Annotated in this window: 195 protein-coding genes, 7 tRNA genes and 1 pseudogene (2 of these 203 running past the window's edge); 65 read left to right on the top strand and 138 right to left on the bottom strand. The window is 71.2% G+C overall.

What is annotated here, in order from left to right; all coding sequences use genetic code 11:
• Both BH708_RS02270 and BH708_RS02265 read left to right on the top strand, forming a co-directional pair.
• A protein-coding gene (locus tag BH708_RS02270) for an efflux RND transporter permease subunit (protein ID WP_371329953.1) crosses the window boundary here: on the top strand, positions 1-1,053 show its 3' end. Its footprint begins 1,143 nt before the window's first position; the window shows 1,053 of its 2,196 coding nt (coding positions 1,144-2,196); its start codon lies off the left edge, out of view; its stop codon occupies positions 1,051-1,053.
• A gap of 87 nt (positions 1,054-1,140) precedes the next feature.
• On the top strand, positions 1,141-2,022 hold the full coding sequence (locus BH708_RS02265) for a formyltetrahydrofolate deformylase (protein ID WP_076806281.1): 882 nt from the start codon (positions 1,141-1,143) through the stop codon (positions 2,020-2,022).
• Positions 2,023-2,041: 19 nt separating this feature from the next.
• Here BH708_RS02265 and BH708_RS02260 read toward each other — a convergent pair whose 3' ends face one another.
• Positions 2,042-2,662 (bottom strand): response regulator transcription factor, encoded by a 621-nt coding sequence (locus tag BH708_RS02260; protein ID WP_076806279.1) that lies wholly within the window; start codon positions 2,660-2,662, stop codon positions 2,042-2,044.
• Positions 2,659-3,912: a sensor histidine kinase gene (locus BH708_RS02255; RefSeq protein WP_076806278.1), complete on the bottom strand. Its 1,254-nt coding sequence runs from the start codon at positions 3,910-3,912 to the stop codon at positions 2,659-2,661. Before BH708_RS02255 ends, BH708_RS02260 begins: the two co-directional genes overlap by 4 nt.
• 121 nt (positions 3,913-4,033) lie before the next feature.
• On the opposite strand from BH708_RS02255, the gene BH708_RS02250 reads away from it, so the two are divergent.
• The gene (locus BH708_RS02250; protein ID WP_076806275.1) at positions 4,034-5,260 is read left to right on the top strand and encodes an acyltransferase family protein; all 1,227 of its coding nucleotides are present in this window, start codon (positions 4,034-4,036) and stop codon (positions 5,258-5,260) included.
• 51 nt (positions 5,261-5,311) lie between these two features.
• On the opposite strand, the gene BH708_RS02245 is transcribed toward BH708_RS02250, so the two are convergent.
• From BH708_RS02245 to BH708_RS02190, 13 genes are all read right to left on the bottom strand, one after another.
• A complete protein-coding gene (locus BH708_RS02245) occupies positions 5,312-6,238 on the bottom strand; it encodes a carbohydrate ABC transporter permease (RefSeq protein ID WP_083713209.1) in 927 nt (308 codons plus the stop codon).
• Positions 6,235-7,182, bottom strand: coding sequence for a carbohydrate ABC transporter permease (locus BH708_RS02240; protein ID WP_076806273.1), 948 nt, complete (start codon positions 7,180-7,182; stop codon positions 6,235-6,237). The genes BH708_RS02245 and BH708_RS02240 overlap by 4 nt, the downstream gene beginning before the upstream one ends.
• Positions 7,179-8,573, bottom strand: coding sequence for an extracellular solute-binding protein (locus BH708_RS02235; RefSeq protein ID WP_083713840.1), 1,395 nt, complete (start codon positions 8,571-8,573; stop codon positions 7,179-7,181). Before BH708_RS02235 ends, BH708_RS02240 begins: the two co-directional genes overlap by 4 nt.
• Positions 8,574-8,673: 100 nt before the next feature.
• Positions 8,674-9,291, bottom strand: a complete 618-nt coding sequence (locus tag BH708_RS02230; RefSeq protein ID WP_076806271.1) for a hypothetical protein — start codon at positions 9,289-9,291, stop codon at positions 8,674-8,676.
• Positions 9,288-9,761 (bottom strand): NUDIX domain-containing protein, encoded by a 474-nt coding sequence (locus tag BH708_RS02225; protein WP_076806269.1) that lies wholly within the window; start codon positions 9,759-9,761, stop codon positions 9,288-9,290. Before BH708_RS02225 ends, BH708_RS02230 begins: the two co-directional genes overlap by 4 nt.
• A 5-nt stretch (positions 9,762-9,766) precedes the next feature.
• Entirely contained in the window at positions 9,767-9,913 is a 147-nt protein-coding gene (locus BH708_RS19670) for a hypothetical protein (protein ID WP_157235659.1), read from the bottom strand.
• Positions 9,914-9,946: 33 nt separating this feature from the next.
• On the bottom strand, positions 9,947-10,438 hold the full coding sequence (locus BH708_RS02220; RefSeq protein WP_076806267.1) for a TM2 domain-containing protein: 492 nt from the start codon (positions 10,436-10,438) through the stop codon (positions 9,947-9,949).
• Positions 10,439-10,492: 54 nt separating this feature from the next.
• On the bottom strand, positions 10,493-12,751 hold the full coding sequence (der, locus tag BH708_RS02215; protein WP_076806265.1) for a bifunctional cytidylate kinase/GTPase Der: 2,259 nt from the start codon (positions 12,749-12,751) through the stop codon (positions 10,493-10,495).
• Between the two features lie 20 nt (positions 12,752-12,771).
• Entirely contained in the window at positions 12,772-13,881 is a 1,110-nt protein-coding gene (locus BH708_RS02210; protein ID WP_076806263.1) for a prephenate dehydrogenase, read from the bottom strand.
• On the bottom strand, positions 13,878-14,759 hold the full coding sequence (locus BH708_RS02205) for a pseudouridine synthase (RefSeq protein WP_076806261.1): 882 nt from the start codon (positions 14,757-14,759) through the stop codon (positions 13,878-13,880). The genes BH708_RS02210 and BH708_RS02205 overlap by 4 nt, the downstream gene beginning before the upstream one ends.
• Positions 14,759-15,631 carry a ParA family protein gene (locus BH708_RS02200; RefSeq protein WP_076806259.1) on the bottom strand — a complete coding sequence of 291 codons (873 nt, stop codon included), beginning with the start codon at positions 15,629-15,631 and terminating at the stop codon, positions 14,759-14,761. The genes BH708_RS02205 and BH708_RS02200 overlap by 1 nt, the downstream gene beginning before the upstream one ends.
• A gap of 164 nt (positions 15,632-15,795) precedes the next feature.
• Positions 15,796-16,794, bottom strand: a complete 999-nt coding sequence (locus BH708_RS02195) for a site-specific tyrosine recombinase XerD (protein ID WP_083713208.1) — start codon at positions 16,792-16,794, stop codon at positions 15,796-15,798.
• On the bottom strand, positions 16,791-17,753 hold the full coding sequence (locus BH708_RS02190) for a heme o synthase (protein WP_076806257.1): 963 nt from the start codon (positions 17,751-17,753) through the stop codon (positions 16,791-16,793). The genes BH708_RS02195 and BH708_RS02190 overlap by 4 nt, the downstream gene beginning before the upstream one ends.
• 318 nt (positions 17,754-18,071) lie before the next feature.
• Here BH708_RS02190 and tkt point away from each other — a divergent pair, with 318 nt between their 5' ends.
• The 4 genes from tkt (at position 18,072) to pgl (ending at position 24,808) form a co-directional block, all read left to right on the top strand.
• Entirely contained in the window at positions 18,072-20,180 is a 2,109-nt protein-coding gene (gene tkt / locus BH708_RS02185) for a transketolase (RefSeq protein ID WP_076806256.1), read from the top strand.
• A gap of 170 nt (positions 20,181-20,350) precedes the next feature.
• The gene (gene tal / locus BH708_RS02180; protein ID WP_076806254.1) at positions 20,351-21,463 is read left to right on the top strand and encodes a transaldolase; all 1,113 of its coding nucleotides are present in this window, start codon (positions 20,351-20,353) and stop codon (positions 21,461-21,463) included.
• A gap of 76 nt (positions 21,464-21,539) precedes the next feature.
• Positions 21,540-23,096 (top strand): glucose-6-phosphate dehydrogenase, encoded by a 1,557-nt coding sequence (zwf, locus tag BH708_RS02175; RefSeq protein ID WP_076806252.1) that lies wholly within the window; start codon positions 21,540-21,542, stop codon positions 23,094-23,096.
• Entirely contained in the window at positions 23,093-24,808 is a 1,716-nt protein-coding gene (pgl, locus tag BH708_RS02170; protein ID WP_076806250.1) for a 6-phosphogluconolactonase, read from the top strand. The genes zwf and pgl overlap by 4 nt, the downstream gene beginning before the upstream one ends.
• 112 nt (positions 24,809-24,920) lie before the next feature.
• On the opposite strand, the gene secG is transcribed toward pgl, so the two are convergent.
• The 9 genes from secG to uvrA form a co-directional block, all read right to left on the bottom strand.
• Positions 24,921-25,163, bottom strand: coding sequence for a preprotein translocase subunit SecG (secG, locus tag BH708_RS02165; protein WP_076810674.1), 243 nt, complete (start codon positions 25,161-25,163; stop codon positions 24,921-24,923).
• Between the two features lie 126 nt (positions 25,164-25,289).
• Positions 25,290-26,063 carry a triose-phosphate isomerase gene (tpiA, locus tag BH708_RS02160; RefSeq protein ID WP_076806248.1) on the bottom strand — a complete coding sequence of 258 codons (774 nt, stop codon included), beginning with the start codon at positions 26,061-26,063 and terminating at the stop codon, positions 25,290-25,292.
• Positions 26,060-27,262 (bottom strand): phosphoglycerate kinase, encoded by a 1,203-nt coding sequence (gene pgk / locus BH708_RS02155; protein ID WP_157235657.1) that lies wholly within the window; start codon positions 27,260-27,262, stop codon positions 26,060-26,062. Before pgk ends, tpiA begins: the two co-directional genes overlap by 4 nt.
• Before the next feature lie 147 nt (positions 27,263-27,409).
• Positions 27,410-28,414, bottom strand: coding sequence for a type I glyceraldehyde-3-phosphate dehydrogenase (gene gap / locus BH708_RS02150; protein WP_076806246.1), 1,005 nt, complete (start codon positions 28,412-28,414; stop codon positions 27,410-27,412).
• A 150-nt stretch (positions 28,415-28,564) separates the two neighbouring features.
• Positions 28,565-29,563, bottom strand: a complete 999-nt coding sequence (gene whiA, locus BH708_RS02145; RefSeq protein ID WP_076810670.1) for a DNA-binding protein WhiA — start codon at positions 29,561-29,563, stop codon at positions 28,565-28,567.
• The gene (yvcK, locus tag BH708_RS02140; RefSeq protein ID WP_076806244.1) at positions 29,547-30,689 is read right to left on the bottom strand and encodes a gluconeogenesis factor YvcK family protein; all 1,143 of its coding nucleotides are present in this window, start codon (positions 30,687-30,689) and stop codon (positions 29,547-29,549) included. Before yvcK ends, whiA begins: the two co-directional genes overlap by 17 nt.
• On the bottom strand, positions 30,686-31,582 hold the full coding sequence (rapZ, locus tag BH708_RS02135; RefSeq protein ID WP_076806242.1) for an RNase adapter RapZ: 897 nt from the start codon (positions 31,580-31,582) through the stop codon (positions 30,686-30,688). Before rapZ ends, yvcK begins: the two co-directional genes overlap by 4 nt.
• Before the next feature lie 41 nt (positions 31,583-31,623).
• Positions 31,624-33,564: an excinuclease ABC subunit UvrC gene (gene uvrC, locus BH708_RS02130; protein WP_076806240.1), complete on the bottom strand. Its 1,941-nt coding sequence runs from the start codon at positions 33,562-33,564 to the stop codon at positions 31,624-31,626.
• A 12-nt stretch (positions 33,565-33,576) separates the two neighbouring features.
• A complete protein-coding gene (gene uvrA / locus BH708_RS02125; protein ID WP_076806238.1) occupies positions 33,577-36,480 on the bottom strand; it encodes an excinuclease ABC subunit UvrA in 2,904 nt (967 codons plus the stop codon).
• 72 nt (positions 36,481-36,552) lie between these two features.
• On the opposite strand from uvrA, the gene BH708_RS02120 reads away from it, so the two are divergent.
• From BH708_RS02120 to BH708_RS02105, 4 genes are all read left to right on the top strand, one after another.
• Entirely contained in the window at positions 36,553-37,242 is a 690-nt protein-coding gene (locus BH708_RS02120) for an MBL fold metallo-hydrolase (protein ID WP_076806236.1), read from the top strand.
• On the top strand, positions 37,239-38,978 hold the full coding sequence (locus BH708_RS02115; protein WP_371329951.1) for a bifunctional 3'-5' exonuclease/DNA polymerase: 1,740 nt from the start codon (positions 37,239-37,241) through the stop codon (positions 38,976-38,978). Before BH708_RS02120 ends, BH708_RS02115 begins: the two co-directional genes overlap by 4 nt.
• A 138-nt stretch (positions 38,979-39,116) precedes the next feature.
• Positions 39,117-40,670 carry an HNH endonuclease signature motif containing protein gene (locus tag BH708_RS02110; protein WP_076806233.1) on the top strand — a complete coding sequence of 518 codons (1,554 nt, stop codon included), beginning with the start codon at positions 39,117-39,119 and terminating at the stop codon, positions 40,668-40,670.
• Positions 40,671-40,741: 71 nt separating this feature from the next.
• A complete protein-coding gene (locus BH708_RS02105; protein WP_076806231.1) occupies positions 40,742-41,542 on the top strand; it encodes a phosphatase PAP2 family protein in 801 nt (266 codons plus the stop codon).
• On the opposite strand, the gene BH708_RS02100 is transcribed toward BH708_RS02105, so the two are convergent.
• Positions 41,458-41,967, bottom strand: a complete 510-nt coding sequence (locus BH708_RS02100; protein ID WP_172805724.1) for a GNAT family N-acetyltransferase — start codon at positions 41,965-41,967, stop codon at positions 41,458-41,460. The two genes, BH708_RS02105 and BH708_RS02100, sit on opposite strands and share 85 nt — an antisense overlap.
• Before the next feature lie 291 nt (positions 41,968-42,258).
• Positions 42,259-42,804, bottom strand: coding sequence for a hypothetical protein (locus BH708_RS02095; RefSeq protein ID WP_076806228.1), 546 nt, complete (start codon positions 42,802-42,804; stop codon positions 42,259-42,261).
• Positions 42,805-42,951: 147 nt separating this feature from the next.
• Between BH708_RS02095 and BH708_RS02090 the strand changes: the two genes are divergently transcribed.
• On the top strand, positions 42,952-43,398 hold the full coding sequence (locus tag BH708_RS02090; protein ID WP_076806226.1) for a pyrimidine dimer DNA glycosylase/endonuclease V: 447 nt from the start codon (positions 42,952-42,954) through the stop codon (positions 43,396-43,398).
• A 56-nt stretch (positions 43,399-43,454) separates the two neighbouring features.
• Here the strand turns inward: BH708_RS02090 and uvrB are convergent, their stop codons facing one another.
• Complete coding sequence (gene uvrB, locus BH708_RS02085; RefSeq protein WP_076806224.1) at positions 43,455-45,557, bottom strand: excinuclease ABC subunit UvrB; 2,103 nt, start codon at positions 45,555-45,557, stop codon at positions 43,455-43,457.
• A 51-nt stretch (positions 45,558-45,608) separates the two neighbouring features.
• The gene (gene coaE, locus BH708_RS02080) at positions 45,609-46,259 is read right to left on the bottom strand and encodes a dephospho-CoA kinase (RefSeq protein WP_076806222.1); all 651 of its coding nucleotides are present in this window, start codon (positions 46,257-46,259) and stop codon (positions 45,609-45,611) included.
• 54 nt (positions 46,260-46,313) lie between these two features.
• Here coaE and BH708_RS02075 point away from each other — a divergent pair, with 54 nt between their 5' ends.
• Positions 46,314-47,219, top strand: a complete 906-nt coding sequence (locus tag BH708_RS02075; RefSeq protein WP_083713203.1) for a trimeric intracellular cation channel family protein — start codon at positions 46,314-46,316, stop codon at positions 47,217-47,219.
• Positions 47,220-47,367: 148 nt separating this feature from the next.
• Here BH708_RS02075 and aroD read toward each other — a convergent pair whose 3' ends face one another.
• The 8 genes from aroD to polA all read right to left on the bottom strand — a co-directional run bounded on the left by aroD (position 47,368) and on the right by polA (position 57,618).
• Complete coding sequence (gene aroD / locus BH708_RS02070; protein WP_157235656.1) at positions 47,368-48,171, bottom strand: type I 3-dehydroquinate dehydratase; 804 nt, start codon at positions 48,169-48,171, stop codon at positions 47,368-47,370.
• A 10-nt stretch (positions 48,172-48,181) separates the two neighbouring features.
• On the bottom strand, positions 48,182-49,264 hold the full coding sequence (gene aroB, locus BH708_RS02065; protein WP_076806218.1) for a 3-dehydroquinate synthase: 1,083 nt from the start codon (positions 49,262-49,264) through the stop codon (positions 48,182-48,184).
• Positions 49,261-49,815: a shikimate kinase gene (locus BH708_RS02060; RefSeq protein WP_076806216.1), complete on the bottom strand. Its 555-nt coding sequence runs from the start codon at positions 49,813-49,815 to the stop codon at positions 49,261-49,263. The genes aroB and BH708_RS02060 overlap by 4 nt, the downstream gene beginning before the upstream one ends.
• Positions 49,812-51,059, bottom strand: coding sequence for a chorismate synthase (aroC, locus tag BH708_RS02055; RefSeq protein ID WP_076806214.1), 1,248 nt, complete (start codon positions 51,057-51,059; stop codon positions 49,812-49,814). The genes BH708_RS02060 and aroC overlap by 4 nt, the downstream gene beginning before the upstream one ends.
• A 117-nt stretch (positions 51,060-51,176) precedes the next feature.
• Positions 51,177-51,965, bottom strand: coding sequence for a hypothetical protein (locus BH708_RS02050; protein ID WP_076806212.1), 789 nt, complete (start codon positions 51,963-51,965; stop codon positions 51,177-51,179).
• 222 nt (positions 51,966-52,187) lie between these two features.
• Positions 52,188-53,018, bottom strand: coding sequence for an HAD-IIA family hydrolase (locus BH708_RS02045; RefSeq protein ID WP_076806211.1), 831 nt, complete (start codon positions 53,016-53,018; stop codon positions 52,188-52,190).
• Positions 53,019-53,164: 146 nt separating this feature from the next.
• Positions 53,165-54,670, bottom strand: a complete 1,506-nt coding sequence (rpsA, locus tag BH708_RS02040) for a 30S ribosomal protein S1 (RefSeq protein ID WP_076806209.1) — start codon at positions 54,668-54,670, stop codon at positions 53,165-53,167.
• A 236-nt stretch (positions 54,671-54,906) separates the two neighbouring features.
• The gene (gene polA, locus BH708_RS02035; protein WP_076806207.1) at positions 54,907-57,618 is read right to left on the bottom strand and encodes a DNA polymerase I; all 2,712 of its coding nucleotides are present in this window, start codon (positions 57,616-57,618) and stop codon (positions 54,907-54,909) included.
• A 77-nt stretch (positions 57,619-57,695) separates the two neighbouring features.
• Here polA and BH708_RS02030 point away from each other — a divergent pair, with 77 nt between their 5' ends.
• Positions 57,696-58,160: a PaaI family thioesterase gene (locus BH708_RS02030; protein WP_083713202.1), complete on the top strand. Its 465-nt coding sequence runs from the start codon at positions 57,696-57,698 to the stop codon at positions 58,158-58,160.
• A gap of 27 nt (positions 58,161-58,187) precedes the next feature.
• Here the strand turns inward: BH708_RS02030 and BH708_RS02025 are convergent, their stop codons facing one another.
• Both BH708_RS02025 and BH708_RS02020 read right to left on the bottom strand, forming a co-directional pair.
• Positions 58,188-59,540: an ABC transporter substrate-binding protein gene (locus BH708_RS02025; RefSeq protein WP_076806205.1), complete on the bottom strand. Its 1,353-nt coding sequence runs from the start codon at positions 59,538-59,540 to the stop codon at positions 58,188-58,190.
• Between the two features lie 90 nt (positions 59,541-59,630).
• On the bottom strand, positions 59,631-60,281 hold the full coding sequence (locus tag BH708_RS02020; protein WP_076806203.1) for an ANTAR domain-containing response regulator: 651 nt from the start codon (positions 60,279-60,281) through the stop codon (positions 59,631-59,633).
• A 109-nt stretch (positions 60,282-60,390) separates the two neighbouring features.
• Between BH708_RS02020 and BH708_RS02015 the strand changes: the two genes are divergently transcribed.
• A tRNA-Leu gene (locus tag BH708_RS02015) sits at positions 60,391-60,473 on the top strand.
• Positions 60,474-61,212: 739 nt separating this feature from the next.
• Here BH708_RS02015 and BH708_RS19525 read toward each other — a convergent pair.
• Entirely contained in the window at positions 61,213-63,096 is a 1,884-nt protein-coding gene (locus BH708_RS19525) for a substrate-binding domain-containing protein (RefSeq protein WP_172805723.1), read from the bottom strand.
• Positions 63,097-63,348: 252 nt separating this feature from the next.
• Here BH708_RS19525 and BH708_RS02000 point away from each other — a divergent pair, with 252 nt between their 5' ends.
• The 5 genes and pseudogenes from BH708_RS02000 to BH708_RS01980 all read left to right on the top strand — a co-directional run bounded on the left by BH708_RS02000 (position 63,349) and on the right by BH708_RS01980 (position 69,279).
• Positions 63,349-64,803: an ABC transporter substrate-binding protein gene (locus BH708_RS02000; RefSeq protein ID WP_076806201.1), complete on the top strand. Its 1,455-nt coding sequence runs from the start codon at positions 63,349-63,351 to the stop codon at positions 64,801-64,803.
• A 12-nt stretch (positions 64,804-64,815) separates the two neighbouring features.
• Positions 64,816-65,793 (top strand): carbohydrate ABC transporter permease, encoded by a 978-nt coding sequence (locus BH708_RS01995; protein ID WP_083713199.1) that lies wholly within the window; start codon positions 64,816-64,818, stop codon positions 65,791-65,793.
• Complete coding sequence (locus BH708_RS01990) at positions 65,790-66,686, top strand: carbohydrate ABC transporter permease (RefSeq protein ID WP_083713197.1); 897 nt, start codon at positions 65,790-65,792, stop codon at positions 66,684-66,686. Before BH708_RS01995 ends, BH708_RS01990 begins: the two co-directional genes overlap by 4 nt.
• Before the next feature lie 39 nt (positions 66,687-66,725).
• Positions 66,726-68,159, top strand: a complete 1,434-nt coding sequence (locus tag BH708_RS01985) for a sulfatase-like hydrolase/transferase (RefSeq protein WP_076806199.1) — start codon at positions 66,726-66,728, stop codon at positions 68,157-68,159.
• 112 nt (positions 68,160-68,271) lie between these two features.
• Positions 68,272-69,279 (top strand): annotated as a pseudogene (locus BH708_RS01980) (IS481 family transposase).
• Between the two features lie 254 nt (positions 69,280-69,533).
• Here the strand turns inward: BH708_RS01980 and BH708_RS01975 are convergent.
• Positions 69,534-70,487: a LysR family transcriptional regulator gene (locus BH708_RS01975; protein WP_076806197.1), complete on the bottom strand. Its 954-nt coding sequence runs from the start codon at positions 70,485-70,487 to the stop codon at positions 69,534-69,536.
• A gap of 98 nt (positions 70,488-70,585) precedes the next feature.
• On the opposite strand from BH708_RS01975, the gene BH708_RS01970 reads away from it, so the two are divergent.
• Together BH708_RS01970 and BH708_RS01965 are read left to right on the top strand one after the other, a co-directional pair.
• Positions 70,586-71,947 carry an MFS transporter gene (locus tag BH708_RS01970; RefSeq protein ID WP_076806195.1) on the top strand — a complete coding sequence of 454 codons (1,362 nt, stop codon included), beginning with the start codon at positions 70,586-70,588 and terminating at the stop codon, positions 71,945-71,947.
• Positions 71,948-71,994: 47 nt separating this feature from the next.
• Complete coding sequence (locus BH708_RS01965; protein WP_076806193.1) at positions 71,995-74,244, top strand: arylsulfatase; 2,250 nt, start codon at positions 71,995-71,997, stop codon at positions 74,242-74,244.
• Here BH708_RS01965 and BH708_RS01960 read toward each other — a convergent pair.
• Complete coding sequence (locus tag BH708_RS01960; protein WP_076806192.1) at positions 74,192-74,500, bottom strand: hypothetical protein; 309 nt, start codon at positions 74,498-74,500, stop codon at positions 74,192-74,194. The genes BH708_RS01965 and BH708_RS01960 overlap by 53 nt on opposite strands.
• 35 nt (positions 74,501-74,535) lie before the next feature.
• On the opposite strand from BH708_RS01960, the gene BH708_RS01955 reads away from it, so the two are divergent.
• Positions 74,536-75,285: a site-specific integrase gene (locus tag BH708_RS01955; RefSeq protein ID WP_083713195.1), complete on the top strand. Its 750-nt coding sequence runs from the start codon at positions 74,536-74,538 to the stop codon at positions 75,283-75,285.
• A gap of 204 nt (positions 75,286-75,489) precedes the next feature.
• Here the strand turns inward: BH708_RS01955 and pyk are convergent, their stop codons facing one another.
• From pyk to BH708_RS01815, 28 genes are all read right to left on the bottom strand, one after another.
• Positions 75,490-76,965, bottom strand: coding sequence for a pyruvate kinase (gene pyk / locus BH708_RS01950; RefSeq protein WP_076806188.1), 1,476 nt, complete (start codon positions 76,963-76,965; stop codon positions 75,490-75,492).
• Positions 76,966-77,067: 102 nt separating this feature from the next.
• Complete coding sequence (locus BH708_RS01945) at positions 77,068-78,546, bottom strand: glutamate synthase subunit beta (protein ID WP_076806186.1); 1,479 nt, start codon at positions 78,544-78,546, stop codon at positions 77,068-77,070.
• Complete coding sequence (gltB, locus tag BH708_RS01940) at positions 78,539-83,119, bottom strand: glutamate synthase large subunit (protein ID WP_076806184.1); 4,581 nt, start codon at positions 83,117-83,119, stop codon at positions 78,539-78,541. The genes BH708_RS01945 and gltB overlap by 8 nt, the downstream gene beginning before the upstream one ends.
• Positions 83,120-83,234: 115 nt before the next feature.
• Entirely contained in the window at positions 83,235-84,164 is a 930-nt protein-coding gene (lgt, locus tag BH708_RS01935; RefSeq protein ID WP_076806182.1) for a prolipoprotein diacylglyceryl transferase, read from the bottom strand.
• A gap of 55 nt (positions 84,165-84,219) precedes the next feature.
• A complete protein-coding gene (gene trpA / locus BH708_RS01930) occupies positions 84,220-85,053 on the bottom strand; it encodes a tryptophan synthase subunit alpha (protein ID WP_076806180.1) in 834 nt (277 codons plus the stop codon).
• A complete protein-coding gene (gene trpB / locus BH708_RS01925; RefSeq protein ID WP_076806178.1) occupies positions 85,050-86,393 on the bottom strand; it encodes a tryptophan synthase subunit beta in 1,344 nt (447 codons plus the stop codon). Before trpB ends, trpA begins: the two co-directional genes overlap by 4 nt.
• Positions 86,390-87,223 (bottom strand): indole-3-glycerol phosphate synthase TrpC, encoded by an 834-nt coding sequence (gene trpC / locus BH708_RS01920; protein WP_076806177.1) that lies wholly within the window; start codon positions 87,221-87,223, stop codon positions 86,390-86,392. The genes trpB and trpC overlap by 4 nt, the downstream gene beginning before the upstream one ends.
• A 58-nt stretch (positions 87,224-87,281) precedes the next feature.
• On the bottom strand, positions 87,282-87,749 hold the full coding sequence (locus BH708_RS01915; RefSeq protein ID WP_076806175.1) for a DUF2752 domain-containing protein: 468 nt from the start codon (positions 87,747-87,749) through the stop codon (positions 87,282-87,284).
• The gene (locus BH708_RS01910; protein WP_076806173.1) at positions 87,746-87,994 is read right to left on the bottom strand and encodes an HGxxPAAW family protein; all 249 of its coding nucleotides are present in this window, start codon (positions 87,992-87,994) and stop codon (positions 87,746-87,748) included. The genes BH708_RS01915 and BH708_RS01910 overlap by 4 nt, the downstream gene beginning before the upstream one ends.
• A gap of 111 nt (positions 87,995-88,105) precedes the next feature.
• A complete protein-coding gene (locus BH708_RS01905; protein WP_076806171.1) occupies positions 88,106-88,777 on the bottom strand; it encodes a Trp biosynthesis-associated membrane protein in 672 nt (223 codons plus the stop codon).
• Complete coding sequence (locus tag BH708_RS01900) at positions 88,774-90,396, bottom strand: anthranilate synthase component I (protein WP_083713194.1); 1,623 nt, start codon at positions 90,394-90,396, stop codon at positions 88,774-88,776. Before BH708_RS01900 ends, BH708_RS01905 begins: the two co-directional genes overlap by 4 nt.
• Positions 90,393-90,785 carry a phosphoribosyl-AMP cyclohydrolase gene (gene hisI, locus BH708_RS01895; protein ID WP_076806169.1) on the bottom strand — a complete coding sequence of 131 codons (393 nt, stop codon included), beginning with the start codon at positions 90,783-90,785 and terminating at the stop codon, positions 90,393-90,395. Before hisI ends, BH708_RS01900 begins: the two co-directional genes overlap by 4 nt.
• Positions 90,782-91,990 carry a methionine adenosyltransferase gene (gene metK / locus BH708_RS01890; protein WP_076806167.1) on the bottom strand — a complete coding sequence of 403 codons (1,209 nt, stop codon included), beginning with the start codon at positions 91,988-91,990 and terminating at the stop codon, positions 90,782-90,784. Before metK ends, hisI begins: the two co-directional genes overlap by 4 nt.
• Positions 91,987-93,261, bottom strand: coding sequence for a bifunctional phosphopantothenoylcysteine decarboxylase/phosphopantothenate--cysteine ligase CoaBC (gene coaBC / locus BH708_RS01885; RefSeq protein WP_076806165.1), 1,275 nt, complete (start codon positions 93,259-93,261; stop codon positions 91,987-91,989). The genes metK and coaBC overlap by 4 nt, the downstream gene beginning before the upstream one ends.
• A gap of 36 nt (positions 93,262-93,297) precedes the next feature.
• On the bottom strand, positions 93,298-93,660 hold the full coding sequence (rpoZ, locus tag BH708_RS01880) for a DNA-directed RNA polymerase subunit omega (RefSeq protein WP_076806163.1): 363 nt from the start codon (positions 93,658-93,660) through the stop codon (positions 93,298-93,300).
• 83 nt (positions 93,661-93,743) lie between these two features.
• Positions 93,744-94,340 (bottom strand): guanylate kinase, encoded by a 597-nt coding sequence (gene gmk, locus BH708_RS01875; RefSeq protein WP_076806161.1) that lies wholly within the window; start codon positions 94,338-94,340, stop codon positions 93,744-93,746.
• On the bottom strand, positions 94,337-94,663 hold the full coding sequence (gene mihF / locus BH708_RS01870; RefSeq protein WP_076806160.1) for an integration host factor, actinobacterial type: 327 nt from the start codon (positions 94,661-94,663) through the stop codon (positions 94,337-94,339). The genes gmk and mihF overlap by 4 nt, the downstream gene beginning before the upstream one ends.
• A gap of 213 nt (positions 94,664-94,876) precedes the next feature.
• Positions 94,877-95,722 (bottom strand): orotidine-5'-phosphate decarboxylase, encoded by an 846-nt coding sequence (pyrF, locus tag BH708_RS01865; protein ID WP_076806158.1) that lies wholly within the window; start codon positions 95,720-95,722, stop codon positions 94,877-94,879.
• Complete coding sequence (gene carB / locus BH708_RS01860; protein WP_076806156.1) at positions 95,719-99,072, bottom strand: carbamoyl-phosphate synthase large subunit; 3,354 nt, start codon at positions 99,070-99,072, stop codon at positions 95,719-95,721. Before carB ends, pyrF begins: the two co-directional genes overlap by 4 nt.
• Positions 99,072-100,331, bottom strand: a complete 1,260-nt coding sequence (gene carA, locus BH708_RS01855; protein WP_076806154.1) for a glutamine-hydrolyzing carbamoyl-phosphate synthase small subunit — start codon at positions 100,329-100,331, stop codon at positions 99,072-99,074. The genes carB and carA overlap by 1 nt, the downstream gene beginning before the upstream one ends.
• The gene (locus BH708_RS01850; protein WP_076806152.1) at positions 100,328-100,819 is read right to left on the bottom strand and encodes a hypothetical protein; all 492 of its coding nucleotides are present in this window, start codon (positions 100,817-100,819) and stop codon (positions 100,328-100,330) included. Before BH708_RS01850 ends, carA begins: the two co-directional genes overlap by 4 nt.
• Complete coding sequence (locus BH708_RS01845; protein WP_076806151.1) at positions 100,819-102,162, bottom strand: dihydroorotase; 1,344 nt, start codon at positions 102,160-102,162, stop codon at positions 100,819-100,821. The genes BH708_RS01850 and BH708_RS01845 overlap by 1 nt, the downstream gene beginning before the upstream one ends.
• Positions 102,152-103,114: an aspartate carbamoyltransferase catalytic subunit gene (locus BH708_RS01840; RefSeq protein ID WP_076806149.1), complete on the bottom strand. Its 963-nt coding sequence runs from the start codon at positions 103,112-103,114 to the stop codon at positions 102,152-102,154. Before BH708_RS01840 ends, BH708_RS01845 begins: the two co-directional genes overlap by 11 nt.
• Positions 103,111-103,755: a bifunctional pyr operon transcriptional regulator/uracil phosphoribosyltransferase PyrR gene (gene pyrR, locus BH708_RS01835; protein ID WP_076806147.1), complete on the bottom strand. Its 645-nt coding sequence runs from the start codon at positions 103,753-103,755 to the stop codon at positions 103,111-103,113. Before pyrR ends, BH708_RS01840 begins: the two co-directional genes overlap by 4 nt.
• A 151-nt stretch (positions 103,756-103,906) precedes the next feature.
• The gene (gene nusB, locus BH708_RS01830; protein ID WP_076806145.1) at positions 103,907-104,443 is read right to left on the bottom strand and encodes a transcription antitermination factor NusB; all 537 of its coding nucleotides are present in this window, start codon (positions 104,441-104,443) and stop codon (positions 103,907-103,909) included.
• Between the two features lies 1 nt (position 104,444).
• Positions 104,445-105,002, bottom strand: a complete 558-nt coding sequence (gene efp, locus BH708_RS01825) for an elongation factor P (protein ID WP_076806142.1) — start codon at positions 105,000-105,002, stop codon at positions 104,445-104,447.
• A gap of 74 nt (positions 105,003-105,076) precedes the next feature.
• On the bottom strand, positions 105,077-105,694 hold the full coding sequence (locus BH708_RS01820) for a helix-turn-helix domain-containing protein (RefSeq protein ID WP_076806139.1): 618 nt from the start codon (positions 105,692-105,694) through the stop codon (positions 105,077-105,079).
• 620 nt (positions 105,695-106,314) lie between these two features.
• Complete coding sequence (locus BH708_RS01815) at positions 106,315-107,919, bottom strand: ABC-F family ATP-binding cassette domain-containing protein (protein WP_076806137.1); 1,605 nt, start codon at positions 107,917-107,919, stop codon at positions 106,315-106,317.
• Between the two features lie 303 nt (positions 107,920-108,222).
• Here BH708_RS01815 and ald point away from each other — a divergent pair, with 303 nt between their 5' ends.
• A complete protein-coding gene (ald, locus tag BH708_RS01810; protein WP_076806134.1) occupies positions 108,223-109,338 on the top strand; it encodes an alanine dehydrogenase in 1,116 nt (371 codons plus the stop codon).
• 147 nt (positions 109,339-109,485) lie between these two features.
• Here the strand turns inward: ald and BH708_RS01805 are convergent, their stop codons facing one another.
• The 6 genes from BH708_RS01805 to BH708_RS01780 form a co-directional block, all read right to left on the bottom strand.
• Positions 109,486-109,818 (bottom strand): metal-sulfur cluster assembly factor, encoded by a 333-nt coding sequence (locus BH708_RS01805; protein ID WP_076806132.1) that lies wholly within the window; start codon positions 109,816-109,818, stop codon positions 109,486-109,488.
• A 99-nt stretch (positions 109,819-109,917) separates the two neighbouring features.
• Positions 109,918-110,679, bottom strand: coding sequence for a Fe-S cluster assembly ATPase SufC (gene sufC / locus BH708_RS01800; RefSeq protein WP_076806130.1), 762 nt, complete (start codon positions 110,677-110,679; stop codon positions 109,918-109,920).
• 68 nt (positions 110,680-110,747) lie between these two features.
• Positions 110,748-111,086 carry a non-heme iron oxygenase ferredoxin subunit gene (locus tag BH708_RS01795; protein ID WP_076806128.1) on the bottom strand — a complete coding sequence of 113 codons (339 nt, stop codon included), beginning with the start codon at positions 111,084-111,086 and terminating at the stop codon, positions 110,748-110,750.
• Positions 111,086-112,429: a Fe-S cluster assembly protein SufD gene (gene sufD / locus BH708_RS01790; protein ID WP_076806125.1), complete on the bottom strand. Its 1,344-nt coding sequence runs from the start codon at positions 112,427-112,429 to the stop codon at positions 111,086-111,088. The genes BH708_RS01795 and sufD overlap by 1 nt, the downstream gene beginning before the upstream one ends.
• Positions 112,429-113,856: a Fe-S cluster assembly protein SufB gene (sufB, locus tag BH708_RS01785; protein WP_076806123.1), complete on the bottom strand. Its 1,428-nt coding sequence runs from the start codon at positions 113,854-113,856 to the stop codon at positions 112,429-112,431. Before sufB ends, sufD begins: the two co-directional genes overlap by 1 nt.
• On the bottom strand, positions 113,853-114,590 hold the full coding sequence (locus BH708_RS01780) for a metalloregulator ArsR/SmtB family transcription factor (RefSeq protein ID WP_076806122.1): 738 nt from the start codon (positions 114,588-114,590) through the stop codon (positions 113,853-113,855). The genes sufB and BH708_RS01780 overlap by 4 nt, the downstream gene beginning before the upstream one ends.
• 234 nt (positions 114,591-114,824) lie before the next feature.
• Between BH708_RS01780 and BH708_RS01775 the strand changes: the two genes are divergently transcribed.
• From BH708_RS01775 to map, 5 genes are all read left to right on the top strand, one after another.
• Positions 114,825-115,892, top strand: a complete 1,068-nt coding sequence (locus BH708_RS01775; protein WP_076806120.1) for a glutathione S-transferase family protein — start codon at positions 114,825-114,827, stop codon at positions 115,890-115,892.
• A gap of 127 nt (positions 115,893-116,019) precedes the next feature.
• On the top strand, positions 116,020-116,961 hold the full coding sequence (locus tag BH708_RS01770) for an ABC transporter ATP-binding protein (RefSeq protein ID WP_253705438.1): 942 nt from the start codon (positions 116,020-116,022) through the stop codon (positions 116,959-116,961).
• Entirely contained in the window at positions 116,958-117,776 is an 819-nt protein-coding gene (locus BH708_RS01765; RefSeq protein WP_076806116.1) for an ABC transporter permease, read from the top strand. Before BH708_RS01770 ends, BH708_RS01765 begins: the two co-directional genes overlap by 4 nt.
• Positions 117,777-117,871: 95 nt before the next feature.
• The gene (locus tag BH708_RS01760; RefSeq protein WP_076806115.1) at positions 117,872-118,951 is read left to right on the top strand and encodes a heme A synthase; all 1,080 of its coding nucleotides are present in this window, start codon (positions 117,872-117,874) and stop codon (positions 118,949-118,951) included.
• Positions 118,948-119,766, top strand: a complete 819-nt coding sequence (map, locus tag BH708_RS01755) for a type I methionyl aminopeptidase (RefSeq protein WP_076806113.1) — start codon at positions 118,948-118,950, stop codon at positions 119,764-119,766. Before BH708_RS01760 ends, map begins: the two co-directional genes overlap by 4 nt.
• A 280-nt stretch (positions 119,767-120,046) precedes the next feature.
• Here the strand turns inward: map and acnA are convergent, their stop codons facing one another.
• The 5 genes from acnA to dut all read right to left on the bottom strand — a co-directional run bounded on the left by acnA (position 120,047) and on the right by dut (position 126,635).
• A complete protein-coding gene (gene acnA, locus BH708_RS01750; RefSeq protein WP_076806111.1) occupies positions 120,047-122,854 on the bottom strand; it encodes an aconitate hydratase AcnA in 2,808 nt (935 codons plus the stop codon).
• 223 nt (positions 122,855-123,077) lie between these two features.
• Positions 123,078-124,394, bottom strand: a complete 1,317-nt coding sequence (locus BH708_RS01745) for a class I SAM-dependent RNA methyltransferase (RefSeq protein ID WP_076806109.1) — start codon at positions 124,392-124,394, stop codon at positions 123,078-123,080.
• A 163-nt stretch (positions 124,395-124,557) separates the two neighbouring features.
• On the bottom strand, positions 124,558-125,313 hold the full coding sequence (locus BH708_RS01740; RefSeq protein ID WP_076806107.1) for a DUF3159 domain-containing protein: 756 nt from the start codon (positions 125,311-125,313) through the stop codon (positions 124,558-124,560).
• Positions 125,310-126,092: a DUF3710 domain-containing protein gene (locus BH708_RS01735; protein ID WP_076806105.1), complete on the bottom strand. Its 783-nt coding sequence runs from the start codon at positions 126,090-126,092 to the stop codon at positions 125,310-125,312. The genes BH708_RS01740 and BH708_RS01735 overlap by 4 nt, the downstream gene beginning before the upstream one ends.
• 3 nt (positions 126,093-126,095) lie before the next feature.
• Positions 126,096-126,635 carry a dUTP diphosphatase gene (dut, locus tag BH708_RS01730; RefSeq protein ID WP_076806103.1) on the bottom strand — a complete coding sequence of 180 codons (540 nt, stop codon included), beginning with the start codon at positions 126,633-126,635 and terminating at the stop codon, positions 126,096-126,098.
• 62 nt (positions 126,636-126,697) lie between these two features.
• Here dut and BH708_RS01725 point away from each other — a divergent pair, with 62 nt between their 5' ends.
• On the top strand, positions 126,698-127,222 hold the full coding sequence (locus BH708_RS01725) for a DUF3093 domain-containing protein (protein ID WP_076806102.1): 525 nt from the start codon (positions 126,698-126,700) through the stop codon (positions 127,220-127,222).
• 105 nt (positions 127,223-127,327) lie between these two features.
• On the opposite strand, the gene BH708_RS01720 is transcribed toward BH708_RS01725, so the two are convergent.
• Positions 127,328-127,630 carry a DUF4193 domain-containing protein gene (locus BH708_RS01720; protein ID WP_076806100.1) on the bottom strand — a complete coding sequence of 101 codons (303 nt, stop codon included), beginning with the start codon at positions 127,628-127,630 and terminating at the stop codon, positions 127,328-127,330.
• Positions 127,631-127,922: 292 nt separating this feature from the next.
• Here BH708_RS01720 and sepH point away from each other — a divergent pair, with 292 nt between their 5' ends.
• Positions 127,923-129,200, top strand: coding sequence for a septation protein SepH (sepH, locus tag BH708_RS01715; protein WP_076806099.1), 1,278 nt, complete (start codon positions 127,923-127,925; stop codon positions 129,198-129,200).
• A 17-nt stretch (positions 129,201-129,217) separates the two neighbouring features.
• On the opposite strand, the gene BH708_RS01710 is transcribed toward sepH, so the two are convergent.
• From BH708_RS01710 to BH708_RS01700, 3 genes are read right to left on the bottom strand one after another with little or no spacing between them, the layout of a single operon-like run.
• The gene (locus tag BH708_RS01710) at positions 129,218-130,414 is read right to left on the bottom strand and encodes an alkaline phosphatase family protein (protein ID WP_083713192.1); all 1,197 of its coding nucleotides are present in this window, start codon (positions 130,412-130,414) and stop codon (positions 129,218-129,220) included.
• Between the two features lie 11 nt (positions 130,415-130,425).
• Positions 130,426-131,001: a DUF5998 family protein gene (locus BH708_RS01705; protein WP_076806097.1), complete on the bottom strand. Its 576-nt coding sequence runs from the start codon at positions 130,999-131,001 to the stop codon at positions 130,426-130,428.
• A gap of 46 nt (positions 131,002-131,047) precedes the next feature.
• Positions 131,048-133,762, bottom strand: a complete 2,715-nt coding sequence (locus tag BH708_RS01700) for a GNAT family N-acetyltransferase (RefSeq protein ID WP_076806095.1) — start codon at positions 133,760-133,762, stop codon at positions 131,048-131,050.
• A 102-nt stretch (positions 133,763-133,864) separates the two neighbouring features.
• On the opposite strand from BH708_RS01700, the gene BH708_RS01695 reads away from it, so the two are divergent.
• From BH708_RS01695 to BH708_RS01685, 3 genes are all read left to right on the top strand, one after another.
• On the top strand, positions 133,865-136,321 hold the full coding sequence (locus BH708_RS01695) for a DNA topoisomerase (ATP-hydrolyzing) subunit A (protein ID WP_076806093.1): 2,457 nt from the start codon (positions 133,865-133,867) through the stop codon (positions 136,319-136,321).
• A 69-nt stretch (positions 136,322-136,390) separates the two neighbouring features.
• Positions 136,391-137,260 carry a D-hexose-6-phosphate mutarotase gene (locus BH708_RS01690; RefSeq protein WP_076806091.1) on the top strand — a complete coding sequence of 290 codons (870 nt, stop codon included), beginning with the start codon at positions 136,391-136,393 and terminating at the stop codon, positions 137,258-137,260.
• Between the two features lie 568 nt (positions 137,261-137,828).
• Complete coding sequence (locus BH708_RS01685) at positions 137,829-138,071, top strand: hypothetical protein (RefSeq protein ID WP_076806089.1); 243 nt, start codon at positions 137,829-137,831, stop codon at positions 138,069-138,071.
• Between the two features lie 103 nt (positions 138,072-138,174).
• Here the strand turns inward: BH708_RS01685 and hisF are convergent, their stop codons facing one another.
• Together hisF and BH708_RS01675 are read right to left on the bottom strand one after the other, a co-directional pair.
• Positions 138,175-138,960 (bottom strand): imidazole glycerol phosphate synthase subunit HisF, encoded by a 786-nt coding sequence (hisF, locus tag BH708_RS01680; RefSeq protein ID WP_076806086.1) that lies wholly within the window; start codon positions 138,958-138,960, stop codon positions 138,175-138,177.
• The gene (locus BH708_RS01675; protein ID WP_076806084.1) at positions 138,957-141,074 is read right to left on the bottom strand and encodes a type IIA DNA topoisomerase subunit B; all 2,118 of its coding nucleotides are present in this window, start codon (positions 141,072-141,074) and stop codon (positions 138,957-138,959) included. The genes hisF and BH708_RS01675 overlap by 4 nt, the downstream gene beginning before the upstream one ends.
• A 128-nt stretch (positions 141,075-141,202) precedes the next feature.
• Here BH708_RS01675 and BH708_RS01670 point away from each other — a divergent pair, with 128 nt between their 5' ends.
• Complete coding sequence (locus BH708_RS01670; RefSeq protein ID WP_076806082.1) at positions 141,203-141,421, top strand: hypothetical protein; 219 nt, start codon at positions 141,203-141,205, stop codon at positions 141,419-141,421.
• Positions 141,422-141,613: 192 nt separating this feature from the next.
• On the opposite strand, the gene BH708_RS01665 is transcribed toward BH708_RS01670, so the two are convergent.
• The 4 genes from BH708_RS01665 to BH708_RS01650 form a co-directional block, all read right to left on the bottom strand.
• Positions 141,614-142,846 carry an RNA polymerase sigma factor gene (locus BH708_RS01665; protein WP_076806080.1) on the bottom strand — a complete coding sequence of 411 codons (1,233 nt, stop codon included), beginning with the start codon at positions 142,844-142,846 and terminating at the stop codon, positions 141,614-141,616.
• 294 nt (positions 142,847-143,140) lie between these two features.
• Positions 143,141-143,557, bottom strand: a complete 417-nt coding sequence (locus tag BH708_RS01660; protein WP_076806078.1) for a universal stress protein — start codon at positions 143,555-143,557, stop codon at positions 143,141-143,143.
• A 69-nt stretch (positions 143,558-143,626) separates the two neighbouring features.
• Positions 143,627-144,736 carry a homoserine O-acetyltransferase gene (locus tag BH708_RS01655; protein WP_076810654.1) on the bottom strand — a complete coding sequence of 370 codons (1,110 nt, stop codon included), beginning with the start codon at positions 144,734-144,736 and terminating at the stop codon, positions 143,627-143,629.
• 191 nt (positions 144,737-144,927) lie between these two features.
• Positions 144,928-146,085, bottom strand: coding sequence for a hypothetical protein (locus BH708_RS01650; protein ID WP_076806076.1), 1,158 nt, complete (start codon positions 146,083-146,085; stop codon positions 144,928-144,930).
• A 153-nt stretch (positions 146,086-146,238) separates the two neighbouring features.
• Here BH708_RS01650 and BH708_RS01645 point away from each other — a divergent pair, with 153 nt between their 5' ends.
• Positions 146,239-147,372: a polyprenyl synthetase family protein gene (locus BH708_RS01645; protein ID WP_076806074.1), complete on the top strand. Its 1,134-nt coding sequence runs from the start codon at positions 146,239-146,241 to the stop codon at positions 147,370-147,372.
• Positions 147,373-147,438: 66 nt separating this feature from the next.
• On the opposite strand, the gene BH708_RS01640 is transcribed toward BH708_RS01645, so the two are convergent.
• On the bottom strand, positions 147,439-147,792 hold the full coding sequence (locus BH708_RS01640; protein WP_076806072.1) for an Rv2175c family DNA-binding protein: 354 nt from the start codon (positions 147,790-147,792) through the stop codon (positions 147,439-147,441).
• Between the two features lie 140 nt (positions 147,793-147,932).
• On the opposite strand from BH708_RS01640, the gene BH708_RS01635 reads away from it, so the two are divergent.
• Entirely contained in the window at positions 147,933-150,110 is a 2,178-nt protein-coding gene (locus tag BH708_RS01635; RefSeq protein ID WP_076806070.1) for a Stk1 family PASTA domain-containing Ser/Thr kinase, read from the top strand.
• A gap of 150 nt (positions 150,111-150,260) precedes the next feature.
• Here BH708_RS01635 and BH708_RS01630 read toward each other — a convergent pair whose 3' ends face one another.
• Both BH708_RS01630 and BH708_RS01625 read right to left on the bottom strand, forming a co-directional pair.
• Positions 150,261-151,655 carry a class II 3-deoxy-7-phosphoheptulonate synthase gene (locus BH708_RS01630; RefSeq protein ID WP_172805722.1) on the bottom strand — a complete coding sequence of 465 codons (1,395 nt, stop codon included), beginning with the start codon at positions 151,653-151,655 and terminating at the stop codon, positions 150,261-150,263.
• Positions 151,656-151,735: 80 nt separating this feature from the next.
• Positions 151,736-152,470, bottom strand: a complete 735-nt coding sequence (locus BH708_RS01625; protein WP_083713189.1) for a 1-acyl-sn-glycerol-3-phosphate acyltransferase — start codon at positions 152,468-152,470, stop codon at positions 151,736-151,738.
• Between the two features lie 85 nt (positions 152,471-152,555).
• Here BH708_RS01625 and BH708_RS01620 point away from each other — a divergent pair, with 85 nt between their 5' ends.
• Both BH708_RS01620 and BH708_RS01615 read left to right on the top strand, forming a co-directional pair.
• Complete coding sequence (locus BH708_RS01620) at positions 152,556-153,329, top strand: carboxylesterase (protein ID WP_076806069.1); 774 nt, start codon at positions 152,556-152,558, stop codon at positions 153,327-153,329.
• A complete protein-coding gene (locus BH708_RS01615; protein WP_076806067.1) occupies positions 153,326-153,880 on the top strand; it encodes a hypothetical protein in 555 nt (184 codons plus the stop codon). Before BH708_RS01620 ends, BH708_RS01615 begins: the two co-directional genes overlap by 4 nt.
• 5 nt (positions 153,881-153,885) lie before the next feature.
• Here BH708_RS01615 and BH708_RS01610 read toward each other — a convergent pair whose 3' ends face one another.
• Positions 153,886-154,821 carry an ROK family glucokinase gene (locus BH708_RS01610; RefSeq protein WP_076806065.1) on the bottom strand — a complete coding sequence of 312 codons (936 nt, stop codon included), beginning with the start codon at positions 154,819-154,821 and terminating at the stop codon, positions 153,886-153,888.
• A gap of 183 nt (positions 154,822-155,004) precedes the next feature.
• Here BH708_RS01610 and BH708_RS01605 point away from each other — a divergent pair, with 183 nt between their 5' ends.
• The 3 genes from BH708_RS01605 (at position 155,005) to BH708_RS01595 (ending at position 158,950) form a co-directional block, all read left to right on the top strand.
• Positions 155,005-156,813: a long-chain fatty acid--CoA ligase gene (locus BH708_RS01605; RefSeq protein WP_076806062.1), complete on the top strand. Its 1,809-nt coding sequence runs from the start codon at positions 155,005-155,007 to the stop codon at positions 156,811-156,813.
• 139 nt (positions 156,814-156,952) lie between these two features.
• Positions 156,953-158,611, top strand: coding sequence for a DEDD exonuclease domain-containing protein (locus BH708_RS01600; protein ID WP_076806061.1), 1,659 nt, complete (start codon positions 156,953-156,955; stop codon positions 158,609-158,611).
• Positions 158,612-158,668: 57 nt separating this feature from the next.
• Positions 158,669-158,950, top strand: a complete 282-nt coding sequence (locus BH708_RS01595; protein WP_076806059.1) for an Lrp/AsnC family transcriptional regulator — start codon at positions 158,669-158,671, stop codon at positions 158,948-158,950.
• Positions 158,951-158,995: 45 nt separating this feature from the next.
• Here BH708_RS01595 and trpD read toward each other — a convergent pair whose 3' ends face one another.
• Positions 158,996-160,078 carry an anthranilate phosphoribosyltransferase gene (trpD, locus tag BH708_RS01590; protein WP_076806057.1) on the bottom strand — a complete coding sequence of 361 codons (1,083 nt, stop codon included), beginning with the start codon at positions 160,076-160,078 and terminating at the stop codon, positions 158,996-158,998.
• 233 nt (positions 160,079-160,311) lie between these two features.
• Here trpD and BH708_RS01585 point away from each other — a divergent pair, with 233 nt between their 5' ends.
• From BH708_RS01585 to BH708_RS01570, 4 genes are all read left to right on the top strand, one after another.
• Positions 160,312-161,043, top strand: a complete 732-nt coding sequence (locus tag BH708_RS01585; protein ID WP_076806055.1) for a heme-copper oxidase subunit III — start codon at positions 160,312-160,314, stop codon at positions 161,041-161,043.
• A gap of 91 nt (positions 161,044-161,134) precedes the next feature.
• Positions 161,135-161,935 carry a c-type cytochrome gene (locus BH708_RS01580; RefSeq protein ID WP_076806053.1) on the top strand — a complete coding sequence of 267 codons (801 nt, stop codon included), beginning with the start codon at positions 161,135-161,137 and terminating at the stop codon, positions 161,933-161,935.
• 8 nt (positions 161,936-161,943) lie between these two features.
• A complete protein-coding gene (locus BH708_RS01575) occupies positions 161,944-163,008 on the top strand; it encodes a ubiquinol-cytochrome c reductase iron-sulfur subunit (RefSeq protein WP_076806051.1) in 1,065 nt (354 codons plus the stop codon).
• 4 nt (positions 163,009-163,012) lie between these two features.
• Complete coding sequence (locus BH708_RS01570; RefSeq protein WP_076806049.1) at positions 163,013-164,698, top strand: cytochrome bc complex cytochrome b subunit; 1,686 nt, start codon at positions 163,013-163,015, stop codon at positions 164,696-164,698.
• A gap of 96 nt (positions 164,699-164,794) precedes the next feature.
• Here BH708_RS01570 and BH708_RS01565 read toward each other — a convergent pair whose 3' ends face one another.
• The 7 genes from BH708_RS01565 to BH708_RS01535 form a co-directional block, all read right to left on the bottom strand.
• Complete coding sequence (locus BH708_RS01565) at positions 164,795-165,067, bottom strand: hypothetical protein (protein WP_076806047.1); 273 nt, start codon at positions 165,065-165,067, stop codon at positions 164,795-164,797.
• 468 nt (positions 165,068-165,535) lie between these two features.
• Complete coding sequence (locus BH708_RS01560) at positions 165,536-165,952, bottom strand: cytochrome c oxidase subunit 4 (protein ID WP_076806045.1); 417 nt, start codon at positions 165,950-165,952, stop codon at positions 165,536-165,538.
• Position 165,953: 1 nt separating this feature from the next.
• The gene (gene ctaD / locus BH708_RS01555; protein ID WP_076806043.1) at positions 165,954-167,666 is read right to left on the bottom strand and encodes a cytochrome c oxidase subunit I; all 1,713 of its coding nucleotides are present in this window, start codon (positions 167,664-167,666) and stop codon (positions 165,954-165,956) included.
• A complete protein-coding gene (coxB, locus tag BH708_RS01550; RefSeq protein ID WP_076806041.1) occupies positions 167,663-168,586 on the bottom strand; it encodes a cytochrome c oxidase subunit II in 924 nt (307 codons plus the stop codon). Before coxB ends, ctaD begins: the two co-directional genes overlap by 4 nt.
• Positions 168,587-168,953: 367 nt before the next feature.
• Positions 168,954-169,313 carry an iron-sulfur cluster assembly accessory protein gene (locus BH708_RS01545; RefSeq protein ID WP_076806039.1) on the bottom strand — a complete coding sequence of 120 codons (360 nt, stop codon included), beginning with the start codon at positions 169,311-169,313 and terminating at the stop codon, positions 168,954-168,956.
• 76 nt (positions 169,314-169,389) lie between these two features.
• Positions 169,390-169,659: a hypothetical protein gene (locus tag BH708_RS01540; protein ID WP_076806036.1), complete on the bottom strand. Its 270-nt coding sequence runs from the start codon at positions 169,657-169,659 to the stop codon at positions 169,390-169,392.
• On the bottom strand, positions 169,656-171,083 hold the full coding sequence (locus tag BH708_RS01535) for a dipeptidase (protein WP_076810648.1): 1,428 nt from the start codon (positions 171,081-171,083) through the stop codon (positions 169,656-169,658). Before BH708_RS01535 ends, BH708_RS01540 begins: the two co-directional genes overlap by 4 nt.
• 103 nt (positions 171,084-171,186) lie before the next feature.
• Between BH708_RS01535 and BH708_RS01530 the strand changes: the two genes are divergently transcribed.
• The gene (locus BH708_RS01530; protein ID WP_076806034.1) at positions 171,187-171,777 is read left to right on the top strand and encodes a DUF3043 domain-containing protein; all 591 of its coding nucleotides are present in this window, start codon (positions 171,187-171,189) and stop codon (positions 171,775-171,777) included.
• Between the two features lie 120 nt (positions 171,778-171,897).
• On the opposite strand, the gene aspS is transcribed toward BH708_RS01530, so the two are convergent.
• Positions 171,898-173,706, bottom strand: a complete 1,809-nt coding sequence (gene aspS / locus BH708_RS01525; protein WP_076806032.1) for an aspartate--tRNA ligase — start codon at positions 173,704-173,706, stop codon at positions 171,898-171,900.
• A 318-nt stretch (positions 173,707-174,024) separates the two neighbouring features.
• On the opposite strand from aspS, the gene BH708_RS01520 reads away from it, so the two are divergent.
• Positions 174,025-175,833, top strand: a complete 1,809-nt coding sequence (locus tag BH708_RS01520) for a DEAD/DEAH box helicase (RefSeq protein WP_076806030.1) — start codon at positions 174,025-174,027, stop codon at positions 175,831-175,833.
• Positions 175,834-176,059: 226 nt separating this feature from the next.
• Here the strand turns inward: BH708_RS01520 and trxA are convergent, their stop codons facing one another.
• Entirely contained in the window at positions 176,060-176,431 is a 372-nt protein-coding gene (gene trxA / locus BH708_RS01515) for a thioredoxin (RefSeq protein WP_076806028.1), read from the bottom strand.
• Between the two features lie 59 nt (positions 176,432-176,490).
• Positions 176,491-177,888 carry a histidine--tRNA ligase gene (hisS, locus tag BH708_RS01510; RefSeq protein WP_076806026.1) on the bottom strand — a complete coding sequence of 466 codons (1,398 nt, stop codon included), beginning with the start codon at positions 177,886-177,888 and terminating at the stop codon, positions 176,491-176,493.
• Positions 177,889-178,126: 238 nt separating this feature from the next.
• Between hisS and BH708_RS01505 the strand changes: the two genes are divergently transcribed.
• Both BH708_RS01505 and BH708_RS01500 read left to right on the top strand, forming a co-directional pair.
• Positions 178,127-179,917 (top strand): DUF349 domain-containing protein, encoded by a 1,791-nt coding sequence (locus BH708_RS01505; RefSeq protein ID WP_076806024.1) that lies wholly within the window; start codon positions 178,127-178,129, stop codon positions 179,915-179,917.
• A 114-nt stretch (positions 179,918-180,031) separates the two neighbouring features.
• Positions 180,032-180,718, top strand: a complete 687-nt coding sequence (locus tag BH708_RS01500) for a hypothetical protein (RefSeq protein ID WP_157235654.1) — start codon at positions 180,032-180,034, stop codon at positions 180,716-180,718.
• Between the two features lie 31 nt (positions 180,719-180,749).
• Here the strand turns inward: BH708_RS01500 and BH708_RS01495 are convergent, their stop codons facing one another.
• From BH708_RS01495 to thrS, 12 genes are all read right to left on the bottom strand, one after another.
• Positions 180,750-183,158 carry a bifunctional (p)ppGpp synthetase/guanosine-3',5'-bis(diphosphate) 3'-pyrophosphohydrolase gene (locus tag BH708_RS01495; RefSeq protein WP_076806021.1) on the bottom strand — a complete coding sequence of 803 codons (2,409 nt, stop codon included), beginning with the start codon at positions 183,156-183,158 and terminating at the stop codon, positions 180,750-180,752.
• A gap of 144 nt (positions 183,159-183,302) precedes the next feature.
• Positions 183,303-183,854 carry an adenine phosphoribosyltransferase gene (locus BH708_RS01490; RefSeq protein WP_076806018.1) on the bottom strand — a complete coding sequence of 184 codons (552 nt, stop codon included), beginning with the start codon at positions 183,852-183,854 and terminating at the stop codon, positions 183,303-183,305.
• A gap of 10 nt (positions 183,855-183,864) precedes the next feature.
• A complete protein-coding gene (gene secF, locus BH708_RS01485; protein ID WP_076806016.1) occupies positions 183,865-185,190 on the bottom strand; it encodes a protein translocase subunit SecF in 1,326 nt (441 codons plus the stop codon).
• Complete coding sequence (secD, locus tag BH708_RS01480) at positions 185,187-187,097, bottom strand: protein translocase subunit SecD (RefSeq protein ID WP_076806014.1); 1,911 nt, start codon at positions 187,095-187,097, stop codon at positions 185,187-185,189. The genes secF and secD overlap by 4 nt, the downstream gene beginning before the upstream one ends.
• A 157-nt stretch (positions 187,098-187,254) precedes the next feature.
• On the bottom strand, positions 187,255-187,662 hold the full coding sequence (gene yajC, locus BH708_RS01475) for a preprotein translocase subunit YajC (RefSeq protein WP_253705437.1): 408 nt from the start codon (positions 187,660-187,662) through the stop codon (positions 187,255-187,257).
• Between the two features lie 126 nt (positions 187,663-187,788).
• Positions 187,789-188,859 carry a Holliday junction branch migration DNA helicase RuvB gene (gene ruvB / locus BH708_RS01470; protein WP_076806012.1) on the bottom strand — a complete coding sequence of 357 codons (1,071 nt, stop codon included), beginning with the start codon at positions 188,857-188,859 and terminating at the stop codon, positions 187,789-187,791.
• Entirely contained in the window at positions 188,856-189,464 is a 609-nt protein-coding gene (gene ruvA / locus BH708_RS01465; RefSeq protein WP_076810644.1) for a Holliday junction branch migration protein RuvA, read from the bottom strand. The genes ruvB and ruvA overlap by 4 nt, the downstream gene beginning before the upstream one ends.
• Before the next feature lie 26 nt (positions 189,465-189,490).
• Entirely contained in the window at positions 189,491-190,081 is a 591-nt protein-coding gene (ruvC, locus tag BH708_RS01460; protein ID WP_076806010.1) for a crossover junction endodeoxyribonuclease RuvC, read from the bottom strand.
• Entirely contained in the window at positions 190,078-190,836 is a 759-nt protein-coding gene (locus BH708_RS01455) for a YebC/PmpR family DNA-binding transcriptional regulator (RefSeq protein ID WP_076806008.1), read from the bottom strand. Before BH708_RS01455 ends, ruvC begins: the two co-directional genes overlap by 4 nt.
• A 144-nt stretch (positions 190,837-190,980) precedes the next feature.
• Entirely contained in the window at positions 190,981-192,270 is a 1,290-nt protein-coding gene (locus BH708_RS01450; RefSeq protein WP_076806006.1) for a PrsW family intramembrane metalloprotease, read from the bottom strand.
• A 65-nt stretch (positions 192,271-192,335) separates the two neighbouring features.
• Positions 192,336-192,920, bottom strand: coding sequence for an HIT domain-containing protein (locus BH708_RS01445; protein ID WP_076806005.1), 585 nt, complete (start codon positions 192,918-192,920; stop codon positions 192,336-192,338).
• Positions 192,917-194,917 carry a threonine--tRNA ligase gene (gene thrS / locus BH708_RS01440; RefSeq protein WP_076806004.1) on the bottom strand — a complete coding sequence of 667 codons (2,001 nt, stop codon included), beginning with the start codon at positions 194,915-194,917 and terminating at the stop codon, positions 192,917-192,919. Before thrS ends, BH708_RS01445 begins: the two co-directional genes overlap by 4 nt.
• A gap of 275 nt (positions 194,918-195,192) precedes the next feature.
• Between thrS and BH708_RS01435 the strand changes: the two genes are divergently transcribed.
• Positions 195,193-197,106 carry a BCCT family transporter gene (locus tag BH708_RS01435; protein ID WP_083713186.1) on the top strand — a complete coding sequence of 638 codons (1,914 nt, stop codon included), beginning with the start codon at positions 195,193-195,195 and terminating at the stop codon, positions 197,104-197,106.
• Positions 197,107-197,324: 218 nt separating this feature from the next.
• Here BH708_RS01435 and BH708_RS01430 read toward each other — a convergent pair.
• The 4 genes from BH708_RS01430 to BH708_RS01415 all read right to left on the bottom strand — a co-directional run bounded on the left by BH708_RS01430 (position 197,325) and on the right by BH708_RS01415 (position 197,733).
• Positions 197,325-197,399: transfer RNA gene (locus BH708_RS01430), tRNA-Val, on the bottom strand.
• A 24-nt stretch (positions 197,400-197,423) separates the two neighbouring features.
• A tRNA-Cys gene (locus BH708_RS01425) sits at positions 197,424-197,497 on the bottom strand.
• A gap of 65 nt (positions 197,498-197,562) precedes the next feature.
• Positions 197,563-197,635 (bottom strand) — tRNA-Gly (locus BH708_RS01420).
• 26 nt (positions 197,636-197,661) lie between these two features.
• A tRNA-Val gene (locus BH708_RS01415) sits at positions 197,662-197,733 on the bottom strand.
• Positions 197,734-198,127: 394 nt separating this feature from the next.
• Between BH708_RS01415 and BH708_RS01410 the strand changes: the two genes are divergently transcribed.
• The 6 genes from BH708_RS01410 to BH708_RS01385 all read left to right on the top strand — a co-directional run bounded on the left by BH708_RS01410 (position 198,128) and on the right by BH708_RS01385 (position 206,105).
• A tRNA-Gly gene (locus BH708_RS01410) sits at positions 198,128-198,200 on the top strand.
• 30 nt (positions 198,201-198,230) lie between these two features.
• Positions 198,231-198,305: transfer RNA gene (locus BH708_RS01405), tRNA-Val, on the top strand.
• 151 nt (positions 198,306-198,456) lie between these two features.
• Positions 198,457-200,622, top strand: coding sequence for a glycogen debranching protein GlgX (gene glgX, locus BH708_RS01400; RefSeq protein WP_076806002.1), 2,166 nt, complete (start codon positions 198,457-198,459; stop codon positions 200,620-200,622).
• 41 nt (positions 200,623-200,663) lie between these two features.
• Entirely contained in the window at positions 200,664-203,219 is a 2,556-nt protein-coding gene (gene treY / locus BH708_RS01395) for a malto-oligosyltrehalose synthase (protein WP_083713185.1), read from the top strand.
• Positions 203,219-205,009 (top strand): malto-oligosyltrehalose trehalohydrolase, encoded by a 1,791-nt coding sequence (gene treZ, locus BH708_RS01390; RefSeq protein WP_076806000.1) that lies wholly within the window; start codon positions 203,219-203,221, stop codon positions 205,007-205,009. The genes treY and treZ overlap by 1 nt, the downstream gene beginning before the upstream one ends.
• Positions 205,010-205,130: 121 nt before the next feature.
• Positions 205,131-206,105: a C-terminal binding protein gene (locus BH708_RS01385; RefSeq protein WP_076805999.1), complete on the top strand. Its 975-nt coding sequence runs from the start codon at positions 205,131-205,133 to the stop codon at positions 206,103-206,105.
• A 58-nt stretch (positions 206,106-206,163) separates the two neighbouring features.
• On the opposite strand, the gene BH708_RS01380 is transcribed toward BH708_RS01385, so the two are convergent.
• The 3 genes from BH708_RS01380 to BH708_RS01370 all read right to left on the bottom strand — a co-directional run bounded on the left by BH708_RS01380 (position 206,164) and on the right by BH708_RS01370 (position 208,447).
• Positions 206,164-206,796 carry a 2-dehydro-3-deoxy-6-phosphogalactonate aldolase gene (locus BH708_RS01380; RefSeq protein ID WP_076805997.1) on the bottom strand — a complete coding sequence of 211 codons (633 nt, stop codon included), beginning with the start codon at positions 206,794-206,796 and terminating at the stop codon, positions 206,164-206,166.
• Between the two features lie 38 nt (positions 206,797-206,834).
• Positions 206,835-207,575 (bottom strand): SDR family oxidoreductase, encoded by a 741-nt coding sequence (locus BH708_RS01375; RefSeq protein WP_076805996.1) that lies wholly within the window; start codon positions 207,573-207,575, stop codon positions 206,835-206,837.
• A gap of 83 nt (positions 207,576-207,658) precedes the next feature.
• Positions 207,659-208,447: an SDR family NAD(P)-dependent oxidoreductase gene (locus tag BH708_RS01370; protein WP_076805994.1), complete on the bottom strand. Its 789-nt coding sequence runs from the start codon at positions 208,445-208,447 to the stop codon at positions 207,659-207,661.
• A gap of 161 nt (positions 208,448-208,608) precedes the next feature.
• Between BH708_RS01370 and BH708_RS01365 the strand changes: the two genes are divergently transcribed.
• Complete coding sequence (locus BH708_RS01365) at positions 208,609-209,478, top strand: NAD(P)-dependent oxidoreductase (protein WP_076805992.1); 870 nt, start codon at positions 208,609-208,611, stop codon at positions 209,476-209,478.
• 285 nt (positions 209,479-209,763) lie between these two features.
• Here the strand turns inward: BH708_RS01365 and BH708_RS01360 are convergent, their stop codons facing one another.
• Together BH708_RS01360 and zapE are read right to left on the bottom strand one after the other, a co-directional pair.
• Complete coding sequence (locus tag BH708_RS01360; RefSeq protein ID WP_076805990.1) at positions 209,764-210,465, bottom strand: GntR family transcriptional regulator; 702 nt, start codon at positions 210,463-210,465, stop codon at positions 209,764-209,766.
• Between the two features lie 30 nt (positions 210,466-210,495).
• Complete coding sequence (gene zapE / locus BH708_RS01355) at positions 210,496-211,557, bottom strand: cell division protein ZapE (RefSeq protein WP_076810640.1); 1,062 nt, start codon at positions 211,555-211,557, stop codon at positions 210,496-210,498.
• A 146-nt stretch (positions 211,558-211,703) separates the two neighbouring features.
• Here zapE and BH708_RS01350 point away from each other — a divergent pair, with 146 nt between their 5' ends.
• On the top strand, positions 211,704-212,456 hold the full coding sequence (locus BH708_RS01350) for a dihydrofolate reductase family protein (protein WP_076805988.1): 753 nt from the start codon (positions 211,704-211,706) through the stop codon (positions 212,454-212,456).
• An 82-nt stretch (positions 212,457-212,538) separates the two neighbouring features.
• Here BH708_RS01350 and BH708_RS01345 read toward each other — a convergent pair whose 3' ends face one another.
• Entirely contained in the window at positions 212,539-213,894 is a 1,356-nt protein-coding gene (locus tag BH708_RS01345) for a S9 family peptidase (RefSeq protein WP_076810638.1), read from the bottom strand.
• A 125-nt stretch (positions 213,895-214,019) separates the two neighbouring features.
• On the opposite strand from BH708_RS01345, the gene msrB reads away from it, so the two are divergent.
• The 3 genes from msrB (at position 214,020) to BH708_RS01330 (ending at position 216,419) form a co-directional block, all read left to right on the top strand.
• The gene (gene msrB / locus BH708_RS01340) at positions 214,020-214,472 is read left to right on the top strand and encodes a peptide-methionine (R)-S-oxide reductase MsrB (RefSeq protein WP_076805986.1); all 453 of its coding nucleotides are present in this window, start codon (positions 214,020-214,022) and stop codon (positions 214,470-214,472) included.
• Between the two features lie 112 nt (positions 214,473-214,584).
• Positions 214,585-215,226, top strand: a complete 642-nt coding sequence (locus BH708_RS01335; RefSeq protein ID WP_076805984.1) for a DUF3000 domain-containing protein — start codon at positions 214,585-214,587, stop codon at positions 215,224-215,226.
• Complete coding sequence (locus BH708_RS01330; RefSeq protein ID WP_076805982.1) at positions 215,223-216,419, top strand: HRDC domain-containing protein; 1,197 nt, start codon at positions 215,223-215,225, stop codon at positions 216,417-216,419. The genes BH708_RS01335 and BH708_RS01330 overlap by 4 nt, the downstream gene beginning before the upstream one ends.
• Positions 216,420-216,480: 61 nt before the next feature.
• Here the strand turns inward: BH708_RS01330 and BH708_RS01325 are convergent, their stop codons facing one another.
• The 4 genes from BH708_RS01325 to BH708_RS01310 all read right to left on the bottom strand — a co-directional run bounded on the left by BH708_RS01325 (position 216,481) and on the right by BH708_RS01310 (position 220,796).
• Positions 216,481-217,542: a substrate-binding domain-containing protein gene (locus BH708_RS01325; protein WP_076805980.1), complete on the bottom strand. Its 1,062-nt coding sequence runs from the start codon at positions 217,540-217,542 to the stop codon at positions 216,481-216,483.
• 93 nt (positions 217,543-217,635) lie between these two features.
• Positions 217,636-218,715: an ABC transporter permease gene (locus tag BH708_RS01320; RefSeq protein WP_076805979.1), complete on the bottom strand. Its 1,080-nt coding sequence runs from the start codon at positions 218,713-218,715 to the stop codon at positions 217,636-217,638.
• The gene (locus BH708_RS01315; protein ID WP_076805976.1) at positions 218,708-220,228 is read right to left on the bottom strand and encodes a sugar ABC transporter ATP-binding protein; all 1,521 of its coding nucleotides are present in this window, start codon (positions 220,226-220,228) and stop codon (positions 218,708-218,710) included. Before BH708_RS01315 ends, BH708_RS01320 begins: the two co-directional genes overlap by 8 nt.
• Before the next feature lie 175 nt (positions 220,229-220,403).
• Positions 220,404-220,796: a helix-turn-helix domain-containing protein gene (locus BH708_RS01310; RefSeq protein WP_083713183.1), complete on the bottom strand. Its 393-nt coding sequence runs from the start codon at positions 220,794-220,796 to the stop codon at positions 220,404-220,406.
• 86 nt (positions 220,797-220,882) lie between these two features.
• Here BH708_RS01310 and BH708_RS01305 point away from each other — a divergent pair, with 86 nt between their 5' ends.
• From BH708_RS01305 to BH708_RS20580, 3 genes are read left to right on the top strand one after another with little or no spacing between them, the layout of a single operon-like run.
• On the top strand, positions 220,883-221,674 hold the full coding sequence (locus BH708_RS01305) for an NAD(P)H-dependent oxidoreductase (protein WP_076805975.1): 792 nt from the start codon (positions 220,883-220,885) through the stop codon (positions 221,672-221,674).
• Positions 221,611-222,105, top strand: coding sequence for a VOC family protein (locus BH708_RS20585; RefSeq protein WP_371329946.1), 495 nt, complete (start codon positions 221,611-221,613; stop codon positions 222,103-222,105). The genes BH708_RS01305 and BH708_RS20585 overlap by 64 nt, the downstream gene beginning before the upstream one ends.
• On the top strand, positions 222,102-222,260 hold the full coding sequence (locus BH708_RS20580; RefSeq protein WP_371329945.1) for a VOC family protein: 159 nt from the start codon (positions 222,102-222,104) through the stop codon (positions 222,258-222,260). The genes BH708_RS20585 and BH708_RS20580 overlap by 4 nt, the downstream gene beginning before the upstream one ends.
• Before the next feature lie 65 nt (positions 222,261-222,325).
• On the opposite strand, the gene BH708_RS01295 is transcribed toward BH708_RS20580, so the two are convergent.
• The 7 genes in view from BH708_RS01295 to steA are tightly spaced (at most 14 nt apart) and all read right to left on the bottom strand, a layout consistent with a single transcriptional unit that may run on beyond the window.
• Positions 222,326-222,958: an NUDIX hydrolase gene (locus BH708_RS01295; RefSeq protein ID WP_157235653.1), complete on the bottom strand. Its 633-nt coding sequence runs from the start codon at positions 222,956-222,958 to the stop codon at positions 222,326-222,328.
• Positions 222,959-222,962: 4 nt separating this feature from the next.
• Positions 222,963-224,744, bottom strand: a complete 1,782-nt coding sequence (locus BH708_RS01290; RefSeq protein ID WP_083713182.1) for a CTP synthase — start codon at positions 224,742-224,744, stop codon at positions 222,963-222,965.
• A gap of 11 nt (positions 224,745-224,755) precedes the next feature.
• The gene (locus tag BH708_RS01285; RefSeq protein ID WP_076805971.1) at positions 224,756-225,787 is read right to left on the bottom strand and encodes a glycosyltransferase; all 1,032 of its coding nucleotides are present in this window, start codon (positions 225,785-225,787) and stop codon (positions 224,756-224,758) included.
• Positions 225,784-227,682 (bottom strand): murein biosynthesis integral membrane protein MurJ, encoded by a 1,899-nt coding sequence (murJ, locus tag BH708_RS01280; RefSeq protein ID WP_083713180.1) that lies wholly within the window; start codon positions 227,680-227,682, stop codon positions 225,784-225,786. Before murJ ends, BH708_RS01285 begins: the two co-directional genes overlap by 4 nt.
• Positions 227,679-228,515, bottom strand: coding sequence for a hypothetical protein (locus BH708_RS01275; protein ID WP_076805969.1), 837 nt, complete (start codon positions 228,513-228,515; stop codon positions 227,679-227,681). Before BH708_RS01275 ends, murJ begins: the two co-directional genes overlap by 4 nt.
• Positions 228,512-229,606 (bottom strand): copper transporter, encoded by a 1,095-nt coding sequence (locus BH708_RS01270; protein ID WP_076805967.1) that lies wholly within the window; start codon positions 229,604-229,606, stop codon positions 228,512-228,514. Before BH708_RS01270 ends, BH708_RS01275 begins: the two co-directional genes overlap by 4 nt.
• Before the next feature lie 14 nt (positions 229,607-229,620).
• A protein-coding gene (gene steA, locus BH708_RS01265) for a putative cytokinetic ring protein SteA (RefSeq protein WP_076805965.1) crosses the window boundary here: on the bottom strand, positions 229,621-230,686 show its 3' portion. 113 nt of this gene lie beyond the right edge of the window; the window shows 1,066 of its 1,179 coding nt (coding positions 114-1,179); the start codon falls outside the window, past its right edge — the gene reads right to left on this strand; its stop codon occupies positions 229,621-229,623.

Genomic DNA, 230,686 nt, shown 5'->3' with positions numbered 1-230,686 from the left:
CCCCGGCCGCTGTGGATCCTCACCGCGATCGTTCTCGCGGCCGGCTGCCTCGGCACGCTCTCGCTGGACGCCGACGGGGTCCCGCAGTCGGATCTCGTGCTCGGCTCCTCCTCCGCCCGGGACGGACAGGAGGCGCTCGGCGAGCACTTCCCGGCAGGAGCCGGCAGCCCCGTGCAGGTCGTCGTCGACCGGGGCGACCTCCAGGCCACGGCGGACGTGCTGCTGGCCGAGGACGGCATCGCCTCCGTCTCCGTGACGGCGGCGGACTCCCCCGGCGGCTCCGCCCCCGTGACCGCCGACGGCATCGGCGCACAGGGCCCGCCGGGGACGCCCGCCCCGGAGCCCACCGTCGTCGAGGGAAAGGTCCTGGTCCAGGGCACCCTCACCGCAGCGCCCGATTCGGCCGAGGCCGAACGGACCGTCCGCGATCTGCGCGAGGCTCTGGACCAGGAGGACGTCGAGGAGATCGTGGGCGGGGTGACCGCCACCTCGATCGACACCAACGACGCCTCCGTCCATGACCGCACGCTGATCATCCCCGTGGTGCTGGCGGTGATCCTCGTGATCCTCATGCTGCTGCTGCGCTCGCTGCTCGCGCCGGTGCTGCTGGTGGCGACCACCGTGCTGTCCTTCGGCACCGCGCTCGGGGTCGCGGCGCTCGTGTTCGAGCACGTCCTGGACTTCCCCGGGGCGGATCCGGCCGTGCCGCTGTACGGATTCGTGTTCCTGGTCGCGCTCGGGATCGACTACAACATCTTCCTCATGACCCGGGTGCGCGAGGAGTCGCTGCGGCACGGGACCCGGGCGGGCGTCGTGCGCGGTCTGGCGGTCACGGGCGGGGTGATCACCTCCGCCGGGCTGGTGCTGGCCGCCACCTTCGCGGCGCTGGCGGTGATCCCCATCCTGTTCCTCGCCCAGATCGCGTTCATCGTCGCCTTCGGCGTGCTGCTGGACACCTTCGTGGTGCGCACCCTGCTGGTCCCGGCGCTCGCTCTCGACGTCGGCAGGGCCATCTGGTGGCCGTCCCGACTCTGGCGCAGCGGATCGCCGTGAGCACGCCGACGTGACGTGCGCCCCCCGGCCGGCCCCGGGATGCGGGCAGATCGGTGCCGGCGCGCCGGAGACTCCTAGGATTCACGCATGAGCAGTCCGAGCCCCACCGGCACCCCCGCCCCCACCGTCGAGTACGTCCTCACCTTCGTGTGCGAGGACCGCGCCGGGATCGTCCACGCGGTCACCGGTGCGATCGTCGAGGTGGGTGGGAACATCACGGAGTCGCGTCAGTTCGAGAGCGGCAGCACCCACCGCTTCTACATGCGTCTGCAGCTGACCACCAGCGCCTCGACGCAGGAGATCGCCGCGGCCCTCGCCCCGGTCATCGAGCGCTTCGGCATCGAGCACCATCTCGATGTGGTGGGCCGACCGCTGCGCACCCTCGTGCTCGGCTCCACCGCCAAGCACTGCCTCAACGACCTGCTGTTCCAGGTCGACGCCGGCCACCTCCCCATCGAGGTGCCGCTGATCCTGGCCAACCACCCCACCCTCGAGCCGCTGGCGCGATTCCACGAGATCCCCTTCGAGCAGCACCCCACGAAGGGCGAGCACGCCAAGGCCGCCTTCGAGGATCGGGTGCGGCGGGCGATCGACGAGCACGACATCGAGCTCGTGGTGCTGGCGCGGTACATGCAGATCCTCTCCCCCGAGCTGTGCGCGGAGCTCGCCGGACGCTGCATCAACATCCACCACTCGTTCCTGCCGGGTTTCAAGGGCGCCAACCCCTATCGCCAGGCCCATGCCCGCGGCGTCAAGCAGATCGGGGCCACCGCCCACTTCGTCACCAGCGACCTCGACGAGGGCCCGATCATCGAGCAGGACGTGATCCGGGTGGACCACACCCGCTCCCCGCAGGAGTTGATGGCGATCGGGCAGGATGCCGAGGTGCGGACGCTGCGCCAGGCGGTCGCCTGGTTCGCGCAGTCGCGGGTGCTGCTGGACGGGACCCGCACCGTCATCTTCCGCTGACGACGAACGGGCGGAGCGCTCAGACCAGCCCGAGCTCCCAGGCGGTGCGAACCGCGGAGGCACGGTCCCCCACCCCGAGCTTCTCGTAGACGTGCATGAGGTGGGTCTTCACCGTCGCCTCCCCGATCCCGAGCCGGGAGGCGACCGCCCGGTTCGTGCAGCCATCGGCCACCAGGCGCAGCACCTCGGCCTCGCGGGAGCTGAGCGCGACCTGGCCGTCCCGGACCCCGGCGAGGGCGGCGAGGGCCGCAGGGGCGAGCACCGCCCTCCCCACCGCAAGGTCGTGCACGGCGCGGACGACCTCCTCGCGGGGACTGTCCTTGAGCAGGTAGCCGTCGGCACCGGCCTCGAGCGCACCACGGATGTCCCGATCGGTGTCGTACGTGGTCAGCACCAGGATCCGCGGGGTCCTGCGGCCTCCTTGCCGCAATGCCCGGATCGCCTCGATCCCGCTGGTGCCGGGCATCCGCAGGTCCATCAGCACCACGTCCGGGCCGACCGCCTCGCTCACCGTGACGGCCTCGCCGCCGTCCTGGGCGGCGCCGACCACGGCGATCTCCTCCTCGGCCCCGAGCATCGCGACCAGACCGTCGCGGACCACGGGGTGGTCATCGACCACCACCACCCTCACGGGGCTCATCGCGGCACCGTCGCCGTGACGGTGGTGCCCTGACCGGGGGCGGAGGAGATCTCGAGGCGCCCGTCGACCCGGCGCGCGCGCTCGACCATGTTGGACAGCCCGTGGCCGCGCTCGACGGCACCCGGCTCGAAGCCGCGGCCGTCGTCGACGATGCGCAGGATCGTCGTCTTCTCGTCGCCGAGCAGGGTCGCCGTCACCGTGCCCGCCCCGGCGTGGCGGGCGATGTTCGCCAGGGACTCCTGGGCGACGCGCACCAGAACGTGGCCGTGGCGGCTCTCCCACGGCGCCTCGTCGGCGTCGAACGTGGCAACCACCCGGTGGGTCCTGGCCCAGCGGGCCACCAGGGCCGACAGCGCCTCGACGAGGCCGGTGTCGTGCAGCTGGTGGGGGCCGAGCGCCTCCACCGCCCGACGCGCCTCGAGCAGACAGTCGCGCGCGGCCTCCTCGGCGATCGCGAGGTGTTGGCGCGAGGCCGGGTCGACGTCGGAGCCGACCATCTCGAGCTGGCGGATCACGCCGATCAGCCCTTGGGCGACGGTGTCGTGGATCTCGCGCGAGAGCCGGTCCCGCTCCTCGTCGGCCCCGGCGCGTCGCGCCCCGGCCATCAGCTGCTCGTGCAGCTGCGCGTTCTCCCGGTTCACACGGTCGATCTCGGTCAGCGCCTGCTCGCGCTGGTCGAGGATCCGTTCGCGCTCACCCGCCAGGAACATCATGCAGACGGCGATCAGCATGTTCACGACCGCGAGCCCGATGAAGAACCAGACCTCCGTCAGGACCACCTGCACCCCGCCCAACTGACCGACGGCGCACAGCAGCGCCGTCACCACGACCACCGCCTGCGCCGTGCCGCCGGTCAGGAATCGCTGGGAATCGATGTAGCCCACGAAGGTGTAGATGCAGGTCATCGGATTCAGGAGAGTCCCGATCGCGACCAGCACCAGATGCAGGACGTAGAGCATCACGAGTGGTCGGGCCCCCGGGCGCGAGCGTCGCAGCAACTTCTCCAGCAGGACGCGCACCAGCAGGATCACGCCCGTCGGGACGAGGGCCCACAGCACGGTGTCGCCCGGCATCCAGGTCTGCTCCGCGATCCAGCCCACCGACCAGGCGACCAGGAGCAGAGCCGGCGGGATCCAGACCTCGAGCTTCTCTCCCCGCGAGCCCTGCCAGACCTCGGATCGCGCAGCACAGGGCGCGGGCTCGCTCTCGAGCTCGGCCCGCGGCCGCGCCGGCGCAGGGAGAATCGCCATGGGTGCCAGTGTTCCCCGAGATCCGTCCCGGCGCCAGGGCCGGCGCATCCGCAGATCGGTGGATGCCCCCTCTCCCGATCGGGCGAGGCGCGGAGACGACGAGGTGCCTACCGTCGAGGTCATGTCTCAGAACCCGTCCTCCGGCCCCTCGACCGGCTCACCCTCGACCACCGGTCCTCAGCGGCTCCACCACCTCGACGCGCTCCGCGGCGGAGCGCTGCTGCTGGGCGTGCTGCTGCACGCCCTGATGCCCTTCCTCCCCGGTGACCTCTGGCTCGTCAGCGACAGCCACGACTCCTGGGGAGCGCTGGGCGCGGTCGGGGTGATCCACCTCTTCCGCATGATCCTGTTCATGATGCTGGCCGGCTACTTCGGGCACATGGTGCTGCACCGCCGGGGCGCCGGGTCCTATGTGCGGGACCGGCTGATGCGCATCGGGCTGCCGTTGGTCGTCTTCCTGCCGGGGCTCTTCGTGCTGGTCATCATGGCCGTGCAGCTGAACGCCGCCGTGCGCGGTCTCGGTCCTCTCACACCCCCGCCGCCACCGCCCGGGGCGCCCACGGGCATCCTCGCCCTGCCCACGCTGCACCTGTGGTTCCTGCTCCTGCTGCTCGAGATCGTGCTCGTGGTCGTGGTGGTGCGTGCCGTGCTCCTGCGTCTGCTCGGCACCGGGCGCGCGGAGCGGGCCTCCCTCCGCATCGCCTCGGCGCTGTCCTCCCCGTTCGGTCTCCTCCTGGTCGCCGCCCCGTACGCGGTGGGCCTGATGGTCCAGGGCGGGAACGTCGCCAGCATCACCGAGCCCACCACGCTGGTGCCGGTGGCGGGCGCGAGCATCACCTATGGCGCCGCCTTCCTGGCGGGGTGGTTCCTGCGGGCGCACCCCTCCGCGCTGGGCCGGCTGCAGCGGCAGTGGATCCCGCAGCTGGCGGTCGCCGTCGTGCTCAGCCCGCTCGCCCTGCTCGCACCGGCCTCCACGCCGCCGGTCCTGGTGGCGGTCCTCGCCGCGCTCGCCGGGTGGGCGTGGGTGTACGGTCTGCTCGGACTCACGGGGAGACTCGTGAGGCGGGAGATCCCGTGGGTGCGCTATCTGGCCGATTCCTCCTACTGGATCTACCTCATCCATTTCCCGCTGCTGCTGCTGGTGGAGGTCCCGCTGGCGGACCTCGCCCTGCCGCTGCTCATCAAGCTCGCCATCGCCCTGGCGGCGGTGATGACGGTGCTCCTGATCAGCTACGACCTCCTGGTGCGCTCCACCTGGCTCGGGAAGTGGCTCAACGGCCACCGCCGCGCCCGGGCGATGTCCGGGAGCAGGCGGCGACGCGAGGACCGGGTCACCGAGCCGGCCTGAGCGCGCTGCGGCGACGCCGACGCCGGACTGGCGACGCCGGACTCGTCCAGGTCAGCCCTTCACGCCGCCGGCCGCGGCGAAGCCCTGGCCCAGGGTGCGCCCCAGGAACAGGTACAGCACCACCACCGGCAGCGAGTAGAAGATCGAGAAAGCGGCCAGCTGGCCGTAGGCGACCTGCCCGTACTGCGAGGAGAAGGTGTACAGCGTCACCGCGGCCGGGAGATTCTCGGGGCTCAGCAGCAGCATGAACGGGACGAAGAAGTTCCCCCACATCATCACGAAGGTGAAGATCGTCGCCACGGCCAGACCCGGACGCATCAGCGGCAGCACCACCGACCACAGGGCCCGGTACACGCCGGCGCCCTCGGTCCAGGCGGATTCCTCGATCTCCACGGGCACGCCGTCCATGAACCCCTTGGTCAGGAAGATCGCATACGGCAGGGAGCTGGCGCCGAGGAAGAGGATCGCCCCACCCATCGAGTCGATCAGGTTCACCTGCACGAACAGCGAGTAGACCGGGATCATGATCGCGGTGATCGGCAGTCCTGTGGAGAAGATGATGCCCAGCAGCAGCGGACGTTTGGCACGGAACCGGTACCGCGACATCGGGTACGCGCACAGCACCGCCGTCGTCATGGTGACCACCGTCGCCCCGCCGCACAGGATCAGGGAGTTCAGCAGCGGCCGGAAGGTGGTCTCCATGTTCCAGATCGCCGCGAAGTTGCCCAGGGACCAGGAGCTCGGCCAGGCGATGGACAGCGACGCCTCGGTGTTGAAGGAGGCGAGCACCACCCACAGCAGCGGGACCAGGAAGGCCGCGCCGATCACCAGCATCACGACCGTGCTGGCGATCGTGGTGCTGCGTTCACGCGGCCCCATGCCGGAGCGGCGCGGTCTCAGCCGCGAGCCGTCGCCGGAGCCGGGACCGCCGCGGCCCTCCCGCGTCGCGGGATCCGTGGTCTCGTCGATCGCGGTCATCGCTTGTCCTCCTCCGGGAGCAGACGCAGGTACACCAACGAGGCCACCGCTCCGATCAGGAGCAGCAGCAGGGCCACGGCGGTGCCGTAGCCGAGCTGGCCGTAGGAGAACGCCTGCTCGTACATGTACAGCGGCAGCGTCTGGCTCTGCCGGGACGGCCCGCCACCGGTCATGATGAAGATCAGCCCGAACACCGACAGCGTCTGCAGGGTGGTCAGCATCAGGTTGGTGGCGATCGCGGGCCGCATCAGCGGCAGCGTCACCGAGACGAATCGGCGCACCGGGCCGGCTCCGTCCAGGGAGGCGGACTCGTAGACGTCACCGGGAACGGAGCTGAGCGCCGCCGAGTACACCAGCATCGAGAACGCGGTGCCGCGCCAGATGTTCGCGAAGGACACCGCGATGATGGGCGCGCTGAACAGCAGCTCCTGCGGCGGCAGCCCGATCGCCGTGATGATCGCATTCAACGATCCCTCGGGGGCGAAGAACGTGTAGAGCAGGTAGCCGGCGACCACCTCCGGGAGGATCCAGGCGGCGATCACGATCGAGGTCACCACGAAGGAGATCACCCGGCTGGCGCGCTCCAGCAGCAGGGCCAGCAGCATGCCCATGACGTTCTGGCCGATCACGGCGGACACCACCGTGAAGATCAGCGTCAGGATCACCGAGTTCCAGAAGTCGCCGTCGGTGAACGCGTCGGTGAAGTTCTCGAAGCCGACGAACTCGGCGTCCTCGGCGCCCTTGCCGCGGATGGCCTTGTCGGTGAACGCGAGGTACACGGAGTACACGATCGGCCCCAGCATGAAGCCGATCAGCAGCAGGAACGCCGGGACCATCGGCACGGCCCGGGTCGCGGTCAGGCCGTTCCCCAGCCTCCCGCGCCGCGGCGGCGGCGGGGCCGCCAGGGACGGCTCGTGCTCCGTCGTGGGGGCGCTGGTGCTCATGCGCTGGCCTCCTGCACGTTCTCGGGCCCGACGATGTCGGTGACGGTGGCGTCGTACGCGGCGGCCGCCGACTCAGGGCTGACGCCGGTCATCACGGCCTCCATCGCTTCCTGGATGGCGGAGGACACCTCCGGGTAGGCCGGGAGGGCCGGGCGGTAGTAGGCGGTCTCCAAGATCTCGGTGAAGTACTCGACCGCCGGGGAGTAGCCCTGGTAGCGCTCGTCGGCCGCGACGTCCTCGCGCACGGTGATGTGGTTGTCGGCGATGGCGAAGTCCACCAGGGTCTCCGTCGAGACCAGCTTCTCGAGGAAGGCGAAGGCGGCATCACGGTCGGTGACGTGCTGCGGGATCGACAGCCCCCAGCCGCCGGCCAGGGTCACGGTGCCGTTGCCGCCGCCGTCCTGGGTGGGCATGTCCGCCAGACCGATCACGTCCGGCCACTCGGGCCAGGGCCGGGCCGCGGACTCGGTCCAGTTCTGGGAGATCCACGAGCCGTCCACCAGCATGCCGAGCTTCTTCTCCGGCAGCAGTGTGGTGTAGATCGACTCGGAGATGTTCGGGTCCAGCAGCTGAGCCGGCGGGAGGGTCAGGTCCTCCTCGAAGACCGTCTCCAGGAAGGCGAGGGAGTCGATGAACCCCCTCGAGCCGATGATCCACTTCTTGGTCTCGCGGTCGTACAGCCAGCTGTCCGGCGCGGTGCCGTACAGCAGCATCTCGAAGCCCTGCATCGAGGCCTTCTCGCCCTGCGGCGTGCCCGCGAACATGAAGAACGGGGTCGCCTCGCTGTCGGAGTCGCGGATCGCGCGTGCGGCCTCGAGGATGTCCGCCCAGCTGCCGGGCTGCCAGTCCTCGGGCAGTCCGGCCTCGGCGAGCACCTCGCGGTGGAACCAGATGGCGCGGGTGTCCGTGGTGATGGGGATCCCGTAGATCTCCCCGTCCTCCCCGGTGACGGCGACCTTCGAGGCGTCGGCGATGTCGTCCCAGTGCTCGAAGCCCTCGGCCAGGTCGGTGATCGGCTGCAGGTAGCCCGCCCCGACGTCGGAGAGCAGGATGAAAGAGTCCTCGTACACCAGATCGGGGCTGGTGCGGGGCGAGCTCATCAGCAGCTCGTTCTTGGTGAAGTAGTCCCCTTCGGAGGCGACGATGGGGACCAGCTCCACCGTCAGCTGAGGGTTCTCGGCGGAGAACTCCTCGGCGGCGGTGGTGATCCACTGCTCCTTGATGGTCCCTGAGCCGAACTGCTGGAAGGCGATCCGGATGACCGAGGGGTCACCGTTGCTGCCGGCGCAGCCGGCCAGTGCGGTCAGCGGAAGGACCGTCGCGACCCCCGCGCTCAGGCGCAGGAAGGTGCGGCGGTCGGGGGACGACCGGGTGAGCGGTCCTGGGGCCACGAAGACCTCCTCGTCGACATCGGGCACAAGGCTCGACCTTAGCCCCTGCGGCGCGGGTCACACCATCTCTCCCCCGGCGCGTCGGACACGGAACCTTCCCTCAGGACAGGGAGCGGGCGCGGCCGACGCCCTGGATCCGTTCGGCGTCGGCGTACCGCGCGCCGGTCGGCACCTGCGCGAGCTCGAACCAGCGCGCGGCGTGCGGCAGCAGCCGCACGTCGTGCCAGGGGATCTCGAGATCGGGGTCCTGCCAGAGGGTCAGGGCGATCTCCTGCCGCCGACCGAGGGCGACCATGACCAGGCGGCGCAGCCGGGAGAGCGGGTGCGGCGCGGCGCGGGCGGCCGACGGGATCGCGACCACTCCCCCGAGCGCGAGCGGCCAGACCGTCTCGCCCCAGTGCAGGGCGGCGCGCTCCGGGGTGCCGGCGATGACGGCCGGCGGGCGCAGGTCTCCGGCGGCGACCGGCACCCGTTCGATCGCGGTGCCGCGCTGGAGCACCTCCCGCTGGACCCACGCGCCCGGCAGCACGAGCCGGCCCTCGACGGCGACGTCGACCAGCAGTGCATCGGCGAAGGGCCGCAGCACCTCACCGAGCGTGCCGGCGCGGACCATGTCGCGCTGCGGCGCAGCGATCACCCGCACCACGGCCAGGTCTCCTTCGCGCGGGGTGAGCGCGATCGTGACCCGGGTCCCGGGCAGGGGCTCGACGGAGCTCATGCGCGGAAGCGCGCCGACAGGCCGTCGGCGAGGGCGAGCTGGAGCTGCTCGGTGAAGCGCGTGTTCAGCAGGGGAGGTTCGCCGATCGGGAACCAGCGTGCCTCGGTGTTCTCCCCGTCGGCCGGGACGGGCTCGCCGCCGGTGTGCTCGCACAGGAAGCACAGGTCCAGGTACTGGGCGCGGTCGCCGTTCGGATGGGTGATCGGCGGCAGCGTGCGCACGTCCAGCAGGCGCAGCGGGGTGCAGTCGACCCCGGCCTCCTCGGCGACCTCGCGGACCGCGGCCGCCGCCGGTTCCTCGCCCGGGTCGATGATCCCGGTCACGGGGGTCCAGGCGCCGTTGTCCGCCCGACGCACCGCGAGCATGCGGGCGCGCTCGCGATCGAGCACGATCGCGGTGACGCCCGGGAGCCACAGCAGCTCATGACCGATCTTATCTCGCAGGGCGAGCACGAAATCAGGGGCGGCCATGCGCCTCAGCCACCCGTCAGCGGGATCGGCGTCACGCCGAGGACCACGCCCACGACGGTGACGTCCGCGTCCAGCCGGATCGCGTGGGGTCGGATCGCGTGGGGCCGGAGCGCGCCGAGATCAGCGGTGGGGCCCGGGGACGGGTAGCTCATCGTGAAGGTCCTCGTGGGTCGCGGGATGCGGCGTCAGTCAGCCAGGGGGCGGCCGTGCGCATCGCGCTGGAAGGACTCCGACCTCGCGAGCACCAGGGTGCCCTCGACGAGCCCCCAGATCTGGACGAACGGGTACAGCAGGAAGCAGCTGAGCACGCTCACCAGGACCTGGACCAGCCCGATGGTCGTGTACCCCATGAGGAACCGGTGCACCCCGAGGCCGCCGAAGAAGATGCCCATCAGGCCGACCAGCAGGCGGCTCTGGCCCTGCCCACCGGGAACGCCCGGCGCAGCACCTGCGGGAGCCGGTCCGCCGGGGCCCGGCTGCGGGACACCGGAGCCGTAGGGGCCCGCCGCACCGGAGCCGTAAGGGCCCGCCGCACCGGGGCCGTACGGGCCCGAGGCCATCGGGAAGCCGTCGCCCGCCGGGGACCAGGTCTGCCGGTCCGAGCCGTACGGATCCTGCCGGCCGTCCTGCGGCCCCCCGTGGGGGTCCCAGGGGCCGTGGTCGTTCGAGCTGCTCATGGGGCCCACACTACTGGCTGTCCTGACGTGTGCCCACTCACGGCATGCCTGTGATCAGCGTCGTCTCTTCTCCCGGATCCGCACGCCGATGACGATCGGGGAGCCGGTGAACTCGAAGTCCTCCCGCAGGCGCCGCTCGATGAAGCGGCGGTATCCGTGTTCGAGGAATCCGCTGGCGAAGATGACGAAGCGGGGAGGACGGGTGCGTGCCTGCGTCGCGAACAGGATCCTCGACTGCTTGCCGCCCCGGAGCGGGTGCGGGTGCGCGGCGACCAGCGCGCCGAGGAAGGCGTTCAGGCGACCGGTGGGGATGCGTCGGTCCCAGGACCGGAGTGCCTCGTCCAGGGCGGGGACCAGCTTCTCGGCGTGACGCCCGGTCTCGGCGGAGATGTTGACCCGGGGGGCCCAGGCGACGTGGCCGAGATCCTGCTCGATCTCCCGTTCGAGCTGGGCGTGGCGCTCCTCGTCCAGTAGGTCCCATTTGTTGAAGGCCAACACCAGTGCCCTGCCGGACTCGAGCACCATGTCGATGATCTTGAGGTCCTGGGTGGAGATCGGCTCGTTCGCCTCCAGGAGCACCACGGCGACCTCGGCCCGGTCCAGCGCGGCGCGCGTGCGCAGCGAGGCGTAGTAGTCCGCGCCCTGCGACTGCAGCACGCGACGCCGGATGCCCGCGGTGTCGACGAACGTCCAGTCCCTGCCGCCGAGGGTGATCCTCTCGTCGACCGGGTCGCGCGTGGTGCCGGCGACGTCGTCGACGACGACCCGTCGCTCCCGCGCGAGGCGGTTGAGCAAGGACGACTTGCCGACGTTCGGGCGGCCCACCAGGGCGATGCGGCGCGGACCACGATCGACGGCCCCGCCCCGACCCTCCTCGGGCATCGCCTCGAGCATCGCGTCCAGCAGATCGCCGGATCCGCGGCCGTGCAGCGCCGAGACCGGGTGCGGCTCCCCCAGCCCGAGGTTCCACAGGGCGGCGGCCTCGAGCTCTCCGCGCTGGTCGTCGACCTTGTTCGCGACCAGCACCACCGGACGGTCCGCGCGGCGCAGCACCCGCAGCAGCTGCTCGTCGGTCGTGGTGATGCCGACATTCGCATCGACGATGAACAGCACGACGTCGGCCAGGGAGACCGCGACCTCGGCCTGCTCGGCCACCCGGTACGCCATGCCCTGGACGCGGTCCTCCCAGCCTCCGGTGTCGACCAGCCAGAAGTCCTTGCCGGACCATTCGGCCTCGTAGAACACGCGGTCGCGGGTGACCCCGGGCTGGTCCTCGACCACGGCCTCGCGCCGGCCCAGGATGCGGTTGACCAGGGTGGACTTGCCGACATTCGGCCGGCCCACGACGGCGACGACGGGCAGGTTCCGCGGCGCGGCGGCCGGCGCGGCATCGCCGTCGCCGCCCTCGAGCAGCTCCCGGTCCGTCTCGTCCAGCTCGTAGTCCTCGAGACCGACCCGCAGGGCGGCCTCGAGCTCCTGATCCGAGGAGCCGTCGGGATCGGCGGCAGCGGACCCGGGCCACGCGGGCGCCGATGCGGCAGGTGCCGCCTCCGCGCTGCCGTGCAGCTGCTCCTCCCGGGCGGTCTCGGCGGCGGCGACACGCATCAGCACCTGTTCGACGACGTCCTCGATCCCGAGCCCGGTGGTGTCGACCGTGTCGACCCCTTCGGCGGCGGTGAGGAACTCGGAGACGGTGGAGTCGTCCCGATCCCGCCGCAGCACCTGGTCGGCCATCCGGGCGCGGGTGTCCGCGCTGTCCTCGAGATCCAGCTCGGCGGCGCGGCGACGCATGCGCTCCTCGTCGGAGGCGGTCAGCAGCACGCGGACGTGGGCATCGGGGGCGACGACGGTGGTGATGTCGCGGCCCTCGGCGACACAGAACCCGCGGGCGTCGGCGGTGGCGAACAGGACCTCGCGCTGTCGGCGCTGCAGGATGGCGCGCACCAGGGTGTTGGTGGCGACGTCGCTGACCCGCTGGGAGATGCGCTCGGTGCGGATCTCGGCGGTGATGTCGATGCCCCCCACGACGACGGTCGCGCCGGCGGGATCCGTGCCGAGGTCCAGGTCGATCGCCTCGGCCACCGCGGCGACGGCCTCGCGGTCCGCCAGGTCGACGTCGCCGTCGAGGCAGCTCCAGGTGACGGCACGGTACATCGCCCCGGTGTCGAGGATGCCTCCGTCCAGCGCCTCGGCGACGAGCCGGGAGACGCTCGACTTGCCCGAGCCGGCCGGGCCGTCGATCGCGATGGTGATGCCCTGGCCGAGGCCCGGGCTCGCGGGGGCGGAGGGGTCGTGCGGAGCGCTGGTGTGCATCCGGCAAGGATACGGGGCGCTCAGGCGTCGGCGACCCTCCACCCGCGTTCCGCGAGAGATCTCGTGAGCAGGTCCTCACGGGCGGCGTCCACGGCGACGTGGGCGAGGCCCACCTCCCGACCCAGCTCGTGCTCCAGGCGGAGGTCCTCGAGATTGACCCCGATCTCGCCGATCTCGGTCAGCAGGCGGGCCAGCTCCCCGGGGCGGTCCGGCACCAGCACGGTCAACGTCGCGAAGGCGTCCGTGGCCCCGCCGTGCTTGCCGGGGATGCGGCGCACCCCGCGGTTCCCGTCGGCGATCAGCTCCGCCAGGGCCCGCCGGGAGCCGACGGCCGGGTCCGGGTCCCCCTGCATGGTCCCCAGGGCCGCGAGCACGTCGTCCAGCCGCGTGCGCACCTCCTCGAGCACCGTCGAGACGGCCGCGGCGTTCGCCCCGAGGATCTCGACCCACAGCCGCGGATCGGAGTCGGCGATGCGGGTGGTGTCGCGCAGCCCCTGCCCGGCCAGTGCGAGGGCGGCCTCGTCGGGTGCGAGCAGGCTCGTGGCCAGCAGACTGGCGAGCACCTGCGGCGCGTGGGAGACGTGGGCGACGGCGAGGTCGTGGGCGGAGGGCCGCATCACGACGGGGACCGAGCCGATCTCGGTGGCCAGCCCCTTGAGCGCGCTGACCGCCTCGGGCCGGGTGTCCTCGTGGGGGGCGACCACGAAGGGCCGGCCCTGGAACAGGTCGCCGCGGGCGGCGATCACCCCGGAGACCTCGCGGCCGGCCATGGGGTGCGCCCCGATGTACCGCGGCAGGTCCTCGGGGTCGGCGTGATGGCGCACGCCCTCGAGCACGATCTGCTTGACGCTGGCGACGTCGGTGACCAGGGCCCGGGGCCAGCGGCGCAGGCTCTCGGCGACGATCCGCGCGGTCACGTCCGGCGGGGCGGCGACGACCACGAGGGCGGGGTCGGGGTCCTGCGCGGTGGGCGCGGTGCCGACGCCGAGCTCGACGGCCAGCGCGGTGGTGCCCGGGGAGACGTCCTCGACCTGCACCCGGGCACCGGAGCGGCGCAGCGCCATCCCGAGGGATCCGCCGATCAGCCCGGTGCCGATGATCCGCACCGGGGACGGCACCAGTGCGGTCACAGCCCGACCTCGGCCATCAGGGTGCCGAGCTCCCGACCGGTCAGCTCGCGGGTCTCCCCCGCGCCGAGGTCACCGAGGAGCACGGGGCCGATCCGCGTCCGCACCAGGGTGGTCAGCTCGAAGCCCTGGGAGGCGAACATGCGCCGCACGATCCGGTTGCGGCCCTCGTGGAGCGTGACCTCGACGACGGCCTCCCGGCCGTCCTGGGCGAGCACCCGGGCGGAGTCGGCGCGGGCCGGGCCGTCGTCGAGCTCGACGCCGTCCCGTAGCGTCCGCACCAGGGACCGCGGCGGACCGCCGGGGGCGTCGAAGCGGCAGACGTAGGTCTTCTCGACCAGGAAACTGGGGTGGGTCAGCCGGTGTGCGAGCTCGCCGTCGTTCGTCAGCAGCAGCAGACCCTCGGTCTCGTAGTCCAGCCGACCGACGTGGTAGAGCCGCCGGGCGAAGCGCTCGGAGAACTCGGTGAGGTCGCGACGCCCCTCGGGGTCGCTCATCGCGGAGACCACGTGCCGGGGTTTGTTCAGCACGACGGTCAGCTTCTCGGTGTCCAACTGGAGGCGGCGGCCGTCGACATGGACCACCTGGGTCGCGGGGTCGATCCGCACGCCCTGCTCCTGCACGCTCGTCCCGTCGACCGTGACCCGCCCCGTCGAGATCAGCGTCTCGCAGGCCCGCCGGGACCCGAAACCCGCCCGCGCCAGGACCTTCTGCAGCCGCTCCCCTCCCTCGCGGTGGAGGTCGCCGTCCGAGCCCTGCTCCTCGGGTGCCGCAGCCACGCGAGCACCCTGGTCGTCGCGCAGGCGCACGGTGCGTGGCGGGGTGAAGGCGCTGCGGCGGCGTCTCCCGCGCCCCGTCGCCCCGGAGCCCTTCGTCGCCATCAGGCGGCCGCGCCGCGGGAGATCAGCTCCCGGGCCAGCTGCCGGTAGGCGTCGGCGCCCTTCGTCGAGCCGGCGAAGGAGATGATGGGCTCGGCGGCCACGGAGGCGTCGGGGAACTTCACGGTGCGGTTGATGGTCGTGTGGAAGACCTTGTCGGGGAAGGCCTCCACGACGCGCTGGCAGACCTCGCGGGCGTGCAGGGTCCGGGGGTCGAACATCGTGATCACGATGCCGTCCATCTCCAGGCGCGGGTTGATGCGGTCCTGGACCTTCTCGATGGTCTCCACCAGCAGGGCCACGCCGCGCAGCGCGAAGTACTCCGCTTCCAGCGGGATCATCACGCCATGGCTGGCGGCGAGCGCGTTGACGGTCAGCAGGCCCAGGGACGGCTGGCAGTCGATGAGGATCACGTCGTAGTCCTCGGCGACCGGGCGCAGCACCCGCGCCAGCGCCATCTCGCGGGCGACCTCGTTGACCAGGGTCACCTCCGCGGCGGAGAGGTCGATGTTGGCCGGCAGCACGTCGACGTCGTCGGTGCCGGTGGAGCGGATCACGTCGCGCACGTCGTGCCCCCGCTCCATCAGCAGGTTGTAGACGGTCACGTCGAGGTCGTAGGGGTTCACGCCCATCCCGGCGGTCAGCGCGCCCTGCGGGTCGAGGTCCACCAGCAGCACCTTGCGCCCCAGCTCCGCGAGCGCGGCGCCGAGGTTGATGACGCTGGTGGTCTTGCCCACCCCGCCCTTCTGGTTGACCATCGAGATGATCCGGGCCGGTCCGTGGTCGTCGAGCGGGGCTGGCTCCGGCAGCTCCGGCATCGGACGGCCGGTGGGACCGAGGTCGATGTCCAGCTGCTGGTTGGAGGTCGAGCTCACGTCGGTGTCCTGTCGTCGGCGTCGTGGTCTGGTGCGCGGCCGGGAGATGCCGCCCCGTGCACGGTACGGGACGGGCCCCAGCCCCGGGAGCGACGGTTGCGGGCAGCCGTCGGCGTCAAGGGGACGACGGCCGTCGCGGGGCGAGGTCGTCGTGGGAGTCAAGTCTAAGCCCCTCGTCGGGCCCGAGGATGGGCTCCGGCATGGGTCTCCCGCAAGGAATCGACCGTGACCTGCGTGTACAGCTGGGTCGTGGTGACCGAGGCGTGCCCCAGCAGCTCCTGCACGCTGCGCACGTCCGCTCCCCCGTGCAGCAGGTGCGTGGCGTAGGAGTGGCGCAGCGTGTGCGGGCTGATCGGCTCGGGAAGATCCGCGAGGTCGGCCTCCCCGGCTGCCCGCTGCACGACCTGCCAGGCCGCCTGCCGGGTCAGCCGGGTGCCCCGGGACCCGAGGAAGACGGCGGGAGTGCCGGCGCCGCGGCGCGCGAGCGTCGGCCGCCCGCGGGTGAGATAGGCGTCCAGCGCCTCGAGGGCGTACCGCCCCACGGGCACCACCCGCTGCTTGTCCCCCTTGCCCCGCAGGATCGCGGAGCGCTGGTCGCGGTCGACGTCGTCGAGGTCGAGGCCCGTCGCCTCGGAGATGCGCGCCCCGATCCCGTAGAGGATCTCCAGCAGCGCCCGGTCCCGCAGCGCCCGTTCTGCGGCGTCGCGCCCGGTCCCGGGGCGTCCGGCCGCCTCCAGCAGCGCCTCGACCTGATCCAGGGCCAGCGGGTGCGGCAGCCGCCCGGGCAGGGAAGGGGTGGGGACCACGCGGGTGGGGTCCCCGGTGCGGGAGACCCGCTCGTCGTCGAGGAAGGCGTGCAGACCCCGGACAGCGGCCAGGGATCGCGCCGCCGAGGCGGCCGAGTACATGGTGCCCCCGTCGACCCCGGTGCGCAGGGCCTGCAGCCAGGCGGTCAGCCGTTCCGGCTCGACCGCTGCGAGGTCGACGTCCTCGCGGGCGAGATGACGCAGGTAGCGCTCGAGATCGCGCCGATAGGCGGCCAGCGTGTTGGCGGCCAGTCCGCGCTCGATGCGCAGATGGCTGAGGTACTGCTCGAGGATCCGCCGGTCCCCGGGGCGCAGCGACGGCTCCCCGAAGGGGTTCGGACCGCCGCCGGGACTCACAGGTGCACGAAGGGATCGATCGCGAGGGCGACGAACAGCAGCGTGAGGTACGTGATCGACCCGTGGAAGACGACCATCGGGCCGAGCTTCTTGCCGCTGAGGCCCTTGCCGACCCGGACCGTGTAGCGGATGACCAGGAAGGCGAACCAGGCGCCGACGGCGACGGCGCTGACGGCGTAGACCCATCCGGTGTGTCCCAGCGGGATGATCGCCAGGCTCGCGGCGATCATCGCCACGGTGTGCATGACCATCTGGCGGGCGACGGTGGTGCGGGAGGCGACCACGGGGAGCATCGGCACCCCGGCGGCCGCGTAGTCGCGATTGAACTTCTCGGCCAGCGGCCAGTAGTGCGGCGGGGTCCAGAAGAAGACCACCAGGAACAGCAGCACGGCGGTCCAGGAGACGGTGCCGGTCACGGCCGACCAGCCGATCAGCACCGGCATGCAGCCGGCCACTCCGCCCCAGACGATGTTCTGGCTGGTGCGGCGCTTGAGGATCATCGTGTAGAAGACGACGTACAGCAGGATCGCGCCGACGGCGAGAGCAGCCGAGGCCCAGTTGACGAGCACGCCCAGCCAGATCGCCGAGATCACGGAGAGGGACAGGCCGAAGACGAGGGCCGCACGGGGCGAGACCGCCCCCGAGGGGATCGGCCGATGGCGGGTGCGCTTCATCATCGCGTCGATGTCCCGCTCCAGGAACATGTTCAGCGCGTTCGCGCCGCCTGCCGCCAGATAGCCCCCGACGACCGTCGCCATGATCAGCCACAGGGACGGGAAGCCGCCCGCCGCCAGGAACATGGTGGGGATGGTGGTGATGAGCAACAGCTCGATGATGCGGGGTTTCGTCAGCGCCACGTACGCCCCGAGCACCGACCGCGCCGTCCGATCATGGCGCCGAGGGGTGCGATCACCGCCCTGACCCGAGTCCCGGACCGAAGCTCCCTGGGTGGCGGTCACCGCCCACCGTCCTTCCTCCTGAGCGCGACGCTGCCGTCGCGTGAACCCGACCAGTCTAGTCGCTCGCCCCCTGAGGTCCCAGTCACCACGGAGGTGAGTCCCGGCACCGTCGGCGCGCCGGGGACCCGAGGGGCACGGACGTCCGCCCGGAGGGCAACAGGCTGGACCAAGATGTGCGGCGGGCCTGCTCGCATTAAGGTGGACCCGTTGCTCCGCGCGCGGTCCCGACGTCGCAGGACGCCGGTCGGGCCGCGCCGAGCGGAGCAGTCCATCCGAGCGGCCGCAGCGGCCGCACTCCGGTGAAAGGAAGCACTCGACGTGACCGAAACGTTCAAGGCCCCCGAGGGCTGGACCGAGCTCGACAAGCGGGCGGTGGACACCGTCCGCGTCCTCGCCGCGGACGCGGTGGAGAAGGTCGGCAACGGCCACCCCGGCACCGCGATCAGCTTGGCACCCGCCGCATACCTGCTCTACCAGGACCTGATGCGCCACGATCCCACCGATGCGCGCTGGCTCGGGCGCGACCGCTTCGTGCTGTCCGCCGGCCATTCCAGCCTCACCCAGTACATCCAGCTCTACCTCGGCGGCTTCGGCCTCGAGAAGAAGGACCTCGGGGAGTTCCGCACCTGGGGCTCGAAGACCCCGGGGCACCCCGAGAACTTCCACACCCGAGGCGTCGAGGTCACCACCGGCCCTCTCGGCCAGGGCATCTCCTCCGCCGTCGGCATGGCGATGGCCCAGCGCCGCGAGCGCGGCCTGCTGGACCCCGAGGCCGCGCCGGGCACCAGCCCCTTCGACCACTTCACCTATGTGATCGCCTCCGACGGCGACCTCCAGGAGGGTGTCAGCAGCGAGTCCAGCTCGCTCGCCGGCACCCAGAAGCTCGGCAACCTCATCGTCCTGTGGGACGACAACGAGATCTCCATCGAAGGCGACACCTCCATCGCCTTCCAGGAGGACACCGCCGCTCGCTACGCCGCCTACGGCTGGGACGTGCGCACCGTCGACTGGAGGAACGGCGGCACGGCCGATTCTGTGTACGTCGAGGACGTCGCCGCGCTGAAGGCCGAGATCCTCGCCGCCCAAGAGGTCACCGACAAGCCGACGTTCATCCGCCTGCGCACCATCATCGGCTGGCCCATCCCCGAGCTCGCCGGCAACCACGCGGTGCACGGGGCCAAGCTCGGCACCGAGGCCGTCGCCGGGTTGAAGGAGGTCCTCGGCTTCGATCCGCAGCAGCAGTTCCAGGTCGACGAGGACGTGCTGGATCACACCCGCTCCCTCGCCGAGCGCGCCGCCGTCGCCAAGGCCGAATGGGACACGGGCTACCAGGCCTGGCGCTCCGCGAACGCCGAGGCCGCCGCGCTCCTGGACCGTCTGCGGGCCCGGGAGCTCCCCGCGGGCTTCGCCGAGGCGTTCCCGACCTTCGAGGCCGATGAGAAGGGGCTCGCCACCCGCGCCGCCTCCGGCAAGGTCCTCGAGTCCCTCGCCCCGGTGATGCCCGAGCTGTGGGGCGGTTCCGCCGACCTCGCCGGCTCGAACAACACCACCATGAAGGGCGAACCGTCCTTCCTCCCGGCGGAGTACGGCTCCGCCGAGTTCGCCGGGGACGAGTTCGGCCGCACGCTGCACTTCGGCATCCGTGAGCACGCCATGGGCTCCATCCTCTCGGGAATCTCCCTGCACGGCCTGACCCGCCCCTACGGCGGCACCTTCTTCCAGTTCGCCGACTACATGCGCGGCGCCGTGCGCCTCGCCTCGCTGATGAAGGTCCCGGCCACCTACGTGTGGACCCACGACTCCGTCGGCCTGGGCGAGGACGGCCCCACCCACCAGCCGGTCGAGCACCTGGCCGCCTACCGCGCGATCCCGAACCTCTCGATCGTGCGTCCGGCCGATGCCAACGAGACCGCGCAGGCGTGGAAGGCGACCCTCGAGCGGGACCGCGGCCCGGTCGGCCTGGTCCTTTCCCGCCAGGCGATGCCCACGTTCGACCGCAGCGAGTACGCCGGGGCCGAGAACCTCGTCAAGGGCGGGTACGTGATGAAGGAGGCCTCCTCGGGTGCCCCGCAGGTCATCCTCATCGGCACCGGGTCCGAGCTGCAGTACGCCGCCGAGGCGCAGAAGCAGCTCGAGGCCGAGGGCGTGCCCACCCGTCTGGTCTCCATGCCGTCGGTCGAATGGTTCGACGAGCAGGACGAGGCCTACCGCGAGTCCGTGCTGCCGTCGTCGGTGACCGCCCGCGTCACCGTGGAGGCCGGCATCGCGATGCCCTGGTATCGCTTCCTCGGCGCCCACGGCCGCGCCGTCTCGCTCGAGCACTACGGGGCCTCGGCCGACGCGAAGACCCTCTTCCGCGAGTACGGGTTCACGGCCGACGCCGTGTTCGCCGCCGCGAAGGAGTCCCTCGCCGCCGCCGGCGCCTGACCGGTCGCGGGGCGGGGCCTCCGGGTCCCGCCCCGCGACCTCTCCCCCGCCCTCGTCCGGTGCACGACCGGGTTCCTTCCGCCACGGCGCGGAAGAGGATCCGTCCTTCGTACGTTGACGAGGGTGACAGCAGTTCGATGCAGGGCGCGCCGCGCCCGGAAGGAACGCATATGACTCAGAATCCCCGCACCCAGGCCCTCTCCGACGCCGGAGTCTCCATCTGGCTGGACGATCTCTCGCGCCAGCGGATGTCCTCGGGCAACCTGCAGGAGCTCATCGACACCCGCAACATCGTCGGGGTGACCACCAATCCCTCGATCTTCCAGTCCGCGATCTCCGGTCGCTCCGAGTACGACGAGGACATCGCCCGCCTCGCCGGCGAGGGCAAGGACGTCGACGCGGTCGTCGAGGTGCTCACCACCGACGACGTCCGCAGCGCCGCCGATCTCTTCTCCGACCTGCACTCCTCCACCGACGGCGTCGACGGCCGCGTGAGCATCGAGGTGGACCCGCGTCTGGCGCACGAGACCGAGAAGACCGTCGCCCAGGCGAAGCACCTGCACGAGGTCGTCGGCCGGGAGAACGTCTTCATCAAGATCCCGGCGACGAAGGAGGGCCTGCCGGCCATCACCGCGACGATCGCCGCGGGGATCAGCGTCAACGTGACGCTGATCTTCTCCGTGGATCGCTACCTCGAGGTCGTCGACGCCTACCTCAGCGGCCTCGAGCAGGCCGCCGCGGCCGGCAAGGATCTCTCGAAGATCCACTCGGTGGCCTCGTTCTTCGTCTCCCGCGTGGACGCGGAGATCGATGATCGCCTCGCGGCCCTCGGCGGGGAGGCGGAGACGCTGCGCGGCAGCGCCGCGCTGGCCAACGCCCAGGTCGCCTTCGGCCGCTATCTCGAGGCCTTCGACTCCGGGCGCTTCGCGGCGCTGGCCGAGAAGGGTGCCAACACCCAGCGGACCCTGTGGGCGTCCACCGGTGTGAAGAACCCGGACTACCCGGATACTCTCTACGTCGACGAGCTCGTCTCGTCCCCGAGCGTGAACACCATGCCGGAGAAGACCCTCGACGCGGTCGCGGACCACTCCGAGCCCGCCCCGGCCCTGACCGCCGAGAAGGCCGTCTCCGCCTCGTCAGTGCTCGATCGGGTCGAAGCCGCCGGCGTCGATCTGGCCGACGTCTACGCCGTCCTCGAGCGCGAGGGCGTCGAGAAGTTCGAGAAGGCCTGGGAGGGTCTCCTGGAGACCGTCTCGGCGTCGATCGACGACGTCAGCGCCTGAGAGTTCACGGCGAGCACGGTCCTGCCCCGAGGGGCGGACCGTGCTCTCGTGAGTCCGTGTCCGAGAAAGGACGACCGTGACCGATACCAGCACTGCCCCGCTCGGGGCGGAGGACGTCGCCAACCCGCTGCGCGATCCTCGCGACCGCCGCCTCCCCCTCATCGCCGGCCCCAGCTCCATGGTGATGTTCGGCGTCACCGGCGATCTCGCCCGCAAGAAGCTCCTGCCGGCGATCTACGACCTCACCCACCGCGGTCTGCTGCCGCCCAGCTTCGGCCTGGTCGGCTACGGCCGCCGGGACTGGTCCGACGACGACTTCGCCGACTATGTGCGCAAGAGCGTCTCCGAGCACTCCCGCACCGGCTTCTCCGAGAGCGTCTTCGAGCAGCTCCGGGGCGGCCTGCGCTTCGTCACCGGCACCTTCGACGACACGGCCGCCTTCGAGCGGCTGACCGAGGTCGTCGGCGAGCTGGACCGCACCCGCGGCACCGGCGGCAACCACGCCTTCTACCTCTCGATCCCGCCGGACGCGTTCCCGCAGGTCTGCGAGCAGCTGGCGAACTCCGGGCTGAACACGCCGCGGGACGGCTCCTGGCGCCGCGTCGTGATCGAGAAGCCCTTCGGCCACGACCTCGCCTCCGCCCGCGAGCTCAACGACGTCGTCGAGAAGGTCTTCCGCCCCGAGGACGTCTTCCGGATCGACCACTACCTGGGCAAGGAGACCGTCCAGAACATCCTGGCGCTGCGCTTCGCCAATCAGATGTTCGAACCGGTCTGGAACGCCGGGTACGTCGACCACGTGCAGATCACGATGGCCGAGGACATCGGCATCGGCTCGCGCGCCGGGTACTACGACGGCATCGGCACCGCGCGGGACGTCATCCAGAACCACCTGCTGCAGCTGCTCGCCCTGACCGCGATGGAGGAACCGGTCTCCTTCCGCGCCTCCGATCTGCGCGCGGAGAAGGAGAAGGTGCTCTCCGCGCTCGAGCTGCCCGAGGACCTCGGGGCGCACACGGCCCGGGGCCAGTACGTGGGCGGCTGGCAGGGCGGCGAGGAGGTCCGCCCCTACGTCGAGGAGGACGGGATCCCCGAGGACTCGGTGACGGAGACCTTCGCCGCTCTCCGACTGGACATCGCGACCCGCCGCTGGGCGGGCGTGCCGTTCTACCTGCGCGCCGGCAAGCGTCTGGGGCGTCGGGTCACCGAGATCGCCCTGGTGTTCAAGCGGGCCCCGTTCCTGCCTTTCCGCTCCACCGACACCGCGGACCTGGGCCAGAACGCGATCGTCATCCGCGTCCAGCCCGACGAGGGCGTGACGATGCGCTTCGGCTCCAAGGTGCCCGGCACCCAGATGGAGGTGCGGGACGTGACCATGGACTTCGCCTACGGCATGAACTTCACCGAGGAGTCCCCCGAGGCCTACGAGCGGCTGATCCTGGACATGCTCCTGGGCGATCCACCGCTGTTCCCGCGGCAGAAGGAGGTCGAGCTCAGCTGGAAGATCCTCGACCCCATCACCGAGTTCTGGGCCGAGAACCTGAAGCCGGCGCCCTACCGCCCCGGCAGCTGGGGCCCCGACACCGCCCACGAGATGCTCGCTCGTGACGGACGTACCTGGAGGCGACCGTGATCACCACCCTGACCGACACCACCGCATCATCGATCGACAAGAAGATGATCGAGATGCGGGAGACCTTCGGCGCGAACACCATCGGCCGGGTCCTGACCCTGATCATCATCGCCACCGGAGACATCGAGGAGCCCCTCGAGGCCGCCATCAGCGCGAGCCACGAGCACCCCGCCCGGGTGCTGGTGGTCGATGCCGATCCCGAGGCGGAGACCTCCGGTCTCGACGCCGAGATCCGCGTGGGGCGCGACGCGGGCGCCGGCGAGATCGTCATCCTGCGAGCCCGCGGCGACCTCATGGCTTCGCTGGACACCCTGGTCATGGCGCTGCTGCTGCCCGACGCCCCGATCGTCACCTGGTGGCCGGAGGGCGCCCCGTCCTCCCCCGTCCACGACGTGCTGGGCTCCATGTCGCAGCGTCGCATCACCGACTCCGCCGCCTGCGCGGGACCGATCGACACGCTCAAGCGGCTGCGCCGCGGGTACACCAGCGGCGACTCGGATCTGGCGTGGTCGCGCCTGACCCGCTGGCGCGGGCTGGTCGCCAGCGCCTTCGAGGTTCCGCCGGTGACCGTCCCGCAGCGGGTGGAGGTCTCCGGCGCTCCCGGGAACCCCTCGGTGGTCCTGATGGCCGCCTGGCTCTCGCACAGCCTCGGGGTCGATGCCCGGATCGTCGAGAGCTCCTCGGGCGAGACGGGCACCGCCGGTGTGCACGGGGTGCGGCTCATCCGCGAGGACGGGGCCATCGACCTCACCCGCGTCAGCGACGAGGCCATCGTGATGACCCTTCCCGGCGACGACAGCGGCCAGCACGTCACCATGCCCCGCCGCACGCTCGACGAGCTGCTCGCCGAGGAGCTGCGACGGCTGGATCCCGACGAGGTCTACGGCGAAGTCCTCGCCACGGCCTTCAGCGCGATCGATGACTCCGGCACCTACGCCAGCGGCAAGCCCGAGCCCACCGACACGGTCCTCGCCGACGGGGCGGAGGTCGCCACGGCAGCCGCCGAGGCCACCGCGTCCCAGCTGGCCACGGCGCTGGAGAAGCGCAACCTCGCCCACCTCGTGGTCACCGGCGGAACCGTCGGCACCGCCACGGCCCGGGCGCTCCCGGCCACGCTGGCCGCCGCCGAGGTCGACGTCTCCCGCCTCCACATCTGGTGGGGCGACGAACGCTACGTGGACCCGGACTCGAGCGAGCGCAACGAGGTCGCCGTGCGATCCGGGCTGCTGGAGCCGCTGCAGGAGGCGGGGATGCCGCCCCGGAACATCCACGCGATGCCCTCCCCCGCCGACGGCATGTCCCTGGAGGAGGCGGCCGCCTGGTACGGCCAGCAGCTCGACCAGTCCGGCGGCGACGAGCCGTTCCGCACCCGCGGCCGGGCGTTCTTCGACGTGCTCCTGCTGGGTGTGGGGCCGGACGGGCACATCGCCTCCCTGTTCCCCGAGCACCCGGACCAGCGACAGGTCGGGGCGACCGCGGTCGCGGTCAGCAACTCCCCGAAGCCTCCGCCGGAGCGCATCTCGCTGACCTGGCCGGTGCTGAACTCGGCGCGCCACGTCGCACTGCTGGTCGCCGGCGAGGAGAAGGCCGCCGCGGTCGCCGCTGGCCACGGGGACATCGAGCCCTGGGTGCTCCCGGCGTCGGCCGTGCGGGGCCTGCACTCGACCACCTGGTTCCTGGATCGGGCGGCGGCCTCGCAGCGGACCCGCTGAGCCGACCGCTCAGCCGGCGGCCGCATGAGCTGCGGCGACACGGACGACGGGCCGGTCACCACCTCGGTGACCGGCCCGTCGTCGTGAATTCGGTGGGCTCAGCAGTGAGCGCTCACAGGAAGCGCTCGACCACTCCGAGGCCGACGCAGGTCAAGCCCCACAGCACGCAGATGGTCACGGTCAGCCGGTTGAGGTTCCGTTCGGCCACGCCCGAGGCGCTGGCCGAGGAGGACACGCCGCCCCCGAACATGTCGGACAGGCCGCCGCCGCGTCCCTTGTGCAGGAGCACGAGCATGATGGCCAGGAGGCTGAACACGGCCAGCAGGATCTGAAGGATGAGCTTCAGCAGGGGCAGATCCACGGGGCGGAGCACCTTCCACGATGATGTCAGGACCGATCCAGCATACGCCACGGGCCGGGCCCCTCAGGGACCCGGCCCGCGTGGCACGCCTCTCGCTCAGCGGCGATCGATCGGCTCGACTCAGCCCTGGAAGCCCGCGATCTTCGCGAACTCCTCGGCCTTGAGCGAGGCGCCGCCGACGAGGGCACCGTCGACGTCCTCCTTGCCCATCAGCTCGACGACGTTGGAGGACTTCACGCTGCCGCCGTACAGGACACGCACGGCGTCGGCGACCTCGTTCCCGTACAGGGAGCGCAGGGCGTCACGGATCGCGGCGCACACCTCCTGGGCGTCGTCCGGGGTGGCGACCTCACCGGTGCCGATGGCCCAGACCGGCTCATAGGCGATGACGATCTGCTTCGCCTGCTCGGCGTCCAGACCCTCCAGACCGCCCTCGAGCTGCGCCAGGGTGTACTGGACGTGCTTGCCGGCCTGACGCTCCTCGAGAGGCTCGCCGACGCACAGGATCGGGACCAGGCCTGCGGCGAAGGACGCCTTCACCTTCGCGTTCGTGACCTCCTCGGTCTCGGCGTGGTACTGGCGACGCTCCGAGTGCCCGACCGTCGTGTAGGTCGCGCCGAGAGCCTTCAGCATGGAGCCGGAGACCTCCCCGGTGTAGGCGCCGGACTCGTGCGGGGAGACGTCCTGGGAGCCGTAGGAGATCGGCAGCTTGTCGGCCTCGACCACCATCTGCACGGTGCGGAGGTCGACGAACGGGGGCAGCACGGCGACCTCCACCGCGTCCGTGTCGACGCCCTTGAGCTGGTCGCCCAGCTCCTCGACCAGGGCCAGGCCCTGCTTCCAGTCGAGATTCATCTTCCAGTTGCCCGCCATCAGCGGGGTACGGGTGCTCACTTGGTGTCCTCCTCGAGGATCGAGATGCCCGGCAGGTCCTTGCCCTCGATGAGTTCGAGGCTCGCGCCGCCGCCGGTGGAGATGTGCGAGAAGAGGGATTCGTCGAATCCGAGGGTGCGGACCGCGGCGGCGGAGTCGCCGCCGCCGACCACGGTGTAGCCGTCGGCCGTGGCCAGGACGTCGGCGACCGCCTTGGTGCCGCCGGCGAAGCTCTCGAACTCGAAGACCCCCATCGGGCCGTTCCAGAAGACGGTGGCGGCATCGGCGATCTTCTCGCCGAACAGCGTCGCCGTCCTGGGGCCGATGTCCATGCCCTCCTGGTCGGCCGGCATGGCGTCGGCGGCGACCACGGAGGCGGGGGCGTCGGCCGAGAACTCGGGGGCGACGACGGTGTCGACCGGCAGCACCAGCTCGACACCGTTGCGCTCCGCCCGCTCCATGTACTCGCGCACGACGTCGAGCTTGCTCTCGTCCAGCAGCGAGTCGCCGACCTCGTAGCCCTTCGCCTTCTGGAAGGTGTAGGCCATGCCGCCGCCGATCAGGAGCCGGTCCGCCTTGCCCAGCAGCGCATCGATGACGCCGAGCTTGTCGGCGATCTTCGCGCCGCCGAGGACGACCACGAAGGGCCGCCGCGGCTCGTCGGTGACCTTGCGGAGCGCCTCCACCTCGCGCAGCACCAGCTCGCCGGCGGCCGCCGGCAACAAGGTCGCCAGCTCGTAGACCGAGGCCTGCTTGCGGTGGACGACGCCGAAGCCGTCGGAGACGAAGGCGTCCCCGAGCGAGGCCAGCGCCTTCGCGAAGGCGAGGCGCTCGCCGTCGTCCTTCGCGGTCTCGCCGGGGTGGAAGCGAAGGTTCTCGAGCACGGCGACGCGGCCGTCGGCGAGGGAGTCGACGACCGCTCGCGCGGAGTCGCCGACGGTGTCGGTCGCGAAGGCGACCTCCTGGCCGAGCAGCTCGCCGAGCCGGCCGACGACGGGCCTCAGGGAGTACTCGTCCTCCGGGACACCTTTCGGGCGGCCGAGGTGGGAGATCACCACCACCCGGGCGCCGGCCTCGACGAGCCGGGTGATGGTGGGCAGGGCGGCCTGGATGCGGCCGTCGTCGGTGATGGTGGTCCCGTCCAGCGGGACGTTGAGATCGGCGCGGACGAGCACGCGTCGGCCGCGCAGCTCTCCGAGCGCATCGATGGTCTTCAGCACGGTGGTGGTTCCTTCGGGTCGTGGCCGTGCGGCAGCGGGGTGCGCACGAGGCCGTCGGACGAGCGGAGCCCGCCGGGCACCGACCCCTCGGGGTGGCGACCGGCGGGCTCCGGGGATGTCCTGGTCGTCAGGACGGGACAGCGAGGATCAGAGGGACTTGCCCACGAGCTGCGAGAGCTCGACGAGGCGGTTGGAGAAGCCCCACTCGTTGTCGTACCAGGAGAAGATCTTCACCTGGTTGCCGATGACCTTGGTCAGCTGCGCGTCGAAGATCGCGGAGTGCGGGTCGCCCTCGATGTCCTTGGAGACGATCGGGTCCTCGGTGTAGCGCAGGACGCCCTTGAGCGGGCCCTCCGCGGCCTTCTTGACCGCGGCGTTGACCTCTTCGGCGGTGACCTCGCGGCTCGCCTCGAAGGTCAGGTCGGTGATCGACCCGGTGGGGACCGGCACGCGCAGCGAGTAGCCGTCCAGCTTGCCCTTGAGCTCCGGGAGAACCAGCGCCACGGCCTTGGCCGCACCGGTGGTGGTCGGGATGATGTTCAGGGCGGCGGCGCGGGCACGGCGCGGGTCCTTGTGCGGGCCGTCCTGCAGCACCTGGTCCGAGGTGTAGGCGTGGATCGTCGTCATGAGGCCCTTGACGATCCCGAACTCGTCGTTCAGAACCTTGGCCACGGGAGCGAGGCTGTTGGTGGTGCACGAGGCGTTGGAGACGATGGTGTGCTTCGCCGGGTCGTAGTCGCCTTCGTTGACACCGATCACGAAGGTCGCGTCCTCGTTCTTCGCCGGAGCGGAGATGATGACCTTCTTGGCACCGGCCTCGAGGTGGGCCTTGGCCTTCTCGGCGTCGGTGAAGATACCGGTGGACTCGATGACGACGTCGGCGCCGATCGTGCCCCACGGGATGTTCTTGGGGTCGCGCTCGGCGAACGCCTTGAAGGTGGTCTCGCCGACGGTGATCGAGTCCTCGTCGTGGGAGACCTCGTAGGGCAGCACACCACCGATGGAGTCGTACTTGATCAGATTCGCGAGCGTGGCGTTGTCCGTGAGGTCGTTGACCCCGACGATCTGGATGTCAGCCTTCTGCTCGAGCGCGGCGCGCAGGTAGTTGCGCCCGATGCGACCGAATCCGTTGATTCCGACCTTAATGGTCACGGTTCCTCCTTGATTCGCAGATTCGCAGAGGATCTGCGAAATGCGAGTACTGGCAGTGGCGCGCACGCCCTCGTACGCTCGGACGGCGCCGGCGGTGACCGACGACCGCCGCAATCCTATCAATGCCCGGGGGCCCGGGAACGAATCGTGTCACGCCCCGGGATCCGGAGACGCCGGCAGCTGCCCCTCGTCGACCTCCTCATCGGTCCCCGGGAGTCCCAGATCCTCCGCCCGCTTGTCGGCCATCGCCAGGAGCCGGCGGATCCTCCCGGCGACGGCGTCCTTGGTCAGCGGCGGATCAGCGAGGTGTCCGAGCTCCTCGAGGCTGGCCTGGCGATGCTCCAGGCGGAGTCGGCCGGCCGCCTGCAGATGCTCGGGGACCTCGTCGCCGAGGATCTCCAGCGCCCGCTGGACGCGCTGGCCCGCGGCCACCGCGGCCCGAGCGCTGCGGCGCAGATTGGCATCGTCGAAGTTCGCCAGGCGGTGAGCGGTCGCCTTGACCTCGCGCTTGGTGCGGCGTTCCTCCCAGGTCCGCACGGTGGACCGCGCGCCCATGCGGGACAGCAGCGTCGAGATGGCGTCGCCGTCGCGGAGCACCACCCGGTCCGCGCCCCGGGCCTCGCGCGCCTTCGAGGCCGCGCCCAGGCGCCGCGCGGCGCCGACCATCGCGAGCGCCACCTCCGGACCGGGGCAGGACAGCTCGAGCGCCGAGGAGCGTCCCGGTTCGGTCAGGGTGCCGCGGGCGAGGAATGCGCCGCGCCAGGCGGCCTCCGCATCGACCGCGGCCCCGCCGACGACGAACGGCGGCATCCCGCGCACGGGCCGTCCGCGGGCGTCGAGCAGCCCGGTCTGCCGTGCGAGCATCCCGCCCTCACGGTCCACCCGCACGAGATAGCGGGTGGTGCGTCGGATCCCGGCCGGCGCGAGCACCGCGAGATCGGCGCGATGCCCGTACATGTCCCCGATGATCGCGTGCAGTCGGCGCGCGACCGCCGCGGAGTCCAGCTCCGCCTCGACCACGACCCGTCCGGCGACCAGGTGCAGCCCGCCGGCGAAGCGCAGCATCGCCGCCGCCTCCGCCTTGCGGGCCGAGGGCCGTGTCACCTCGAGGTGGCTCAGCTCCTCCTTGGCCTCACCCGTCAGCGCCATGCAGGTCCTCCTCGTTCGATGGGGTCGCGGCCGTGGCCGCGCCGTAGGTCGTGCCGTGCGTCGTGCCCGGGGCCGTGGTGCCGGGGGTGGGCTCGACGTCGCCGTAGGCGTCGTCGAACAGGTCCCGGTAGGCGGCGGCCAGGCGCACCGGGTCGTGATGGGGCCGCCCGTCCCCGACGCTGACCTGACGCAGCAGCGCCCGGATCCCGCGGGACTCCGCGGCCTGGGCGAGCACGAGGGCGTCGTCGAGCGTCGTGGGGTCGGCGACCAGGGCGTCGAAACGGCAGCCGTCGGCCCGCTCCAGCAGCACATCGAGCATGTCCAGACTGGTCATCCCCTCGGCCTCCTGCGAGCCCACCGACAGATTGGTGGTGATGCAGCGCCGGCCCGGGCTGGTGCGGATCGCCTCGGCGATCTCGGGGATCATCAGGTGCGGCAGCACCGAGGTGTACCACGAGCCGGGCCCGACGATGATCCAGTCGGCCCGGCCGATGGCCTCGAGCACCGCCTCGGGAACCCGGGGCCGCGGCGGCACCAGACGCACCTCCTCGACGCGCCCCTCGGCCGTGGCGACCTGCCACTGACCGCTGATGGAGCGCACCGTGCCGTCCGTGCCGCGCACGCGGGCCTCGATGTCCAGCGGCTCCAGCGCCATGGGCAGCACGCGGCCCCGGGCGCCGAGCAGCTCCGCCATCTGATCGAGGCCCTCGATGGGGTCCTCGAGGATCTGCCACAGGGAGACGATCAGGAGGTTGCCCAGGGCGTGCCCGTCCAGCTCGCCCTCGGTGGCGAAGCGGTGCTGGATCACGTCGCCCCAGATGGATCCCCAGTCGGAATCCTCGCACAGCGCGGCCAGCGCCATCCGCAGGTCGCCGGGGGGCAGCACCGGCATCTCGGTGCGGATCCTGCCGGAGGAGCCGCCGTTGTCGGCGACCGTGACCACCGCGGTGATGTCGTCGGTCAGCAGGCGCAGGGCCCGCAAGTTCGCGGCCAGGCCGTGACCTCCGCCGAGCGCGACCACGCGCAGCGGCCGCTGCGGGTCGCCGCGACGGCCGCGGCGGGCGCTGGCGGAGCGGTCGGCGGTGCGCAGTCGGTGCCCGCCCGAGCGGGAGGCGATGGTGCTCATTCACGCCCCAGATCGCGGTGGCGGATGCGGACGGCGTACCCGGCCGAGCGCAGCTGGTCCCCGAGGCTCTCGGCCACGGCGACGGAGCGGTGCTTGCCGCCGGTGCAGCCGATCGCGAGGGTCGTGAAGTGCTTGTTCTCGGCGCTGTACCCGCGCAGCACGGGCGTGATCATCTCCAGATACTTGGTGACGAACTCCCCGGCGTTGGCATCGCCGAGGACGACATCGGCGACCTCGCGGTCGGTCCCGCGCAAGGGTTTGAGCTCGGGCACCCAGTACGGGTTGGGGATGAAGCGCACGTCGCTGACGTGGTCGGCCTCCAGCGGGATCCCGTACTTGAACCCGAAGGACAGCATGGTCACCGTCAGCCGCTGCTCCTCGCTGGTGCCGAAGACGGAGCGCATCTTCATCGTCAACTGGTGCACGTTCAGCGGGGAGGTGTCGATCACGAGATCTGCCATGCGCCGGTAGGGCGCGAGCATCTCGCGCTCGCGGCGGATCCCCTCGAGCACCCCCTCGTCTCCCTGCAGCGGGTGGGGCCGGCGCACGGAGTCGAAGCGGCGCACCAGCGTGGACTCGTCGGCGGTCAGGAACAGCAGGCGCAGGCGGAGGTCGGCACGGCGCAGCTCGGCGACCACGTCGGAGAGCTCGGAGAAGAACGGCCCGGAGCGGGGGTCGACCACCACCGCGAAGCGGTTCTCGCGGCCGACGGCGCTGGCGCGCAGCTCGTACAGGGTGGTGATCAGCTGCGGGGCGATGTTGTAGACGACGTACCAGCCCATGTCCTCCAGGGCGTGCGCGGCGGTCTCCCGACCGGCACCGGCGAGGCCGGTGATGATGACGATGTCCCCGGTCGCATCGGAGCGGGGCGCCGTCGAGGGATCATCCTGCATGGGAGATTCCTTCCAGGGTCGTGGGCTGCGCGGGGACCGGGTCAGCGGTCGAGGATCTCGCCGGTGGCCATGTCCACCGCGACGTCGAGCGAGTCCTCGTCCGTCCTGTCGTGCCTCACGGCGTCGGTGTCCGTCGCCTGGTCGGATCGTAGCGCGGCCAGCAACTGCGCGGCCAACGCGGGACCGATCCCATCGACCTCCTCGAGCTGCTCCTGGCTCGCCTCCCGGATCGCGGAGACGGTCACGAAGCGGTCCAGCAGGGCGCGGCGCCGGGCGGGGCCCAGGCCCGGGATGCCGTCCAGGGCGCTGGCCTGCATGGCCCTGCCCCGTTTGGAGCGGTGGTAGGTGATCGCGAAGCGGTGGGCCTCGTCCCGCAGGCGCTGGACGAGGAACAGGGCCTCGCTGGTGCGCGGCAGGATCACCGGGTACTCGTCCCCCGGCAGCCAGATCTCCTCGAGTCGCTTGGCGATGCCGGCCAGGGCGATGTCGGTGATCCCGAGCTCGTCGAGCACGCGCTGGGCGGCGGCGACCTGCGGGGGCCCGCCGTCGACCAGGATCAGGGAGGGCGGATAGGCGAAGCGCCGCGACTCCTCCTCGGTCTTCTCGGGCGGGTCCAGGTGACGCTTCAGGCGCCGCGTGAGCACGTCGTGCATCGAGGCGGTGTCGTCGCGCGCGGCGGCGCCGGTGACCGAGTAGCGGCGGTACTCGCTCTTCTTGGGCAGGCCGTCCTCGAAGACCACCTGGGAGCCGACCACGTTGGTGCCCGAGGAGTGGGAGATGTCGAAGCACTCGATGCGCAGCGGGGGCTCGGCGAGCTCGAGCGCCTCCCCCAGGTCCTCGAGCGCCTTGGTGCGGGCGGTGAGGTCGCCGGTGCGCTTCAGCCGGTGCAGGCGCAGCGCGTCGGTCGCGTTCTCGGTGACCGTGGCCAGCAGGTCCTTCTTCTCGCCGCGCTGCGGGATCCGCAGGTCGACGGCGCGACCGATCAGCTCCAGCACCTGCTCGCGGTTGGTGGGCTGGACGGGGACGAGCACTTCCTTGGGTGCGGTGCCCTCGGTGTACAGGGTGGTCAGGGCCCGCTCGACGAGATCGGGCGCGGTGGAGTCGTCGAGGATCTCGGCGGTCCAGCCGCGCTGGCCGCGGATCCGGCCGCCGCGCACGTGGAAGATCTGGATGGAGGCCTCGAGCTCGTCCTGGGCCAGGCCCACGAGGTCGGCGTCGGTGGCGTCCGAGAGCACCACCGAGTTCTTCTCCATGACCTTGTCCAGCGCGGCCAGGTCGTCGCGCAGCCCGGCGGCGGTCTCGTAGTCCATCGCCGCGGCGGCATCGCGCATCTGCCGTTCGATGCGGCGGGTGTAGGTGGCCGTGTTGCCGGCCATGAAGTCCGCGAACTGCTCCGCGAGGCGCCGATGGTCGTCGATCGAGATGTCTCCGACGCACGGCGCGGCGCATTTGCCGATGAAGCCCAGCAGGCACGGGCGGCCGGAGCGCTCGGCCCGGCGGTAGACACCGGGGGTGCAGGAGCGGATCGGGAACACCCGCAGCATCAGGTCGAGGGTCTCCCGGATCGCCCCCACCTGCGGGTAGGGCCCGAAGATCAGATCGCCCTTGGCTCGGGGTCGACGGGTGATGTGCACCCGCGGAACCTCCTCCCCCATCGTGATCACCAGGTAGGGGTAGGACTTGTCGTCGCGGAACTTGACGTTGAACCGCGGATCGAACTCCTTGATCCAGGTGTACTCCAGGGTGAGGGCCTCGACCTCGGTGCCCACGACCGTCCACTGCACGCTCGCGGCCGTCGTGACCATGCGCCGGGTGCGCTCATGCAGCACCGCGAGGTCCTGGAAGTAGTTGACCAGTCGCTGGCGGAGGTTCTTCGCCTTGCCGACGTAGATGACCCGCCCGTGCTCGTCACGGAAGCGGTACACCCCCGGCCTCGTGGGGATGGAGCCGGTGGCAGGGCGATAGGTGGATGGGTCAGCCATCGTCAGCGGACCTCAGCGTCGTCCTGTGCGGGCTGTGCGATGTGTCCGGTCGGCACTGCCGGGACGGTCCGTGCGGCCGGCCTCGAGCATCGGGGCGAGGAAGTGCCCGGTGTACGAGCCCGCCACCGCCGCGACGTCCTCCGGGGTACCGGTGGCCACGACGCGGCCGCCGCCGGCGCCGCCCTCGGGGCCGAGGTCGATGACGTGGTCGGCAGTCTTGATCACGTCGAGGTTGTGCTCGATGATGATCACGGTGTTGCCCTTGTCGACCAGGCCGCCGAGCACCTCGAGCAGCTTGCGCACATCCTCGAAGTGCAGTCCCGTGGTGGGCTCGTCGAGCACGTAGACGGTGCGACCGTTGGAGCGCTTGTGCAGCTCGGACGAGAGCTTCACGCGCTGCGCCTCGCCACCGGAGAGCGTGGTCGCGGACTGGCCGAGCTTCACGTATCCCAGACCGACGTCGACCAGGGTCTGCATCTGTCGACGGATCGCGGGCACCGCGTCGAAGAACTCCAGCGCCTCCGCGATCGACATGCCCAGCACCTCGGCGACGTTCTTGTCCTTGAACGTCACCTCGAGCGTCTCGCGGTTGTACCGCTGGCCGTGGCACACCTCGCACTGGACGTACACGTCCGGCAGGAAGTTCATCTCGATCTTCAAGGTGCCGTCACCGGAGCAGGCCTCGCAGCGCCCGCCCTTGACGTTGAAGGAGAAGCGGCCGGCGCTGTAGCCGCGGATCTTCGCCTCGGCGGTCTGGGCGAACAGGGTGCGCACCCGGTCCCACACCCCGGTGTAGGTGGCGGGGTTCGAGCGCGGGGTGCGGCCGATCGGCGACTGGTCGACGTGGACGACCTTGTCGAGGTGCTCGAGGCCGGTGACCCGCTTGTGGCGGCCCGGCACGATCCGCGCCCGATTCAGCTCCTTGGCGAGGACCCCGTAGAGGATGTCATTGACCAGGGACGACTTCCCGGACCCGGAGACGCCCGTGACCGCGGTCAGCACTCCGAGCGGGAAGCTGACGTCCTGTCCCACCAGGTTGTTGGCGCGCGGGGCGAGGACCTTGACCATCCGGGACCGATCCACGGGTCGCCGCGCCAGCGGCAGCGGGATCGACAGCTCGCCGCTGAGGTAGCGGCCGGTGAGGCTGTCGGGGTTCTGCTTGAGCCCTTCGACCGACCCGGAGTGGATCACCTGGCCACCGTGCTCGCCGGCCAGCGGGCCGATGTCCACCACCCAGTCGGCGGCGTTGAGGGTGTCCTCGTCGTGCTCGACGACGATCAGCGTGTTGCCGAGATCCCGCAGCCGCGTCAGCGTCCCGATGAGGCGCTCGTTGTCCCGCTGGTGCAGGCCGATGGAGGGCTCGTCGAGCACGTAGAGCACACCCACCAGTCCGGAGCCGATCTGGGTCGCGAGGCGGATGCGCTGTGCCTCCCCGCCGGAGAGCGTCCCGGCGGCGCGGGCGAGGTTGAGGTAGTCCAGGCCCACGTCGAGCAGGAAGCCCAGGCGGGAACGGATCTCGCGGAGCACCTCGTCGGCGATCGCGGCCTCCCGCACGCCGAGCTCGAGGCCCTCGTGGAAGGTCAGGGCGTCGCGGATCGACATCTCCGTGACCTCGGAGATGGACCGGCCGCCGACGGTGACCGCGAGCACCTCCGGGCGCAGCCGTGCGCCCTGGCACGCGGGACACGGCACCTCCCGCATGAACTGCTCGTAGCGCTCCTTGGCCCAGTCCGACTCGGTGTCGGAGTGGCGGCGCTCGAGGAAATGCATGACGCCCTCGAAACCGGTGGCGTAGGTCCGCTCGCGCCCGAAGCGGTTGCGGTACTTCACGTGGACCTTGTAGTCCTTGCCGTGCAGCAGGGCCTCCCGGGCCCTCTCCGGCAGCGCCCGCCACGGCGTGTCCATGGAGAAGCTGAGCTCCTCGGCGAGCGCGGCCATCACCTCCTGGTGGCGATCCGCGGAGCCCATGGCCCACGGCGCGATCGCCCCGTCGGCGAGGCTGAGGTCCTCGTCGGGGATCACGAGATCGGGATCCACCTCGAGCCGCATCCCGATGCCTGTGCACTCGGGGCAGGCGCCGTAGGGGGCGTTGAACGAGAAGGTGCGCGGCTCGATGTCGTCGATGGCCAGCGGGTGGTCGTTGGGGCAGGCACGCTTCTCGGAGAAGCGCCGGGTCCGCTCCGGGTCCTCGTCCTCGCGGTCCACGAAGTCGACCAGCACGATGCCCTCGGCCAGACGCAGCGCGGTCTCGACCGAGTCGGTGAGGCGACGGCGCGCGTCGGGCTTGGCCGCGAGGCGGTCCACGACCACCTCGATGGTGTGCTTGATGTTCTTCTCGAGGCTGATCTCCTCGTCCAGGCGTCGCGTGGCCCCGTCGATCCGGGCGCGGGCGTACCCCTGGGAGCGCAGCGCGCTGATCAGATCGACGTGCTCGCCCTTGCGGCCCTGCACGACCGGGGCCAGGAGCTGGAAGCGGGTGCCCTCGCCCTCCTCGAGCAGGGTGTCGACGATCTGCTCGGCCGAGGAGGAGCTGACCGGCTCGCCGCAGATCGGGCAGTGCTGGACGCCGGTGCGGGAGAACAGCAGGCGCAGGTAGTCGTAGATCTCGGTGATCGTGCCGACCGTCGAGCGCGGGTTGCGGTTTGTCGACTTCTGGTCGATGGAGACCGCCGGGGAGAGGCCCTCGATGAGATCGACCGAGGGCTTGTCCATCTGCCCCAGGAACTGCCGGGCGTAGGCCGACAGCGACTCCACGTACCGGCGCTGTCCCTCGGCGAAGATCGTGTCGAAGGCCAGGGAGCTCTTGCCGGAGCCGGACAGCCCGGAGAAGACCACCAGATGGTCCCGGGGGATGTCGATGTCGATGTTCTTGAGGTTGTGCTCGCGCGCACCGCGGACGACGAGGGAATCAGTCACCCGGACATCCTACGAGCGCCACCGACGTTCGAACAGTTGTTCGCCGGAGAGAGACGCGACATACTGGGGCACATGGTCGCCAACGAGTACACCGGACACGTCGAACCCCATGGTGACAGCGCTCTGCGCACCCTTCCCGGGCTGCAGATCCGCAAGGCCTCGGTGGGGTCGATGAACAACAACACCTACCTACTGACCTGCCGGTCGACCGGCGCGCAGCTGCTGATCGACGCGGCCGCCGAGCCGGAGAGGCTGCGCCGCCTGGTCGCCGAGGGGTCCGAGCAGGAACAGCTGGACCTGATCCTCACCACCCACAGCCATCACGATCACATCGGGGCGCTCGCCGAGCTGGCCGCCGCCACCGGCGCGCGCACGGCGGCCGGCGGCCCGGACGCCGAGCGGATCATGACCGGCATCGATCACCCGCTGTCCCACGGGGACGTGCTCGAGGTCGGCGAGCAGCAGCTCGAGATCATCGCGCTGCGCGGCCACACGCCGGGCTCGGTCGCCGTGCTGTGGCACGGCACCGACGAGGAGGGCGCCGAGACGCACCACCTCTTCACGGGCGATTCGCTGTTCCCCGGCGGCGTGGGCAACACCGACTCCGATCCCGAGCGATTCACCCAGCTGATCGAGGACGTCGAGCGCCGGGTGTTCGACCGTCTTCCCGACTCCACCTGGGTCTACCCCGGGCACGGGGACGACACCACCCTCGGCGCGGAGCGCCCGTCGCTGCCCGAGTGGCGCGACCGCGGCTGGTGAGCGAGCAGGCCCCGGTCTGGTCCGTCGTGGGCCGCGGGGCCCGCGGCGCGGTGACGGTGGTCGACCTCGATGCCGGCGGCGGCGAGCTGGAGACGGTGCACCTGACCGCCGAGCAGTGGCCGGAGCACGCCCGGCACCACGAGGGCGTGCATCGACCGCGCTGGGTCTGGAGCGACACGGCCTCCTGGTATCCGCAGCTCCTGGCGGCGGGGGTGACCGTCTCCCGCTGCCACGACCTGCGTCTGATCCACGTGATCCTTCGCCACTCACAGCTCGTGGACGATCCCCGGCCGGTGCGCGCGGCGACGGCGTGGGACGCCCCCATCGACCAGGGTCTCGAGGCGGCCCCGGACCAGGGCGCGACGCTGTTCGACCTGGACGCCTCGGCGAGCAGCGGTGGAGTCCCGCACGACCTCCAGGAGTCGCTCGCCGAGTTCTCCCGGCACCGCACGGCGACCGACGGCGCCGTCGATCCGGGCCGGCTGCGGCTGCTGGTGGCGGCGGAGTCGGCGGGGGCGCTGGTGGCCGCCGAGCTCCACGCCGCGGGGGTCCCGTGGGACGTCGCCGAGCACGACCGCATCCTCGCCGAGGCGCTCGGCCCCCGTCCGGGCACGGGCCAGGCCCCGGCGCGGATGGTCGAGGCAGCCGCGGAGGTGCGCAGCGCGCTCGGTGACCCGACGCTGAGCATCGACTCCCCGCCGAAGCTGCTGCGCGCTCTGCACCGGGCGGAGATCGACGTCGAGTCCACCTCGCAGTGGGAGCTGCTGGAGCACGACCACCCGGCGATCGAGCCGCTGCTGCGCTACAAGAAGATGTCCCGCCTGCTGACCGCCAATGGCTGGACCTGGCTGGACGAGTGGGTCGACGACGGCCGATACCGACCTGTCTACGTCCCCGGCGGCGTGGTCACGGGCCGCTGGGCGGCCAGCGGCGGCGGGGCGCTGCAGATCCCGCGCCAGCTGCGCCCCGCGCTGCGGGCCGACGACGGCTGGCGTCTGGTCAGCGCCGACGTGTCGCAGCTGGAGCCGCGCGTGCTGGCCGCGATGTCCGGCGACAGCGCGATGGCGGCCGCGGGGGCGGATCGGGATCTCTATGCGGGGATCGTCGACGCCGGCGTGGTCGAGACCCGCCAGGAGGCGAAGGTGGGAGTGCTCGGCGCGCTGTACGGCGGAACCACCGGCGACAGCGGGCGGGTGGTGCCGCGGCTGCGGCGGAACTTCCCCGCAGCGATGCACCTGGTCGACGAGGCCGCCGCCACCGGGGAGCGGGGCGGAACCGTCTCGACCTGGCTGGGCCGCTCCTCCCCTGCGCCGGAGGCCGAGTGGACCCGAGCGCAGACCACCGCGAACCTTCCCGATGCCGCCTCGGGCGAGCAGGAGCGCGCCCGGCGTGCGGCCCGCGACCGTGGCCGGTTCACCCGCAACTTCGTGGTCCAGGGCACGGCCGCGGAATGGGCGCTGTCCTGGCTCGCGGCGCTGCGGCTGTCCCTGGCCGGTTTCGATCCGGTCCCGGAGGCGGAGCAGGCGACGCCGTCGGGCCCGGTGTTCTCCCGGCGGGCCCACCTCGTCTTCTTCCTGCACGACGAGGTGATCGTGCATGCCCCGGCCGCGCAGGCCGACGCCGCCGCCTCGGCGATCCTGGCCTCCGCCGAAGCCGCCGGGCGCCTGCTGTTCCCCGGCAGCGTCGTCGACTTCCCGCTGGACCTGACGATCACGGAGCGCTCGCCGACGAAGTGAGAGGGATCGGGCCCGGCTCCCGGACACCATCCTCCACACCTCGTGCCGGTCCACAGAGCGCGGTCTCCTGTCTCGCATGTCGGCGCCACCTGGTGCACTGGGACTGCAGTCCAGAACCACCGCCGGTTGGAGACCGCCATGCCCCTCACCCCGCTGACCCCGAAATCCGATCAGTCCGACACCTCCCGCCCTCGCCGTCTCGCCCGGCCGGAGGCCGAGGAACTGGGGCAGCGGATCCAGCAGCAGGCGGCGCTGATCGCCGAAGCCACCTGCGAGCTGCTGCTGATGGTCGCCGACTTCGACGCGCGCGATGGGACGAGGTGCTTCGTGGGCCTGAAGTCGACCGCCCACTGGCTCGCCTGGGCATGCTCGATGACCCCCGGCACCTCCCGCGAGCACGTGCGGGTAGCCCGGGCCCTGCCGGAGCTGCCGCTGACCGTCGCAGAGTTCCGGGCCGGTCGGCTGTCCTACTCCAAGGTCCGGGAGATCACCCGCGTCGTCGGGCGCGTCGACGAGGCCATGCTGGTGGAGATGGCCCGGGCGATGACCGCCTCCCAGCTCGCCCGGGCCATCTCCTCCTTCCGCGCCGTCGACGGCAGCCGCCTCGGACAGGACGCGGTGCGCGAGGCCCGCTGGCAGACCCGCGAGGACGGCATGGTCGAGATCCGTGCTGTGCTGCCGGCCGAGATGGGTGCCGAGGTGGTCACCGCTCTGGACCTGGCCCTGGACCGCGACGGCCACGATCCGTCGGGGGCCGAATCCGACGCCGACGCTCTGACGAGCAGCGGTGCCGCGCAGCCGAGCCCCGATGACCTCACGGCGAAGGCGGCGGAGATCAGTGCCACCCCGACCCTGGAGCAGCGCAAGGCGGACGCCCTGCACGACCTCGCCCGCACCTTCCTCCACGCTGAACCGAACGACCGTTCCGGGGAGGACCGCCATCTGGTCATCGTCGAGGTGAGCGCCGAAACGCTCATAGACCACGTTCCCGCGGGAACGTCGGAACCCTCCCCCCCGTCGGCCGCCGTCGACCCGAGCGAGGTCGGGTCCGACCTCGCGCCAGCCCCTGTGCCCGCGACCGTGGACCCGGAACAGATTCCCGCGGGGACGCCCCCGCGCTGCGGCGTCGCCGGGCAAGGCCCCCTGGAGCCCCGCACTGCAGAACAGCTGGCCTGCACCGGGAAGGTCGCGCTGATGATCACCGATGCCGGGGGCGAGGTGCTCCACCTGGGCCGGTCCCGTCGTCTCGCCTCCCGTGCCCAGCGGCGCGCCCTCCGCCTGCGCGACGGCGTCTGCAGCTTCCCCGGCTGCCATCAGAGCCGCCACCTCGACGCCCACCACACCACGCCCTGGTCCGAGGGCGGAGCAACCGACATCGAGGGCCTGGCCCTGCTGTGCCGTCGCCACCATGTGATGGTCCACGAGGGCGGACTCCGCCTCGTCCCCGACACTGCTCGCGCGACCCAGCTCGCGCCGCGCTTCCAGGTGTTGGACCGGGCGGGCCACCCCGTCCAGGCCCGCTGGCCCGCCCTGCACGAGTCCGTGCGCGTGCGGCCCGACTCCCCCACCTTCCCCACCGCGGCGCAGGACGCCGACCCCGAGCGCATCGCCGCGACCACGGGTGGGGCCGGATTCGGCCTCGCGGACTGCGTCGAGGTCCTCTGTCGCAACCTGCTGGAACCGGCCGCGTGATCGTCCGAATCCGGCCCATCTCCGCCCGCGGGCGGATGACGCCGCGGGGGTCGCTCTGCTGTGCTGGACGGATGCGACATCGGCATTCCCCTCCCCCGTCCTGCCCTCTCCTGCTGCTCGGGGCGGTGCTCGTCCTCACCGGGACGGCGGTCCTGGCCCTGCTGCTCGTGCGAGGGATGGCGTACCGCGGTGCCGTCGGCGTGGCTGCCGAGCTGCCCTCCGCTGTCCGCACCGGGATCGCCGGCATCTCCGAATACGGGATCCTCGGCCTGATGGCGCTGTTCGGGATCGCGATCCTGCGTGCGCGCCGCCGAGGACCGACGGCGCTCGCTCGGGGGCTCGCCGCCGGGGCGGGAGTGGTGCTCGCGTATCTGGCCAGCGAGACGATCAAGGTGCTCGTGGCCGAGCTGCGCCCGTGCCGGAACTTCGCGGTCGAGACGATCAGCCCCTGCCCGGACGCCGCGGACTGGTCCTGGCCCAGCAACCACGCGACCATCTCGGCCGCGATCGCGATGGCGGTGCTGGTGATGTCTGTCCGCCTGGCGCTCGGTGCGCTCCCGCTCGCCGCGCTCACGGCCCTCAGCCGGGTGCTCGTCGGGGTGCATTACCCGCACGACGTCCTCGCCGGCGCCATGCTGGGAGCGCTCGTCGTCCTCCTCATGGCCAGGTGGGGCGCTCCCCCGGTCCAGCGCGGGCTCCAGAGGTTCCGCCGCGCCCCCCAGCTCGAGCACGGACCGGCCGAGCGCGACCCCGCCCGCGGGGAGCACCGGGATGGCCTCGAGCGAGCTCAGAGCTCCCGGACGTACACGCGAAAGCGCACGGGGTCGCCGTGCTCGTCGTCCTCGCTGGTGCTGAGCGCGTCCCGAGCGTAGGCGAAGCCGGCTTTCTCGGCGACCCGCACCGAACCGATGTTGTCCGCCTGACAGCGGATCACGGCGCGCTCCCCCGCGCCCTGCCTGCTCAGCTCGGCACAGACCAGATCGACGGCGCGCGCGGTGATCCCGCGCCCCCGCAGCCACGGGGCGAGGGCGAAGGCGATGTTCACGTCACCGGGCCCGATGCCGTCCTGCGGGTCGGCGTCATGGTCGATCGACCCCACGCACTCGTCGTCGACCCGGATCGTGAAAGCGCGCTTGGTGCTCCCGGCGCGAGCGTTCTCCGCCAGGCGATGCACGTACTCGCGCGTTCCCTCGACCGTGCTGCGCCCTCCGGTGAGCCGACGGATCGTCTCCTCGTCCTCGGCGGCGACCATCGCCTCGGCGTCTTCGACGCGCAGCGGTCCTACGGTGATCGTCATGTCGGGACCCTCGGGCACGGAGCCCGCGGAGTCAAGCACGGGGCCCTTCATCTCTGTTCGGCGAAGTCTCTGCTCGGCGACGATGGTGGCGAGCCTCCCGTCCTGAGCGAGCAGGTTCCCGTAGGTCCTCGTAGGTCCTCTTCTGTCGACGTCGACCATTCCGGCGTGCGGCGGTCCCGCAACCCTCGCCACCATCTCACGGTCACGGACGACGCGCCGCGAGTTTCCGGACCCGCGAGGACGACCGATCGCCCACCGGACCGTGACACCTCACAGGAGCCTGCAGGAGGTTCAGCCGCGCGGCGTCCTCGGGCGCGTCGATCCCGACGCCCACGGCAGCCACCCGGAATCATCCGGACCGTCGGAGTCCTCGGAGTCGGCACCCGCTGCCAGCACGGTGGTGATGATCCCACCGGCGATACCCATGACCAGGCGCGGTGCCGGCACGGCGAGGGATCGCAGCACGTTCTCCACGCGATGGTCGATCCAGATCCCGCCGGCGCCGGCTCCGGCGACGACCGCGCCGACCCCGAGGGACAGGCCGAGCCGGCCGACCCATGGCCGCGCGTCGCAGCTTTCGACGTCGGAGGCCCGAGCATCCTCTGCGGCCGGCACCGGAGCAGCGGCCGGGGGCGGCGCAGGCGCCTCGCCCGGCTGTCGGCGGTCTCGCGTCCGCTGGGCGGCGTAGGTGACGGCTGCGGCGAAGGCGGCCGGGAGGACGACGTAGCCGATCTGCACCGGGTGGGGCAGCCGATGGAGCGGGATCATACCGAGAGCGGTCGAGGCCGCACCCCCGATGACCAGGGGAAAGATGGTGTCGCGTGGTGCTGCAGGCATCGGTCGGATCGCTCCTGGGTGTCGGCGTCAGAGGTAGGCGCTCACACGTGGACCACCTCGGTGCGGGCTTCACGGTACCGACGTGGTCTCGGCACGACACCCGACGAAAGGACGCATCTCCTGCCACGTCCGCAGGAGAATGGGCGGATGCGCCTCTGGTCACTGCACCCCCGCCATCTCGACCGCCAGGGCCTCACGGGCTGCTGGCGCGAATCGCTGCTGGCCCAGGCGGTGCTCGCCGGCCGCACGCGCGGCTACCGGTCGCACCCTCAGCTCGAGCGGTTCCGGGCGCAGGGCGATCCGCTCGCCACCGTCGGCGCCTATCTCGACGTCCTGGCCGAGGAGGCCACGGCGCGGGGATACCGCTTCGATCGGACGAGGATCGACGCGGCGCCGGCCGACGGTGCGGAACCGGCGCGGATCCCGGTCACCGGCGGACAGCTCGCGCTCGAGTGGGGACATCTGCTGACGAAGCTCGAGCACCGCAGTCCCGACCGCTGGCAGCGGGAACACCTCGTCGCCGGTCCCGAGCCCCATCCGCTGTTCACGGTCGTGCCCGGCGACATCGAACCGTGGGAGCGCGAGCCAGGGTGATGTGATGTCCGTCGCCGGTGCATGGAACGCGACCAGGGGCCTCCACGTCCGACCCCTCAGGACCGCTGGATCGCGCGCAGCTCCTTCTTCAGCTCCTGGACCTCGTCGCGCAGCCGGGCCGCCTGCTCGAACTGGAGGGTCTCGGCGGCCTGGTGCATCTGACCGGTCATCTCGTCGATCATGCCGGTCAGGGAACCGACCGGATCGTCGCCGAGGTCGACCGTGCGGCCGCTGACCGCGTCCACGGCGTTGGCGCGTGCTCGATCCCGGGAGACCCGTTCCTTGCCGGAGCGGTAGTCGGTCGCCATCAGCGTGTCGGTGTCGATGTCCTCGCGGGCGAGCATGTCGGTGACGTCGGCGATCCGCTTGCGCAGCGGAGTGGGGTCGATGCTGTTCTCGGTGTTGAACGCGATCTGCTTCTCGCGGCGCCGGTTGGTCTCGTCGATCGCGGACTGCATCGAGTCGGTGACGGTGTCCGCGTACATGTGGACCTGCCCGGAGACGTTGCGGGCCGCACGGCCGATGGTCTGGATCAGCGAGGTGCGCGAGCGCAGGAACCCCTCCTTGTCGGCATCGAGGATCGCCACCAGCGAGACCTCGGGCAGGTCCAGGCCCTCGCGCAGCAGGTTGATGCCGACCAGCACGTCGAACTCGCCCTGGCGCAGCGAACGCAGCAGCTCGATGCGGCGCAGGGTGTCGACGTCGGAGTGCAGGTACTGCACGCGCACCCCGTTCTCCAGAAGGAAGTCCGTCAGATCCTCCGCCATCCGCTTGGTCAGCGTGGTCACCAGCACGCGCTCCTCGCGCTGGACCCGCTTGTCGATCTCCTCGCGCAGATCGTCGATCTGGCCCTTGACGGGCTTGACGATCACTTCGGGATCCACGAGCCCCGTGGGGCGGATGATCTGCTCGACGTACCCGTCGGCCCTGCCCAGCTCGTAGTCGGCCGGGGTGGCGGAGAGGTAGACGGTCTGCCCCGTGCGCTCGGTGAACTCGCCGAAGGTCAGCGGGCGGTTGTCCAGCGCGCTGGGCAGGCGGAAGCCGAAGTCGACCAGGGTGCGCTTGCGGGAGCGGTCTCCCTCGAACATGGCACCGATCTGCGGGACCGTCACATGGGATTCGTCGATGACCAGCAGGAAATCCTCGGGGAAGTAGTCCATGAGGGTGTTCGGGGCGGTGCCGGGATCGCGCCCGTCGAGGTGGCGGGAGTAGTTCTCGACGCCGTTGGTCGAGCCCATCTGCCGCAGCATCTCCAGATCATGGGTGGTGCGCATGCGCAGCCGCTGCGCCTCCAGCAGCTTGTTCTGGCTCTCGAGCTCCTCCAACCGCTCGCCGAGCTCGACCTCGATAGTGCCGATCGCGCGGGTCAGCCGCTCGGGGCCGGCGACGTAGTGGGAGGCGGGGAAGATGTGGATGTGGTCCTCCTCGCGGATCACCTCCCCCGTCATCGGGTGCAGCGTGTACAGCGCATCGATCTCGTCGCCGAAGAATTCGACACGGATGGCGAGCTCCTCGTACATCGGGATGATCTCGACGGTGTCGCCGCGCACTCGGAAGGTGCCGCGCTCGAAGGCGACGTCGTTTCGGTCGTACTGCATGTCCACGAAGCGGGTCAGCAGCTCGTCGCGATCCAGCTGCTGTCCCCGGGCCAGCTGCACCATCCGGTCGACGTACTCCTGCGGGGTGCCCAGGCCGTAGATGCACGAGACCGAGGAGACCACCACCACGTCACGACGGGTCAGCAGGGAGTTGGTCGCGCTGTGCCGCAGTCGCTCCACCTCGGCGTTGACCGAGGAGTCCTTCTCGATGTACGTGTCCGACTGCGGGACGTACGCCTCCGGCTGGTAGTAGTCGTAGTAGGAGACGAAGTACTCCACCGCGTTGTGCGGCAGCAGCTCCCGGAACTCGCTGGCCAGCTGCGCGGCGAGGGTCTTGTTGTGGGCCATCACCAGAGTGGGGCGCTGGACCTGCTCGATCAGCCACGCCGTGGTGGCGGACTTGCCGGTGCCGGTGGCCCCCAGCAGCACGACGTCCTGCTCCCCGTCGTTGATGCGGCGGGTGAGATCGGCGATGGCGGTCGGCTGGTCGCCCGAGGGATTGTACTCGGAGACGACTTCGAAGGGATGCTCGGCGCGGACCAGATCGGTGACGGGACGCATGGGACGAGCCTACGGCCCGGGGCCGACGGGCGACATGGCCGGGCCGCACGATCAGCGCTCGGCGGAATCCGCGAGATCGTCTAGCCCGGCCGTGACGACGGCCAGGGCGTGCTCGGCGCGCTCGGCCAGGACGTCGCGCCCGGCGGTGTTCAGCACCAGGCGGTCCGCGCGCCGGATCCGCTCGAGGTCGGTGACCTGGGCAGCCATGATCGAGACGACATAGGCGCGGTCCTTGCCGCGGTCCGTCATCACCCGGTCGATGCGGTCCTCGCGCCGGGCGAGCACGGCGATGACAGATCGGTAGCCGGCGTCCTGGTGCTTCTCCAGCAGCAGCGGGCTGTCGTGGATCACGAAGGGCTCGCCCGCGTCGGCCGCCCGGAGCTCCTCGGCGGCGACCGCGCGATCCACGCGGCCCAGCACGATCTCCTCCAGGGCGGCGCGCGCGGCAGGGTCGGCGAAGACGATCGACGCCAGGGCCGCGCGGTCGATGGTGCCTGCCGGGGTGCGCAGCCGCTCGCCGAACCGGGCCACGGTCTCCTCGACCCCGTCGCCGGGGATGTCGAGCACGGCACGGGAGTGCGCATCGAGGTCGATCACCCGGTGACCGGCCGCCCGCCAGATCGCCGCGACCGTGGACTTCCCGGAGCCGATGCCGCCGGTCAGGCCGAGACGCGGCAGGGAGGCGGAGGTGGCCGGTGTCATGCCCCGATCGTACGGGGAGCACGCCGGGGCGTCCGGAGGGCTACCGTCGAGTCCGTGGACCCCCTCGAACTGCTCGTGACCAACGATCTGCTGCGCGTGCTGGACCTGATCGGCGTGGCCGTCATGGGTGTGGCCGCCGGGGCGCTGGCGGCCCGGCTGAACTTCGACGCCGTCGGCTTCGCGTTCATCGGGATCGTCGCGGGCCTGGGCGGGGGCCTGGTGCGTGATCTGATCCTCGACTACGGCACCCCCGCGGCCTTCGACGGCGGGTGGTACCTGGCCTGCGCGCTGGGCGGATCGCTGTTCGCCTATCTGATCTCCGCCGAGGGGGCATGGTGGCGGCATCTGGTCTCCGTGCTGGACATCGCCGCGATGGCGCTGTGGGCGGCGACCGGCACGGCGAAGTCGATCGGCTACGGCCTGGATCCGCTGCCGGCGATCCTGCTGGGCGTCGTCAGCGCCGTGGGCGGCGGCGTGATCCGCGACGTGCTGGTGGGGCGCGTCCCCGCGATCTTCGGCGGCGGCCCCCTCTATGCGACCGGCGCCCTGGTCACCGCCGTCGGCACGTGGGGGGTCGTCGCGCTCGGGATCCCCTCCCCGTACGTCCTGGTGGCCGTCGGCATCGGGGCCCTGCTGGCGGGGCTCGCGGCCTGGCGCCGCTGGTCGCTGCCCGCGCACAGCGAGTGGCAGGTGACGATGTCCGCCTCCCAGCTGAAGGCGCTGGTGCGCCGCACCCGACGCTCCGAGCGGGAGCGGGTCGCCCACGAGACCGGCGCGATCCCGGTGGTCGACGCCACGGTGGACGACCTGGCCGACGACGTCGGCCTCCGGGACGCCGACGCCGGGGAGTACGCCGAGCGCGCCTTCGCGGAGCACGACGGCGAGGACATCGAGTTCCCGGAGGGCCCTGATCTCGAGCGCGACCCCGACCCCGATGAGGGAGATGACCGGCCGCACTGAGGAGGAGCGTGCACCATGACCCTGGTCGACCGCACCCAGCCGATCCACCCCGGCATGACGATGCATCCGGGGCTGCCCGGTCCCGCTGCCCGTGGCCGGGATGCCCTCGTTCCCCGTCCGCGCCTTCGCCCGCCGCCCCTGAGGCCGTTCAGGGGCGCAGGCGCTCGAGCATCCTGGCGACGTCGTCGGCCTCGAGCTGGCCGGGGGCGGAGCCGCGCCCGACGGACGCGAAGGTCGCGGCGCTGCCAAACGTCTCGACCGACACGCGGCTGACCACGCCGAGCGAGCCCATGGCGATCGCGATGTGCGGTCCCTGCCCCTGTTCGGCGACCGTGAGGCTCGCCGACAGCAGGGTCAGCACGTCCCGCGCGGTGCGCGGGGTGACGGCGATCTTGGGGACGTCGGCGCCGAGGGCGCGCTGGGCGCGGATCCGCTCGACCAGCTCGCCCTCGTCCGGGGTCCCTTCGAGATCATGGTGGGAGCCGATGATGACCACGCCGTTGCGGTGCGCGGTCGCGATCACCCGCGAGACCATCTTCGGGGACCGGGAGGTCTCCACGTCGATCAGGTCGACCTGGGACTGCGTCCCGGCCCGTCGGGAGCCCATGAGGGCCTCCAGCAGGATGGCGAGGTCGGTGTCGCGGGGCTGTCGGCCCCCGCCCTCCGCGGCGGTGCGGTACGTGGCCAGCAGCGCCTTGTCCGGCCCGAGCGCGGCCCGCAGGGGCGACAGCGAGGCCAGCACGGCCTCGCGGTGCTCCTCGGCGTCCTCGAGGTCCGGGCGGAAGCGGTCGATCCGCCACTCGAGGATCCGCGCCGGGGTCGCGACGGCGGCCTCGGCCTGGGCCAGCAGCGCCTCGTGGTCCTCGCCGACCAGCGGCACGATGATCTCGGGCCGGGCACGGCCCAGTTCGATCCCCCGGACCGTCGCGGTCCTCGCAGCGGTGTCGTTCACGATCTCCTCGTCAATCTGCCGTGATGGCGGCGTAGGCGGACAGCAGCAGGGCGGGGTCGGGCCCCTCGAGGCGGGAGACGGATCCGATCCGGTCCAGCACCACGAACCGCAGCAGGCCCGCGCGGGTCTTCTTGTCGCGCTTCATGGCGTCCTCGAGCTTGGGCCATTGCCGGTCGCGGTATGTGGTGGGCAGCCCCAGCGAGGTGAGCACCTGGCGATGCCGGTCCACCTCGGCCTCCGAGAGCTTCCCGGCCAGGTGCGAGAGTTCCGCGGCGAACATCATGCCGACGGAGACCGCGGCACCGTGGCGCCATTGGTAGCGCTCGTTGCGCTCGATCGCGTGGGCGAGGGTATGGCCGTAGTTGAGGATCTCGCGCTCGCCCTGCTCGGTGAGGTCCGCGGAGACGATCCCGGCCTTGATCCGGATCTTGCGCTCGACGACCTCGCGGAAGGCGGCGCTTCCGACGTCGAGCACCGCGGCCGGGTCCTCCTCGATGATCTCCAGGATGCGGGGATCGGCGATGAACCCGCCCTTGACGACCTCGGCGAGGCCGGCGGCGACGTCGTGCGCCCCGAGCCCGGCGAGCACGTCGAGGTCGGCGAGAACCGCCAGCGGTGGGTGGAAGGCGCCGACGAGGTTCTTGCCCTCGGCCGTGTTGATCCCGGTCTTCCCGCCGACGGCGGCGTCGACCATGGCGGCCACCGTGGTGGGGATCTGCAGCACGTCCACGCCCCGGAGCCACGAGGCGGCGACGAAGCCGGCGAGGTCGGTGGCGGCCCCGCCGCCGAGGCCGACGACCAGGTCCTGACGGCCGATCTCGGCCTGCCCGCACACGCCCCAGAGGAAGCCGGCGACCTGCGCGGTCTTGGCCTCCTCCCCGTCGGGAACCTCGGCGGCGAAGGCGTCCCGTCCGGTCTCCGCGATCGCGGCGCGGACCTCCTCGGCGACCTCGCGCAGACTCGGTTGGTGGACGATCACCACACGCCGAGCCCGCTGCGGGACCAGCCCCGGGACAACGGCGAGGATCCCCCGGCCCACACGGACGTCGTAGCCGCCGGTCGGGGTGGTCACGGGGATCACGGTCGTGCTCATGCGTTCTCCTCCTCGGGGCCGGACAGCAGGTCCTGGCCCATCATGTCGGTGATGGTGCGGGCCACCGCCGCAGCGGTCCCGCGCCCGGCGTCGACCCGCCACCGGGCCAGCTCCCGGTAGACGGGGCCCCGCTCGACGGCGAGTTCGCGCCAGCGGATCATCGGGTCCTGGCCCCCGGCGAGCATCGGGCGCCCGTGGCCGCGTCCGAGGCGCCGGGCCGCCACCGACTCGTCGACCTCGAGCAGCACGATGGGACCACCCCGCAGACGCTCCCGCGATGCAGGATGCATGACGGCTCCCCCGCCGAGGGAGAGCACCCCGCGGGTGCCCCGGGACGCGCTCAGAGCACGCTCGAGCACCGCGGCCTCGAGCCGACGGAAGCTCTCCTCGCCCTCGCGGGAGAAGATGTCCGGGATGGGGCGTCCGGCTTCGGCGACGATCATCGCGTCGAGGTCGTCGAAGGGCAGGTCCAGCCGAGCGGCGAGCTCGCGGCCGACGCTGGTCTTGCCGACACCCATCGCCCCCAGCAGGATGACGGCGGGTCCCGTCACGAGGCCCCGCCCGCGCCGCCCACGATCGTCGACTGCAGCGAGACGGTGTCCTCGAGATGGGCGCGGATCTCCTGGACGCTGTCGCCGCCGGTCTTCTCGAGCAGGGCGTCGACGAGGGCGAGGGCGACCACGGCCTCCGCGATGACGGCGGCGGGCGCGACCGCGCACGTGTCGGAACGCTGGTGGTTCGCGGTCGTCTGCTCGCCCGAGACGACATCGATCGTGCGCAGCGCGCGCGGGACGGTCGAGATCGGCTTCAGGGCCCCGCGCACGCGGATCACCTGACCATTGCTCATACCGCCCTCGAGACCGCCCGCACGATTGCTGGCGCGCGGGGTCGCCGCAGCGGGGTCCTGGTCCCCGGCGGCGAGGATCTCGTCGTGGGCGGCGGAGCCGCGGCGGGCGGCGGTGGCGAATCCGTCCCCGATCTCCACGCCCTTCATGGCCTGGATGGACATGACGGCCTGCGCGAGGCGGCCGTCGAGCTTGCGGTCCCATTGGGTGTGGGAGCCGAGCCCGACGGGGACGCCGTAGGCGAGGACCTCGACGACGCCGCCGAGGGTGTCGCCGTCGGCCTTCGCCGCGTCGACCTCGGCGACCATCGCCTCCGAGGTCCCGGGGTCGAAGCAGCGCAGCGGATCGTCGTCCAGGGCGGCGTCATCGCCCGGCGCCGGCAGCGGGGCGTCGTCGGGGACGCGGACGGTGCCGACGGCGAGGGTGTGGGAGACCAGACGGATCCCGGCGGTCTGCTCGAGGATCGCGCTCGCGACGCGACCGGCGACCACCCGGGCCGCCGTCTCCCGGGCGCTGGCGCGCTCGAGGATCGGTCGGGCCTCGTCGAAGCCGTACTTGAGCATGCCCGAGAGATCGGCATGGCCGGGGCGCGGACGGGTCAGGGGCCGATTGCGGGCGATCTCGCGCTCGTCCCCGGTGCCGGCGTCGACCACGAGGTCCTCACGCGGCACCGGATCGGCGCTCATGACCTTCTCCCACTTCGGCCACTCCGAGTTCGCGATCTCGATCGCGAGCGGGGAGCCGAGTGTGCGTCCGTGACGGAGCCCGCCGTGGATCGTCAGCACGTCCTGCTCGAACTTCTGCCGGCTGCCGCGGCCGTGGCCGAGACGGCGACGCGCCAGGGCCGCCTTCAGATCATCACTGGTCAGCTCGACACCGGCGGGGACGCCGTCGAGCAGGGAGATGAGGGAGGGGCCGTGGGACTCCCCGGCCGTGAGCCAGCGCAACATGGCCCCGATCCTCTCATGCGGCGCTGAGGACAGGAGTCGTCGTCCACCGTGCGCGGGCGGCGTCGCCGCCCTGCCGGCACGGCGACGCGACGCCGAGCGGGGCGCACGCCCGAAGGATCACGGGCCCTCGATGCTCACCAGCATCCCCGGAGCCTCCCCGTCGGTGGGGATCGGCAGCAGGGTCACCTCCAGGGTGCGGCCGGATGCCGTCTCCACCGCCGTGCCGGAGACCGGCTCGGCCTCGCGGAGATCGACCTCCGCCTCGACGGACTCGACGACCAGGTCGTCCCGGCCGACGCCGTCCAGCACGTAGTTCGCCCGCTCGACGGCGAGCGTCCGGTCCAGCACCTGCGGGGTGTCAGGATCCGTCTCGTCGAAGACCGGATAGGCGCCGGTGCCGTTCAGACCGTCGTTCAGCGCCGTCGCCGCCTCCGTCGACAGCGGGGCGTCCTGGGAGAAGTAGAGCGCGTAGTCGGTGTCCGTGACGGCGGCGGGAGACATGTACGCGTAGAAGGTCTCCTCCGCGCCGTCGGGCCCGGTGACCGTGCAGGAAACCGTCCCGGCCACGTCGTACAGGTCGAGGCTGCCGGCGCAGTCCGCCCGGTCCCCCGCGCCCGGGTCCCCGGCGCGGCTGCCGAGACGCTCGGCGATGGCGGAGGCGGACACGGAGGTGTCCCCCGCGGCCCGCTCCTGCGGCGTGAAGACCTCCGGCCCCGTGGTGAACAGGTCCGTCGGGGTGTCGGTGCGGGACTCGATCTCGCCGGGCGCCTCGGTGGCAGCGCCGGCGGCGGGCTGCGGAGCCGGTTCGGCGGAGGCGAGGGACCCCCCGGCGAGGGTCAGCCCCGTCAGCAGCGGGACGGACAGTCCCAGCGCGGTCAGGGCCCTGATCGGACGTCGGCGAGTCATCGTCGTCTCCTTCGCTCTGCGGCCCGGCCGCCCTCTGGCGCCCCGGGGACCCGCCGGGTGGAACGGTCGACGTCGGGATGATCCCGAGCCGCACGACTTGACCATTCCTTGACCGCGTTGCGAGTCAGGCATGACCTTTCCAGAGCGGGGCGGGAGGGTCAAGCACCATCGCCACGACATGCACGGGGCCCACACACGATCTGCATACCAGCCCTCGTCAGGTCAGTCCTCGTCGAGCTCGACGGACTCCAGCGGGGTGAGCGACTCGACGAGCGGGACGACATCGGCGATGCCGTCCATGACGGCAGTGGGACGGTAGGGGTACTGCGCGATCTCGTCCTCGCTGGTGGAGCCCGTGAGCACCAGCACGGACCTCATCCCCGCTTCGAGGCCCGATTTCACGTCGGTGTCCATGCGGTCCCCGATCATCACGGAGGTCTCGGAATGCGCACCGATGCGGTTCAGGGCGGTGCGCATCATCAGGGGATTGGGCTTGCCGATGTAGTACGGGTTGATGCCCGTGGCCGCGGTGATCATAGCGGCCACGGAGCCGGTGGCCGGCAGCGGTCCCTCCGAGCTCGGCCCGGTGACGTCCGGGTTGGTGGCGATGAACTTCGCCCCGTTCGTGATCAGGCGGATGGCGCGGCTGATCGACTCGAACGAATAGGTGCGGGTCTCCCCCAGCACCACGAACTCGACGTCGGTGTCGGCGAGGATGAACCCCTCGTCATGCATCGCACTGGTGAGTCCGGCCTCGCCGATCACGTAGGCGGCGGAGCCGGGGGCCTGCTCGGCGAGGAAGCGGGCCGTGGCCAGGGCGCTCGTCCAGATCGACTCCTCGGGGATGTCGAAGCCGCTGCGGGAGAGGCGGGCCCGGAGGTCCCGGGGTGTGAAGATCGAGTTGTTGGTGAGCACCAGGAAGGGCCGCCCGAAGCGCTGCAGCGCCGCGATGAAGTCGGCCGCTCCGGGCAGGGCGGACTGTTCGTGGACGAGTACCCCGTCCATGTCGGTGAGCCAGGAATGGATCGGATGGTCATCGAGAGCGGTGGTCATGGCACCAGTGTGCCCTGCAGGACGCCGTGGATGCAGGTCCGTTCGGGGCGCGTCGGAGGGCGAGGCCCGAACTCGGCCCCGGAACGAGGCAGCGGCCCGACCCCTTCCGGGGCCGGGCCGCTGCCTGTGGCGAACGGATCAGTCGATCAGTTGCCGGTGAGCTTGGCGCGCAGGGCGGCCAGTGCCTCGTCGGAGGCCAGCGTGCCCTCGTCCGTGGTGCTCGACTGGTAGGAGGACTGCGCCGCGGGCGCAGCCGCCGGAGTCGAGGACGACGTGGACGAGGAGGAGGACGACGACTCGGCGGCCGGCGCGTTCGCGGACTCCTCGTCGGCCTTGATCGCCTCGGCGACCTGCGTCTTGTGGGCGGTCCAGCGCTCGTAGGCGGCAGCGTACTGACCCTCCCACTCCTCGCGCTGAGCCTCGTAGCCCTCGAGCCACTCGTTGGTCTCCGGGTCGAAGCCCTCGGGGTACTTGTACTCGCCGTTCTCGTCGTACTCCGCGGCCATGCCGTACAGGGCCGGATCGAAGGTGGTGTCATCACCCTCGGGGTCCACGCCCTCGTTGGCCTGCTTCAGCGACAGCGAGATGCGGCGACGCTCGAGATCGATGTCGATGACCTTGACGAAGACGTCCTGGTCGACGGTGACGACCTGCTCGGGCAGATCCACGTGGCGCTGAGCCAGCTCGGAGATGTGCACCAGGCCCTCGATGCCGTCCTCGACGCGCACGAAGGCGCCGAAGGGGACGAGCTTGGTGACCTTGCCCGGGACGACCTCGCCGATGGCGTGGGTGCGGGCGAACAGCTGCCACGGGTCCTCCTGGGTCGCCTTCAGCGACAGGGAGACGCGCTCGCGATCCATGTCCACGTCGAGCACCTCGACGTTGACCTTCTGCCCGACCTCGACGACCTCGGAGGGGTGGTCGATGTGCTTCCAGGAGAGCTCGGAGACGTGCACCAGGCCGTCCACACCGCCGAGATCGACGAACGCGCCGAAGTTGACGATGGAGGACACGGCGCCCTCGCGCACCTGGCCCTTCTGCAGGGTCTGCAGGAAGTCGGAGCGGACCGCGGACTGGGTCTCCTCCAGGTAGGCGCGGCGCGACAGGACCACGTTGTTGCGGTTCTTGTCGAGCTCGATGATCTTCGCCTCGATCTCCTGGCCGACGTAGGGCTGCAGATCGCGCACGCGACGCATCTCGACGAGGGAGGCGGGCAGGAAGCCGCGCAGGCCGATGTCGACGATGAGACCACCCTTGACGACCTCGATGACGCGGCCGGTGACGACGCCCTCGTCGTCCTTGATCTGCTCGATCGTGCCCCAGGCGCGCTCGTACTGGGCGCGCTTCTTGGACAGGATCAGCCGGCCTTCCTTGTCCTCCTTCTGGAGGACCAGGGCCTCGATCTCGTCGCCGACCTCGACGACCTCACCGGGGTCGACGTCGTGCTTGATGGACAGCTCTCGCGAGGGGATGACGCCCTCGGTCTTGTAGCCGATGTCCAGGAGGACCTCATCGTGATCGACCTTCACCACGGTGCCCTCGACGATGTCACCATCGTTGAAGTACTTGATGGTCGCATCGATGGCAGCCATGAGTTCGTCGGCGCCGCCGATGTCGTTGATGGCGATCTGGGGGGTCGTGGTGTCGGTCATGTAGGTATGGACTCCGTCGGGACAGGTATGAGTAGGAACGATGGGCGTGCGGCGACCCGCGAGGGGCGCATCCGTGCACGGCGGCTCCCGACGGGCGGGACGGTCCGCGCACAGACCCCCACGAGCTTACCAGCAGTCCCTGCGAAGCGCGAGGGACCAGGGCGCTCGGCCACCGCGGACCCGTGTGAGGTCGGTCGCCCCGCCATCGCACACCACCGCCGTCGGACCCCGGGCCGTCAGTGCGCCGCCTCGCGCCAGGTGCGACCGACGCCGACGCCGACCTCGAGCGGGACCGAGAGATCGTAGGCGCGGTCCATCCCCTCGACCACGATCCTCCGGACGGCGTCGAGCTCGCCCGGGGCGACCTCGAGCACGAGCTCGTCGTGGACCTGCAGCAGCATCCTCGAGTCGAGCGCGTCCGCGCGCATCCGTCGCTCCACGGCGAGCATCGCGAGCTTGATGATGTCGGCGGCGCTGCCCTGGATCGGGGAGTTCAGGGCGACGCGCTCGGCGTTCTCCCGGCGCTGGCGGTTGTCGGAGGTGAGGTCCGGCAGGTAGCGGCGTCGGCCGAGGATGGTCTCGGTGAATCCGGTGGACCGAGCCGTCTCGACGCTCCGATGCAGGTAGTCCCGCACCCCGCCGAAGCGCTCGAAGTAGCCGTCGCGGAGGTCGGTCGCCTCCGCCCGGGAGATCCGCAGCTGCCGGGAGAGCCCGAAGGCGCTCAGCCCGTAGGCGAGGCCGTAGCTGACGGCCTTGGTCTTGGAGCGCATCGCCGGGTCGACGGCGTCCGGCGAGACCCCGAACACGCGGGAGGCGACGAAGTTGTGCAGGTCCTCGCCCGTCTGGAAGGCCTCGATCAATCCGGCGTCCTCGGACAGGTGCGCCATGATGCGCATCTCGATCTGGGAGTAGTCGGCCGTCAGCAGCGTCTCGTATCCCTCCCCCGCGACGAAGACGTCGCGGATGCGCTGGCCCTCCGCGGTGCGCACCGGGATGTTCTGGAGGTTGGGTTCGGTGGAGGCGAGCCGACCGGTCGCCGCGGCGGTCTGCTGGAACGTCGTATGGACCCGCGAGGAGCTGTCGTGGACCTTGTCCAGGCCGACGACGTACCCGGTCAGCTTGCTCATCTCCCGGAAGCGCAGCAGCCAGGACAGGAAGTCGTGGCCCGAGGACCCCGGCTCCAGCTTCTCCAGGAGGTCGGTGAGGGACTCCGCGTCGGTGGAGTGGCCGGAGGAGATCTTCCGCGTGGTCGGCAGCGCGAGGGTCTCGAACAGCACCACCTGCAGCTGCTTGGGGGAGGCGAGGTTGACCTCCTCGCCCACGATCGCGCCGGCCTCCCGCTTGGCCTGGGAGACGAAGCCCTCGAACTCCTCGCGCAGCGCCGCCAGCGCCCTCTGGTCGATCGCGATGCCCCGTGCGTGCATGGTCTCCAGCACCGTCTGCAGGGGTCGCTCGAGGTCCTCGAGGATGCCGACGGCCCAGGGCTCCTCGCCGTGGCGGCGCGTGAGCTCCTCGGCCGCCGGGTGCAGCGCCGAGGCGGCCTCGGCCAGCCGGGCGCCCGCGGCGGCGACGTGGCCCGAGCGCACCTCGGGCGTCTCCTTCGCCAGGGAGGAGTCGGCAGGTTTGCGCGGCCGCGGGTCGAAGCGGGCGCCCCCCAGCTCCGTGCCCAGCGCCTCGGCGTCATAGCTGCGCGCCCCGGGCCGCAGGACGAAGGCCTCCAGAGCCAGGTCCCGGGCCCGCTCACCGAGCGGGTAACCGTTCAGCTGCAGCCAGGAACGCACCGCGGGGACGTCGGTGGTGCGCACCTCCCGCGTGCCCCCGAGCGACTCGGACAGCACGGAGGACGCGTCGGGGTCGAGCTGCTCGAGGCGGACCGCGGCCCGGGCCCGGCCGGTCGCGATCCCCAGCATCGGCCCGCCGCGCACGTCGTCGGCGATCGTCAGGGCCAGCGGCTCGGAGTCCTCCCCCAGCAGAGCGTGCAGGCCGGTCGCCCCGTCGAGCTCGAGCACCTCCACGACCGGTTCCTGCTCCGCGGACGCGTCCCCGTCCTCGCCGAACAGCACCGCCGGCAGATCGCGCCGGATGGTGTCGCCGAAGGCGAGCTCGTCGAACACGGCCGCGATGCGCTCGCGGCCCCCGCCGCCGAGCGCGTAGCGACCGGGATCGGTCGGCAGGTCGAGGTCGAGGACCGCGGCGTTCATCAATCGGTTGCGCTCGACGTCCTCGAGATGGTCGCGCAGCGACTGGCCGGCCTTGCCGGAGATCTCGCCGGCATGGGCGATGATGCCGGGCAGATCGCCGTACTTCACGATCCACTTCGCGGCGGTCTTGGGGCCGACACCCGGCACCCCGGGCAGATTGTCGGCCGCCTCGCCGACCAGGGCGGCGAGATCGGAGTACCGCTCCGGCGGGATCCCGTACTTCTCCTCGACGGCGGCGGGCGTCATCCGGCGCATCTCGGTGACGCCCTTGACCGGCTGCAGCATGGTGACCTTCTCGTCCACCAGCTGGATCGCGTCGCGATCGCTGGTGACGATCAGCGCCTCCCCGCCCTCGCGGGCGGCGCGCGTGGCGAGGGTGGCGATGATGTCGTCGGCCTCGTAGTCCTCGACGGTCAGCCAGCACACCCCGAGCGCGTCGAGCACCTGCATGATCAAGTCGATCTGGCCGACGAACTCGGGCGGGGTCACCTCACGCCCGCCCTTGTACTGATCGTAGATGCGGTCGCGGAAGGTGCCGCCGGGCAGGTCGAAGGCGACCGCGACGTGGGTCGGCCGCTCCGAGGTCACGACGTTGATGAGCATCCGGGCGAAGCCGTAGACGGCGTTGGTCGCCTGCCCGCGCCCGTCGCTGAAGCCGTCGGCAGGCAGCGCGAAGAAGGCGCGGAACGCCATGGCGTGCCCGTCGATCAGAAGGATGCGCTGGTCACCGGTGTCGCTCGCACTCATGAGGAGAAGTCTCGCACGTCGGGCGGACGTCCGCAGATCCGGCGGCCGGGAGGTGCCGCGTGTGGCACGCTCGGGGCATGAGTTCCCTGAGCGACCTGCCCGAGATCCCCTCCTCCCCGCTGACCGGCCAGCGCCTGCGCGCTCTGGTCGCCCCCATGATCCGGGGCACGATGGTGGAGCGGTGCGGGATGGAGCTGCGCGAGCTGGATGCGCGGGGCGGGATCATGACCATGCCGGTGGCGGGCAACACCCAGCCGGCCGGTCTGCTGCACGGCGGCGCGACCATCGCGCTGGCCGAGTCGATCGCCTCCTTCGCGGCGATGCTGCAGGCGCGCGAGGTCCACGGCGAGGGGGCGCAGGCGGTCGGCACCTCGGTCTCCGCGCTGCACCATCGTTCGGCGCGCTCCGGCACCGTCACCGCGACCTGCACCGTCCGTCATGCCGGCCGGCAGGTCGCGAGCTATCTGGTGGACGTGCACGACGAGTCGGGGGCGCTGCTGAGCACCGTCACCGTCCAGACCATGCTGCTGCCGTCGCGCTGAGCGCGCGGTCACCCGACGGAGCGCGGGTCACTCGGGGGTCTCGAAGTCCTGGTCGCCGTCGGCCTGTCTCTCGTTGGCCTCGTTCCAGGCGAAGGTCCGCAGCGTCCCGGTGCGAGGGTCCTTGGCCGATCCCAGCTCGAGCGGGCCCATCCGCCCGCTGTAGGAGACCGTCGTTCGTTCCTGCGTCTGCACCCCGGTGCGCAGGATCGAGCTGCAGTCGCCGTAGCTCGAGCACTCCTCGGTCCCGGTGAGCACCGCGCCGACGGAGGCGGCGATGTCGACCCCGTCGACCGACAGGGCGTCCTGGGCCGCCAGGCAGGCCAGCACCGCGGCATCGTAGGCCTGCTGCGAGTATCCGTAGCCCGTGCGCTGGAGGGACGCATCGAGGTTGAGCATCATGTTCACGTGGTCGACGGTGAGCTCGGCCCCGGGAAGATACCCGGTCGCCGAGCTGAGCGACTCCGGCGCGAGCTCGGCGGCGCCGTAGTCCACGCTCGCGGCCGGGCTGAGCCGGCGCGCGAACTCGACGGTGGGACGCTTCCCCTCCTCATCGAGCGTGGCCTCGTGCAGCGCGGACAGCAGCGGCCCCGCCTCGGGGCCCGTGTTGAGCACCAGCAGGGCCGGCGGGGTCGTCAAGATCTTCTCGACGATGGGGGCGCTCTTCCCCATCGACCCGGCCGGGTAGAAGTGCTCGGCGACGACCCCGCCCCCGTCGGGGTCGAGGATCCGGCTGAGCTCCTCGCGCAGGCTGTGCCCGTGCGCGGTGTCCTCGGAGAGGAGAGCGACCGTTCCCGGGGGGCCGCCCTTGTCCGAGCTGGCCGCCCAGGAGGCCTCCGCGTACAGCGCGGCCAGCGCGATGTCGTTCGGCGCCAGGCGGATCAGCATGTTCGAGGAGATTACCTCGGGGGCGCGCACGCTCATGCCCGAGGTGAACACGTCGATCACCGCGATCCCGGCGTCGACGAAGGCGGGGATCGCGGCGATCAGGGCCTCTTCGTCGATCGAGGTGATCACCGCGTTCACCCCGGCCTCGGCGAACCCGGCGATGACGTCGGTGAGATCCTCGCCGGGCTCGGCCATCACGTGGCGCTCGAGGAGGGTGACCTCGTGGCCGAACAGGCCGCCCCACCGTTTGTTCACGTCGATCATCGCCTGGCCGAGGGCCAGGCTGATCGGCGTCTCGAAGGCCGCGGACCGCCCGACGGAGGAACCGATCGAGCCCAGGGTCAGCGGCGTGTCCGGCTCGGTGAGGGCCTGGCCCGTCGGCCCTGTCGTCTCGGGCTGCCTCCCACGACGTCCGCCGGTGCAGGCCGACAGGGACCCGGCGCCGAGCACCCCCGCCCCGAGGCCGCGCACCAGCGTGCGCCGCGAGATCGACATCTCCCTGTGCTCCCCCTCTCGTCCCGGCGGGCCCCGGCGCCGGATCGATGGTCCCGACGCGCTCCGGGAGCCCGTCGGTCCGTCAGTGCGTCATTCCTTGCCGGCGCCGCCGAGCTGGTCGATCACGGCGTCGGCGACCTCGCGCATCGTCAGCCGACGATCCATGGAGGTCTTCTGGACCCAGCGGAACGCCTCCGGCTCCGACAGGCCCATGTTCGTCTGCAGCAGGCCCTTGGCGCGGTCCACGCGCTTGCGGGTCTCGAACCGCTCGCCGAGGTCGGCGATCTCGGACTCGAGCTGGGTGATCTGCGTGAAGCGGGAGATCGCGATCTCGATCGCGGGCAGCAGGTCCGCGGGGGTGAACGGCTTGACCACGTAGGCCATGGCGCCGGCGTCCCGCGCCCGCTCGACCAGCTCGGCCTGTGAGAAGGCGGTGAGCATCACGACGGGGGCGAGATTGTCCTCACCGATCCGCTCGGCGGCGGTGACGCCGTCGGTCTGCGGCATCTTCACGTCCATCACGACCACGTCGGGGCGCAGTTCGCGGGCCTTGTCCACGGCGCTCTCGCCGTCGCCGACCGCGGCGACGACCTCGAATCCGGCCTCGGTCAGGGTCTCCACGATGTCCATGCGGATGAGGCTCTCGTCCTCGGCCACCACCGCGGTGCGGCGGGAGCTGCCCTCCTCCGGGGCGGAGAGGTCCTGGGGGTCGTCGGGAAGGGAAGCGTTCTCGTCTGTCATGTCGCCCTGTGTCTCGGGTTGTGCCCTGCCCCCGGGTGCGCTGCACCCGCGTGGTCGAGGACGGTGGTCATCAGCGGTATTCTAGTCCAGCCCTCCCGCGAGGGGGCGAGCCGGATTGGCGGAATGGTAGACGCGGCGCACTCAAAATGCGCTGTCCGTGAGGGCGTGCGGGTTCGAGTCCCGCATCCGGCACCCTTAACCATGAGCTGTGACCTGCACCGATGCCCCCAGAATGACCCAGGCCAGGCCGATTTGAGCACGGTTTGAGCACATACTTTCTCTGAGCACGCGTGGACCGACCCACGTAGTCCACCCCACATCGGGCCGCAGCTCGGCGATGAATCACAGGCGATCGCTCCGCTGGCCCCTCCCCTCGCCCAGCACGTGATGCGCGCCCCGCCCGCGAGACTGTCAGCATCTACGCCACGGAGGGACTTCCCACGTCGCCAGGCGATCAGATCCCGGCAGCCCTCGCCGCGCGCATCGTCGGAATCGATCGCTGGCCATGCGCGGATTCGCCATCGCCACCGGTTGGGTCGACTCGGTGGACGACCCGGTCGCTCTACGCACCGACCGCCGCGGCCGCGAGAGCGCCGCACGCTCCGCCACCGTCAACATCGAGCGCCGCCTGGCCGACCTCACCACCAGACCGGCCAAGGCCTGTCGGCGAATCCCGCTGGCTCGGCCGCCGTGTGAAGGTCGGGACCGGTGGCGCGCTCCTCCCGCTGTCCCCGTGAGGACAATGGTGGTGTTCGACCCGCCATGCTGCCGCGGACCCGGCATACCGGAAGGCGATCCCTCACAAGGGGGTGGGCATCATCTGCGGACGCTTCACACTGTCGTTCGGAGTCGATCGCAGGCGCAAGGCAGCTGCAAGGCCTCGACGTGTGGATACAGCGAACGCAGTACAGCTGTGCCACGGCGGTGCGCCTCAGGAGGTGGAACCGCGCACCATGAGTCGGTGTGGGGCAATGACGTGAATTGGCGCGTCTCGCGAACTGCCCTTTGCAGGATAATCCGTCACCAAGGAAACTGCCGTGCGGGCGATGACGTCGAAGGCCGGCGCAATCGAGGTGAGACCGGGGGTGGAGTAGACGGCGTCGTTGGAGTTGTCGAAGCCGATGACGGCGACGTCCTCGGGGATGTTCACTCCCCGGGCCAGCAGGGCGTGCTGAGCGCCGAGAGCGAGCTCGTCGTTGAAGCCGACGACAGCGTCAAAGGGGACGCCCCGGTCCAGCAGCTCCAGCAGCGCCCGTTCGCCTTCGTCGCGGCGCCACAAGGTGGCAGGGAGCATGAGCGCTGGGTCGAGGTCCACTCCATGGCGGTCGGCCGAGGCTCGGCATCCCCGAACCCGCGCTTCGGCCACGGCGCGGGGTGCGATACCCAGCATGACTACGCGACGGCGACCGATCTCTAAGAGGTGGTCCATGGCGGTCGTCGCGGCGTCGGCATTGCTGATGGTGATCTGATCGGCGCCGATTCCTTGGACCGCCTCGCCGAGCACGACGAGGGGGCCAGTAGTGGTCAGGCGGCTCAGGGTGTCGTGGCGTAACGCGTGGGCGGCGATGATCAGCCCATCGGCTCGGCGCCGTGCGCTATCGATGACGCGGAGCTCCCGATGCAGATCTCCTCGGGTGGTCTGGACGAGCACGCTCAACTGGTGGCGTTCGGCTTCGTCGATGATCTTCTCGGCCAGTTCCGCGAAGTAGCTCAGGCGGAGCTCAGGGACAGCGAGCACCAACGCGCCGTGACGCCCGGTGCGCAGCTGGCGGGCTGCGGTGTTCACCTGATAGCCGAGCTCCCGGACGGCGTGATCGATACGGCGCTGAGTGCCCGGTGCGACGTGCTTTGCGCCGGTGAGAGCGTTTGAGACCGTCTTGATCGACACGTCGGCCGCGGTCGCGACGTCCCGCATCGTCACGCGCGAGGGTCGCGCGATGGATACGTCGCCGTCAGACCAGATGACGGTATCCGCGGAGATGGCAGAGTCCCGCAAGCGCTCTCGGAGAGAGCTCAGCCCGTCGACGTCGCCGGCGACCGCTGCTGCCACGGTGAGTGCCTCAACGGCCCGTCGCCACTCGGAGAAGGTGTCAACCGCCGCCGTTTCTCCGGTCTCCTGGATGCCGGCCCCGGTGCCGATCACCTGCGCTCCGCGCTCACGGGCATTCTCCAGGAACTCCGCGACATCCTTCTCGGAGGGGTGGGCGACACCGGTGCGATCTTCGTGGGCGCGTGCTGCGGCGAGCTCGGCTGCGATCTCTCGCGCGGCCTCCAATCCGGCTCGTCTCGGTCCCTGGCGCGCGGGGGCCTCCCCCGCCGAGTGCCCGTCCGCCTCGCGCTCCGCTTCGACGAAGGCCACGAGGCCGACGGGCGGGTTCAGCAGGAGCCCCACGATGCGTCCGGGGCGGAGGATCATCGTCGGCCGGGTGTCGAACTCGAGCGCACCGGCCTCGGAGGGAGCCAGACCGTACTGAGTCCAGGCTCGCGCAACCGTCGCGGAGCTGATTCCCAGAGCGTTCGCGAGTGTGCGTGTGCTCCAGCGCCCGCTCGCGGCCTCCGCCGAACTCGGCGCCCGCAGGGCCCGCGCTACGATCTCCGCCGGGCTCAGCGCCTGTGGGCGACCCGGCCGCGGACGGTCCCGGAGGCAGTCGACCCCTTCGGCGCCGTAGCGGCCGCGCCATCGTAGAACGCTCTGTCGCGAGGCGCCGAGGCTTTCGGCGATCTCGGTATTCGAGATGCCGTCGGCCGCAGCGAGGAGGATTCTCGCCCGTTGTGCTGCGGCGGGATCGGTGCCCTCAGCGACCGTCTCCAGCACCTCCCGGTCTCCCGCTCGCAGCCTCAGCGGGGCCGCTGGTCGTCTGGCCATGGGGGCTCCTCACATCGTCCTCGCGCAGAGCTTAACGTACCGATTGTTCTGTATCACTGAAGCGGCACTCGCTGTCCAAACAGTCGGCACTCGACTGGCCTTGACGTGCCAATTTGCTTCTCTCTGTGCGTTGACAGTCCTGACGAGCCCGTCTAGCGTCCACGCCAGTACAACGTCGTACCACGACCTTCAGGAGCCTCCATGGTCATCATCACCCGCCGCCGATTACTCGCCCTCACCGCACTCGCATCCGCCACGTCCGCGACCGCCTGCTCCCGCTCGTCGTCCTCCGGGGATGGCGGAGCCGGTGAAGGGTCCTCGAATGTGCTGTGGTGGGACCACTTCGACCCCTTGGAGAAGGCCCTGACGGGTCTTTTCGACGATTTCGCCGCCGACGGCGGAGCGGAGGTCGAACGCACCGTCTACAACCCCAACGACATGGGCCAGGCTCTCCAGCTCGCTCAGACCAGCGATCAGCTGCCGGACGTGTTCACGAATCTCTTCAGCGTCCCGTCGGCCGCCCTGGTCGCCGACGGCACCGTGGGCCCAGTCACGCTGGACGACGAAGCCCAGCAAGCGGTCGCCGAGGTGCTGTTCGAGGGAATCCACGTCTTCGACGGACAGGTGCACTCAGTCCCGATCTTCAGCCACCAGCAGCATTCGAGCCTTGCCTGGATGAACCGGGAGATGGTGCAGGCTGCAGGTCACGACCCGGATGCCGGGGCGCTCAGTTGGGATGGATTCCGCTCACTCTGCGCCGATCTGGTCTCTGCCGGCACCACAAGTCCGTGGATCACGAACCTGGCGTTTCCCGACCGCATGGGCGAGCATCTGGTGGACCTGGCCCAGGCCGCCGGTCAGGCGTTGGCCCACGGCGGCGGCAGCGCAGGCGTCACCGATCCCGCCACCGGCGAGTACGTATTCCACGCCGACGCATTCGTCGACTCACTCGAGTTCCTGAAGTCCCTGATCTCCGACGGATACATGCTCCCCGCCTCGACCTCTCTGGACGCACGGGAGGCGCGGGTGCGCTGGGCTTCCGGTGATGCCGCGATCTTCTTCGACGGCCCGTGGAATGCCGGCGTGGTGGCCGGCGAGTTCGCGGACTTTCTGCCGGTATTGGCGGTGTCGAACGTGCCCTCGCCCGACGGAAAGGGCGTCACTGCCCGCGGACCGGCCGAGGGCCAGTTCTGGCGCAACGCGGCCTCCACCCACGTCGACGCCGTCGGCGGCTTGTTCTCCCTGCTCACTCGGCCGGAGTTCAGCGCCGCCCTCGCGGCGAACATGGATCAGCCTCCCACCGACCTCGACGCCGTGAGCTCCGCCGATGTTGCGGACGCTTACGCCGCGGCGATCGGCATCTTCCGCAAGAACTGCTTCCTCGCTCCCAGCCCGGTAGCCCGCAACGCGGCCGTCGGGACCGTCATTGCACAAATGGACGACGTACGCCCGAACCTGGGCGAGATCGCCCAGGGCTACCTGGGCGGCGACCTCGACGACGCACGATCCGCATTGAAGACCTATTCGCACGCCGTCACCGCGGAGCGGGAGAAGGCGATCGACGCCGTCACCGCCGACGGCACCGAGGTCTCCCTCGATGACTGGGTCTTCGAGGACTACCACCTTGGCGACGACTACGACGCGACGAAGTACTGAGGAGGGAAGAAGATGACCGGGACTCTCGCACCGTCGTCCGCGTCGGAGCAGGTCGCCCCTCCGTCGGGTCGTGCACGTCCGCCCACCGACGGCCCGGGAGGCAACCGCTCCCCGTGGTGGATCGCCCTCTTCCTCGCTCCCACACTGATCTTGTTCACGCTGTACACGGTGTGGCCGAGTCTTTCGAGCATCTACTACTCGATGCTCGAATGGCGCGGTCTCGGACAGGCCCGCAGCTTCACCGGACTGGATAACTTCGCCCGCCTGCTGTCCGACGATCTGTTCTGGAAGTCGTTAGGCATCACACTGCTGATCATCGTGGTGACCGTGCCGATCCGCGTCGGCGCCTCGCTCGTGCTCGCGATGATGCTGAACGACCCGCGACTGCCCTTCGCCGGGCTGCTGCGCACCGCGTTCTTCGTGCCGGTGGTGGCGACCACCGCGATCGTAGGTATCTTGATGGGCTTCGTGCTCGACCCTTCCAGTGGTCCTGTCAACGCGCTGCTGGAGCTGGTGGGCCAGGGGCCCGTCGACTTCCTGGGCAGCTCGGACACCGCGCTCGGCAGCGTCATGGGGGTTCACGTGTGGAAGTGGATGGGGGTGACGCTCATCTACTGGCTGGCCGCACTGCAGACCGTGCCCCGCGAACTGCTGGATGCCGCGGAAGTCGACGGAGCCGGACCCTGGCAGCGCCTGCGGCACGTGACGCTGCCGCTGCTGACACCCTTCGCCATCATCATCACAGTGCTCACAGTGGTGGAGACCATGCAGATCTTCGATCTGGTGGTCACCATGACCGGCGGCGGCCCCTTCTTCTCGACCATGGTCACCGAGGTCTACATCTACGACACGGCCTTCGGCGACGGCCGCCCGGATCTCGGGTACGCCTCCGCGATCGGCGTCGCCTTCGGTGTGATCACCGTCCTGCTCATCGGATCGCTGACCGCCCTGATGTCGCTGGCACGACGGAGACAGGAGCGGCACCGATGACCGCCGACGCTACGTCGACCGTCCACCCCGCGGATGATCGCCCCGCCCTCACGAAGCACCGACGGATCCCTCGGCGTGCGCTGCGCTGGCTCCAGACCCTCGGGCTCGCAGTCCTCGGCCTCGTCTGGCTATACCCGCTGCTCTGGGTGCTCTCAGCCTCGTTCAAGGACTCTCTGGACATTTTCGCGAGCGGCCTTAATCTGATCCCTGAGACCTGGCACCCCGAGAACTACGCCGCAGCCTGGTCTGAGGCCGGGTTCTCGCAATACATGCTCAACTCCGTCGTCATCACGGCAGCGAGCATCGTGCTGGTGGTGGTGCGCTGCGCGACCGCCGGCTACGTGCTCGCTCGCTACCGCTTTCGGGGCCGCCGGCTCATCATGACAGTGCTGGTGGCCACGATGTTCATCCCCACCGGCCTATTCATCGTGCCCGTGGTGGAGCTGTCCGACCTGCTGGGCCTGCTGAACACTCGCGCGGGGTTGGTGCTCGCCATGGCCGGCGGCGGCAATGTCGCTGCCGTCCTGCTGTATATGGGGTTCTTCTCCCGGATCCCGAAGGAGCTGGAAGAGGCCGCGGTGATCGATGGCGCAGGCTTCCTGCGCACGTTCTTCCGAGTGATGCTGCCGCTGTCGGGACCGGTCACCGCCACCGTGGTGGTGCTGACGTTCCTGGGCACCTGGAACAACTTCTTCCTGCCCTTGGTGTTCACCTTCTCCACTCCCGAGAACCGCACGGTGGCCGTGGGGATGCTCGCCTTCCAGGGCACGAACTCCACGGACTGGGCGGGCCTGGCCGCAGCCGCTTCGATCTCCCTGCTGCCCATCCTTGCCCTGTTCCTGCTGCTCCAGCGTCACTTCGTCGAAGGGATCGCCGGTGCCGTGAAGAACTGACGGCCCCTGCCCGCCTTCTCCACCCGGAAGCGAGACCCCATGACCCGCCCGAACATCCTTCTGATCAGCACCGACCAGCAGCGCTACGACGCCCTCGGTGCCGCCAGCAATCCACACATCCACACCCCGCACCTGGACCGCTTGGCCGCCCAGGGCACCCGATTCGAGAACTGTTACACCCAGTCGCCGGTGTGCGCGCCCTCCCGCGGCAGTCTGATGACGGGGAGGTATCCGCGCCACCACGGCCTGTGGGCCAACGGCGTGGACATGGATCCGGACACGGAGCTGTTCACCACGGTCCTGGCCAACGAGGGGTACGACTGCGGACTCGCCGGGAAGTTCCATCTCGGCTCCGCCTTCGCCGGCAGGATCGAGCCGCGGCTGAACGACGGTTTCCGGATCTTCCGCTGGGCGCACGACCCCTATGTGCGCTCCCCCGCGAACGAGTACCACAACTGGCTGCGGCGCACCCACCCGGATCTGTACCGCGACGCCGTCGTAGAACGGCAACGGTCGATCGACGCGCTCCCCCAGGAAGCGCACTACAGCCGCTGGATCGCGGAGGAAACGATCGAGTTCCTCGCGCACACCCGCGACAAGGACAAGCCGTTCTGCTTCATCGCGAACTTCTTCGATCCCCATCACGGCTTCGAGGCCCCCGAACGGTTCCGCGAGATGTACGACGCGCAGTCGCTGCCCCGGCCAGTCACCATCGAGGGCGAGCTGGAGACGAAGCCGGCAATCTACCAACAGGAGTCGGCGAAGTCGTACGCCGGGCACATGCCGGGATTCGACGACTACAGCCCGGAGCAGCTACAGGAAATCATCGCTCAGTACTACGCCATGGTCTCCCTGGTGGACGAGGAGGTGGGGCGGATCCTCGGGGCGCTGGACAGCGAGGGGCTCGCCGAGGACACGCTCGTGATCTTTACCAGCGACCATGGCGAGATGCTGGGCGACCACCGCATGCTGCTCAAAGGGCCGATGATGTTTGACTGCTCGGTGAAGGTGCCTCTGATTGTGCGTCGGCCCGGGACCGTCCCCGCCGGCCAGGTGCGCGGGGAGCTCGTAGAATGGATCGACCTCACCAGCACGACCCTGGCCGCCGCGGGGTCCCGTGGACTTCCCCACGCTGAAGGCCGGGACCTGGGGCCGCTGTGGCGGGGCGAGGACTGGGAGGACCGTGGCTGGGTCCTCTCGGAATACCGGGACGGATGCTGGGCTTACGACCCGCCGGTGTTCACCACTATGGTGCGGCGCGGGAGCTGGAAGATCGTGGTGCACCATGGCCGTCCCGCGACCGACCGCGACCGCACCGGCGAGCTGTACGACCTGGCCGCCGACCCCGATGAGCTAGACAACCTCTGGGATGTTCCCGCGCAGCAGGAGCAGCGCACAAAGATGATGGGCGTCGTGCTGGATGTGCTCGCAGCCACTGAGGATCGCTCTCGCGAGCGCCTAGCGCCCTTCTAAATGTTGCGGGTCATGACGTTGTAGACAGCGGGGTGGGGATGAAGGAACGGGTCCCTGACCTGCACGATGGGTGGTGCTGAAGCCATTCATCTGCTGGGAGGAGACCCGTTCCGTGACCCACCGTAATGCCCCGCTGACCGTGCTCGGAAGGCAGCGCGCCGTCGCCCAGGTCCTCGAGCGTGGCCGGCCGATCGCGCACGTCGCCGCCGAGTTCCACATCGCCCGCGCGACGCTCTCGACGTGGGTCGGTCGCTACCGAGCTGCCGGTGCGGCCGGGCTGGAGGACCGCTCCAGCGCCCCGGCGAACCGGCCATCGCGTCTGCCCGCGGAAGTAGTGGAGCTGATCGAGCACTGGCGGCGCAAGAAGAAGTGGTCTGCCCGCCGCATCGCCCGCGAGCTCATCGACGGGCACCACGTCCGCTGCAGTGTCCGGACGGCGACGCGGTGGCTGGACCGGCTCGGTCTGAACCGGATTCACAACATCACCCCGGACGGGGAGAATCTGCGCCGACCAGGGAAGATCACCCCCGCTATCCCGAGCACATGATCCACATGGACGTGAAGAAGGTCGGGAAGATCCCCGACGGCGGCGGCTGGCGGGTCCATGGCCACGGCAGTACGAGGGCTCTGGCCAGCAGGCGATCCCACGACCAGAAAGTCGGCTACACCTACTTCCACGCCGTGGAGGACGGGTTCTCGCGCCTGGCCTACACCGAGGCGCTCGAGGACGAGACCGCCGCGACGACGATCGCGTTCTTCCACCGCGCTGGTGTTCTTCGCCGAGCATGGGATCACGCGGATCTCTCGCCTGGTCACGGACAACGGCAGCAACTACACCGCTAAGGCGTTCCGCCGTTCGACCTGTGCGTTTATCGGCCGGCACCAGCGCACCCGGATCTATACGCCCCGCCACAACGGGAAGATCGAGCGCTACCAGCGGCTGATGACCGACGAGTGTCTATACGCCCGCGCTTACGACTCCGAGAGCGAGAGACGAGAAGCGATCGGCGTCTGGACCCATCACTATGACTACCATCGCCCACACACCGCCTGCGGCGATCAGCCACCGGCCTCACGCCTCCACGCCAACGTCGATAACGTCATGACCAGCTACATCTAGTCCGATGCCTCCCGCAGGGCGCGGCGCACCCCTCCCGCGAGGACTCCTGGATCCTCACCCCGTGTCGAAGTCATCGACGTACCTCTCGCATTTTTGCGGTTCCTCGCGATTGATCCGATTGTCTTGATTCGGATGTAGACCCTTCGATTCTCGCCGCACTGGAGAGCAGCGTATGCATGCGATAGCTGAGGGATTACGGGGCCCATGTCGTCGCCCAGCCTCGCCAGGTGGAACCTGTCTCCGGAGACACCGCGTCACGTCGAGCGAGGGTGCCATACCGTCCGCCCTGCGGTCAGCGCCGGCGCCTCCGCCTGCAGGAGCTCCGCGAAAGCGGACACCGCGGCGTCGGGAGAGCGTTGACTACGCCGGTAGACCCTAATTTCCCGTAGCCAGAGTGGCTCGGGCAGATCCATTGCAGTCAGCTCGTCGCTGATGGTCACGCGTGCCGCTAGGGCTCCCAGCAGGCCGACGCCGAGGCCCTCCCGAACGAGTGCCATGACTGTCGTCGGTTGCACGACAGTGATCACTTCTTCAGGCTCAACACCTATGCGGTCCAAGCGATCCCGGTAGTCCTCCCATCCGCCAAGAGGATCTCCGCTAACAATGACTGTCGCCCCCTCGATGATCGAGGGATCCGCAACACCACTGTGCACTGGTCGACGGTCCCGGCGAGTGATCATCTGGATACGTTCGTAGAACAGTTGCTCGGAAGGTACGTTGTGGTGCCGTTGCGGAACGTCTGCCGTCCGCACGGCGAGATCGACCTCCCCAGAGGCAACCAGATCTTCGAGCGCGGTCGGATCTGCTTCCCGCAACTTCACCTCGACTCCGGGGTACAACGCCCGAAACCGGCGGATCAGCGGGGCGATGAAGACGGCCATCGCTCCCGGGTAGCCACCAACGCGGACCCTGCCTTGCATCGTCGAGCTCATCGCGCTCACCGCGTCATCGCCATCGTGCAGATCGCTGAGCGCTGCAGTCGCGTGCGGCAGGTAGGCCGATCCCGCCGCTGTCAACTCCACCCGGCGAGAGCCGCGGACAAGCAATGCGGCACCGAGGTGGTTCTCCAGCGCAGCCACATGCGCGCTCACCCGCGGCTGTGCACGGTTCAGCGCCGCAGCCGCGGCCGTGAAAGTGCCCTGCTCGACCACAGCGACGAAGGAAGCGATCCAGGTGAGCGACGGCGGCTGACGTGACGACTGCGGCATACGCCAAGCATATGGGAAATAGCCGCAAATAGCATTGGACGTATGCGGTCTACGTCCCTACTGTCGAGATCATCCCTGCTCATCGACCTAGGAACTCCATGACGACGACGTCTCAGATCTCCTTCGACTCCGGTGCTCTCACCAGCGGACAACGACGCATTGCACTCACCGCCATCGGCGGGTACTTCGTCGACGGATACGACCTGCTCATCCTCGGAGGGGCCCTGCTCGCGATCCGTCCGGAATTCGACCTCACCCCCGGGCAAGTCGGCCTGCTCACTGCGGCCGCTTTCATCGGTATGGCAGTGGGATCGCCGATCTCCGGACCGCTCACGGACCGCTTCGGACGCAAGCCAATCTTCTTTACTTCGATGCTCCTGTTCGTCGTGGGTTCCCTGCTCACCATCGCGGTTCCCTCCCTCGCACCCCTGATCCTCCTGCGCTTCGTCGTGGGCCTGGCGATCGGCGCCGACATGCCGCCGTCCGCAGCGCTCGTCGCGGAATTCATCCCCCGCCAACGCCGAGGCACCTTCACCGGGATGGGTGGAGTCGCCTGGATGCTCGGCGGGGTTCTGGCCATCGTGGTGACCCTGGCGATATACCTCATCGCCGGGAACGAAGACCACTGGCGATGGGTGCTCGCGACGGGAGCAATCCCCGCCCTCATACTGCTCTTCCTGAGGCATAAGACACCCGAATCTCCGTACTGGCTCGAAGCGCGCGGCCGTCACGAGGACGCCATGGCGGCCTGGAAGTACGCCCGCGGCACGGAGGCAAGCTCCGCTCCCACACACCGCCCAGTTTCCACCTACGCACCTGCGCGGCTGAGCGTCCTGTTCCGGCGTCCCTTCATCTGGCTGCTGCTCTGCATGGCCGTCTACTGGGGATTCAACAACCTCTACGGCTCAGCGATCCTGCTCTACCAGCCGACTCTGATCACTCGGATCGTTAGTCCGCAGGCGTACACGGCCCTGTTGTTCACCGGGGCGTCGACGCTAGTGGCGGCTGCCGTCGGCACCGCAGTTTGCCTCTGGCTGATTGAATCCGTCGGCCGACGGATCGTTGCGCTCAGCTGCCTCGGCATGCTCATCCTCGCCTGCTTGAGCATGTACTGGGGAATCGCCGTCGTTCCATTGGTGCTGATCGCTTTTGGTGTCGCGATCGCTGTGATCAACGGAGGCACCTCGATCGCCTTCTACGCATGGGCACCTGAACTCTTCCCAGCCTCGATCCGTGGGCGCGCGATCGGGATCGTGAACATGATCGGGAAACTGGGGAGCGTCCTCGGCACGCTCGCCCTGCCCACTCTCTACGACGCCATCGGCCACGGGATCTTCACCGTGATCGCTGTGGCTGCGCTCATCAACTTCGCCGTCGTCTTTGTACTCGCACCGGAGACCAAGGGGCGCAGCCTCGACGATCTCGCCCGGGGCGCGACTCGATTCAGCTCCAGCACATAAGTCCTCGTGCTCGCGAGCCTTCTCGTCCCTCGTCAGAAAGGAACCCCATGTCCGAGCATCCAATCGCAGGCCGGGCTACCGTCGGCACCACCTATCGAGATAGCGAGCCCTGGTGGCCTGAGGCGGCCCGCCCAGCCGCGGAGTCGCCCGACGTCATCATGATTGTCCTGGACGACGTCGGTTTCGGAAGCCTGGGATGCTTCGGTTCCGAGATCGCAACCCCGACCATGGATGGCCTGGCCGCATCCGGGCTCACTTACACAAACTTCCATGTCACACCGCTGTGCTCGCCAACTCGTGCCAGTCTCCTCACGGGGCGCAATCACCATGCAGTGGGCATGTCCATGCTCTCGAACGCTGATAGCGGCTACCCCGGAAAACGCGGCGCAGTGTCACCACGTGCTGCCATGGTCCAGGAACTGCTTCGTGACCGTGGCTACAACACCGCCGCCTTCGGGAAATGGCATCTAACCCCGATGGATCAGACCTCCAGCGCCGGGCCGTATGACCAGTGGCCACTGGGGCGCGGCTTCGACCAGCACTATGGCTTTCTCGAGGGGTTGACCGACCACTTCTTTCCCGAGCTCGTCCAGGACAATCATCGGGTCGACCCACCGGCATCGCCGGAGGAGGGCTACCACCTCACCGATGATCTCGTCGATCACCTGATCGACTACATCTCAGATCACAAGTCCGTGGCACCTCATAAGCCCTACTTCGCGTACCTCGCCCTCGGGGCAGCCCACTGTCCACACCAGTCGCACGCCGAATACCTCGACCGCGTGCGCGGACGCTACGAAGAAGGGTGGGATGTCGTTCGCGAACGGCGGCTGCAACGCCAGATCGAGCTTGGCATCGTGCCCGAGGGAACCGCTCTGGCTCCGCGAAACGACGGGGTACAGCCTTGGGACGATCTCTCCCCCGATGAGCAGCGAGTCATGGCGCGACTGCAGGAGGCCTTCGCCGCGATGCTCGAGCATACCGACGACCAGCTGGAACGGCTGATCGCACACCTGGAGCACTTGGGTGTCCACGACAACACCCTCATCCTGCTGATGTCGGACAACGGTGCAAGCCAGGAAGGGGGGCCAGACGGTACGACCAACACCATCGCCTATGAAAACGGCGACCCGGTGCAACTCGAGGACGCGCTGGCACAGATCGAAGATATCGGTACCTGGCGTTGCCACAGCAACTATCCGTGGGGCTGGGCCCAGGTCGGGAACACTCCATTGAAGAGGTACAAGCAGAACGTACACGCCGGTGGAGTCCGGGCCCCGCTGATCGTGTCCTGGCCGCGCAGGCTGGCGGAAGTCGCAGGCGAACGGCGAAACCAGTTCCACGATGTCATCGACATCGCTCCTACGATCCTCGATGTCGTGGGCATCGAGCCACCCGAAGAACATCGCGGCGTTCCCCAGCTCCCCGTGCACGGAGTGTCCATGCAGTACTCCTTCGTCGACGGGACGGCACCGACCTCACATCCCACGCAGTACTTCGAAATGTACGGCCACCGGGCCATCGTCCATGAGGGCTGGAAGGCGGTCGCGTACCACGAGAGACATACTTCCTACTCAGCGGACCGGTGGGAGTTGTACAACTTGGCCGAAGACTTCTCTGAATGCCATGACCTCGCAGCCGAACGCCCGGAGATCCTGCATGAGCTCATCGGTCGCTGGTGGTCCGAGGCGGATCGGCACGGAGTTTTCCCGCTCGATGACCGCAATTTCGCGGAACGAGCGGCTAAGTACCACAGCGCCGCCTCCCCACGCCGCCGGAATCACTTCGTCCTGCATCGTGGAGTCGGGCGAATCCCCGCTGGCGTGACACCGTTGATCTACGACCGTTCCCACCGCATCGAAGCCACGGTCGACACGGCCGGGAATGACGAAGGAGTGCTGATCAGCCAGGGTGACGTCAACGGTGGCTATGTTCTGTGGCTGGCCGATCGTGAGCTCCACTATGAATACAACCATCAGGGCACACGGCGGCATGCCGCCGGCCCCGCCATTCTTGATAATGGTCGGCACCTGCTCGCGATGCACTTCACTCGAACTGGAACCCTTCAGGGCGCCGTCGAGCTGCGCGTCGACGGCATGCCGGTGGGAGGCGTCCATCTTCCCTCGACAGCGCGCTACATGCTGTCATGGCAGGGATTGGAGATTGGACGTGATGCACTCTCTCCCGTCAGTGATCGTTATCCCCGGCCTTTCCCGTTCACCGGTCAGCTCGAGAAGGTCGAGCTCACCTTGGCTGACGACGGGGGCGATGGCACTTACCACGAGGTGATCGACTGATCCGGGCGGCCAGCCGCGTGAGATCTTCCAGAACCCTCTCGTCCGAGGCGTCTCGCGAGACGCTGCGTACGCTGTCCGGCGACCAGTCCTGCACCGCCGCTGCGGTGTCGAAGTCGTCGACGTCTACCTCCATGCCGTCGGGGAGCGTGACCGTGGCGCGAGCTCGAAGATTGGAGCCCTGGTCGCTGGTGTCGATCTCGAGCTCGTCGTAGCCGACCTGCTCCGAGTCGAAGAGGCTCTTGCTCCACCCGCTCATGCCGATCTCGATCGCGTTCTTGCCGAACGAGCGGCGTGCTTGCTGGCATCCTCGATCGAGCTGTGCGGGCCCGGAAGATCGTTGCGAACCCGGCCCGGGACGAGTCACTGGAGCTGCCACGGAAGAAGAAGGCGGCGTCGCGCTATCTGACTCATGGCGAGGTGGATGCGATCTCTCGAGCTGCGGGCAAGATTTCGGGCCAGTACGAAGTGCTGGTGCTCGTACTGGCGTACTGCGGGCTGCGGTGGGGTGAGGCGACCGAGCTGCGGGCGTCGGACATCGATCTGTCCCGAGGTCGCATCTCGGTGACGAGGTCGGTGGCGATCACCAACAAGGGGTTCGTCGTCGACACCACGAAGTCCGAGGAGTTCCGGTCGGTCCCGGCGCCGAGGTTCCTCGTCGACGCGATCGGGAAGCATCTGGCGGACAACAAGCTCCGCGGCAACGACATGCTGTTCGTTTCGAAGGCCCAGAAGCATCTTCGGCAGCCGGCAAGGGATGCGGACGGCAAGCGTTGGTGGGAGTCCACGCTCGACTCGGCCGAGGTCGACTATCTCCGGATCCACGATCTGCGGCACACTGCTGCTTCCCTCGCGGTCCAGTCAGGTGCCTCGGTCAAGGCCGTCCAGCGGATGCTCGGCCATCGTTCGGCGGCGCTGACGCTCGACACCTATGCCGATCTGTTCGACACGGACCTCGATACCGTATCCGAGCGCATCGGGGAGGCGCGGGAGAAGTTCCTGGCTGCGCAGAAGCCGCGTCGAGCTGCTCGTGGCGGGCGCTGAGGCCGCCGTCGCGTGAGCACATTTTGAGCACAGACTTCCGTTATCCCACGCCTAGCTACGAGATCCATCGTGAATCCGCAACTCGGCTCTGACCAGGTAATACGTGGTCACACGGCCATGTAGGGCGGGTTCGAGTCCCGCATCCGGCACCACCACGGCGCCCACGGCCTGCAGGCCGTGGGCGCCGTCGTACGCCTCCGGGTGTCAGGCCTGCGCCTGCGGGCCGGCGGCGATGTTGTCCGCCTCGATGCGGGCGGACTCGGTCCCGTCGAGGTCACCGATGCGGTGCACGCGCAGCGTGTTGGTCGAGCCGTGGACGCCGGGGGGCGAGCCGGCCGCCACGACGACCAGATCGTTCTTCTGCAATCCCTTGTGCTCGCGCAGCAGGTCGTCGACCTCGGCGACCATCGCGTCGGAGTCCTTCTGCATGGGCACCAGGTGCGCCTCGGTGCCCCAGGTCAGCGACAGCTGGCGCGCGACCTCCGGGTAGGGCGTCATGGCCAGCAGCGGGATGGAGGGCCGCAGGCGCGACAGGCGGCGCGCGGTGTCGCCCGACTCGGTGAAGGTCACCAGGTACTGCGCGGAGAGCTGGTCGCCGATCTCGGCGGCCGCGCGGGTGATCGCCCCGCCGCGGGTGTGGGGGATGGTGCCCAGCGGGAGGATCCGGTCGGCGCCGTTCTCCTCGGTGTTGGTGATGATGCGGGCCATCGTGCGGACCGCCTCGAAGGGGTACTTGCCCACGCTGGTCTCGCCCGAGAGCATGACCGCGTCGGCGCCGTCGAGGATCGCGTTGGCGCAGTCCGACGCCTCGGCGCGGGTGGGGCGCGGGCTCTCGATCATCGACTCGAGCACCTGAGTGGCGACGATGACCGGCTTGGCATTGCGGCGGGCGAGCTCGATGGCGCGCTTCTGCACCAGCGGGACCTGCTCCAGCGGCAGCTCGACGCCGAGGTCGCCGCGAGCGACCATGATGCCGTCGAAGGCGCCGACGATGGACCGCAGCGCGCGCACGGCCTGCGGCTTCTCGATCTTCGCGATGACGGGGACCCGGCGGCCCTCCTCCTGCATGATGCGCAGGACCTGGTCCATGTCGTGGGCGTCGCGCACGAAGGACAGGGCGATCACGTCGGCCCCGAGCGCGAGGCCCCAGCGCAGATCGTCGACGTCCTTCTCGCTCATGGCGGGCACCGACACGGCGACGCCGGGGAGGTTGATGCCCTTGTTGTTCGAGACCGGGCCGGGCACCTCGACGACGGTCCGGACCTCGGTGTCGGAGACATCGGTGACGCGGACGGAGACCTTGCCGTCGTCGATCAGCAGGACGTCGCCGGGGCGGCAGTCGCCCGGCAGGCCCTTGAACGTGGTCGAGACCCGCTCCCGGGTGCCGACGATGTCGTCCGTGGTGATCACGAAGGTGTCGCCGACCTCGAGCTGGTGCGGTCCGTCGGAGAAGGTGCCCAGGCGGATCTTCGGCCCCTGGAGGTCGACCAGCACGGCGACATTGCGACCGAGGTCCTCGGCGGCCCGGCGGATGTTCGCGTAGACCTGCTCGTGCTCGTCGTGCGAGCCGTGGCTGAGGTTCATCCTCGCCACGTTCATACCCGCCTCGATCAAGGTCCGGATCTGTTCGTACGTGTTGGTCGCCGGACCCAGTGTGCAGACGATCTTCGCTTTTCGCATGTCAACCCATCAGTAGTTCGAGTAAGGGCCGCAGCCTTCCGGCGGGCACCACGAAGCGCACTGCCGGACGGGCCGCAGCATCGCGTGGTCGCCCCTAGTCTTTCACACCGTGACGGGCTTCTCCCCGGGGCGCACCGGCGCCGGCAGGGAGCTGGAGCCCATCAGATGGCGGTCGACGGCGGCGGCGCAGGCGCGGCCCTCGGCGATCGCCCACACGATCAGGCTCTGACCTCGGGCGCAGTCGCCCGCGGTGAACACGTCGGAGGCGGTCGTGGTCCACTGCTGATCGTGCGCGATGGTGCCACGGGCGGTGAGCTCCACCCCGAGATCCGCCAGCAGGCCGTCCTCGCGGGCGCCGGCGAAGCCCATCGCGATCAGCACGAGCGTGGCCGGCAGGACGGTCCCGGTGCCGGGGGCGGGCCGTCGGTCGCCGTCCCGGTACTCGGTGCGGGAGACCTTCAACCCGCTCACCGCGCCGTCCGCGTCCACCTCGAACCCGGTGGTCGAGGCCAGGAAGGAGCGATCGCCGCCTTCCTCGTGGGCGGCGGAGACCTCGAACAGCAGCGGATGGGTCGGCCAGGGCTGGGACTCGTCCCGTTCCGCGGGCGGCTGCGTGCCGATCGCGAGGGTGGTGACGGAGCGGGCGCCCTGCCGCAGGGCGGTGCCCAGGCAGTCCGCGCCCGTGTCGCCGCCGCCGATGATCACCACGTCCTTGCCCTCGGCCGAGAGGGGATCGGCGATCCAGTCCCCCTCCACCAGCCGGTTCGCCTGGGTCAGGTACTCCATGGCCGGGTGGATGCCGGTGGCCCCGCGGCCGGGGACCGTCAGCTCCCGCGGGGCGTCTGCCCCGGTCGCCAGGACCACCGCGTCGAAGCGGGAGCGGAGCTCGGCGACGGACAGCGCGTCCGGCCCCGTGCCGCCGACGTCGACCCCGGTGCGGAAGCGGGTGCCCTCCGCGCGCAGCTGCTGCAGACGGCGGTCCACGTGGCGCTTCTCGAGCTTGAACTCGGGGATCCCGTAGCGCAGCAGGCCGCCGAGGCGATCCTCCCGTTCGAGGACGACCACGGTGTGCCCGGCCCGGGTGAGCTGCTGGGCGGCTGCCAGCCCGGCAGGACCGGAGCCGACGACGGCGACCGCGCGACCCGTCTGCCGGGAGGGCTCCACGGGCTGGACCCAGCCCTCGGCGAACGCACGGTCGATGATCGAGACCTCGATGTTCTTGATGGTGACCGGCGGCTGGTTGATGCCCAGCACGCAGCTGGACTCGCACGGTGCGGGGCAGGCGCGGCCGGTGAACTCCGGGAAGTTGTTGGTCGCGTGCAGGCGCTCGCTCGCCTCCCGCCAGTCCTCGCGGTAGACGAGGTCGTTCCATTCTGGGATCAGGTTGCCCAGCGGGCAGCCCTGGTGGCAGAACGGGATGCCGCAGTTCATGCAGCGTCCGGCCTGTCGGGAGACGACGTCGAGAGTGCCCTGCTCGCGGGCCTCGTACACCTCCCGCCAGTCCATCAGACGCACCGGCACGGGACGGCGCGCGGGCAGTTCGCGGTCGCGGTAGCGCAGGAATCCCCGGGGATCAGCCATGAGTGCTCTCCATGATCTCGTTCCAGACGTCGTTCGCATCGGGGTCGGTCCCCCGGGCCAGGGCGGCCTCGCGGATCCCCGTGATGGTCAGGAAGGCCCGCGGCGTGATCTGGGTGATCCGCTCGAGCAGCTCCTCGGGGTCCGCCAGCAGCGCTGCCGCCCGGTCCGAACCGGTGCGGCGGACGTGTTCGGCGACCGTCTCGAGCACGATGTCGCGATGCTCGGCCCGCAGCGGCGTGATCGCGAAGCTCGCCGCGTCCTGGGGGTTCAGCCTCGTCCCGTCGAGGTCGAGGACGAACAGCGTCCCGCCGCTCATGCCGGCGCCGAGGTTGATGCCGGTGCTCCCCAGCACGACCACCATCCCCCCGGTCATGTACTCCGCGCCGTGGTCGCCGATGCCCTCGACCACCAGGGTGGCCCCGGAGTTGCGCACCCCGAACCTCTCCCCCGCCGCACCGGCGAGGAAGAGCCGGCCGCTGGTCGCGCCGTAGGCGCAGGTGTTGCCGGCGATGGCCGCGGACGTCAGCGAGGGTCCGGTGCCGTTGCCGTGGCCGACCGCGATCACCCCGCCGCACAGCCCCTTGCCGACGTAGTCGTTGACATCGCCGGTGACGTGCAGGCTGATCCCCCGCGGGAGGAACGCGCCGAAGGACTGCCCGCCGGTCCCCGCCAGGTCCAGCACGATGGAGTCGTCGGCCAGACCGTCCCCGCCGGTGCGCCGGGTGACCTCGTGGCCGAGCAGGGTGCCGACGGATCTCTGGACATTGCGGATGGTGTCGCTCAGGCGGATCGACCCCTCGCCGGCGTCGATCACGCTCGCGGCGCGGGCGATCCAGGGGTGGTCGGCGGCCCGCTCCAGCTGATGGTCCTGTCCGCGACGTCGACGCGGGAAGTCCCCCTCGTGGACGGCGGGCGCCGTGAGGATCGCGGCGAGGTCCAGTCCCTCCCGCTTGGCGATGCCGAGGGCGGAGGCGGCGCGGGGATCATCGCGCAGAGCCAGCAGGTCGGTGCGGCCGACGGCCTCGTCCAGGGAGCGCAGGCCGAGCGCGGCGAGATGCTCGCGCACCTGCTGGGCGACGAACTGGAAGAACGTCACCACGTGCTCGGCGCGACCGGTGAAGCGCTCGCGCAGCTCCGGGTTCTGCGTCGCCACGCCGACGGGGCAGGTGTCCAGGTGGCACACCCGCATCATGACGCAGCCGGAGACCACCAGCGGGGCGGAGGCGAAGCCGTACTCCTCGGCGCCCAGCAGGGCGGCGATCACCACGTCGCGACCGGTCTTCATCTGCCCGTCGACCTGCACCGTGATCCGGTCCCGCAGACCGTTCAGCAGCAGCGTCTGCTGGGTCTCGGCCAGTCCCAGCTCCCAGGGGGTGCCGGCGTGCTTCAGCGAGTTCAGCGGGCTCGCCCCGGTGCCGCCGTCGTGCCCGGAGATGAGCACGACGTCGGCGTGGGACTTGGAGACGCCGGCCGCCACCGTGCCCACCCCGAAGCGGGAGACCAGCTTGACGTGGATGCGGGCCGCGGGGTTCGCGGACTTCGCGTCGTGGATCAGCTGGGCGAGGTCCTCGATCGAGTAGATGTCGTGGTGGGGCGGCGGGGAGATCAGGCCGATCCCGGGGGTGGAGTGCCGGGTGCGGGCGATCCACGGGTAGACCTTCTGCGGAGGCAGCTGGCCGCCCTCGCCGGGCTTGGCGCCCTGGGCGATCTTGATCTGGATGTCTCGGGCGTTGGTCAGGTATTCGCTGGTGACGCCGAAGCGGCCGGAGGCGATCTGCTTGATCGCGCTGCGCCGCTCGGGATCCCGCAGCCGCAGGGAGTCCTCCCCGCCCTCGCCGCTGTTGGACATCCCGCCCAGACGGTTCATGGCGATCGCGAGGGTCTCATGGGCCTCCTGGGAGATCGACCCGTAGCTCATGGCGCCGGTCATGAAGCGGCGGGTGATCTCCGCCGCCGGCTCGACCTCGTCGAGCGGCACGGCCTCGCGCTCGTCGCTGCGCAGCCGCAGCAGACCGCGGAGGGTCATCAGGTGCTCCTGCTGGGCGTCGACCTCGTCGGTGTAGCGACGGAACTCCTCGAACGCCCTCGTGCGCGTGGAGTGCTGCAGGCGGAACACGGCCTCGGGGGTGAACAGGTGCGGTTCGCCTTCGCGGCGCCACTGGTACTCCCCGCCCACGGGCAGGCTGCGGTGGGCGGGACGCTGGCCGTCGACGGGATAGGCCAGGGCGTGGCGGGCGGCGTTCTCGGAGGCGATGACCTCGAGAGTGATCCCGCCGATGCGGCTGACGGTCCCGGGGAACCAGGTCTCCACCAGCTCCTGGGACAGCCCCACGGCCTCGAAGGTCTGTGCGCCCCGGTAGGAGGCGACGGTCGCGATGCCCATCTTCGACATGATCTTCAGGACGCCCTTGCCCAGCGCCCGGATCAGGTTCGCGACCGCCTGGTCGGGGCGGAGGTCGCTGATCACGCCACGGCTGACGAGCTCCTCGACGCTCTCCATCGCGAGATAGGGGTTGATCGCGCTGGCGCCGTAACCGATCAGCAGCGCGGCGTGGTGGACCTCGCGGACGTCACCGGCCTCCACGATCAGCCCGGCGGCCGTGCGTCGGCCGGTGCGCACCAGATGGTGCTGGACCGCGCTGGTCAGCAGCAGAGAGGGGATCGGGGCGAGCACCTGGTTGGCGTCGCGGTCCGAGAGCACCAGGAAGGTGGCGCCCTCGTCGATCGCGGCGACCGCCTCCTCGCAGATCTCGCCCAGGCGCTGCTGAAGGGCGGCGGTGCCGCCGGCGACCGGGTAGAGGCCGCGCAGGCGCACCGTGTGGAAGTCGGCGGTGGCCGGGTGGGCGTCGACCGCGAGCAGGGTGGCCAGTTCGTCGTTGTCCAGGATCGGGAAGTCCAGGGCCAGCTGGCGGGTGTGCTCGGGGGTCGCCTCGAGCAGGTTGCGCGAACGTCCGATCGCGCTGCTCAGCGAGGTGACGATCTCCTCCCGCAGCGAGTCCAGGGGCGGGTTCGTCACCTGGGCGAACATCTGGGTGAAGTAGTCGAACAGCAGTCGGGGCCGGTCCGACAGGACGGCGATCGGAGTGTCCGTGCCCATCGCGCCGAGCGGTTCGGCACCCTTGGCGGCCATCGGGGCGAGCAGGATGTGCAGCTCCTCCTCGGTGTAGCCGAAGGTCTGCTGGCGGCGGACCACGGAGGAGCGCGAGTGGAGGATGTGCTCGCGTGCGGGCAGGTCCGACAGGTGCACCTTCTGCTCGCGCACCCAGGTGCCATAGGGGTGCTCGGCGGCGATCGCCTGCTTGACCTCGTCGCTGGGGACGAGCCGGCCCTGCTCGAGGTCGAGCAGGAAGATCTCGCCGGGGGCGACCCGTCCCGTGCGCACCAGGGAGCTGCGCGGGACGTCGACCAGCCCGGTCTCCGAACCCAGCACCACGAGGTCGTCGTCGGTGATCCAGTAGCGCAGCGGACGCAGCCCGTTGCGGTCCAGCCGCGCGCCGACCTGCGTCCCGTCGGTGAACACCACCGAGGCGGGCCCGTCCCACGGCTCCTGCAGCGCCGCGTGGTACTCGTAGAAGGCCCGCAGCTGCGGGTCCATCGAGGTGTCGTTCTCCCACGGCTCCGGGATGAGCATCATCAGGGCGTGCGCCAGGGAGCGCCCGGACAGGTGCAGCAGCTCGAGCGCCTCGTCGAGGCCGGCGGAATCGGAGGCACCGGGGGTGATCGCCGGCAGCAGGCGCTCGAAGTCCGCGCCGAAGGCGTCGGTGCGCATGCTGCCCTCGGCGGCGCGCAGGCGGTTGCGGTTGCCGATCACGGTGTTGATCTCACCGTTGTGGGCGAGGGTGCGGAAGGGGTGCGCGAGCGGCCAGGCCGGGAAGGTGTTGGTCGAGAACCGCGAGTGCACGATCGCGAGCTCGGAGGCGAAGCGGGGGTCGCGCAGGTCGGGGTAGAACTCGTCCAGCTGGGTCGGGGTGAGCATGCCCTTGTAGACCATCACCCGGGTGGACAGCGAGGGGAAGTAGGCGCTGGTGGCATGCTCGACCCGGCGACGGAGGGCGACGACGGCGCGTTCGAGCGCGAGCCCGGTGCGCTCGCCGGCCGCATCGGTGAGGAACACCTGCGCGATGTCGGGGCGGACGGCCTGGGCCGACGGGCCGACGAGACCGTCGACCGTGGGGACCTCCCGCAGGCCGAGGAGGCGCAGACCTTCCGCGGCGGCGACCTCCTCGAGGGCGCTCAGGACCGTCGCCCGTTCGCCCGCCTCGCGCGGGAGGAAGGCGAGGCCGGCCGCGTAGGCGCCGCGCGGCGGGAGGTCCACCCCGCTGACAGCGCGCAGGAAGGCATCGGGCAGCTGGACCATGATGCCGGTGCCGTCGCCGGTGGCCTCCTCGGCGCCGACGGCGCCGCGGTGCTCGAGATTGCGCAGCGCCGTCAGGGCGCTCACGACGACGTCGTGGCCGGGGCGCCCGCGGAGGGTGGCGATCATCGCCACGCCGCAGGAGTCGACCTCGGAGGCCGGGTGGTAGAGCCCCTGAGGGGCGGGCAGGCGGGAGAAGCGGGAGTCGAGAGGCAGCATGAGCGCGAGATCCTTCCGGATGGCGGCCGGTGGCGGGGACGTCGGATGTCGACGTGCCCGGGCCCCGGGCACGCTCCTCGTTCCGGCGAGCTCTCTCGCGCGGGGTGCTGTGTGCCTAGGGGCCGGGGGCAGGGTCCTCGCCCCGGGAAGGGGGCGTCCCGGACTTCTCGACCTCGTCCTCGTCGGGAGCGTTGCCGGCCGTCTGCGCGGACAGCTCGAAGGAGCCGTCGGCGGCGACGACCTCGCCCCCGCGGTGCTGCTTGCGCACGGTCAGGAGGATGAACACGGCGATCGCGGCCAGCGCCATGATGATGGCGACCAGGGTGTGGATCCGCAGCGGGCCGACCATCAGCACCGGCTCGGTGCGGATCGCGTCGATCCCGGCGCGGCCGATGGAGTAGATGCCGACGTAGGCCCAGAAGATGCGGCCGCCGGCGAGCTGGAAGCGACGGCTGATCAGCAGCAGGACGGCGAGGCCGGCGAGGTTCCACAGCTGCTCGTACAGGAAGGTGGGGTGGTAGGTTCCCGGCACGCATCCGCCGATGCTCTGACCGTTCGTCACGCAGGTGACGTCCCAGCCCCACCAGGCGTCGGTCTCGGGACCGTAGAGCTCCTGGTTGAACCAGTTGCCGAAGCGGCCCAGGATCTGGGCGGCCAGGATCGTGGGGCCGATGGTGTCCGCCAGGGCGATGAAGGACACCTTCTTCACGCGGGCCATGATCCACACCGCGAGGGCGCCGCCGGCGACGCCGCCGTAGATGGCCAGCCCTCCCTGCCAGATGTAGAACACGGCCAGCGGGTTCCCGTCGGGGCCGAAGAACGGCTCCGGGGAGGTCAGCACGTGCCAGATCCGGGAGCCCACGATGCCGGCGATCACGGCCACGAAGACGATGTCGAAGAGGTCGTCGCCGCTGCCGCCGCGGGACTCCCAGCGCTTGGTGGCCCACCACAGGGCCAGGGCGATGCCGGCGAGGATGCAGATCGCGTAGAAGTGGATCGTGAGCGGGCCCAGGGAGACCGAGGAGATGGGCGGGCTGGGGATCATCGCCGTGCTCTCCTTCTCGGGGTCGGGCCGGTCCTCGTGCGGTGCGGGCCGGGGGTCATCGGCGGGTGCGGGAGCGCTCCACGCCGGAGCGCAGGTCGTCGGCCACCGCGGCCAGGGCGGTGCGTGCCGCCGGGGCGTCGCCCTCGTGATCGAGCAGCGGGCGCACGAAGGCGGACCCGACGATCACTCCATCAGCGTACGCTCCCACCTGCGCGGCCTGTTCACCGTTCGAGACGCCCAGCCCGACGCAGACGTTCTCCGCGCCGGCCGCTCGAGTGCGCTGGACCAGGCCTTCGGTCGCCGCGGACACGCTGGCCCGGGTGCCGGTGACCCCCATGGTGGAGGCGGCGTAGACGAAGCCGCGTGTGTGCGAGACCACATGCGCGAGACGGTCCGGCGGGGAGCTCGGGGCGACCAGGAACACGCGGTCCACGGCGTGCTCCTCGCTGGCCGCGATCCAGTCCGCGCCCTCGTCGGGGATCAGGTCCGGGGTGATCACGCCGGCACCGCCCGCGGCAGCCAGGTCCCGGGCGAAGGCGTTCGGCCCGTAGGCGAGGACCGGGTTCCAGTAGGACATCACCAAGATCGCGGCGCCGCGGCCGGAGAGGGCCTCGACCGCCTCGAGCACGTGGCGGGTTCGCACGCCGCCGGCCAGGGCCGCGGAAGCGGCGCGCTGGATGACGGGGCCGTCCATGACGGGGTCGGAGTAGGGCAGGCCCAGCTCGATCATGTCGGCGCCGTGGTCGATGAGCACGCGAGCGGCCTCGATCGAGCCGTCGACGTCCGGATAGCCGACGGGCAGGTAGCCGATCAGGGCCGCGCGGTCCTCGGCGCGGGCGCGGTCGACGACGTCGGCCGCGCGCAGGCGGTGGGTGTCGGGGGCGGTCATCGCGTCTCCGTCGGGTCGGTGAGGTCACTGGTGGCGCGCGCGGCCTCGCGCAGCGCCTGGAGGTCGGCGCGGGCGGGGTCCTCCCCCACCAGGCCGAACCAGCGCGAGGCGGTGTCGACGTCCTTGTCCCCGCGGCCCGAGAGGCTCACCAGGATCACGGCGTCCTCGCCGAGCTCACGGCCCAGCTCGAGAGCGCCGGCCAGGGCATGCGCCGACTCGATCGCCGGCATGATGCCCTCGGTCATCGACAGCAGCGCGAAAGCCTCCATGGCGGCCCCGTCGTCCACGGCGCGGTACTCGGCGCGGCCGATGTCGGCGAGCCAGGCGTGCTCGGGGCCGACGCTGGGATAGTCCAGCCCGGCGGAGACCGAGTGCGAGGGAACGGTCTGGCCGTCCTCGTCCTGCATCACGAAGCTGCGGGCGCCGTGGAGGACGCCCGGGGAGCCGCCGCCGATGGTCGCGCTGTGGCGACCGGTCGCGACGCCGTCGCCGCCGGCCTCGCAGCCGACCAGACGCACCACCGGGTCGACGTCGTCGAGGAAGGCGTGGAAGATGCCCATCGCATTGGAGCCGCCGCCGACGCAGGCGACCACGGCATCGGGCAGGCGGCCGGCCACCTGGAGCGTCTGGGCGCGGGCCTCCTCGCCGATGATGCGGTGGAAGTCCCGGACCATCACCGGGAAGGGGTGGGGGCCGGCGACGGTGCCCAGCAGGTAGTGGGTGCTCTCCACGTTGGCGACCCAGTCCCGGAAGGCCTCGTTGATGGCGTCCTTGAGCGTGCGCGACCCCTGCGTCACGGGCACCACGTCGGCTCCCAGCAGGCGCATCCGGGCCACGTTCAGCGCCTGGCGCTCGGTGTCCTCCTCGCCCATGTAGATCGTGCAGTCCAGGCCGAACAGGGCGGCGGCCGTGGCGGTGGCGACCCCGTGCTGGCCGGCGCCGGTCTCCGCGATCACGCGGGTCTTGCCCATGCGCACCGTCAGCAGCGCCTGGCCCAGGACGTTGTTGATCTTGTGGCTGCCGGTGTGGTTGAGGTCCTCGCGCTTGAGCAGGATCCGGGCTCCGCCGGCGAGGCGGGAGAAGCGCGGAGCCTCCGAGAGCAGCGAGGGGCGCCCGGTGTACTCGCGCGCCAGGCGCTGCAGCTCGGCGACGAAGTCGGGGTCCAGCACGGCCTTCTCGTAGGTCTCCCGCAGCTCGTCGAGCGCGGGGACCAGGGCCTCGGGCAGGAACCGGCCGCCGAAGTCCCCGAAGTAGGGGCCCTCCTCGGAGCGCAGCTCGCCGTCGGGCCGGGCGAGGTCGGTGACCACGCGGCGGGGGTCCGGGAACTGGGGGGTGCTCATGCCTGAGCTCCTTCCGGATCGGGGCGGCCCCGACGGGCCACCTGACGGAACGCGGCGACGGAGCCGGCGGGATCCCCGGAGGTGACCAGGGCCTCGCCGACCAGCACCGCGTCGGCCCCGGCGGCGGCATAGGCCTCCACGTCCGCGATGGTCGACACCGCGGACTCGCCGATCGCGAGGGGGCCCGCCGGGATGCGACGCAGCAGGCCGGCGGCGCGGCCGAGGTCCACGTCGAGCGTCTTGAGGTTGCGGGCGTTGACGCCGATCACGTCGGCGCCCAGGGCGAGGGCCCGGTCCAGCTCCTGGTCGGTATGGGTCTCGACCAGCGCCGTCATGCCGAGCTCGGTGACCAGGTCGTGCAGCTCGCGCAGCGCGGGGTCCTCGAGGGCGGCGACGATCAGCAGCACCAGGTCGGCGCCGTGGGCGCGCGCCTCCAGCACCTGGTACGGCTCGACCACGAAGTCCTTGCGCAGCACCGGGGCGTCGACGCGCTCGCGCACGGCGTCGAGGTCAGCCAGCGAGCCGCGGAAGCGGCGCTGTTCGGTCAGGACGCTGATCGCGCTCGCGCCGCTGTCGGCGTAGATCCCGGCGAGGTCGGCGGGCTCCGGGATGTCTGCCAGCGCCCCCTTGGAGGGGCTCGAGCGCTTCACCTCGGCGATCAGGCCGAGGGTGGTGCCGTCCCCGGCCAGCGCCGCGCGGGCATCGCGGGCAGGGGCGGCGGCGCGGGCCAGGGCGGCGATCTCGGCCTCGGGGACGCGAGCTCGGCGGGGTTCGAGATCCTCGCGCACTCCGGCGATGATGGTATCGAGCACGGTGCCGGTGGTGGTCACGGATGCCTCCTGCAGCAGTGGGGGCGGCCGCGCGCGGCGGCCCGACGGGGTGGAGGGCTCAGGCGCCGACGTAGGAGATCGGAGCGAGGAACCAGAAGGCGGGGATGTTTCGCAGCACGGTGAACAGGATGATCGCGGCCAGCAGGGCGACGACCAGCGGGCGCGGCAGCGGCATGTGCGTCGGCCTGCCCTGGATGCGGTGGAGCGTCCACACCCCGAAGCTCAGGGCCGCCACCGGCAGCGCCGCCATGATCAGCGCATTGCTGCGAAGAGCGAGCAGCAGGTCGCCGGCGAGCAGGGCGTGGACGCCGCGGATCGCGCCGCATCCCGGGCAGTGCAGCCCGGTGAGGTGATAGACGACGCAGAGCGGGATGTCGGTACGGAACGGATCGAAGATCTGCTGGACCGTCACGGCGAGCGTGATGCCGCCGGCGACGATGACCAGGGGAAGCAGCGCTCTGCGCGGGCCGCGGGCGGGAGCGTCGTGCACGGCTGCGCCGCGCCGATCGCCCACGACCTGGGTCACCGCGCTTCGGCCTCGGAGGGTCGACGGCGGCGCTGGCCGAGTCCGGCCAGGGACAGGACGATGCCGAGCACGATCGCGGCGGCGATCACGCCGGCGCCGATCCAGACCAGCAGCATCATGGACAGGACCATGCCGAATCCGATGAAGACCGATCCGAGCACCACGCCGTAGTTGAGCGTGTAGGCGGCCACGGTCTTGCCCTCGTTGTGGGGCGGGGGCGGCGGCACGGCATAGGTCTTGGTCATGATCCTTCTCCAGTCAGGGTCCCGGTCGGGGCCATTGTGCCACGTCATCGGGGGCGTATCGGTGAGGCACCACGGCGCCGGTGCCGGAGGTCGCAGGGAGGGTGAGCACGATCACCGCGCGGCGGTGGGCCCGGCATCGTCCGTCCCGGTGCTCGGGTCGTCCTCGACGCTCGGGTCCTCCCCGCGGGTCAGGGCATCCCAGGCGCCGGCGGGGTCCCGCTCCGGGTCCGCGGTGACGGCGACGGCGGCGCTGCGGAAGCGGGTGCGCACCGGCCAGGTGCGGCCGGCCAGCAGCACGACGATCCCGACCGCGGCGACCGCGAGCGACGGGATCAGGGTGAGCAGCGGCCAGGAGGTGGCCGTGGCCTGCACCTGTCCGCCGACGACCCCGGTGGCCGTGGCCGCGGCGGAGCCGGAGGCCCCGGTCGGGTCGAGGACCACCGCGAGGGCGGACCAGCCCGCTCCCAGTCCGGCGGCCAGGAGCACCGGGCCGGTGACGAAGCGGATCCAGATCGAGGACAGGGAGGTGGTCAGGGCGGCGGCCAGGGCCACCAGGCCGAGGGCGAGCACCGTCGGGGCGGCGTCCGAGCCGGTCACGGCCACCTCCTGGGCGGCGCCCGTGAGATCGGGGGCGGTGGCCTGGGCCCAGGTGGTGCGCGTGGCGCCGATCAGGGCGCCGCCGGCGACGGTGCCCGCGAGCACGGTCAGGCGGCGGCTCGGGGCCCGGCGGGGACGCGTCGGGGTCTCGGCGTCGGCCGGCGTCGGCGAGGACGGGGCGCTCATGCCGGACGCAGGGTGTCGGCGGAGGCGACGGCGCGCAGCGCTGCGGCCGCCTTGGACTGGGTCTCGCGGTATTCCATGGTGGCGTCGGAGTCCGCCACCACTCCCCCGCCGGCCTGGACGTGGGCGGTGCCGTCCTTGAGCACGGCGGTGCGGATGGCGATGGCCATGTCCATGTCCCCGGCGAAGTCGATGTACCCGACCGTCCCGCCGTACACCCCGCGGCGCACCGGCTCCAGGTGGTCGATGATCCGCATCGCCGAGGGTTTCGGCGCGCCGGAGAGGGTGCCGGCCGGGAAGGTGGCGCGCAGGGCGTCGTAGGCCAGGGCGTCGTCCCGGATGTGACCGGTGACGGTGGAGACGATGTGCTGGATGTGGCTGAAGCGCTGCAGGTGCATGAAGTCCCGCACCACCACGGTGCCCGGGTCGCAGAACTTCTGCAGGTCGTTGCGCGCGAGGTCGACCAGCATCAGGTGCTCGGAGCGCTCCTTGGGGTCCTCCAGCAGCTCGTTGCCGAGCCGTTCGTCCTCCTCCGGGGTGTCTCCGCGGGGGCGGGAGCCTGCGATGGGGTGGGTGGTCGCCGTGCGTCCGCGAACCGTCACCAGCGACTCGGGGCTCGCGCCGACGACGTCGATCGGGGCGCCCTCGGCATCGACGGTGCGCAGCAGATACATGTAGGGACTCGGGTTCATCCTGCGCAGCACCCGGTACACGTCCAGCGGATCGGCCGCGACGGGCAGGGAGAAGCGCTGCGAGGGGACGACCTGGAAGATGTCCCCGTCGATGATGTCGCGGACGGCCTCGTGCACGGCGCGCTCGTAGTCGAGCCGTGCGGTGCGGGCCTTGGGGTCGAGGTCGCGGACGGTCTCGTAGACCATCGCTCCGCTGCTCAGCGGGGTGCGCAGCCGCTCCCGCATCGCCTCCAGCCGGGCGACGGCGTCGTCGTAGGCGGCGTCGACCCCGTCGTCCGTGGCGTTGAGGTTCAGCGCGTTGGCGACCAGCACGACGGTGGAGTCGTGGGCGTCGTGGACCACGACGTCCTGGGCCAGGAGCATGGAGAGGTCCGGCAGTCCCACCTCGTCGGGCGGGGACTGTTCGAGCTTCTCCCAGTGACGGACCGCGTCGTAGGCGATGAAGCCGACCATGCCCCCGGAGAACGGCGGCAGGTGCTCCTGGCGGGAGGCGCGGAAGGCGCTGGTGACCGCGCTCAGCGCCTCGACGGGGCTGCCGTCGGTCGGGACTCCGGCGGGGACGTCGCCGCTCCAGTGGGCTCGACCCTCGCGTTCGGTGAGCACCGCGCGGGCGCGGGTGCCGACGATCGAGTAGCGGGAGGACCCTCCCTCCCCCGCCGATTCGAGCAGGAAGGTGCCCCGGTCGTCGCCGTCCGCGGCCAGGCGGCGGTACAGGGAGACGGGGGTGTCCTCGTCGGCGAGCAGGCGCACGCTGACCGGGACCACACGCTGGCGCGCCGCGAGGGCGCGGAAGGTCTCGCGGTCGGGCTGGATGCGGCCGAGGGCGTCGCCCTCGCGACCGGCCACCTGTTCGGGGTAGGCCTCGGCCTGTTCCCGAGGGTGCACACCGCTCGCGGCGATGTCCGGTGCGGTCAGGGGGAGGTCGCTCATGCAGTGCGCTCCGTAGGATCCAGGACGACGGCGCCGAGGTCGCCGCCGTCGAAGCAGGTGTCGGTGCCGCGGTGGCAGGCGGCGCCGACCTGGTCGACGCGGACCAGCAGGGTATCGCCGTCGCAGTCGATGGCGACAGAGCGCACCCACTGGACGTTCCCGCTGGTGTCGCCCTTGCGCCAGTACTCGGCGCGGGAGCGGGACCAGTAGGTGGCGCGCCCGGTGCTCAGGGTCCGGGCCAGCGCCTCGTCGTCCATCCACCCGACCATCAGCACGCGGTCATCGCTCGCATCCTGGACGACGGCGGTGATCAGGCCCGCCTCGTCGCGCTTCAGCCGCGCGACCAGCTCCGGGTCGAGACCGCGGGCGGGGGTGCTCGCGGCGCTCACAGGGCACGCTCCAGCTCCTGGGCGCGGTCGGTGCGCTCCCAGGTGAAGTCCGGCAGTTCGCGTCCGAAGTGGCCGTGCACCGAGGTCCGGGCGTAGATCGGGCGCAGCAGGTCCAGGGCGTCGATCAGCGCGGCGGGGCGCAGGTCGAAGACCTTGCGCACCGCGGCGGCGATCTGGTGGGCGGGCCGGTGCGCGGTGCCGAAGGTCTCGACGTACAGACCGACGGGTTCCGCGACCCCGATCGCGTAGGCGACCTGGACCTCGCAGCGGTCCGCGAGGCCCGCGGCGACGATGTTCTTGGCCACCCAGCGCATCGCGTAGGCGCCGGAGCGGTCCACCTTCGAGGGGTCCTTGCCGGAGAAGGCGCCGCCGCCGTGTCGGGCCATGCCGCCGTAGGTGTCGACGATGATCTTGCGGCCGGTCAGGCCGGCATCGCCCTTGGGCCCGCCGAGCACGAAGCGGCCGGAGGGGTTGATGTGGGTGGTGACGTCCGAGACGTCAAGGCCGAGATCGGCGAGGTCCTCGAGCACCGGGGCGATGACCACCTTCGCGATGCCCGGCGCGAGCTGGCTGCCCAGGTCGACGTCCTCGCTGTGCTGGGTGGAGACGACGACGGCCTCGACGCTGCGCGCCACGCCCTCCTCGTCGTAGCCGATCGAGACCTGGGTCTTGCCGTCCGGCCGCAGGTAGGGAAGGACCCCGTCGTGCCGCGCGGTCGAGAGGTTCGCGGTGAGGCGGTGGGCGGCGTGGATCGGCAGCGGCATCAGCTCGGGGGTGTCGTGGCAGGCGTACCCGAACATCAGGCCCTGGTCACCGGCGCCGAGGCGGGCGAAGGCCTCCGCGGCCGCGTCGCCGCGGGACTCGAAGGAGGTGTCCACGCCCTGGGCGATGTCCGGGGACTGTGCGCCGATGGAGACCTCGATGCCGCAGGAATCGGCGTCGAATCCCTTCTCGGAGGAGTCGTAGCCGATCCCGCGGATCACGTCGCGCACGATGGTCGCGACGTCGCTGTACCCGGTGGTGCGGACCTCCCCGGCGACGTGGACGAGACCGGTGGTCACCATGGTCTCGACGGCCACGCGGGCGCCGCGGTCCTGGGTCAGCAGGTCGTCGAGGATCGCATCCGAGATCTGGTCGCAGATCTTGTCCGGGTGGCCCTCGGTGACCGACTCCGATGTGAAGGTGCGCAGCTCGCTGGAGGTCATGCCGACCAGGATACGGGCGGCAGCACCGAGGTGAGCTCGTCGAGCACGGCGTGGGCGACGGCTGTCTTGGACCCCGCGGCCTCGGCGATCTCCTGCCCCTGGCGATCCAGGATGCGCACGGCGTTGTGCGAGGAGCCGAACACCCCGGCGGTGATGTCGTTGAAGACCAGCAGATCGGCCCCCTTGCGACGAGCCTTGTCCCGGGCCAGCTCGAGGGCGGAGCTGCCGTTCCCGCCGGTCTCGGCGGCGAAGCCCACGATCGCGGGGCCCGCGGCGTCCCCGCGGTCCAGGACGCTGGAGCGAAGGATGTCCTCGGTGCGGCGCAGGGCGATCCGTGGCACCGAGTCCTCATCGGCGTCATCCTTCTTGATCTTCTCCCCCGCCCGCTCGGCCGCCGTGAAATCAGCCACAGCAGCGGCCATGACCAGGGCATCGACCCGTCCGCGGTGCTCGGCGACGGCATCAGCGAGCTCGCCGGCGCTGCGGACGTCGAGACGGCTGGCGCCCGGCGGGGTCTCGAGGTCGACCGAGGCCGCGGCCAGACGCACCCGGGCGCCGCGCACGAGGGCGGCGTGAGCGAGGGCCCAACCCTGCAGACCCGAGGAATGGTTGGCGAGGAAACGGACCGGGTCGAGATCCTCGCGGGTGCCGCCCGCGGTGATCAGCAGCTCGCGGCCGACCAGGTCGCGCAGCACGCCGCCCCGCTGGTCACGAGGGGCGGCGATCGCGGCGCGGGCCGACTCGAGCAGCGCCTCGGGCTCGGGCAGGCGTCCGGGCCCCGAATCCGGCCCCGTGAGGCGGCCCACGGCCGGCTCGAGCACGGTGATGCCGCGCTCGCGCAGCTCGCGGACGTTCTCGAGCGTGGAGGGATGCTCCCACATCTCGGTGTGCATCGCCGGGGCCACGACCACGGGGGCTCGCGTGACCAGCAGCGAGGCGGTGAGCAGGTCGTCGGCGCGCCCGATGCGCATCCGTGCGAGCAGGTCGGCGGTGGCCGGTGCGATCACGACCAGGTCGGCCTCCTGGCCGTAGCGCACGTGCGCCACCTCCTCGACGTCCTCGAAGACGGAGGTGAGGACACGGTGGTGGCTGAGCGCCTCCCAGGTCGCGGCGCCCACGAACTCGAGGGAGGCGGCGGTGGGCAGCACGCGGACATCGGCGCCGGAACCGACAAGACCGCGCACCAGGTGCGCGGTCTTGTAGGCGGCGATCCCGCCCCCGACGCCGACCAGCACGCGGGCACCCTCGAGGGTGCGCGGCACGGAACTCATCGGGCCTCCCAGGGGCAGGCAGGGATCAGGGGGCGATCAGAAGGAGAAGTCGGTCGGCGGGATCTCCGGGGCGTCGTCGCCGAGCTTGAGCGGAGCCGGAGCGTTCGGATCGGGCTCGTTCTGCGCGGCGTACTCGGCCTCGTCGATCTCGCGGACCGTCAGCAGACCCTCGTCGATCTCGCGGAGCGCGATCGACAGCGGCTTCTCCTGGTTCTCGACGTCCACCAGCGGGCCGACGAACTCGAGCAGGCCCTCGGAGAGCTGCGAGTAGTAGGCGTTGATCTGGCGGGCGCGCTGGGAGCCGTAGAGCACCAGCGCGTACTTGGAGTCGACGGTCTCCAGGAGACGGTCGATCGGGGGGTTCGTGATGCCTTCGGGCTGAGCGACTGTTCCGGCCACGGATGTCCCTTCGAGAGTTTCGGCGTGCGACGTCCCAGGATACGCCCTCGAGCGGTGCGAGGGCGAGGGGTCCGGCGCGCGGTTCAGGTGAGGTCGCGCACGCCCAGCAGGGCGGCGAGCTCCGCGGTGGCGCGCAGCACCTCGTCGTTGACGATGGTGACGTCGAACTCGCTCTCGGCGGCGAGCTCGCGGCGCGCGGTCAGAAGGCGACGCTCGCGCTCTTCGGCGGTCTCGGTGCCCCGGCCCACGAGACGCTCGACGAGCGACTCCCAGCTGGGCGGGGCGAGGAAGACGAAGCGTGCCTCGGGGACCGTGCGACGGATCTGCCGGGCGCCGGCGAGGTCGATCTCCAGCAGCACCGGGTGACCGTCCGCGACGGCCTCGTCGACCGGACCGCGGGGCGTGCCGTAGCGGTGGCGGCCGTGGACGGTGGCCCACTCGAGCATCTGGTCGGTCTCGACCAGGCGGGTGAACTCGTCCTCGCTCACGAAGCGGTAGTGCACGCCGTCGACCTCACCGGGTCGGGGCGGGCGGGTGGTCGCCGAGACGGAGAGCCAGATCTGCGGGTACTGCTCACGGATCTTGGCGGAGACCGTGCCCTTGCCGACCGCGGTGGGGCCGGCCAGGACAGTCACCGGGGCCGGTGCCGTGTCGGCACCGGCCCGGTGGGGTCCGGTCACTCGGAGAAGTGGGCGACGAGCTTCTCCGCCTGGTGGGAGCCGAGCCCGCGGATCTTGCGGGAGGGGGAGATGCCGATCTCCTCCATGATCTGCTGGGCCTTCACCTTGCCGACGCCCGGGAGGGCTTCGAGCAGGGCGGCGACACGGAGACGACCGACGATCTCGTTGGTCTCGGCCTCGTCGAGGACCTTCTTGATCTCCTTGCCGCGACGGCCGGCGCTGTCCTTGAGCCGGGCCTTGATGGCCGCGCGCTCACGACGAGCCTCGGCGGCCTTCTTCAGGGCCTCGGCCCGCTGCTCAGGGGTGAGGGGAGGGAGAGCCACAGTTCTTACCTCAGTTCTCTTGCTGGTGACGGGCGGGGACCGGAAGGCTCCCGCTGTTCGAAGAGCGTAACCCCCATGGCGTGTCCGAGCCCACTTCTGACACGCACAATCCCAGGTCCGGTGCGGTTCGGGGCCGATTCGGGGCCCTCTCGGAAGCACTCCGGAGGCCCCGCACGGGTGGGATCGGCGGACCGGGACGGACCGCTGCGCGGGTCAGCTGTACTGTGCGCGCAGCTGGTGGACCCGGGCCCTCACAGCCGTCGGGTCCGGCCCGACCGACAGGATCCCGCGGGACAGCGAAACCAGCACGTGACCTGCACTGTCACCGAACACCTCAGGCATCTGCGCAGGTCCGGCGCCCTGGGCTCCGAATCCAGGGGCGAGCAGCGGCGCCGAGGGGGCTGCGCGGTCGAGGCCGAGCCGTCGATAGGCGTCCCCGACCGTCGCGCCGACGACCAGGCCGATGCTCCCCCACTCCCCCGGCGCGCCGGATCCGAGATCCTCGGCGTGTCGCGCGATCTCTCGTGCCACCGGCGTGTCATCGACGGTGGCGGCGTGCTGGACCTGCGGCCCGTCGGGATTGGAGGTCAGGGCGAGCAGGAACACTCCCTTGCCGTGCTCGAGCGCGAGCCGGATGGCGGGGTCCGTGGATCCGGCCCCGAGATAGGGGCTGACGGTGATGGCGTCCGCCTCGAGCGGGGCCCCCGGACGCAGATGCGCCTCGGCATAGGCCGCCATGGTGGAGCCGATGTCTCCCCGCTTGACGTCCAGGATGCTCAGCACCCCGCGGGCGCTGGCGGCGGCGAGGAGCTCCTCGAGCACCGCGACGCCGGCGGCGCCGTGGCGCTCGAAGAAGGCCGACTGCGGCTTGATCGCGCAGACCTCTCCCGCGACGGCGTCCAGCGCCGTGCGGGAGAACGCGGCCAGTCCCTCCGGCGTGTCCGACAGTCCCCAGGCCTCCAGCAGGGAGGCGTGGGGATCGATGCCGGCGACGATCCGACCATGGGCGGCGACCGCGTCGCGCAGCCGGGCCCCGAAGGCGGTGGACGCCGCGCTCATGCGCCCGCCAGGGCGGCACGGCCCTCGACGAGTCGACGGGTGTGCTCCTGGAGGCTGCCCACCTCGAAGGGCTCCACGGGATGCGCCTCGATCGCCTGTACGGCGGCCTGGAACTCCTGCAGCGTCGTGATCATGGGCACGTCCATGCTGGTCGCGGCAGCTCGGATGGCGTAGCCGTCCACTCGTGCGTTCGATCCGGAGGGGGTGTTCAGCACCAGGGCGACCTCGCCGTTCTCGACCAGCTCGATGACGCTCGCCCCGTCCCCCGTCTCCGAGGCCTTGCGCAGGACCGTGCAGGGGATGCCCGAGCGACGCAGCACCCGGCCGGTGCCGGCGGTGGTGAGGATGTCGAAGCCGAGGGCGGCCAGACGCGCCACGGGCAGGGCGAGCGCGCGCTTGTCGGCGTCGGCGACGGAGACGAACACGCTGCCGGTGGCGGGCAGCCCCTGGCCGGAGATCGCCAGCTGGGACTTCGCGAAGGCCAGGGGGAAGGTGGTGTCTAGGCCCATCACCTCGCCGGTCGAGCGCATCTCGGGGCCGAGCACCGAGTCCACCGCGCGTCCGTCAGGGGTGCGGAAGCGCTTGAAGGGCAGCACGGCCTCCTTCACGGCGATGGGAGCGTCGTCGGGGAGGTCGGCACCGTCGCCGTGGGCCGGCAGCAGCCCGGCCTTCCGCAGCTGGGCGATCGACTCCCCCGCCATCACCCGGGCCGCGGCCTGTGCCAGCGGGACCCCGGTGGCCTTGGCGACGAAGGGCACCGTGCGGGAGGCGCGCGGGTTGGCCTCCAGGACGTACAGGATGCCCTGGGCCAGGGCGTACTGGACGTTGAGCAGCCCGCGCACACCCACGCCCTCGGCGATCCCGCGGGTGGAGGCGCGGATGCGCTCCAGGACCGTGTCGGACAGCGAGACCGGCGGCAGGGTGCATGCCGAGTCGCCGGAGTGGATGCCGGCCTCCTCGATGTGCTCCATGACGCCGCCGAGGTAGAGGTCCTCGCCGTCGAACAGGGCGTCGACGTCGATCTCGATGGCGGTGTCCAGGAAGCTGTCGATGAGGATCGGAGCGTCCGCGCGGCCGCCGTCGGGGAGGTTGCGGCTGACGTAGTCGACCAGGCCCTCCTGGTCGTAGACGATCTCCATGCCGCGTCCGCCGAGGACGTAGCTGGGGCGCACGAGCACCGGGTAGCCGACCTCCGCGGCGACGTCGCGGGCGTCCTGCAGCCCCCAGGCGGTGCCGTAGGGCGGCGCGGGCAGGTCGGCGTCGGCCAGGACGGCCCCGAAGTGGCCGCGGTCCTCGGCGAGGTCGATCGCCGACGGACTGGTGCCGATGATCGGCAGCCCGGCCTCCTGCAGCCGTCCGGCCAGTCCCAGCGGGGTCTGGCCGCCGAGCTGGACGATCACCCCGGCAACGGGACCGGCCGCCTTCTCCGCCTCGTACACCTCGACGACGTCCTCGAAGGTCAGCGGCTCGAAGTAGAGGCGGTCGGCGATGTCGTAGTCGGTCGAGACCGTCTCGGGGTTGCAGTTGACCATGACGGTCTCGTAGCCGCCGCCGGGCAGGTCGCGGTCGCCGAGCGCGAGCGCGGCGTGGACGCAGGAGTAGTCGAACTCGATGCCCTGGCCGATGCGGTTCGGGCCCGAGCCCAGGATCAGGATCGCGGGGCGCTCGCGCGGCTCGACCTCGGTCTCCTGGTCGTAGCTCGAGTAGTGGTACGGCGTGGCCGAGGCGAACTCGGCGGCGCAGGTGTCGACCGTCTTGAAGACCGGGTTGATGCCGAGCGCCTCGCGCACGCCCTTGACCACGTCGCCGTGCTGACCGCGCAGGCGACCGATCTGGTCGTCGGACAGGCCGTGGCGCTTGGCCAGCGCCAGCAGCGGGGCATCGAGCACCTCGGAGCCGCGCACCTCGGCGGCGATCTCGGCCATCAGCAGCATCTGGTCGAGGAACCAGCGGTCGATCCACGTCGCCTCGACCAGACGGTCGAGCGTCTCCGCGGGGGCGACGACGCCTTCGGCCGCGGCCCACAGGATGCGGGAGATGGTCACCAGACGGGTGGCCGTGGGCGTGCGCACCTCCTCCAGCAGCGTCGCCACCTCGGCGGCGGACGGCGGAGCGCCCTCGTAGGTCGGGGCGGCGCCCTTGACGTCGATCGAGCGCTGGGCCTTGCCGAGCGCCTCGGTGAAGTTCCGCCCCAGGGCCATCGCCTCGCCGACGGACTTCATGGTGGTCGTCAGCGTCGGGTCCGCCGCCGGGAACTTCTCGAAGGCGAAGCGCGGCACCTTCACCACGACGTAGTCCAGCGCCGGTTCGAAGCTGGCCGGGGTGGTGCCGGTGATGTCGTTGCGGATCTCGTCGAGCGAGTAGCCGATGGCCAGGCGGGCGGCGATCTTCGCGATCGGGAAGCCGGTGGCCTTCGAGGCCAGGGCCGAGGAGCGGGAGACCCGAGGGTTCATCTCGATGACGACCACGCGCCCGGTCTCGGGGTGGGTCGCGAACTGCACGTTGCACCCGCCGGTGTCGACACCGACCTCGCGGATGATGCCGATGCCGAGGTCACGCAGCCGCTGCATCTCGACGTCGGTGAGGGTGAGCGCCGGGGCGACGGTCACCGAGTCGCCGGTGTGCACACCGACGGCGTCGACGTTCTCGATGGAGCAGACCACCACGCAGTTGTCGTTGTGGTCGCGCATCAGCTCGAGCTCGAACTCCTTCCAGCCCAGGATGGACTCCTCGAGGAGCACCTCGGTGGTCGGCGAATAGTGCAGGCCGTCCCCGCCGATGCGACGCAGGTCCGCCTCGTCGTAGGCCATGCCGGAGCCGAGGCCGCCCATGGTGAAGCTGGGGCGGACCACCATGGGGTAGCCGAGCTCCTCGGCGCCCTCCAGCAGGTCGTCCATGCTGTGGCAGATCTTCGAGCGCGCGGACTCGCCGCCGACGCGGTCGACGACCTCCTTGAACAGCTGACGGTCCTCCGCCTTGTTGATCGCGTCGAGGCTGGCACCGATCATCTCGACCCCGAACTCCTCGAGGGTGCCGCTGCGGGCCAGGGCGATGGCGGCGTTCAGCGCCGTCTGCCCGCCCAGGGTCGGCAGCAGGGCGTCGGGGCGCTCGGCGGCGATGATCGAGCGGATGATGTCGGGGTCGATCGGCTCGACGTAGGTGGCATCGGCGATGTCCGGATCGGTCATGATCGTCGCCGGGTTCGAGTTGACGAGGATGACCCGCAGGCCCTCTTCGCGCAGCACGCGGCAGGCCTGGGTGCCGGAGTAGTCGAACTCGGCGGCCTGGCCGATGACGATCGGGCCGGAGCCGATGACGAGGACGGAGGAGATGTCGGGACGACGGGGCATCAGGACTCCTTCTGCGAGGACGGGAGGTGCGGGGCGGCGGCGGTGTCAGCAGACCCGCCGCGTCGCTCGGCCACGAGGTCCACGAGACGATCGAAGAGGTAGGAGGCGTCGTGCGGTCCGCCGGCGGCCTCGGGGTGGTACTGGACGGAGTAGGCGGGCCGGTCCAGGCAGCGGATGCCCTCCACGACGTCGTCGTTGAGGCCGACGTGGGTGACGACGACCCGGCCGTAGCGGCCGCCGCGGTACGGGGCGAGGTGCTCGCCCTGGAGCGGGACGTCGACGGCGAAGCCGTGGTTGTGGGCGGTGATCTCGACCTTCCCGGTCTCGCGGTCCAGCACGGGCTGGTTGATGCCACGGTGGCCGAACTTCAGCTTGTAGGTGTCGAAGCCGAGCGCCCGGCCCAGCAGCTGGTTGCCGAAGCAGATGCCGAAGAAGGGCACGCCCGCGTCCAGGACGCCGCGCAGCAGCTCCACCTGGGCGTCCGCCGCAGCGGGGTCCCCGGGGCCGTTGGAGAAGAACACGGCGTCGGGGGCGACGGCCAGCAGCTCCTCGAGGGTGGAGGTCGCCGGCAGCAGGTGGACCCGCAGGCCGCGGGAGAGCATGCTGCGCGGCGAGGCGCCCTTGATGCCGAGGTCGACGGCGGCGACGGTGCCGATCGCCTCCCCCTCGGGCTCGAGGACGACGGGCTGGGCGATGGTCACCTCCTCGACGAAGCTGGCGCCGCTCATCGCGGGTTGGGCGCGCACCGTCTCCAGCAGCTCCTGCTCGGAGGCGTCCAGGGCCGCCCCGGAGAAGACGCCGCCGCGCATCGAGCCGACCTCGCGCAGGATGCGGGTGAGCATGCGGGTGTCGATGTCGCTGATGCCGACGACGTCGCTGCTCGTCAGCAGGTCGTCGAGGGACTGCTCGGCGCGGTGGCTGGAGACGATGCGGCTGGCATCTCGCACGGCGTACCCGCGCACCCAGAGCTTGCGGGACTCCATGTCCTGGGCGTTCGCCCCCGTGTTGCCGATGTGGGGCGCGGTCTGCACGACGATCTGTCCGGCGTAGGAGGGGTCGGTGAGGGTCTCCTGGTACCCGGTCATGCCGGTGGTGAAGACGACCTCGCCCAGCCGGGAGCCGCGGGCGCCGTAAGCGGAGCCGCGCAGGACGGTGCCGTCCTCGAGGACCAGCAGCGCCCGCTCGGCTCGGGCACGGGAGGCGGTGGGGCGGGCGGAGGATGCCGGTGTCGGGGACGGGGGCGGGGCAGAGGCGGTCATGAGTGCTCCTTCCGGGAGAGCAGGAGGTCGTGGTCCTCGCGTCGGGCGAGGCGCAGACCGGTGTCGAGGAGCTGGTCGCCGAGGCGCCAGCGGAGGATGAGGACGCCGTCGCCGCCGATGAACTTGCCGGCCATGCCGGGTCCGGCGGTGACCTCCTCGACGGCCGAGGCGGGGACGGTGAGGGCGTCGGTCCCCTCCCGGTCGATGTGCCAGGTGCCGTCGGAGCCGACGGCGACCTCGGCCGCGGCGCGCTGGCCGAGGGAGTGGGCGACGACGCGCTCGAGCGGACGACCGGCGAGCACCGTGCAGACGTAGGTCGCCGCCAGGGGCCCGGTCTCCGTGTCCTCGCCGAGCTCGGGAAGCGTCGCCGTGGACGGGGCGGGAAGACACTGCTGGGAGCGCCCTCGGCGCCGCCAGCCCCGGGCCATCAGCACCAGGATCACGACGAACAGGGCGGCCAGGGCGAGGACCGGCACCAGCTGGTCCATCAGCGGTTCACCACGGCGCCGTCGCGCACGGTGGCGCGGCCGTCGAGCACCGTCAGCCGATTCGTCCCGGGCAGCTCGAGACCGGCGAAGGGCGAGTTCCGGCCGCGGGAGGCGTGCTCGGTCGGGTCGGCCGGGCGCTTCGGGCGCGGGTCCCACACCAGCAGGTGCGCAGGGGCGCCGGGGGCGAGCGGGCGCCCCTGGTACTGATCGCGCCCGATCTCTGCGGGCTTCTCGGACAGCACCCGGGCGACGTCCCGCCAGGTCAGCCGGCCCGGATCGACCATGGTGTGCTGGACGAGGGAGAGGGCCGTCTCGAGGCCGGTCATCCCCATCGCGGCCTGATCCCATTCGCGGTCCTTGGCGTCGCGCGGGTGGGGCGCGTGATCGGTGGCGACGATGTCGATGGTGCCGTCGGCGAGGCCCTCGCGGACCGCCTCGACGTCCTCGGCGGTGCGCAGGGGCGGATTCACCTTGAACACGGGATCGAAGCGGCGCACGGTCTCGTCGGTCAGCAGCAGGTGGTGCGGCGTGACCTCGGCGGTCACCGCGATGCCGCGCTGCTTGGCCCACCGCACGATGTCGACGCTGCCTGCCGTGGACAGGTGGCACACGTGCAGGCGCGAGCCGACGTGCTGCGCCAGCAGCACGTCGCGGGCGATGATCGACTCCTCGGCGACGGCGGGCCAGCCGGACAGCCCGAGCTCGGCGGAGACGACGCCCTCGTGCATCTGGGCGCCCTCGGTCAGCCGCGGGTCCTGGGCGTGCTGTGCGATGACGCCGTCGAAGGACTTCACGTACTCCAGAGCACGGCGCATCAGCACGGGATCATGCACGCACTTGCCGTCGTCGCTGAACACACGGACCTGAGCGCGGGAGTTCGCCATCGCATCCAGCTCGGCGAGCCGCTCACCCGCCAGACCCACGGTCACGGCGCCGACGGGGCGGACGGCGCACCAGCCGGCGGTCTCGCCGCGGCGGGCGACCTGCTCGACCACGCCGGCGGTGTCGGCCACGGGCATGGTGTTGGCCATCGCGTGCACGGCGGTGAAGCCCCCGCGGGCGGCGGCCCGGGTACCGGTCTCGACCGTCTCGGCCTCCTCCCCGCCGGGTTCGCGCAGGTGGGTGTGGAGGTCCACCAGGCCGGGGAGCACGATGCAGCCGTCGGCCTCGACGATCTCGGCGCCGACGGGGGCCTCGAGATCGGGGCCGACGGACTCGATCCGGCCGCCGACCAGGAGCAGGTCCGCCACGGTCTCGCCGTAGGGCCGGCCCCCTCGGATCAGCAGCGCAGCGGCTTCGCCGCCCGCGCCGGGTGAGCTCTGTGCGTGGGTCTCAGGTCTCACGGGGAGCCTCCCGGGCGTCGGTGGCGAGCAGATGATAGAGGACGGCCATGCGCACGAACACGCCGGAGGCGACCTGCTCGACGATCACGCTGCGCGGGGAATCGGCGACGTCGCCGGCGATCTCGAAGCCGCGGTTCATGGGGCCGGGGTGCAGGACGATCGCGTGCGGTGGCAGGGAGTCGGCGCGGGCGGTGCTCAGCCCGTAGCGACGCGAGTACTCCCCCGCGGTGGGGAAGAAGCCGCCGCCGATCATGCGCTCGCTCTGGACGCGCAGCATCATGACCGCGTCGGGCCCGCTCGCGAGGGCTTCGTCGAGGTCGTAGACGATCTCGCAGGGCCAGGCGCCCGCACCGACCGGCACCAGGGCCGGCGGCGCGACCAGGGTCACGCGGGCGCCGAGCAGCGTCAGCAGCAGCACGTTCGAGCGCGCCACCCGCGAGTGCAGGATGTCGCCGACGATCACCACGTGCAGGCCGTCCAGGCCTGCGTCCGCGGCCCCGGGGCGCAGATGGCGGCGCAGGGTGAAGGCGTCGAGCATCGCCTGGGTGGGGTGCTCGTGGGCCCCGTCGCCGGCGTTGACGATGGGCTGGTCGATCCAGCCGGCATGGGCCAGCAGGTGGGCGGCGCCGGAGGAGCCGGAGCGCACCACGACCGCATCCGCCCCCATGGCCTGCAGCGTCAGGGCGGTGTCCTTGAGGGACTCGCCCTTGGAGACGCTCGAGCCCTTGGCGGAGAAGTTGATGACGTCGGCCGAGAGGCGCTTGGCGGCGGCCTCGAAGCTGATCCGGGTGCGGGTGGAGTCCTCGAAGAAGAGGTTCACCACGGTGGTGCCCACCAGGGTGGGCAGCTTGCGGATCGAGCGGGACTGGGTCTCGGCCATGTGCTCGGCCGTGGCCAGCACCGAGATCGCCTCGGCGCGTTCGAGATCGGCGATGGAGATGAAGTGCCTCATGCGCGCTCTCCGTCCGGCCGGTCCGACCGGTCCCTCGTCGGGGCGTCGGGGCGGACGATGTCCACCGCGTCCGTGCCGTCGGTCTCGGTGAGCTGGACGTGCACCCGCTCGTTGCGGGAGGTGGGGAGGTTCTTGCCGACGTGGTCGGCCCGGATCGGCAGCTGCCGGTGGCCGCGGTCGACGAGCACGGCCAGCCGGACCGCGGTCGGGCGGCCGATGGCGCCGAGGGCGTCCAGGGCGGCGCGGACGGTGCGGCCCGAGTACAGCACGTCGTCGACCAGCACCACGGTGCGGCCGTCGATCCCCGCCCGCGGGATCCGAGTGGGGCTCGGGGCGCGCGTGGGATTGTGCCGCAGGTCGTCGCGGTACAGGGTGATGTCGAGGGAGCCCGCCAGGGCGTCGAGCGGGCGGTCGTCGCCCTCGGCCCGGATGATCTGCTCCGCGAGTCGGTGGGCCAGGGGGACGCCGCGGTGCGGGATGCCCAGGAGCACGAGATCGTCGGCGCCGTGGCCGCTCTCGAGGATCTCGTGGGCGATGCGGGTCAGGGCTCGGCGGATCTCGTCCGCGCCGAGCACGCGGGAGCGCTGCTCGTCGGAGGGGTCCTCGGGCCCGGACGTCGCCGGGGGTCGCTGGTCGTGCATGGTTCTCTCCCTTCCACGCCTCACGGGACGTGTCGTTAAAGGGTGTGGTTGCTCAGGTGAGCCGTCGCGAGTCTACGGGGTCCGTCGGATCGCCGCGGGGGCGACCATCCCTCGGACGGCTCCGAGGTCCCGGACGGCGCTGAGCGGTGGGTCAGGTCAGCAGGCCGCGGACATCGGCCAGGCGCTGCAGCAGGCCGTTGACGAAGCGCGGCGAGTCGTCGGTCGAGAGCACTTCGGCGATCTTCGTGTACTCGCCGATGATCGCTCCCCGACCGGTCTCGTCCGCGCCGTACAGCACCTCGGCGCTGCCCAGGCGGAGGATCGCGCGGTCCACGGCGGGCATCCGGCGCAGGGGCCAGTCCCGCGAGTGGGTCGCGATGTCCTCGTCGATGTCCTGCGCCTGCGGGGCGTAGAGCTCGACCAGGTCGCGCGCGGGCTGGGGCAGCGGGCTCTGGGCGGCGGTGCGCCGGATCCGCTCGGCGAGGACGTCGAGCACGTCGAGGTCCCGGGCATCGGCCTCGAAGAGCACGTCGAGGGCGCGGATGCGATCGCGCGAGCGCCGGTGGAGCCGGTCGGTGACCGCCGGCACCGTGCGCTCGAACTCGACCTCGGCCCCCTCCCGCCGCGGGAGGGGGAGGCCGGTGCCGCGCCCGGCGGACGGGACGTCGGCGTCGTCAGGGCCGGTCACCTCAGGCTCGCTCCTTGTACTCGCCGGTGGCCGTGCTGACCTTGACCTGGTCGCCCTCGTTCAGGAACAGGGGCACCTGGATCTCGCGTCCTGTCTCCAGGGTCGCGGGCTTGGTGCCGCCGCTGGAACGGTCGCCCTGCAGGCCCGGCTCCGTCGTCGTCACGGTGAGCACGACGTTCGCGGGCAGCTCGACGAACAGCGGTGCTTCCTCGTGGAACGCGACGACGACGTCCTGGTTCTCCGTCATGAAGTCCTTGGTGTCGCCGACGGTCTCCGGGGAAAGGCTGATCTGCTCGTAGTCGGAGGCGTCCATGAAGACGAAGTCGGTGCCGTCGTTGTACAGGTACTGCATGTCGCGGCGGTCGACCGTCGCGGTCTCGACCTTCATCCCCGCGTTGAACGTCTTGTCGACGCCCTTGCCGGACATCACGTTCTTCAGCTTGGTGCGCACGAAGGCAGGGCCCTTGCCGGGCTTCACGTGCTGGAACTCGACCACGCTCCACAGCTGCTTGTCCAGAACGAGCACCATCCCGTTCTTCAGATCGTTCGTCGTCGCCATGAGTCTCCTCGGTTGTCGTCGGGGCGACCCCAGGGTACAGCGCGCTCACGCGCGTTCCGGCGGATGCGCGGACCTCACCGCGTCGACGTGAGGTCGATCATGCTCAGCAGGCGCACGGCCAGCGGATGGGCCGCGCTCTCCTCGCGCCAGCCGCTGGTGCGCACGGCCCGGGAGACGGTCTGCTGGGTCACGCCGAGCCGCTGTGCGAGCTGCGCCTGGGTCGCCCCGGGGTCCTCGCGCAGAGCTCGCACGGCCTGCCATTGCCCGCGATTGCGGGTGCGGACCATCCAGCCGATCAGCCGCAGCACCGCCTCGGCGTCCTCGGCCGTCCCGCGCTGGCGCTGGTCGGCGGCGCGCACCTCGATCGCCACGCCGGAGGTGGTCCGGGCGCCGCCCGCTGCCGCGGCGGCGGCCTCGACCGCCGGCCCCGCCAGCTCGCGGACGGAGCCGGGCAGTGGACGGTCGACGGCCCCGATCCCGAGGCCGATCCGCCACGGTCCCTCCTCGCGAGCGCGCAGCAGCGCATCGAGCGCGTCCTCGGCCCGGGAGGCCACCGCCAGGACCTCGGGCCCCGCCGTGCGTTCTGCGGGACGCGCGAGCGGGACGGCTTCCAGGGTGTCCAGCAGCGCCGGCACCGGGTCGGAGCCTGTCCGGGCGCGCACCGCGGTGCCGGAGAGGGACAGGACGAACATGCGGATCTCACTCTCCGGCGCTGCGATCGCGACGCCCTGACGACGTGCTGGTATCAGCGGAAACCCGCTGTTCTCGATCATACAGCCATGACTCGCTGAGGCGTGGGATGCGCTGCCGCACACCGCCGACGACGGAGCGCCGACCGAGAACCGACGGCGAGGCGCCGGGTGTGCGACCGGTGGGGGCCGGGTGGACGACGGGTGGGGCCGGGTCGACGACGGGTAGGGGCCGGGTGGGGCCGGGTCGACGACGGGTAGGGGCCGGGTGGGGCCGGGTGGGCGACGGGTAGGCGCCGGAGAACCGCTTCCGCTGCGACACGCCGCCGTGGCGCCACCCGAACCGTCGATCCGCACCACTGGCGGGCCATATCGAGGGAATCGACGCCGCGACACGGGCGCGGTTCGCAGCAGGCCGAGGTCAGCCGTGGTGCGGAGACGGCCGGTGGTGCGGAGCAGGCGGAGCGCGGCAAGCACGCGGCGCGGCTGGGCACACGGTGCAGTTGGGCACACGGTGCAGGTGGGCACACGGCGCGGCCCGGCACGCGGCGCGGCCCGACACGCGACGCGGGTGGGCACGCGGTGCGGGTGGGCACGCCGCGCGCCCTCCCCGCCAGGTGGGCTCAAGCCAGCTCGACGAGCTCCTGGTACTCCGCGTTCCACAGGTCCTCGACGGCGTCGGGCATCATCAGCACGCGCTCCGGGGAGAGGGAGGACACCGCGCCGGCATCGTGGGAGACCAGCACCACCGCGCCCTCGAAGGCCGCGAGCGCTCCGAGGATCTCCTCGCGGCTGGCGGGATCGAGGTTGTTCGTCGGCTCGTCCAGCAGCAGCACGTTCGCGCTGGAGACCACGAGGGCGGCCAGGGCGAGACGGGTCTTCTCGCCGCCCGAGAGCACGTGGGTGGGCTTGTGGACGTCGTCCCCGGTGAACAGGAAGGAGCCGAGGATCTTGCGGGCCTCGACCTCGGGCAGCTCGTAGGCCGCCGTCATCATGTTCTCCAGCACGGTGCGTTCGAGGTCGAGCGTCTCGTGCTCCTGGGCGTAGTAGCCGACCCGGAGTCCGTGACCGGGCAGGATCCCGCCGGTGTCCGGCTGATCGACGCCGGCGAGGATCCGCAGCAGAGTGGTCTTGCCCGCGCCGTTCAGACCCAGGACCACCACGCGGGATCCGCGGTCGATCGCGAGGTCCACCCCGGCGAAGATCTCGAGGCTGCCGTAGGACTTCGAGAGGTCCTGCGCCATCAGCGGGGTCTTGCCGCAGGGGGCGGGCTTGGGGAAGCGCAGGGAGGCGACGCGGTCCTGCTGCCGCTCCCCCTCGACCCCGTCCATCATCCGCTCGGCGCGCTTGAGCATGTTCTGCGCGGCGACGGCCTTGGTGGCCTTGGCGCGCATCTTCTCCGCCTGGGCGGTCAGGGCGGTCGCCTTCTTCGCGGCGTTCTGGTGCTCCCGCTTGCGACGCTTCTCGTCGTCCTCGCGCTGGCGCTGGTACAGCTTCCAGCCCATGTTGTACATGTCGATCACGGAGCGGTTCGCGTCGAGGTAGAAGACCCTGTTGACGACGTGCTCGACGATCTCCAGGTCGTGGCTGATGACGATCAGTCCGCCCCGGTAGGTCATGAGGTACTCGCGCAGCCAGACGATCGAGTCGGCGTCGAGGTGGTTGGTGGGCTCGTCCAGGATCATGGTCGAGGCCTGGGAGAACAGGATCCGGGCGAGCTCGACCCGGCGGCGCTGGCCCCCGGAGAGGGTGCCCAGCGCCTGGTCGAGCAGACGGTTGGGGAGGCCGAGGTTGGCGGACATCCGCTTGGCCTCCGCCTCGGCGGCGTAGCCGCCGACGGCATCGAGCTCGGCCTCCAGCCGCGGGTAGCGGTTCATGGCCTTCTCGCGGCGAGCCTCGGACAAGCTCATGTCGCCCATCTCCTCCTCGGCGCGGCGGAGCCGGCGCAGCACGCCGTCGAGGCCGCGGGCGGAGAGGATGCGCGCGATCACCGATTCGGAGTCGTCGCCGCTGTGGGTGTCCTGAGGCAGGTAACCGAGCTCGCCGGTCACCTCGACCGAGCCCTCCGAGGGCTCCAGGATGCCGGCGAGCACCTTCGTCAGAGTCGTCTTGCCGGCACCGTTGCGGCCCACCAGGCCGACGCGATCGCCGTCGTTGACCCGGAAGGAGACATCGCTCATGAGCAACCGGGCACCGACGCGGATGGCGAGGTCGTGCGCGGTGATCACAGGATCGTTCTCCTCAAGGTCGCAAGGTCGTCGGGGGCGGGCGGTCGATGGCCCGCAGAGCCGGGGCCCGAGCAGCGGTGGCGACCCGGGACGGAGCCGGGACGAGTCTAGGTGCGCAGGCTCCCGACAGCCTCCGAAATGTGCTCGACGGTGCCACGGACCACAGTCACCGGGCGCGTCGGCGGCACCCCGCACGGGATGGCCACCGTGTCGAGCGACATCCACGGGGTCCAGGTGCGATGCTGGTGCTCAGCGGCCGTCGCAGGCGGCCGGTCACGACACATGGAGCAAGGAGGCTTCGACATGCTCATCGGGGTGCCCCGGGAGATCAAGAACAGCGAGAACCGGGTGGGCCTCACGGCTGCCGGGGTCCACGAGCTCGTCGTCCGCGGCCATCAGGTGGCGGTGGAGAGAGGTGCCGGGCTCGGAGCCCGGATCACCGACGAGGACTACCGGGCCGCGGGCGCGGAGATCCTGGCCACGGCCGAGGAGGTCTGGGAGCGCTCCGGCATGATCGTCAAGGTCAAGGAGCCGCTGGAGGCGGAGTACCCGCTGCTGCGACACGGTCAGGTGCTGCTGACCTATCTGCACCTGGCGGCGGACGAGGCACTGACCGAGGCGCTGCTGTCCTCGGGCGTCACGGCGATCGCCTACGAGACTGTCCAGCGCCCGGACCGCTCCCTGCCCCTGCTCGCCCCCATGTCGATGATCGCCGGGCGCCTCGCGACCCAGGTCGCGGCCTACCACCTGATGGCCCCCATGGGCGGCTCCGGGATGCTAATGGGCGGGGTGCCCGGTACCGACGAGGCCGACGTGCTCATCATCGGCGGCGGCATGGTCGGCGAGCAGGCGGCCATGATGGCCCACGGCCTGCACGCGGACGTCACCGTCATGGATCTCGACGTCTCGCGTCTCGGGCAGATCGCCACCATGCATCACGGCGGCATCCTCACCCGCTATTCCACGACCCTCGAACTGGCTCAGAAGATCCGCGAGGCCGACGTGGTGATCGGCTCCGTGCTGATCCCGGGCAAGAAGGCCCCGAAGCTGGTGACCGACGAGATGGTCGCGACCATGAAGCCCGGCTCGGTGCTGGTGGACGTGGCGATCGACCAGGGAGGCTGCTTCGAGAACTCCCGTCCCACCACGCACGACGACCCCACGTTCGCGGTCCACGACACCGTGTTCTACTGCGTCGCCAACATGCCCGGCTCGGTGCCCGTGACCGCGACCTCGGCGCTGACCAATGCGACTCTCCCCTACGTGCTGAAGGTCGCCGACGCCGGCTGGCGCGATGCTCTGCGCGCCGATCCGGCCCTGGCGAAGGGCCTGCACACCCACGAGGGCGCCCTCACGCACCAGGGCACCGGCGAGGCGCACGGCCTCGAGGTCACCGCCACGGAGCAGCTCGTCGGCTGAGCCCGGTTCCGCCGTCGGGCCGCCCGCGAGCTCTGCGGTGACGTTCCCACCGGCCACCATGGCAACGCCAGCGCAGAACTGGCCCGTCCGGACCACGAGGACGGGCCCGCCGCTGGCGGACCCGTCCTCGTGTGCGGCGGCGTCAGATCAGAGATTGAAGCCGATCGCGCGCAGCTGCTCGCGGCCGTCCTCGGTGATCTTCTCCATGCCCCACGGCGGCATCCACACCCAGTTGATGCGGTGGGACTCGGTGATGGGGTCGAGCATCGCGAACGTCTGCTCCTCGAGCATCTCCGTCAGCGGGCAGGCGGCGGAGGTGAGCGTCATGTCGACGACGGCGTCGCCGTCCTCGACGGTGACGCCGTAGACGAGACCGAGGTCGACGACGTTGATCCCCAGCTCGGGGTCGATCACGTCCTTCATCGCCTCGATGACGTCCTCGGCGCTCACGGTCGCCGCCGGGGTCTCCTGGTCGGTCATGGCTTCCTCCCGATGAGGTGCGGGGCGCGATCGCGGCCCGCGGATGAGATGAGTCCGGACCGGCGCCGGGATCGCTCCCGCTCCGATCCGGGGGTGGGGTCAGCTGCCGGCGCCGACGAGGTAGCGGTCGTATCCCTCGGCCTCGAGACGCTCGGCGAGCTCCGGGCCGCCCTGCTCCGCGACCTTGCCGCCCACGAAGACGTGGACGAAGTCCGGCGTCACGTGCTGCAGGATCCGGGTGTAGTGGGTGATCAGCATGATGCCGACGTCGGTGTTCTCCTTGGCGCGGTTGATGCCCTCGGAGACGATGCGCAGCGCGTCGACGTCGAGGCCGGAGTCGGTCTCGTCGAGGATGGCGATCGCGGGCTTCAGCAGCTGCATCTGCAGGATCTCGTGGCGCTTCTTCTCGCCGCCGGAGAAGCCCTCGTTGACGTTGCGCTCGGCGAAGACCGGGTCCATGCGCAGGTCGTCCATGGAGCCCTTCATGTCCTTGACCCAGGTGCGCAGCGCGGGGGCCTCCCCGTCGATCGCGGTCTTGGCGGTGCGCAGGAAGTTCGAGACGGTGACGCCGGGGACCTCGACCGGGTACTGCATGGCGAGGAAGAGGCCGGCGCGGGCGCGCTCGTCGATGCTCATCTCCAGCACGTCCTCACCGTCGAGGGTCAGCTCGCCCTCGGTGATCTCGTACTTGGGGTGGCCGGCGACGGCGTAGGCGAGGGTCGACTTGCCGGAGCCGTTCGGACCCATGATGGCGTGGGTCTCCCCGGAGCGGATGGTCAGGTCGACGCCCTTGAGGATCTCCTTGGTGCCCTCGGGCGTCTCGACGGTGGCGTGGAGGTTCTTGATCTCCAGGACAGACATGTGCGGTTCTCCTTGACCAGTGACTGGTGGATTCGGGGGCGGGCATCGCGGCGCGGTGCCCGCAGTGATCAGGTGTCGGCGGCGGCGGTCGGATCCACGAGGATCTCGCCGCTGCTGGAGTCGATCCGCACGGGGAAGACCCGCACGGGAAGGACGGCCGGGAGCTGCAGGGGACGACCCGTGACCAGGTCGAACTGGCTGCCGTGCTTCCAGCATTCGATGGTGCAGCCCTCGACGTCGCCGTCGCTCAGCGGGATTTCCTCGTGCGAGCAGACGTCCTCGAGGGCGTGGACGCCTCCGTCCTCGTCGCGCACCAGGGCGATCTCGAGGCCGCCGGCGACGACATCGATCGCCTCGCCGGCATCGAGCTGGGCGAGGGTGGCGACGGGGACGAAGGCGTCCGTCATCAGTTCATGCTCCGGGAGAGCTCGGTCTCGATCGACTCGGTGAGGTGCTCGCGGATCTCGGGGACGTCGATCCGCTGGATCAGCTCGGCGAAGAAGCCGCGCACGACCAGACGGCGGGCCTCCTTCTCCGAGATCCCGCGGGCGCGCAGGTAGAACAGCTGCTCGTCGTCGAAGCGACCGGTGGCGGCGGCGTGGCCGGCGCCCTCGATCTCCCCGGTCTCGATCTCCAGGTTCGGCACCGAGTCGGCGCGCGCGCCCTCGGTGAGCACCAGGTTGCGATTGAGCTCGTAGGTGTTGGTGCCCTCGGCCTCCTTGCGGATCAGCACGTCGCCGACCCACACCGAGCGGGCGCTCCTCCCCTGCAGCGCGCCCTTGTAAGCGGAGTCCGAGGTGCAGTTCGGGGCCGTGTGGTCCACGAACAGGCGGTGCTCGAGGAACTGGCCCTCGTCGGAGAAGTACAGGCCGAGGTTCTCGACCTCCCCGCCGGGGCGGACCAGATCGGAGATCGTGTTCACGCGCACGGCGCTGCCGCCGAGGGTGACCACGATGTGCTTGATCTTCGCGTCGCGACCGACGGCCCCGTGGTGGGTGGCGATGTGCAGGGCGTCGTCGTCCCAGTCCTGCAGGGAGATGACGGTCATCTGCGAGTTGTCGCCGGCGACCATCTCGACGTTCTGCGCGTACTGCGCCGACCCGGTGTGGTTCAGCACGAAGGTCGCGGTGGAGGATTCCTTCGTCTCCAGCACGATGTGCGCGTTCGCCCGACGGTCGGCGCCGCGCCCGGTGATCTCGACCCGGTACGGCTCGGTGATCTCCGTGTTCTTCGGGGCCACCAGGTACAGGGCCTGCTCGCTGCGCACCGAGGCGACGGCGGAGGGGAGGTCCTCGGGCACCAGCACGGTGCCGCGGGGGGCCTCGCCGACGGCGAGCGTGGACGTCTCGGGAGCACCCTCGGGAACATCGACCTGGTAGTCCACCGCGGGGTCGCCCTCGCGGTCGTCGGTGGCGGTGTCCTCGAGCAGCGGGGCGAAGCGGCGCAGCGGGGTGAAGCGCCACTCCTCGATGTCGCTGGTGGGCCGCTCATGGTCGGAGAGCTCGAAGGAGCGCGCACGGTCGCCGCGGTTGTGGGCGCCATGCGCGGCGGACTGCTCGTCCGTCAGCGCCAGGCCCTCGTCCTCGAGCTCCGCGACGGCCGCTGAGTCCGCGGAGTTCGCGGCGTCGGCGGCCAGCGCATCCCGGGCGGCCGTGGGCACGGCGCCCGCAGCATGGCCGGCGTTCTCGTCGGCCGCAGGGTCCTCTGCGTACTCCGCATCCTTGAGTTCGGTCATGTCGGAGGTGGTCATCAACCGACTGCTCCTTCCATCTGCAGCTCGATCAGGCGGTTCAGTTCGAGGGCGTACTCCATCGGGAGCTCGCGCGCGATGGGTTCGATGAACCCGCGCACGATCATGGCCATCGCCTCGGTCTCCTCCATGCCGCGGCTCCTCAGGTAGAAGAGCTGCTCCTCGGAGACCTTGGAGACGGTGGCCTCGTGGCCCATCTGCACGTCGTCGACGCGGACGTCGACGTAGGGGTAGGTGTCGGTGCGGGAGATCTGGTCCACCAGCAGCGCATCGCACAGGACGGTGGAGGCGGCGTGCTCCGCCCCCGGCATCACCTGGACCAGGCCGCGGTAGGAGCTGCGTCCACCGCCGCGCGAGACCGACTTGGACACGATCGAGCTCGAGGTGTGCGGTGCCATGTGCACCATCTTCGAGCCGGTGTCCTGGTGCTGGCCCTCCCCGGCGAAGGCGACCGACAGCGTCTCGCCGCGGGCGTGCTCGCCCATCAGCCACACGGCCGGGTACTTCATGGTGACCTTCGAGCCGATGTTGCCGTCGACCCATTCCATGGAGCCGCCCTGCTCGACGGTGGTGCGCTTGGTGACCAGGTTGTACACGTTGTTCGACCAGTTCTGGATGGTCGTGTACCGCACGTTCGCGTCCTTCTTCACCACGATCTCGACGACCGCGCTGTGGAGCGAGTCGGACTGGTAGATCGGCGCGGTGCATCCCTCGACGTAGTGCACGGAGGAGCCCTCGTCCGCGATGATCAGGGTGCGCTCGAACTGGCCCATGTTCTCGGTGTTGATCCGGAAGTAGGCCTGCAGCGGGATCTCCACGTGGACGCCCTTGGGGACGTAGACGAAGGAGCCGCCGGACCATACGGCGGTGTTCAGCGCGGAGAACTTGTTGTCCCCGGCGGGGATCACGGTGCCGAAGTACTCCTCGAACAGCTCGGGGTAGTCCCGCAGACCCGTGTCGGTGTCCACGAAAATGACGCCCTGCTCCTCGAGATCCTCACGGATCTGGTGGTAGACGACCTCGGACTCGTACTGCGCGGCGACCCCGGCGACGAGGCGCTGCTTCTCCGCCTCCGGGATGCCCAGGCGGTCGTAGGTCTCCTTGATGTCGGCCGGGAGGTCCTCCCAGTCCGTGACCTGCTGCTCGGTGGAGCGCACGAAGTACTTGATCGTGTCGAAGGCGATGCCGGACAGGTCCGGGCCCCAGGTGGGGAGCGGCTTCTTGTCGAACAGCTTGAGCGCCTTCAGGCGACGCTTCAGCATCCACTCCGGCTCGTCCTTCAGCTCGGAGATGTTGCGGACGACCTCCTCGCTCAGACCGCGGCGCGCGGTGGCGCCGGCCGTGTCGTCGTCGCGCCAGCCGTACGCGTAGTTGCCCATGGAATCGATGATCTCGTCCTGGGAGAGCTTTTCTGGTGCGCTCGTCATGATGTCCTTCCCTCGGTGAGCGGAATGTGTGTCGTGCAGCAGTGAGCGCCCTGCGCCAGGGTGGCCAGGCGTTGGACGGGCGCTCCGATGATTCGGGAGATGACTCGGGTCTCGGCCTCGCACAGCTCGGGATGATCTGCGGCGACGTCGAGGACGGGGCAGTGACCATGGCACAGCTGCGCTGTGACGAGCGTACGCGGGCTCGCGCCGTCCCGTGCGCCCGGAGTGGGCAGCGGGACATGGAGAGGGCGCACCGTGGTGGCGTATCCCCGGGAGGTCAGCAGCTCGGCGAGCAGCTCGACCTTGCGGGCGAGGGTGACCTGCTCCCCCGCCGCCTCTCGTGCGGCGACGACCTCGGCCAGGGCCGCCTCCCAGTCGGCGACCCGACGCTCGGCCAGCCGGGTCACGGCAGCATCGCCCCCGCGGCGGGCGAGCTCCTCGACCGCCATCACGGCGAGCTCGTCGTACCCGCCGGGAAGATTCTCGTGCGCGGACTTCGAGAGCACGAACGCCTTGCTGGGCCGACCGCGACCGCGGTGGGTGACCGGCATCTCGTGCTCGGCGATGACGTCCTCGGCCTCGAGCGCCGCGAGATGGCGGCGGACAGCCGCGCTGGTGAGCCCGAAACGCTCCGCCAGCTGACGCGCGGTGATGGGCCCGTGCGCCGAGATCGTCTCGACGAGACGGTCGCGCGTGGCCAGCGGCCCCGCTGGATCCAGATCCGGTGCGGTCACGCCTGCATCACCCTCTTCCGTCGACCGTTCCCGATTTTACAACATACGCGTTGCCAAATACGAGAGCCGGCGTGTGGCCCACCCCACCCAGGATGCCCTTACCTGCACCGTCTCCCCTCGGCGGCCCGAACCCCGAGTCACGCCTTCCATATGCTACCGTTTTCAACTACTCTGAGAGGCATCCGCGCGACCCCATCGCACCGCGCCCCGCCGGAGAACGAGGAAGGGACCACCATGACCCCCGAGGACCGCACCACCACCGCCGAGCACTCGACCGAGGGCGCCTATGTCGCCAAGGGCAAGCCCTTCACGCGGGACATGACGTACATCGACGACCGGATCACCCGCGACGGCCGGGACGGATGGCCCGTCGAGGCGGGCCGCTACCGGCTGATCGCCGCCCGCGCCTGCCCCTGGGCGAACCGCACCCTGATCTCGCGTCGACTGCTCGGGCTCGAGGACGCTCTCTCGGTCGGCATGCCCGGACCCACCCACGACCGTCGCTCCTGGACCTTCGACCTCGACGAGGGCGGCGTCGACCCGGTGCTGGGCTACGAGCGCCTGCAGCAGGCCTACTTCGCCCGGTTCCCCGACTACCCGCGCGGCATCACCGTCCCGGCCGTCGTGGACATCCCGTCGAAGGCCGTGGTGACCAACGACTTCCAGCGGATCACGCTGGACTTCTCCACCGAGTGGACCGCGCTGCACCGCGAGGGCGCCCCGGATCTCTATCCCGAGGCCCAGCGCGAGGAGATCGACGCACTCAACACGTGGATGCTGCACCGCGTGAACAACGGGGTGTACAAGGTCGGCTTCGCCGGTGATCAGGAGGACTACGAGAGGGAGTACCACCAGCTGTGGGAGGCCCTGGACGAGCTCGAGCAGCGACTGTCCGAAAGCCGCTATCTGATGGGCCCGTCGGTCACGGAGGCCGATGTGCGGCTGTTCCCCACCCTGATCCGCTTCGACCCCGTCTACTTCGGCCACTTCAAGGCGAACCGCCAGCCGCTGTCGACGATGCCGAACCTGTGGAACTACACCAAGGACCTGTTCCAGACCCCGGGCTTCGGCGACACCGTCGATCTGACGCAGATCAAGAAGCACTACTACTACGTGCACGAGGACATCAACCCCACCCAGGTGGTGCCGCTCGGCCCGGACATGAGTCATCTGCTGGAGGACCACGACCGCGACCGGTTCGCCACGAACACCTGGGGCGACGGCGGCACCGCCCCCGACGCGCCGCTGGCCGCGGAGGTCGTCGACCCCGCCCACACCCCGCTGCGGGTGGCCGGTCGCTGATCGTCCCGGCCTCGCGGCCCCTCGGCCCTGTGGCCCCTCGACCGGTCGTCGCCCGCGGCGGCCGGCCGGGGCAGCCCGTCGTGCGCACCGGAGCTTCCCACGCTTCCGGCCTACGATGGGGTCCGCCATGACTGACCATCCCAGCTCGTCCAGCCCGCCGCCTGCGCTCGTCGCCGAGGGCCTCTCACATTCCTACGGCCCCGTCCGCGCCCTCGACGGCCTCTCTCTGCGGGCGCACCGCGGAGAGGTGACCGCTCTGCTGGGCCCCAACGGCGCCGGCAAGACCACCGCCGTCTCCTGCGCCACCGGCCTGCTGCGGCCGAGCGGCGGGACCCTGACGGTGCTGGGCCGCGACCCCTGGCGCGCCGGCCCCGCGCACCGCGCCCGGGTCGGACTCATGATCCAGGACGGCGGCCTCGCCTCCGGGGCGCGGGCGATGCAGCTGCTGCGCTACGGTGCGGCCCTGCACGCCCACCCCTTGGATGTCGACGAGGTCGCCGAGCACCTGGGCATCGACGAGTTCGCCGGCACCCTCGTGCGCCGGCTCTCGGGCGGACAGCGCCAGCGCCTGGCCCTCGCCCTGGCGATCATCGGCCGGCCCGAGCTGATCTTCCTCGACGAGCCCACCGCGGGCATGGACCCGGCGATCCGCCGCCGGGTGCGCGGGCTGATCCGGGCCCTGGCCGACACCGGCAGCGCCGTCGTGCTGACCACGCACATGATGGACGACGTGGTCGGCCTCGCCGATGCCGTCTGCGTCATCGCCGGGGGGCGCAGCGTCGCCTCCGGGTCGGTCCAGGAGGTGATCACCGGGCACCGTCAGCGCGAGGGTGAGGTCACCGTCCGCGCGGTCGCCCACGGCGTCGCCCGGGAGCAGGTCGACGCCCTCGAGGCGGATCTGCGGACTGCCGCCGCCCGCCACGGGGCGCGGCTCGAGATCACCGGGGCCGGGGCCGCCGACCTCGAGGACGTGCTGCTGGATCTCATGCAGCCCGCTCCCCCACGCCGGCAGGACCCCACGGATCCTGCCGCCCCGAGCCCCGCGAGCCCGGGAGGGACGACCCGATGAGCGCCACCGCCGACCGTCCCGCCGCCGGCCCGGACCCCGCCCCGCCCGCAGCGGTACCCCGTCCCGGCCCCGCGCCGGCCCCGCGCCGACGCCGCGTCCTCGCCCACACCGTCCTCGAGGCCCGCGTGCTGCTGTCCAACGGGGAGCAGCTGATGGTCGCGATCGTCCTGCCGGCGCTCGTGCTCATCGGTCTGCGCCTGCTGCCGATCGGCCGCCTGGAGGGCGCCGAGCCGATCGACACCGCCCTGGCGGCGACGCTCGCGACCGCGCTGATCTCCACCTCCTTCACCTCGCAGGCGATCCAGACCGGCTTCGACCGGCGCAACGGGGTGCTGCGGTGGATCGCGACCACCCCTCTGGGACGGGACGGATACCTCGCCGGGAAGGTGCTGGCGACCCTGCTCGTGCACGCCGTCCAGGTGCTCGTGCTGGGGCTGTTCGGCCTGGTCCTCGGCTGGCGGCCCGGGCCGCTCGAGCTGCTGGCGGCCGCACCGGTCTGGCTGCTGGGCACCGTCGCCTTCGGCGCGCTGGGGCTCCTGGTCGCCGGACTGCTGCGCACCGAAGCCGTGCTGGCGGTCTCCAACCTGGTGTTCGTGCTGCTGGTGGCCGCCGGTGGGGTCGCCTTCCCCGCCGAGGCGTATCCGCAGATCCTGCGCGGTCTCGTGGACCTGCTGCCCTCCGGCGCACTCGGCGAGCTGCTGCGCGCCTGCCTCGCCGGGGGTGCGTTCAGCATCGGATCGGTGCTGGTGCTTCTTGCCTGGGCCGTCCTCGGCACCCTTGCCGTGGTCCGCTGGTTCCGCTGGACGGACAGCTGACAGTGCCCTCCCCGTCACGGACAGGAGGGAGCCCCGATGTGAAAGGCGTCGCCGCGACGAGGGGACGCCCAGGGGACGTTCCTACAATCGATGCCATGAACGCTTCTCCGCCGGCCGTCGACGGGCATCCGGCTCCCACCCCTCGCCTCGAGCTCGTCCGACGGATCTCCGTGTCCGGAGATCGCACCCTCGGCCTCTCCGCGGCCGCCCGCGCCCGGATCGCCGCCGTCGTGTTCTGGGGGAATCTGGTCTGCCAGATCGGCATCATCGTCTCCGGCGGCGTCGTCCGCCTGACCAGCAGCGGACTGGGCTGCTCGACCTGGCCGAACTGCGAACCGGGCCAGTTCACCCCAGAGCTGACCATGGAAGCCGGGATCCATCCCTTCATCGAGTTCGGCAACCGCACCCTGACCGGGGTCCTGGGCGTCTTCGCCGTCGCCGTGCTGCTGGTCTCCCTGCTCTGGCTGCGCCACAAGGGCCGCAGCCTGCTGTGGCTCTCCCTGGTTCCGCTGATCGGCACCGCGGTGCAGGCGCTCGTCGGCATGGTGGTCGTCTATGCGGACCTCCACCCGGGCGTCGTCAGCCCCCACTTCCTCATCTCCCCGATCCTCGTGGCGATCTCCACCGTGCTCCTGTTCCGGCTGTACGACGGGGACGCCGCCCGGCGGCGCTCGCTCGTCCCGGGCGCCATGCATTGGATGAGCGGGGCGCTGGCCGTCATCGGCTTCGCGATCCTCGTGCTCGGCACCCTGGTCACCGGCACCGGCCCCCATTCGGGGGACGACGTGCACCCCGAGCGCCTCCCCTTCGACGCCCGGACCATCTCCTGGCTGCACGCGGACTCCGTGATGCTCTTCTGCGGCCTGCTGGTCGGACTCCTCATCGCGATGTACCTCATCGGTTCCCCGCGGCAGACGCGCCGGGCCGCCTGGAGCCTGGTCGTCGTCACCGCGCTGCAGGCGATCATCGGGTACACCCAGTACTTCACCGGTCTGCCGGAGGTCCTGGTCGGTCTCCACATGCTCGGGGCGGGCCTGCTCGCCGCCGGCATCGCCTGGGTCGCCGTCTCCCTGTACACGTGGCAGGGCACCGAGACCGTCGCCCGTGCCACCGGTCCCGCGACCGGCACGGAGCGCCCGGCCCCTCCCGCCGCCACCGGAAAGGCCTCGCGATGATCCTCGGCCGCCGTCGCCGCGTGACGCAGGAGCTGCCCACCCTCGACGAGGCCCGTCCGGCGGGCGAGTTCGTCGCCTCCGTCCTCTCGCATCTGCGGGAGGTCGTCGGCGTCGGCTGGAACCTGCTGGACGTGGACGCCGAGGCCCACCGTCTGATCCGGGAGGCCGGGGCGACCAGCTGCTACATCGACTACCACCCCGTCTTCGGCGCCTCGCCCTTCGGGTACGTCATCTGCACCTCCGTCAACGAGGGCGTGCTCCACGGGCGCCCCGACGATCGCGTGCTCGCCGACGGAGACCTGCTCTCGCTGGACTTCGCCGTCGAGGTCGACGGCTGGGTGGCGGACTCCTGCCTGAGCATCGTCATCGGCACGCCCCGCGACGAGGACCTCCAGCTGATCCGCGACACCGAGCAGGTCATGTGGGCGGGCATCGACCAGGTGCGCTCCGGCGCCACGGTCGGCGACATCGGCCACGCGGTGATGACCACCGCGCACGACCTCGGCTACGCGATCAACGACCGCTTCGGCGGTCACGGCGTGGGACGCACCATGCACGAGGCACCGTTCGTGCCCAACCACGGCACCCCCGGCGGCGGCACGGAGCTGGTGGCCGGGCAGCTGATCACGGTCGAGCCGTTCCTGGTGCCCACCACGAGCGAGCTGGTGGTCGATGAGCGGGACGGGTGGACCCAGCTGTCGGCCGACGGCTCCCGCGGCGCGCATGCCGAGCACACCCTGCAGGTCACCGACGGCGCCCCGGTCGTGCTGACCGCCCGCGCGGACGATCCCGCCCCGCGCAGCTCGCTGGGCTGAGCCGCGCCGGCCCGGGACGGGTGCGGCGCTGCGCATCGCCGCACCGACGGTGCTGCACCCCGCTCTGCCACGTCCGCACATGCGACATGGTCGACATCACATCGCCGTCGGGCCATGAGCCCGACCCCGCCTCGACGCCGGACTCCCCCGTCAGCCGCGCGACACGCACGCCGAGACCCCCGATACGCACCAGGCATGATGCGTATCGGGGGTCTCGGCGATCCGGTGCGGTGTGTCGGCGACGCGCCGGCCGCTCACGACGGCGGCCGGCGCGTCGCGATCAGGCCGCGGTGACGAGCTGCCGCAGCACGTACTGCAGGATGCCGCCGTTGCGGAAGTAGTCCGCCTCGCCCGGGGTGTCGATGCGGACCACCGCGTCGAACCGGACCTCGGTGCCGTCCTCCTTGGTGGCCAGCACCGCGACGGTCTTCGGGACGGTCCCCTCGTTCAGGGCGGTGACCCCGGTGACCGAGAAGGTCTCGGTGCCGTCGAGCCCCAGGGACTCGGCGGTCTCCCCCTCGGGGAACTGCAGCGGCAGCACACCCATGCCGATGAGGTTGGAGCGATGGATGCGCTCGAAGCTCTCGGCGATGACGACCTCGACGCCGAGGAGCTTGGTGCCCTTGGCCGCCCAGTCGCGCGAGGAGCCGGTGCCGTACTCCTTGCCGGCGAGCACCACCAGCGGGATGCTCTGCTCGGCGTAGGCCTGGGCCGCGTCGTAGATGAACTCCTGCTCGCCGGTCAGGAAGTTCTTCGTGTATCCGCCCTCGACGCCGTCGAGCAGCTGGTTGCGGATGCGGATGTTGGCGAAGGTGCCGCGGATCATGACCTCGTGGTTGCCGCGGCGCGAGCCGTAGGAGTTGAAGTCCTTGCGGGCGACCCCGTGCTCCTGCAGGTACCGGCCGGCCGGGGAGTCGAGCTTGATCGCGCCGGCGGGCGAGATGTGGTCGGTGGTGGTCGAGTCGCCGACCTTGACCAGCACGCGGGCGCCCTCGACATCGGTGATGGGCTCCGGAGCGGCGCCCATGCCCTCGAAGTACGGGGGCTTGCGCACGTAGGTGGACTCCTGGTCCCAGGCGAAGGTCGCGCCCTCGGGGGTGTCCAGGTTCCGCCAGCGCTCGTCGCCGGTGAAGACGTCCTTGTAGTCCTCGGTGAACATCTCCTGGGAGATGGATTCGCCGATGACCTTCTCCACCTCGGTGGGGCTCGGCCAGATGTCGCGCAGGTAGACGTCACCTCCGTCCTTGTCCTGCCCGAGCGGATCGTTCTCGAAGTCGAAGTCCATCGTGCCCGCGAGCGCGTAGGCGATGACCAGCGGCGGCGAGGCCAGGTAGTTCATCTTCACGTCGGGGTTGATGCGGCCCTCGAAGTTGCGGTTGCCCGAGAGCACCGCGGTGACGGCGAGGTCCTTCTCCGCGATGGCGTCCGAGATCTCCGGATCCAGCGGACCGGAGTTGCCGATGCAGGTGGTGCAGCCGTAGCCGACCAGGTGGAATCCGAGCTCCTCGAGCGCGGGCCACAGCCCCGCCCGGGTGTAGTAGTTCGTGACCACCTGGGAGCCGGGCGCCATCGAGGTCTTCACCCAGGGCTTGGAGGTCAGACCGCGGTCGGCGGCATTGCGGGCCAGCAGGCCCGCGGCCATCATCACCGACGGGTTGGAGGTGTTCGTGCAGGAGGTGATCGAGGCGATCGAGACGATGCCGTGATCGATCGAGTAGTCCTGCCCGGCCACCTGTGCCGGGTTCGAGGCGCGGCCGACGACGTGCTGATGCTCGGGGGCCTTGCCGCCGGAGTCGTTGTCCGAGTCCTGGGCGGCCGGATCCGAGGCGGGGAAGGTGCCGGTGGTGTCCGTGCCGTTGCCCGTGGGCTCGTGGTGGCTCGCGTAGGTGGGCAGGACCTCGCGGAAGGAGTCCTTCGCCTTCGAGAGCACGATGCGGTCCTGCGGACGCTTGGGACCGGCGATCGAGGGCACCACGGTGGACAGGTCCAGCTCGAGGTACTCCGAGTAGGCGGCCTCCTTCGAGGGGTCGTGCCACAGACCCTGGCGCTTGGCGTAGGACTCGACCAGCGCGAGCTGCTCCTCGCTGCGGCCGGTGAGCCGCAGGTAGTCGACGGTGACCTCGTCGACCGGGAAGATCGCGCAGGTCGAGCCGAACTCGGGGCTCATGTTGCCGATGGTCGCGCGGTTGGCGAGCGGGACCTGGGCGACGCCGTCGCCGTAGAACTCGACGAACTTGCCGACCGCGCCGTGCTCGCGGAGCATCTCGGTGATCGTCAGGACCACGTCCGTCGCGGTGGCGGCGGGCGGGATCTCGCCGGTGAGCTTGAAGCCGACCACGCGGGGGGTCAGCATGGAGACCGGCTGGCCGAGCATCGCGGCCTCGGCCTCGATGCCGCCGACGCCCCAGCCCAGCACGCCCAGGCCGTTGACCATGGTGGTGTGGGAGTCGGTGCCGACGCAGGAGTCCGGGTAGGCGCGCAGGACGGCGCCGTCGCCCGCGGCGTTCGGGACCTCGCGGGTCATGACGGTGCGGGCCAGGTACTCGATGTTGACCTGGTGGACGATGCCGGTGCCCGGGGGGACGACCTTGAAGTCGTCGAAGGCGGTCTGGCCCCAGCGCAGGAACTGGTAGCGCTCGCGGTTGCGCTCGTACTCCAGTTCCATGTTCTTCTCGAGCGCGTCGAGGCGACCGGCCACGTCGATCATCACCGAGTGGTCGATGACCATCTCGGCGGGGGCCAGGGGGTTGATCTTCTCGGGGTCGCCCCCGAGGTCCTGCATCGCCTCGCGCATGGTGGCCAGGTCGACGACGCAGGGCACGCCGGTGAAGTCCTGCATGATCACGCGACCGGGGGTGAACTGGATCTCGACCGACGGGTCCGCCGTCGGGTCCCAGGCCGCCAGTGCCCGCACGTGATCGGCGGTGATGTTGGCGCCGTCCTCCGTGCGCAGGAGGTTCTCGAGCAGGATCTTGAGGCTGTAGGGAAGCTTGTCGGCGCCCTCGACGGCGTCGAGCGCGAAGATCTCGTAGTCGGTCCCGCCGACGGTGAGATCCTGCTTCGCGGAGAATGAGTCGGCTGTGCTCACGGGGCGAACTCCTCGGGTGGTGGGGTGACCCTGTCATCGTAGGCGCGCCTGCGACGGCGGGCGGGCGAACGCGGCGACCGTCGGACGCACGAGGCCCGGGGTCGAGGGTCTCCGGAGTGATCTCCGGCAGTTATCTTGAAGTCAAGATAAAGTCTACCACGGCGCGAGACACTCTTCTGACAGCTCGTCAGCATACCCTCGTGTGCCGCCGCTCACGTGGCGCTCAGGCGCGTTCGAGCACCGTCACCGATTCCACGTGGTGGGTGTGCGGGAAGAGGTCGAAGGCGCGCAGGTCGACGATCTTCCACCCCGCCTTCTCGATCGCGGCGAGATCGCGGGCGAGGGTCGAGGGCTCGCAGGAGACGTAAACGATGCGCTGGCGGACGGCGCGGGCCAGCAAGCCCATCAGCTCGACCCCGGCCCCGGTGCGGGGCGGGTCCAGCACCGCCACGTCCACGCCGCCGTGGCGGGCGCGCACCCAGTCGACGACGTCGGCCGTGGCCGTGGAGACCTGGGCCAGGTCCTCGAGGTTCTCCCCCGCGAGCTGGGAGGCGCGCCGGTTGCCCTCGATCGTGATCACGGCGCCATCGGGGCCGACCTGCTCGGCGGCGGTCGCGGCGAACAGCCCGACCCCGCCGTAGAGGTCCCAGGCGGTGCCGCCGCGCGGAGCGCGAAGGGTGGTCTCGACCACCTCGGTCAGCAGTTCGGCGGCTCGACGGTGGCCCTGCCAGAAACCGGTGGCGCTCACGGTGAACATCCGCTCGCCGACCCGCTCGTGCACGGTGCCGTCGCCGCGCAGGGGGACCAGTCCGCGCCCGGTGCGCACGGCCACGTCCGCATCGCCCCAGCTCTCGGGGATCTCGACCGCGGCGGGATCGAGCTCACGACCGATCAGCACCACGGAGGCGGGTCCGGCCGAGGGGGCGACGGCGTCGATCGCCTCGGTGCCCTCGGGGGCGGTCCACTCCCCCAGGCGCAGGTCACGGATCGCGGCGGCCGCGAGCGGGTTCTCCCCGGCGTCGCGGACCTCGTGGGAGCGCCACGGCCGCATCCCGACGCGGCCGTGGCCGTCCACGGCGAAGCGCACCCGGGTGCGGGAGGAGAGCCCGTCGATGTCATGGGGCGCGGGCTCGACCTGGACGTCCTCGATGGGGTAGCTGGTCACCCCGGCCCGCCGCAGCAGCTCCTGCATCACCTCGCTGGCGATGCGCCGCTGGGCGGGAAGGGCGATGTGCGCCCACTCGGCCCCGCCGACGCCGTCGACGGAGGCCTCCTCCCAGACGGTCGGCACCCGGTCCACCCCGGCCTCGAGCACGTCGATCGCCTCGGCCCGCCAGAAGCGGGCGTCGGCCTGCTTCTCGGGGTCATCCAGCAGGCGGGCCGTGACCGTCTCCCCCGGGGCGGTCCCGCGCACGAAGACCACGCGGCCCTCGTGCCGGGCGACGAAGGTGCCCCCCGCCGCAGGCGGTCCGACGGTGAGGGTGAGAAGTCGGCCCGGCACGGTCGGGGTGCTCGGCATTCGTCGGGGGTCCGTGCTCATCGGTCCGCTCCCTCTGGGTCCGCGGCAGGTCCATCGCGCGGACCGCTGCGTCTCGGTCTCGTGGTGTGCTCCGACCTCGGCCGGGGCCGGGGGCGGGGCGTCGTCGTGCCCCAGTGTCTCACCAGGTGGTCCGTCCCCGGGCATCCCGGGCGCGCCCCCGTGATCACCCGCGGTCGCGGCGGGCCAGCAATGCGCGGTGCATCAGCCAGACCAGGTAGGCGATCACCGCGAAGGCGGGCAGGCCCATCGCGAGCTTGGCCACGCCCAGCGCGGCGACGTGCCCGGTCAGCAGCAGCGGGACCTGGACGGCGAGCTTCGCCGCGTACAGCGCGACGAACAGCAGCGTCGCCCGGGTGTAGACGGCGCGGGCGTCGCGGTCCGCGGACCAGTCCTGGACCCGGGCATCCAGCACGCCGATCACCAGGCCGATCAGGGGTCGCCGGGCGATCAGGGAGATCAGGAGGATCAGCAGCGTCACCGCGTTGATGGCGATGCCGGGGGCGTAGAAGTCGGTGCCGTCGCCGGAGCGGATCGCGAGCACGGCCCCGAGGCCGACCCCGATCAGCCCGCCGAGCACGGTGGAGGGGCTCTGCCGCTGCACGATGCGCACCAGCAGGAACCCCGCGACGACGGCGACGGCCGTCACGGAGGCCGCCGTCACCGAACCGGTGGCGACGAACAGGACGATGAACAGCAGTGTGGGCAGCGCCGACTCGATGATCCCGCGGGGCCCGCCGATCGCGTCGGCGACCGAGAACTGCTCCTGGCGCAGGACGCCGCCGAGGCCGCGGGCCGCGGCCGGGCCGGCGTCCGAGGCCGCGCCGTCGGGCTCGGCCGGGTCGCTCGCCGAACTGCCGGGCCCGCTGGGGGATTCGGAGGAGGGGCTCGAGGACCCGGCGCCCTCGGGTGCCGAGCTCATCCGACCTCGGTGATCTCGGGGCCGCGGGCCAGCGGGTCCAACGGGCCGGCTCCGATCTGGCCCAGTCCCGGGCGCTGGCCGGGCAGATTCAGCGGAATCAGCTCCTGGGGCGCCATCGCCTCGCCGCCGCGGACGACGACGAGCCGGGAGACCAGGGTCTCGAACGTCCTCGACTGCTCCGGGTCGCCGAGCGCCTTGCCGGTGAGGATCGCCCGCAGGAACCAGCGCGGCCCGTCGATGCCCAGGAAGCGGGCGGGGCGATATCCGGTGCGTCCGTCGGTGCGCTTGACGGGGAGGCGCGTGATCAGCTCGGTCCCGAAGACGCCGTCGCGGGTCTCGGCCGTCCCGCCCTGCTTGACGACAGAGTCGCGCAGCGAGGTGCGCACCTCGTCCCACAGCCCGCGGGACTTGGGGGCGGCGAAGGCCTGGACCTGCAGGGAGGATCCGCCGATGACCAGGTTCGCGCCGGTGACGGCGCTGCTGCGCTGGTCGACCTCCATGCGCAGCTCCATGCTGTCGATCGTCGGCACCCGCAGGCCGCCGAGGTCGATGCGGTCCTCCTCGGGGGCGTCCGCCTCGTCATAGGGCCCGTCCTCGAGATGCTCGGGGCGCTCCTGCTCAGGGGCGGGAGCCTCCGCGACCTCCTCGCCCTCGTCAGCGGACGTCGTCCCGGATTCCTCGTCGGCCGGCTCGGCCCCCTCGGGGACGAGGTCGTCCGCCTCCTCGGGGCTCGTGGGACCGTCTCGGTCCTGTCGCTTCGTGCGGGAGAACAGTCCCATCGGTCATCCCTCCGTGGTCTCGTCGGCCCCGGCGGTGGCCGGGGCGGTGCCGAATCCGCCGCTGGAGCCGAAGCCCGAAGCGGCGCGCTCGGTGGCGTCGAGGTCGTCGACCTCCTGCAGCGCCGGCGCCAGCACGGGCACCACGACCAGCTGGGCGATGCGGTCGCCGACCCGCAGTCCGAACGGCTCGGACGGGTCGGTGTTGTGCAGGGCGACCTTGATCGGCCCGCGATATCCGGCATCCACGATACCGGGACCGTTCAGCACCGTGATCCCGTGCTTCGCGGCCAATCCCGAGCGGGGACAGACCAGCCCCACGGTGCCGGGGGGCAGGGCCAGCGAGATGCCGGTGTCCACCAGCGCGCGTCCGCCGGCGGGGATCTCGAGGTCCTCGGCACTGGTCAGGTCCAGTCCGGCGTCGTCGGCGTGGGCGCGTCGCGGCATCGCGGCGCCGGGGGCGGGACGGATGCGCAGGGTCCGTTCCCCCTCGGGAGCGGGCGCGCCGGCGGGGTCGGTCTCCGGGGTGTCGGGCTCAGCAGGCATGCGCCCAGGGTAAGCGCCTGGGGGCGCGGGGGCTTCCAGGTCGTGCGTGAGACCATGGAGGCATGTCCGTCACACCCGATCCCGGCCCGACCTCCTCGTCCCGGAAGCAGCCCGCGTCGACCTCGGATCCCACGGGGCAGCAGCCCCTTTTCCGGGAGCGGCTGCTGCCCAGCCCCGGGGCCTGGATCGTCGTGGTGGCCCTCGGATCGATCGTCGGGCTGGTCATGATCCCGATCAACCTCACCCTCGCGATCGTGGTCGCGATCGTCTGCGTCGTGATCGCGATCGTCCTCGCGGTGCTCTACTCCCCCGTGCTGGAGGTCGCCGGGGGCCGTTTCCGGCTCGGACGGGCGCAGATCGAGGTCTCCCTGCTGGGTGAGCCCGAGGTGCTGACGGGCGAGGACTGGCAGCGCACCATCGGTCAGGACTTCGAACCGCTCGCCCACCATTGCGTGCGCGGATGGGCGCACTCCGGGATCCGCGTCGAGGTGCTCGATGCGGCCGATCCCACCAGCGCCTGGGTCGCCACCACCCGCCGGCCCGACGATCTCGCGCTCGCCCTGCGCACCGCACGGCACGGCCGCTGAGGGCGTCCGGGCCCCGACGCGGCGACCCTCGACGCCGACCTCGAGAACGACGACGGCGCCGCCCCGTCGGGGCGGCGCCGTCGGGCACGGCAGGGCGTCGGCCGCTCAGGCGGCGGCGCACTCCTTGCAGATGATGAGCGTGCCCTCGACGTGATCGATCTGGCTGCGGTGCTTCACGAGGAAGCAGCTCGCGCAGGTGAACTCATCGGCCTGGCGGGGAAGCACCCGCACCGAGAGCTCCTCGCCGGAGAGGTCGGCGCCGGGGAGCTCGTACGAGTCCGCCGCCTCCGCCTCGTCCTCGTCGACCGTCGGGGCCGCCGCTTCGTTCCGGCGGCCCTTCAGCTCCTCGATCGAGTCATCGCTGGATTCGTCGTCGTTCTTGCGCGGGGCGTCGTAATCAGTGGCCATCAACGGTCCGTTCTCATGTCTTTGTCTGTCACCGGGCGGTGGCCCGAGCGGGAAGGACTGCGGCGCTCCAGCACTGCGTCATCGCCCTGCCCCCCAATGGGCCGGTCCGCGTCGCAACGCTGAATGCGGCGGCATTATTGCAGAGAGGTCTGTGCCCGGCAACAGAACGTCCACGCACGGCTCGACACGCCCCGGGCCGGGGCGCGGACGTCGTCGCGCGAGCGTCCCACAAGATATGGTCGCGGCCTAGACTTCTGCACGCGAGGCAGCGGCTCCGACGGAGAGGACGACGATGCGCGAGCTCGAACTCGACGGGATCCATGACGACGGGGAGCATGTGATCCTGGTCGACTCGGACGGCGAGCGGTACACGCTGCGCATCGACAAGGCCCTCCGGGCCGCGGTGCGCACGGACCGGCCGGCCCTGGGCATGATCCAGGCCGCCGACGCGGCACCCCTGCGCCCCCGGGAGATCCAGGCGATGCTCCGCTCCGGGCGCAGCGCGGAAGACATCTCCGAGGCCGCCGAGATCCCGCTGGACCACGTGCGCCGCTACGAGGGTCCCGTGCTGGCCGAGCGCGAGTTCACCGCCCAGCGCGCCCGCTCCTTCCCCGTCGGCCGCGGCGGTCCCAGCCTCGACCATGTCGTCGCCGAGCGGCTGGCGGCCCGTGAGGCCACCGACGAGACCGCCTGGGACGCCTGGCGCCGCACCGACGGCAGCTGGACCCTGGAGCTGACCTTCTCCGCCGGCGGCCGGACCCGCCAGGCCCACTGGGTCGCCGACCTGGACAACCGCTCGGTCGCACCGGTGGACGACGAGGCCCGCTGGATCAGCGACGAGGACGCCCCGCCCGAGCCCGCCCGCGGCCGCGGGCGATTGCAGGCGGTCAAGAGCTCGGTGTACGACGTGGAGGCCGACGGCGCCTTCGACGAGCGACCGGCCGGGCCGCGCCGTCGCACCCCGTGGTCCGACCACCACCCGATCTCCGAGGATCACCCCTCGACCCTGGACGAGGGCGAGCTCGACGCGCTGAACGCCCGGCGCGGCCTTCGGTCCGTGCCCCCGCCCGAGGACGACTCCGCGACGGTCTGGTCGAGCCTCGACGAGGACCCCGCGGAGGAGGGCGCCGGGTCTGTCGCCCGCGGCGACGCGGCCCCCGCCGCCGCGGACGCCGGGGCCTCCGCCCCGAGCGCACAGGAGGTCGACGGAGAACTCGAGGACTCCGACCGCGAGGCCCAGCTGGAGCACGCCGACGCCCCGGAGTCCGCGTCGGCCGAGGACGACGCCGACCCGGCCGCGGACGCCGCCGCGCAGGAGGCCGACGCCCCCTCCGGCGAGGACGAGGAGGCCGGCCCGGCCGCGGACGAGATCCGATACCAGGACACCGTCGACCTCACTCCCCTGCCGGGCTTCGACGAACCCGCGGGGGCCTCTCCCTCGCCGCGTGGTGAGGACGAGAAGGCGACGAAGTCCTCGTCGTCCCCCACCCCGGGGCGGTCGAAGTCGAGGAGCAAGCGCGCCTCGATGCCCAGCTGGGACGAGATCGTGTTCGGCTCCAAGCACGACTGACCGGGTCCCGCCCGAGCTCAGACGCTCGCGCGCAGCAGCGGCACCCAGCTCTCGGCCGGGGTCAGAGAGCCATGCACCCCGATGAGCGCACGGGCGGTGTCCGGTCGTCGCGAGTAGTCGTCGACGCTCCAGCGACCCCTCGCCAGGACCAGCACGTCGGGGAGCCGCCCCTGGACCCGGGCCGGCACCGGGGCCCCGGCCGGGCCCAGCAGCGCGGAGGCGAGGACCTCGGCGCGCGGGAGCACCAGCGCTCGTTCACCCAGCATGTCCTGCAGGCCGTCCGCGAGCTCCGCCGCCGCGCCCTGCCCGGCGACCGCTCGCAGCGCGAGGGCCCGGGACTCCCCCGCCACCGTGGCGACCAGGCGCTGCAGGCCTGGATGGTCCGCCAGGTCGACGGTCGCCTCCGGCGCCGTGTCGACCATGCCGTGGTCGGCCGTCAGATGGATCCGGGTGCCGCGCGGCAGCCGTCGCAGCAGCGTGCCCACGAGGGCGTCCACCTCGGCGAGCGCCGTGCGCCAGGCCTCGCTGTCGACGCCGTGGCGGTGCCCGGCGTGATCGACGTCGTCGACGTGCAGATGGACGATGCCGTCCGGTCCCGCCCGGTGCAGGGCAGTGCGCACCGCGTCGACACGGTCGCCGCGGCCGTGCCCGAGGAACTCCCAGCCGCGGTAGGCGACGCCGCTGAGGTGGGAGCCCGCGTGCTTGGCGGGAGCCACCTGGACGGCGCGGCGGTCGCCGCGCTCGACCGGGGTGGCCTCGGGCATCCAGCGACGGGGATCGACGGCAGGGTCCCCGATCAGCTGGTTGATGGCGCGGCCGCTGTCCGGATCATGGGTGAGGTACCCGAGCACGCCGTGCACCAACGGCGGGAGACCGGTGTGCAGGGAGACCATCGCCGTCGCTGTGGTCGAGGGGGACACGGTGCGCACCCGGGTCGTGCTCCCCTCGAGGCGACGCAGGGTGGGGGTGAGGGCTCGGTGCTCGACCAGCAGGTCCGAACCCACCCCGTCGAGCACGACGACCAGGTCGCGGCCGGGCTCCGGGGCCGACAGCAGAGGTTCGATCACGTCGAGCTGCCCCGGCCGCGCACCGTCGGCGAAGGGCGGGGGCAGCAGGTCCGGAGGCCAGTCGGCCCACGGCTCGGACGTCCGCTCGAGCGCTCGGGCGGGGCCCGGCGCGCTCGCCGGGTCGGGAGCCGGTCCCTGGTCAGCCACGGCGGACCGGCTCAGGCGTCGGCCGCGTCGATGGCGTCGACCAGCTCCGCGTGGAAGCGCAGGGCCGCCTCGACCGCGTCGTCCCCGTCGGCCAGCGCACTGACGCGCAGCGCGAGGTCCGAGGGGGAGATCGTCCCGGTGTACCCGTGGTCGACCTGGCAGTTCGGGTCCTCGCAGACGGCCCGCTCGAGATCGACCCGACGGCTGCCGTTCCAGGTGATGCCGAGAGTGATCTCGGACTCCCGGCCGGGGGTGCGTTGACCGTCGGTGTCGAAGACCTGCGAGATGCCGGTGGAGAAGATGCCCTTCAGCCGCACCCGTTCGGTCGTCGAGACCACTTGGGAGGGGTTCAGGGCGTCCGCCGGGTCGTCGTCGAGATGGGTGACCAGCAGGTGGGTCGCGGTCAGGACGAGGATGGTGAGATGGCGGCGCACCTCGGGGCCGTCGAAGGTGGTCTCGGGGCGCACGAGATGAGCGAGCGGACGCCCGCCGTGCAGGGAGCGCTGCACGCTCTGGGCGGCCGTCTGCGGGAAGTATCCGGCGGTCTCGAGCTCCGTGAGCAGATCAGCGGGGAGAGCGGTGGTCATCGCTCCAGTGTCCCACGCCGGTCAGCGCTGCCGGCCGCCGGTGTGATCAGCTGCCTGCCGTGCCCGAGAGCGCCCGCCGGGTGCCGTCGGTGCGGTTGGGCGCCGGGGACAGCCTCGCGGTGGCGCCGACCACGCTGATCCCCTCCTGGCCCACCAGCACCGGGTAGAGCTCGACCCGGGAGAGCTCCGGCAGGTCCTCCGCGAGCAGTCCGATGCGGACCACCAGGTCGGCGAGCGCGGCACGGTCGGCGCGGGGCAGGCCGCGGGTCCCCCGCAGCTTGACCGCGCTGGCGGGGCCGTCGACCAGACCCGCCGCCGCGGTCTCGCTGAACGGCGGGATCGCGTAGGCGATGTCGTCCAGCAGATCGGTGGCGTCACCGGCCACGGACAGCGAGACGACGGGTCCGAGCGAGGGGTCCTCGACGCTGCGCACCACCATGGGCACCCCCGGCGGTGCCATCGACTGGACCTCGAGCGGGGCGCTCGAGAAGGACAGGTCCGCCCGCATGGCCCGGACCGCATGGCGCAGCTGGACCTCGTCGGGGATGGACAGGCGGACGCCGCCGAGATCGGCGCGGTGGCGCAGCACCGGGTCGGTGCTCTTGAGGGCGACGGGGTAGCCGATCTCCTGCGCATGCGCGGCGGCGTCGTCGCCGTCGCGGATCGGCTGGGCCTCCAGCAGGGAGATCCCGTAGGCGGCCAGCAGGGTGCGCAGGTCCTCCGTGGACATCTCGAGCGTCGGCGGAGCCGGGTCGGGCAGCAGGCGGTCGACGAGCTCGCGGGCCCCGGCGCGGTCGAGGTCGTCGCGGTGGGCGGGCTCGTCGTCGTCGGCCGCGGGGCGCAGAGCGGCCGCCAGCATCCCGGCCCCGGCGCGCACCGCGTTGTGGGGCGTCGCATGGACCGGAGGCAGCTCCCCGTCCTCGCGGACGGCTGCCTGCACCGCGCCGGAGCGCTCGGCATCGGAGATCAGGCACACCAGCAGCACCACCTCGCTGTGGCGGGCGACCGTCGCCATCTGGCGGATCACGGCGAGGGCATCGCCGCTGAGCGGATCGATCATCCCGGCGATGACCAGGTCGACCTGCCCTCGCGCGGCCATCGAGGTGAAGGCGCGCTGGATCAGTCTGGGATCCGCGGCCAGCGGCACGCTGCGGTTGTCGGCGACGATCTGCATCTCTGCCTGGTCGGCGGCGCCGCGCAGGGCGGCGCCGAGGGCGGCGGTGTTCGACAGCAGCCCCACCCGGGGGCCGTGGGGCAGCCCTTGCCGGCCGATGGCGTCGGTGATGTCCAGGAGATGGTCGACGCCGGTGGCCTGCACCACGCCGGCGGTGCCGAGGACCTGATCCAGAGCGCGCCGGGGCAGGGTGGAGGGGCGCACGTCGTGACCGGGCGCGTGGTCCACGCCGGGGGGCCGCAGCACGATCAGCGGCACCGTGCGGGTCAGCCGCCGGGCGAGGCGGGTGAACTTGCGCGGGTTCCCCATCGACTCCAGGGCCAGCGCGATCACGCCGACCTCCTCGTCGTCCTGCCAGTGCTGGAGGGTGTCGTTGAGAGAGACGTCCGCGCGGTTGCCGGCACCGACGAACTCGTGCAGCCCGATCCCGCGGCTGTCGGTCCCGGCCAGCAGCAGCGCCGAGAGGGCGCTGGACTGGCCGGCGAGCGCCACCGGGCCGGGTCGCGGCATGGCCGGGGCCAGGGAGAGGCTGATGGGGTCCTCGCCGGTGCGCAGGAACCCCAGCGACCCCGGGCCGAGCAGCCGCATGCCGTGCAGCCGTGCCCGGGCCACCAGCTGCCGTTGGAGGTGGCGTCCCCGCTCGCTGTCGGTGAAGCCCTCGGTGGGGATCACGACGGCGCGCACACCCACCGCGGCGCACTCCTCGATCGCCTCCAGGCACGCCTCGGGCCGCAGGGCGATCACGGCGAGGTCGATGGTCCCGGGCACGTCGGTGATCCGGGCGTGGGCGCGGTGGCCGCGCAGCTCCATCGCCTCCGGGGAGACGAGCTGGATCGCCCCGTCGTAGCCGGAGCGCTCCAGGGCGGTCAGGAAGCGACCACCGGCGGAGTCCCTGCGGGAGGAGACCCCGATCAGCAGCACGGATTCGGGGTGCAGGAGCCGTTCCATGGCCCGGGCCTCGGCGCGGTGCTCGCGCTCGGCCATGACCTCCAGGGAGCGGGCGGTGGGGTCGATCCGGAAGGAGACCATCACGACGCCGTCGTCGTAGGTGCGCTCGACCTCGAAGCCCGCCTCGGTGAAGACGTTGATCATCTTGGCGTTCTGCGGGAGCACCTCGGCGGTGAATACGCTCAGGCCCCGTTCGCGGGCGGCGGCGGCGAGGTGCTCGAGCAGCACCGAGGCCAGGCCCGTCCCCTGCCGGGCGTCGGAGACGTTGAAGGCGACCTCGGCGGCCCGCGGCTCGATCCTGTCGTAGCGGGCCACGGCGATGATCTCGTCCCCCACGAGCACCACGAACGCGACCCGGTCGCGGTGGTCGACGTGGGTGAACCGTTCGAGGTCGCGGGGCGACAGGCGGGGCATGGGCGCGAAGAAGCGCAGGTATCGGGAGTGCTCGGACTGGCGCTGGTGGAATGCCTGCAGCGCCTCGGCATCAGTGGGCAGGATCGGCCGCAGGTGGGCGGCGGACCCGTCGTGCAGGGCGATGTCCGCCTCCCAGTGCGCCGGATAGGCAGGAGGGGTCCGGGCGTCCTCCTCCCCCGGGGCCCGACGTCGCAGGGATCGCCGTGCCTCACGCCTGTCCGCCATACCCGGATCCTATCTCCGCGCTCCCAGGATTTGACGGGATTCACGTCCCCGCCCGGCCCCGGTTCCCCGGATCGTGGCCGGTCATGCGCCATGATGTCCCTCATGGCCAGATCACGTAGCACCCAGCAGAGCGCCGGGGACGACAGGGTCGACGAGACGATCGTCGACATCGACGTCACCAGCGAGATGGAGACGTCCTTCCTCGAGTACGCGTACTCCGTGATCTACTCCCGGGCGCTCCCGGACGCCCGAGACGGTCTCAAACCCGTCCAGCGCCGCATCCTGTTCATGATGGCCGAGATGGGACTGCGTCCCGATCGCGGGCACGTGAAGTCCCAGCGGGTGGTCGGCGAGGTGATGGGCAAGCTCCACCCGCACGGGGACACCGCCATCTACGACGCCCTGGTGCGCATGGCGCAGAGCTTCAACATGCGGATGCCCCTGGTGGACGGCCACGGCAATTTCGGGTCGCTCGACAACGGCCCGGCCGCCCCGCGGTACACCGAGGCACGCCTGGCCAAGGCCGCCCTGCTGATGACGGACTCGCTGGACGAGGACGTCGTGGAGATGGTCCCGAACTACGACAATCAGCTCACGCAGCCCGAGGTGCTGCCTGCGCAGTACCCGAATCTGCTGGTCAACGGCGCCTCCGGGATCGCCGTCGGGATGGCGACGAACATGGCGCCCCACAACCTGGTCGAGACCGTCGCCGCGGCGAGGCACCTGATCGACCATCCCGAGGCGGATCTCGAGCAGCTCATGCGCTTCGTGCCCGGCCCCGATCTGCCCACGGGCGGCCGGATCATCGGGCTCGACGGCATCCGGGACGCCTATCGCACCGGCCGGGGTTCCTTCAAGGTCCGCGCCACCACCCGGATCGAGAACATCACGTCGCGACGCAAGGGCATCGTCGTCTCCGAGCTGCCGTACCAGGTGGGTCCCGAGAAGGTGGCCGAGAAGCTGCGTGACGCGGTGCAGTCCAAGAAGGTCCAGGGCATCACCGACTACCAGGACCTCACCGACCGCCATCACGGGCTGCGCCTGGTGATGTCCGTGAAGTCGGGCTACGACCCCGATGCGGTGCTCGAGCAGCTGTACAAGCACACCCCGCTCGAGGAGTCGTTCGGGATCAACAACGTGGCCCTGGTGGAGGGTCAGCCCCGCACGATGGGCCTCAAGCAGCTGCTCGAGGTCTTCGTCGATCACCGGCTGACCGTGGTGCGGCGCCGCACCGAGCACCGGCTGGACAAGCGCCGGGCGCGCCTGCACCTGGTCGAGGGGCTGCTGCTGGCGATCGTCGACATCGACGAAGTCATCCAGATCGTCCGCAGCAGCGATGACGCCGAGACCGCCCGCACCCGTCTGATGGGCGTGTTCGACCTCACGCCCGTCCAGGCCGAGTACATCCTCGAGCTGCGGCTGCGCCGGCTGACGAAGTTCTCCCAGATCGATCTCGAGGCCGAGCGCGACGACCTGCGCCGCGAGATCGAGCAGCTCGAGGAGGTCCTGGGATCCGAACAGATCCTGCGCCGACTGGTCTCCGACGAGCTGGCCGCCGTCGCTTCCGAGCACGGCGACTCGCGCCGCACCGTCCTGCTCGAGGCCGCCGACCAGCCCGCACCCACCGTGGGCGGGTCCCTCGAGGTCGCCGACGAGCCCTGCCGGGTGCTGCTGACCGGCACCTCCCTGGTGGCCCGCGTGGCCGGTGAGGAGCCTCTGGTGCGCGAGGGGCCGCGCAGCGCGCACGACGTGATCGTCGCGGATGTGCTCACCTCCACCCGCTCCACCGTCGGAGTGGTCACCGACACCGGACGCGTGCTGCACCTGTCCGTGGTGGACCTGCCCTCGCTGGCCCCCACCGCCGGGGCCCCCTCGCTCGCCGGCGGAACCCGTCTCTCCGACCTCATCGACCTCGGGAGCGACGAGCGCGCCCTCGGACTGATCCGGGTCGCGGAGGCGGATACGGCCCGCGGCGGCGCGATCGCCCTGGGCACCCGCCATGGCGTGGTCAAGCGCGTCCAGCTCGACTTCCCCCGTTCGGACGGCTTCGAGATCATCGCGCTCAAGGAGGGCGACGCCGTGGTCGGGGTGGTGGACCTCGAGGAGGACACCGACCTCGACCTCGTCTTCGTGACCTCCGAGGCGCAGCTGCTGCACTTCCCCTCCTCCGGCGTGCGCCCGCAGGGGCGCGGGGCCGGCGGTGTCGCGGGCATCAAGCTCGCCGGCGGCGCGCGGGTGGTCTCCTTCGGCGCGATCGACGTGACCGCCCCGGCGGACGTGGTCACCGTTTCCGGCAGCTCCGGCACTCTCCCGCTGCTGCAGACGGGATCGCTGAAGGTCTCCCCGCTGACCGAGTTCCCCGCCAAGGGTCGGGCCACCGCGGGCATGCGCTGCCATCGATTCCTGCGCGGCGAGGACGCCCTGATCGGCGCCTGGGTGGTCCCGCATCCGGCGCGCGCCTCCTCCGAGGCCGGTCAACCGATCGACCTGCCCGAGCCCACCGGGCGCCGCGACGGCTCCGGCACCCCGGTGGCGGTGCCGATCGCCGCTGTCGGCTGACCTCCCACCGCGTCCTCCGGCTCCCGGACGCCGTCCTGAGCCGAGCGGCGGACATGGGACGATGACGCCATGAGCACTCCTTCTGCCGCCTCGACCGTCCCGCTGCCCGAGGGCGTCGCCCTCGAGACGGTCCACGGGGTCGACGCCGTCGTCGTCGACACCCCCGCCGCCCGCGCCGTGGTCCACCTCGACGGTGCCCATCTGACCAGCTGGGCCCCCACCGGCGAAGCGGACCTGCTGTGGTTGAGCCCGGACTCGGCATACGGGCCCCGAGAGGCGATCCGCGGCGGGATCCCGTTGGTGGGCCCCTGGTTCGGACCGGGACGCGACGGGGCGATGCAGGTCAAGCACGGCTGGCTGCGCACCATCACCTGGGAGCTCGCCGCGGCCTCGGCCGACGGGGAGGACGTGGTCCTGGAGCTGGTGACCCCGCAGGACGCCGTGAAGCTGACCGGCCGTGCCGTCTTCCGGATCGGACGCGAGCTCTCGGTGGACCTGACCCTCACCGCCGGGGCGACACCGCTCGAGGTCGAGGCCGCCCTGCACACCTACCTGGCCGTCGGCGACGTGCGTCGGATCGCCCTCGAGGGACTCGAGAGCGCGGACTACCTCGACAACACCCGCGGCCTGGCCGCCGATGTGCTCGGCCCCGGACCGATGCGGCTGACGGGCTCCACGGACCGCATCGTCGACGCCGCCGGCGAGGTGGTCGTGACCGACGAGGCCCTCGGGCGCCGTCTGGTCTCCAGCCCCCGCGGCACCGCCAAGACCATCGTGTGGAACCCCTGGGACGAGCTGGTCACCTCGATGGGCGACATCCCCGACGACGCCTGGCCGGAGTTCGTCTGCGTCGAGCCCGCGGTGGCCAAGGACCGCTTCGTGAGCCTGCGGCCCGGCGCCGCGCACACGATCGGGGTCACCTACCGCATCGAGCGCTGAGGCCCCGCGCCGCCGGGACCCCGCGACGGAGGACCCCTCCGCAGGCCCCCGCGGAGCAGACCCTCCGCGCATCCGGTCGACCGACGACGCCGCCCGGGCCCGAGGACCCGGTCGCCGCCCCGCCCCGGGGCGCGGCCGGGTCCTTCGCGTGCGTGCATCGGACGGCGCCGTAAATACGTTGCGGCCGCCGCCGTGCGGTGGTCGACTGTCCGTATGGAGATGCAGACCACCCCGACACCGACCCCGGCCCGCCCGGACGCGTCGCTGTCCGGCCTCGTCGCATCCCCCGTCCGACGCCACGGATCCTCCGTGGGCCTGCGAGCGTCCGGTGGGGGACGCCGCGGTGCCGCCGGCGCCGCGCAGGCAGCTCGCTGACGCCGAGCACCCCAGCGCGTCCTGCCCCGCAACCCTGAGGTCGCCGGGCACCCCCCGTCGCCCGACACCCTCGACGCCCGTCGAGCGCTCGACGACGCCGAGCGCTCGACGACGCCGTCATCCCGTTCGCGGACACGACGAGTCCTCACAGCGCGGAAGACTGCTCAGAACCACCTCACCAGGAGAGACCACCATGTCGGTCCAGACCCGTCCCGACACCGCCCTGAACACGACGACCACCACGACCACCCTCGATGTCCCACGCCGCTCCCCGACCGCCGCCGAGGTCCGATCCGCCGATCGCCGACGGAAGGAGCTCCGCCGCGAGCGCGACCTCGAGCGGGCGCTGCGCCGACAGGCGGCGGTGCGGGCGCGCCAGGAGCTCGACCTCGCCTATCAGCAGGCTATGGTCCGCTCCGGCGTGTACATGCGATGACCCTCGCTCCCGGCCGCTCCCGCGGCTCCCACCGTTGATGCCCCGGCCCCGGGAAACCGCCCGGGGACCGGGGCGTCATGCGGTGCGGATCAGGGCGGTGCGCTCAGCGCACCGTGATGCCGTCCTCGGCCATCGCCTGCTTCGCCTCGGCGATGGTCATCTGCTGGAAATGGAAGACGCTCGCGGCCAGCACGGCGTCCGCCCCCGCCCGGACGGCCGGGGGGAAATCTGCGGGCTTCCCGGCCCCACCGGAGGCGATCAGCGGCAGGTTCGTCGCCTCCCTCGCGAGGCGGATCAGCTCGCGATCGAAACCCTGCTCGGTGCCGTCGGCGTCCATGGAGTTCAGCAGGATCTCCCCGGCACCGCGCTCGGTGACCTCGCGGATCCACGCGATCGCGTCGATCCCGGTGCCCTGGCGGCCGCCATGGGTGGTGACCTCGAAACCCGATCCTGTCCGGGCGCTGCCGGCCGGAGTGTCCTCGGTGACGCGGCGGGCGTCGATCGAGAGCACGAGCACCTGGTTGCCGAAGCGGCGGGAGATCTCGTCGATCAGCGCAGGACGTCCGATCGCCGCGGTGTTGACCCCGCACTTGTCCGCCCCGGCGCGCAGCAGCTGGTCGACGTCCTCCACCGAGCGCACGCCGCCGCCGACGGTCAGCGGGATGAAGATCTGCTCCGCGGCGGCCCTCACCACGTCGATCATGGTCTCGCGTCCCCCGGAGGAGGCCGTGACGTCGAGGAAGGTGAGCTCGTCGGCGCCCTCGGCGCCGTAGCGGGCGGCGAGCTCCACGGGGTCGCCCGCATCGCGCAGCCCCTGGAAGTTCACGCCCTTGACGACCCGGCCGGCGTCGACGTCCAGGCAGGGGATCACCCGCACGGCGACGCTCATGCGTCGATCCTCTCCAGGTCGAGCTCCTCGGCCCCTTCGATGATGAACTGCTTGCGGGGTGCCACCTCCGAGCCCATGAGGAGCTCGAACATGGCGCTGGCGGCCTCGGCGTCCTCGATCCGCACCCGTCGCAGGGTGCGATGGTTCGGGTCCATGGTCGTATCGGCCAGCTGGTCGGCGTCCATCTCGCCCAGGCCCTTGTAGCGCTGGATCGGCTCCTTGTAGCGCTTGCCCCGCTTCTCGAGGTTCTTCAGCAGCTTGTTCAGCTCCGCTTCGGAGTAGGTGTAGACCAGCTCGTTCTTCTTCGACCCGCCGTGGAGGATCTCCACCCTGTGCAGCGGCGGGACGGCCGCGTACACCCGGCCCTCCTCCACCAGCGGCCGCATGTAGCGGTGGAACAGGGTCAGCAGCAGGGTGCGGATATGGGCGCCGTCGACGTCGGCGTCGGTCATCATCACGATCTTGCCGTAGCGGGCGGCCTCCAGATCGAAGGTGCGGCCGGAGCCCGCCCCGATCACCTGGAAGATCGCCGCGCACTCGGTGTTCTTGAGCATGTCCGTGACGGACGCCTTCTGGGTGTTGAGGATCTTCCCGCGGATCGGCAGCAGCGCCTGGAACTCCGAGGAGCGGGCGTTCTTCGCCGTGCCCAGCGCGCTGTCGCCCTCGACGATGAACAGCTCCGAGCGCTCGACGTCGTGGGTGCGGCAGTCGGCGAGCTTCGTGGGCATGGTGGAGGACTCCAGCGCGTTCTTGCGGCGTGAGACCTCCTTGTGCATGCGGGCGGCGATCCGGGCCCGCATCTCGGAGACGACCTTGTCGATCACCAGGGCGGCCTGCTCCTTCTCCCCCTTCTTGGAGGAGGTCAGGAAGTCGGTCAGGCGCTGTTCGACGATCTTGGAGACGATCGCGCGGATCGCGGGGGTGCCGAGCACCTCCTTGGTCTGGCCTTCGAACTGCGGCTCGTCGATCCGGACGCTGACGACGACGGTGAGCCCGGCGAGGGTGTCGTCCTTCTCGATCTTCTCGTTCTTGGCGTTGAACTTGACCCGGCGCGCCTGGTTCTCGACCTGTTTGCGCAGGGTCTTGACCAGGGCCTGCTCGAAGCCGGCGAGGTGGGTGCCGCCCTTGGGGGTGGCGACGATGTTCACGAAGGAGCGCACGGTCGAGTCGTAGTCGGCTCCCCAGCGCAGCGCGATGTCGACCTCGCAGGAGCGGTCCACGTCCGTGGAGACCATGTGACCGTTCTTGTCGAGCACCGGGATCGTCTCGGTGTAGTTGCCGGTGCCCTGGAGGCGGACCACATCGGTGATCCGCTGGTCCTGGGCCAGGTACTCGACGAACTCGCTGATGCCGCCGTCGTACTTGTACGTGCGGGTGGCGGGCTGATCCGGCAGCCGCTCGGGCCGATCGTCGGTGACGGCCAGCTCCAGCCCGGGCACCAGGAATGCCGTCTGCCGGGCACGGCGGTGCAGCTCGTCGAGCGCGAAGTGCGAGCCCTTGACGAAGATCTGGGGGTCGGCCCAGTAGCGCACCCGGGTCCCGCTCACGCCGCGTTTGGCCTTGCCGACCACGCGCAGCTCGCCCGGGCCCGCCGCCGGGGTGAAGGGAGCCTCGGGGTCGGGCTCGCCACCGTCGTCGAAGACTCCGGCCTGGCCGCGCCGGAAGCTCATCGCGTAGGTCTTGCCCGCGCGGTCCACCTCGACGTCGAGACGCCCCGACAGGGCGTTGACGACGCTCGCGCCGACGCCGTGCAGGCCGCCGGAGGCGGCGTAGGAGCCGCCGCCGAACTTCCCGCCGGCATGGAGCTTGGTGTAGACCACCTCGACACCGGTCAGCCCGGTGCGGGGCTCCACGTCGACCGGCACGCCGCGCCCGGTGTCGCGCACCTCGACGGAGGCGTCCGGGTGCAGGATCACCGAGATCGAGTCGCCGTGGCCGCCGAGCGCCTCGTCGACGGAGTTGTCCAGGATCTCCCACAGGCAGTGCATGAGACCGCGGGAGTCCGTCGAGCCGATGTACATGCCCGGACGCTTGCGGACGGCCTCCAGGCCCTCGAGGACCTGGAGGTTGCGGGCGTCGTAGGCGGATTTCGTCGATGCGGTGGAAGGGGACACGCCTGGGATCCTACGGGGCCGACGGCCCGGATCCCGACATTGCGGCACCGCTCACAGGGTGTTGCGCCCCCAGCGAACCGCGGCGCGAAGCGCTCCCCTTCCCGCACGTCGGATGCTAGAAAAGACCCATGAACCTGACTCTTGAAGCCCCCCGGCTGACCGCTCACGACCGCTGTGACCGCTGCGGCGCCCAGGCGTACGTCAAGGTGCTCCTGGAGGCCGGCGGCGAACTGATGTTCTGCGCGCATCACGCCCGTGCCCACCAGGACGCCCTGCAGGGCGTCGCCGCCGAGGTGATCGACGAGACCGAACGGCTCCACGCGAAGCCGGTGCCGGTCGACGACTGATCCCGACCCCCACGACATCCGAGGGCGCTCACCATATGGTGGGCGCCCTCGGTCGCGTCAGAGGGCCGTCCGAGGCCCAGCAGCTGCCCGGCGAGAGCTCCGGTCCTCGGGGCGGATGCGCAGCACGCGCACGACGACGGCGCCGGGACCCCAGGAGGGGTCACCGGCGCCGTCGAGGGTCTTCCGGAGTCCTCAGTCGAGGTAGTCCCTCAGCACCTGCGAACGCGAGGGGTGGCGCAGCTTCGACATGGTCTTGGACTCGATCTGACGGATCCGCTCCCGGGTGACCCCATAGACCTTCCCGATCTCGTCGAGGGTCTTGGGCTGACCGTCCTCGAGCCCGAAGCGCATGGAGACCACACCGGCCTCCCGCTCCGAGAGGGTGTCCAGCACCGAGTGGAGCTGCTCCTGCAGGAGCGTGAAGCTCACGGCGTCGGCGGGGACGACGGCCTCGGAGTCCTCGATGAGGTCGCCGAACTCGCTGTCGCCGTCCTCACCCAGCGGGGTGTGCAGGGAGATCGGCTCGCGGCCGTACTTCTGGACCTCGACGACCTTCTCGGGCGTCATGTCCAGCTCCTTGGCGAGCTCCTCCGGCGTGGGCTCGCGGCCGAGGTCCTGGAGCATCTGGCGCTGGACCCGGGCGAGTTTGTTGATGACCTCGACCATGTGCACCGGGATGCGGATGGTGCGGGCCTGGTCCGCCATCGCGCGAGTGATGGCCTGACGGATCCACCAGGTGGCGTAGGTCGAGAACTTGTAGCCCTTGGAGTAGTCGAACTTCTCCACCGCGCGGATCAGACCGAGGTTGCCTTCCTGGATGAGGTCCAGGAACAGCATGCCGCGGCCGGTGTAGCGCTTGGCGAGGGAGACGACCAGGCGCAGGTTGGCCTCGAGCAGGTGATCCTTGGCGGCGCGGCCGTCCTCGGCGATCATGGCGAGCTCGCGACCGGCCTTGGTCCGGACCATCGACTCGTCGCCCTTGAGCTGGTGCTCGGCGTACAGGCCGGCCTCGATGCGCTCGGCCAGCTCGACCTCCTGGGCCGCGTTCAGCAGCGCGACCCTGCCGATCTGCTTGAGGTAGTCCTTGACGGGGTCGGCGGTCGCACCGGCGGTGACGACCTGCTGGGCCGGGGCGTCGTCCTCGGTGGCGTTGTAGACGAATCCGCCGGAGGCCTCGACCTTGGCGTTGGTCTCCGAGGCCTTCTTCGTGGCCTCGGCCTCCTCGGCCTCGTCCTCGACCTCCTCGGCCTGCTCCGAGGCGGTGGCCTTGGCGGCCTTCGACGCGGCCTTCTTGGCGGCGGTCTTGGCGGCGGTCGGCTTGCCGGTGCGCTTGGCGGGGGTGCGCTTCGAGGATGCGTCCGTCCCGGACCCGGCCACCTCGGTGGTCGTGTCGGTGGCGGTCTCAGCAGTCTTGGAGGAGGTCACAGAGTTCCTTCTTCCGGCAGTGCTCCCTGGGGTGCACCGCCACACTCGGGCGATCGGTCATCACGGCGCGGCTGGCGGATCGTGCTCGCCGCCGTCGTCCCGGATGTCCCGGTTTCATGGCGCACGAAGGCACGGTGCCGTCAAGCCTCACGAGTATAACGTCCCTGCCGCGTCAGTATTCCCAGGGGCGCGGACATCTTCGCGTCCGCAGCACCCAGGACCGGATCCCGGCCGGCTCGGGGGTCGCGGTGCCGGGAGCACCCCGGGGGACGGACCCGCGGGGGCGGCGACGGATCAGGCGCCGGCGTGGGCGTCCGCATCGGCGCCGTGATCGTCCTTCACCGCGAGCACGGGGCACGGCGCGCCGAGCACGACGCGGCGGGCCGCCGCGCCGAGGTTCAGCTTGCCGATCGGGGACTTGCGGCGCAGACCGATCACGATCAGCGAGGCCGAGACCTCCTCGACCACGGACAGCAGGAACTCCCCGATGTCCGTGCCCGTCCGGGGACGCACCGTGACGTCGACGCCCTCCGCGTCGATCTCTGCCAGCGCGGAGCGGACCTCCTGCTCGGACGGCGCCCCCTGGCCGTCCTCCCCGTACTGGTAGGAGGCGATGACAAGGTCCTCCCCCCGGCGTCGGGCCGAGCGGACGGCTGCGCGGAGAGCGGCCGCGCCCTGCCCGGACGGCGAGTACCCCACGACGATGGTCATCCGCCTGCTCCCCCTCGGGACGTGTCCGGCCGGGTCCCGCTGTGGGCACCCTGTGCTGATCGGCCCAGCCTAGTCGTCCAGCAGGGTGCGGATCCACTCGGCCAGATCCGGATGGGCGAGCAGGAAGGCGTCGTGACCGATCGGGGACGGCGCCACGTGCCAGGCGACGTCGGGGACGTGCCGCGCCATCTCGGCGACCAGATCGGGCGGGAACAGCCGGTCCGAGTCGATGGCGACCGCGAGGGTGCGTGCGCGGACCCGCCCCAGGGCTGCTGCGGTGCCGCCGCGGCCGCGACCGACGTCATGGGTGTTCATCGATTGGGCGAGAACGAGATAGGAGTTCGCATCGAAGCGCCGGGAGAGCTTCTCGGCATGATGATCGAGGTAGCTGGTCACCTGGTACCGGCCCTGCCCGTCGAAAGGGTCCTCGTCGCTCTGCGGTCGGTTGCCGAACCTGCTCTCGAGTTCGGCGGCCGTGCGGTAGGTGGTGTGGGCGATGCGCCGTGCGATGCCGAGGCCCTGCTGGGGGCCGGTTGCATCGGCGGCGTCGTAGTAGTCGCCCCCGTGGAATCCGGGGTCGACCCGGATCGCGGCGATCTGGGCGCTGTTCCAGGCGATCTGGTCGGCGGTCGCGCGCGCCGAGGTCGCGATCACCGCGAGGCGCTCGACCTCGTCCGGGTGCGTCACCGCCCATTCGACCGCGCGCATCCCTCCCATCGATCCACCGACCACGAGGGCCCAGCGCCGGATATCGAGCTCCTCGCGGACTCGGCGCTCTGCCTCGACCTGGTCACGCACGGTCAGCAGGGGGAAGCGCGAGCCCCACGGCCGTCCGTCCGGGGCCGGCGAGCTGGGACCGGTGCTGCCCTGGCAGCCGCCCAGGATGTTGGGGGCGACGACGAAATAGTGATCGGTGTCGATCGGGCGACCGGGCCCGACCATCTCCTCCCACCACCCGGGGCTCGCATGGGACCGCCCGGCCGGCCCCCGCACATGGGAGTCCCCGGTCAGCGCGTGCAGGACGAGGACGGCGTTGCCGCCGTCGGCGGCGAGCGTGCCCCAGGTCTCGTACGCCATGGTCGCGTCCTCGATCACGGCACCGCTGTCGAGCTCGAGGTCCCCGATCTGGACGAAGCGGCGGTCCCCGATGCCGTGCTCGGGCCGCCAGGCTCCCGTCACCGTCGGCGGCGTCTCGGCAGGGTGGGTCGGTGCCGTCGCGGAGAGTGCGGGCCGAGGCTGTCTGGCGGGTCCGGTTTCCGAAGCGGCTCGTGGCTGCGAGGCGCCGGCCGCGGTGCTCCGGTCCAGAGCTCCGAGAACGGTCATCGGCTCCTCCTGACTGCTTCCCTGTGCGGCGCGCCCGGGATCCTGGGTCAGGTGCTGGGCCACCAGGCCGGAAAGATCGGCGTGTCGGTCATGCGTGCCAGCAAGGGTGCCAGAGTCGAGCCGGGTTCACGCTCCCGCAGTTCGTCCACGAGACGGCCGGCGGTCGCGAAACGGTGGTTCCACCACGCCAGCAACACCAGCAATGCGGTCAGCCCGCGCCATGCCTCCCGGGCGATACCGCGCTGGGGATCGGGCAGTTCCGACCACGCCTTCTCGGCGATCACGCGGAGACGTTCGAGCGCCACGTACCAGCTCCCACCTGCACAGACATCCGGATCTGGTCTCCAATGACGCTCGCTCACGAGGATCTGCAGCAGCTCGCCACGGTCGATGCTGCCCTCGTTCCCGCGGTCGATGCACTGCGCCAAGAGCTCCCAGTGGAGGCGGTCGACGGCGAGAACCGAGAGCAGCTCGGCGACGTGTTCACAGTCCGTCACGAAGCCTTCGTCGCCGTCCTCTCCGTCCCGGGCGCCGAGTCGCGCGAGAGCGTTCCGGGCCGCGGCGAACAGCTCGCCGGGATCGCAGGCGGCCGAGAGCTCCGTGCGTTCCAGGCGGAGGCGACCCGCGATCCGTGCGAGCTCGGGCTCTTCGCGCGGTGGCTGCGGGATCGGCCGTCCGGTGAAGACCTCGCCCGCGGCCGCACAGGTCTCGGAGAACGGACGCAGCGGCTCGGGCGGGGAGATCCAGAAGCGCTCCTCGTCGCCGTCGGGGGCTCCGCGGACGACCTGTCGGCACTGGCCGTCGCCGGCCACCCAGGCCGAGTCGATGTCGAAGGGCTCACCCGGCATCTCGGAGGCCGTCAGCAGCAGCCGGGCCGATGCCAGCATCGCCACGTCGTCGCTGAGGCCCTCGGGCAGCGCCTGATGGCCGTCGCCGAGCACGACCACGGCGCGGGCCCGCGTGCAGCCTCGACCCTGGACCAGAGCCAGGTGATGCGTGAGGGAATCGCACCCCTCGGGACCCAGCACCTCCTCGAGATCGGAGGTGGTCAGCACCGGCGGATGATCCGGGCCGCTGCTGAGCAGGATCAGGCAGTCGGTGGGGATCCGGCGCAGACAGATCCGTGTCTCGGCGAGGAGCTCGGAGGGATCCTCGACATGCAGGAGGCGGCGGTCGGGATCGGCAGGAGGGATGTTCGTCGTCATGATCCGACCTTGGGGCACCGTCGCTGCGGAAGGCAGGCCCGAGCGCCGCTCTGTGGACGGAGGGGGGCTGTGGAGGAATGCCCGAGCAGAGCTCCGGGGACGGTCAGGGGGACATGGGAGGATCGTCGTGTCCGAGCAAGAGAAAGAGGGCCGATGTCCACTGCCGAGGCACCGCCGACCGGCGACCGTGCACGCGAGTACGACGACCTCCTGGTCGCGAGGATCACGGAGATCACGCAGGCGGAGCTCGAGACTCGTCGGCGCCGCCTCGCGGAGATCTCCCCCGAGACGGCGACGCTGGTGGACTCCCTGGCCTCCTACCTCGAGGGCGGCAAGCTGCTGCGCCCACGATTCTGCTTCTGGGGCGGGGTGGCAGCGCTGGGCCGCGAGCCCGGCGCGGCGGAGATCGAGGCCCTCGCGCGCTGTGGGGCGGCGATCGAGCTGGTCCAGGCCGCAGCCCTCATGCATGACGACGTCATCGATCACTCCCCCCTCCGCCGGGGTCGGCCTGCTCTCCACGCCGCTGCTGCTGCGCAGCACCACCGCGAGCGCCTGGCCGGATCGTCGGAGGGCTTCGGCGTCGCGGTCGCGATCGTCCTCGGGGACCTGGCGCTGACCTGGGCCGAGCAGCTGGCCAACACCGTCGAGGGCGATCCGGCCTGCGCCGCCCGGGCCCGGCGTGAGTTCGACGAGCTGCGCACCGAGGTGATGTCGGGGCAGTACCTGGACATCCTGCACCAGGCCGGAGGGTTCGCGTCCGCGCCGGATGCGGAGCAGGCGGCGCTGGCGGTGATCCGCTGGAAGACCGTGCCCTACACCGTGTTGCGGCCCGTGCGGGTGGGCGCGGCGCTGATGGGTGCCCCCGACGCCGTGCTCGAGCGGCTGTCCTCGTGGGCGATCGAGGTCGGGACCGCCTTCCAGCTGCGGGACGACCTGCTCAGCGTGGTCGGCGATCAGGACGAGACCGGCAAGCCGATCGGGGGCGACCTCCTCGAGGGCAAGCGCACGGTGCTGCTGGCCCGGGCGGAGGCCGCGGCGGACGACGCCGGCCGTGCTCTGCTGGACGGGGTGGTCGGCCGACCTGATGCCGCGCCGTCGCAGATCGCCGCCGCCCATGACCTCATGGTCACGACCGGTGCCGTCCTCTCGGTCGCGGACGAGGTGCGCGAGCGCGCCCGCCACGGCCGTGACCTGCTCGAGGACGCGGCGGGGATCGGCGCGCTCGGCAGGACCGGGCTCTCCGCGCTCGCCGACCTCGCCACGGACGTCGAGTCACTGCCCGCCTGAGACCCGAGGGCTCCGGGCACGTCCCGGGTCGGGTGCCGCGCTGCGCCGTCCGGGGTCCGCCCGAGGTCAGAGAGCGAGCGCCTGGGCGCGGCGCCGCACCTCGCCGCGCTGACCGCTGCGCAGCTGATCGATCGGCCTCCCCGGCAGTGTCTCGTCGTCGGTGAACAGCCAGGTCAGCAGCTCCACGTCGTCGAAACCGCCATCGCGCAGCAGGGTCACCGTGCCCTTCAGGTGCCGCGCGATGCCGTCGTCGGTCAGCAGTTCCGCCGGGACCACGCGCCGCACGGGGTCGCCCCGCCGGACGGCGACCAGCTCCCCGTCCTCGATCAGGCGGTGGACGCGCGAGATCTCCAGATCCAGTCGCCGCGCGACGTCGGGGAGGGTCAGCCAGTCGGTGATGAGGTCGTCGAGGTCGTTCACGACACCAGACTGTCATGCCGAGCGGATCCGCGCACCCGGGCCCTTCCGTCGCAGGATGGAGGACACATCTCACGGTTCTCGTCCCCGACCGCCGTGTGTCGGTCCGGATCTCACGCACCCTCACGGCCTAGGTTGGGCCCGTGAGCGCGGCGACGTCGACTTCCCCCGGCATCAGCCTGCTCCTCGACGACCGCTACCGGGTCGAGGAGCAGATCGCGCGCGGCGGAATGGCGACGGTGCATCGCGGGCACGACGAGCGCCTCGACCGTGTGGTCGCCCTGAAGATCATGCATCCCCACCTCGCTGCGGACGAGGACTTCCGGCGTCGGTTCGGCCGGGAGGCACGCTCCGCGGCACGGCTCGCGCACCGCAACGTCGTGGGAGTCTTCGACCAGGGGGAGGACGAGGACCGCATCTATCTCGCCATGGAGCTCGTCGAGGGCGAGACGCTGCGAGCACGGCTGGTCGAGCAGGGCCGCCTGAGCATCCGCGAGACCCTCCAGGTGACCGAGCAGGTGCTCGAGGCCCTGGTGGCCGCGCACGCTGCAGGCATCGTCCACCGTGACATCAAGCCCGAGAACATCCTGCTGGACCCCGACGACGTGGTGAAGGTCGCCGACTTCGGTCTCGCCCGGGCGATCGGGGCGAGCAACTCCTCGGCGAGTGCGACCCTGCTCGGCACCGTCGCCTACATCAGCCCTGAGGTCGTCACCCGCGGGCACAGCGACGAACGCAGCGATCTCTACTCGCTCGGCGTGGTGCTCTTCGAGATGCTCACCGGCCGTCAGCCGTTCGTCGGCGAGCAGCCCGTCCACATCGCGTTCCAGCATGTCCACGAAGACATCCCGGCACCCTCGACACGGGTGACCGGGCTGCCGCGGGAGCTCGATTCCCTGGTCACGTGGGCCGCTTCCCGGGTCGTCGAGCAGCGCCCCGCGACCGCCGCCGAGCTGCTGGCCGCCGTGCGCGAGCTCACCGACTCCCTGCCGGGACCGGTCCTCGACCGGCGGCCCGTCCCCCGCGAGGACGGCGACACCGGGGACGTGCCGCGACCGACCTCCCCGCTCGAGGACGTCGTGGCCGAGCTGCACGGCGGGCCGCGCGCCTTCCCCGCCGGCCTCCTCCCCGGCACCGGGGACGCCCCGTCCTCGGCGCTGCTGCCCTCCGCCGGCGGGGAGTCCCTCGCCACGCAGACGGGGGACGACGCACCGCAGGGCACGGCCGAGGCGGAGACCGCCGGGGCGCCGACCGGACCCGACGACGAGGACCGGGGCGAGGACGTGGCTCGAGCCGACGACGCGGCCCGGACCGACGCCGCGGACGGGGGGGAGGGCACGGGCGAGGAGGATGCCGGTCGGCGCACCGTCGTGATGCGGGCCCCGAAGGGACGACGCGGCCGCCACCTCCCGCCAGGGACCAGGCACCGCTCTCGCCCGGTCGCCGTGCTCGCCGCGCTCAGCCTGCTGGCCGCCCTGTTCACCGGCGCCTGGGCCGGCGGCGACTGGTATCTCAACACCGGCCCCGGGGCGGACCGCACCATCCCGGTGCTGGCCGGCACCGAGCTGAGCGACGCCGAGGCCGTGCTCGCCGCCTCCGATCTGGGTGTGACCACACGGCAGACCTTCGACGAGACGGTCCCCGCCGGGCATGTCATCGCGGCCGATCCCGGGGCGGGGACCACGGTCAAGAAGGGGACGAACATCGAGGTGGTGGTCTCCAAGGGCGTCGAGACCTTCCCGGTCCCCGATCTGGTCGGCGCCGAGCTGGACTCGGCCGCCCAGGAGGTCGAGGAGCTGGGACTGGTGCTCGTCGAGGAGGACCCCGAGTACTCCGAGACCGTCCCGGCCGGAGAGGTCATCTCCCAGTCCCAGGAGGCCGAGGCGCTGCCGGCAGGGGGCGAGGTGCACGTGGTCGCCTCCCAGGGTCCGCGACCGATCACCATCGACGACCAGACCGGTAAGAGCGGCGAAGCCGCCCGCAGCGCCCTGGAATCGGCCGGGTTCGCCGTGGCGGCCTCCTCGGCCCACTCGGCGAACGTCCCCGCCGGGGCGGTCATCTCCCAGTCCCCCTCGTCCGGCACGGGCCACCGCGGCGACACCGTCACCCTGGTGACCTCCCTCGGCCCCGAGATGGTGACGGTCCCGGACGTCTTCAGGCAGTCGGAGGCCGAGGCGAAGAAGACCCTCGAAGCCGCCGGTTTCGACGTGACCGTGCGGCACGACCGGGGCGAGCCGGTGTTCGGGCTGGTCTACGAGCAGTCCGCCGCGGCCGGGACCGAGGTGGCCAAGGGCTCCGCGATCACGATCACGGTGTTCTGAGCAGCCCGTCGTCAGAGCCCTGCGCCGACCGCACGGACGACATCGCTCCCCAGGAAGCAGCGCCCCACAGGCGGCAGGGCGCCCGACACGACGGCGCCGGCACGTCCCGCGGGACGTGCCGGCGCGGTCCCGAGCCGGGCGGGAGCGGTCTCAGCGGCGCGAGAGCATCTCTGCGACGAGGAAGGCCAGCTCGAGGGACTGCTGGTGGTTCAGACGGGGGTCCACGAGGGTCTCGTAGCGCCGGGTCAGGCCCTCCTCGTCGATCTCGCCGCTGCCGCCGAGCACCTCCGTGACGTCGTCACCGGTGAGCTCCATGTGCAGGCCGGCGGGGACCGTGCCCAGTCCCTGGTGGACCTCGAAGAAGCCGACCACCTCGTCGAGGATGTCCTCGAATCGACGGGTCTTGTACCCGTTGGAGGACGTGATGGTGTTGCCGTGCATCGGGTCGGTCACCCAGGCCACCTGCGCCCCGGCATCGCGCACGCCCTCCACCAGCGCCGGGAGCCGATCGCGGATCTTGCCGGCCCCCATCCGCGTGATGAACGTCAGGCGCCCGGGCTCACGCTCCGGGTCGAGCCGGTCGACCAGGCGCAGAGCATCGTCGACCGAGGCGTCCGGTCCGAGTTTCACCCCGATGGGGTTGCGCAGACGTGCCATGAAGTCCACGTGCGCACCCTCGAGCTGACGCGTGCGCTCGCCGACCCACAGGAAGTGTCCGGAACAGCCGTAGATCTCCCCGCTGCGGGAGTCGATGCGGGCCAGAGCCTCCTCGTAGTCCAGCAGCAGCGCCTCGTGCGAGGCGTAGAACTCCACGACCTTGAGGGAGTCGAAGTCCGCGCCGATGGCGTCCATGAAGCGGATCGCCTTGTCGACCTGGGCGGCCAGTTCCTCGTAGCGGTCGTACCCGGCGCCCGAGGTGAACCCGCGGTTCCAGGAGTGCACCTCGCGCAGATCGGCGAAGCCGCCCCCGGTGAAGGCACGCAGCAGGTTCAGGGTCGAGGCGCTGGTGGTGTACATCTGCCACAGGCGACGAGGATCCGGGATCCGGTCCTGCGGGGTGAAGGCGTAGGCGTTGACGGCGTCGCCGCGATAGGTCGGCAGGGTGACGCCGTCGCGGGTCTCCTCGTCCGAGGAGCGCGGCTTCGCGAACTGCCCGGCCATCCGCCCCATCTTCACCACCGGCACCGAGGCGCCGTAGGTGAGCACGGCGGACATCTGCAAGATGGTGCGGATCTTGTTGCGGATCCGGTCCGCGGTCGAGTCGGCGAAGGTCTCCGCGCAATCGCCTCCGGCGAGCAGGAACGCTTCGCCGCGGGCCGCGGCCGCGACGCGCTCGCGCAGCACGTCGACCTCGCCGGCGAACACCAGCGGCGGGGCGGAGCGCAGGTCGTCGAAGACGTCGCGGCGGCGATCCTCGTCCGGCCACACCGGTTGCTGGACCCGCGGATACTCACGCCACGCACCCAGCGCCGCCAGGCCGTCGTCGGCCGAGGACAGCGTGAAGTCGTGGGCGCGGGCGGGGGCATCGGGGCTGTACTGAGTCACCCCCACAGGGTACGCAGTCCCTCGCCCGGCAGCGTCGGGATCCCAGTGAGCAGGACCACGGTCCGCGGACCCTCGCGGGCTCATCCCGCCGGACCGGGCCCCGCGTCCCGTCGACCGCCCTGCTCCCCCGTGCGCCGGCGGCGCTTGACGTCCGCGGCGTACTCCTCGCTGCGCTCCTGGCCCGACAGCTCCTGGATCCGATCCATGACGGCGTCGGTCACCGTCCGCAGGACCTGCGACTCGTCCGCCCCCTCGAGCGAACGCGCGATCTCCTCGGCGTCCAGCGGCTCCCCGAGCACGGCGCGGACCCGGGGCGCACGCCGCGGGAAGATGCGCCGTCCGCGCTGCGCCTCGAAGGCTCCGAGCATCGCGACCGGGATGATCGGGGCCCCGGTGGCCAGCGCGAAGCGGGCCACGCCGGTCTTCCCGCGATAGAGGCGGCCGTCGGGGCTGCGCGTGCCCTCGGGGTAGATCCCGAGCACCTTCTGCGCCCGCAGCACGCTCAGGCCCGCCTCGATCGCGGAGCCGGCGGCATCACCGCCCGTGCGATCCACGGGCATCACCTCCAGGCCGCGCATCACCCGGGCGACCAGCTTGTTCAGCGGGGAACCGCCCGCGAAGATGTCGGACTTGCCCAGGAAGTGCACGGTGCGCCGCACCTGTCCGGGCAGGAACACGGTGTCGGAGTAGGCCAGATGGTTCGACGCCAGGATGACGGCACCGTGGTCGGGGATGTTCTCGGCCCCGGTGATCGTCGGGTTCCAGAGCACCCTCACCACGCCCATGACGACGGGTTTGGCGAGTTCGTACAGCACGACGGGTTCCTCAGGTGCGGGCCCCGGTGTCCCGGGGGTCTCGGACGGGGATGAAGCAGGGCGGCGGGGGTGCGACGATGTACCCATGGCGTTCAGCGAACTGTCCCGGCCCTGGCGCACGCGGGGTCACTCTAACCCGCGCGGCGGACTGCTCCTGTGCCATGGATTCACCGGTTCCCCGCAGTCGCTGCGTTCCTGGGCCCAGGACCACGCCGCCCGCGGATGGGAGGTGGAGCTGCCTCTGCTGGCCGGGCACGCCACCACCTGGCAGGACCTCGCCGCCCAGCGGTGGCAGGACTGGTACCGCCCCGTGCGCGACGCGGCCCTGGAGCTGTCCGAGCGCCATGGTCCGATCGCCGTGGGCGGGCTGTCGATGGGCGGCACGCTGGCGCTGACCCTGGGACAGGACCCCATGCTGCGCGGTCGACTCGCGGCCCTGGTGGCGGTGAACCCCGGGATGACCCTCCCGGTGGTCGCGGGCGCCGCCGGCCTCCTGGCCCCGCTGGTGCCCACGATCGCCGGGATCGGGTCCGACGTCGCCCGGGAGGGCGTGGTCGAGGAGGCGTACGAGCGCACGCCGCTGCGAGCCGTCGCCCAGCTGCGCCGCCTGTTCTCCCGGACCCGCCACCGGCTCGCCGACGTGCAGGTGCCGCTGCTCCTGGCCACCTCCCGCACCGACCACACCGTCCCGCCGCACGACAGCGACCTCGTCGCCGCCGGGGTGGCCGGGCCGGTGCAGCGCCTCAGCCTGTCTCGCAGCTACCATCTGGCCCCGATGGACCACGATGCGCCGCAGCTGTTCGAGGCGTCCGCCCGATTCCTGGACCGCCGCCTCCCGGCGACAGGAGGTGGCCGATGACCCCGGAACGCGGCAGCGCGCCCGATCCTCGCGACGTCGACGCCGAGTTCGCCCGCATGCTCGAGGACGAGGGCATGGTGCTGGGCCCCGGGGACGCCCCACGGGAACCGGCCGCGCCGGAGACCCCGGAGGACGACCGCGGCCCCTTCGCCGGCGACGCTCTCTTCTCCCCCAGCGCCGATTCCCCTCCGGAACCCCCGAGCGAGGAGTCCCGGGCCCGCTCGCGCGCGGCGCATCCCGCCGCCGGCCCCCGCGACGGCATCGGCGGTCTGCGCGGCGCGGCGGGCCCGCGCGAGCTCGACGACGACGAGGTGCTCTACGGCGACTTCGAGCCGCCGGACCCTGATCTCCCACAGCCCTCCTCGGGTGCCCTGTGGTCCTGGACCGCGCTGATCGGAGGGTTCCTCCTGCTGGTCGCTGCCTCGGTGACGACGGCCCTGCCGAGCGCCCTGGGGTGGGTGGGTGCCCTCGCGACCGTGGGCGGCGTCATCTCCCTGCTCCTGCGGGTGCCCCGCTCTCGCGACGGGGGCGGCGACGGCGCGGAGGTCTGAGCGCCTCAACGGGCGAGGTCGGCGGCGCCGACGATGCCGGCCCGGTTCCCCATGCCGGCGAGCACGAAGGGGGCCAGGTCCCGGTGCGTCCGCGCGGTCAGGTGTCCGGCGTAGGCGGTGCGGGCCGGGTCCAGCAGGAGATCGCCCGCGGCGGCCACCCCGCCGCCGACGACGATCATGTCGGGGTCCAGCAAGGAGGAGATCGAGGCGACGCCGACCCCCAGCCAGGAGCCGAGCTCCGCGATCAGCTCGCGGGCGCCTGGGTCGCCCTGCTGGGCCAGTCGGGTGATCAGGGGGCCGTCGATCTCCTTGCGGGCGCCCCCCGCGGCCTGCAGCAGGGGCCCCATCAGCGCATCGCCCGCGGAGGCCCGGCGCTTGGCGGTGCGGACCAGGGCGGTTCCCGCGGTGTACTGCTCCAGGCAGCCCTGGCGGCCGCACCCGCACCACTGCCCGTCGGGCACGGCGGTCATGTGGGCCACCTCGCCCGCGAACCCGCCGCTGCCCCGGATCAGCTGCCCGTCCAGGACGATCGCCCCGCCCAGCCCGGTGCCCACGGTCACCATCAGCATGTGCCGTGCCTCCGTCGCCGCCCCGAAGCGGTACTCGGCCCACCCGGCGGCGTTGGCATCGTTCTCGACCACGACGGGCAGACCGGTGAGCCGTTCCAGCTCATCGGCCAGGGCGTGCTCGCGCCAGGCCAGGTTCGCCGCGAACTTCACGGTGCGCCGGTCCGAGCTGACGAACCCGGCCGCTCCGACCCCGACGCCCACGACCTGATGGTCCGTGCGCAGCTCCGCGACCGCATCGGCGACCCCGGCCTCGATCTGCTCCGTATCCGTGGCGGGCGTGCTCCGCGTGGTCGCGGCGATGATCTCACCGCTCTCGTCGACGACCCCCGCCGCGATCTTCGTGCCGCCGATGTCCACTCCGATGGAGAGCATGCTGCTCCTTCTCGATCACGCATGATCGCTGGGTCCGCTGGATTCGACGAGGCCGCGCCCTCCAGCCTGTCGCGACCTATCGTATGCGGCGCTGACGTAGGATCGCATCGACCCCCATCAGCGCGTCCGGGCAGGCGTTCTGGATGACGCGGATGCGCACCGGCCCGGATCGAAGGAGATTCGATGAAGCAGTTCACGACCGTCCCGCAGCACGAGAGCAGACCGGACGAGAACGCGACCGATCTCCTCCTGGAGCGCCTGCGGGCACACCCCGGCGTGCCGATCTTCGAGCACGCTCAGACGGACGGCACGTACCGTCCGATGAGCACCTCCGACTTCGTCGACGAGGTCAAGCAGGTCGCCAAGGGGCTGCTCGCCACCGGACTCGCCAGCGGGGACGTCGTGGCGATCCTCTCCCGCACCCGGTACGAGTGGACGCTGGCCGACTGGGCCGTGTGGTGGGCGGGCGGGGTGAGCGTCCCGATCTACGAGACCTCCTCCCCCAGTCAGATCCAGTGGATCGCCTCGGACACCGATGCCCGATTCATCCTCGTCGAGGCATCGCGCCACCAGGAGGACGTGGAGTCCGTGCGCGGCGAGCTGCCCGCGCTCGAGCACATCGGAGTGATCGAGGACGGCATCGTCGAGGAGCTCAAGGCGCGCGGCGCCGACGTCAGCGACGAGGACCTCGAGGCCCGCCGCACCTCACGTCGGCTCGAGGACGTCGCCACGATCATCTACACCTCCGGCACGACGGGTCGCCCCAAGGGCGCCGAGCTCACCCACGCGAACTTCGTGGACACCACCCGCAGCGCCGTGAACCTGCTCGGCGAGCACGTGCTCCCCTCGGGCTCACGGCTGCTGATGTTCCTGCCCATGGCACACGTCTTCGCCCGGCTGATCACCGTCCTCGCCGCCGCACGGCCGGTGACCACGGCGTTCACCCCGGACACCAAGAACCTGCTCCCTGACCTCGAGGCCTTCAAGCCCACGTTCCTGCTCGCCGTGCCGCGTGTGTTCGAGAAGGTCTACAACGGTGCCGAGGCGAAGGCGATCGCCGGGGGGCGCGGGAAGATCTTCACCGCCGCCGCCGCGACGGCGATCGAGTACTCGAAGGCGCGCACCGCCGGCACCGTGCCGATCTCCGTGAAGGTCAAGCACGCCGTCTTCGACAAGCTCGTCTACGGCAAGCTGCGCGACGCCATGGGCGGCGACGTCCGGTGGGCGGTCTCCGGCGGGGCGCCGCTGGGCGAGCGCCTGGCGCACTTCTTCCAGGGCATCGGCGTGACGGTGCTGGAGGGCTACGGCCTCACCGAGACCACCGCGCCGGTCTGTGTGAACCTCCCGTGGTCGGTCAGGCCCGGCACCGTCGGCCCGCCGCTGCCGGGCTCCACCGTCGCGATCGACGAGAACGGCGAGATCCTGGTCAAGGGCGTGATGGTCTTCGCGGGATACCACAACAACCCCGAGGCCACGGACGAATCGCTGCACGACGGCTGGTTCCGCACCGGGGACCTGGGCGCGCTGGGCGAGGACGGTGCGCTGACCATCACGGGGCGCCGCAAGGAGGTCATCGTGACCGCAGGGGGCAAGAACATCTCCCCCGCCCCGCTCGAGGACCAGCTGCGCGCCCATCCGCTGGTCAGCCAGTGCGTCGTGATCGGCGACCAGAAGCCCTTCGTCGCCGCGATCCTCACCCTCGACGCCGAGATGCTGCCCACCTGGCTGGCGAACAACTCCCTGCCGGAGATGACGATCGCGCAGGCGGCGCAGGACGACCGGGTCCGCGCCGAGCTGCAGACCGTCGTCGACCAGGCGAACGCCACCGTCTCGCGGGCGGAGTCGATCCGTGCGTTCGAGGTCATCGACTCCGACTTCACGGAGGAGAACGGTTACCTCACCCCGTCGCTGAAGCTCAAGCGCAACGTGGTGGTCCAGGACATGGCGCCGGTGATCGAGACGATCTACTCCCGCGCCAAGCCCGCCTCCTGAGCGAGAGGGCGCCGGCCCGTCCGTCGCTCAGGTGGTGCCGATGCGCTCCCCGGCTCCTCCGCCGCAGCCCCGGGCCGGGTGAGCGGCGGCACGCGGCGGCGCGCTCCCGGGTGTCGGAGCCGCGTCGTAGTCTGCGGGCATGTCCGCACGCCGCCAGCTGAGCTTCGACGATCTCGGGACACCGCTGGTGGAAGCCACCTTGGTGGTCGTCGACCTCGAGACCACCGGGACCGATCCGACCGGCGATGCCATCACGGAGATCGGCGCGGTCAAGATCCGCGGCGGCGAGGTGCTCGGGGAGTTCCGCACCTTCGTCGATCCCGAACGCCCGATCCCCGCCTACATCGCGTCCCTGACGGGCATCACGGACGCCACGGTGGCCGGCGCACCGCCGGTGGCCGCCGTGCTGGGGATGTTCCTGGATTTCGTGGGGGACGCCGCTCTGGTGGCGCACAACGCGCGCTTCGACATCTCCTTCCTCCGCGCCCAAGCCGCCCGCTGCGAGATCGGATGGCCCAGCCCCCAGGTGCTCGACACCCTGGCGCTGGCCCGTACCGTCTTCCGTCGGGACGAGGTGCGCGACCACAAGCTCTCCACCCTAGCGGCGCACGTCGGGGCGAGCGTCGCCCCGGATCACCGGGCGCTGTCGGACGCCCGGGCGACGGTCGACGTGCTCCACACGATCATCGAGCGGCTGGGGCCGCGGGGCGCCGCCACCCTCGAGGACCTCTCCTCGGCGCACCGTCGGGCGACCCCCGTCCAGCTGCGCAAGAAGCATCTCGCCGAGACCGTCCCGTCCGTCCCGGGGGTCTACCGGTTCCTCGACGCCCAGGAGCAGGTGCTCTACGTGGGCACCTCGCGGAATCTCCGCAGCCGGGTGCGCACCTATTTCACCGCGGCGGAGACCCGGCGCAAGGTGCTGGACATGCTGCCGCGGGCCGAGTCGGTCCGGGTCATCGAATGCTCCACCCCGACCGAGGCCGCGGTCCGGGAGCTGCGGATCATCGCCGCCGAGAAGCCGCCCGCGAACCGGCACGGCCTGACACCCCAGAAGGCGTGGTGGCTGCGGCTGGGCAGCGGCACCGAGGGCCTGCGCGCCGCACGGCTGGCCCGTGAGGAGGCCGACGGCTCCGCCCAGATCGGGCCCCTCGCCTCGCGCCACGACGTCGAGCCGCTGCGGGGGCTGCTCACCGATGCCGTGCTCGGGCGCGGGGCGTCGTTCGAACGGGGCACGGCCCGGACGCTGCCCGGCGGTGGCCATCGGGACCGGATCCGTCGGGCGATGCTCGCCGACCCGCGCGAGGTGCTCGATCATGTGGCGGCGCGGATGCGCGCTCACACCGCGGCAGGACGGTACGAGGACGCGGAGACCTTGCGCCGGTTGGCCCGCAGCTTCCTCGACGCCGCCCGTCGTGCCGCCCGCCTGCGGGCGATCGCCGCGGTCCCCCTCCTGGTCGCCGCCCGGCCCAGCACCGACGCGGTGATCGGCGGGCGCGGCTGGGAACTGCTGGCCGTCCGCCACGGACGCTTCGCCGGGACCGCGCTCGTCCCCGCCCGAGCCGACCCTCTCGCCGTCGCCCGCTCGCTGGCGGCGACCGGGACCGGGGAGGCGGAGCTCGCCGCGCCCATGTGCCAGGGATACCACCAGGAGGCCGAGATCCTTCTCACCTGGCTGGACTCCGACGACATGCGCACGGTGCTCCTCGAAGGCGAGTGGTCCCAGCCCGCGCGGGCCCGGTTCGATCTCGAGAATCTCGCAGAGCGCTTCGCCCGGACCTCCCCGGGGCCCGGGGCATAGGCTTCCAGCACACGTCCCGGCGCGCTCGGCGCCTCCGCCCCGCTCCTAGGAGAAGTCATGATCACCGCCATCGTCTCGATCGTCGTCGAGTCCGCCCGCATCCCCGAGGTCGCCGAGGCCATCGTCGACCTCGACGGCATCGAACAGGTCTACTCCGTCACCGGGGACGTGGATCTCATCGCGGTGGTGCGGGTGCGCGCCCACGAGGATCTCGCCGGCGTCATCGCCGACCAGCTCAGCAAGGTCACCGGCGTGCTCGACACCTCGACCAACATCGCCTTCAAGACCTACTCCAAGCGGGATCTCGACGCGGCTTTCGATCTCGGCATCGACGGCTGAGGCACCCGGTGCCCGCCGGCCCGGGCCCCTGCGGGCTCGGGACGCTCACACCTCGTCGGCGAAAGCCTCCTGGGAGGCGGCGGCCCAGCGCCTGACGAGGTCGATAGGCCGCCCGGAATCCAGTGCGGCACGGGCCTCGTCGAACGCGGCGGCGAAACGGTCATGGAACCCGTCGGCGGCCTCCTGGGCGATGCCGTCGAAGGCGAGCACGCCCGCTGCGGCGTTCAGCAGCACGGCATCGCGGACCGCACCCATGCGCCCGTCCCGGACACCGTGGAACAGATCGCGGGCCACGTCGGCGTTCTCCTCGGCCGTGCCGCCCCGGAGCACCTCGCGGTCGCTGCGGGGAATCCCCAGCAGCTGCTCGGGATCGAGCACGTGCCGACGCACCTGCCCGCCCCGGACCTCCCACACGTCCGAGGGGGCGGTCACGGTGAGCTCGTCGAGCCCGTCCTGTCCGCGGAAGACCAGAGCGCTGGTCCCCCGCGCGGCGAAGACCCCCGCGACCGTCGGGGCGATCGACGGATCCGCCACCCCGACGGCGCTCGCCTCCGGCTGCGCCGGGTTCGTGATCGGCCCCAGGATGTTCATCACGGTGGGAATGCCCAGTCCCCGGCGCGCCTCGGCCGCGAACCGCATCGAAGGATGGAAGACCTGCGCGAACAGGAAGGTCATCCCGATCTTCCCGACCAGCTCCTCGACCGCGGGAACCGGCAGGTCCAGGCGGACGCCGAGGGCCTCCAGCACGTCGGCGGAGCCCGACCGGGAGGTGGAGGCACGGTTCCCGTGCTTGACGACGGGGCGCCCTGTCGAGGCGATGATCACCGAGGCCATCGTCGAGATGTTCACCGTCTGCGCCAGGTCGCCGCCCGTGCCGACGATGTCGATCGAGCGCCGCGGGGCCCGCACCGGGCGGGCATGGCCCACCATCGAGTCCGCCAGGGCGGCCAGCTCACCGCTGGTGACGCCCTTGGCCTGCAGCGAGACCAGGAAGCCCGCGAGCTGCACGGCGGAGGAGTTGCCGGACATGACCTCGTCCATCGCCCACGAGGCCTCGCGGGCCTCCAGCTCCTCGCCGCGCACCAGACGCGCCGTGATCGTGGCCCAGGTCGGGGTGTTCTCGCTCATGCCCCGATGATCGCACCTCCCGGCGCGGACGGGTCCCGCTGCTCACGGATCGGATCACAGATCCATCACGGCCGCGCACGGCCAGGTCACCTGCCGCTCCTGGAGGCGTGTCCTGGTTCGTGACACCGCGTCAGGAGGGATATGCTGGCCCCGTTCTCCCGGGGCCGAGCCCTGCGGTGCGCCTGTCGTCGTGAGCCGGCACACCGACCCTGATGACACGACATAATGGTGACGTGACTACTGCGACCTTGCCTCAGCGCTCCCCCGCCGCTGCACCAGCGGTCGGCCGCCCGAATCCGACGCAGATCGGCACGATCGTCTGGCTCTCCAGCGAGCTGATGTTCTTCGGCGGCCTGTTCGCCATGTTCTTCACGCTGCGGTCGATGGCGCCGGACACGTTCTTCGACGGGGAATCCAACTTCAAGCACGGCTACGCGCTGGTGAACACGACGATCCTGGTGCTGAGCTCGGTGACGTGCCAGATCGGCGTCTTCCTCGCCGAGGGCAAGTTCCCCTGGGGCAAGCCCTTCGCCCCGCGCAAGCGTCGCAGCGGCTCGATCCTCAACATCGCCGGCTGGGGAATGATCGAGTGGTACACCCTCACCTTCATCATGGGAGCGATCTTCGTCTCCGGGCAGGCCTTCGAGTACACCGAGCTGGTCCACCACGGGGTGACGATGTCGTCGACCCCGTTCGGCTCGATCTTCTACCTCGCCACGGGCTTCCACGGCATCCACGTCTTCGGCGGGCTCATCGCCTTCCTGATGGTGCTGATGCGTGCCTTCGTCGCCGAGGAGTTCACCCAGCACGAGCAGGTCTCGGCGATCTGCATCTCGTACTACTGGCACTTCGTCGACATCGTGTGGATCGTCCTGTTCTTCATCGTGTACATGCTCGATCCGCTCTCGACCCTGTTCAACGCCGGGCACTTCATCCCGGTCGACTTCGACTGGAGAATCTTCTGATCCCCGCATCCGCACCCCCTGCGCGGTCCGGTGCGTCTCCCACATCCCGTCCCTCCCCCGCTCGTCCCCTCCACGAATCGAGGTCCGAACCGTGAAGGCACTCGCCGCACGTCGTCATCATCCGATGGCGCTTCTCGTGATTCTGCTGCTCGCCCTGGTGGCGACCGGCGGGCTCTACGTGGCGTTCCAGCCGCAGACAGCCCAGGCCGAGACCTACACGCAGGACGACGTCGAGGCCGGGGAGGCGCTCTTCCTCGCCAACTGTGCGACCTGCCACGGTCGCGATGCGACGGGTGAGGTCGACTCCGAGGGCTACACCCTCGGCCCCTCGCTGGTCGGCGTGGGCGCCGCGGCCGTCGACTTCCAGGTCGGCACCGGCCGGATGCCGATGCAGATGTCGGGCCCCCAGGCCCGGGAGAAGCCTCGCCAGATGAACGAGGAGCAGACCCGCCAGCTCGCCGCGTACGTCGCCTCGTTGGGCCCCGGCCCCTCCGTCCCCGAGGAGAAGTGGCTCGACACCTCCCAGGGCGACGCCACCAAGGGCGGGGAGATCTTCCGCGTCAACTGCGCCATGTGCCACAACGCCGCCGGTCAGGGCGGCGCGCTGACCCGTGGCAAGTTCGCCCCGCCCGTCGTGGGCGTGGAACCCAAGCACGTCTACGAGGCCATGGACACCGGCCCGCAGAACATGCCGGTCTTCAACGAGACGAACCTGTCCCCCTCGGACAAGCGCGACGTCATCACCTACCTCGAAGAGCTGGAGGAGAACGGGTCCCCCGGCGGCATCTCCCTGGGCTCCCTCGGCCCTGTGACCGAGGGTCTGTACGCCTGGACGATCATCCTGACCCTGCTCCTCGGCTGCGCCGTGTGGCTGGGGGCGAAGGCCAAGTGAATACGAGCATGAACACGAACCCGCCCAGCAGCCCCGCACCCTCCGGGGTCAGCACGGTCGCTCCCAAGGAGGGCGGAGGCTTCCCCAACCCGGGCCTCCCCCCGCACGTCCACCGTCAGGCCGACGTCTCCAAGGCCGCGGAGAAGCGCGCCGAGCGCCTCGTCGCCGGCATGTTCCTGCTGTCCGTGCTGGGCACGGCGATCTTCATCGCGGCGTACTTCGTGGTGACGCCCACCGGCACGAACCTCTTCGCGGAGGAGGGCACGACGCAGGCCCTGTGGTGGTCGAACCTCGTCACCGGCCTGGGCCTGGCGATCGCCGTGTTCTTCATCGGTGCCGCCGCGGTCCACTGGGCCAAGACCCTCATGCCCGATGAGGAGATGGTCGAGGAGCGCCATGACATCCGCGGCTCCGACGAGACCCGCGAGATCGCCGCCGGCATCATCACCGACGGCCTCGAGGAGTCCGGCATCGGGCGGCGGCCCCTGATCGTGACCGCGATGGTCGCCTCGCTGGCCGCGCTCCCGGTCGCCGTGCTCGCACCGCTGTCGACCCTCGGGCCGCTGCCGGGCAACAAGCCCTTCCACACCTTCTGGGGCCAGCACCCCGGTCAGCGTCTCGCCCGGGACCACGACGGCACGCCCATCAAGCTGTCCGACGTCGCGATGAACTCGATCTTCCATGTGATGCCCGAGGGCCTCACCGAGGACACCCCGCACCACCTCGAGGAGCGGGCGAAGGCCGCCGCGGTGATCGTGCGCTTCGACCCCAAGCTGGGCAAGAACCCCGAGAGCATGGCCAACGGCGTCGAGGGCGTGCTCGCCTACTCGAAGATCTGCACGCACGTCGGCTGCCCGGCGGCGCTCTACGAGCAGCAGACCCACCACATGCTGTGTCCCTGCCACCAGTCGACCTTCGACGCCACCGACGGCGCGAAGGTGCTCTTCGGCCCGGCGCACCGTCCGCTCCCCCAGCTCCCGATCGAGGTCGACGACGAGGGCTACCTGGTGGCCCCCGGCGATTTCCCCGAGCCGATCGGTCCCAGCTTCTGGAACATCCACAAGGACAAGTGATCCCATGACGACCACGACTCCCGAAACCCGGAAGCCGGCTTCCGACGACGCGAGCAGCTCGCGCATGTACAAGCTCGGAGCAGTGGGCGGCGACTGGCTCGACCAGCGCACCTCCGGCGGCGGCTTCGTCAAGTTCATCGCCCGCAAGATCTTCCCCGACCACTGGTCGTTCATGTTCGGCGAGGTGGCGCTGTACAGCTTCGTCATCCTGCTGATCTCGGGCACGTTCCTGACGATGTTCTTCGACCCCTCCATGGAGGAGGTCGTCTACGACGGTCCGTACGTGCCGCTGCAGGGCGAGACCATGTCGCGGGCCTACGAGTCCACGCTGCAGATCTCCTTCGAGGTCCGAGGCGGCCTGCTCTTCCGCCAGATGCACCACTGGGCGTGCCTCGTGTTCATGGTCGCGATCTTCGTGCACATGTTCCGGGTGTTCTTCACCGGCGCCTTCCGCAAGCCTCGTGAGCTCAACTGGCTCGTCGGCTTCTCGCTGATGGTCCTGGGCATGGTGGCCGGCTTCTCCGGCTACTCCCTCCCGGACGACGTGCTCTCCGGCAACGGCGTCCGCATCATCGACGGGCTGATGCGCGCGATCCCCGTCGTGGGCACCTACTTGTCCATGCTCCTGTTCGGCGGCGAGTTCCCCGGCACCGACATCATCCCGCGCCTGTTCACGATCCACATCCTGCTGGTGCCGGCACTGATCCTCGGGCTGATCGCGATCCACATGGTGCTGCTGGTGCTGCACAAGCACACCCAATACCCCGGCCCGGGTCGCACGCAGCGCAACGTGGTCGGCTTCCCCGTCTTCCCGGTCTACGCCGCGAAGGCCGGCGGGTTCTTCTTCCTCGTCTTCGGCATCATCACCCTGATCTCGGCCACCACCGCGATCAACGCCGTCTGGGTCTACGGCCCCTACGACCCCTCGCCCGTCTCCGCGGGGTCGCAGCCGGACTGGTACATGCTCTGGACAGATGGCGGTCTGCGCCTGATCCCGGGCTGGGAGTTCACGATCTTCGGGTACGTGATCTCGCTGAACATGCTGATCCCGATGGCGCTCTACGGCGGTCTGCTGGCGGTCCTCGCCCTCTACCCCTTCATCGAGTCGTGGGTGACCGGCGACGATCGCGAGCACCACCTCAACGATCTGCCGTACAACGCACCGGTCCGCACCGGCCTCGGCGTGGCGTGGATCATGGTCTATCTGATCCTCGCCCTCGCCGCGACGAACGACCTCATCGCGATCGCGCTGGATCTGTCGATCAACGACATCACCTGGTTCTTCCGGGTGGGCATCTTCGTGATCCCGGTGCTGGCGTTCATCATCACCAAACGCGTGTGCCTGTCCTTCCAGCGCCATGCCCGCGACAAGGCGCTGCACGGCGAGGAGAGCTCGCGGGTCGTGCGCACGGATACCGGGCAGATGCTCGAGATCCACACGCCGCTCAGCGAGTACGACCGTTGGGTGCTGGTCCAGCACGACGACTACCGTCCGCTCAAGGCCGGCAAGGGCGTCTCCTCCCTCCGGGCGAAGGCGACCAGCTTCTTCTTCAAGGATCGGATCGAGCCGGTCACCCCGGCAGAGCTGCGCGAGGCCCTCGAGCACGCCGGTCACGAGAAGCACGTGATCGACGAGGTCACCGGCGGCGACTACCGCATCCCGGCCGAGAAGGCACATCACACGGGCTGACGCCAGGACGTCTCCACCCTGCACGACGGAGCGGGCCCCAGGACATCGTCCCGGGGCCCGCTCCGTTGCGCCCGTGGGCGCGGTCTCCCCACGGACTCAACGCAGAAGGGGGCTGCGGGGGCCGCGGCGCCGCGGGGGGTGACCAGCGGCGGCAGAGACGAGGTAGCGCGCCCCGACCAGGCTCAGGCCACGTTCCGCGTTCCGCAGGGCACGGATCGCCGGCAGCTGCTGTGTGCCCGGATCGATGCCCGCCTCGGCCAGCACCTGCCGCGCCCAGGACACTCCGCGGTCCAGGGCATCGTCATCGGCGAACAGACCGCGCACCTCGCGTTCAGCGCGCGCTGTCGGATCGATCTCCCCGCCGATCATGTCTCGCCTCCTGAGCATGGATCCCGCCGAGCCAAGCCCACCAATCCTGCGGTGCTCCCGGCGACCGGTGACGCAACGCTAACACTGCAGGGCCCAGTCCCCGACAGCGGACCGCGCGTGATCCGGGCTCCGTCCATGATGCTCGACGGAGCCGGCGGGCGATCGCCCTGCTCTCACCCTCTCGACGCTGTTTCGAGGCCTACAGCTGCATTAGGCTGTGCGCTGCGGAAACGCACCGTCGCGCGAGGTCCGAGCAGCCGGGGGCGGTGACCCGCGCGCCGGACCCGATCACGGCCGCGGGACGGCACGGGCTCCCGGGCGCCGTTGCGATGAGCGCGGTGAGGCGCAGCGGAGCGGGCGTCGACGTCCGCCGGGGCCGGACCGACGACGGCGGCCCCGCATCGCGCACGATGCGGGGCCGCCGAGCAGCGCCCGAGAGGCGCTGGAGAGAAAGCGGAGGTCGGGACCTCAGTGCTGGTGCTGGCCGACCGAGAACTCCAGCACCCAGCTCAGGACCCCGTAGACGCCGATGATGACGCCGAAGGCGAAGATCCACCATCCGGCGGCGACGCCGAGGAAGCACAGGGCTGCACCGATCGCGGTCCACAGCGGGGCCCAGCTGTACGGCGCGAAGCTGCCTTCGACGCCTCCGTGCTGGGAGACCTCGGCGTCCAGGTCATCGGACGGCCCGACGTCGTGCTTCTTGGCGGCGAGGCTGAGCCCCATGGCGATCATGATCGCCAGGCCCGCGACGGCCAGCAGCGCCGGGAACCCGGCGGGTTCGACGCCCATCGGTTCGTAGCGGCCGGTGACGATGCCGTAGCCGATGGCGACGACCAGGAGGAAGACCCCCAGGATCCAGAAGATCTTTGCGGATGCTCTCATGTCAGTTGGTCCTCGCGTTCACGGCGGGTTCCTGCTCGAGCATATGGTCCTGGAGCGCGACCTCGGGATGGTGGAGGTCGAAGGCCGGGCGCTCCGACCGGACTCGGGGCAGGGAATGGAAATTGTGCCGGGGCGGCGGGCAGGAGGTCGCCCATTCGAGCGAGGCCCCGTAGCCCCAGGGGTCGTCGACCTCGACCTTCTTCCCCTTCGTGTGGGTCAGCACCACGTTCAGGAGGAAGGGCAGGGTGGAGGCCCCCATGATCACGGCACCGACGGTGGAGACCTGGTTCAGCCATCCGAAATCGTCTTCGGCCAGGTAGTTCACGTAGCGGCGCGGGGCCCCCATGACGCCCAGCCAGTGCTGGACCAGGAAGGTCATGTGGAAGCCGATGGTCAGCAGCCAGAAGTGCACCTTGCCGATGCTCTCGCTGAGCTTGTACCCGAACATCTTCGGCCACCAGAAGTAGAACCCGGCGAACATCTCGAAGACCACGGTCCCGGCCATCACGTAGTGGAAGTGCGCGACGACGAAGTAGGTGTCCGAGACGATGAAGTCCAGGATCGGCGAGGAGAGGATCACGCCGGTCAGGCCGCCGAAGATGAAGGTGGTCAGGAAGCCGAGGGTGAACAGCATCGGGGTGTCGAAGGTCAACGACCCTCTCCACATGGTGCCGATCCAGTTGAAGAACTTCACGCCGGTGGGCACCGCGATCAGCATCGTCATGAAGGCGAAGAAGTCCAGCATCACGGCACCGGTGGTGTACATGTGGTGCGCCCAGACCGTGACGGACAGCGCCGCGATCGCGATCGTCGCGCCGACCAAGGTCTTGTAGCCGAAGATCGGCTTGCGCGAGAACACCGGGATGATCTCCGTGGCGATCCCGAAGAACGGCAGGGCCAGCACGTAGACCTCGGGGTGCCCGAAGAACCAGAACAGGTGCTGCCACAGGACGGCGCCCCCGTTCTCGGGGTTGAAGATCTGGGCGTCGAAGCGGCGATCAGCCCCCAGAGCCAGCAGAGCGGAGGCGAGCGGCGGGAAGGCCATGAGCACGAGCACGGCCGTGATCAGGGCGTTCCACGTGAAGATCGGCATGCGGAACATGGTCATGCCGGGCATGCGCATGCACAGGATGGTGGTGATGAAGTTGACCGAGCCCAGGATCGTGCCGAAGCCCTGCAACCCCAGGCCGAATACCCATAGATCACCACCAAGCCCTGGGGAGAAGGTCGTGTCCGACAAGGGCGCATAGGCGAACCAGCCGAAGGAGGCGGCGCCCTGCGGGGTGAGGAAGCCGGCGACCACGATCAGCGAACCGAACAGCGTGATCCAGAAGGCGAAGATGTTGAGCCGCGGGAACGCCATGTCGACGGCGCCGATCTGCAGCGGGATCAGATAGTTGCCGAATCCGTTGAACAGCGGGGTGCCGAACATCAGCAGCATGATCGTGCCGTGCATGGTGAACAACTGGTTGTACTGGTCCTTGGAGACCACGACCTGCAGTCCTGGTTCCCACAGCTCGGTGCGGATGCCGAGGGCGAGGAGACCGCCGAACCCGAAGAAGGCGAACGCCATCCCCATGTACATCAGGCCGATCTTCTTGTGATCGGTGGTCGTCAGAAGGCTGAAGGCCTGCTTGCCGAGGCTGGTCTTCTCCGTCGGCTGGAACCGCGCCGTCTCAGGGGTGGCCGGCGCGGTGGTCGTCTCGGCGCTCACTCGTTCTCTCCCTCGGTGGACTCGGTGACGTACCGAGGACCGGCGTCATCGCTCTTCTCGCGCATGCTCCACTCCTCGTCGTTGCGGTTCAGACCCACGCCGAGCTGGCCCTCGTAGCCCTGGTCTTTCAACTCCTGCATATGCGCGTCGAACTCCTCCTGGGAGACGACCTTGACGTTGAAGAGCATGTCCGAGTGGTACTCGCCGCACAGCTCGGCGCACTTGCCCTCGTAGGTTCCCTCGCGGGTCGGCGTCACCTGGAAGGTGCTGGTGTGGCCCGGCATCATGTCCTTCTTGTACAGGAAGTCCACGACCCAGAACGAGTGGATGACGTCACGGGAGTCGAGGCGGAACTCGACCGTCTGATCCACCGGCAGGTACAGCACGGGCAGGGACTCGGCGGCGCCCGGCTCGCCGGTGGCGAAGGACTGCACGCCGGCGGGCTCGTGCACGTTGTCGTCGACGTAGTTGAAGTCCCAGCTCCACTGCTTGCCGACCACGTTGACCGTGTAGTCGGGCTCCTCCACGTGCATCTCGACCTCACGGGTGTCCTGCTGGGTGAAGTAGAAGAAGGTGAGCACCATGACCACCGGCACCAGCGTGAACATCAGCTCGAGCGGCACGTGGTAGCGGAGCTGGATCGGGAAGCCGGTGTCGTTCTTGCGACGGCGGTAGGCGATCGCGCACCAGATCGTCAGTCCCCAGATGATGAGTCCGACGATGACCAGCACACCCCAGGCACCGACCCAGAGGTCCGTGATCGTGCCGGTGCGGTCCGTGACCTGACCGTCCGAGTAGCCGGGCAGGAAGCCTCGCCGTTGCTCGTCGGTGCAGCCCGACAGGAACAGGGCGGCCAGGGCGAGGCCTGCTGTCGCCACGCGGCGTCCACGCCGCGCACGCTGGGGGACCTGGGGGATCACAGGGGATGACCTTCCGCTCGTCGTCTCCGGTGCCCGATCACCGTGCCGCGCTGAGCTGCGCGACCGGCGCCGGTCCCCGGAGTTGGTACTGATGTGGGCGGGGACATGCCCACAGGGCCGCGCCCGCTGCGTTCAGCGGGCCGAGGGCAGGCGCGGGGCCTGCCGGGAAACGGCACGTCGTCATCATACGGCTTTCCCGGAGCGCGTATCGCACCGGCACGCGCGCTGACCGTGGACGTCATCGGTCCGTGATCTCCGGCCAGGCGTCCCCGGCTGCAAGAAGGGCCCGGCCTGGTGACGAGATCGTCACCGGGCCGGGCCCGAGGTCGGTCCGCGCGGAGCATGGGAGCCGCTCAGGGAACCGGGATCAGCTGAAGGAGTCCCCGCAGGCGCAGGAGCTGCCCGCGTTGGGGTTGTCGATCGTGAAGCCCTGCTTCTCGATCGTGTCCGCGAAGTCGATCACCGCTCCGGTGACGTACGGGCTGCTCATCTTGTCGACGATCACCTCGACGCCATCGAACTCGGCGACCAGGTCCTCGTCCATCAGGCGCTCGTCGAAGTACAGCTGGTAGATCAGGCCGGAACAACCGCCGGGCTGCACCGCGATCCGCAGGCGCAGGTCGTCGCGCCCTTCCTGCTGCAGCAGGGTCGTGACCTTCTCAGCGGCACCCGAGGTGAGGGTGACGCCGTGGGCGGCGGTCGGGCGCTCGGTGGTGGTCGTGGTCATGAGGTCCTCCTCGATGCTCGTGTGGCCCCAGCGTACGCTCCGAAGGTCGGGAACGGGGGATGAGGGTCCCGGCCCGTCACAGGACCCCGCGGAAGGCCGCGAGCAGGATCACGACCCCGTAGCCGGCCAGGACGCCGAGGATCGCGCCGGTCCCGGCATCCCGCGAGCCGCCGCGGACCACCAGCGCCACCGCGCCGATGAGGACGGCCAGCACGACGAGCAGGCCCCACCACAGCAGGAAGTATCCGGCGAGGAAGCCGATGATCAGTCCGAGCAGCAGCAGCGGGATCGCCGCCGGGGAGACCGTGGGACTGCCCTCGCCCGGTCGCCGGCCCTGGTCGCTCACCGAGCGTCCTCGCGCAGGGTGCCGGCGTCGCGCAGCAGCAGCGCCTCGGCGAGGCAGACGCGCGCGAACTCGTCCAGGTGCAGGGACTCGTCGACGCCGTGGGCCCGCGACTCGGGGTCCTCGACGCCGGTCACCAGCACCTCGGCCGACGGGAAGACCTCCAGCAGATCCGCGATGAAGGGGATCGAGCCGCCCAGACCGGTGTCCACCGCCGCGGTCGACCATGCGGTGCCGAGCGCGGAGCGGGCGAGCTCCATCGCCGGGGAGTCCTGCCGGGCGCTGTACGGCTTGCCGGTCTCGCCGCGATGCACGGTGACCTGCGCCGTGGCGGGGGCATGCCGATCGAGGTGGGTCACCAGCGCGTCCATCGCCGACTGCGGGTCCTCCCCCGGCGGGATCCGCAGGGAGATCTTCGCCCGGGAGACGGGCACCAGGGTGTTGGAGGCGTCCCGCACGCTCGGGGCGTCGATCCCGATCACGGACAGGGCCGGGCGGGTCCACAGCCGTGCGGTCAGCGGGCCGGTGCCCGAGAGGTCCAGGCCGTCGGGCACGCCGGCGTCACGGCGGAAGTCGGCCTCGGTCATCTCGACGCTCGGGTCCTCGGCCCGCACCAGGCCCGGCACCGCGACCTCACCGTCGTCGTCGTGCAGGGTGGCCAGGAGGCGGGAGAGCTGGGTGAGGGAGTCCAGTACGGGGCCGCCGAACAGGCCGGAGTGCACGGCGTGGTCCAGCGCGCGCACCTCGACGACGACGTCGACGAGGCCGCGCAGGCTGGTGGTCAGCGCGGGGGTGCCGACCGCCCAGTTCGCCGAGTCCGCGACGATGATCAGGTCCGCTTCCAGCGCGTCCCGGTGGGCCTCGATGAAGGGCCGGAAGGTCGGCGAGCCGGCCTCCTCCTCCCCCTCGACGAAGACGGTCACGCCGATCCCGTCGGCGGCGAGCTCCTCCCCCACCAGTCGCAGGGCTGTCACGTGGGCCATGATCCCGGCCTTGTCGTCGGCCGCCCCGCGGCCGTAGAGCCGACGCCCGCGCCGGGTGGGCTCGAACGGCGGGGTGCTCCAGTCGGCCGGATCCCCCGTGGGCTGCACATCGTGATGGGCGTAGAGCAGCACCGTGGGCTTGCCCCGACGTGCCGGGGTGCGGCCGATCACTGCGGGGGCGCCGTCGCCGACGGACTCGATGCCGACCTCCGCCATGCCGGCCCCGCGCAGCAGATCGGCGACGGCCTCGGCGCTGCGGTGGACCGGCTCACGGTCGTGGCCCGGGAAGGCGATCGACGGGATCCGCACGAGATCCTGCAGATCCTCGACCGCTGCGGGCAGCAACGTGTCGAGCCGATCGCGGAGGGCATCGAGGGCCGCACCGTCCTCCTGGGCGGCGGGGGGTGGCGCGGCAGGCGTGGACGGGTCGTTCGGAGTGCTCATGACCAGCACCGTACCGTCATCGTCACCCTCCCGATCCCGGGGGAGCAGCATGTCACCCCGGGCGCACCGGGGAATCCCAGGCGGGACCGCCTAGAATGCCCCGGTGATCTTCCGCAAGTCAGAGACCCCGCAGACCCCTGAGCCGACCCAGCCCGAGCGGCCCGGCTCCAAGGGGCGGCCCACCCGTTCCCGTAAGGAGGCCGAAGCGGCCCGTCGGCGACCGCTCGTGGTCGATGACCGCAAGGAGGCGCGCAAGCGGGACCGAGCGCGAGCCGCGCAGGCGCGGCAGGAGTCCCAACAGGCGCTGATGACCGGGGACGAGAAGAAGATGCCGCTGCAGCACCGCGGCACCGACCGCCGTCTGGTGCGCGACCTGGTCGACTCGCGGCGCAACATCGCGGAGTACTTCTTCCCCCTCGCACTGATCTTCATGCTGGTCGCGCTGATCATGCCGCTGATCCGCCCGGAGCTCTACCTCACCATGAGCACGGGCATGATCGTCGTGCTGTGGGGCGGGATCCTGGTGTGCGTCGTCGACTGCTTCTTCCTTCGCCGTCACCTGCGCAAGCACCTCACCGCGGAGTACGGGACGGTCGAGCGCGGCCTGGTCGGCTACGGCATCATGCGTGCGATCCAGATCCGCCGCTTCCGTCTGCCCCGCGCCCAGATCAAGCACGGCCAGTCTCCTCGCTGAGCGGGCCCCGGGCCGGTCGACCGTCGGGCCGGCCGGGCGTCGGGCCGACCCGCCCACCAGGGCGCAGATCGGGCCCCCGCGATCTCTCGCGGGGGCCCGATCTGCGTCGGTGGGGCGCTCTCAGGCGGTCGGCGGGTTCTCGACGGCCTTCTCGGGCGCTTCGCCCTTTACCTGCGGGGCCGGCTTCGCGTCGACCCCGGCCTCCTTGCGCTGCTGGACCGTGATCGGCGCCGGCGCGGCGGTCAGCGGGTCGAATCCGTTGCCGGTCTTGGGGAAGGCGATGACCTCACGGATCGAGTCCTCCCCGGCGAGCAGGGCCACGATCCGGTCCCAGCCGAAGGCGATGCCGCCGTGCGGCGGGGCTCCGAACTGGAAGGCGTCCAGCAGGAAGCCGAACTTCTCCTGGGCCTCCTCCGGCCCGATGCCCATGACCTCGAACACGCGCTGTTGGACGGACTGGTCGTGGATACGGATCGACCCGCCGCCGATCTCGTTGCCGTTGCACACGATGTCGTAGGCGTAGGCCAGCGCCGAGCCCGGGTCGGTGTCGAAGGTGTCCATGAACTCCGGCTTGGGCGAGCTGAAGGCGTGGTGGACCGCCGTCCACGCGCCGCCGCCGACGGCGACGTCCCCGGCGGCGCGGGCCTCCGCGGCGGGTTCGAACATCGGCGCGTCCACCACCCACACGAAGGCGAACTCGTCGTGGTCGATCAGACCCAGGCGATCGGCGATCTCACCGCGGGCGGCTCCCAGCAGGGCACGCGAGGGCTTCACCTCCCCCGCCGCGAAGAAGATGCAGTCCCCGGGGGACGCACCCGTGGCATCGCACAGACCGGCCTTCTCCGCCTCGGAGATGTTCTTGGAGACCGGGCCGGTCAGCGAGCCGTCCTCCTGCACCAGCACGTAGGCGAGCCCCTTGGCACCGCGCTGCTTGGCCCAGTCCTGCCAGGCATCGAGCCGGCGGCGTGGCTGCGCCGCACCGCCGGCCATGACGACCGCTCCGACGTAGGGCGCCTGGAAGACGCGGAACGGCGTCTCGGCGAAGTACTCGGTCATCTCGACCAGCTCCAGGTCGAAACGCAGGTCCGGCTTGTCGGAGCCATAGCGCCGCATCGACTCGGCGTAGGTCAGGCGCGGGAACGGCGCGGTGATCCGGTGCCCGCCCTTCGCCCACACGGCGGTGAGGATCTCCTCGGCCACGGTGATCACGTCCTCCTGGTCCACGAAGCTCATCTCGACGTCGAGCTGGGTGAACTCGGGCTGGCGATCGGCGCGGAAGTCCTCGTCGCGGTAGCAGCGGGCCAGCTGGAAGTACTTCTCGACACCGCCGACCATCAGCAGCTGCTTGAACAGCTGGGGCGACTGCGGCAGGGCGTACCAGGAGCCGGGCGCCAGGCGCGCGGGCACGAGGAAGTCCCGAGCACCCTCCGGGGTCGAGCGGGTCAGGGTCGGCGTCTCGACCTCCACGAACTCCTGGTCCAGGAGGGTGTCGCGGGCGGCGCGGTTCACCTCGGAGCGCAGGCGCAGGGCGGCGGCGGGTCCCTGCCGACGGAGGTCCAGGTAGCGATAGCGCAGACGCGCCTCCTCGCCGACCTCGGTGTGCTCATCGAGCTGGAAGGGAAGCGGCGCGGAGCTGCTGAGGACCTCGACCTCGTCAGCGGTGACCTCGACGTCGCCCGAGGGCAGCAGCGGGTTCTCATTGCCCTCGGGGCGACGACCCACCGTCCCGACGACGCGCAGCACGTATTCATTGCGCAGATGCATCGCCTCGTCCTCGCGGACCACCACCTGGGCGACGCCCCCGGCGTCGCGCAGGTCGAGGAACGTCACGCCGCCGTGGTCACGGCGACGACCGATCCAGCCGGTGAGGGTGACGGTCTGTCCGATGTGCTCCGGGCGGAGCGCGCCGGCGGAATGGGTGCGCAGCACGAGGTGTCCTTCACAGTGGGTGGTGGCGGGCGCGGACCCTCGGTCCGCCGGGGCGGACGGGACTGCAGCGCCCGAGGGCCTGAGCCCATCAGCCTACCGCGCAGCGTGAGCGATCTCGCGCACGTCCCCCTATCGGCCCGGGACCCCGCCCCGTAGACTGAACGCTGTCCGACCTGCGATAGCGCAGGTCCTTCGAGCCCATTCGTCGCTCGAGCTGCGCTGTTCACTCCGCGGAAGTCTCACATCGCGACCTGCCAGGGCACTGACGCCCTGCGACTTGCGAGGGCTGTTGATCTCTTCCACCCTCCGAAGGACGCCATGACCGACGCCTCCCCTGCCCAGAATCCCGTGACGGAGTCCGAGAGCTCCGATCACGAGACCCCGGACGCTCCCGCGGAACCCGGCTTCGACGACATCGATCTGCCCGCGCCCCTGCGCCGCGCGGTCGACGAGCTCGGCTTCACCACCCCCTCCCCCATCCAGGCCCAGGCGATCCCGCCGTTGCTCGAGGGCAGGGACGTCATCGGGGTCGCCCAGACCGGCACCGGCAAGACCGCGGCCTTCGGCCTCCCCCTGCTCGCCGCCGTCGACCCCGAGCTGCGCCAGGTCCAGGCCCTCGTGCTCGCCCCGACGCGTGAGCTGGCCATGCAGGTCGCCGACGCCATCTCGTCCTTCGCGACGTCGATCGGCGGCCTCGACGTCCTCGCCGTGTACGGCGGCTCCCCCTACGGTCCGCAGGAGCGGGCGCTCGCCCGCGGTGCCCAGGTCGTCGTCGGAACCCCGGGCCGCGTGATGGATCACATGCGACGCACCAATCTGCGTCTGGACACCATCCGCATGGCGGTCCTCGACGAGGCCGACGAGATGCTGCGCATGGGCTTCGCGGAGGACGTCGAGGAGATCCTCTCCCACTCGCCTGCCGACCGCCAGGTCGCCCTGTTCTCGGCGACCATGCCCTCAGCCATCCAGCGCGTCGCCCAGGACCACATGAAGGATCCGGTCCGCGTGAGCGTGTCCCGGCAGGCATCCACGGTCAAGAGCGTCCACCAGACCTACGCCGTGGTGCCCTTCAAGCACCGTACGGGCGCGCTCGCCCGGGTGCTGGCGACCTCCGAGGCGGAAGCGGCGATCGTCTTCGTGCGCACCCGCGCCGCTGCGGAGGAGATCGGCACCGCCCTGCTCTCGCGCGGTCTGATCGCTGCCTCCATCAGCGGTGACGTGCCGCAGAAGGAGCGCGAGAAGATCGTCGAGCGGCTGCGGGACGGGTCGCTGCAGGTGTTGGTGGCGACCGACGTGGCCGCCCGCGGTCTGGACGTCGAGCGCATCGGCCTGGTCGTGAACTTCGACGTGCCGCGCGAGCCCGAGGCGTACGTCCACCGCGTGGGCCGCACCGGCCGCGCCGGCCGCTCCGGCGAGGCGCTGACGTTCATCGGCCCGCACGAGCGCCGGGCGCTGAAGAACATCGAGCGCGTCACCAAGCAGACCCTCGCCGAAGCGGTCATCCCGTCCCCCCGTGACGTGTCCAAGCACCGGCTGGCCGCGCTGCTCACCCAGGTCCCGGCCCGGATCGAGCGCGGACGCCTCGAGCTGTACCGCGAGCTGATCAGCGAATTCGTCTCCGAGCACGAGATCGACCCGCTCGAGCTCGCCGCGGTGCTGGGCGCCATGTCCGTCGGCGACGACGGCCCCGGCACCCCCACCGAGGACGAGGAGTTCACCGGTGCCACGCTGACGGGCGACGACCGGGGACGCCCCGAGCGGGGTCCGCGCGGCGGCGGACAGACCGAGCACGGCTACACGTCCTACCGCGTCGGCGTGGGGCACACCCACGGGGCTCGCCCGCCGGGGATCGTCGGTGCGATCACGGGCGAGGGCGGTCTGCACGGCAAGGACGTGGGCAAGATCCAGATCTTCCCCAGCTTCTCCCTGGTGCAGATCCGCGGTTCCCTCGACGAGGGACAGAAGGCGCGCATCGGGAAGGCGAAGGTCGGCGGTCGCGCGCTGCGCATCAGCGAGGACCAGGGCCCTCGCGGCGGCCAGGGCGGCGGGCGACGTGGCAATGAGCGTCCGCGCCGGGAGGACGGCGGCCGCTTCGACGCGAAGCGGAAGGGGCCCCGTCGCCCCTGAGCGAGGTCACCCCCGGACGATCGCGCCACGCAGGAGTCTCGTGCGCGCACGAGAACAAGGCCCCGCCCCCGAAGCATTCGGGGGCGGGGCCTTGTCTCGGTGGGGACGGTGCCGACGGCGGGGCACCCGAGGCCTCAGCTCAGGCCCTGCTGTCCGCCTGAACTCCTACCGGTCGACCTCGGGGACGACTCGTTCCTCGTCGGCCCTCGGCCACCCAGGACGTCGCTCAGGCCTGCTCCTTCTGCTGCGCCTCGGCGTACGCCGTGCGGACCTCGTCCATGTCCAGGTTGCGGACCTGGCCGATGAGGTCCTCGAGCGCCGACTGCGGCAGGGCACCGGCCTGCGAGAAGACCGGGATCCCCTCGCGATAGGCGACCAGCGTCGGGATCGAGGTGACGCCGTACCGCATGGCCAGTTCCTGCTGATCCTCGGTGTCGACCTTCGCGAAGGTGACGTCCTCGTGGCTCTCCGAGGACTCCTCGAAGATGGGCGCGAAGCGCTGGCACGGCACGCACCAGCCCGCCCAGAAGTCGATCAGGACGATGCCGTCCTCGACGGTCTTGTCATGGTTCTCTGTGTTCAGCGTGACGGTAGCCATGACCGCTGGAACGCCGTCCCGCCCGGGAACATTCCCCGGACGCGACGATGTGACTCAGGTCATCGGCTCTCTCGGGATCCCGATCCGTCCTCGCCGCCGGGCAGGATCTGCACCTCGCGGTCCTGTGCCGTCGGCTCCCACGTCGCGGGATCGGCGCTCACCTGCTCTCCGGTGCGGATGTCCTTGACCTCCCCGGGGGCGTCCTCCTCGCCCGGGAACCAGACGAAGGGGATCCCGCGGCGGTCCGCGTACCGGATCTGCTTGCCGAACTTCGCGGCGGTGGGGGCCACCTCGGTGGCGATCCCCCGGCTCCGCAGCTGCCGGGCGACGGCATCGCTGACCGGGCGGGACTGCTCGTCCAGGACGGCTACCAGCACACAGGTCGGCACCGAGCGCGAGGCGCGGGCGAGATCCGCCGTGAGCATCCGCGAGACCAGTCTGGACAGTCCGATCGACAGTCCGACGCCGGGGTAGGTGTGCCGATTGTCGGTGGCCAGGGAGTCGTAGCGGCCCCCGGAGCAGATCGAGCCCAGCGACTCGTGCCCGGCCACGAACGTCTCGAAGACGGTGCCGGTGTAGTAGTCCAGGCCACGTGCGATGGAGAGGTCCGCGACGATCACTCCCGGGACGGCGGCCTCGACCCTCTCCAGCACCGAGGTCAGCTCGGCGATGCCCTGCTCGACCATCTCCCCGCTGCCGCCCAGCTCGCGGACGCGCTCGGCGAAGGAGCCGTCGCGGGTGCGGATCGAGGCGAAGTCCAGGCAGGCCTGCGCCTGCTGCGCCGTCGCACCGATCTCCCCCAGGAGCAGTTCGCGCACGGCGTCCGGACCGATCTTCGGCAGCTTGTCGAGGCAGCGCAGAACAGCGGCGTGGTCCTCGAGCCCCAGAGCGCGGAAGAACCCTTCCGAGAGTCGCCTCGTGTTGGCGTGGATCGTAAACGTCGGCAGCGGCAGACGGTCGAGGATCTCGGCCATCACCACGGCGACCTCGGCCTCGATGTGGCCGGGCAGGGTGTCCTGGCCGATCACGTCCAGATCGGCCTGGTAGAACTCCCGGAACCGTCCGTCCTGGGGACGCTCACCACGCCACACCTTCTGGATCTGGAAGCGGCGCAGCGGGAAGGCCAGGTCGTTCTGGTGCTCGAGGACGTAGCGCGCCAGGGGGACGGTCAGGTCGAAGTGCAGTCCGAGAGTGCGCGACGGATCGGCGGCGGAGTCGTCGGCGGCCGCTTCGTCCTCCTCGGCGTGCAGCCGCCGCAGGACGTAGACCTCCTTGTCGATCTCTCCCTTGCGCAGCAGCTGCTCCAGCGGCTCCACGGAGCGCGTCTCGATGCCCGAGAACCCGTGGAGCTCGGCCACCTCGCGGAACACGTCGATCACGTGCTGCTCGACGAGACGTTCGGCCGGGAGCCATTCCGGGAATCCGGACAGGCCGGACTTCTTCGGGGACTTCGCCATGCGGGGCACATCCTTCTCGGGGTCGACGACGGAAAGCGGCAAGGCCCCATTATCCCCGACGGATCGCTCGATACGGCACTCGTCGGTCGCGCGGACTCGCACGGTCCTCGTGCTCCGCTCACGGTAGAGTTCCGGGACGTGGTCCGCCCTCCCCGGAGGAGCGCCCCGTGCCTGCCCGGCCGCCGATCGTGGCGGCAGTGTCCCGCCCTGCAGCGGATCCCTTCGAAGGAGCTCAATCGTGAGCGAGTCCGAGACTCCCCTCCCCGCGCCGCACCCCGCCGATCGGCCCACCGATCCGGCGACAGACCAGTCCCCCTCCCCCGAGCAGTCGGCCCCCGACCAGCCGGCCCCCGAGCAGGCGGCCCCCGAACAGGCCGCGCCGGAGCAGGACGCGACGGAGCCGACGGCACCGGAGCAGCAGCCCCCAGCGCCCGCGGACGCCGAGTCCGTCGCCGAGACCCCGACTGGTGACCGACAGGACCAGGGTGGGGACGTGCCGGACCGGGAGGAGGCCGCGTCGATCTCCGAGGAGGGGGCCGCTCCCTCGGCCGCCGCCGTGGCCGCCGCCGATCACCGAGGCACCGGTGCGCGCCCCGGTGGGTCCGACGCCGCCGGCGCCACCCCGGCACCGCGCCCCCGCCCGACACCGGGCCGCAAGCCTGCGGCACCGGGCCCCAAGCCCGGCGCACCCTCCCCTGCGGCGCTCGCGGGCAAGAAACCCACGGCCGCCCTCCTCCCCGTGGCCGCCCCGGTGACCGATTACGCGCCGGAGGATCTGGCGGCCGCCAAAGCCTTCGGCTCCGTCGCCGAGGACGGCACCGTCACCGTCCAGGACGGTACGCAGGTGCGCACCATCGGCTCCACCACCGAGTCGGACCCCGATCAGGCGCTGACGCCGTACGCCCGCGGCTACCTGGACCTGGTCGCCTTCCTCGATCTCACCCAGACCACCCTCAACGCCCCGGAGCACACGCAGAACGAGCTCAACCGACTGCTCGAAAACCTGCGCAAGAACATGAAGGAACCGCAGGTCGTCGGAGACATCCCCGCACTGCGGGCTCGCGCGCACGAGCTGCGGGAGAACGCCAAGGGCAAGATCCAGGCGCTCGAGGCCAAGCGGGCCGAAGCGCGCGAGGAGGCCACGCGTCGGCGCACCGAGTTCGTCGAATCCATCGAGTCGCTGGTCGCCACCGATCCCGAGCAGATCTCCTGGAAGAACGCCGGGGACACGATGCGGCAGATGGTGCCGACCTGGAAGTCGATGCAGACCGAGGACGTCTCCCTGGACCGCCCCACGGAGGAGGCGCTGTGGAAGCGGCTGTCCGCGGCGAGGTCCACCTTCGACCGGATGCGCAAGCAGTTCTTCTCCCAGCTCGACGAGAAGCACACCGAGGCGGCGGAGATGAAGGAGACCCTGATCGCCCGCGCCGAGGAGATGCAGGACTCCACCGACTGGGGTCCGACGGTTCGGGCCTACAAGGACCTGATGGGGCAGTGGCGGCGCGCCCCGCGCGGCAGCCGCAAGAAGGACGACGCCCAATGGAAGCGGTTCAAGGCCGCCCAGGACCGCTTCTTCGATGCCCGCAATGCCGACCTCCACCAGCTCGAGGCGGAGCAGCGGGAGAACCTTCAGGTCAAGGAGGCTCTGCTCACGGAGGCCGAGACCATCGATCCGCAGCAGGACCTCGATGCCGCCAAGGCGTCGCTGCGGTCGATCCAGGACCGCTGGGAGGAGGCCGGCAAGGTCCCCCGCGGGGACATGCGCCGCATCGATGACCGGCTGCGCCGCATCGAGCGCTCGGTGAAGGACGCCGAGCAGGACGAGTGGCGCCGCACCGACCCGCGCACCCGGGCCCGGGTGGAAGGTGCGTCCTCACAGCTGCACTCGGCGATCGCCTCCTACGAGGACGACCTCGAGAAGGCCCGCGCCGGCGGCGATCCGGCGAAGATCGCCGAGGCGGAGGCGGCGCTCGAGGCGCGCAAGGAATGGCTGGCCGTGATCGAGCGGTCCGCCCGCAACCTCGGCTGATCCGAGCGCGGGAGCTCGCGCGAGCAGCCGAGGATCCTTCCTCCACCGCCCCGCCCGTCCACAGTGACGGGCGGGGCGTTTGCCGTCCGCGCCCGTCGGGGCCAGGGTCGATGCATGAGACCAGCGAACACGGCGAGCGGCCCTTCGCGGCGCTCCGTCGGCCAACGACGCCGGACCGTCGCCGCACCGCCGCCACCCCCGCGCACGGGCCTGTGCGCGGCCTGGTCCCACCACGCCGCCGAGCTCGCCGTGCCGATCGGAGCCGGTCTCCAGCGGTGGGAGGAGAATCCCTCGGTCGCTGCGATGGTCCGGGACGATCTGCTCGCCCGGGTGCTGCCCGGGATCTTCCTGCCCCCGGATCTCCTCCGCACAGCGGTCGAGCGAGCGCTCGCCCTCGGCTGCGCCCTGGGCGGACAGCTGCAGTCCTACCACGTCATCGCCGGGCCCTCGGCGGCCTGGGTGTTCCTGGGAGGTCCTCCCCCGTCCCCGGCGGAGCTCCTGTCCAGCGCGCATCGCGGTTCGATCATCGGGGCGACGGTGCGGACCGCCCGTCTCCACCCCCACGAGGTCGAGACGATCGGCGGCGCACCGGTGACATCCCCGCTGCGCACCGCGGTGGACCTGCTGCGATTCTGCCCCGACCACGTCACCGTCCCCGCGCTGCGCGGGCTGCTCGGCGGCGGCCACCTGACCGAGCGGACGATATGGCGGCAGCTGCAGGCGATGGGTCGCCGCCCTGGGGCACGAGCGGCGCGGGGGCGATGGGAGGCTCTGCTCGGAGGTGTCGACCGCGCGGCGTGAGGACCTCTCGCGCGGTGCATGGGGCGTCCGGTCAGCCGACGGTGAGGGGTTCGGAGGTGCCGACCGCCTTGCCGTCGGCCGTGACCCGGTACACGTCGTAGACGCCCTCGACCCGGCGCACCTGCGCCAGCACGGACTGCAGGTGGGAGGGATCGACGAGGTCGAAGGAGAACAGTGTCGTGGCAAGACGGTCGGTGTTGGACTGAGCGGCGGCGGAATGCAGGTTGACCTGCTGCTCGGAGATCACCAGAGCGAGGTCGGTGAGCAGGCGCGGGCGGTCGAGGGCCTCGACCTTGATGTGGACGAGGTAGGCCGTCGAGAGCCGCCCGGACCAGGAGACCTCCACCATCCGATCCGGCTGCTGCTCCTGCAGCTGGATCGCGTTGGAGCAGCTGGAGTGGTGCACCGAGATGCCGGAGCCGCGGGTGATGAAGCCGACGATCGGGTCGCCCGGCACCGGCGCGCAGCACTTGGCCAGCTTGACCCACAGATCCGTCTGGCCGTCGACGACGACGCCCTGGTCGGACTCCGAGGCGCGGCGCTCCGAGCGGGTGGGGCGCGACCGTGCCCGAGAGGGCAGCGTGATCTCCGCGACGTCCTCCTCGGCGCCGTCCGAGCCGCCGAAGACCGCACGCAGCTTCTCCACCACGTGCTGCGCACCGGTGTGGCCCTCGCCGATCGAGGTGTACAGCGCGTCGACCGAGGTGAGATTCAGGTCCGTCGCCACCGTGGCGAGCGTGTCGTGCGTGAGCAGGCGTCGCATCGGCAGGTCCTGGCGGCGGAGCGCCTTGGCGAGGTCCTCCTTGCCCCGCTCGAGCGCCTCTTCGCGGCGCTCCTTGGAGAACCAGTGCCGGATCTTGTTGCGGGCCCGCGGGGACTTCACGAACCCCAGCCAGTCGCGGCTGGGACCTGCGTCCGGCGACTTCGAGGTGAACACCTCGACCACGTCCCCCGTGGACAGCGTGGATTCCAGGGAGACCAGCCGTCCGTTGACGCGGGCCCCGATCGTGCGGTGACCGACCTCGGTGTGCACGGAGTAGGCGAAGTCGACGGGCGTGGAACCCTGCGGGAGGGGCAGCACGTCCCCCTTCGGGGTGAAGACGTACACCTCCTGGGAGTTGATCTCGAACCGCAGAGAATCCAGGAACTCGCCGGAGTCCGTGGTCTCCTTCTGCCAGTCCATCAGCTGGCGCAGCCAGGCCGCCTCGTTGGCCCCCTGGGTCGTGTCCCCGCCGGTGGCCCCGGCCATCGCCTTGTACTTCCAGTGCGCGGCGACGCCGTACTCCGCGCGACGGTGCATCTCCCGGGTGCGGATCTGCACCTCCACGGGCTTGCCGGTGGGACCGATCACGGTGGTGTGCAGGGACTGGTACAGATTGAACTTCGGCAGCGCGATGTAGTCCTTGAAGCGGCCCTGCACCGGCGACCAGCGCGCGTGCAGGGTGCCCAGGACGCCGTAGCAGTCGCGGACGGTGTCCACCAGCACCCGCACCCCGACCAGGTCGTAGATGTCGGCGAAGTCGCGGCCGCGCACGATCATCTTCTGGTAGATCGAGTAGTAGTGCTTGGGACGACCCGTGACCTCCGCCTTGATCTTCGCCTTCTTGAGATCGTCCAGGATCTGGGAGGACACCGTCTTGAGGTACTGGTCGCGGGCCGGTGCGTGCTGCGCCACCAGGGCCACGATCTCCTCGTAGACCTTGGGGTACAGCACCTGGAAGGAGCGGTCCTCGAGCTCCCACTTCATGGTGTTCAGGCCCAGCCGGTGCGCCAGCGGCGCGTAGATCTCCAGCGTCTCCTTGGCCTTGCGCTCGGCCGAGGAGGCCGGGACGTACTTCCAGGTACGGGCATTGTGCAGACGGTCGGCGAGCTTGATCAGCAGCACACGCACGTCGCGGCTCATCGCCACGATCATCTTGCGCACGGTCTCGGCCTGGGCGGCCTCGCCGTAGGTGACCTTGTCGAGCTTCGTGACCCCGTCGACCATCACGGCGATGACCTCGCCGAACTCTTCGCGCAGCCGGTCCAGCGAGTAGTCGGTGTCCTCGACGGTGTCGTGGAGCAGCGCGGCGGCCACGACCTCCGCCGGGGAGCCGAGCTCGGCGAGGATGGTCGCCACCGACACCGGGTGGGTGATGTAGGGGTCCCCGCTCTTGCGGGACTGGCCCCGGTGCGCCCGCTCGGCGACGGTGTAGGCGCGCTGGACGAGGGGGAGAGTCTCCTTGGGGCTGACCGCCGACATGGTCTCCAGCAGCGGCGCCAGCAGCGGGTCCGTCGTGGTGGCCGACCGGGCGGAGAAGAAGGACAGCCGGGAGCGGGGCTTGCGGGGCCCCTGGCTCGGACCCTTCGTCGGGGCCGGCGTCGGGCTGGACGCGCTGGCGCCGGAGCCCGACGTGGCGACGTCGGCTCCCAGGCTCTCCGATGCGGGCCGCTCCTGCACTGCGCACCTCCTTCTGGCGTGCACCAAGTCTACGCGCGCCAGCGCCGGTCCCCGACCTCACCGCCGCGTCCCCCGTCCAGGCAGCTCACACGGGCGCAGCGTCCCCCGGCCAGGCGGGTCATGCGGGGCCCCGGCCAGGAGGGATCAGTCCGCGATCGACCACACGGTGGTCAGCGGGACGTCCGGCAGCCTCCGACGCCCCTGCAGGCCCTCCAGCTCGATGAGGAAGGAGGCGCCCAGCAGGTCGACGCCGAACTGCCGGGTCAGTTCGATGGTGGCGGCAGCAGTGCCTCCTGTGGCCAGCAGGTCGTCCACCACGATCGTGCGGGCTCCGGGAGGCAGGGAGTCCTCCGGGATCTGGACGACGGCGCTGCCGTACTCGAGGTCGTAGCTCAGCGTGGCCGGCGACCCCGGCAGCTTGCCGGCCTTGCGGACCGGGACGAAACCGGCGCCCAGCTCATACGCCAGCGGAGCCCCCAGCACGAAGCCGCGCGCCTCGGTGCCGACGACGTACTCGATGTCGGCCGGCAGCAGGGTGATCCAGTAGCGGATGACCTCTCGCAGCGCGCGGGCGTCCCGCAGCAGCGGGGTGATGTCCCGGAACAGCACCCCGGGGACCGGGAAGTCCGGGTACTCGGCGATATGGGAGCGCCGCAGGTCCTCGATCTGCTCACGGGTGGGTGCGGTCTCGCTCATGGGATGCCTCTCATCGTCCGGTGCGCCGGCGCCGGGTGGTGCGGCGAGGCTGCTGACGGACGCCGTCGACGGTTCCGGTCGAGTCCTGCTCGGGAGCTCGGTCCGCCCCGGGATCGTCGGCGCCCGGGGCCGGCGCCTCATCGTCCTCCGAGTGCTCGCCGTCGTCCGGGTGCAGGTCATCGTCCGCGCGCAGGTCGTCGTCCGGGAGCACGTCGTCGTCCGACGCGCCCTCGTCGACCGGGTCGGACTCCTCGTCCCGGGCGGCGCCGTCGTCGTCCTCGACCTCTCCCCCGAACGCGTCCTCGACCGCATCGTCGGAGCGGTCCACGCCGCGATCGGCGGCGACGCCGGTGGCATCTCCGCTGCGCCGGGCGGAGTGGACCGCCGCCGTGTGCTCGCGGATGCCCTTCTCCCCGCGGCGCAGGTCCACCAGGAAGCCCGGGGCCAGGAAGATCGAGGAGTAGGTACCCACGAGGATGCCGATGAACAGGGCCAGGGAGATGTCCTTCAAGGTGCCCGCCCCGAGCAGGAGCGCGCCGATCGCCAGGATGGAGCCGACCGGCAGCAGCGCCACCACCGAGGTGTTGATCGAGCGCACGAGCGTCTGGTTCGCGGCCAGCTCGACCTGGTCGGCGAGCGTCGCCCTGGTCTGCCCGGTCAGATCCGAGGTGTTCTCCCGGACCTTGTCGAAGACGACGATGGTGTCGTAGAGCGAATACCCCATGACGGTGAGGAAGCCGATCACGGTGCCGGGGGTGATCTCGAAGCCGACCACGCCGTAGACCCCGGCGGTGACCAGCATGTCGTGCACCAGCGCCCCCATCGCCGCGACCGAGGCCTTCAGGTTGCGGAAGTACAGCGCCATCGTCGCGGCGACCAGCACCAGGAACACCGCGATGCCTTGGAGCATCTTCTGGGTGATGTCCTCGCTCCAGACCGGTCCGACGAAGGAGGAGGAGACGTCGTCGGTGGAGACCTCGTAGGCGGCCGCGAGGTCCTCGGCCAGGGCCGCGGTCTGCCCGGAGTCCAGCTGTGCGGTCTGGACCCGCATGGTGTCCCCGCCGAGCACGGTGACCTTGGGTTCGTTGTCCGGCACGTGCTCCCGCACGACATCGCGGGCGATGCTCTCCTCCGTGTCGGAGACCCCGGCGACCTGGAATTCCGAGCCGCCGGTGAACTCGATCCCGAGGTTCGGCCCGCGCAGCACGGCGAGTCCGGCCAGCACCAGCACGGCGACGACGCTGATCACGTACCAGGTGCGACGCCGGCTGACCAGGGGGACGGTGCGGCGTCCGGCGTGGAGGTCGTTGCCGAACCGGGAGAATGTCGCGGTCATCGGCTCGTCTCCTCGGAGTCGTCATCGCTGGTGCCGTCGTCGGCCCCCCGGTCGGCGGGATCCTCGTCGGCGGCGTTCGGGGCCTGGGCAGCGGTGCCCGGGTCCTGCTCGGTGCGTTCACGCTCGGCGGCCTCCCGGGCCAGGCGAGCCTTGCGGGCCGCCAGCGACTCCCGGGGCTCCTCGCCGTCCTCGATGGTGCTCCGGTCCGCGATGGAGCGCACCCGTCCGCGCCCTGCATAGGCGGGTACGGAGCGGTCCAGCCGCGCCGGGTCGAGGCCGCTGAAGGGGTGGCCCTTGCCGAAGAAGCGGGTGCGCGCCAGGACCTGCAGCACAGGATGCGTGAACAAGAAGACGACCAGCAGGTCGAGCAGCGTGGTCACGCCCAGGACGAAGGCGAAGCCGCGCACACCGCCGGTGGAGAGCAGGTAGAGCACGACGGCCGCGATCACGTTCACGGCATCCGAGGCGAGGATGGTCCGTTTGGCCCGGTCCCATCCGTGGTCGACGGCGGCGACGATCCCGCGGCCGTCGCGGATCTCGTCGCGCACTCTCTCGAAGTACACGATGAACGAGTCTGCGGTGAAGGCGATCGCGACGATCATGCCCACCACGCCGGCCAGCGACAGCCGGTAGCCGATGTCGGGGATGTTCGAGAGCACGGTCAGCGTGGCGTAGGTGAGGAAGCCCATGACCAGCAGGCTGGTCATCGTCACCACCGACAGCGCGCGGTACTGGACGAAGGCGTAGACCACCACCAGAGCCAGGCCGATCAGACCCGCGATCAGGCCCATCGTCAGCTGGTCGGTGCCCAGCGTGGCGGAGATCTGCTGCTCGGAGGCGACGGTGAACTCGAGCGGCAGCGCCCCGAAGCGCAGCTGGTCGGAGAGCTGGCTGGCCTGCTCCTGGCTGAAGTTCCCGGAGATCGAGGCCTCACCGCCCGGAGAGGGCTCCTGCACCTGCGGCGCGGAGATGACCTGGCCGTCCAGGACGATGCCGAAGGCCGGGGAGGCACCGTCACCGTTGTACAGGGCCGAGGTCATGTCCGAGAAGGCCTGCGCGCCGTCCTCGTTGAAGCTCATGTTGACCACGTAGTAGCCGGTGGACTGACCCGTCGGATTGACGTCGGCCGCCACCGAGGAGTCGGCGATCGACGAGCCGGCCACAACCTCGGGGCCGAGCAGGAACTTCTGGGTGCCCTCGGGGTCGCACGCGACCACGGGTTCGTCCACGGGAGCGTCGGAGGCCTTCTCCTGCTGCGCCCGCGGATCGGTGCAGTCCGCGGTCGACAGGGCTTTCTGGAGCTCCGGGGTCACCCAATCCATCGACCAGGCGGGGTACTGCAACTCGTCCCCGGCCGGGGCCGCCGGCGGAGCGAGCGAGGAATCCCCGCTGACCAGCCCGTCGAACTGCTGCTGCGAAGGATCTGCGGGCGCCTCGGAGCTCTCCGCGCCGTCGGCTCCGCCGGCGTCGGACGCACCACCGGTGTCGGAGGCGCCGCCCGCGTCGGACGCACCGCTGCCGGAGGCCTCCGGGGCCACGGCGCCGAGCACGGGACGGAAGGACATCGAGGCCGTCTGCCGCAGCGCCTCGGAGGTCTCCTGGTCGAGCTTCCCGGGGACGTCGACGACGATGTTCGTCCCGCCCTGGACGCTGATCTCGGTCTCGGAGACACCCATCGCATTGATGCGCTGGGCGATGATCTGCCGTGCCTGCTCCATGGCGGTCGAGTCGATGGCCGCACCATCGCGCGACTCGGCCTGCAGGATGATCTGGGTGCCGCCCTCGAGGTCGAGGGCGAGCTTGGGCGCCGGTTCCCAGCCGCCCTTCCAGACCCCGGCGCCGATCCCGCCGCCCAACAGCAGGATCAGCACCGCAAGGGCCATCAGGGCGATGCGACGTGCGGGCATGGCGGGAATTCCTCAGGACGACGGGCAGGGTAGGGTGAGCAGCTGCTCACGAGCACGGGTGCGGGCACCCTCGGTGACCGGCGAGATCGATATTCGGCGGCCGTCGCGGTCAGTGGACGCCGCGATCCATGGTCGCAGCGGACCTCGGTCGCAGCGATCAGCGGTCGCGACGATCCTCGGACTCGTCGGTGACCGTCACACCGGGGATGCTCGAGCCGGACGTCTCCTCGGCGGTGTCGTCCTGCGCGGTGTCGTCCTGCGCGGCATCGTCCTGCGCCGCGGCGTCGCCCTCCGACTCGTCGGAGACCGGATCGACCCCCATCGCGATGGCCTGGCGCGCCCACTTCGACTGCGAGCCGTCCTCGGACTCGAGGACCACGACGTCGTCGAAGGAGTCGACGATCAGGCCGTAGAAGCCCGAGTGCGTGCGCACCTCGTCACCGACGCCGAGCTGGTCGACCAGCGCACGTTGCTTCTGCTGCTGCTTCTTCTGGCGGCTGGAGAGGAACATCAGCGGCAGCATCATGACCGCGAAGATGAGCAGGAGGGGCAGGAGGGATTCCACAGGATTCCTTTCGGCGGACAGCGGCGGGACCGGGAGCTCGTGCTCGGGGACCGCCCTGCCGCGGACGACTGACCGCTCTACTGTACCCGCCGATCCCGGACGGCTTCACAGACGGTGGTGCGTGCCTCAGAAGCGTCCGAGCGTCGGGGCGATCCCGCCCCCGCCCTCGGGAGCCTCGAGGCCCAGATGGGTCCAGGCCGCCGGGGCGGCGGCGCGACCACGGGGGGTGCGCAGCAGGAACCCCTCGCGCACCAGGTAGGGCTCGACCATCGTCTCGACGGTCTCGGTCTCCTCTCCCACGGCGACGGCAAGGGTGGACAGTCCCACCGGCCCGCCGGCGAAACGCCCGCACAGCGCGCCGAGCACCGCACGGTCCAGCCGGTCCAGTCCGCGGTCGTCGACCTCGTAGACGCGCAGGGCCTCCTTGGTGGCCGAGAGGTCGAGGCGCCCGTCGCCCTTGACCTGCGCCCAGTCGCGCACCCGCCGCAGCAGGCGGTTCGCGATCCGTGGCGTCCCCCGGGAGCGGGAGGAGATCTCGATCCCGGCCTCCTCCTCGAGGTCCTCCTCCAGGCGGACGGCCGAACGCCGCACGACCTCGCGCAGCTCCTCGGGAGCATAGAAGTCCAGGTGCCCGATGAATCCGAAGCGATCGCGCAGCGGGGCCGGCAGCAGGCCCGCCCGGGTCGTGGCCCCGACCACGGTGAACGGCGGCAGGTCCAGCGGGATCGAGGTCGCCCCGACCCCCTTGCCGACGACGACGTCGACGCGGAAGTCCTCCATCGCGATGTACAGCATCTCCTCGGCCGGCCGGGCGAGGCGATGGATCTCGTCGATGAAGAGCACTTCCCCCTCGTCGAGCGAGGACAGGATCGCGGCGAGATCACCGGCGTGCTGGATCGCGGGACCGGAGGTGATGCGCAGCGGCGCGGCCAGCTCGGCGGCGATGATCATCGCGAGCGTCGTCTTGCCGAGGCCGGGCGGGCCCGACAGCAGCATGTGCTCGGGCGAGCGACCGCGCCCGGCCGCGGCATCGAGCACCAGCGACAGCTGCTCGCGCACCACCTGCTGACCGACGAACTCGTCGAGGCGTCGCGGACGCAGAGCGGCCTCGGCGGTGCGCTCCGGCGGTGCCGATTCGGGGTTGGTGACCGAGGGCGACGATGCGTCGTCGTCGGGCGCGAGGTCTTCGTGGCTCATCGGCTGCCTCCGAGCCGACGCAGCGCCCGGCGCAGCAGATCGGCGGCCTCGGGCACGGCATCGTCCTCGGAACGGACCGCCTCGACCGCGGAGACGGCGCCCTTCTCCGGCCAGCCCAGGCCCACCAGGGCCTCGACCACGTCCCCGTCCACCCCCGCGGCGGGGGCGACCGGGGACTCGCCGCTGCCGGCTGCGGAGCCGGAGGGGGCGGGCAGCTTCCCACCCAGCTCGAGCAGCATCCGGTTCGCGACCTTCGGGCCGATGCCGGGAGTGCGCGTGATGGCCCTGGCGTCCTGCTCGGCCACGGCGCGGCGCAGCTCCTCGGGGTCCAGGACCGCCAGCACCGCCAGCGCGGTGCGGGGCCCGATGCCGGAGACGGACTGCACGATGCGGAAGGTCTCGGCCTCCTCGGGATGGGGGAAGCCGAACAGCGTCATCGAGTCCTCGCGCACGACCAGCTCGGTGTGCAGGAGCAGCTCGGCGCCGTGGCGGGTGGAGCTCAGCGCCTGGGGCGTGGTGCGGACGAGATAGCCCACGCCACCGACGTCCAGCACGAGGGAGTCGAGGTCGATGCGGGCGACTCGCCCGGTCAGGGATGCGATCACGACACCACTGTAGAACGAGTGTTCGATCAGTGCCGGGAGGTGGAGCGCTCCCGGGCGCGTCGAGCCGTGCGCTCGGCGCGGGCCCACACGGCCTGGGCGCTGGTGCGCGCCCCACCGGTGGCGTCGAGCGCGACCGGACCGGGGCCGCGCCACAGCTGGGTGAGGGCGATCGCGACCGCGTCGGAGGCGTCCGCGGGCTGGGGCGGCGCCTCCAGTCCGAGCAGGCGCACCAGCATGGTCTGGATCTGCTTCTTCTCGGCGCGGCCGCTGCCGGTGACCGCGGCCTTGACCTCGGAGGGGGTGTGCATCGCGATCGGGATGCCGCGCTCGGCGGCCTCCACGATCGCGATGCCGGAGACCTGGGCGGTGCCCATCACCGTCGAGGTGTTGTTCTGGGAGAAGACGCGTTCGACGGCGACCACGTCCGGGCCGTGCTCCTCGAGCGCCGCCCGCAGCCCCCGGGCGATCGTGAGCAGTCTGCGGTCGATGGGGTCCTGGGGGGAGGAGCGGATCACCCCGGCGGTCACGAGCGTGGCACGTCGACCACCGGCGGAATCGATCACGCCGATTCCGCAGCGGGTCAGTCCGGGGTCGACCCCGAGCACCCGCAGGGTCATCCGGCCTCGGCGAGCTGCGCGGCGACGTCCTCGGGGACGTCGAGGTTGGAGTAGACGTTCTGGACGTCGTCGCTGTCCTCGAGCGCGTCGATCAGGTTCAGCGCCTTCCGGGCGCCGTCGAGGTCGACGGGGGTGCGCATGGTGGGGACGAACTGCGCCTCGGCGCTGTCGTAGTCGATATCGGCCTCCTGCAGCGCGGTGCGCACGGCGACCACGTCGGTGGCCTCGGAGAGGATCTCGAAGGAATCGCCCTCGTCGGTGATCTCCTCGGCACCGGAGTCCAGGACCACCTCGAGCAGGCTGTCCTCGGTGAGATCGCCCTTGGGCACCGTCACCACTCCCCTGCGCTCGAAGAGGTAGGACACGGACCCGGAGTCGGCCATGTTGCCGCCGCCCCGGTTGAAGGCCAGCCGCACCTCGGAGACCGCACGGTTCTTGTTGTCGGTGAGGCACTCGACGAGTACGGCGACACCGCCGGGTGCGTACCCCTCGTACATCAGGGTCTCGTACTCGACGCCGCCGCCGTCGAGGCCCCCGCCGCGCTTGACGGCGCGGTCGATGTTGTCATTGGGGACCGAGGTCTTCTTCGCCTTCTGGATGGCGTCGTAGAGAGTGGGGTTTCCTGCTGGGTCAGGGCCGCCCATGCGTGCTGCCACCTCGATGTTCTTGACCAGCTTGGCGAACAGCTTGCCGCGCTTGGCATCGATGACGGCCTTCTTGTGCTTGGTGGTCGCCCACTTGGAGTGCCCTGACATCTCTCTCCTTACGACTCTCGCGCCGGACCCGGCGCAGTGCCGCCCCATTGTAGGGCCACGGGGAGGTCGCAGGCGCTCACCCGGGCGCGGGCGCAGTCTCGGGCTCGGCCGCGAGCGCGACCGTCGGCGCGGACGCGGGGGACGTCAGCCGCGGACGACGGGGGCCGTCAGCGCCCCGATCAACCGACGGTCGGCGGTGATCCGTTCGAGCAGCTCGCTCTCGCGCCGGCGGGTGCGGGCCGAGGGCTTCCCGTGCAGCACGCTGTGGCGCTCCATGCCCAGTTCGACGGCGGCCCGGATCAGGTCGCGCATCCCCATCCGGGCGACGGCGCCGTGACGGCCCGCCCACTTCTCCGCGCGGCGCCGTGCTCCCATCGCCACGAGCAGGTCGACCTCGGCCGGCGCGAACCAGCCGGCCCGCCCGTACTCGGACAGCTGTCGGCGCAGGATCTTTCGCTCCCGCAGACGCAGGAACAGCACGAGCCCGACCAGGATCAGGAAGATCGGCACCTGCACCGTGACGTAGTAGCGCAGGAATCCCGCCAGGGGGTTCTCGGGGTCGACGGGGAGGAAGAAGCTCGAGCCGTTCCACAGGGCGTGCAGGATCATGCCCAGGGAGAGTCCGCCGGCGCCGAGTCCGAAGTAGAGCATCACGGAGCGTCGCTCGGCCGCGATGCCCAGCCCGAGCCCGCACAGGCCGGTGAAGGATACGTGCGCGAAGGGCGAGAGGATGCCGCGCAGGAAGAAGGTCTGCCAGAACCCGGCGACCTCGCCGGCGGCCTGTGCCTGGTGGAAGGAGTTGCCGAAGTAGAGGATGTTCTCGGTGAAGGCGAAGCCCCCGCCGATCAGCGCCGCGTAGACCACGCCGTCGATGGGTCCGGCGATGTACCGGCGGCCCCAGATCAGCAGGCCGATCAGTCCGGCGGATTTCATGGCCTCCTCGACCACCGGCGCCTGGACCGCGGCCCCGAGGAACTGGGCCGTGATCTGATCGGGCTCGCTGGGGCTGATCCAGGCCGTGAACGGCGCGCCGATGACGAATGTCAGCGCCACCGAGCCCACGGCGCCCCAGATGAAGGCGTAGATCAGCGAGATGCGCGGTTGCGGGGTGTAGCGGTCGATCCACCACACGGCGCCCAGGATGATCGCGACCGGGACCAGGGCGGCGGTGAACGCCACCAGCGAGGTCCCGAAGCCGAGCGGCAGGATGACGAAGGCGTACAGCAGCACGGCGCCCCCGGCGAGGGCGAGGAACGACAGGCCGAACAGCACCCAGCGGGGCCAGGGCCGGGACCGGCGCGTGCGCCGCGGACCGGTCCCGTCCATCCGCCCGGGGGCGTGCGGGTCGGGACGGTCGACGTCGTAGCCGTAGCCGGCGTCCGTCGGGCCGGACGCGGCCGGGCCGGGGCGCGGAGGGGCTCCTGTCGTGCTCATCACGGCGATCTCCTCCCTCGGCCGACGCTGCGCCGGGGACGCTCGGCGGGCTCGGTCATGCTAGCTCAGGGCCAGGCGTCGGCGTAGAGCCGTCGGGTGTCGGCCAGCAGGACCGGGATCGCCTTGGTCCGGCCGACGACGGGCAGGAAGTTCGCGTCGCCCATCCAGCGCGGGACGACGTGCTGGTGCAGGTGCGCGGCGATTCCCGCCCCCGCCACCGGACCCTGGTTCATGCCCAGGTTGAACCCGGCGGGGCCGGAGACCTCGCGGATGACGCGCATCGCGGTCCGGGTCAGCTCGGCGACCTCAAGCACCTCGTCGTCATCGAGCTCCGTGTAATCGGCGACGTGCCGGTACGGGCACACGAGCAGGTGGCCGGAGTTGTACGGGTAGAGGTTCAGCACGACGTAGGAGACCTCGCCGCGGTGGACGATGAGGCCGTCCTCGTCGTTGCGACGCGGTGCCGCGCAGAACGGGCACTGCTCCCCGTCGTGCGGGTCGACGGGTTTGTTCTCCCCGCCGATGTAGGCCATCCGGTGCGGGGTCCACAGGCGCTCGGTGTCGTCGGGGACGCCGACGAGGTCACCGGCGTCCTCGACGACAGGCCACTCGGGTCCTTCCGGAGAGGCTGCAGGGTCCGTCTCGCTCACACCTGCACCTTGTCCGCGATCGCGGTGACGATCCGCTGGACGGCGTCGTCGACGGCGATCCCGTTGTCCTGGCTGCCGTCCCGCATCCGGAAGGAGACCGCCCCGCCCGCCTGGTCCTCGCCGCCGGCGATGAGCAGGTAGGGCACCTTCTCCTTGGTGTGGGTGCGGATCTTCTTCTGCATGCGGTCGTCGGAGGAGTCGACCTCGACGCGCACGCCGTGGGCGCGAAGCTTCGCCGCGACCTCCTCGAGGTAGGGCACGTATTCGGCGGCGACCGGGACGCCGACGACCTGCACGGGCGCGAGCCATACGGGGAACGCTCCGGCATAGTGCTCCAGCAGCACGCCGAAGAAGCGCTCGATGGATCCGAACAGGGCGCGGTGGATCATCACGGGGCGCTGCCGCGATCCGTCGGGCGCGGTGTACTCCAGCTCGAACAGCTCGGGCTCGAAGAAGTCCAGCTGGATGGTCGAGAGCTGCCAGGTGCGGCCGATCGCGTCCTTGGCCTGCACGGAGATCTTGGGACCGTAGAACGCGGCGCCGCCCTCATCGGGAACCAGGTCGAGCCCCGAGGCGGTGGCGACCTGCTCGAGCGTGGCCGTCGCCTCGACCCAGGTGGCCTCGTCGCCCACGGACTTCTCGGGATCTCGGGTGGACAGCTCGAGATAGAAGTCGTCCAGCCCGTAGTCCTTCAGCAGTCCGAGCACGAAGTCGAGGGTGCGGGAGATCTCCTCCTTCATCTGCTCCCGGCTGCAGTAGATGTGCGCGTCGTCCTGGGTGAAGCCGCGGGCACGGGTCAGGCCGTGCACCACCCCGGACTTCTCGTAGCGGTACACGCTGCCGAACTCGAACAGCCGCAGCGGCAGTTCCCGGTAGGAGCGCCCCCGGGAGCTGTAGACGAGATTGTGCATCGGGCAGTTCATGGGCTTGAGGTAGTAGTCCTGGCCCTGCTTGGTCACGGTGCCGTCGGCGTCCACCTCCTCGTCCACGTGCATCGGGGGGTACATGCCGTCGGCGTACCACTCCAGGTGCTTGGAGGTCTCGAAGAGGTGCTTCTTGGTGATGTGCGGCGTGGAGACGAAGGAGTAGCCGGCCTCGACGTGGCGGCGGCGCGAGTAGTCCTCCATCTCCATCTTGATCATCGCGCCCTTGGGGTGGAACACCGGCAGCCCGGAGCCGATCTCGTCGGGGAAGGAGAACAGGTCCAGCTCGCTGCCGAGCCGGCGATGGTCGCGACGCTCGGCCTCGGCGATCCGCTCCTGATGGGCGCGCAGTTCCTCCTTGGAGGGCCACGCCGTGCCGTAGACGCGCTGCAGCATCGGGTTCTTCTCGCTCCCGCGCCAGTAGGCGGCGGCGGAGCGGGTCAGGGCGAAACCGTTGCCGATCAGTCTCGTGGTGGGCAGGTGAGGTCCGCGGCAGAGATCGGTCCACACCACCTCGCCGCGGCGGTCGACGTTGTCGTACATGGTCAGACCGCCCTCGCCGACCTCGACACCGGCGCCCTCCGCGGCCTCGTCGGCGGTGGACTTCAGGCCGATCAGCTCGAGCTTGTAGGGCTCATGCGCCTCTTCGGCGCGGGCGGCGTCGTCGGAGATCTCGCGGCGGACGAAGCGCTGCCCCGATTTGATGATCCGATTCATCTCCTTCTCGAGCGCCTTGAGCGACTCGGGAGTGAAGGGCTCGGCGACGTCGAAGTCGTAGTAGAAGCCGTCCGTGATGGGCGGGCCGATGCCGAGCTTCGCCTCGGGATCGGCCTTCTGCACCGCCTGGGCGAGGACGTGGGCGGCGCTGTGACGCAGGATCGACAGTCCGTCGGGGCTGGAGAGCTCGACACCCTCGACCACCCCACCGGCCTCCACGGTGGTGGACAGGTCCCGCAGCTCGCCGTCGATCCGCAGGGCGACGATCTCGGTGCGGCCCTCGAAGAGCGTGGTGCCCGTGGTCCCCTCCTCGAGCTGCTGGGGTGAACCGTCCAGGGTGATGGCGATCTGGGCCACGGGGATGCTCCTTGTTCTCGGGTCGAGCCGGCCGACGATGCCGGTCCTCGTTTCCGTCGTAGGAGATCGTATCCGGGGCCGGGCCGCTGCGACGATTCCGGCCCCGGCGAGCTGGGGACGACCGGGCCCACTCCGGGTGGCGCGTCTCTCTCGAAGGCACGTCGAGGCGGCTCTGCGCGGGGCAGGCGCTACGGTAGGACGGCTTCACATCCCACCCCCTAAGAAGGAGGCGTCCTCGCGGGCCCGAACGAGGCACCGGGAGCGACACGTTCCCCATGAGCCAGAACACACAAACCACCCAGGAGCTCCTCGCGGATCTCCGCAGCGCAGAACCCCGGCGTCGACGCAGGCCCCGCCTGGGCACCGACAAGATCGTCTTCGGCATCGCCGGCGTCCTCGCCATCGGATTCGTGGTCTGGGGACTGATCTCCCCGACCGGCCTCGGCTCGGTCGCCACCAGCGCCCTGAACGGCGTGATGAGCAACTTCGGCTGGCTGTACGTGATCGCAGCAACCGTCTTCACCCTGTTCGTGATCATCGTCGCCGCCTCCCGCTTCGGTCGCATCCCGCTGGGCCGCGACGGCGAGGAACCGCAGTTCAGGACCGCTTCCTGGATCTCGATGATGTTCGCGACCGGCATGGGCATCGGTCTCATCTTCTACGGGGTCGGCGAGCCGCTGTTCTTCTACATGTCCCCGCCGCCGGGCACCGTCGAGGGCTCGACCCCGGAGGCCATGACCACCGGGCTCGGCACGACGCTGTTCCACTGGACCCTGTACCCGTGGGCGATGTACGCGATCGTCGGACTGGGCATGGCCTACGGAACCTTTCGGCTCGGCCGCTCGCAGCTGTTCTCCTCGATGTTCACCTCGCTGTTCGGTGAGCGCGTCTCGGACGGCCTCGGGGGCCGCGTCATCAACATCCTCGCCATCCTGGCGACGCTCTTCGGCTCCGCCTGCTCGCTGGGCCTCGGCGCCCTGCAGATCGGCGGCGGCATCGAGTCCGTCGGCCTGATGGACGACGTGACCTCGCCGATCCTGGTGATCATCATCGCGGTGCTCACCGCAGCCTTCGTGGCCTCCGCCGTCTCCGGCATCGAGCGCGGCATCCAGTACCTCTCGAACATCAACATGGTGCTCGCCGTGGTCCTGGCCCTGATCGTCTTCATCGGCGGTCCGACGCTGTTCATCCTCAACGTGATCCCCAACGCGGTGGGCGGCTTCATCAACGATCTGCCGGAGATGGCCTCGCGCACCTCCGCCGCCGGCGGCCAGTCGCTGGACGAGTGGATGAGCACCTGGACCATCTTCTACTGGGCATGGTGGGTCTCCTGGTGCCCCTTCGTGGGTCTGTTCATCGGCCGCATCTCGCGCGGCCGCACCATCCGTCAGTTCGTCGTCGGCGTGCTGCTGGTCCCCTCCGTCGTCTCCCTGATCTGGTTCTCGATCTTCGGCGGCGGCGCCATCGGCATCCAGGAGCGTGCCGAGCGCGCTCAGGACGAGGGCGCCATGCTCGCGCAGGTCGTCGACGGGGTCCCGGACATCAACTTCGACCTGATCCTGTTCCAGACCCTCGAGACCCTGCCGGTGCCGGGCTTCGTCACCATCATCCTCATGGTGCTGGCCGTGGTGCTGGTCGCGATCTTCTTCGTCACCGGCGCGGACTCGGCCTCCATCGTCATGGGCGGGCTCAGCCAGCACGGCGCCGAGGAGCCGACCCGCAAGATGGTCGTCTTCTGGGGCGTGGCGACCGGCGCCGTGGCAGCGATCATGCTGCTGGCCGGCGGCAACGATCCGGCGGCCGCCCTGAACGGCCTGAAGAACATCACGATCGTCTCCTCGCTGCCCTTCGTCATCGTCATGCTGCTGCTGTGCGTGGCGATCTGGAAGGACCTCGCGAGGGATCCGCTGATGATCCGCAATCGTCTGGCCCGGCACATCCTGGAGGATTCCGTGGACACGGCGATCGACAAGCACGACGGCTCGCCCTTCGAACTGCGCACCGTCGAGACCCTCGTCGAGGTCTCTCCCGGGGACGCGGAGCGACTGGAGACCAGGGACGCCTCCCGGAAGCAGGGGCGTGACGGCTCCTCCGACGGGTCGGCGCCGTCCGCCGGGGCGTCCGCGGACCCCTCCGCGGCCGGCTCCGACTCCGCGGGGCCCACCGACGGGACCGGGCCCGCACGCTGAGGTCCGCTCACCGCTGGACGAAGGGCTCCCGCCGTGCGGCGGGGCCCTTCGTGCTGTCCGGGGGGAAGACGGGGCCCCGCGCCGGGACTCGGCCACCGTGCACTGTGCGGCCAGTGGACGCAGCATGCCCGACCCGCCGGAGCGTGGCGGTGGACCACCGCCGCCATCGGGCCTCGGACGGCGAAGGACCCCGGTCCGCAGACCGGGGTCCTTCGTGGTGGTGGGCGATACTGGGTTCGAACCAGTGACCTCTTCCGTGTCAGGGAAGCGCGCTACCGCTGCGCCAATCGCCCTCGCCGCAGGCATTCTGCCCGCGGTGGAGGTGGGTACGGGATTCGAACCCGTGTACACGGCTTTGCAGGCCGTTGCCTAACCACTCGGCCAACCCACCGGAGATGCCTGTGCATCACATGGAACGGCGCTCCCGACGAGACGTCGGGCGCACCGTTGTCCCGGAGCGGACGACCGGATTCGAACCGGCGACCCTCACCTTGGCAAGGTGATGCTCTACCAACTGAGCTACGTCCGCGTGACAGGGACCCGAAGAGCCTGTCGTGGGCGATACTGGGTTCGAACCAGTGACCTCTTCCGTGTGAAGGAAGCGCGCTACCACTGCGCCAATCGCCCGAGGTGGTCGACCCCCGGAGCTGACATGTCGCCCTCCGGAGTGGACTCGAAGAAGCTTACACGAGGTCCGCGGGCCCTTTGGACATGTTCCGATGTGACCTACGTCGTGCTCGCGCCCCGGGGCGCAGCGCAGGCGCCGGCACCGCCGCCCTTGGCCCGACACCGTTGCACCCGCACGCCGGCACCGCCGCCCCGGCCCGACACCGTCGCACCCGCACGCCGGCACCGCCGCGCGCTCGGCGTCGGCAGTGCGCGTCACCCTGCGCCGTCGGTCCTGCGCATGCCACCTCGGGGCCGACACAAACCCCGCGTGACCTCCGACACTGCCGCCGAGATGCATTTGCACGGACGCCATGGCCCGCCTAGAGTATTCCTTCGTCGGCCTGGCCGATGCGCGGACGTAGCTCAGTTGGTAGAGCATCACCTTGCCAAGGTGAGGGTCGCCGGTTCGAATCCGGTCGTCCGCTCCGTCCCTCTCCCGCGTCCCCGGACGCACCGGGCGATTGGCGCAGCGGTAGCGCGCTTCCCTGACACGGAAGAGGTCACTGGTTCGAACCCAGTATCGCCCACCACGGAAGGCCCCGGCAGATGCTGGGGCCTTCGTCGTTCCCGGGCCCCGGAGCACCGAGCTCCCGCGCCGACCGCCGGTCACGGACGGGCCTCCACGCCACCGTCCGCCGCATCCCCGGGCAGTTCCCGACCTGGTGCCGCTACCCTGAGCCCATGCAGATCTGGACCGGTCAGTCCTACCCCCTGGGGGCCACCTTCGACGGCTCCGGCACCAACTTCGCTCTCTTCTCGGAGGCGGCCGAGCGGGTCGAGCTGTGCCTGATCGACGACGACGGCAGCGAACGGCGCGTCGAGATCACCGAGGTCGACGCCTACGTCTGGCACGTCTACCTGCCCGCGGTGCAGGCCGGGCAGCGCTACGGCTACCGCGTCCACGGCCCCTACGACCCCGATGCGGGGCACCGCTGCGACCCCTCGAAGCTGCTGCTGGATCCGTACGCGAAGGCGATCGCGGGGATGGCCAGCAATCACCCGTCGCTGTACAGCTACAGCTTCGAGGATCCCGAGCAGCGCAACACCGAGGACTCCGCCGAGCACACCATGCATTCGGTGGTCGTCTCCCCCTTCTTCGACTGGGGCAGCGACCACCCGCCCGCGCACGAATACCACGACACCGTCATCTACGAGGCGCACGTCAAGGGCCTGACGATGCTGCATCCGGACATCGACGACAACATCCGCGGCAGCTACGTGGCGATGGGCCACCCCTCGATCATCGAGCACCTCACCGAGCTCGGGGTCACGGCGGTGGAGCTGATGCCCGTCCACCAGTTCGTCCAGGACGGGCACCTGGTGGACAGCGGTCTGCGCAACTACTGGGGCTACAACACCATCGGCTTCTTCGCGCCGCACAACGAGTACGCCCATGCGGGCGATCGCGGTCAGCAGGTCCAGGAGTTCAAGCAGATGGTCAAGAACCTGCACGAGGCGGACATCGAAGTCATCCTCGACGTGGTCTACAACCACACCGCCGAGGGCAACCATCTCGGCCCGACCCTCTGCTTCCGCGGGATCGACAACGCCGCCTACTACCGGCTGGTGGACGAGGACCGCGCGCACTACTACGACACCACGGGCACCGGGAACTCGCTGCTGATGCGCACCCCGCACGTGCTGCAGCTGATCATGGACTCGCTGCGCTACTGGGTCACCGACATGCACGTGGACGGCTTCCGCTTCGACCTGGCCTCCACCCTGGCGCGGGAGCTGCACGAGGTCGACCGGCTGTCTGCCTTCTTCGACATCATCCAACAGGATCCGGTGATCTCACAGGTCAAGCTGATCGCCGAGCCGTGGGACCTCGGGGAGGGCGGATACCAGGTGGGCGGGTTCCCGCCGCTGTGGTCGGAGTGGAACGGCAGCTATCGCGACACCGTGCGCGACTTCCACCGCTCCGAGCCCGGGGTCATCGGGGAGTTCACCTCCCGCCTGGCCGGCAGCTCGGACCTGTACCAGCACACCGGTCGCACCCCGATCGCCTCGATCAACTTCGTCACGGCCCATGACGGCTTCACGATGCGCGATCTGGTCTCCTACAACGAGCGACACAACGAGGCCAACGGCGAGGACGGTCAGGACGGAGAGAGCCACAACCGCTCCTGGAACTCCGGCGTCGAGGGTCCCAGCGACGACCCGGAGGTGCGGGCGCTGCGCCTGCGCAGGGCCAAGAACCTCATGGCCACGCTGCTGGTGAGCCAGGGCGTGCCCATGATCCTCCACGGCGACGAGATGGGCCGCACCCAGGGCGGCAACAACAACACCTACTGCCAGGACAATGAGACCTCCTGGGTCGACTGGGAGCTGGACGCCGACCAGATGGAGATGCTCTGGTTCACGCAGGCGATGATCGAGCTGCGCCGCGAGCACCCGATCTTCCGCCGTCGCCGCTTCCTGCGCGGCATCGTGCGCGACGGCGCCGGCTCGACTCTCGCGGACGTCGAGTGGCTGGGCACCGACGGGGCGCTGATGACCGCCGAGGACTGGGACTCGGCGCAGAACAAGTGCCTGACCGTGTTCCTCAACGGCGCCGGGATCCCCGAGCCGAACCTGCGGGGCCAGCGCATCATCGACGACTCGGCGCTGCTGCTGTTCAACGCCTCGGGCAACGACGTCGACTTCACGCTGCCGTCCGCGGACCACGGCGAGAGCTGGAAGGTCGTCCTGGGCACCGGGGACACCGTCGAGGTCGGCACCGCCTTCACCGGCGGCGAGACCCTCACGCGTCCCGGCCACTCGCTGCTCGTGCTCATGCGCCCACCGGTGGACGAGGACGAGACCCCGCCCGCCGTGGAGGAGACCGAGCAGCCCGCCCGCGCCTGACACACCCGTCCGGGCTCGCCGCCCGGGAGAAGGAGACCATCGTGAGCACCGGTACCCGTGCGGTCGTGCCGACCTCGACCTATCGCCTGCAGCTGCACGAGGGCTTCACGGCTGACGACGCCGCCGCCCTGGTCCCCTATCTCTACCGGCTCGGGGTGGGACACGTGTTCTGCTCCCCGGTGCTGCAAGCCGCGCCGGGCTCCACCCATGGCTACGACGTGGTCGACCACACACGGATCGGTGCGGAGATCGGAGGGGAGGCGGCGCTGCGACGCCTCGCCGCGGCGGCCCACGCCCACGACATGGGGCTGATCGTCGACGTGGTGCCCAACCACATGGCGATCCCCACCCCGATCTGGCACAACCGTGCGCTGTGGTCGGTGCTGCGCGACGGGCCCGGCTCCCCCTTCGCCGACTGGTTCGATACCGACACCTCGGCGGAGCGCTCCATCCTGGTCCCGGTGCTGGGCCGGCCGATCGGCGCGGTGCTGGCGGACGAGGAGATCACCGTCGACCGTGCCGAGGTCCCCCAGGCCGACGGCACCACGGCGACCGAGGCGGTGGTGCGGTACTACGAGCACGTGCTGCCGGTGGCCGCCGGGACCGAGCACCTGGGGCTGGCGGACCTGCTGGACCGCCAGTGGTACCGCCTGGCCTACTGGAAGGTCGCCGACGACGAGCTGAACTACCGGCGGTTCTTCGACGTGGACACCCTGGCCGCGATCCGGGTGGAGCTGCCGGAGGTGTTCGAGGCCACTCACGCGACGCTGCTGGAGCTGCAGGCCGAGGGGGTGATCGACGGCTTCCGCATAGACCACCCGGACGGCCTGGCGGATCCGCGGGGTTATCTGCGGGACCTGGAGCGGGCCACCGGGGGCGCCTGGACCGTGGTGGAGAAGATCCTGGAGGGGGACGAGCAGCTGCCCGGAGACCTCCCCTGCGCCGGCACCACCGGGTACGACGCCCTGTGGCGGGTCGGCGGGCTGTTCCAGGACCCGCACGGCGCTCTGGGGCTGACGCACCTGTGGCAGCGCCGCACCGGGGACCTGCGACCCTTCTCCGAGGTCGCCGCGGAGTCCACCGAGCAGATCATCTCGACCAGCCTGTGGGCCGAGCTCGAGCGCCTCACCGAGCTGATCCACCACATATGCCAGGAGGACATCCGGCTGCGGGACACCACCCGGCGCAACATCCAGACGGCGGTGCGGGCCCTGCTGGGCTCGATGGACCGCTACCGCGCCTACATCGTGCCCGGCGAGCCCGCCCCCGGCGGCGAGCGCGCCGTCATCGAGCAGGCGGCCGCGCGAGCCCAGGCCGTGCTCGGCGACGACGAGGACCTCGCGACGGCGCTGGGGACGGTCGTCGCCCTGGTGTGCGGGGACGAGGTGGGCAGTGCGGGCCGCACCGCCAGCGCCCGGCGCGCCGAGGTGATCGTGCGCTTCGCCCAGACCTGCGGGCCGGTGCATGCCAAGGGGCTGGAGGACACCGCGTTCTACCGCTACACCCGGTTCATCGCCGTCAACGAGGTCGGCGCGGATCCGGAGCGGATCGGGGTGGAGCCCGACGATCTCCATGATCACGCCCTGGACAGGGTCCGCACCCGCCCCGATGCGATGACGACGCTGTCGACCCACGACACCAAGCGCAGCGAGGACGTGCGGGCGCGTCTCGCGGTGCTCACCGAGCAGCCGCTGGAGTGGGCGCTGACGATCCAGGACCTGGACCGCGCCACCGCCGATGCCCGCGGCGATCGGGTCGACGGGGCGATCGAGCTGCTGCTGTGGCAGACCCTCGCGGCATGCTGGGACCTCCCCGGCTCCTCCGCTCCGCGGATCACCACCGAGCGCCTCGAGGGGTACCTGCTCAAGGCGATGCGCGAGGCGAAGGTCCACACCACCTGGACCGACCAGGACGTCGAGTACGAGCAGCAGGTGCTGGAGCTGTCCCGGGCGGCGCTCGCCTCCCCCGAGGTGGAGGACCTGCTGACGGAGTGGACCCGGCGCACCCTGCCGGCACAGCGCGCCGCGATCCTCGGCCAGAAGCTGATCCAGCTGACCATGCCCGGGGTCCCGGACGTCTACCAGGGCAACGAGACCGTGGACCTGTCGCTGGTGGACCCCGACAACCGCCGCGAGGTCGACCACGGCGCACGGGCCGATCGGCTGGCACGGATGATCGACGGGGCCGGCCCCGAGGGGATCGGGGACGAGAAGCTGTGGCTGACCCACCGCGCCCTCGCCCTGCGCCGGCAGCGACCTGAGCTGTTCGGCGGCCGGGGCGCCGCCTATCGCCCGCTGCCGACCACCACCTCGCACGCGGTCGCCTTCGGCCGCGCGGTGGGCGACGGGCCGGTCGAGGTGGCCGTCGTCGCCACCCGCCTCGCGCAGGGCCTCGCCCAGCGCGGCGGCTGGGGGGACTCGCAACTCGCCCTGCCCGAGGGCCGCTGGCGGGACACCCTCGGCGGGGCGGAGGTCGACGGCGGGATGGTGCCGCTCGAGGGCCTGCTGTCCTCCTGGCCGGTCACCCTGCTGGTGCGCTGCGGCGACACCGCCGAGGCGACGGAGGAGCAGATCGCCGAGGAGGCGGAGGAGCAGTGATGAGCCTCCCGGACCCGCGACCGGTCGCCCCGCGGGCCTACGACCGCTACGAGGTGTGGGCCCCGAACGCCCGTGCGGTGACCGTGCGCGTGGACGGTCTCGAGCAGGCGATGCAGCGCGGCGAGGACGGCTGGTTCACGCTCGCCGAGGTGACGGCGGTCCCCGGTGCCCGCTACAGCTTCCGTCTCGACGAGGACCCGGCGTGGCTGCCGGACCCGCGCTCCCTGCGCCAGATCGACGGCGTCCACGGCGAGTCCACCGTCGTCGATCCGCGCCCGCTGCGTGAGGAGACCACCTGGGCGGGCCGGGACCTGCGCGGGCAGGTCCTCTACGAGCTCCACGTGGGCACCTTCACCCCGGGCCCCGACGGGCGCGGCGGCACCTTCGACTCGGCGATCGAGCGTCTCGACGACCTCGTGGACCTGGGCGTGGACGCCGTGGAGCTGATGCCGATCGCCACCTTCCCCGGGGACCGCGGGTGGGGCTACGAGGGCGTCGGGCTGTACGCGACCCACGAGACCTACGGCGGGCCGACGGGGCTGGCACGCTTCGTCGCCGCCGCCCATCGGCGCGGTCTCGCCGTGGTGCTCGACGTGGTCCACAACCATCTCGGGCCCGCCGGCAACTACCTCGGGCGGTTCGGACCGTACGTCACCGATCGCCACGAGACCCCGTGGGGCGAGGCCGTGAACCTCGATCAGCCCGCCTCGCGCACGGTGCGGGACTTCCTGCTGGGCAGCGCCCGGCAATGGCTGGTCGACGTCGGGCTGGACGGACTGCGGCTGGACGCGGTCCACGAGCTGCACGACGACTCCGAGCAGCATTTCCTGGCCGAACTGGCCGAGGCGGTCTCCTCCTGGGAGGTCGAGACCGGGAGGCCGCTGACCCTGATCGCCGAGTCCGACCGCAACGACCCGGCCACCGTCACGCCCACCGCCTCAGGAGGGCTCGGGATGGACCTGCAATGGGCCGACGACGTCCACCACGGGGTGCACGCCTGGATCACCGGCGAGCGCGAGGGATACTACGCGGACTTCGGCTCCGCCGAGGCGCTGGCCGCCGTGCTGACACGGATCTTCTGGCACGCCGGGACGTACTCGAGCTTCCGCGGCAGCGTCTGGGGAGCCCCGGTCGATCCCGCCGGCGAGCACTACGACGGCCACAGCTTCGTCACCTTCCTGCAGGATCACGACCAGGTGGGCAACCGGGCCGCCGGCGATCGCATCCACCACGTTCTCTCCCCCGCCCAGCACGCCGCCGCCTGCGCGCTGATCCTCCTGGGGCCGGGCACGCCGATGCTGTTCCAGGGCGAGGAGTGGGCGACCTCCGCGCCCTTCGCCTTCTTCACCGACCACGACCAGGAGCTCGGGGCGCTGGTGAGCGCGGGCCGGGTGGCCGAGTTCGCCGAGATGGGGTGGGGCGATGCGGTGCCCGACCCGCAGGCCCGCTCGACCTTCACCGCCTCGATCCTGCCGTGGGCGGAGCGCGCCGAGGACGCCCATGCCCGGATGCTGCGGTGGTACCGCACCCTGATCGGCCTGCGGCGGCGGCACCCCGCGCTGCGCGACGGCGATCTGCGGAGCGCCCGTGTCGACGTCCTCGCCGAGTCCTCCGTGCTGCTGCGCCGCGGCGACCTCGCGGTGCTCGCCCATCGCGGCCCCGGATCCCTCCCCCGCGCGCCGCGGGCTCGGGAGGTGCTCGCCTCCTTCGGGCCGGTCCGCCACGCGCCGGACGGCACCGTCCACATGTCCGACGCGGGCGCGGCGGTCCTCCTGCTCCACGGAGAATGAGTGCCGCGCTCGACATCGACCGGCTCGAGGTCGACCGCCTCGACATCGACCGGCGGAGGCCCGGGGACCGGCCCTCGGCCGGTCCCCGTCCTGCCCTGCCCCACTCCGAGGAGAGGACCCCATGAAGATCGTCATCACCGACCTGGACCAGGAGCGGACCACCGAGGAGGAGACGGTCGCCGAGGCCGCCGGCGTCCAGCTGGTCCGTCAGCAGGCCCGCACCGAGGACGAGGTGATCGCCGCCGCCCGGGGTGCTGACGGGCTCCTGGTGCAGTACGCCCCGATCACCGACCGGGTGCTCGAGGCCCTGCCGACGGTGCGGGCGATCGGACGCTACGGGGTCGGGGTCGACACCATCGACGTCGCTGCGGCCACGGCGCGCGGGGTGGCGGTGTCCAACGTGCCCGACTACGGCACCGAGGACGTCTCCGACCATGCCGTCGCGCTGGCCGTGACGCTGTCCCGCGGGATCGTCGAGCTGGACCGGAATCTGCGGGCGGGCACCTACTCGCTGGCCCCGGTCAAGCCGATGCATCGGCTCGGCACCCGGACCTTCGGGGTGATCGGTCTGGGACGCATCGGAGCGGCCACCGCCCGCAAGGCACGGGCGCTGGGATACTCCGTCCAGGGCTGCGACCCGATGCGGGAGGCCGGGACCACCACCGAGGACGGCATCGCCGTGCGCACCCGCGACGAGGTGCTGTCCACCTCGGACGTGCTCAGCATCCATGTCCCTCTCACCGAGGAGACCCACCATCTGATCACCACGGCCACGCTGGCCCGGATGCGTCCCGGATCGCTGCTGGTCAACACCAGCCGCGGCGGCGTGGTAGACACCGATGCCGTGGTCGGGGCGCTGCGGTCAGGACAGCTGCGCGGCGCCGGTCTGGACGTGTTCGAGACCGAGCCGCTGCCGGACGACAGCCCGCTGCGCGCGTGCCCGACCGCGGTGCTCACGCCCCATGCCTCCTGGTACAGCGAGGAGTCCGAGACCGAGCTCAAGCGTCGCGTGATCGAGAACGTGGTGGAGGTCCTCGCCGGCCGCACCCCGCGCAACATCCTCAACCCCGAGGTGCTGGGCAGCGCCGCCGGCTGAGCCGGGACCCGCGGCGGGCCGGGCCCCGCCGTCGCCGCTCGCCCCGTCTCTGACCGCCCTAACTCTCGGAGCCCTCCCGCTGCTGGGCGGCGGAGGCGGCGCGGACCAGCTCGGCGGCGATCTCCCGCACCTCCTCGGCGTCACGACCGGGGGCATAGAGGAACGAGCCGATCCCGGCTCCCGCGGCGCCCGCGCGGATCCACGTCGGGAGGGTGTCGGTGCTGATGCCCCCGACGGGCAGGAAGGCCGTGCCGTCGGGCACGACGGACTCCCAGGCGCGCAGCACCGCGGTGCCGAGGGCGTCGGCCGGGAAGATCTTCAGGTGCTGGGCACCGGCGCGCAGCGCCGCGAAGACGTCGGTGGCGGTCGCGACGCCGGGGTACGGGACCAGGCCGAGCTCGAGCGAGTCGGCGATCACCTCGGGGTCGGTGTTCGGGGCGACGACGAGCCGGCCGCCGGCCTCGGCCACCCGCGGCACGTCGGCGGGGTCGACGACGGTGCCCGCCCCGATCTCCGCCTGCTCCCCGTAGTGCTCGGCGAGGAGTCGGATCGAATCGAAGGGGCGCGGAGAGTTCAGCGGCACCTCGAAGCGGGTGATCCCCGCCTCGAGCAGGGCCAGGCCGATGGCTGGAGCCTCGGCGGGGGTGAGCCCCCGCAGGATGGCGATGAGCAGCGGTGCTGAGGTGGTCATGGGGTGATCCTTCCATGGGCCGGGCCCGGGTCGCACGGTCAGCGCCCGAGATAGCCGCCGTCGACCGGGAGCACGGCCCCGTGCAGGTAGTCGGCGCCCTCGCTGGCCAGGAAGAGCACCGTCCCGGCGATGTCCTCGGCGCGGCCCCAGCGGCCGGCGGGGATCCGGGAGACGATCTCGGCATCGCGAGCCTCGTCCTCGCGCAGGGACACGTTGAGCTCGGTGGCGATGTAGCCGGGGGCGACGGCGTTGACGGCGACCCCGCGCCCGGCCCACTCGTTGGCGACGGACTTCGTCAGCTGGGCGACGGCCCCCTTGGAGGCGGCGTAGGCCGAGGCGTTCACGCCGCCGAAGTAGGAGAGCATCGAGGCGATCGAGACGATGCGCCCGTGCCCGCGGGCGAGCATCGGACGGCCGAATGCCTGGGTCAGCTGCACGACCGCCTCCAGGTTGACGGTCATGACCTGGGAGAACTCCTCGAGCGGGAAGTGCTCGAACTCGTGGCGGAGGTTGATGCCGGCGTTGTTGACCAGCAGGTCGACCTCGTGCTCGGCGAGCACCTGGGCCACCGCGTCGGTGCGGGAGACGGGATCGGCGAGGTCCACGCCCACGCACCGGTGGCCGGGGCCGACGGGGTCGGTCCCCCGCTGCAGCCCGATCACCCGGGCGCCGGAGGCGAGCAGGCGCTCGGTGATCGCACGGCCGATGCCGCGGGTGGAGCCGGTGACGACGGCGGTCGAGCCGGTGAGGTCGACGTGGAGGGTTCCGGTGGCGGGCATGTCTCTCCTGGGATCTTCGGGCCGACGGGGCGGCTCTGCCCGGATCGGCGCGGTCGGTGGGGTGATCGGTCCGAGGTGGCCGGTCAGTGGATATGGGAGCCGCCGTTGACGTCGAGGGTGACGCCGGTGAGGTAGCCGCCGTCCCGCCCCAGCAGGTAGTGGACGGCCCCGGCGACGTCGTCGACCGTGCCGACCCGACCCACCGGGAGCTCCTGCAGCAGCACCTCCTTGCGCTCGTCGCTGAGCTTCCCGCCCATGATGTCGGTGTCGATCGACCCGGGGGCGACCGAGTTGGCGGTGATGCCGTACTCGCCCAGCTCGCGCGCCCAGGTCTTGGCCAGGCCCAGCAGGGCGGCCTTGGAGCCGGAGTAGGCGGCGCGGCCGTAGACCCCGCCGCCGCGCTCGGCCGATGCGCTGGAGACGTTCACGATGCGGCCCAGGCTGTGGCGGCGGAAGATCGCCACCGCCTCCCGGGTGACGAAGAAGGTGCCGTGGACGTTCACGTCGAAGACCCGCTTCCACTCCTCGGTGCCGACCTCGGTGAAGGGGGTCGGCGAGGAGATGCCGGCGTTGTTGACCACGCCCACCAGCTGCGGCAGCTCGGCGTCCACGCGGGCGACGGCGTCGATGACCTGCTGTTCGTCGGAGATGTCGACGCCCAGGCCCAGGGTCGGCACCCCGTGCTGCTCGGCCACGTCCCGGGCGACGGCCGCGGAGGCCGCGGCGTCCAGGTCGATCACGGCCACGGCCCAGCCCTCCGCGCCCAGGCGATGGGCGGTGGCGCGACCGATGCCGCGCTCGGAGGCGGCCCCGGTGATCAGGGCGGTGGGCCGGGTCGGGAAATCGGAGGCCGGGTAGGGCGTCAGCGCCATGGGATGCTCCTGTGCACGAAGGAGGGAGGGACGGGTGATCCGACTCGTCACGGGGACGAGCGCGTCGGGCCGTCCCTCCCGGATGGACGGTCCACGGGGGACCTGAAATAAAATATGATTCTGAGTCTACGGCCCCGCCCGACGCTTGTGAAGGAGCTTCCATGGACACCCCCCGCCTCGCGGTGATCGGTCTGGGACCGATGGGCCGCCCCATCGCCGCCACGCTGTTGGACGCCGGCCTCACCCCGGTGGTGTGGAACCGGACGGCGAGCCGAGCCGACGATCTGGTCGCGGCCGGCGCGATCCGGGCCCCGAGCCCCGCGGACGCCGCGGCACCGGTGATCCTGTCCGTGCTGCCGGACGTCGCGCCCCTGCGTGAGCTGCTCGATACCCCGACGCGGCGGGCCTGGGGCGCCGCCGGTGCCCGCCTGGTGGTGCTGTCGACGACCGGTCCCGAGCAGGTGATCGAGCTGGCCGAGGATCTCTCGGCCGACGGGATCGGCGTGGTCGACGCCCCCATGTCCGGAGGAGTCGCCGGGGCCGCGGCCGGCACCCTCTCGCTCATGGTCGGCGGCGCCCGGGACGACGTCGCGGCCGTGCTCGACGTGCTGGAGGTGATCGGCGGGACCGTCGTGCACCTGGGTCCGCTCGGCACCGGCATGGTCGCCAAGCTGTGCAATCAGGTCGTCGTCGGCGGCACCCTGGCCGCCCTCGCCGAGGCCGTCGCCCTCGCCCGACGCTCCGGTCTCGACGTCCAGCAGCTGATGACCCTGCTCGAGGGCGGACTCGCCCGCAGCGAAGTGCTCGCCCAGAAGAGGGACAAGCTCATCTGGCGCGAGTACTCGCTGGGAGGATCCGCCGACAACCAGGTCAAGGATCTGCGGTACGCCACGGCCGCCGCCGAGAGCGCCGACCTGCCCGCCCGGCTGCTGCCCACCCTGCTTCAGCTGTACCGCGAGACGGTGGACCGGGGCGACGGCGGCAAGGACCATGCCGTCGTCCAGGAGCTGTATCTCGAGCCGGACCGCTGAGCCGCAGGACGACGCGGGCCCCCGTGGCGGATCGGCGGCGGGAGATGTGATGCCCGGGAGCACCGCGCAGCAGATGCTGCTGCTCGCCCTCGTCCCCATCCTGATCGGGATGGTGACCGATACGGCGTGGGCGCCGGCTGCCGGGCGTGCCCGCACCTGGCTCGGCTCCTCGCGCCGGCGGATGGTCATGTCCGGGCGCACGGGCGGACTCGCCATCCTCGGGGTCGGCGCCTCCGTGGCCCTCGCCGGGCAGCGTCCCTGCCGCTGGCGCGAAGCGGACGCGTCTCAGGGCCCCGCAGCATCCGCCCCGGTGGCCAGCGCTCGCTCCGTCACGGCACGCACATGCGCCGTCATCGCCTCACGCGCCGCCCGGGCATCCCCGCGCCCGATGGCGGCGAGCACGGCCGCATGCTCGCGCACCGAGATCTCGGCGTCGTCCACGCCCGCCCGGCCGAAGCGCCGGAAGCGCAGTGTGTGCACGGGGATCGCCTCGAGCGCAGCGGCCAGATAGGGACTGCGCGCCGCGGCGGCGATCTCGGCGTGGAAGGCGCTGGAATGGTCGAGGTATCCCTCGTACTCCGTGAAGCGGGCGCCGACCCCGGCCGCGGCCGTCCGCTCGAGGGTGGCCGCCAGGGCGTCGCGCTCTGCGGGGGCGGCGCGCTCGGCGGCGAGCGCGGCCAGCTCCGGCTCGAGGAGCTCCCGGGCCTCCCCCATGGTGCGCACGTGCTCGTCGTCCGGGGGCCGGGTGACGACGAAGCCGCGCATCGGCAGGTACTCGACGAGCTTCTCGCCGGTCAGCAGGTGCAGGGCCTCGCGCACCGGGGTCGCGCTCATGCCGAGCTCCTCGGACAGCGCCCCGATGCGCAGTGGCGCGCCTGGCACCAGGGCGCCGTCCATGATGCGTGCGGCGAGGGTGCGGCGCGCCTGCTCCGAGCGGGAGCGGCGCGCGGGGCCGTCCGGTCCCGGAGGCCTCGTCGGCCGGTTCATGCGCTGGGCTCGCTCACGTGCGGGGCCCTCTCACGCGCTGCGCTCGCCGGCCGGCCCGTCGGCGTCGCCGACCAGCAGACCTGCGCCGTCGTGCGCGAGGGAGGCCAAACGCGACAGCGCGCGGTAGTACTTTTTGCGGTAGCCGCTGGACAGCAGGTCGGGGGCGAAGAGATCTTCGACGACGTCGGCCTCGGGCCCGGTCGAGACCAGCGTCGGCACCTCGCGGTCGTAGAGACGGTCCACCAGCACCACGAACCGCAGGGCGTCATGGTGATGGGTCAGGCCGTGCAGCCCGGTCAGGTGGGCGGAGCTGACGCGGTCGATCAGGGCGCCGTAGCGGGAGGGGTGGACCATGGTGAGGTGCTTCAGCAGCTCGTCGAAGCCGTCGAGAGTGGTGTCGGTCCGCTCCGCGGCGTGCTCCCGCACCACGGGTTCGGGCAGGGAGCGGATCTCGGCGACGCTGTCGCGGCGGCGGTAGTCCTCGCCGTCGATGCGCAGCACCTGGAACCGCTCGGCCATCGCCTGGATCTCGCGCAGGAAGTCCTGGGCCGCGAAACGCCCTTCCCCGAGAGAGTCCGGCAGCGTGTTGGAAGTGGCCACGACGGCCACCCCTCGATCGGACAGCTCTCGGATCAGCCGGGTCATCAGCAGCGTGTCACCGGGATCGTCGAGCTCGAACTCGTCGATGCACACCAGCACCGACTCGCCGAGCAGGTCCACGGCCCGCTGGAAGCCGAGGGCGCCGACCAGGTCCGTGTACTCCACGAAGGTGCCGTAGACGCGCTTGCCCGGGGCCGCGTGGAACAGAGAGGTCAGCAGGTGGGTCTTGCCGACGCCGAAGCCGCCGTCGAGGTAGATGCCGCGGGCCGCGCGGTGACGGCGACGCAGCTTGGCCAGGAAGCCTCCGGTGGGCCGGCCCAGCTCCGCGGCGAACTCGCCGATCCGCTGCTTCGCCTCCTCCTGGGAGGAGTAGGCGGGGTCGGGCACGTAGTTCTCGAGCCGGGCACGGGCGAACCGCGGCGGGGGCACCAGGTCCGCGAGCATCCGCTCGAGGGTCGGGGCGGGCCGTCGGTCGCAGAGCGCTTCAGTCACGGCGGTCAGTGTATGGTCCGCCCGTGCCACCGGTGACGATTCGTGCGGATGGCCGCCGTGGACGATGATCGGTGCCACACCCCGCTGCCGTCCCGTCGTCCCGCCGTCGTCCCCCTGTCGTCCCGGCACCGTCCCAGGAGGTCCCCGTGCATCTGCTGCTGCGAGATGGAGCGCTGCTGCCCGCCCCTCGCCCGCTGGGCGACGGAACCGAGGCCGCACGGACGATCGCGGACCTCTACGCCCTCCCCGCGCTGCCCGCCGGCTCCGTGCACGTCCGGGCGATGATGAACACCACCCTCGACGGTGCGGTCCACGGGGCCGACGGCACCAGCGGGCCGCTGCGCAATCCCGACGATTCCCTGGTGTTCGGCGTGCTGCGCGCGCTGACGGACGTGGTGCTGGTCGGGGCCGGGACGGTGCGGGTGGAGGACTACTCCTCGGTGCGGGGGCGCGAGGATCTGCTGGAGCCGTCCCGGCGCCCCGGCGGGGCGCCGAGCCCGGCCCTCGCCGTCTGGTCGAACAGCGGGGCTCTGCCCCCTGCGCTGGATCGTCGGGGCGGCCTTCTCCTGATCGCCTCGCCGGACGCCGCGTCCGACGCCGGGCGGCGTGCCGGGGTGCATCCGGAGCAGGTGATCCCGGCCGCCACCCCGGCAGCGGCGATCCAGGGTCTGGCCGCCCGCGGACTGCGCGCCATCCAGGCGGAGGGCGGCCCCTCGACGCTGGGGCAGCTCGCCGCCGCCGGTCTGCTCGATGAGCTGTGCCTGTCGGCCACGCACCGCACGGTCGGCGGCCCCTCCCCTCGCGTCCTGCACGGGCCGGAGCACGACCAGGGCTGGGAGCAGATGTCGCTGCTGGTCGGCGAGCACGCGACGATCGCGCGGTACCGCCGCGGACGCTGACGGCTCCGACCGTCCCGTCACGCGCGATCCGCAGCCCCGTGGTCCGCGGACCCGCGTCAGCGGACCCGTGGCCGTCGGTCGATCACAGCCGCAGCCCGATCGAGTCCTCGAGGGCCGCCGACGCCGGATCGCGCACCGGCAGCTGCAGCGCGTCGACCTCGTGCTCGAGGCCGAGCACCCGGCCGAGGAAGTCGGCCAGCTGGCGCTCGTACCGGACGGGGTCGCGGTTCCACTCGCGCGTATGGGAGGCGCCTTCGAACGGCACGAACTCCACCACGTCGGGGCGCAGCGCGGCCAGGCGACGGCTCGGTCCCGGCGGCACGGTCGCGTCGTCCAGGGCGTGGAACAGCTGGGTGGGATGGATGAGGTGGTCGGCGTAGTGCTCGGGCGTCATCTCGTCCAGCGCGAGCGCCTCGTGCAGCTGGACCATCCGGGCACCGGCCGGCGAGGTCATCATCCACATCGCCAGGGTGCGCATCGGCCGCGGGGCCTTCAGGGCGGTGGCGTGATAGATCAGGATGTCCTGCCAGTCCACCGCCGGGGAGTCGAGCACCAGGGCGACGACCCGATCCCGGTGCGCCGAGCGCACGGAGGCGCGCAGGGCGATGCCGCCGCCCATCGACCAGCCCATCAGCACGATGCGTCGGGCGCCGTGCGCCAGCGCGAAGTCGATCGCGGCCTCGGTGTCCTCCCACTCGTCGGCCCCGAGGTGGTACATCCGGTCCGCGGAGTCCGGGGCGCCGGTGTCATTGCGGTAGGTGATGGTCAGGCTGGTCAGGCCCAGGCGGTGCAGCAGCGGGATCACCCGCAGCGCTTCCCCGCGCATGGAGCCGTGGCCGTGGATCAGGATCGCCCAGGTGTCGGCCTGCCCGGGCACGGAGCCGGCCGACTCCTCGGGACGCACCAGCCAGGCGGGCATCGATCCCACGGGCGAGTCGACCTCGACCTCCTCGGTCTCCAGGCCATGGGCGGTGGTCGGGGTGCCGGCCCAGAAGAAGCCGTTGACGGCGGCCTTGGCCACCTGGAGCGGCTCGGCCGTGTCCGCGGCCAGCAGCGGCCGGGCGACCGTGGTGGGGGTGGGACGGCCCTGGACCGGCCCCAGACGGACGTGGACGGTGCCCCCGGACTGCCGCAGCGCGAGGTAGCCGTCGCGAGCGGACTCGGAGGTCGCCTCGAGATGCACCCGGTCGGTGTGCACCGCGCGCACCGGCAGATCAGGCCGACCCCGCATCCCCTGCTGCGGAACCAGCGGCAGTCTCGCCATCACCCGGGCGCCGGCGGCGAGCAGCCCTGCGCTGAGCGTGAACGCCGAGACGGCGCCGACCGCACCGATGAACACCGTTTCGGCCCAGCGTCCCTGGTCGAAGCGAGGTCGGACGGCCCGGGCCCGACCGAGAAGACTGGTGGTGGGGCGGGACCGATCCTGCTCACACGTCATGCCGTCCATCCTATCCACGCACTAGGATCGAGACTGTGAACACCGCGTTCACCATCCTCAGCGGGATCAGCGCATCCCGCGCATCAACGCGACGCCCGGGGCGTCGCAGAGCGGAGGAAGCTTCGATGTCCACCGAACCCATCGGCACCCGCACGTACCCTCTCACCATCACCGACGAACAGTGGCGGGAGCGCCTCTCCCCCGCCGACTACCAGGTGCTCCGCCAAGGCGGCACCGAGCGGCCCGGCACCGGGAAGTACGAGGAGGTCCGCCCCGCCGGCACGTATGCGTGCAAGGCCTGCGGCGCTGAGCTGTTCACCGCCGAGACCCAGTTCGACGCGCACTGCGGCTGGCCCTCCTTCTACGCGCCGACGGACTCCGACGCGGTCGAACTGCTCGAGGACACCTCCCTGGGCATGCGCCGCATCGAGGTCCGCTGCGCCACGTGCGGCTCGCATCTCGGCCACGTCTTCGAGGGCGAGGGCTTCGCCACCCCGACCGACCAGCGCTACTGCATCAACTCCGTCAGCCTCGTCCACAGCGACGACGCCGACGGCGGCGACACCCCCGCCAGCTGACGAGGGCACGACGACACGCGCTGTCGGACACCGACAGGGGACGGGGCCGCGGAGCGGGGCGACCCCGGCGCGCCTGCCCGTCGTGACCACGGCGCGCGACTAGTCTCCCAGCGTGCCCGTCCATCGAATCCGCACCGGCGACGACACCTTTCGTGCCGCCGTCGACGCCATGACCAGCGCCACGCTCCGCCCGGAGTTCACGTGGCGCGAGATCCCTGCGCCCTCGAAGATGGCCCCGTCCACGTGGGCCTGCACCGGCGAGATCCTGGTCCACGACGAGGAGCTCGCCTCGGGGCGCCTGGTGATCCTCCACGATCCCGCCGGCCAGGAGGCCTGGGACGGCAGCTACCGGATGGTGGCGCTCGTCCAGGCACAGCTGGAACCGGAGTTCGCGGTCGAGTCGATGCTGGGGGACGTGGCCTGGTCCTGGGTCACCGAGTCTCTCGAGCTGCACGGCGCGGACTCCCGGGAGCTGGGCTGCACCGCCACCCGAGTGGTCTCGCAGTCCTACGGGGCGCTCGCCGAGCGTCCCTCGACCGTGGACGTCGAGATGCGCGTGTCCTGGACCCCCGAGAGCGGGGACGGCTCCGACGGTGCGGACCCCGCCCCCGAGCTCGCTCCCCACTTCGCCGCCTGGACGGCGATGCTGGCCGCCGCGGGTGGGCTGCCCCCTGCCCCGCCGCGGATCGCCCCGATCGCCCCCACCCACCATGCGAGGGCGCCGCGCCCCGAGGAAGCCGGAGACCCCCGGTGACAGAGCCCGCCCCCGTCACCGACCTGACCGCTCCTCGCGACGGCCTCGTCCCGGTCATCGATCGGATCCAGCCCCTGCTCGCCTGGTGCGAGGCCGCCTCGACCGCACCGCAGGAGCCCGTCGCGGTCGACGCCGAGCGCGCCTCGAGCTACCGCTACAGCTCCCGCGCCTACCTGGTGCAGCTGCGCACCGAGGCCGCGGGCACCGCTCTGATCGATCCGCTGGCCTTCACCCTGCCCGCGACCCTGCTGGACCTGCTGGCCGAGCGGGAATGGGTGCTGCACGCCGCCGGGCAGGATCTGCCCAGCCTGGCCGAGCTCGGTATGGGCACCTCGACGCTGTTCGACACCGAGCTCGCCGCCCGGCTGCTGGGGATGGAGAGGGTCGGGCTCGGCGCCGTCGTCGAGGACGCCCTCGGGCTGCATCTGGCCAAGGAGCATTCTGCCGCCGACTGGTCGCGGCGCCCGCTGCCGGAGGGCTGGCTCACCTACGCGGCGCTCGACGTCGAGGTGCTGGTGGAGGTCCGCGACGTCCTCGCCGAGCGGCTGCGGGAGGACGGCAAGGACGAGTGGGCCCGCCAGGAGTTCGCGCACGAGCTGCTGCGCGACCACGGCCCGACCCGATCCTCGACCTGGCGCGGGTTGCACGGCCTGGGCGGTCTGCGCTCGGTCAAGCAGCTGGCCGCAGCTCGTGAGATGTGGACCCGGCGCGACGAGATGGCCGCCGCGGAGGACCTCTCCCCGCACCGTGTGATCAAGGACCGTGATCTGGTCACCGCGGCCAAGGAAGCCCCCCGCGGACGGGACGCCTTCGACCGGGCGCTGCCGGCGAAGCTGCGCCGCAAGGACATGTGGTGGCAGGCGGCGCGGTCAGGGCTCGAGCTGCCCGCCTCCCATCTTCCCGAGCGCAGCGAGCGCTCCTACCCCCCGCCGCACAAGCTCTGGTCCAAGAAGTACCCGGAGGTGTGGGAGAGATACCAACTGGTGCGCGCGGCCGTCGGTCAGCGCGCCGAGGACCTGGAGCTGCCCGCGGAGAACCTCCTGCAACCCGCCCTGCTGCGGCACTGGGTCTGGGAACACGAGGACGTGCCGACGGAGCCGGAGATCGGCGCCCAGCTCGCCGAGCTGGGCGCTCGCCCGTGGCAGGTCGAGCAGGCCGCCCCAGTGATCCACCGGGCCCAGACCGAGGTCTGAGCCCCGCCGTCGACTCGGCACCTCCTGCGGCGCACCGCCGCCGGCAGGTTCGCGGGTCGGCTCAGGACTCGAAGGCCGAGTCGATGTACTCGTCGACGTTCTCCTCGGTCACGACCGGTGCGTACAGCTGGATGCGGCGCGGGATCTCGTTCTCGACGAGGTCGGAGACCGCCTTGTCCTGGGCGAGCAGTCGGGCCATCGCCACGCCGTTGGCGGCCTGGCTGGCGGGGTAGACCACCGTGGCCTCGACGACCGAGTCGCCCTCCTGGATGTGGCGCATCATGTTCGCCGAGCCGGCACCGCCGACCATGAAGAACTCGTCGCGGCCGGCGTTCTCGATCGCGGACAGGACGCCGACGCCCTGGTCGTCGTCGTGGTTCCAGAGGGCGTCGATCTCCGGTGCGGCCTGCAGCAGATTGGAGGTGGCCGACTCGCCGCCCTGGACGGTGAAGTCCGCGGAGACCCGATTGTCGACGTCCTGGCCGCACTCGCCGAGCGCGTCCTCGAAGCCCTGGGTGCGCTCCTCGGTCAGGGGCAGGGAGGAGATGCCGGCGACCTCGGCGATCACCGCTTCGGGGTCATCGCCCACGCGCTCGCAGATGTACTCACCGGCGTTGTGACCCATGCCGTAGTTGTCCCCCACCACGGTCAGACGGGCCGCGTTGGGGTCGGAGAACTCGCGGTCGACGTTGATGACCGGGATACCGGCTTCCATCGCCTCCAGGGCGACGCCGGTCAGCGCGGCGCCGTCGAAGGGGACCACGACGATGGCGTCCACCTCGTCGTTGTTGATGAACGTCTCGATCTGGCTGATCTGGAGGTTGACGTCGTTGGTGCCCTCGGCCACCAGCAGCTCGACGTCCTCGTACTCGTCGGCCACCTCCTGGGCGCGGGTGCTCATCGCGCCCATCCAGCCGTGGTCGGCGGCGGGTGCGGAGAAGCCGATCGTGACCGTCTCGCCCGGCTCGTCGTTGCTGCTGCCGGCCTCGGCCCCACCGCCGCCTCCGCCGCCCTCGCCGACGGCCTCCGGCGTGTTCCCGGTGCACGAGGCGAGCAGGGCGGCCGAAGCGAGCACGGCGAGGAAGGCCGTGGCACGGCGACGCAGCGTCATCGATGCGATCATGGGAGGTGCTCCTTGATGTCGTGTTGATGTCGTGATGGATGGGACGGACAGGCGAGGACGGGCGCGTCGGCGCGGGCAGGCCGACGTATCCGCTCAGGTCGATCTGGCGCGGACCACGAAGCGCTGCTGGAGGAGGACCGCGATCACGATGATCGCGCCCTGGACCAGCGCCTGGACCGAGGTCGAGAGGTTGTTCAGCACGAAGACGTTGGTCAGGGTCTGGAAGATGAGCACACCGATCACGGTGCCGACGATCGTGCCCCGCCCGCCGATCAGGAGCGTCCCGCCGACGACGACGGCCGCGATGGCGTCGAGCTCGTACAGCGTCCCGTTGGTCGAGCTGCCGGCGCCCGTGCGCCCCAGCATCATCACGGCGGCGAGACCGGCGGTGAAGCCGCTGAGGGCGAAGACGTACACGGTATGGCGCCGGATGTTGATCCCCGCCAGGCGGGCGGCCTCCGCGTTGCCGCCGACGGCCACGGTGCGACGACCGAAGGTGGTCCGGTTCAGCACCATCCAGCCGAGCGCTGCGACCACGAGGAACATCCACACGATGGTCGGGACGCCGAGGACGCTGCCGTTGAAGAAGGCGTCGAAGCCCTCGTCGGTGACCAGCTGCGTGCCGCGCCCGGAGATGATCTCGGCGAGGCCGCGGGCGGCGATCAGCATGGCGAAGGTGGCGATGAAGGAGACCACCCTGCCGTAGGAGACGACGATCCCGTTGACGATGCCCGCCGTGGTGCCGACCGCGACCCCCGTGAACACCATCACCGCCCAGTGCACGTCCTCGGCCATGGCCTGGGTCGCCAAGGTGGTCGCCCAGACGCTGGCCAGTCCCAGCACCGAGCCGACCGAGAGGTCGATGCCTCCGGCCGTGATGACGAAGGTCATCCCGATGCTCACCACCCCGATCACTGCGGCCCCGCGGACGATGGTCAGGACGTTGTCGACGTCGAGGAAGCGGTCACCGGCCGTCAGCGCGCCCACCAGGCAGATGAGCAACAGGGCGATGACCAGCCCGAGGCTGCGGCCCAGCCCCGCGCCACGGCCGGGACGGGCGCGGGAGTCCGTCCCGCCGCTGCCGGCGACCGGCTCCGTCGCGACCGCGCCCGACGGCGCGGGCCCGCTGCCGGGCTCTGCGCTCCCGTCGCTGCGCGGAGCCTGCTCACTCATGGGCGTTTCCTTCCATGACGAGGTCGAGCACCCCGTGCTCGTCGATCTGATCGGCGGGACCGTCGTGCACGACGGCACCGTCCGCGACGACGAGCACCCGGTCGGCGAGGCCGAGGACCTCGTCGATCTCGCTGGAGACGACGACGACCGCGGTGCCCTGGTGGGCCAGGCGGCGGATCAGCGTGTAGATCTCGGCGCGCGCGCCGACGTCGACCCCGCGGGTCGGCTCGTCCAGCAGCAGCACCTCGCAGCCGTGCACCAGCCAGCGCGCCAGCATCACCTTCTGCTGGTTGCCTCCGGACAGGGTCCGGGTCCGCCGGTCGGGATCGTCGGGGGCGAGGCGGAGCGCCTCGATCTGCTCCCCGGCGGCCCGGCGTTCGGCACGCTCGTCGAGAAGGCCGCTGCGCGCGAACCTGGCGAAGGAGGACAGGGTGATGTTGCGGTACACCGGTTCGTCCAGCAGCAGCCCTTGGCTCTTGCGCTCCTCCGGGGCCAGTCCGATGCCGCGGCCCACCGCCCGGGCGACGGACCCTGTGCGCAGCGGGCGTCCGCCGACGGTGACGGTGCCGGCGGCCGCGGGCCGCGCCCCGTAGAGCGTCTCGAGGATCTCGGAGCGTCCGGCCCCGACCAGGCCCGCCAGGCCGAGGATCTGCCCGGAGCGGACCTCGAAGCTCACGTCCTCGAACATGCCGGCCAGCGCGAGGCCCTCGACGCGCAGCCTCACCTCGCCGAACTCCTCGACGCCGGTGCCGCCGAAATCGCTCTCGACCCGCCGACCGGTCATCATCTCGATGAGGTCGCCGGTCGGGGTGTCCGCCACCGCGAGCCCGGAGGCCACGGTCCGGCCGTCCTTGAGCACCGTGATCCGGTCGCCGATGCGCCGGATCTCCTCCAGCCGGTGGGAGATGTAGATGACGGCGAGACCGTCGGCGGTCAGCGACTCGACCACGTGGAAGAGGTTGTCCACCTCCTCCGGGTCCAGCACCGCGGAGGGCTCGTCCATCACGATCACCTGCGCGTCGTGGGACAGGGCGCGCGCCATCGAGACGATCTGCTTGCCGGCCGCGGAGAGGCTGCCCACGTCCTGGCCGGGGCGGATCTCAGGATGGCCGAGACGGTGCAGCACATCCCGGGTGCGGACGCGCGCCTCGGCGTGCCGGAGGAGTCCGCCGCGGGAGAGCTCGTGCCCGAGGTAGACGTTCTCCGCCACGGTCAGGCCGTCGACCACGTCGAGCTCTTGATACATGGTGGCGATGCCGAGTTCCAGCGCCCTGGTGGGCGAGCCGATCGTCACCACCTCGTCCTGCCAGCGGATCTCCCCGCCATCTCTCTGGTGCGCGCCGGCCAGCACCTTGATCAGGGTGGACTTGCCGGCGCCGTTCTGCCCGAGCAGGCAGTGGACCTCGCCGGCGCGGACGTCGAAGTCCACCCCGTCGAGCGCCTTCGCTCCGGGGAAGTGCTTGAGGAGGTTCGTGACGCGCAGCAGCGGCATCGAGGCATCTGCTGTGACCATGCTCACCAGACTAGGGAGCGTCGTGTCCGTTCTGACCGGAAGCCCGGCCCCGTGACCGGATCGAGACACACCGGCAGACACACCGGCAGAGACACGGGCAGAGACACCGGGCGCGGGTGCGGCGATGCCTCCCCCGCAGGATCTCGTCCGGGCCGTGTCGGACCCGGCACGTGCCCTACCTCCGGGGCGTGGGATCGGCGGCGGTCGGCCCCGGTCGGTCCGCGGGGTGCGCGGAGCACTGCAGATGCCGGGCGAAGGCCGCTCCCCACTCGTCCATCGCCGCCACCAGGTCCTCGAGGCTGTGTCCGAGGTCGGTGAGCGCGTAGTCGACCCGCGGAGGAACCTCGTGGTGGTCCGTGCGTCGCACGATGCCGTCCTCCTCCAGCTCGCGCAGCTGCCGGGTGAGCGTGCGCGTGTTGGCCAGCGGCAGGAGGCGACCGAGCTCGTTGAACCGGCGCGTGCCCTGCAGCAGGTGTTTGACCACGGTGAGCTTCCACGTGCCCCCGAGTACCGAGACGGCGACCTCCACGGGGCAGACCTCGACAGCTCTGTGCACGGGCAGTCGCATGATTCCTCCGGGCTCGGATCGTCGATCTCTTCTGGACAGAAATGTCCGTACTGGCGCTTCCGACTGTACGGGGTCACGCTGGAGTGATGACACACCGATTCGACAGCGAGAAGACCGTCCTGTGGGTGAGCGCCCATCCCGAACCCCGTTCGCTCAACGGTGCTCTGCGGCGCGATGGCATCGGCCACCTTCGTCGCCAGGGGCATCGGGTGATCGAGTCCGATCTCTACGCGATGGGATGGGACCCGGTCCTCCGCGCCCGCGACGGCCTCCCCGCTCCGCACGACGACGAGCGGTTCCGCGTCAGCGAGGACACGCGTCGCGCCTATCTCGAGGACGCTCAGGACCCCGAGGTCTCCGCCGAGCAGGACAAGATCCGTCGTGCCGACGCCCTCGTGCTGCAGTTCCCCCTGTGGTGGTACGGGATGCCCGCCGTGATGAAGGGCTGGTTCGACCGGGTCTTCGTCAGCGGCTTCGCCTTCGGCACGGATCCCGTCAACGGGCGGCGGCTGCGCTTCGAGCAGGGGCCCTTCCGGGGCAAGCGCGCTCTGGTGGCGACCACCCTCGGCGATCGGCCCCGGGCCATCGGCGCGCGGGGCAAGTCCGGCGAGCTCACCGAGCTGATGTTCGGGCTGCTCCACGGGACCCTCGCCTACACGGGATTCGACGTGCTGCCTCCGTGGGCGCTGCCGAGTGCGGACCGGCTCGATGACCTCCGCAGCGCTCGCGACGATCTCACCGAGCGACTCGATCGGCTGTTCACGCAGCCCCCGCTGCCCTACCGGCCGCAGTTCACCGGGCAGTACACGCAGGAATGGGAGCTCGCCGAGCACATCGCGCCCGGCCGCACGGGGCTCGATATCCATCTGGGCCCCTGAGGACCGGAGATCAGCGGCGCGTCGACCGAGCGGAACCGCCCCCGCAGCGCCGGCCGCCCCGGCCGACGGGGCGGTCGGGGTCCGAGGTCCCCGCGCCGGGAGCCCCCGTGCGTCCGCGACCCCTTGCCGCGGGTCCTCGCGCGGCGTTCGATGGGGGCATGGACACCGACACCGAGAACTCACCGTCCGGGGCCGACGGCCCGCTCTCGCCGAGGCCGCACCTGAGCGGCTGGATCGGTGTGGTGCTCAGCGCACCGCGCGCCCAGCCGCTGGCGCACTTCTACCGCGACCTGCTGGGGTGGCCGTTGCATGCCGACGAGCCCGATTGGTGCACGATGCAGGTCCCCGGGCCCCGGCGAATCTGGCCTTCCAGAGCGAGGAGCACGACGCACCGCCGGTATGGCCGGCCGGTGACAGGGACGCGCACATGATGCTGCACCTGGACATCGGCGCCCGGGATGTCGACGCGGCGGTCGCGGCGGCACGGGACCTCGGTGCACGCCCGGCCGGGTTCCAGCCCCAGGAGGACGTGCGCGTGATGCTCGATCCTGCCGGGCACCCGTTCTGCCTCTACGAGGACCGCTGAGCACCGAGAACGGCTGAGCACCGGCCGCCCGGAGCCGCGCACGCGCCGCCGGCGCGGCGGCTCGCTCAGTCCCGGCCCGGGCGCTCCAGGAAGGGGGCGTCGGCCGACCGCAGCATCGCGTCGTCCCCTCCGCGGGAGCGATGGGCCGCCAGCGCGAGCACCGCGGCGACCGTGGTGGCGTTGGTCAGGCGTCCTTCGAGCACGGCGGTGACCGCGTCGGCGAGCGGGAGCCACCGGGTCTCGATCTCCGCCTCCTCGTCGGTGCGCTCGAAGCCGGTGTCCTCCTCCAGCGCCCTCGCGCCGGTGGCGAGGTAGATCCGGATCACCTCGTCGCTGCCGCCCGGGCTGGGGCGCAGATCCACCAGGGTGCGCAGCTGCGCCGCCGTGTGTCCGGTTTCCTCGCCGAGCTCCCGCAGGGCTCCGACGTGCGGGTCCTCCCCGTCGACGTCGAGCAGACCGGCGGGGATCTCCCAGAGGGTGTGGCCGACGGGATGACGGTATTGACGGATCAGCAGCAGGTGCTCCTGCTCGTCGACGGCGAGCACGGCGACCGCCCCGGGATGGCGCATGTACTCACGCTCGAACTGCACCCCGGGAGCGAAGTCGATGGTGTCGCGCACGATGTCGAACACCATCCCGGAGTGGGCCGTGGTGCGGTTCGTGACGGGACGGGCTCCGGGGTCATCGGCCAGGGTCATCGAATCAGTCCTTGTCCTGCTCGGCGTCGGCATCGACGGGCTCGATCTCGAGCAGGCGGGTGGCCTTCTGCAGCTCCAGCGCCGCCCCGATCAGCCCGACGAACAGAGGATGGGCGCGGGTGGGCCGGGACGCCAGCTCCGGGTGGGCCTGCGTGCCGAGATAGTAGGGGTGGACGTCGGTGGGCAGCTCGACGACCTCGACCAGCGCATCCTCCGCGGTCGATGCGGAGACGCCCGAGATGACCAGCCCGGCCGCCTCGAGCTGCCCGCGGTAGGCGTTGTTCACCTCGTAGCGGTGACGGTGGCGCTCGGCGACCTCGACGGAGCCGTAGGTGCGGGCCGCGAGAGACCCCTCGACGAGCGCGTGGTCGTAGGAGCCCAGGCGCATGGTGCCGCCGAGATCGCCGGTCCCGGCGACGATGTCGGCCTGCTCGGCCATGGTCGCGATGACGGGGTGTGCGGTGTCGGGCTCGAACTCGGTGGAGTGAGCGCCCGGCAGGCCGATCACGCTGCGCGCGTACTCGATGACCATGGCCTGCATTCCCAGGCACAGGCCGAGGGTGGGCACGCCGTGCGTGCGAGCGTAGCGCAGGGCGCCGACCTTGCCCTCGACGCCCCGGACCCCGAAGCCGCCGGGGACCACGATCGCGTCGACGCCCTGCAGCTGCTGCTCGGCGCCGTCCTCGGTGATGCAGAGGTCGGACTCGACCCAGCGGATGCTCACCGTCGTGCGGTGATGGAAACCTCCGGCGCGGACGGCCTCGGTGACCGAGAGATACGCATCGGGCAGGTCGACGTACTTGCCGACCAGGGCGACGCAGACCTCGTAGGCGGGGTGGTGGACGCGCTGCAGCAGGGCCTCCCACCGGGTCCAGTCCACGTCGTGGCTGAGCAGGTCGAGGCGGCGGATGGCGTACGCGTCCAGGCCCTCGCCATGCAGCACCAGCGGGATCTCGTAGATCGAGGGGGCATCCGCGCAGGTGACCACGGCGTCGAGGTCGACGTCGCACATCGAGGAGATCTTCGCCTTGACCGAGGTGGGCAGCTCACGGTCCGCGCGCAGCACGATCGCGTCGGGCTGGATACCGATCGATCGCAGAGCGGCCACGGAGTGCTGGGTCGGCTTGGTCTTCAGCTCCTGCGAGGGGCCGATGAACGGCACCAGGGAGACGTGCACGAAGAACACGTTCTCGCGGCCGACGTCCTGGCGGACCTGGCGGGCGGCCTCGAGGAAGGGCTGGGACTCGATGTCGCCGACGGTGCCGCCGATCTCCGTGATGACCACATCGATGTCGTCGCCGGCCTGAGAGCGCATCGACTCCTTGATGGCATCGGTGATGTGCGGGATCACCTGCACGGTGTCGCCGAGGTACTCGCCGCGGCGCTCCCTGGCGATGACGCCGGAGTAGACCTGGCCGGTGGTCACGTTCGCGTCGGCGCCGAGGTTCTCGTCGAGGAAGCGTTCATAGTGGCCGATGTCGAGGTCGGTCTCGGCGCCGTCCTCGGTCACGAACACCTCCCCGTGCTGGAACGGGTTCATGGTGCCCGGGTCCACGTTGAGGTAGGGGTCCAGCTTCTGCATCGTCACGCGCAGGCCACGGGCCTTCAACAGCATGCCGAGCGATGAGGCGGTGAGCCCCTTGCCGAGACTGGAGACCACTCCCCCGGTCACGAAGATGTGCTTGGTGGTGCCGGAGTTCCGGAAGGGTTTCGCCGTGGGGGCCGGACCGATCCGAGGATGGGGGCCGGTGCTGGTCTCGGGTGCGCTCGCGCTGGTATCTGCCACGGACCCTCAACCTACCATCCGCCCCGGGGTGGGACCAGGATCTCGGTGAGCTGACGGACCATGTCACGGACCGTGGGCAGGTCCTCGGCGCGGCGGCGGGACCGTTCCTCGCCCTGTCGGCGCCGCGCGGACTCGCCGTGGGCCGCGATCGCGTCCGCCAGGGCTGCCGGATCACCCACCGGCACCAGGTGCGCCGCATCGCCGGTGACCCACCGGGTGCCGCCGGCGTCGGTGGCGACGATCGCACGGCCGGCTCGCAGCGCCTCCTGCAGCCAGACCGGCTGGCCCTCCCAGACGGCCGCGGAGACCACCAGGTCGGCGCGTTCGAGCAGGGCGGGGACGTCCTGGCGCCGGCCGAGCAGGTCGACGGGCAGGTGTTCGGACCGGACACGGTCCTGCAGACGGGCGTGCAGGGGCCCCTCGCCCGCGACGCGGATCCGCACGCTGTCGCGGTCCAGCAGGGCGGCCGCGTCCAGCAGACCGTCCAGCCCCTTCTGCGGGGCCAGACGAGCCACCACCAGCACGTCCAGAGGATCCTCCGCCGTGGTCGACCCCTGCGAGGTGGAGCCGCGCGGCCCCCGGGGCGCGGGCTCGGGGGCCGGGACCACGGCGTGGCGCACGTCCCGGGCCCCGGCACGGCGGGCGTCCTCGGCGAGGTCCGGGGAGACCGTCAGGACGGTGTCGGCACGCCGGGCCAGCAGGCGCAGCAGCAGCACTCCGACGGCCCGCACCGGCAGCGGCCCGACGGTGCGGTTGTGCAGCGTGACGGCCAGGTGCGCCCGCCCGTCGCGGGGCACGGCGAGCGCGCTGAGGGCCCCGGCCCGCAGGCCATGGGCGTGCACCGCGACCGGGGGCGGTGCCGTCTCGATGCAGCGCCGCAGGGTGCGGACGGTGCGCAGGTCGGCGAGGGGCCGGGGACGGTCCTGGATGCGCACCGGGGCCTCTCGCACGTCGATCCCGGCCGCCGCCAGCTCGGACAGCTCCTGATCGACGTGGGCGGACAGCCCGCCGTCGGCCTGCGGCCGCACCAGGATCACGCTCATCGCTGTGCCCCGTCCGCTGCGTCGCCGGCGTCTACCGCCGCGACGTGGCCGTCTCCCGCCGCGTCGTCGCCGTCTCCCGCCGCGACGCCGGCTCGGGACGGCCCCGGCCCACCGGTGGCATCCGTGTCTCGTCGGTGCCGGGCTCGGCGCAGCAGGTCCCGCGTCGTCGCCGGGTCCGCTGCGGCCATCACGACGCCGGCCAGCACGGCGGCGACGAGCCCGCACAGGATCCCGGAGACGACGGCCCCGATCTGTCCGGTGCCCGTGGCCACCAGCACCTTGCCCAGCAGCAGTCCGGGGACACCGCCGACGAGGAGGGCGACCGGGGTCACGATCGCGGTGCGTCGCACCCGGGGGACGTCGCCGCCGGGTTCGAGGATGTCGGCGATGCGGGCGAGGCCGACCAGGGCGGAGAGGCTCATGCCGATCGCGATGGAGATCCCGAAGGCGGTGGAGGCCTCGGCGGAGGACCTCGTCGGGCTGGGGATCACCAGCGCACTGATCGCGACGGCGGCGATCCCCCAGCCCACCGAGCCCACCAGCAGCGCATCCCGGGCGCGCAGCGCCGCGGAGAGGATCCGGGTGCACTGGATGGTCACGGCGTACCCGGCCAGCCCCAGGGCCAGCGCCGCCGCGGTGGATCCGACGCCGGTGGCGCCGGCCCGGTCGATGAGGCGGAAGAACTGCTCGAGGGCGGGGGCCCCGGCCAGGAGCATCGCGGCCCCGATCACGCTGACCACCATGACGGTGCGCACCGAGGCGGCGGACACCCGGGCGAACCCGGTCGTGTCGCCGACCAGCCGAAGTTCCGCGAGGTGCGGGAAGACGGCCGTGACCAGCGGGACCACGAGGATCGCGTACGGCAGCAGGTACAGGGCCTGAGCGTACTGGAACACCGGGAGCGTGCCGGTGCCGCCGGCGCGCATCGCGAGCAGGAGGACCAGGGCGAGCACGAGCTGCTGCGCGCCGACGGCGCCGAGTCCGGCCCCGCCCAGGGACAGGGCCCTGCGGCCGTAGCGCGAAGGCATCCTCAGGGTGGGGCGCAGGCGCAGTCCCGACCGGAGCGCGGCGATCAGGACCGGCACGGTCATCACGGCGACCCCGGCGGTCGTGCCCCAGCCGAGCCAGGCGATCGCCGCGTCGTCGATCGTGGTGATGGTCGCCACCGGGGGCACCAGCCAGGAGTAGACGCGATAGGAGGCCATCACCACCAGGGAGGAGATCAGCGGCATCATCGCGGGCCACAGGAACCGCTTGCGCGCCTGCAGATAGGCCGCCAGGACGACGGAGATCCCGTACAGCGGCAGCTGGGGCGCGAAGATGCGCAGCAGCACCGCCCCCAGGTGCACGCCGCCGGCGGTGGTCTGCTCAGTGGCGAGCAGGATCTCGGCGAGGCGCGGCGCCGCCGCGATCACCACGACGGTGAGCGCCCCGGTGCCCAGCAGCGTCCAGGTCAGCAGAGCGGAGATGATCCGGTCGGCCCGCTCGGAGCCGTCGCGGCGGTCGCGTCGCGGAGGCAGCTCCCCACGCCCGGGACGCGGGGACGCGACCGCAGCGGTCTCGTCCGGACCGGACTCGACCGCGTCGGTCTCGTCCCCCGCGTCCCCCGCGGGATCGCGCTCGGGGACCAGACCCGCGATCAGCGGGACGACGACGGCGGCCAGCGCACCTCCGGCGACGATCTCGAACAGGACGTTGGGCAGCATGTTCGCCGTGGTGTAGGCGGTGCCCACGTCCCCGGCGCCGACGCTGGCGCCGAACACGAGATAGCGCACGAACCCGGCGATGCGGGCGATCACGGTGATCACCAGGATCAGCCCGGCCCCTCGCAGGACGGCGCGGGCGATGCCGGAGCGCGCCGGGGTGTCGCTCGTGACGGGATCGGCGGCGGTCATCGCTGCTCCTCCCCCGTCCCGGCCCTCGGCGCGGGATCGCGGCGTCCCAGGCGGTCCACGGCCCGCAGCGCCGGGGTGGCATCGATGACGGCGCTGAAGCTCACCCTCTCGCTGGCCACGGTGAGGGCGACCACGACGCCCAGCAGGGCCAGCCGCGCGGGCACGGGCAGGGTGCGGGCGGCGGCCGTGCCCATCGCGGCCCCCAGGACGTTCGCTCCCGCATCGCCGAGCATCCCCAGCTCGCGCAGATCGCTCGGCAGCGCGAGAGCGCCGGGGATCAGCGCGGCCAGGGCGAGGGTGCGGCCGCTGCGGGCGCGAGTGCCCGCGGCCGGCGGACGCGCCGCGAGAGCGGCGGCGATCGGCAGCACCACCTTCAGCGCCCGGCCAGGCCGCAGGTCCAGGAGGTTCGCAAGATTCGCGCATCCGGCCGCGAGCGCCGCGTCGGCGAGGACCATGGCGCCGTCGCGCGGTGCCGGTGCCGTCACGGCCCCGACCAGGGCCAGCGCGGGGATGCCGAGCGCCTTGGCCGCTCCGGTGGTCACGGTCCCCTGCCGCAGCGCGCCCAGATGTCCGCGCAGCCCCTTGGAGACCGCGCGCCCGGCGCGCCGTTGGCGGGGTTCGAGCAGGTCGTCGGCCAGCCCCAGAACCCCGATGCCGCCCAGCACGGCCGCGTCGATCCGGACATCGCCGCGCAGCGCGATCGCCCCGGAGGCGGTGACCACCAGCGCGCCCTCGAGCAGGCTCACGCGACGCCCGGCGAAGTTGGTGCGGCGCAGTTCTCCCAGGACGGATTGCAGGACCTGCCGCCCCTGGCGATCTTCCGGTGCACTCACTGCGCTCCTCCGCCGTCCGAGGGGCCGCCCTGCGCGCCGGTGTCCTGACCGTCGCCGCCCGTGGCGCCGGCCCCACCCGTTTCGCCGTCCTCCGTGCCTCCGGCCCCGTCCTCGAAGCCGCTGGTCTCCGGCAGCTCCGGCAGACGGTCATCGGCATCCGCGGTCGTGCCGTAGGCGCCCTGGCCCCCCCGGGTCTGCTCGATCAGGGCCAGCACCGACAGCACGGGCCCATCGGCCTCCTGCAGCCGGTCGGTGGTGGACAGCGCATCGAAGGCGGCGTCGCCCCGGACCGTGCGCAGGATCCCGGTGGAGGCGTCGTTGTCGGGGGTCGCCGCCGATACCACCGTCGGGACCCCGGTCCCGGACAAGGAGGTGAGCAGGGCGGTCTGGGCGGCCAGCAGGCTCTGGGCGCGCTCTGCGGCGACGTCCTCGTCCTCGCTCTCGTCCGTCAGCTGCTCGGGGGCGGCGCTGGCGACCACGACACCGTCGACCGCAGCGGGCGCCTCTCCGTCCAGGGCGACCATCTGGTGCCCGGTCAGCACCTGCCATACCTGGGTGCGCAGCTCCTCGGTGAGCTCGCCGGTGTCCGACGGGGTCAGCAGGGTCACGACGACGGCCGACAGCTGCTCGGAGTCTTCGAGCCCGTCCTGCAGGAGGGCCGGGGCGATCGCTCGGATCTGCTCGACGGACTCCGCGCGCTTCTGCTCCTGGCCGGGCTCCCACAGCGAGGGCTGGAGGTCGACCCGGACCGTGGAGGCCACGCCCGCCTGCTCCAGCAGCGCGCTGATCCGATCGGTGTCGGAACGGGTCGAGGAGTCGTCGGTGAGGATCGCGACACGCGCCCCGGGCAGCGTGTCGGCGACCAGCTCCGGACCGATGTCGGAGACGAAGGAGGCGAGCTGGTCGTTGCGGGTGGCCAGGTCGTCGGCCTCGGCGCGCAAGCGGTCCTGCTCGCTGCGGAGCTGCTCGACCTGCCCGGCGAGCTGATCGCCGAGGCTCTCGCGCAGAGGGCCGGCCCCGAGCACGATGCCGACGGCGAGCGCCAGGAACACGGAGATCAGGGAGACGAGGTGGTAACGGAAATCGATCACGGGTCGAGACCCTCCTACGACCCGGAGGCCCGGGGTGAGAACAGCACGGTGAACCAGGACAGCAGTGTGTCCAGACGGGCGCCGAGGATCTGGACCAGCGCCTGGCCGCCGGGCGTGGCCCAGAGCGCGACCGCGAGGGCGGCGAGACCGGCCAGGGCCAGCAGCACCAGCTGGAAGGTGGAGATGCTCTGACGGTACAGGCGGGAGACCCCTTTGGCGTCGACCAGCTTCGAACCGATCCGCAGCCGGGTGAGGAACGTCGAGCTCATCCCCGCCCGCCCCTTGTCGAGGAACTCCTCGAGGGTGCCGTGGGTACCGACGGCGACGATCACGGAGGCGCCCTTCTCGTCGGCCAGCAGCATGGCGATGTCCTCGCTGGTCCCGGAGGCGGGGAAGAGCACGACCTCGTCGCCGAGCCCGAGCTCCTGCAGTCGCTCCGCCCCGGGGGCACGGCCGTCGCGATAGGCGTGGACGACGAGCTCGGCACCGCTGCGCAGGGCACGGTCGGAGACGGAGTCCATGTCCCCGATGATCATGTCGGGGCGGAATCCGGCATCGAGCACCGCGTCGGCCCCGCCGTCGACCCCGATGATCACGGGCCGGTTCTCCCGCAAGAAGGGTCGCAGCGTCGCGAGGTCCTCTTTGTAGTGGTACCCGCGCACCACGATCAGGGCCGGCCGTCCGTCCAGGACGGTGCGGACCGCGGGCGCGCCGATCCCGTCCAGCAGCAGATCGCGCTCGCGCAGCATGTACTCCATGGTGTTCTCGGCGAACAGCTCCAGCTGCTCGGAGAGCCCGTCGCGGGCTATCTGCTGGGAGGCGGCGATCGTCGCGTCGTCCTGCGCCGTGCCCTCGGCGATCACCAGGTCCTCGAGCAGCACCCGCGCCCCGTCGACATGGATGCTCTGCCCGTCACGGATCTCCTCGAACACGTCCTGGCCGAGCCCGTCGACGAGCGCGATCCCGGCGTCGACCAGGATCTGCGGACCCGCATTCGGATAACGTCCCGAGGTGGACGCGGAGACGTTGAGCACGGCCGCGGGACCGCGTTCGACGAGGGCCTCCGCGGCCACCCGGTCG

Origin of the sequence: Brachybacterium sp. P6-10-X1 (assembly GCF_001969445.1) — a bacterium.
Classification (GTDB): Bacteria; Actinomycetota; Actinomycetes; order Actinomycetales; family Dermabacteraceae; genus Brachybacterium.
This window is presented reverse-complemented; position numbering and strand designations above follow the sequence as displayed.

Excerpts from the sequence above, each read along its gene's own strand:
- BH708_RS02265 (WP_076806281.1), top strand. The coding sequence starts at position 1,141 with ATGAGCAGTCCGAGCCCCACCGGCACCCCCGCCCCCACCGTCGAGTAC.
- BH708_RS02260 (WP_076806279.1), bottom strand. The coding sequence starts at position 2,662 with ATGAGCCCCGTGAGGGTGGTGGTGGTCGATGACCACCCCGTGGTCCGC.
- BH708_RS02255 (WP_076806278.1), bottom strand. The coding sequence starts at position 3,912 with ATGGCGATTCTCCCTGCGCCGGCGCGGCCGCGGGCCGAGCTCGAGAGC.
- BH708_RS02250 (WP_076806275.1), top strand. The coding sequence starts at position 4,034 with ATGTCTCAGAACCCGTCCTCCGGCCCCTCGACCGGCTCACCCTCGACC.
- BH708_RS02245 (WP_083713209.1), bottom strand. The coding sequence starts at position 6,238 with ATGACCGCGATCGACGAGACCACGGATCCCGCGACGCGGGAGGGCCGC.
- BH708_RS02240 (WP_076806273.1), bottom strand. The coding sequence starts at position 7,182 with ATGAGCACCAGCGCCCCCACGACGGAGCACGAGCCGTCCCTGGCGGCC.
- BH708_RS02230 (WP_076806271.1), bottom strand. The coding sequence starts at position 9,291 with ATGAGCTCCGTCGAGCCCCTGCCCGGGACCCGGGTCACGATCGCGCTC.
- BH708_RS02225 (WP_076806269.1), bottom strand. The coding sequence starts at position 9,761 with ATGGCCGCCCCTGATTTCGTGCTCGCCCTGCGAGATAAGATCGGTCAT.
- BH708_RS19670 (WP_157235659.1), bottom strand. The coding sequence starts at position 9,913 with ATGAGCTACCCGTCCCCGGGCCCCACCGCTGATCTCGGCGCGCTCCGG.
- BH708_RS02220 (WP_076806267.1), bottom strand. The coding sequence starts at position 10,438 with ATGAGCAGCTCGAACGACCACGGCCCCTGGGACCCCCACGGGGGGCCG.
- der (WP_076806265.1), bottom strand. The coding sequence starts at position 12,751 with ATGCACACCAGCGCTCCGCACGACCCCTCCGCCCCCGCGAGCCCGGGC.
- BH708_RS02205 (WP_076806261.1), bottom strand. The coding sequence starts at position 14,759 with ATGGCGACGAAGGGCTCCGGGGCGACGGGGCGCGGGAGACGCCGCCGC.
- tal (WP_076806254.1), top strand. The coding sequence starts at position 20,351 with ATGACTCAGAATCCCCGCACCCAGGCCCTCTCCGACGCCGGAGTCTCC.
- whiA (WP_076810670.1), bottom strand. The coding sequence starts at position 29,563 with ATGGCGCTGACGGGTGAGGCCAAGGAGGAGCTGAGCCACCTCGAGGTG.
- yvcK (WP_076806244.1), bottom strand. The coding sequence starts at position 30,689 with ATGAGCACCATCGCCTCCCGCTCGGGCGGGCACCGACTGCGCACCGCC.
- rapZ (WP_076806242.1), bottom strand. The coding sequence starts at position 31,582 with ATGCAGGATGATCCCTCGACGGCGCCCCGCTCCGATGCGACCGGGGAC.
- uvrC (WP_076806240.1), bottom strand. The coding sequence starts at position 33,564 with ATGGCTGACCCATCCACCTATCGCCCTGCCACCGGCTCCATCCCCACG.
- BH708_RS02120 (WP_076806236.1), top strand. The coding sequence starts at position 36,553 with ATGGTCGCCAACGAGTACACCGGACACGTCGAACCCCATGGTGACAGC.
- BH708_RS02110 (WP_076806233.1), top strand. The coding sequence starts at position 39,117 with ATGCCCCTCACCCCGCTGACCCCGAAATCCGATCAGTCCGACACCTCC.
- BH708_RS02105 (WP_076806231.1), top strand. The coding sequence starts at position 40,742 with ATGCGACATCGGCATTCCCCTCCCCCGTCCTGCCCTCTCCTGCTGCTC.
- BH708_RS02100 (WP_172805724.1), bottom strand. The coding sequence starts at position 41,967 with ATGACGATCACCGTAGGACCGCTGCGCGTCGAAGACGCCGAGGCGATG.
- BH708_RS02095 (WP_076806228.1), bottom strand. The coding sequence starts at position 42,804 with ATGCCTGCAGCACCACGCGACACCATCTTTCCCCTGGTCATCGGGGGT.
- BH708_RS02090 (WP_076806226.1), top strand. The coding sequence starts at position 42,952 with ATGCGCCTCTGGTCACTGCACCCCCGCCATCTCGACCGCCAGGGCCTC.
- uvrB (WP_076806224.1), bottom strand. The coding sequence starts at position 45,557 with ATGCGTCCCGTCACCGATCTGGTCCGCGCCGAGCATCCCTTCGAAGTC.
- coaE (WP_076806222.1), bottom strand. The coding sequence starts at position 46,259 with ATGACACCGGCCACCTCCGCCTCCCTGCCGCGTCTCGGCCTGACCGGC.
- aroB (WP_076806218.1), bottom strand. The coding sequence starts at position 49,264 with ATGAGCACGACCGTGATCCCCGTGACCACCCCGACCGGCGGCTACGAC.
- aroC (WP_076806214.1), bottom strand. The coding sequence starts at position 51,059 with ATGTTGCGCTGGCTCACGGCCGGGGAGTCCCACGGCCCCTCCCTCATC.
- BH708_RS02050 (WP_076806212.1), bottom strand. The coding sequence starts at position 51,965 with ATGACTCGCCGACGTCCGATCAGGGCCCTGACCGCGCTGGGACTGTCC.
- BH708_RS02045 (WP_076806211.1), bottom strand. The coding sequence starts at position 53,018 with ATGACCACCGCTCTCGATGACCATCCGATCCATTCCTGGCTCACCGAC.
- rpsA (WP_076806209.1), bottom strand. The coding sequence starts at position 54,670 with ATGACCGACACCACGACCCCCCAGATCGCCATCAACGACATCGGCGGC.
- polA (WP_076806207.1), bottom strand. The coding sequence starts at position 57,618 with ATGAGTGCGAGCGACACCGGTGACCAGCGCATCCTTCTGATCGACGGG.
- BH708_RS02030 (WP_083713202.1), top strand. The coding sequence starts at position 57,696 with ATGAGTTCCCTGAGCGACCTGCCCGAGATCCCCTCCTCCCCGCTGACC.
- BH708_RS02025 (WP_076806205.1), bottom strand. The coding sequence starts at position 59,540 with ATGTCGATCTCGCGGCGCACGCTGGTGCGCGGCCTCGGGGCGGGGGTG.
- BH708_RS02020 (WP_076806203.1), bottom strand. The coding sequence starts at position 60,281 with ATGACAGACGAGAACGCTTCCCTTCCCGACGACCCCCAGGACCTCTCC.
- BH708_RS02000 (WP_076806201.1), top strand. The coding sequence starts at position 63,349 with ATGGTCATCATCACCCGCCGCCGATTACTCGCCCTCACCGCACTCGCA.
- BH708_RS01995 (WP_083713199.1), top strand. The coding sequence starts at position 64,816 with ATGACCGGGACTCTCGCACCGTCGTCCGCGTCGGAGCAGGTCGCCCCT.
- BH708_RS01990 (WP_083713197.1), top strand. The coding sequence starts at position 65,790 with ATGACCGCCGACGCTACGTCGACCGTCCACCCCGCGGATGATCGCCCC.
- BH708_RS01985 (WP_076806199.1), top strand. The coding sequence starts at position 66,726 with ATGACCCGCCCGAACATCCTTCTGATCAGCACCGACCAGCAGCGCTAC.
- BH708_RS01975 (WP_076806197.1), bottom strand. The coding sequence starts at position 70,487 with ATGCCGCAGTCGTCACGTCAGCCGCCGTCGCTCACCTGGATCGCTTCC.
- BH708_RS01970 (WP_076806195.1), top strand. The coding sequence starts at position 70,586 with ATGACGACGACGTCTCAGATCTCCTTCGACTCCGGTGCTCTCACCAGC.
- BH708_RS01965 (WP_076806193.1), top strand. The coding sequence starts at position 71,995 with ATGTCCGAGCATCCAATCGCAGGCCGGGCTACCGTCGGCACCACCTAT.
- BH708_RS01960 (WP_076806192.1), bottom strand. The coding sequence starts at position 74,500 with ATGAGCGGGTGGAGCAAGAGCCTCTTCGACTCGGAGCAGGTCGGCTAC.
- pyk (WP_076806188.1), bottom strand. The coding sequence starts at position 76,965 with ATGCGAAAAGCGAAGATCGTCTGCACACTGGGTCCGGCGACCAACACG.
- BH708_RS01945 (WP_076806186.1), bottom strand. The coding sequence starts at position 78,546 with ATGGCTGATCCCCGGGGATTCCTGCGCTACCGCGACCGCGAACTGCCC.
- gltB (WP_076806184.1), bottom strand. The coding sequence starts at position 83,119 with ATGCTGCCTCTCGACTCCCGCTTCTCCCGCCTGCCCGCCCCTCAGGGG.
- lgt (WP_076806182.1), bottom strand. The coding sequence starts at position 84,164 with ATGATCCCCAGCCCGCCCATCTCCTCGGTCTCCCTGGGCCCGCTCACG.
- trpA (WP_076806180.1), bottom strand. The coding sequence starts at position 85,053 with ATGACCGCCCCCGACACCCACCGCCTGCGCGCGGCCGACGTCGTCGAC.
- trpB (WP_076806178.1), bottom strand. The coding sequence starts at position 86,393 with ATGAGCACCCCCCAGTTCCCGGACCCCCGCCGCGTGGTCACCGACCTC.
- BH708_RS01910 (WP_076806173.1), bottom strand. The coding sequence starts at position 87,994 with ATGACCAAGACCTATGCCGTGCCGCCGCCCCCGCCCCACAACGAGGGC.
- BH708_RS01905 (WP_076806171.1), bottom strand. The coding sequence starts at position 88,777 with ATGAGCGCCCCGTCCTCGCCGACGCCGGCCGACGCCGAGACCCCGACG.
- BH708_RS01900 (WP_083713194.1), bottom strand. The coding sequence starts at position 90,396 with ATGAGCGACCTCCCCCTGACCGCACCGGACATCGCCGCGAGCGGTGTG.
- metK (WP_076806167.1), bottom strand. The coding sequence starts at position 91,990 with ATGACCTCCAGCGAGCTGCGCACCTTCACATCGGAGTCGGTCACCGAG.
- coaBC (WP_076806165.1), bottom strand. The coding sequence starts at position 93,261 with ATGAGTTCCGTGCCGCGCACCCTCGAGGGTGCCCGCGTGCTGGTCGGC.
- pyrF (WP_076806158.1), bottom strand. The coding sequence starts at position 95,722 with ATGAGCGCGGCGTCCACCGCCTTCGGGGCCCGGCTGCGCGACGCGGTC.
- carB (WP_076806156.1), bottom strand. The coding sequence starts at position 99,072 with ATGCCCCGTCGTCCCGACATCTCCTCCGTCCTCGTCATCGGCTCCGGC.
- carA (WP_076806154.1), bottom strand. The coding sequence starts at position 100,331 with ATGACCGCCTCTGCCCCGCCCCCGTCCCCGACACCGGCATCCTCCGCC.
- BH708_RS01850 (WP_076806152.1), bottom strand. The coding sequence starts at position 100,819 with ATGGACCAGCTGGTGCCGGTCCTCGCCCTGGCCGCCCTGTTCGTCGTG.
- BH708_RS01840 (WP_076806149.1), bottom strand. The coding sequence starts at position 103,114 with ATGAGGCACTTCATCTCCATCGCCGATCTCGAACGCGCCGAGGCGATC.
- pyrR (WP_076806147.1), bottom strand. The coding sequence starts at position 103,755 with ATGCACGACCAGCGACCCCCGGCGACGTCCGGGCCCGAGGACCCCTCC.
- efp (WP_076806142.1), bottom strand. The coding sequence starts at position 105,002 with ATGGCGACGACGAACGATCTGAAGAACGGGATGGTGCTCGTTCTGGAC.
- BH708_RS01820 (WP_076806139.1), bottom strand. The coding sequence starts at position 105,694 with ATGTTCGTCCTGTCCCTCTCCGGCACCGCGGTGCGCGCCCGGACAGGC.
- ald (WP_076806134.1), top strand. The coding sequence starts at position 108,223 with ATGCTCATCGGGGTGCCCCGGGAGATCAAGAACAGCGAGAACCGGGTG.
- BH708_RS01805 (WP_076806132.1), bottom strand. The coding sequence starts at position 109,818 with ATGACCGACCAGGAGACCCCGGCGGCGACCGTGAGCGCCGAGGACGTC.
- sufC (WP_076806130.1), bottom strand. The coding sequence starts at position 110,679 with ATGTCTGTCCTGGAGATCAAGAACCTCCACGCCACCGTCGAGACGCCC.
- BH708_RS01795 (WP_076806128.1), bottom strand. The coding sequence starts at position 111,086 with ATGACGGACGCCTTCGTCCCCGTCGCCACCCTCGCCCAGCTCGATGCC.
- sufD (WP_076806125.1), bottom strand. The coding sequence starts at position 112,429 with ATGACCACCTCCGACATGACCGAACTCAAGGATGCGGAGTACGCAGAG.
- sufB (WP_076806123.1), bottom strand. The coding sequence starts at position 113,856 with ATGACGAGCGCACCAGAAAAGCTCTCCCAGGACGAGATCATCGATTCC.
- BH708_RS01775 (WP_076806120.1), top strand. The coding sequence starts at position 114,825 with ATGACCCCCGAGGACCGCACCACCACCGCCGAGCACTCGACCGAGGGC.
- BH708_RS01770 (WP_253705438.1), top strand. The coding sequence starts at position 116,020 with ATGACTGACCATCCCAGCTCGTCCAGCCCGCCGCCTGCGCTCGTCGCC.
- BH708_RS01765 (WP_076806116.1), top strand. The coding sequence starts at position 116,958 with ATGAGCGCCACCGCCGACCGTCCCGCCGCCGGCCCGGACCCCGCCCCG.
- BH708_RS01760 (WP_076806115.1), top strand. The coding sequence starts at position 117,872 with ATGAACGCTTCTCCGCCGGCCGTCGACGGGCATCCGGCTCCCACCCCT.
- map (WP_076806113.1), top strand. The coding sequence starts at position 118,948 with ATGATCCTCGGCCGCCGTCGCCGCGTGACGCAGGAGCTGCCCACCCTC.
- BH708_RS01745 (WP_076806109.1), bottom strand. The coding sequence starts at position 124,394 with ATGAGCACGGACCCCCGACGAATGCCGAGCACCCCGACCGTGCCGGGC.
- BH708_RS01740 (WP_076806107.1), bottom strand. The coding sequence starts at position 125,313 with ATGAGCTCGGCACCCGAGGGCGCCGGGTCCTCGAGCCCCTCCTCCGAA.
- BH708_RS01735 (WP_076806105.1), bottom strand. The coding sequence starts at position 126,092 with ATGGGACTGTTCTCCCGCACGAAGCGACAGGACCGAGACGGTCCCACG.
- dut (WP_076806103.1), bottom strand. The coding sequence starts at position 126,635 with ATGCCTGCTGAGCCCGACACCCCGGAGACCGACCCCGCCGGCGCGCCC.
- BH708_RS01725 (WP_076806102.1), top strand. The coding sequence starts at position 126,698 with ATGTCCGTCACACCCGATCCCGGCCCGACCTCCTCGTCCCGGAAGCAG.
- BH708_RS01720 (WP_076806100.1), bottom strand. The coding sequence starts at position 127,630 with ATGGCCACTGATTACGACGCCCCGCGCAAGAACGACGACGAATCCAGC.
- sepH (WP_076806099.1), top strand. The coding sequence starts at position 127,923 with ATGCGCGAGCTCGAACTCGACGGGATCCATGACGACGGGGAGCATGTG.
- BH708_RS01705 (WP_076806097.1), bottom strand. The coding sequence starts at position 131,001 with ATGACCACCGCTCTCCCCGCTGATCTGCTCACGGAGCTCGAGACCGCC.
- BH708_RS01700 (WP_076806095.1), bottom strand. The coding sequence starts at position 133,762 with ATGGCGGACAGGCGTGAGGCACGGCGATCCCTGCGACGTCGGGCCCCG.
- BH708_RS01695 (WP_076806093.1), top strand. The coding sequence starts at position 133,865 with ATGGCCAGATCACGTAGCACCCAGCAGAGCGCCGGGGACGACAGGGTC.
- BH708_RS01690 (WP_076806091.1), top strand. The coding sequence starts at position 136,391 with ATGAGCACTCCTTCTGCCGCCTCGACCGTCCCGCTGCCCGAGGGCGTC.
- BH708_RS01685 (WP_076806089.1), top strand. The coding sequence starts at position 137,829 with ATGTCGGTCCAGACCCGTCCCGACACCGCCCTGAACACGACGACCACC.
- hisF (WP_076806086.1), bottom strand. The coding sequence starts at position 138,960 with ATGAGCGTCGCCGTGCGGGTGATCCCCTGCCTGGACGTCGACGCCGGC.
- BH708_RS01670 (WP_076806082.1), top strand. The coding sequence starts at position 141,203 with ATGAACCTGACTCTTGAAGCCCCCCGGCTGACCGCTCACGACCGCTGT.
- BH708_RS01660 (WP_076806078.1), bottom strand. The coding sequence starts at position 143,557 with ATGACCATCGTCGTGGGGTACTCGCCGTCCGGGCAGGGCGCGGCCGCT.
- BH708_RS01650 (WP_076806076.1), bottom strand. The coding sequence starts at position 146,085 with ATGACGACGAACATCCCTCCTGCCGATCCCGACCGCCGCCTCCTGCAT.
- BH708_RS01645 (WP_076806074.1), top strand. The coding sequence starts at position 146,239 with ATGTCCACTGCCGAGGCACCGCCGACCGGCGACCGTGCACGCGAGTAC.
- BH708_RS01620 (WP_076806069.1), top strand. The coding sequence starts at position 152,556 with ATGGCGTTCAGCGAACTGTCCCGGCCCTGGCGCACGCGGGGTCACTCT.
- BH708_RS01615 (WP_076806067.1), top strand. The coding sequence starts at position 153,326 with ATGACCCCGGAACGCGGCAGCGCGCCCGATCCTCGCGACGTCGACGCC.
- BH708_RS01610 (WP_076806065.1), bottom strand. The coding sequence starts at position 154,821 with ATGCTCTCCATCGGAGTGGACATCGGCGGCACGAAGATCGCGGCGGGG.
- BH708_RS01605 (WP_076806062.1), top strand. The coding sequence starts at position 155,005 with ATGAAGCAGTTCACGACCGTCCCGCAGCACGAGAGCAGACCGGACGAG.
- BH708_RS01600 (WP_076806061.1), top strand. The coding sequence starts at position 156,953 with ATGTCCGCACGCCGCCAGCTGAGCTTCGACGATCTCGGGACACCGCTG.
- BH708_RS01595 (WP_076806059.1), top strand. The coding sequence starts at position 158,669 with ATGATCACCGCCATCGTCTCGATCGTCGTCGAGTCCGCCCGCATCCCC.
- trpD (WP_076806057.1), bottom strand. The coding sequence starts at position 160,078 with ATGAGCGAGAACACCCCGACCTGGGCCACGATCACGGCGCGTCTGGTG.
- BH708_RS01575 (WP_076806051.1), top strand. The coding sequence starts at position 161,944 with ATGAACACGAACCCGCCCAGCAGCCCCGCACCCTCCGGGGTCAGCACG.
- BH708_RS01570 (WP_076806049.1), top strand. The coding sequence starts at position 163,013 with ATGACGACCACGACTCCCGAAACCCGGAAGCCGGCTTCCGACGACGCG.
- BH708_RS01565 (WP_076806047.1), bottom strand. The coding sequence starts at position 165,067 with ATGATCGGCGGGGAGATCGATCCGACAGCGCGCGCTGAACGCGAGGTG.
- BH708_RS01560 (WP_076806045.1), bottom strand. The coding sequence starts at position 165,952 with ATGAGAGCATCCGCAAAGATCTTCTGGATCCTGGGGGTCTTCCTCCTG.
- BH708_RS01545 (WP_076806039.1), bottom strand. The coding sequence starts at position 169,313 with ATGACCACGACCACCACCGAGCGCCCGACCGCCGCCCACGGCGTCACC.
- BH708_RS01535 (WP_076810648.1), bottom strand. The coding sequence starts at position 171,083 with ATGAGCACTCCGAACGACCCGTCCACGCCTGCCGCGCCACCCCCCGCC.
- BH708_RS01520 (WP_076806030.1), top strand. The coding sequence starts at position 174,025 with ATGACCGACGCCTCCCCTGCCCAGAATCCCGTGACGGAGTCCGAGAGC.
- trxA (WP_076806028.1), bottom strand. The coding sequence starts at position 176,431 with ATGGCTACCGTCACGCTGAACACAGAGAACCATGACAAGACCGTCGAG.
- hisS (WP_076806026.1), bottom strand. The coding sequence starts at position 177,888 with ATGGCGAAGTCCCCGAAGAAGTCCGGCCTGTCCGGATTCCCGGAATGG.
- BH708_RS01500 (WP_157235654.1), top strand. The coding sequence starts at position 180,032 with ATGAGACCAGCGAACACGGCGAGCGGCCCTTCGCGGCGCTCCGTCGGC.
- BH708_RS01490 (WP_076806018.1), bottom strand. The coding sequence starts at position 183,854 with ATGAGCGAGACCGCACCCACCCGTGAGCAGATCGAGGACCTGCGGCGC.
- secF (WP_076806016.1), bottom strand. The coding sequence starts at position 185,190 with ATGACCGCGACATTCTCCCGGTTCGGCAACGACCTCCACGCCGGACGC.
- secD (WP_076806014.1), bottom strand. The coding sequence starts at position 187,097 with ATGCCCGCACGTCGCATCGCCCTGATGGCCCTTGCGGTGCTGATCCTG.
- ruvB (WP_076806012.1), bottom strand. The coding sequence starts at position 188,859 with ATGAGCCACGAAGACCTCGCGCCCGACGACGACGCATCGTCGCCCTCG.
- ruvC (WP_076806010.1), bottom strand. The coding sequence starts at position 190,081 with ATGACCCTGCGGGTGCTCGGGGTCGACCCCGGACTGACCCGCTGCGGA.
- BH708_RS01455 (WP_076806008.1), bottom strand. The coding sequence starts at position 190,836 with ATGTCAGGGCACTCCAAGTGGGCGACCACCAAGCACAAGAAGGCCGTC.
- BH708_RS01450 (WP_076806006.1), bottom strand. The coding sequence starts at position 192,270 with ATGAGCACGACAGGAGCCCCTCCGCGCCCCGGCCCGGCCGCGTCCGGC.
- BH708_RS01435 (WP_083713186.1), top strand. The coding sequence starts at position 195,193 with ATGAGCCAGAACACACAAACCACCCAGGAGCTCCTCGCGGATCTCCGC.
- glgX (WP_076806002.1), top strand. The coding sequence starts at position 198,457 with ATGCAGATCTGGACCGGTCAGTCCTACCCCCTGGGGGCCACCTTCGAC.
- treZ (WP_076806000.1), top strand. The coding sequence starts at position 203,219 with ATGAGCCTCCCGGACCCGCGACCGGTCGCCCCGCGGGCCTACGACCGC.
- BH708_RS01385 (WP_076805999.1), top strand. The coding sequence starts at position 205,131 with ATGAAGATCGTCATCACCGACCTGGACCAGGAGCGGACCACCGAGGAG.
- BH708_RS01380 (WP_076805997.1), bottom strand. The coding sequence starts at position 206,796 with ATGACCACCTCAGCACCGCTGCTCATCGCCATCCTGCGGGGGCTCACC.
- BH708_RS01375 (WP_076805996.1), bottom strand. The coding sequence starts at position 207,575 with ATGCCCGCCACCGGAACCCTCCACGTCGACCTCACCGGCTCGACCGCC.
- BH708_RS01370 (WP_076805994.1), bottom strand. The coding sequence starts at position 208,447 with ATGGCGCTGACGCCCTACCCGGCCTCCGATTTCCCGACCCGGCCCACC.
- BH708_RS01365 (WP_076805992.1), top strand. The coding sequence starts at position 208,609 with ATGGACACCCCCCGCCTCGCGGTGATCGGTCTGGGACCGATGGGCCGC.
- BH708_RS01360 (WP_076805990.1), bottom strand. The coding sequence starts at position 210,465 with ATGAACCGGCCGACGAGGCCTCCGGGACCGGACGGCCCCGCGCGCCGC.
- BH708_RS01345 (WP_076810638.1), bottom strand. The coding sequence starts at position 213,894 with ATGACGTGTGAGCAGGATCGGTCCCGCCCCACCACCAGTCTTCTCGGT.
- msrB (WP_076805986.1), top strand. The coding sequence starts at position 214,020 with ATGTCCACCGAACCCATCGGCACCCGCACGTACCCTCTCACCATCACC.
- BH708_RS01325 (WP_076805980.1), bottom strand. The coding sequence starts at position 217,542 with ATGATCGCATCGATGACGCTGCGTCGCCGTGCCACGGCCTTCCTCGCC.
- BH708_RS01320 (WP_076805979.1), bottom strand. The coding sequence starts at position 218,715 with ATGAGTGAGCAGGCTCCGCGCAGCGACGGGAGCGCAGAGCCCGGCAGC.
- BH708_RS01315 (WP_076805976.1), bottom strand. The coding sequence starts at position 220,228 with ATGGTCACAGCAGATGCCTCGATGCCGCTGCTGCGCGTCACGAACCTC.
- BH708_RS01310 (WP_083713183.1), bottom strand. The coding sequence starts at position 220,796 with ATGCGACTGCCCGTGCACAGAGCTGTCGAGGTCTGCCCCGTGGAGGTC.
- BH708_RS01305 (WP_076805975.1), top strand. The coding sequence starts at position 220,883 with ATGACACACCGATTCGACAGCGAGAAGACCGTCCTGTGGGTGAGCGCC.
- BH708_RS20585 (WP_371329946.1), top strand. The coding sequence starts at position 221,611 with ATGGGAGCTCGCCGAGCACATCGCGCCCGGCCGCACGGGGCTCGATAT.
- BH708_RS20580 (WP_371329945.1), top strand. The coding sequence starts at position 222,102 with ATGATGCTGCACCTGGACATCGGCGCCCGGGATGTCGACGCGGCGGTC.
- BH708_RS01295 (WP_157235653.1), bottom strand. The coding sequence starts at position 222,958 with ATGACCCTGGCCGATGACCCCGGAGCCCGTCCCGTCACGAACCGCACC.
- BH708_RS01285 (WP_076805971.1), bottom strand. The coding sequence starts at position 225,787 with ATGAGCGTGATCCTGGTGCGGCCGCAGGCCGACGGCGGGCTGTCCGCC.
- murJ (WP_083713180.1), bottom strand. The coding sequence starts at position 227,682 with ATGACCGCCGCCGATCCCGTCACGAGCGACACCCCGGCGCGCTCCGGC.